This window comes from Pseudoalteromonas sp. Angola-7, from assembly GCF_028599255.1.
Classification (GTDB): domain Bacteria; phylum Pseudomonadota; class Gammaproteobacteria; order Enterobacterales; family Alteromonadaceae; genus Pseudoalteromonas; species Pseudoalteromonas atlantica.
This window is the reverse complement of sequence record NZ_JAQREL010000003.1, coordinates 288,358-486,703: the sequence shown is the minus strand read 5'-3', so window position 1 is coordinate 486,703 and position 198,346 is coordinate 288,358. Positions and strand designations below refer to the sequence as shown.

Here is a 198,346-nt window from a genome sequence, read left to right as displayed (position 1 = left end):
AGCTGATAGCTGATAGCTGATAGCTGATAGCTGATAGCTGATAGCTGATAGCTGATAGCTGATAGCTGATAGCTGATAGCTGATAGCTGATAGCTGATAGCTGATAGCTGATAGCTGATAGCTGATAGCTGATATCTATTCCCTTTTATTTTAGCTACAATACGCGCCGAACAAATTTTAGGTAATAGCCCTCTTGAAAAATCCCCAACATAACTCAGTATTAGTTTTGCGTGCTCAGCAAATTAGCGAATCGCGTCGCGAATTTAATGCCCGTGGCGGCAAAATGGATCGCTGTGAGCAGTGTTTAATTGCTAAGCATTACTGTATATGTGAGGGTGTAGAACAAGCGCAGTGCGATGCTGGCGTGTGTTTATTAATGTATCATAATGAAAGCTTTAAACCGTCAAACACAGGGCGTTTAATTGCTGAAATAGTCCCTGACAACTATGCATTTAGATGGGACAGAACAGAGCCAAGCGCTGAGCTATTAGCTTTACTAAACAACGCTGATTATCAACCTATGGTGATATTTCCAGCTGAAGATGTAGAGCCGGGCAGGGCAACCACCGAAGTAAACATTGAGCCTGGCAAAAAGCCATTATTTATATTTTTAGATGGTACCTGGCGCGAAGCTAAAAAAATGATCCGCAAAAGCCCGTACCTAGATAATTTACCGGTGTTGTCGATCACCGCTGATAAACTATCAGATTACCGTTTACGCGTTGCACCTCACGCATACCAGTTAGGCACTGCTGAGGTAGGCATTATGGTGTTAGCGCTCGCAGGTGAGCAAGATGCCGCCTTAAAGCTTGAACAGCACTTTATAAAATTTCGTGATGCGTACTTACTTGGTAAGCGAAATAAGGGCAGGCCACAGTAACTTAATTTTAGGCAAAGAAAAGCGCGCTCTATCTCTAGGCGCGCTTGCGGAATCTTCTAATTTTGCATCCTGCAATTGAACTTAATCAACTCCAATTTTTACTTATCCATGTGATTACGATATTACTTTTTAGTTCTATGTAATTTAGGCTATCCGGGCCTATCTCCTTTAAATCCCTGTACATCCTGTAGTGGTAAAAACTATTACCTATTCCTTTTGGCACATCCTAGTGCAGTCCATTAATTTACAATTCCATTGTGTTGCCTCAAGGGCCTGTCCATTTAATTCCTATCACATCCTGTTAAACAACTATCCGCTGTTGTTATCCTTGCTGTATCGTCCTGATACGTTCCTTTGTGCAACAATCCATTGCGATACTCATCCTGAGCCTGTCCTAATTTCCGTGTTGTCCGTAGTAACCTAATCATTGGTTGTTCGAGTAAGCAGTCCATTTCCTTTTACTCGATAAGCATCACTGCTTGGTTGATGTAGTAATTGTAGCGTGCTGGTGCAACTAAAATAGGTTAAAACGGCTATGGATTTACTTATAAAAAATGAGTGTTTATAACAAATTAAATAAAAACAGATGCTTACATTGTTTTTGCTGGGTTGTTATAGGTTTTTTTACTCATTAGCTGTCAGCTCTGTAAGAGATGTCTTACGCGGTATTTCCCTTTTGGTCATTAATTACTTATTTACATTTATGTAAAGAGTGTATATTTTCACTTATCACGATAAAATCCCCTGTAAATAATTACTATTTAGGTAAATTGATATGAGAACTGCACTGGCTATACTTACTTGTATTATTAGCGCTTCGCCTGCGTTTGCGAGCGATGTTGTTAATATTTACTCTTTTCGTCAACCGTTTTTAATTCAACCTATTTTAACTGACTTCACTAAGCAAACAGGCATTAAAACGAATGTGGTTTTTGCAAAAAAAGGGTTAATAGAGCGTGTTAAGCGTGAAGGAAAACACAGTAAAGCCGATTTAGTATTAACATCTAACTTTAGTGCGCTTATTCAGCTAGAAGACCTAAATTTAACGCAAAGTATTAAAAGTGATCGCATTAAAAACAATATTCCTGCGTCGTATAGAGATAGCGACGGGCAGTGGGTGGCATTAACTAAGCGGGTTCGTAATGTGTATTCATCAAAAGAGCGCCTAGGTGCTTTACCTGAACTCACCTACGAAGATTTGGCTAACCCACAGTACAAAGGACAAATTTGTACACGTTCTGGCAAGCACCCTTATAACCTTGGCTTAGTTGCTTCGATGATTGCTCATCACGGCGAGGAAAAAACTAAAACATGGTTAGAAGGTGTTAAAGCTAATTTAGCACGTAAGCCACAAGGTAACGATCGCGCGCAAGTAAAAGCAGTAAAAGAAGGTTTGTGCAATCTTGCTTTAGGTAATAGTTACTACCTTGGCAAAATGCTTCAAGATGACGAGCAAAAAGCGTGGGCTGAGTCTGTTTATATTAATTTTCCTAATCAGCAAAATCGCGGCTCACACATAAATGTTTCGGGTGCTGTCATTACTAAATATGCAAAAAATCCTGATAATGCCCTTAAGCTTATTGAGTTTATGAGCGAAACCAAAGCTCAAAATATGTATGCCTCTGTAAATATGGAGTACCCGGTTAAGCAAGGCGTTGAGCTATCAAGTTTAGTGGCCTCTTGGGGAAGCTTTAAAGAAGATGGCCTAGCACTTGATGAGATCAGTAAATATCGTCCGTTAGCCCTTAAGCTAATAGATGAGGTGAAGTTCGACCTTTAATGAATTTTATATTTAAGCTGTCTAAATGGCAGCTCTTTGCTTGGTCGACAGGGCTTTTATTGTCGGCCCCGCTGTTTTTTCTGATATATGAATCTTTACAAGGCGACTCAGAGGTATTTTCTCATCTGTGGGATACCGTGCTGTGGGATTATATTACTAACACCGTACTGCTTATTTTTGGCGTATGCCTGCTTAGCTGTGCAATTGCGCTACCGCTTGGTTGGCTCAGTGCGTATTGCTCCTTCCCCGGAAAAAAGCAATTTGAATGGGCGCTTATGCTGCCCCTTGCAATGCCTACCTATTTAATAGCCTATGTGTATACCGATTTGCTAGATTACGCAGGTCCTGTGCAAATAGCCCTAAGAGACTGGTTTGATTGGCACTCGCCAACGGATTATTGGTTTTTTGATATTCGCACTTTGCCCGGCGCTATGGTGATGATCGCACTTGTGCTGTATCCGTATTTATTTTTAATTTTTAAAACTGCACTGCGAGAGCAGTCATTTAAGCTCGTGCAAGCTAGTCAATTAATGGGTTTATCGCCTTGGCAAAGCTTTTTTAAGGTAAGTATAGTGCTTTCTCGTGGCTCAATTGTGGCAGCCCTTGCGCTCATAAGCATGGAAACCATGGCCGACTATGCAACGGTAAGTTACTTTGCAGTGAGTACTTTAACCACCGCAGTGTACGATACATGGTTTGGTTATTACTCACTCACGGCTGCAGCGAAAATATCGGGCGTTATGCTGTTACTGCTGTTTTTAGCTTTAATGGCGGAGCGCTTTAGTCGGCGTAACCAAGCCGTGTTTGAGCGTCAATCAGGTGTTAATAGCGAGTCGTTATACAAACTTAAAGGTAAACATGCATGGCTGGCTACGTCATTTTGCAGTGTTATTTTGCTCATTGCTTTTATTATACCTATGTTGGTATTGCTAAATTATGCATTAACTTACTTTGATAAAGCGTGGAACACGGCATTTTTTAGTTACGCGTGGCAAAGTTTACAAGTAGCTATTATTGTAAGCGTAGCCAGTATAATACTCGCTACACTAATCGTTTTTTATCAGCGTGTGGCAAAGCAAGGCTATTCTTTAATACCTGGTCGCTTAGCGAGCACCGGCTATGCACTGCCAGGTACGGTACTGGCTATTGCTGTGTTATTACCGCTTAGCGCATTAGAAAACTCAATAAATATAGCCCTTGAGAGCTACAACCTAGATATAGGTTTATTACTAACTGGCAGCATTGTCACTATTATAGTGGCTTACTTAGTGCGCTTTTATGCCATTGCGCACGGTGCTATAGAATCGAGCTTTGTACGTATTAGTCCATCACTGGATATGGCTAGCCAATCTATGGGTAAAAGCCAAGGGCAAACACTGCGCTTAGTGCACCTTCCTTTATTACGTCGAGGTCTTTTAACAGCTGCATTGCTTGTATTTATTGAGTGTATGAAAGAGCTGCCTGCCGCATTACTATTAAGGCCTTTTGACTTTGAAAGTTTAGCCACACATGTATTTCAATATGTGAGCGATGAGCAGCTTGAGCTTGCTTCTATTTCCGCTTTATTTATTGTTTTGGTTGGGTTGATCCCCTTGTATTTTATTAATCGTTCTATGGAGCAACGCAGTTAAATGAGCCGTTTAAATTTACAAGGCGTGGGTTATCACTACAGTGGCACGCACGTGCTACACAATTTAGATTTAACGGTGGGTCAAGACGAAATTGTGTGTTTGCTCGGAGCCAGCGGCTGCGGTAAAACAACCACCTTAAAAGCAATTGCTGGCCTTATTGAAATAAATGAAGGTAGCGTATTTATAGATGGCAAATGTGTAAGCGATAAGCATACATTTATATCACCAGAGCATCGTAATATAGGGATGATGTTTCAAGATTATGCCCTGTTTCCGCACCTCAGTGTGGCCGATAATATTGCGTTTGGGCTGGGTAAAATAAGCAAAGTTCAAAAACAGCAACGGGTAGAGGAAATGCTAGAGCTCGTGCATTTAATAGGGTGTGCAAAACGCTACCCTCATCAGCTCTCGGGCGGCCAGCAGCAACGCGTGGCTATTGCGCGGGCTTTGGCTTATAAGCCTAGTTTATTGCTTCTTGATGAGCCTTTTTCGAACATAGATACACAAGTACGCTTTGAGTTAATTGCTGATATTAGGCGCATTATTAAAGCGCAGCAGGTTTCTGCGGTATTTGTTAGCCACTCAAAAGAAGAAGCCTTTGCGTTTTCAGACACGCTAGCCATTATGCATCAAGGAAAAATAGCCCAACAAGGTACACCAGAGCAGCTTTTTGCCGTGCCAAAGACAAAGGAGGTTGCAGAGTTTCTGGGTCAGGGCATATACTTAGGCGCAGAAGTGTTAACGGCAACTGAATACATAACGCCTTTTGGTGTCGTGCAATCGCAGCATGAGCATACGCACAGTGCAATAAAAGGGGTGGTGTATATTCGTCCACACCATATTGAGCTTGCGCAAAATACGCAGGCCGATAACCCTCAAGGTGTGAGCATTTTAAGCCGTCGGTTTATAGGCTCGGCTTATGTTTACACTTTTGTAATTGCAGAGCAAGAGATTGAAGTTGCCGCACAATATGGCCAGTCATTTGAAATAAATGAGCAGGTTATAATAAAAATAAAACCTCACACGGTGAATTTTTTCGAATCATAACAAATGTGTTATTCGCTGTGTTTTATAAAGCTAAGGAATAACAATGGCGCAAGCGCAATCTGGGATTTGTGCTGAAGCAAACTTACACGGTTTGCATTTATTTTTTAATGTATTTGATGGTCAAGACGAGTCATTGCGTGCAAAGCTTAAGCGCGTAAGCGCAATTGAAGAAGAGTTTAGTGATCAGTTCTCCGAAGCCATGCTCTCTTGCATGGTGGCTATAGGCGCGCAATATTGGCCGCATATACTACCTGAATATATCCCAAGCGAGCTGCAAAGCTTTCCTAATATAAATCACAGTGATTTTGTTATGCGCGTACAGCCATGTGATTTATTCATACAAATTCGCTCAGACCGAGAAGATGTTAATCACCTTTTTGCATTGCAAATATTAAAGTTGTTTTCGCCCGATGTAGAGCTGGTTGAACAAATTCGCAATTTTAGGTTTTTAGATGGGCGAGATTTTAACGGCTTTATTTATGCAGGCGACACCCCACATGGACGCCAAAAACGAATCACGGCACTGGTTAATAACCCCGACAGCTTTGAACACCAAGGCAGCTATATTCATGTACAGCGTTATAAACATGACCTGAGCGTATGGCAGCATTTATCACTAAGCGAGCAAGAGCATATTATGGGGCGCACGCGTTTAGATAACACTTTAATTGAGTCTAAGGTAGATACTAGCCACGCGACTAGAAGTGAGCTAAAAGATGAGAGCGGCCAAGCTATACTGCTTAACCAAAGCATGCCGTATGGCGATGTTTACGAGCAAGGCATGCTAAGTATTACATGCTCAGCATCGGGAAGTGCGTTTGAAAAGGTACTTAACAGCCGCATAGGAAAAGGGGAGTGTTACGACCACTGGCTTGATTTTACTCAAGCCGATATGGGCTCAGCGTTTTTTGCGCCGTCAGTTAGTTTTTTAAAACAGCTTTAAACCGTATCAAATAAAATACGTACGCGCTCTAGTGTAATGTCTATTTCAGATATTTTTGCTGGCGCAATAAAAATAGTGTCATCTCCGGCAATTGTGCCCAATACACCATCCGCTTTGCCTAGTGAGTCTAATAAGCGGGCAATTAACTGCGCAGCGCCTGGGCTGGTGGTTATAATAATCATCATTTCGTTATGCATAATATCAATAACAAGCTGACGTAGTGGGCTTTTAGCAGTCGGTACGCCCATTTCTGCGGGTAGGCAATAAACCATTTCTTGTTTAGCATTACGGGTACGCACAGCGCCAAACTTACTAAGCATGCGCGACACCTTACTTTGGCTTATATTGTCAAAGCCTTGCTCTTTTAATGCTTCGACTATTTCGCCTTGCGAGCCAAAGTTCTCTTCTTTTAAAAGTGCTTTAAACGCTTTTACCAGCGCTTCTTGTTTGTCTTGTGGTTGCATAGTCTTTATTCATTTTTGTTATTTATAATGCAAATTCTACACAAAAATGAATAATTATGCAGCAGTTGTTTAGTTAACTTGCCAGTTTGCTGCGATAAACCAACAAAGTTTACAACTATGGTCGAAAATATACCTGAAATAAGCAGGATAAATTTGTTTTTAGTCGCTAATTTCATTATCTTAAGAGCCACAAATATTTCCTACCTCAAATTACGGAGAATTCCAATGAAAGTTGCTGTATTAGGTGCTGCAGGCGGTATCGGTCAAGCGTTGTCTTTATTATTAAAAACAGGCTTACCAGCTGGTTCTGAATTATCACTTTACGATGTTGCACCAGTTGTACCAGGTGTTGCGGTTGACCTATCTCACATCCCTACAGATGTTAAAGTAGCAGGTTTTGGCGCAGACGATTTAAATAAAGCGCTTGAAGGGTGTGATATCGTACTTATCCCAGCGGGTATGCCACGTAAACCAGGTATGGATCGTGCGGATTTATTTAACGTAAACGCAGGTATCATCAAAACATTAGCAGAAGGCATTGTTGCTAGCTGTCCTAAAGCGTTAGTGGGTGTTATCACTAACCCAGTAAACGGCACTGTACCAATTGTTGCTGAAGTATTCAAAAAAGCAGGTACTTACGACGCTAAGCGCGTATTTGGTATCACTACGCTTGACGTAATTCGTTCAGAAGCATTTGTTGCTGAGCTTAAAGGCGTAGACGTAGCAACCGTTAAAGTACCAGTAATTGGTGGCCACTCTGGCACAACCATTCTACCTCTACTTTCTCAAGTTGAAGGCGTAAGCTTCACTGAAGAAGAAGTAGCTACACTTACTCCACGTATCCAAAATGCAGGTACTGAAGTAGTAAATGCTAAAGCGGGCGGTGGTTCAGCTACATTATCTATGGGTGCTGCTGCAGCACGTTTTTGTATGTCTTTAGTTAAAGGCCTACAAGGTGAAGACGTAGTAGATTACGCATACGTTGCTGTTGAAAATGGCGATGCAGAGTACTTTGCTCACCCAGTACGTTTAGGCACAAACGGCGTAGAAGAAATTCTTTCTTACGGCGAGCTAAGCGCATTTGAAGAAAAAGCTAAAAACGACATGCTTGAAACTCTGAAAAAAGACATCAAAGAAGGTGTTGATTTCATGGCGTAATAGCCAAGTTATGCACAAAAAAGCCTGCTTATGCAGGCTTTTTTATTGCTCGAAAATTATGGCCCTTAAATACTGATTAAGGGAGGCTGCAAAGTTAGTGATCTCGCTCTACAGCTATACGCGCTAAGCTGATTAACGCTTGCTTGTACTGCGACTCTGCTAAAAAGTCTAAACAGGCAATGGCCTTGTCTGCTTCTTGCTGCGCCTTTTGCATTGTAAATTCAAGTGCGTTGGTTTGTTTAAGTGCCGTTAAAATAGCCTCAAGGTTATCCATACCGTTGCAATGCTCAATGGCATCACGAATAAGGGCTCTTTGCTGATCACTGCCGTGCTTCATCGCATATATTAGCGGTAAGGTTGGCTTACCTTCTGCTAAATCATCACCAATATTTTTACCTAATTGGTCAGCGTCTGCGTTGTAATCAAGCACGTCATCAACTAACTGAAAAGCAGTACCTAAATGCATACCATATAAATTAAGCGCATCTAACACACTGTTATCTTGCTCGGTAATAATAGCTGCAAGCCCTGTAGCGGCTTCAAATAATTTAGCCGTTTTAGAGTAAATAACCTGCATGTAACTTGCTTCGGTGGTATTAGGGTCGTTGCAATTCATAAGTTGCAATACTTCGCCCTCAGCAATCACGTTGGTGGCATCAGCAAGCACTTGCATAATTTGCATTTTGCCAAGCCCCACCATAAGTTGAAACGAGCGGGTGTAAATAAAATCCCCAACCAGCACGCTGGCAGCATTACCAAATTCGGCATTTGCAGTCGGTGTACCACGGCGCAGGTTAGATTCATCAACAACATCATCATGTAATAGTGTTGCAGTATGAATAAATTCAACAATCGTTGCCAAAGTAATGTGATCTTTACCTTGGTAACCCAAAGCTCTTGCTGCCAATATTGCCAGCATCGGGCGTACGCGTTTGCCGCCGCTGTTAACGATGTACAAACCAAGTTGATTGACTAACGCCACATCTGAGCGCATTTGCGCGTGTATAAGTTGATTGACGTCATTCATATCGCTTTCGATTAACGCCTGGATAGCTTTTATATCCATTGATCTCCGAGCCAATTTTTATGTGTGAACGGCGCCGATTGTACAACAAAAAAAGCACTAGCTCGATATTTTGTGACGATTCATTAAAAAAACCGAGTTAAAAACCTTAATTAGCGCTTAATTAGGGTATTTAATTGTATATTTTACACTCAAAGGGCGGCTATTTATTGCGCAGCCAATGGGTTCTGGAGTAGGCATAGCGACACGCAAATTTATTTTGTCTTTGCACTAAAAAGCGCTTGGCAACAGGGCAATTTAATATAAAATGGGGGAAATATTGAATTGCTCTCAATGCAGCTACTTTTTATTCATTTTAATTACAAAATAGGCTTGCTAGTTTTTATGCATTAGCGTAAACTTCGCGCCCTATCGAAGAATATTTTAGTTGCGTCGATTTGAGGGCGCACAGACGGAGTTAATTATGTACGCGGTTTTCCAAAGTGGTGGTAAACAGCATCGTGTGACTGAAGGTCAAACGATTCGTCTTGAAAAATTAGACGTTGAAACTGGTGCAGCAGTTGAATTTGATTCAGTACTTTTAGTTGCTGATGGTGAGAAAATCGAGATCGGTGTACCGTTCGTAAACGGTGGTAAAGTAACAGCTGAGGTTGTTTCACATGGTCGCGGTGAGAAGATTAAGGTTGTTAAATTTAGACGCCGTAAGCATTCTCGTAAGCAAATGGGCCATCGTCAATGGTTCACTGAAGTTAAAATCACTGGCATTAGCGCTTAATTAGAGGTACTTAGAAATGGCACATAAAAAAGCAGCTGGTAGTACTCGTAACGGTCGCGATTCAGAAAGCAAACGCCTAGGTGTTAAGCGTTTTGGTGGCGAATCAGTTCTAGCGGGTAGCATCATTGTTCGTCAACGTGGTACTCGTTTCCACGCTGGCGCAAACGTAGGTATCGGTAAAGACCACACTATCTTCGCAAAAGCAGATGGTAAAGTTCAATTTGAACAAAAAGGTCCTTTAAACCGTAAATACGTAACTATCGTAGCTGAGTAATCAGTAAGGTAGTAAAAAACCCCGCCTTTGCGGGGTTTTTTGTTTTCAGAAACGTCAAATATATACCCAAGCCTGCATTTACGTTGGCTTGGGTATATAATAGTTAAATTAAAGCCAATCCCTAAAGTGAGTAATCATGAAGTTTGTAGATGAAGTAGAAATTCGCGCAGAAGCTGGTGACGGCGGCAGCGGTGTCGTGTCTTTCCGTCGAGAAAAATATGTACCAGACGGTGGCCCGGACGGCGGTGACGGTGGAGACGGTGGTAGTGTTTATCTACAAGCTGATGAAAACTTAAATACCCTAATTGATTACCAGTTTGAGCGTTTTCACCGTGCAGAGCGTGGTACTAATGGTCAAAGCCGTAACTGTACAGGTAAAAAGGGCGAAGACTTGGTAGTAAAAGTACCTGTTGGTACACGTATTACCGACGTTGACACTCAAGAGGCGTTAGGCGATTTAACGCAGCATGGTCAAAAAATTGTGGTTGCAAAAGGTGGTTTCCATGGCTTGGGGAATGCACGTTTTAAATCAAGTACTAACCGTGCTCCACGTCAAAAGACGTTAGGTACTCCAGGCGAAGTTCGTAACCTTAAATTAGAGCTTATGCTACTTGCCGATGTAGGCCTATTAGGGTTGCCAAATGCAGGTAAATCAACGTTTATTCGCAGTGTATCGGCAGCAAAACCAAAAGTCGCTGATTACCCGTTTACCACGCTAATTCCTAATTTAGGGGTTGTACGCCCAGAGGCTAACAAATCGTTTGTAATAGCCGATATTCCGGGTTTAATTGAAGGTGCCTCAGACGGTGCAGGCCTAGGTATTCGCTTTTTGAAGCATTTAGAGCGTTGTCGTGTATTGTTACACGTGATTGATGTTATGCCTGTTGATGGTTCAAACCCTGTTGATAATGCGTTTGCCATTATTAACGAGTTACACCAATACAGCCCTAAGCTTGCTGAAAAGCCACGCTGGTTAGTGTTTAATAAAATAGACCTATTACCAGAAGATGAAGCGCAAGCTTTGTGTGAGCAAATTGCGCAAGAGCTAGGTGAAGAAGAAAACGTTTACCGTATTTCAGCAGTCAATAAGCTTAATACTCAGCCATTAATTCACGATATTATGGCATTACTTGATAGCATGCCTAAAGAGAAGTTCGTTGAGATTGAAGACGAAGAAGTTGAGTTCAAGTGGGATACCTACCATCAAAAAGCAACCAAAGGCGATGATGATGATTGGGACGACTGGGATGAAGACGACTACGATGTAGAAGTCGTCTACGAGCGTTAATAAAAAACATATTTTAAAAAGGAGCATAAGCTCCTTTTTTATTTTTTAAGAATAAAGTACTAGGTATTTGATGTGATAATTTCAATGATCGCCGCAATGGCAAACAACCGTGTAATTGGTCTTGATAATAAAATGCCGTGGCATTTACCCGCCGATCTACAGCATTTTAAAAAGGTAACAACAGGCAAACCTGTCGTTATGGGGCGTAAAACATTTGAATCGATAGGTCGTCCTTTACCTGGGCGTCGCAACATAATTATTACCCGTAATAGCCAGTATAGCGCTCAAGGTATTGAGACGGTCACCACCCCAGAGGCTGCGCTAGAGCTGGTTAAAGCCGAAGAAGAGGTGATGATAATTGGCGGTGGTAATATTTATCAGCAGTTTTTACCAAGTGCCGATCGTTTATATTTAACCTTTATAGATTTAGAGGTTGAAGGGGATACGCAGTTTCCAGATTACCAAGCGGTAGCAACGTGGGAAAACGTCGACGAACAGGCAAATAAACCCGACGAAAAGAATCAATATAGTTATAAATTCGTAACTTTATATAAAAAAGATTAACATTATTGCGAAACTTACAGCAGGTTGGTACAATATTAGACAATCAACATAGGTAAAAAGTACCATAAAGGGTGTTTCATGTTTAAATTGTCAAAGCTAATTGTTATTACAGCCGTTGCTGCTGGTTCGTTAATGTATACCGTGCCTGCTAAAGCCAATGATCAATTAGCAGTATCTATTTGTGAATATATCGCAGCTGATGATAAAAACCGTTTACGTAGTAAACTAAAAAGCTCACGTGTAAAAATTCGCAATATTTACGATGCTATTCAATGTAATGGTAATAATTTACTTCGCCATGCTGTAGTTAGTAACGCTGTTGACTCGGGCGAGTACATAGTTAAAAACTTATCAAAAAGCGCACTGTCTGATGGCGCTGATATAGCATGGGCTGAAGGCAATGGCCACGGTGGCTCACCGTTAATTGCTGTAATTAAAGACCGTGCTGGCCTTTAATTAACACAATAAAATAAAAACCGCGCTGGTCGCGGTTTTTTTGTGCCTGGCGTTAGCTAATACGCAGCGCTTTAGTGATGGTGATAGCTGTATTAAGCCTCTTATAATTTGCACACCCAAGTGATGAAACTCTCACCTTGTAATTAACCTGCGTTTCTTATCTTTAATAGCATATAAATTGAGTTGCTTGGTTTAATAAAGGCGCTGTATTCGCTAAGCCTTTACTCGTATATTTGCCGCAAATATACGTGTTTTCCCTGAGTTACATAAAATTGTCATAAATAGTTAATAGTCTACGCGCTTAAACAATAGGGGTTGTTATTTATGCGCGTATCATCTTTTACTCGGCTGTTAGCCATACTGTTAACATTGGCAAGTATTTTATTGGCAATCACACTATTTTGGGCAAGCCAAACTTTACTTAAGCTTGAGCAACAAGACAGCGCATACAGTAAATTAAAAAACACGATTTTAGTCAATTTAGCCGGTGACTTAGGCAGTTATCTAGAACAAGGTGATAGCCAATACTTAAATCAATCATCAGCCCTAATTGAACAAGTAAAAACACAGCAACTCACAGTACTCCCCTCGGTACTTGCCGAGCAATTAAATGATCAGCTCAGCACGTTAGATACCGATATTAAAGGTAAGTACAGAGCGCTGGGTAAGTTATCGGGCAACGAAACGGCGTTACTTGATAATGCAATTCGCCAAATGGCCGGCTCAGCCTCGTCACTGATTGGTTATGCAAAAAAATCCCCTAATCAAAATAGTGATGCGCAAGCTTATTACACACTTGGCGCTGATTACTATAACGAGGTGACCAACCTCGCCTTATTTACTTATCAACTAATCGTAAGTTACGACAGCAATACTGAACAAAGCTTGCAGCAAAGTATTGCTAATTTAAATGCGTTAGCAGCCAAAATAGAGCAACTCCCTAATTTAGGTGTTATGAGCGAGGTTGACGAAGATGCTCTATTTTTTGACGAAGAAGCTGAAGATTTGGCCGATGAAATAAAATCTGAAATTACCAGCTGGCCTAACCGCTACCCTCGCGATTTAGCCAGTACATTAGCGCAAGCTCAGCAACGTGAAGCCGGCACCAATGAATTGCGTGAGCAAATTAGCTTGCTCTCTAAAACCGTTATTAATGCAGAGCAGCAACTAAAACACGCACAAGGGGCGCTTAAAGAAAACGTATTTTGGGTATTTTGCTTTGCTATTGGCGCTTTGGTGATGCTAGCCGCAGGGGTTTATATTGTGCAGCGTAACCAAGTGCTCAACCCATTAAGGCAACTCAGAGACGGGTTTGCCTTTTTAATTGAAAGTAACGAGCTTAAAAATATTGAAAGTAAGAACCCAAAAACAGAGGTTGGCGAAATAGCCAGTTACTTTAATTTATTAATTGAGCGACAGCGCAAAGAGGCACAAGAGCGTGCCCAAATGCTAAAAGTGGTAAATGATTTTATGCAGCAAATGAGTGATCATTTGCAAACTATTAGTCAAAAAGCGTCTACAAGTCATGGGCAAGTGGAGCAAAACCAACATTTGCTTGCTGATATTCAGCAAATTGGCGAGCAGGTAAATAATATTAATGCCCAAGTGGCTGATAACGCCCAACACACTTTTAGTGCAATGGAGCAAAGTTTAGGCTTTGCACAAAGCATGCTAAGTGCCAGTTCAGATACGCAAACACGGGTTGAGCAAAGTATGCAAAACCTACAAGAGCTGCTCGCGGGGGTTGAAGGCGTTGGGCAAATTATTGAAGTGATCCGCAATATTGCCGATCAAACAAACCTACTAGCGTTAAATGCAGCAATTGAATCAGCACGTGCTGGCGAGCATGGCCGAGGCTTTGCTGTTGTAGCTGATGAAGTACGCCAGCTTGCCCGCCAAACTCAAGGCTCATTGAGCGATATTAATGAGCAGCTCACACTACTGAGCGAAAAGTCGGGCACAGTATCTACACAAATTGCGGCCCTAGCAGATGGCGCGCAGTCGCAAACACAAAACGCGCAAGAGCTAAAAGTAAACTCAGAGGGCGTGGCCGATAACGCTCAGCAAGCTAACAAAGTGGCATTTGAGGCCATGGAGCTGGCTAAACAGCAAAGTAATTTGCTAGATAACTTTAGCCAGTCAATGCAAAGTATGAAAGGCCAAGTAAGCGAATCAAGCTTACTTGTTGACGATATTCATAGCCAGTTACAACAGCAAATGCAAACCATAAAAGTAAACCTTGGCTTGTAAATACCTGCTAACACAAAGGTAATTAGCGTTATACTGTAGGCTCATTAATCAAATGCTTTAAGGATTTATCATGATTGAACAAGGTCAAACGTTACCCGCAGTTACATTAACGCAGCTAACAGACGAAGGCATGCAAACTCACACTAACGCTGAGCTTTTTAATGGTAAAAAGGTTGTGCTTTTTGCTGTACCGGGTGCATTTACGCCTACCTGTTCAAATGCGCATTTACCTGAATTTATAACCCTTAGTGATAAAATTAAAGCAAAAGGTATTGCGGCAATTTACTGTGTATCGGTTAACGATGCTTTTGTAATGAAAGCGTGGGGAGAATCTCAAAATGCCCAACAAATCGATATGTTAGCAGATGGCGATGGCAGTTTTACTAAAGCATTAGGGCTTGATAAAGACACCGGCAGTTTTGGTGGAACACGCTCTACGCGCTATGCAATGGTAGTCGACGATAATGTAGTAACAGGACTGTTTGTTGAAAAAGACAAAGAGTTTTCATTAAGCCGTGCTGAGTCTGTGTTAGAAAAACTATAACCGCTTTATTAAAGCCCTAAGTGTATGCACTTAGGGCCTTTTTAATTATGGCTGGTATTGGCCACTTAATGTTAAACCCGAAAAGGTTCTGTAAGCGTTAACGCTTAAATGCCACGTACCCGCTTGCGGATTGCTAAACGTACATGTTTCTGCGTTGCCGTTTTTATAAGGACGACAATCGTAGCTAGATGCGGTAGGTTGGCTGCCAAACTTAACAAATAAGTCAGCATCACCAGTACCACCTGAGGTGGTGACTGTAAATGTGCTCATTCCTGCTGGCACATCTAAAGTGTAGTGCTTCCAGTTACCTGTTGTAGCCGTTACATCGCTCACCGTGCCGCCACCGGCTTCTGGTGTAGTTGAACCGCCACCTGTAGAACCACCTGTAATATTACCCACTAAACTAACGCCAGAATAAGCCGAGTAGCCACGAAGCATTACATGGTATGTACCAGCTGTTGGGTTATCAATAGAACACTCCTCGCTATTACCGCCTTTGTACGGACGACAATCGTAGCTTGAGGTAGTTGGTTGGCTGCCTGCGCGTACGTATAAATCTGCATCGCCGCTACCGCCACTCATTGTGAATGTAACATTCGTTGCACCACTTGGCACAGTCATCGTGTAATACGCTTGTGAACTTGCAGCGCCGCTTAAGCCTGTTTTAGCTTCGCCATCTGTCAGTTCGCTATCGCCACCGGTAGGAGGTGTTGTACCGCCACTTGCTGCGGCTACAGCGGCTGCTGCATCAACAATACCTGTACCACAACTTGTACACGTTGCTGGGAATGAGCGGGTGGTCGATTTTAAAATGCTTTCTATTTCATCTGGGGTAGCATTTGGTTTAGCTTGCTTTATCAGGGCTGCAACACCGGCAACATGAGGCGCCGCCATTGATGTACCTTGAGAGAACGCATAGTTATCGCTTGAAGGTGTAGACGAGCCTGAATTATAGGTTGATAAAACGCCTTCAGAGTCGTTTGCAAAGCTTTGTGCGCCGCCCGGCGCTGCAACATCAATATTGCTACCATAGTTTGAATAATATGCTCGTCCGCCGTTACGTCCAACAGAGGCAACATTAACAACGCCACTACAGTTACCTGGGTTATAGTTTGCTGAGTTATCGTTATCATTACCGGCAGCAATAACCACGACTGCACCGTTGCTGCGTGCCGTGTTAATTGCGTTTTGTGTGGTAGAGCTACACGAGCCGCTGCCACCTAAGCTCATGTTAATTACATCAGCAGGGTTTGAGTTGGCAGGAATGCCCGATACACTTCCGCCAGATGCCCAAATAATGCCATCAGCAATGTCTGACGTTAAACCACCACACTTACCAAGAACACGTACAGGCACAACTTTAGCGCCATAAGCCACACCGGCAACACCTTCACCGTTATTAGTAACAGCCGCAACCGTACCTGCTACGTGCGTACCGTGCCAGCTTGAGCCTTGTGCGCCGTTATTTCCACATTCGCCAGCAGCTACAGCATCGCCCGGATCGCGTGCGTCACTGTCGCGACCGCCGCCATCGTTTGCTACCGATAGGTTAGAGATCATATCGTAACCCGGTAAAATGTTAGCATTTAAATCAACATGAGGGCGGTAGCCAGTATCAAGTACCGCAACCACTACGCCACTGCCTGTTGCAGTATCCCATGCGGTTGGTAAGTTTAGGCCTCCCGCTTGCTCGTAGTAGTGCCATTGGTCGCCGTAACGAGGGTCGTTAGGCGTTGCAAATGGTTTTAACATTTGATCCACTTCAATGTATTCAACATTGCCAGAATCAACCATTTCTTGCATAAATTCTTGTGCTTCTGCAGCGCTCAGTTTTTTATCTGCGCGCATAACGTGGTGGTTATTAAGCGCCATTGCACGGATGTACTTCGCTTTTACTTTCCCTTTTTTAGAAGCGAAATTTTTTACAAAGCGTTGAGCACGCTTTTTCATATTTGCAGGGCTTGCGTCAGCAGACGAGATGCTTAGCATATCGTTCGCGCTATTTTTGTACTTAATAATAAACTGAGTTTCAAAACCCGATTGGCTTTGTAGTTTGGCTGTGGTTTCTGCCATAGAGGTAGACACATCTTGAGCAACACTTGCAGATGCTGCAAATACCGTACTAATAGTGAGCGCGATAGCGCAACGCTTAAATGATTTACTTGTTGTCATAATTATCCCTAGTTGTTATTAGTTAGTTCGTAATATTAAATTACGAAACAGAAACAAAGGTAAATGATCTGTTAATTTCTTTAAAATAATAATTGCTTATGTACCTATTTCTTTTAGTTATAACCTAGGTGTACGGTGCCTTTGTCGTTGTTTAGTATTTATCATATAAAACAAAAATAAGCATAAAGGATTGTTATTTTTAAGCTGTTTAGAAAAGCCATAACTAGTCTCGGTTACATTTGTTGCTATAAATTTAATAATAAATTCTATTCAGAGTGTTTAAACAAACTTTGCTATAATCGGGCAAATTTTTGAGTAGGGCGAAGTAATGAATCAAGTAGATGTAATTGTGATTGGCGCAGGTGCAGCCGGATTAATGAGTGCAGCACAAGCAGGTTATCGCGGGCGTAGCGTTACAGTGCTTGATATGGGCAAAAAGCCTGGTCGAAAAATTTTAATAAGTGGTGGTGGGCGTTGTAATTTTACCAATGAAAATGCCAGTCCAGAAAACTACTTATGCAGTAACCCTCACTTTGTTAAGTCGTGCTTAAGCCGCTATACACAACACGATTTTATTGAGCTGGTGGACCGCCACGGCTTGGCATACCATCATAAAACCTTAGGCCAGCTGTTTTGCGATAACAGCGCGCAGGATATAGTCGATATACTACTTACCGAATGCGAGTGGGCTGGTGTTAATATTAAATTGCGCAGCGAAGTGTTAAATGTGGCTAAAACCGACATTGGCTACCGTGTTACCACTGAGCAAGAAACACTTACTTGTGAATCGCTAGTTATCGCATCGGGCGGTTTAACAATGCCCAAGCTTGGCGCCACTCCTATAGGCTATAAAATTGCAGAGCAGTTTGGCTTAAACGTACTACCTACCATGGCGGCGCTTGTGCCATTTACTTTGCATCAACACGATAAAGAACGCTTTGAAGGGCTTTCAGGAATTAGTATACCGTGCGAAGTGTCTAGCGAAGACGGCACTGTATTTAAAGAGAATATTTTGTTTACTCACCGAGGTTTATCGGGGCCTGCGATATTGCAAATAAGCTCATTTTGGCGAGCAGGGCAGGCAGTAAGCATAAACTTGCTCCCTGATCTCGATTTAAAACAGCAACTGGCTGATTGGCGAGAAACACAAGCCCAAAAATCATTAAAAAACAGCCTTGCGACTATTTTACCCAAACGCTTTATAGACATACTGCACGACAGCAAAGCGATTCCAGATTGTAATATTAATCAGCTTACCCATGCTCAAATAGATGAGTTAGCAAGCTATATTCACGCATGGCAAATAAAACCTAATGGCACAGAGGGCTATCGTACCGCCGAGGTAACTTTGGGCGGCGTTGATACCGATGAGCTGAGCTCTAAAACCTTTGAAGCTAAAAAAGCCAAAGGCTTATATTTTATAGGCGAAGTAACCGATGTAACGGGTTGGCTTGGGGGCTACAACTTCCAATATGCGTGGAGTTGTGGGTTTGCATGTGGGCAATATGCATAAGTATTTCAGCGTATTGTGATAGATGAGATAAAAATATTACACTCTTAATTAAGGTGATTTTAAAGAGTGTAATATTGGTGCGTATATTTTTGCTGTTAAGTATTGTCGCTACAAGTTTTAATGCATTAGCATCAGAAAACTACAGCGATCATGAAGCGTTTTGCTTGCAACAGCCCAAAACGCACTGTTTAACTTATATTGAAACGCGCCTTAATGAAGTCAAAGATAACCCTGCACAGTGGTACAAAATAAAAACCTACCAATTTGATTACTACTACGACTACCAACAGTTCGAAAACTTACTCAACGCTATTACTCCTTTTTTAGAGCAAGATAAGCTGCCCGATGTATTTAAGCTACAAATGTATTTTTATTACGCGAAAGCACTTAACTATATTGGCAAAAAAGCAGAAGCTAAAACGTATGCCGCTAAAGCGTTTACCCAGTTAGACGGGATATATAATGCTTTTGGTGACCCTTTAAGATTAGTGGAGTTGGCTAACCTACACTATGTGTTTGGTAGTAAAAAAGCAGCGATGCGATTACTAAGAGATGCCGAGCAGCGCTTTGCAAAAAATAACGATCCTATTTTTCATTTAGAGCTGCACATTAACAAAGCGCATATTTACTTAAAGTGGCAGCAATACGAGCACGCAGTAAAAAGTAATTTAATGGCCTATAACGCCATAAAAAACACCAACCACGCTGCTAAAATAGTGCTTGCTAGCGGTAACTTAGCGTACAGTTATCAGCAAAATAAAGAGTATTTAGAAGCTATAAATTATTATAAAACCGCATTCAAATTTACTGAGCCCTCAAGCATTTACCATGCTATTTATAGCCTACGTTTAGCGCAGGTATATTTACAAATAGGTAAAAAGGTACAAGCGAAAGAATGGCTTAGTCGCATTGATAGAAACGCCACCGAGTTTGGTAAAGGCCATGCTGCATTGTATAGCAAGCTGCAGCACGCCCTTAGCAATAATTAATTTGCAATCGCTGCTTTATATGGGGTGTTAACGCCTGCGTAACGCGGGCCAAATATTTCTAAACCTTTAGGGCCTGTAAATTCCTTTGGCGCTGGTAAAATTACAACGGCTACTTTCATGCCTACCTCGTAATTAGGATTAGTAATGGGTGTGCCTGTTTGGCTGTTAATACAGCATATTAAATCAGGAATGGTTACGTGTACTTCGTCATTTAAAAACGCGGCCATGTTTTCGTTTTTAACCGTTATTTTGTAACTGTTATTTACAAACTCGCTTAACCCTTTAAGTGTTACTTCGCCCAAGGTAAAGCCTTCTACGGTGTTAAATTCAAATGTGCTTACCTCGCCTTCAAAGGCAACAAAGCCGCCGCCGTGCTCGGCAATTATGTGTGCGGTGTTAGCGTGCTGCTCGTTGGCCTCACGCATTGCTTTACCGAGTTTAAGGGCTTTACTAATGGTGCCATGAATAACCGCGTTTTTCATTTGCTCAATAGGTAAAATATGATCAATGGCTGCTATGTCGTTACGGCTAATTTTAGCCAGTGCTCGCACGACTGTTTCGGCGCGTAAGTCGTCCATTACATTTTCGCAAATAAAGCACTCACCAAATTCATTCGCGGTAATAATGGGCGCTGCGGGTAAGTTATTTAAATAATAGGTTGAATGGGTGATCTCCGGTACTGCGCGCCCAGCGGGATCGGCATCAATAATGTAGCCGTCAAACATTGCAGCTAAGTAAAACGATACTGCGGTGTTTGAGCCGCCAAGCTCACAACAAATAGTGCCATAAATAGCATCGTTACCTGTGTATTCAAGGGTGCGCTGGTAAGCGGCTAAAATAGCGTGCTTAGTGCTGCGGGGCAGGTTTGCATACGCGCGTTCTTCTTGTTCACTTAAAGCAGATATTGCCCCTAACATGTAAGGCGTACAAACAAGCTCACCCGCGGGGACTTCATCGGCACTAATTAGTTTAAAGGTTTTACCCTGTGCGAGTGCTTCGTCAATATAGGCAATGCCTTCACTTAACTCACCGCCGCCGCCAGTGCCTAAAATGGCGCAGCCGTATAAAATATCAATAAGTTGGTCACGATTAAGAATTTGCATGTGTGTATCGCTATTGGTTAACTCATACCCATCCCCAAAACAGATCACTTAATTAAGCGGATTGGTATAAAACAGCAGGCATTAAAAAAATACCTGCTGTAAAGGTGAAAAAATTAAAATTGGTAACTGAGTTCTATACCGTAACTACGAGGCTTATTAGGTTGGCGCACTAAGTCTGTAACCCCATCGGCCAGTAGAAAAATATCTTCAATAGCGCGCTCATCCGTAAGGTTGTCTACGTAAACTTGAACGCTCCACTGCTCTGATTTGAGCCCTACACCGGCATTTAGGTAGGTATAACGCGACGACTCAACATCAGGAATATCAATACTGAATGTTTTAGGGCCTTCAATTAATAGCTCAGCGCGCGAGAACAATGACCACTCACCGTTTAGTGCTAAGTTATGATTTGCCGACAGCCCGTAGTTATACTCAGGCACCCAAAATTGTGGCCTGCCAGCCAGTTCGGGGCGCAGTGCAAAGCGTTTAATTTCTGAATCAACAATACCTGCACTGAGGTTAATACTTAAATTGCTGGTGGCAGCAAAGGCGGCTTCTAGCTCTAAGCCTTTGGTTTGTACTTCGTCAATAGAGAGGTTTTCAAGGGTGAAGGTATCTATATTAAATTGGGTAAATTGCGCATCGCCTTGCTCAATAATAAACGCGGCGCCATTAAGGGTAACTTTGTTATTAAACAAAGCGGTTTTAAAGCCCATTTCGTAGCTGTCAGAAATTTCTTTATCAAAGGTGCGGCTAATACCGTCGGCTGGCTCGTTAAAGCCCCCACTTCTAAAACCACGCGAGTAGCCGGTGTAAAGCAGTAGGTCGTCATTCATTTGGTACGCTAAGGTAACTTTAGGCTGTAATTGGCTAAACGATTTTTTAGCGTAAGTGGCGTCTTTATTGGTTGGGTCGAACGACTCGCGAGTATCGTGATCGTAACGCATCGCACCGGTGAGCTCTAACTGCTCGTTTATATCGTAGTTAAATTGCCCAGCAAGAGCCCATGCATCGCTGCTGTTGTTATCGATAATTGAAAGGTAGGGCTCGTCATTAGCAAAATCTGCACGCGTTAAAATTTCGGCATCGGTAAAATCATCGTAAAATAATACCGCAGTATCGCGGTCGCGCTGTTGATAAAACGCCGACACCGACCATCTAAAAGCCTGATCCGACTGGGATATAAACCGCGACTCTAGCGTTAACGATTCAATATCGTATAACCCTTCAGTACCAAATGGGGCTCTAAAAAAGCCATCTTCGTCAATAAAGGTGGCATCGGCAGAGTAGTCGCCATCGTAAAAGTGCTCGTTTTCTGAATTGCTGTACGCGGTTACAAACTCAAATTTACCTAAATCGTAATATTGGGTTAGCTTGGCGCTTAGCTCATACACATCACGCTCATCTTGGTTAATAATATTTTGTGAGGTATTAATTGAAAAGTCTTCAATGGTGTCATCGCTCACCCCTTGGTAGTAAGCAAACCCAGCTTCGCTTGAGGTGTATTTACCTTTAAGATTTATTGAGGTGTCTTCGCTTAGCTCAAACTCTAACTGTGAAAAAACCGATTGCTCTTTTAACGGGTCGGCGTAATCGCCTGTGTAGGTATTTTTAATCAGCCCATCGGTATCTTTAATGTAACCACCGGCTCTAAAATAAGCGGTGTTTTCATCGTTAAGCGAACCCGATACAACCGCATTCAAATTATACGTGTTGCCATTACCTATTGAGCCTTTAATTTTACCTTCAAAGTCTTCAATAGGTTTTTTAGTTGTCACAATAACCGCACCACCAATGGCACCGCGGCCATACAGTGCCCCTTGTGCGCCACGCATAACTTCAATACGTTCAATATCAACTAGATCTTGGTTTATAAACTCTAAATCGGGGGCGGTAACACCATCAACTACAAACGCTAATGGCGGATCGCCCACCTGCGGTGTAATTAAGCCACGAATAGTAATACGGGCAAGGCCGGGCCTAAAATTATCGAGCTGCGATAAGTTGGGAGTTAAATTAGCAACATCACGAAAGTTAGTAATACGTGATTTTTCGATTGTCTCGGCGCTAAATGCGGTAACAGAGTCGGGCACGTTTTGTATCGACTCAACACGCCCGCGCGATATCACCGAAATTTTTTCTATAGTGTCAGTTACTGTTTGTTGTTGTTCTTGCGCATGCACATAGTTTATGCACGACAGGGTAACTGCCGATGCTAATAGTGTTTTACGAAAGCGTATTTTGTTGTATCTGCTCATGTTCTATGTCCTAATGTGACTATCATGGTGATGTTACTTAGTGATAAACATTGTCGCTTTTTCAGACAAAATAATATTTTGTAAACCCTTAATACAGCACACACAAATTGCTGAAAATAACGCTTAAGCGCGTAATTTTATGTATATGTTGACCTTAAATTTACAAAATTAATTATTATTAAATGTGAAACCGGTTATGAAAAAAACGATAAAAATAGACAGGTATAATCAAAAAATACTGGCAATTCTGCACCTAACTGCCGATTTAACAAACGTTGAATTGGCCGAGCAAGTTAACTTGTCGCCCAGTGCATGTTTTCAGCGAGTAAAAGCATTAAAAGAGGCGGGATATTTTAGAACCTTTCATGCTGATATAAATTTAGAGCAAATTTGTGAGCACGTGTTTGCCTATATGGAATTTACCCTAGAGGACAATAACCTAGCAGCGCGGCGTAAGTTTTTAGCTGACATACACAACATTCCCGAAATAATGGATTGCATGCAATTAAGTGGCGATATTGATTATATTTCTTTTTGTTGCTTTGCCGATATTCAAGCGCTTAATGCAATGTGCGACAGGCTAACCGGCAGCTCACAGTATGCAATTAAAAAGCTGACTACACGCATAGTGCTTGAGCGCGCTAAGTTCTTTTTAGGCTACCCGCTGGAAAAACTTAAATGGCGAGACGAAATGAAAGTAGACGATGAAGAGTAGCCCCCTAATTTAGAGTAATAAAAAGGCGCTTTATGCGCCTTTTTATTGTTTAAAGTTATTGCTGAACAACCGGTTTGGGCGCAATGGCTTTTGCAAACAGGGTATAAATGACGGCCGTTAATATAATGGCGTCAATCACGGTAATACCGCTCATTGATACGTTAAATAAAGTGCCATTACACACCGCATATGCCGCGCCTACAAACCATGCGCTAAACGCGGGGAGAGAAAAGTTAGCGTTATTTGCCAAAGCCGCTGCGTTATAAGCATGGGGTTTAATAAAAAGTGCATCAACAATAATTACGCCTGCCACCGGTACAAAAATATCAGACAAAAACGCTAAAAAGCTTATAAACATATCTAAAATATTTATAAAGGCTGCGCCAATTCCCACCAAACCTAATAACATAATAACCCACTTTTTATGCCAATGCGGGAAGGTAGCCTCTACGCTAAGTGCGGTACTGTACAGGTTTAACGAATTTAAAATCCAGCTGCCAGCTATCACAATAAAAAACGCCGAAAACCCCAAATTAAGCGCAAGCATTAAGCTTAATATTTCGGTTTCTTGCATGGCGGCTGCGGCAAACACAGCCACAAAAATAACCAAAAGCTCAATAACCATATACGCAATAAATGAGGTGTACACGCCGCCACGTTTTTGCTTAGAAAAACGGGTTATGTCGGGCAATATTATTGCGCCAATAATAACGCCGCCAACAATGGCAGCGACACCATCTTCAAGAGAAAGCGCTGCTGATTTTTCTAAATTAATAAAATCAACCAGTGGCATACTATCGAGTGCGCCAAAAAGCATCATAGCGGTGACCGCAGCCAAAATAGGGATCATGATAGAGGCCAGCACATTAATGGCTTTAAACCCATACAATGTGGTTATGAGCATGGCGCAACCTGCGACTATATCGATGGGCCATTCGGGCATAATAATATTAAATTCTGCACTGAGTAAGCGCACCACGGCATTAGAAAACAAATCAATATTTACGCCAAACCAGCCAATTAACGATAAAGCAAAGGCAATATTAACAATGCCCGCGCCAGCATTACCAAACGCTATTTTTACCAATAAATAAGAGCTTAAGCGGCTTTTTACACCTATGGTGCCCATAGCCCCACCAATAAGGGTTAATATAAGTGAGCCAATAACTAACGCCCACAGTGTATTACTCACACTTGAACTTTGATGTATTTCTAGGCCGGTGATAAAAGTGGGCAGCGAAAAGCTGAGCATAGCGGCTATGGCTGCAATGCGCGGCCAGGCAACAAGTTCGTTGCTATTAATAGTGTGGGGGTCGTTCCCGTTTGGCATTGCCTGTTTCTCTTTTTTATTATCTTTTATATTACTATACGCCGCTGGCGTGCAAAATTTTTTATTATTAGGTGTTTATTCAAAATATGAGGTTTAAAAAGTAGGGGGCGCACAAAATTATATTTTGTGGTGATTATTTTTAGGGTGTTAAAGGCGCAATCATTTAGGCAAAAAAAACCGCCAAAAAGGCGGTTTAAAGGTCTACACAACACAATTAAATGTTTTACCTTATTGGGTTATTTTAATAACGCCAACACATCAAAGCAGGCACCCATAGTATGGTAATCCGTTTTACCAATTGGGCTTTTCATAGTATCTATTTTTTTGTTATCTACGGTTAAAATTCTAAACCACGCACCGCATTGATGATCAACTAAGTGCTGCCACGAGTACTGCCAAATTTTGTCATACCACTGCTGGTATTTTTCATCCCCTGTGGTTTCATAAAGGTAGGCCGCACAACACAGTGTTTCGGCTTGCACCCAAAAGTACTTGTCGTCATCGCATATGCTTTTATCTGGCGCAAATCCGTAACAAATACCGCCGTGTTGTTTATCCCACGCAACGTCTATTGAATTATCAAATAACGCTTGAGCGCGCTCAACAAGCCAAGTTTGTGGCTTATGCTTATTTAAAAACATTAATAGTTTTGACCACTCAGTTTGGTGACCTGGCTGAAAACCCCATGGGCGAAACAAATTTTTAGGATCGTCTTTGTTATACTCTAAATCAACCTGCCAATTTATATCGTAGTGCTCCCAAATAAGCCCACCCATTAAATTAGCTTGGCGATTAACCATGTTATCAGCCAGTGTGAGCGCGCGATTTAAAAATAGCTTATCTTGAGTGGCTTCATAAGCGGCAATAAGAGCTTCGCACGTATGCATATTGGCGTTTTGCCCGCGATACGGATCGCACTTAGTAAAATCATTGTTGTGCTGATCTTTATATAAACCCGCTTTTGCATCCCAAAAATGCGTTTCCATTGTTTGAAATGTATCGTTTAGGTATTCGCGTGCCTCTGTAACACCTACACGGTATGCCCAGCTGTAGGCTAAAATCACGAACGCAAAGCCATAGCAGTGGTTGGTATCATCAAGTACAGTGGCGTTACCTTGCTCAACACTTAATAACCAATTGTAACCGCCTGTTTGCTCAACAAAGTGGTGCTTACGAATAAACTCAATACCCGATTTAACACGGTTTAGGTACTTTTCATCATTAAAGGTTTGGTACGCACGTGCATAGTTAAATACAAACCGAGTAGAGCTTACTAGGTGGCGAGTTTGCTTATCAAATACCTCACCATTATCCGAAAAGTTTTGGTAAAAACCGCCGTGTTCGTCGTCTATGTTTGGCTCGTAAAACGCCAGCGTATCGGCAATATGTTGTGTTAAAAATTCGCGGCTTTTAAAGTTATCAGGTGTGTGGCTCATAGTGCGCTCCTAAAATCATTAAGCGATTTTTCGTTAGGAAGAGACGTAAATGCCCCTTTGTAAGATGCTGCATGAGCACCACATAACGAAGCAAATTCAAAAATAGTTGTTAGTGTTTCGGGGTTATTGCAAAGCTTACTAAAAGAGCTAGGTGTGAGGTTTTGTAAGCCTAGTTGATACAGCAATCCACCTACAAACGCATCTCCTGCGGCGGTGGCATCAACCATAGTAACCTTTTTAGGGTGAAGCGTTTGCTTGGCATTTTTGGTATACCAATGCATGGGGTTGCCTGCATCGGTAACCACAAATAACTCACAGCCATTATTGAGAGTGTCGGCTATAAATTCTTCACCCGTTTGCTCACCCGCTAAGTATTCAAGCTCTTCTTTAGAGGCTTTAATAATAGAGCAGTGTTTTAGCAAGGGTAAAATGTGTTCACGCGGGTTAGCATTACTAGGCCATAAGTTGAGGCGTAAGTTAATATCAAAACTGACAATTGAGTTATTTTGCTTGGCAAATTCAACCCCATACGCGGTGGTTTTACGTATGCGCTCGTCGGTTAAGGTGTTTGAGCAAATATGAAAAATATCGCATTGCTCAAACCATTCACTGCTAAAGTCACTATTAGTAAAGTGCAGATCGGCGGTGTTATCACGGTAAAACTCAAACGTACGGTCGCCGTCCTTATCAAGTGATACAAACGCAAGGGCGGTTTTTGCTTGGTCGGTAAAGCGCATAAAGTCGGTTTTTACGCCTTGCTCTTTTAAGGCGTTATGTAAAAAATCACCAAAGCTGTCGGTGCTTAGCATGCCAGCAAAGTAGGCGTTACCACCTAGCTTTGCAATAGCTACGCTTACGTTTGCAGGCGCACCGCCTGCAAACTTAGTAAACGCTTCGTGCTCGCTGTTATTTTGGCTTAATTTATCAGAGAGTAAATCAACCAATACTTCACCAAAACATATTGTGTGTTTCATAATGCTGCCTTAGTTATTAATCAAGTAGCCAATGCAGCGCAATAGCGGCTGTCCATGAGAAATCTTTACCACCACAGCCAGCGCCTGTTTCTGGGTTAAAATATTCGTAGTAACCCGATTTAAGCACTAAATCGCGCGTGTCGTCCTGAATTTTATCTGCCGTGGTCACAAACCCTGCTTCTTTAAGGCCGATGGCTATCATCCAGTTAATGTGTAACCAAATAGGGCCGCGCCAGTAACGCTGTGGCTCGTATTTTTCTTCTTTAGGGTGGGTAGATGCCACACTAAATTGACTAGACTCAATAAAATCTTCTGTCGCGGTATTAATAATACGCGTTTGCTCGTCAGTTGTTAAACCAGCATAAACGGTTAGTAGTGCCGCCGATGTTTTAACTTTAGCTAGGCTGTTGGTTAACACGTTTTTACAGTAAAAGTATTCGCTTTGCTCACACCATAACGTGTTAATTGCTGTTTGAGTAAGTTCTAGACGCTGTGCTAAATAATCGGTACGTGCATCGTTTAAACCGAGTTGTTCACCCATTTTGAGTAAATCTTTTGTCGCACGGTGCAAAATAGCAATAATACCTAGGTCGTTCATTTTGTACGGGCAGGTTTCGTAAATTACTTTGCTATCAAAATTGTTACGTTTAAAAAAGTCTACTAGGTATAAGAAACGGTCGTACTCGCTTTTATGCGGGCGCTGCGACGAATCAACATGGCTGGTGTCGCGGCGGGTGTATTCCCAATCAACACCAGGTACAGCTTCAAGGGCATCATCCCACGATGGGCTGTTATCCATACCCGTTTCCCACGGGTGATAAGTGACCACTAAGCCTGTGTTTTCAGGATCGCGGTCGTTGTACCACCATAAATGGTAATCAACAACTTGAGAAAATAATGCTTTAACTTTTTGCTCTGCAAGGGGTTTATCTTGTGCGCTGGCAAGCATTTCTTTCATTACTGTTGCCACAACCGGTGGCTGCGAAATAGACGTACTTTTAATTTTTTTATTAGAGCCCCACACATCTGGACCAGGGAAGTAGGTAGTTGAATCTTTATGAAATAAGATATGTGGCACCATGCCATCATCCCACTGGCCTGAAAATAACACATCAATTTCTTGCCACGCACGGCTCTCGTCAGACTTCATCCACCCTAGGGCTGTAATCGCTGAATCCCAGTTCCACTGAAACGGGTAAAGGCCATGCGTAGGGACGGTATAGCCACCTAAATCGTTTGCTATAAGTGTTTTAGTAGCAAGTTCTGTAAGCGATGCCGCTGTGGCTGCATCAGGTTTACCGTTGATCGTAGTAGTCATATTGGGTGCTCTTTGTGTGTTATTTTCAATTTGGATAATATTAAAGCACTCATTATGGGTTGTAAATGTTTTTTTTCTGTGCTTAAATCCTGTTCGAAGTAACAAAAAACTAACATGTATACTTGATTATTTCGCACTTACTTAGCCACACTCTGAGTAATTACACACAGACAACTAGCACAATTGGAGAATACCCGTGAATAAAACTACGATCGCCTCTATTGTATCTTTATGCCTCACACAAGGCGCGTTTGCCGCAGAAGAGACTGCGCCAGATACAGCAAAAAAAGAAAATAACGTTGAACGTATTATCGTCTCTGGTACCAGCAAAGGACGCGTTATTTCAGATACCCCACAGTCAGTAACCTCTATTAGCGAAGATGAATTAATAAAGCTTTCATCAAGCAGCCAAGCAGATGTATTACGTTATATCCCAGGTATTAAAGTAGAAGGGGGCGGTGGTGAGGTTGGAACAAACCTACAAGTAAGAGGCTTACCTTCATCGGGTCAGTTTCAGTTTACGCCACTGTCGTACGACGGTTCACCTAGTTTGAGTGTTTTTGGCTTAAACTCATCGGCGTTTGATGTGTACTACCGAAACGACTTAGGTATTGAGCGTGTAGAATTTGTGCGTGGCGGTGTGTCTAACTTATTTGGCCAAGGCTCTGTAGCGGGTATTATTAACTATATTTCTAAAACGGGCAGCGATGATCCGCAAAGTACTGTGCAAATGGAGCTTTCTGATCAGGGTCGTACCCGTTTAGATTTTGCTACAAGCGGGCCGCTAAACGAAGATGGCCTTTATTATGCGCTGTCGGGCTTTTACCGTTACGATGAGGGCCCGTTAGATACGGGGCTTGAGACTAAAGGCACTCAGCTGCGCGGTAATATTCGTAAAGAATTTGATGACGGCTCTGGCTCATTTACGGTGTATGGCCAATACATTGACGACCAAGCGCAGTTTTACCTGCCTATTCCGCTTGATGGCGACAGCCGCGAACGCTTAACTGGTAACGATGGACGCGAGGTGGAGTCATTACAAACTGCTAATGTGTCTAACCTGTCTTACGATACTGCCAATGGTCGTTATGAATCGCCAATTAGTGATGGTGTGGTAACTAAAGGTGGCTCAATCTCGGTCGTATTTGAAAAAGAGCTCGCTAACGATTTTGCTATTAACATGCGCAGTAAATACGCAAAGTACCAACACGAATTTAATCTATTTTTAGATGGCGACGGTATTATTAATGTACCTGAGAGCCAGGAAGAGTTTTTAGCTAACCGTGGTTTAGGTGATGTAAGCGATGCAGCGTTTACTTACACTGCATCGGGGCAGGCACTGGCAAGCGATGACTTATTATTTGCTAATCGTATTTTAGATAGAGACCGCCCAGCAGAGGATTTTTCTGCCGAATTTAATATTGTTAAAAGTATTTTTGTTGGCGATTTTAGCCACGATATTACCGTAGGTACGTTTTTCTCTCACAGTGAAGCCGATGACGATAACGTTATTACGACCTACTTGGGGGAATTTAACAATAACCCTGAGCTGGTTGATTTAACGTATACCAATGCCGATGGTGATGTTGTTCAGTACACACAAAATGGTATTAGTGGCCCAGGTATTTCTTACACCAACCAAACAATAAGCGCTACCCGCCGTGCGCTTTATATAGCGGACCAAATGGAAAGCGATGACTGGATTATCGACTTTGGTGTACGTTATGAAGAAATTGACGGCAAAATTAGCCGTGAAGGCAGCCAAGTTGTACAAATTTTTGATGATCCATCACTTGCGCCTAATTTACAGGTAAACACCACGGGCAGTGGTGTAATGACCTACGGCGAAGTAGACACCTCTGAATTTGCGGTATCGGGTGCGGCATTATACCGCTTAACCGATAACTTAAACGTATATGCGAATGCATCTCGCGGGTTTTTCTTCCCAGAAATTAGAGGGATTCAGTTTAACGATTTAGGTGAGCCTGCGAGCTACGAAGCCGAAATTGTTGAACAAGGCGAGCTTGGTATTAAGTTTTTTGATAACGACTTTAGCGGTAGCATCGCGTTATTTAGAACCGACTTAAAAGACAGACGCAGCGTAGACTTTGTTAACGATGGCAACGGTGGGGTATTAGAGCTGCCTGTTATGCAATCAACCAAAGCAACGGGTGTGGAGCTTACTGGTCGCTACGATATTACCGACGAGTGGGCGGTTGATGCCAACATGACCTACACTGACCACGAATTTACTGAGTTTGACTCAGACCCTTCTATTATTGGTAACGAGTTACGTCGTAAACCAAAAGTATTATTTAACTCTTCTATAAGCTACACCGCAGATAATTGGGATGCTGCTTTGTATCATAACTTTACAGGTAAAAACTTTGCTAACGATGCAAACTCTGTAGAGCTTGATTCATTCCACTTGTTTAGATTTGATGCGGGTTATAACTGGCAAATCGCCCCAGAGCAAACCTTACGTTTAAGCGTAGGGGTATTTAATTTGTTTGACTCTGATGGTGTTACCGAAGGCTCGCCGCGTTTAGGTAATAGCCAAACGTCAGACAATCCTTACTTTGTAGGCCGTCCAATTCTCCCACGACGCGTTACATTTAGAGTCAAATACGACTTTTAAATAAATGCTTTACGCCTATTAACCTGTTTTGGGGTTAATAGGCTTTTTGCATTGTGATGCATTTTTCAGCTAAGTTAGCGATAGACTTGTTTTTAGGGACTGTTTTAGAAGTAAGCATATAGCTGTTTAGTTTTTTATTTTTGAGGAGGCGCTGTGTTTTCTTAATGTGAATACGCGAAATAATTATGAATATATTAGATTTTTCAATAGTTGCTCTTTACCTTGGTGCCTTATTGGTAATGGGGTTTATGCTACGCGAACAAACCAATAAAAGTGATTACTTTTTAGGAGGCAAAAGCTTAGGGTGGAAACCTTTAGCTTTGTCGGTAATGGCCACTCAGCTTTCGGCTATTAGCTTTATTTCGGCTCCTGCATTTGTTGGTTTGCGTGAAGGCGGTGGTATGCAATGGCTCTCGTATGAGTTAGGTGTGCCGCTGGCGATGATTTTAATTTTAGCGACTATTTTACCTAAGCTTTATAAAAGCGGCATTGTAAGTATTTATGACTACTTAGAAATGCGTTTTGGTCGTTCTACCCGTGTGCTTATTAGTGTGGTGTTTCAGTTTAGCCGCGCATTTGCCACCGGTATTATGATTTATGCGGTATCGCTTATTCTCCAAGGCACTATGGGTATAGAAGCATGGCAAGCCATTGTGCTTACCGGCGTGATCACGGTGTTATATTCACTGCAAGGCGGTATGAAAGCCGTGGTGTATGGTGATGCAATTCAAATGATCATCATTGTACTAGGTACTATTGCTTGTATTGGCTTTGGACTTTATCACTTAGGTGGGGTTGATACCTTTATTGCTAATGTTGATTCGAGCCGATTAGAAGCCATAAAATTTGATTCGTTTGGATTTAGTGGCGATGGTTTTGGCTTTTTACCTATGATTTTTGGTGGTGTGGTGCTTTACGCCTCTTACTATGGGTGTGACCAAACACAAGCGCAACGTGCACTTAGTGCAAAAGATCCTAAAAACTTACGCTACATGATTTTAGCCAACGGCGTAGTACGTTTTCCTATTACTATTTTATATTGTGTGTCGGGCTTAATTGTAGGCACACTGGCTATGAGCAATCCTGAGTTTTTAGCCAAAATTCCAGCCGATAACCCAGATTGGATGATGCCAATCTTTATTTTAGATTACTTACCACATGGCTTAATTGGTTTATTAGTGGTGGCTATTTTATCGGCGGCTATGTCATCACTTAGCTCTGCTATTAACTCGCTTTCGGCGGTAAGTATTGAAGACTACAGCCGTATTTCAAATAAAGAGCTAGACCAACCAACCTACTTAAAATTGGCTAAATACTTAGGGCTTATTTGGGGGGCAATTACGTTAATTTTATCGCTTTATGCCGGTGATATCGCACCTACTATTATTGAAGCCATTAACAAAGTAGGCTCGTTATTTTATGGCCCAATACTAGCGGTATTTTTAATAGCCGTAGTTAGTAAGCGCAGTGCTGCGCTGCATGCAAACATAGGCTTAATTAGTGGTGTGTTAATTAACTTGTTGGTGTCGGTATTTGCGCCAGACGTATTTTGGTTTTGGTGGAACTTTATTGGCTTTGTGGCCACTGCGGTGATTACCCTTACGACAAGCGTTGCGATTCCACGCGAAGTAAACGAGGTTGCTAAAGCGCAAAACGCTGAGACTATCTCAAACTCAATTTTAACCGGTAAAGATATCGTTATGCTGCTTAGCATGTTTGTTGTGATGGTATTAATTTGCCTTGCTATTCCATCAATTTTTTCGTGAGCGTTAACCCATGGATTCTAAAAAGTCATTTTTAATCGATTTATTTACCACGGCGGTAAATGCCTGTAAACCGAGTGCGTGCATGAGTAAGTACTTGGAAAATATAGATGCCAGTAATGGTTTATGTGTGGTGGGCGCCGGTAAGGCCGCCGCCGAAATGGCCGCAGAGGTTAACCGTTTTTATGGTGATAAATGCTTTGGTGCGGTAGTGACACGTTACGGCTACGAAAGTGCCGGCGATACTGGGCGCATTAAAGTGCTTAGTGCTAATCACCCAACGCCAGATGATAACAGCTTAGCAGCAGGTAAAGAGTTATTGGCGCTTGTAAAAAATAATCCGACCGATATTCCTATTTTGTTTATTATATCAGGCGGCGGCTCGTCGCTTATGTGTTTGCCGGTAGATGATGTGCCGTTTGAGCAAAAGCAGGCACTTAATCAGTTTTTACTTAAAAGCGGTGCAAGCGTTGATGAAATTAACGTTGTGCGCAAACAGCTCTCGCTCGTTAAAGGCGGTAAGTTAGCGCAAGCGGCTAAATCGGATTATGTCACGCTGATTATTTCGGATGTAGTAGGGGATAAGCCAAGTGACATTGCATCAGGCCCCACAATTAGCGATAACAGCACTAAAGCCGATGCGCTGGCTATTTTACAAAAGTACAACTGGCCGGTTATTAACGAAATTGAAGCGCATTTATTAAAGCCTGAGCAACCACGCGCGGCTGATACCCAAGGCAAACACTTTATTGTGGCTAATGCCCAGCACGCGATTGACAGTGCTATTGATGTAGCGCAGCACCAAGGCTGGGATACGCAAGTACTTGGGTACGACATTCAAGGTGAGGCAAAAGAGGTTGCCCGCGCACATGCTAAAATAGCCCTTGAGCAAAAAGCGCAAGGTAAGCGCGTTATGTTGTTCTCTGGCGGTGAGCTTACAGTAACGGTAGCCGATGTTTATGGCGATGGTGGCCCTAATCAAGAATACTTAATGGCATTGGCAGAGGCACTTAACGCCGAGGCGGGCATTTATGCCATAGCCTGTGATACCGATGGTGTAGATGGCAGTAAAGATGTTGCCGGTGCGTATATAAATAGCAGCACGATTGCGCGCGCACTTGATGCTGGCGAAAACTTACACGCTCAGTTAGAAGGCCATAATAGCCATCAGTTTTTTAAAGCCATTGATGATTTAATTATTACTGGGCCAACAAATACTAACGTTAACGATTTTAGAGTGATAGTGATTGAGTAGGCGCGCTCGCCTACTTGTTCTTTAAAGTGGTTTAACGTAACCTTGTGCTCCAATTTTATTAGGGTTAATAGCTATGTTTTCGCTAAATAACAGTAACTTATTACGCTCAGGATTTGAGCTTGGAAAAGGCGATAAACTTTTTCAAGACATTGAACGTGATATTATTAAGGTGGTGTTTTGGGAGCAGTGCGTAACACAAAGCCATATTGTGAGCGCCACCCGAATTCCGCAGCAAACTGTCTCGCGTTTACTTAAATCGTTAACTCAGCATGGCGTAATAATGCAAACCGATACGCTTATCCCTAATAAAAAGGGTAAGCCTGGGTTTGGTATTGCGCTTAACCCCGAATACGGCTTTACCTTTGGTTTAGCTATTTTGCTTGATGCTATTTCTGTAGCGGTCATGGATTTTACCGGCAAAGTTATTTACACCCATATGCAGCTTATGTCAGACATGAGTATTAATAACGTACTTAAAAGTGCGCAAAAGCTGGTGGACGATATAAGCGCAGAGCATAACATTGCAAGCGAAAAAGTGCTGGGTATGGGCGTGGGTATATCGGGCTTTTTTAGTTCTATGGACGGGAAAATGAATACCCACCATATGCTAGAGGAGTGGTCGCAGGTTGATATTATCGATATTGTCTCTAAGCACTTTCAACTCCCTACGTGGGTGGTGAATGACGCTACAGGCGCCGCCGCTGGCGAAGGGGTTGCAGGTATAGGCCGCGAGTATAAAAACTTTGTTTATATGTTTGTCTCGGCCGCATTTGGAGGCGGAATCGTAAATAACGGCGATGTATTGCGTGGTACTTACGGTAATGCTGGCGAGCTTGGCGATATGTTACCGCCCAAGTTATACGCTCATCCCAATTTAGAGTTACTAAAGCGTATTTTGAAAAAAAATGGTGTAGCGGTTGATTCAATTTACGACCTGCACGATAACTTTGACCCCGAATGGCCAGGCGTTGAAGAGTGGCTATTTAAAGTTCAAGACTCGTTTGATTTAGTAGCAACCTGTTGCTCGGCGCTATTAGATGCAGAAGCGATTATTATTGGCGGCCATATACCTAAAGAGCTGGCTGAAAAAGTAATAGCGCGTACTGAGGTTTACGCACAATTTAGACGCGGTGCTAAGCGCCCAATGCCTAAGCTGGTGGTCTCAAACATTAATAACTTTCCGGTCTCGATTGGTGCAGCCACTTTGCCATTTAGAGAGCTGTGTTTGTAGCTTAATAATAGAAACGTTAAAACAAAAAGCCGATATTGATTTATACAATATCGGCTTTTTAGTATTTAAACCAAACTCTTAACTAAGTGTTATTGTGAATAGGTTTTACTCTTCAACGAACGGTTCACCTTCTGTCATCCACTTTGCGGCTGGCTTGCCTTTTAAGTAATGGTCAAAGTACTGCATCATACGCACTGAAAAATCGACCTGATTAGGAAACTTTTTCAAATGATGTGGTTCACCTTCGTATTGTAAAAAGGTGGCGTCTTTACCCGCACGGCGCAGGGCTAAGTAATATTGCACGCCTTCGTGCCAAGGCACTGCGTCGTCTTTATCCCCAAACATAATTAAAATAGGGGTATTTACTTTATCGGCAAAAAACACTGGTGAGTTTTCGATGTATAGCTCGGGTGCTTCAAATAAATTTTTACCTATGCGGCTTTGCCCTGTTTCGTACTGAAATTGACGCGCAAGGCCCGACTTTAAACGTATGCCGCTGTATGCGCTGGTCATGTTTGATACCGGCGCACCCGATACAACCGCTTTAAACATATCTGTTTGGGTGATCATAAACGCACTTTGATAACCTGCCCATGAATGCCCTTGTAGGCCTATTTTATCTGGGTCGGCAATGCCTAGGTCTATAAGCTTTTGCGTGGCGTTGATCATGGTTTGCGTTGACGATTTACCTGGGTGGCCTATTTCAAAGCGAATATCAGGTAAAAAGATTGCATAACCATTTGAGGTAAACATAGGGAAGTTAGGACGATGATTTAGCTCCATTTTAGGAAAATCATACATGCGCTGGCTCATGTAGCGGTAAAAATACACAACAACGGGCACTTTATCGCCTTTTTTGTAACCTGCAGGTTTAATTAATACCCCTTGTAGGTCTTCGCCATCAAAGCCTTTGTAGCTAATTAGCTCAGGCTTTTCGCCCCAGGAAAAATCCGCCATTTGTGGGTTTAAGTTGGTGACTTTTTTAGGCGCTGTAAAGCTAAAGTCGCTTTGGTAGTAATCAGGAAACTGATGATAGGTTTGCTCGGTAAAGAGGTATTTATCGGCATGTTTTGCCTTTTTAACTACATCAATACGCTTTTTGCCACTCAGTACGTTAGTAACCGTTTGTGAGGCTAAATCAAGCTTGGCTACTTCACGTTGCTTTGATTGTAAGTTAATGGCTGATACAAGTAATGTATCGTTTTGAGCAAAGCCTACGTGGTTTTTATCAAGTTTAATAACGCGATATTGCGTATTGCTTGGTTTACCATTAGTTAAACGTTTAGCGCGTTGAGTGTTGACATCAAACGCCCAAATATCGTATTTGCTATAAACCAATACTTGGCTGCTGTTATTTAACCAACCGGCAAACCCATAACCAGGTTGCTGTGATGGGTAGTCGTGTTTGTCATCGGCAAACGTGGCATTAATAGCTTTGCTAAGGGCGGTAACTTTGTTGGTTTTTAAATCTTTAAGTTGTACTTGGCTTTGTGCAAAGTAGGCAGCGTAGCGCCCATTAGGCGCAAGGCTTGGTGTAAACGGTGAGTTTTTAATAATGGGAGTTTGCTCACCGGTATTAATGTTTATGCTGTAGTAGTCGGCAAAAAAGCCACCGTACATAATTTTTTCTAGGTGGGCTTGGTTAGAGTAGCCTAATACACTTTGGCTACGATTAGTGTTAAGCGCTAAATCGCTGACTTTTTCATTGCTTAGTTGTACTGCTTTTTGGCTTTTTAAATGAAAAACAGCGCTGTAATGGCGGTTTTTATTAACCTTGTTCCACTGTTGTTCTTCTCGTGGTTTTATTTGGGCATCGTTGTTGTGCCACACGTTTAGCGCTTTATGTTCACGAATCGTGTCAAAGTCATACAGTGATGCTTCGTCGGTGTACTCTTTTGCTTTTATTTTAGCGGCCAGCTTGGGGTGGTTTTCAAAATATAAGCGCTCGCCATTTTCAGACCAGCTAATCGATGCTGTTTTACCTATTACCCACTCTTTATTAGGGGAGTCGATGGTGCTAAGGGTGTTATTTTGCCAAAGCTTTAGAGAGTATTGTCTGCGACGCTCATCATCGTTTACGTAGTTACCGAGGTTAAATGCGGCTATTTCTTTATCAGGGTGCCAACTAATTGATTGTGCAACCACGCCTGGCTCATCAATTAATACGCTTTGCGCAAAGTTATTATTAAGCTCAAGCAGTACAAGCTGATTGTTGTTGCCATCGCTAAAGCTTTGGCTGGCAAGTAGCTGAGCGCCACTTGGGCTTAGCGCATAACTAAATACATTATTTAAGCTGTGGGTGGTGCTGTTTTTTAAGTTTATTATTACTAGCTCAAAGCTTTTATCTTTTTTATCTGGTGTAATTGCGCTTTTTTCTTCGCTGTTATCTTCAGCAGGTGTGTCTTTTTCTGCTTTTTTATCAACTCGATAAGCAAGCCACTGGCCATTGTTACCTAAAACATAGTCTTTAACGTCAGCAAATTGCTGTTTTTCGCCGGTTTGGGTATTGACTAAAATGAGGTTGTTTTTAAGTGATGACTTTTTCTCGCTGGTCTCTTGCTCAAGCAGGGTGGGTACTTGTGTAAATGCCACCCAATTAGCCGCTTTGTTAATAACGGGCTTGGTGCCGCGCTCCACGGTGCTAATAAGGGTGTTTGTTGTTAAGTCATAAACTTGCCCATTTGCATTGCCACGGTAAGGCTTAGCGCTAAAGCTGAGGATTTTACCATCATCTGAAAGTTGAGTGTTTTTTGCGTACTTAAAATCGAATACGTCTTTAAATTCTAACGGCTTTTGAGCCCAAGCAGCTGGGCTTGCTAAGCTTGCAAGCAGTGCTGAGCTTAAAAAGGTGAGCGTTGTTTTCATTATTGATTCTCGTTTTTCACAGTACTTTTAATGTAATAAGTATTGTAGCGAGTTTGGTTTATATTTCGAGCGGATCAGATAAGCGGTATAAGAAAAGGGATGAAAGGGTAAACGTTAGCGCGATTAACTAGCGCTAACGGTAAAATAATAAAGTAAGGTTATAACCAAATTTTTTGTAGTTCTGGCCATTGTTTTTCAAATTGCGAACTTGGTTTTACTTTAAAGTCGCTGCGCACAAACTGGTTCATTTTACCTTCAACATAAGCTAGTAAAAAGTTAGCAAGGGTGAGTTCGTCACTTTGAAAGGTTTTACCTTCACGAAGTTTTCGCTCGCGCAGTACTTGTTTAAATTGCGTTTCTAGCTTTTCGAACAGCCCTTGTACACGTTCGCGTAAACGCTCTTGCTCGCCTTGTAGGGCGTCGCCGGTAAGTATGCGTGTAATACCTGGGTTTTTTTCTGCAAACGTTAGTAGCAACAACAAAATATTATAAACGCGTGTTTGGCTTTCTTTTTCGTTTTCTAAAATAAGGTTAATGCGCGATAAAAGCGTGTCTTCGATAAACTCTATTAGGCCTTCAAACATACGTGCTTTACTTGGAAAGTGACGGTAAAGCGCAGCTTCAGACACACCCACTTCAGCAGCAAGCTTTGCAGTTGTAATCCGTTGTCCTGGGCTGGTTTCTAACATTTGCGCGAGGGCTTGCAGTATTTGCTCTTTGCGATTACTTCTTTTTGTCGCAGGCATGAACCTTCCTTTTTTATTTGTTATTTTTAGCTGCTAATCATTTTTTGTTCAAATGAGTGGCTTATGTTAATGTTTTATTCAGTTTGTTTCCAGCACTTTATAGTTGCTTGGCAAGTTGTTTAATTACCTCAAGAGCAATGCGTGTTTTACTATTTACCGCAAGTGCTAACTGCTCATTTTGCCAGTAAAGTGTTAAAGCATTGTGATCGGAATTAAACCCTAAACCACTTTGCGATACATCGTTAGCGCAGATCATATCGAGATTTTTATTTTTAAGTTTACCCTTTGCATAGCTCTCTACATTTTGCGTTTCAGCAGCAAAACCCACAGTGTAAGGGCGGTTTTGCGTTAAGTTTGCCACGGCGGCTATTACATCGGGGTTTTTAACAAGGGTGAGGGTAAGCTCATCGCCTTGTTTTTTCATTTTTTGAGTCGCTACATTCGCCGCTCTATAATCGGCTACGGCTGCACAGCCAATAAAAGCATCAGAGAGTGGGGCATAGGTTAATGACTCATTTAATAGCTGCTCAGCGCTTTCAATGTTTATTAAATTAACGCCAACAGGGGCTTTGATAGTGACAGGCCCTGAAATTAAATTGACATGAGCACCAAGCTTTAAAGCGGCCTCCGCCAGGGCAAAGCCCATTTTTCCAGAGCTGTGATTAGAGATAAAACGTACAGGGTCAAGTGGCTCGCGGGTTGGCCCAGCCGTAATTGTAATGGTTTTACCTGCTAATAATTGCGGCTGATCTGTAGCAGTGCACAAAGCCACAAGCTCATGCGGCTCTAGCATGCGCCCAGCTCCTACATCGCCACAGGCTTGCTCGCCTTTGCCTGGGCCCCAAATAAGTACGTCACGTGCTTTTAAAGTGGCTAAATTTGCTTGTGTTGCAGGGTGTGCATACATTTGCTGGTTCATTGCTGGGGCTATTGCCACTTTAGCAGGGGTTGCCAGTAATAGTGTGGTAAGTAAATCATCGGCTATGCCGGCGGCCATTTTGGCAATGGTATTACTCGTTGCAGGCGCGACTAAAATTAAATCAGCCCATTTGGCAAATTCTATGTGGCCCATTGCAGCCTCTGCTGAGGGGTCAAGTAATGAATCAGACACCATTTCACCACTCACCGCTTGCATGGTTAATGGGGTTATAAAATGTTTAGCTGACTCGCTCATAACTACTTTTACTTCGCAACCTGCCTCTTTTAAGCGCCTAACGAGCTCGGCACATTTATAGGCCGCAATGCCGCCGGTGATGCCAAGTACGATTTTTTTGTTTGTTAAGTTAGTCATGAGTGTTTTTTGCTTGAGTGTATATGCAGGCTAAAATAACAAATCTTTGTGCTTTGAGCTAAGTTTTTAGGATTAAATAATCAGGCTAATTTTAAAAATTGCATTACAGTTATAAGACTGTTTTTTAATCATCAAGGATGAATAATGCAATTAACATCGTTACCTAACTCACTTCGCCCACGCGAAAAACTCATTGCAAAAGGCCCTAAAGCATTGTCCGATGCTGAGTTATTAGCGATATTTTTGCGTACGGGCTTACCCGGTATGAATGTGATTGAGCTTGCACAGCACCTGCTTAACGAAAACAAAACATTGCATAATTTATTTAATGCCAGCCAAGATGAGTTTTGCGCACAAAAAGGGTTAGGGATGGCAAAATATGTGCAATTGCAAGCGGTGCTTGAGCTGAGTCAGCGTTACATGCAGGAGCGTTGCCAGCGCGATGCGGTGTTTAATTCACCAAATGCGGTATATGAATATTTAACGCTGCAAATGCGCGGGCTACAGCAAGAAGTGTTTATGGTGCTTTATCTTGATAGCCAAAACCGTTTAGTAAAAGACGAAATTTTGTTTTATGGCACGATAAACTCAGCCAGCGTTTACCCCAGAGAAGTTCTAAAAGCGGCCTTAAAAAATAATGCTGCGGCCATTATTTTGGCACACAATCACCCAAGCGGGATTGCCGAACCAAGCCAAGCAGACAAACTTATCACTAATAAATTACAACAAGCACTGCAATTAGTAGACATAAATGTGCTTGATCACATCATTGTAGGAGGAGAAACGTGTGTTTCTTTTGCACAGCGAGGCTTGATTTAAGGTTGCTTGATGAATAAGTGTGTTAAAAATGAGCGGTTTGGACGGTTTTAGCAAATTAGTTTAATTTAAATGCAGTTTTTACTTTCCCTAAGGGCATTCGATCTTTATAATTAGCCGCTATCAAATTTACATATGAGCTGGTTGGATAGATCAGTATTTGATCTTTGCCTGTAAAAGCTGTATAAAGAGCGCCCTTCGATTTATCTAGGGCACAAATACATGGCCTTAGGTTAAATTAAGCTCGAGCGAAGTTATTGGAGATATATAGACATGTCTAAAGTATGTCAAGTTACAGGTAAGCGTCCAACGGTTGGTAATCACCGTTCACACGCGAGAAACGCGACTAGACGTCGTTTCCTACCTAACCTACAAACACACCGTTTTTGGGTTGAAAGTGAAAAACGTTTTGTAACACTACGCACTACTACTAAAGGTATGCGTATTATCGATAAAAAAGGCATCGACGCGGTACTTACAGATATCCGTGCTCGCGGCGAAAAAGTTTAAGGAACTGAATCATGCGCGATAAAATCCGTTTAGTTTCAACTGCTGGTACTGGTTTTTTCTACACTACCGACAAAAACAAGCGTAACATGCCTGAAAAGATGGAAATCAAAAAGTTCGATCCTAAGGCTCGTAAACATGTGATTTTCAAAGAAGCTAAAATCAAGTAATTTAGTTTTCTTTCAGAATTGTAAAAACCCAGCTTATGCTGGGTTTTTTGTTTTTAGCACTTATCAATATTAAACAGCCCCTAAAATATTTTATTAAATCAACAGATATAATTTAGGCATAAAAAAACCTTGCAGGTAAAACCCACAAGGTCATTATTTTTACAGCTTACAGCTTACAGCTTGGCAAACACGTCTTGTAGTGGTGGCACTACTTGCTTTTTACGGCTTAGTACGCCATCTAGCCATACTTTATCTTCGCTCGGCTTTTCACCGTAAGCTTGCTCTACAAGGTTTGCATCATCTGAAGCGATCAGCATTTGTGAGCCTTCTTTCATGATGTCGGTAAGCAGTAAAAATACTGAGTGGCGGTTGCCTTCAATTTTTAGCTTAGCAATATCGGCTTCTAAGTCTGCTTTAATTTCGTCAAACACTGCAAGGTCAATAACCTCTAGCTGGCCAATGCCCACTAGGTGACCGTTCATGTTGAAGTCTTTGAAGTCACGCATTACTAAGTCACGCACAGGGGTGTCTTCAACAGCTGACTTAACACGGAACATGTCCATGCCTAGTTCTTTAAAGTCTTCAATGCCGGCAATTTCTGCTAGTGCTTCTACACATTTAATATCAGCCGTTGTACAGGTCGGCGATTTAAAAATAACGGTATCGCTTAAAATTGCACATAGCATGATGCCAGCAATATCTTTAGGGATTTCTACGTTGTAGAAGTCATACATCATTTTAATAATGGTGTTTGAACAGCCTACCGGACGGATCCAACACTCAAGCGGTGTAGATGACGTTAAATCGCCTAGTTTATGGTGATCGACTACGCCAACAACACGTGCTTGGTCGATATCATCTGGTGCTTGTGTTTTTTCTGTGTGGTCAACAATATATACATCTTCGCCAGCGTAGCTTAATTTAAGCTCAGGTGCTTCGAAGCCAAATTTATCTAGGATAAATTGAGTTTCTGGTGACACTTCACCAAGGCGTGTTGGAATTGCTGGCTCATCGATTTGGTTTTTTAAATAAGCAAGTGCAATTGCACCACAAATAGAATCTGAATCTGGGATTTTATGGCCCACTACATACATAGACATTGACGGAACTCCTTTAAATTTGCCGATATTCTACCAAAGTCTGTGGCCTTTAACATATAGACAGTGCAATTAAGTTTTAGTTACACTTTAAAATCTTGAATTTACTGGGTGTATAAATATGCGACTGGGCCGCAAAGGTTGGAACAACGTTATTATTTTTTCGATGTTGATTATGATCTTCTTTTTAAATGGCTGGCATAAGCAGTTTTTAGGGGGCGAAGACGAGCCTACATTACAACCGGTACTGCCATTGCAAAGTTTTGTGTTAACACTGAGCTTTGTTGATCAGAAAATTGAACGTATTGGTACAAGTTGGCGTACAACCGCATTAAAAGAAAATACGCCCGTGAGGTGGGATGCATCACAGCAGCAATTAGCTGAGCTAATTAACCATTGGCAAACGGCTGCGTTGATGCAGGTAAATGAGTCTGTTGTATTTAATCCAACCTCACCATTGTATGTGGCCACCTTTGAGTTGGCTGGTGAGCGCTTACCTTGGGTTTATTTACTGTACAAAGGTAACGGTAAGTATTATTTGTTGGAAAAAAATAGCCAGCGCGTGATGGGGCTTGATTTAGCGACTGCAAAGCAGTTATTTCCAAGTGTTGATTTTTCAAAAAGTGAGTTGCATTAATGCCTGAATTACCAGAGGTAGAAGTAAGTAGACTGGGGATCACCCCGCATGTAGAAAACCATGTGGTGACGAAGGTAAATATTTATAATGCCAGCATGCGATGGCCTGTGCCCGATGATGTTTATCAGTTAGAAGGGTTGAAGGTAGAGCGAATTGAGCGCCGTGCAAAGTATTTATTGCTGCACTGCGAATTAGGGAGTGCTATTTTACATTTGGGAATGTCGGGTAATTTGCGCGTTGTGGATAAACGCGAGCCGCTTAAAAAGCATGATCATGTTGAGTTTGTTCTTAGTAATGACAAGGCGCTGCGATTAAACGACCCTCGCCGGTTTGGTTGCTGTTTATGGCAAGCACCAGGGGATGTTCATAAGTTACTCTCAAAACTTGGCCCTGAGCCGCTTACGGATGATTTTTTTGCAAAGCGTGTATACGAGCAATCGCGAAATAAAAAAGTCCCCGTGAAGCAATTTATTATGGATAACGCGGTGGTGGTGGGCGTAGGTAATATTTATGCCAATGAGTCGTTATTTAAGGCGGGGATACACCCAAAACGCGAAGCAGGCAAAGTATCGTTAAAGCGATATCAAACCCTGATCCCTATTATTAAAGACACTCTAGCAGCGGCAATAACACAAGGCGGTACAACCCTTAAAGACTTTGCCCAAAGTGATGGCAAACCAGGTTATTTTGCACAGCAGTTGTTAGTGTACGGGCGAAAAGGAGAGGCGTGCGTAACGTGTAAAACGCCACTTGAAGAAATTAGACTAGGGCAGCGCAGTACGGTGTTTTGTAAGCACTGCCAAAAATAGCCGTGTTATAGCTCAAATGGCGCCACGCCGACGGCTTTCATTTTATAGCCCACTTGGGCTATTTCACCAGACCAGGTTTCGGTACTGATAACGCCGGTAACAACAATCGCATCATACAGGCTCTCTATGGGTACGCCGCCTTTTACTGTTACATGAACGATTTGATTTGGCGGCGGGGGCGGTACGTGAATACACGCGCCAAAGTATGGCACAAGCAAAAACTCAGTAATGACTTCACTGTCGCCCTCAAGTGGGACAACAAACCCCGGTAAGCTCACTGATTGGCCATTTAATGCTTCAACCACAGGAGCATCTAGCTCTGGTTGCACCCAGTTTTGTTCACTGCCTTCGTGGTTAGCCTGTGCTTGGGTATCTATTTGTACATGCCCTTGTGGGATTAAGTCTTCCCAAAAAATTTCTTTCGGCGGGTTTGCACTACTGACAAAGCTAATAAGTAGGCAGCTTACTAGCGTGCAGTAATAAAGCGCGGATTTAAAAAGTATCATGAAATTCCTAAAGTTAAGTTTTTATACTCATACCATCGCTAAGCGAATAAAAGTAAGCGCGGGTAGCTGGTATTAAGCCAATTATAAACCCAGCGGCCATAATAACGCCTATTAAAGTGAGTTCATAGTAAGAGAGCATGGCAATATTAACGCTTATGCCTGCATGGCTTTGCAAATAGCTGCTACTGATAAGCATAACGCCATAATACAAACCACAGCCAACTAGGCAGCCTAATAATGTTGTAAATAACGATTCCATGCTTATTAGTGTAAATAGCTGCCATGGCCGTGCGCCGACTGAGCGCAATATAGCAAGCTCTCTTCGGCGTTGATTTAAATTGGCCAGTAGCGTGGTCAACATACCCAATAAACTGACTAATATAACAACGCCTGAAAACAGTAAGAGTACTTTTTCGACAATGGCGAGCATTTGCCACAGCTCTTTTAGGGTCACTGTGGGCATAATGGCCAGAAGTGGCTCTTTTTTGTATTGGTTGATATTACGCCTAATTTGCAATGTGTATAAAGGCGAGTCGAAGCCCATTAAAAACGCAGTAATTTGACTTGGCTCACCGATTAGGTTGTTATTCTCATCGTGCTCATCGTGCTCATCGTGCTCATCGTGCTCATTGTGCTCATTGTGCTCATCATTCGCAGAGTGTGAACCACCATGTATTAAATCAATAGCTGCTAGAGGTATGTGTAAGGTTTTATCTACTGGCGTGCCAGTGGCGTTTAAAATACCGATAACAGTAAACGGGTTGTCTTTATGATGATGAAAGCTCGTATTACCCATGCCGTGTGAGATTACTATTTTATCACCTAGTGTATACCCTAAACGGCTCGCTACATCGCTGCCAAGTACCACTTGGTTTAAATGCTCAAACGCGTGTCCTTGTTGAAAACTTAACGTTTGTTTTTTACCAAAGCGATAGTGGGTAAAGTAATCGCGGCTTGTACCTAGTACAGCTTGGCCTTTGTGGCTGTCGCCTAAACTAATAGGAATGCTCCATTTAACACCACGTTGAGCTGCGATGTACTGATAACTTTGCCAGCTCACCCCGTTATTGGCGTAACCTATTCGAAATACAGAGGAAAGCAGTAATTGAATATCGCCAGTGCGGGCGCCTACAATTAGGTCTGTCCCAGATATGGTATTACTAAAACTGGTTTTTGCATCCATGCGAATTCGCTCAATACTTAGTAAAAGCATTACGCTAATAGCAATGGTAAACAATGTGAGCAGTACACTTGCTCGGCGATTTAGCAAACTTTTATAAGCTAACTTAGTCAGGATCATAACTTCTCCTGCAAGCTAACTAGGCTAATTGCACGATTAAATAGCAGTTTTAATGTTTCGTCATGGCTTACAAAAACTAACGTACTGTTGGCGCGCTTAGCCTGTTCGAATAACAGCTTTATAAAGCTTTCTCTATTTGCGGTATCGAGTGCCGAGGTAGGCTCATCAGCAATTATAAGCTCTGGGCTGCCAATAAATGCGCGAGCGGCGGCAACCCGCTGTTGCTGACCAACGCTGAGCGAGGCAACATCTTTACTATGGTAAGACTCACTTAAGCCTAATGCTGTTAATAAGCGTATCGCTTCTTTTTGTAAGCTTGGCTTGGGCTCTGTTGTTTGCTGTAAGGCTTTTTGTTTTCTGCTTTTTGAAAATTCACAGCCAAGCGTGACATTCTCAATGGGTGTTAAATACGGTAATAAATTAAAGTTTTGAAAAATATAGCCAATATTCTCCGCTCTAAATACATCTCTTTGCGTATTGCTAAGTGTGTTTAAATCACGATTTAAAATACGTATGTTGCCACTACTTGGTGTGTTTATACCTGCCAATAGCGCAAGCAGGGTTGATTTACCGACGCCGCTGGGACCATGTAAAAAAATATGCTCGCCTTTATCAATCCTAAGGGTTGGGATATTTAGCGTAGGCTTGGCATCATTTTTATGCCATTTAAAGGTTACATTATCAAGCTCAATCATACAGTGTGGTGTTACCAACCCCAAAAGTTGAATTCTTTACGCATTTTAAGATTTCTAAATAGGTTAAGCGGTTTAGGTTTTAGCTTTTCTTTTTTGTGCAAAAATTCATTTGCAGCATTAAGCACGCGTTGGCTAGATTTACCATCAGTATATGGGTGGAGCTCTAGGCAATAGTCTTCAATACTTTGCATTAATTTATTAGGTTTAGTTAACGCATGTTCTATTGCTGCTTCTACTTTATCGGCTTCAGTTACATCAAGTAAGTGAGGGAGTGGTTTTTGATTGCAAAACGTAACAACTGGCTTTCTAAGTAATAAAAACATCAATAATACCGAGGATGTATCACACAGCATTACATCTGCAGCTTTAAGCAAAGGGAGTACGTTGTCGGTTTCTATAAAGGTTAAGTTTTCATTATTTAATGCTTTATATTTCTCAACCCATTCTTGGGGCATTTTAGGATGAAACTGCATTAAAATACGCCACTTCCCTTGTAGGCTAAAATGCTTTATTTGCTCATATAATTTGGGAGCAAGTGATAATTTTTTTGAAAAAGTAGAGCAAATAAGCAGTGTTGGACGTGGGTCGTCGCTTTCGTATGGGTTAGTTTGTGTATCGGTAAATAGGGGGTCGAGCGTTGGCCAGCCGGTTTCTACTACTTTAAAAAAACCATGTTGTTGCGCCAACTCTTTAAATCGGGTGGTAGTATTGGGGCCCTGCGTACAATACAGGTCGTAGCAGCCTCGTATTGCAAAGTGGCCATGATTGCCCTCTGAGCTGCGCTTCTCAGAATTAAAACCATGAAAAACAGCAACTTTTTTACCAGGAATAAAACTTGGAACAATATTGCCTGGAATATAAGCTATATCAGGGTGCCAGCTTCTCACATCAGATATTGTATGCAAGCGCTGCTCATCATCATCTAAAAAGTCGGGGTTTACTTCATTACCTGCTAAAAACCACCGAACTTCTCCACCATGGGCTAAAATTTGCGCCTGAAGCGGCCTTAAAATAGCGTATGAATAATTTTGCGAAATATACATTAGGTATTTTTTATTTGCGGTCGCAGTTAGGTAGTCCAAGCGTTACTCCTCTAGTTAGCACGCTAAGTTTACCGCATTATTACAGCCATATAAATATTGCGTGGTTATTTAAACTGAGCTCTGGGTAATAAACCTATTTCTAGCAGCTATTTTCAGCGCTAACTGCGTTGAGTTTACTTGCAATAGGCCAGCTATTGACGCGTAAATTCGCCTTGCTTTCATTGAAAATCTTTGGCTAGAGAAAATAAATTTAAATATCAGCATATTACAACACGCCCTAGTAAGTCACTTAACCAGATTCAGGTTATTTAGTTTTCAGTGCTGATTGAGCTTTAGGGTAGGCTGATTTATTATATAGCGCTTATAACCCCATACCATACTTTGCTCTATGAGCATCCCTAACCCCGGAGATAGCATGACTAGCTATAAAGTTTTAGACGTAAACGATGACTTACCCATTCGCACTAAAGGTGGCGTACACAGCGGTAAAGTTCGTTCGGTTTATTGGCTAACAGATGAAGACAGCGCACGCCTCATTAAAGAAAAAAACTATAAAGTTCCGCAAGGAACTGAGCTGGCAATTATGGTTATTTCAGACCGTATTTCTGCTTTTGATTGTATTTGGCAAGGCGAAAATGGCTTAAACGGCGTGCCGGGAAAAGGTATTGCGCTTAACTCTGTTGCATCTCATTGGTTTAAGTTATTTGATAAAGCTGGCCTTGCGGGTAACCACATTGTTGATATTCCACATCCTTATGTATGGATTGTACGCAAAGCAAGTACCGTAAAAGTAGAAGCGATTGCGCGCCAATATATAACCGGCAGCATGTGGCGTGATTACAGTAAAGGGGTTCGCAACTTTTGTGGCATAGATTTACCTGAGGGCTTAAGAGCAAACCAAAAGCTTGAAAACGTACTAATAACACCTTCTACAAAAGGTATTATCGAAGGCGTGGCTGATATACCACCTGTTGATGATGTGAATATTACGCGCGCTAATATCACTGATAATTTAGACGTATTTAATTTTAAATCGGCAGAGGATGTGACTAAATACGAAAAGCTATTGGTTGAGGGCTTTAAGCTAATTAGTGAAGAGCTGGCAAAGCTTGATCAAATATTTGTAGATACAAAATTTGAGTTTGGTTATGTAGAGGATTTAGACGGAAACCAACAGCTTATTTATATTGATGAAGTAGGCACCCCAGATTCTTCGCGCATATGGGATGGCGCGGCTTACCGCGATGGTAAAATAATCGAAAACTCTAAAGAAGGGTTCCGCCAGTTATTAATTTCTACTGTGCCAGAAAGTGACGTGCTGTTAAATAAAGACCGCATGGATGAGCGTGAGCAGCTTGCTAAAGACTTTATTTTACCAGAATCGGTCATGCTTGAGGTGTCTAACACTTATGTAGGCATTGCCAGTAAAATCATTGGTAAAGAGATTGTAATTCCAGAAGATCCTCGCCAAGAAGTAATTAATATTTTAGATACTGATTACGACCTTATTGTAAAATAGTGCAACTAAAGTATTAAAATAAACAAAGCCCAGTCTTTATTTTTAGTTACTGGGCTATATTCCTTGCAATTAGTGCTGGTCTCTAATTAACTTAACCTAAGATTAACTTTTAGGTATTGATATGTTTAGGCAAGTGCAGCAAGTTTTTAATAAAAGAGGTTATTTACTCGCCGCTACTTTATTTTTTAGCCAAGGCGTACTGGGTGAAAATATTGATTTAGTAATTCAAGACCAGCATGGTCAGCCACTAAAAGACGCAATCGTTGAGCTTTATAAGGCGACAAAGTCAGAGCGCACTACATTACCCGTTGCGGTAATGGACCAAGTACATAAAGCGTTTTTACCTGATTTACTAGTGGTGCAAAAAGGCCAGCAGGTTAACTTTCCTAACAGCGATAATATTCGCCATCATGTTTACTCTTTTTCTCAGGCTAAGCCCTTTCAGCTAAAACTCTATTCAGGCCAACCTAAAGAGCCTGTAATTTTTGATCAACAAGGTGTTGTTGTACTAGGCTGTAATATTCATGACTCTATGGTTGGCTATATTTATGTAGCCAATAGTGAACACGTTTATAAAACGAATAATACGGGTAAGTTAACTTTAGACATAACGCCGTTACCGACTACGCTGAGTGTGTGGCATGCGCTACAAACTGCACCGTTGGAAAATAAAAAAATGATAACAATAAACAATAACAATGAGTTACTAATTAAGGTTAATACCTCCACCCCAGCACCGCGAAATACTTTTGGTAGTAAGTTTAAGGGCGGTAATGACTAACAGTTTAAAAAACCGCATTATTGCTTTATGTGTAGGCTTAGTGTTACTGACCACTATGGTGAGCATTGTTAGCTTTTGGTGGTCTACAAGTAAATTTCAAGAAGAAAAAGTAAATCAAGATATTAGCGTAGCGCAAAATGTATATAAGCAATATCTGAGCGCAAAAGAAAGCCTACTGCTTACTGCTGCTAAAGTACTCACTGCCGACTTTGGCTTTAAGCAAGCGGTTGCCACTCGCGATGCAGGCACTATAAGTAGTGTGTTGTTTAATCACAGCCAGCGTATTGATGCAGAGCTTATGCTACTGATTGATTTATCAGGTAAATTAATTTCAGCCAATACTAATGCAGATTTGTACCCTCAAAATTTAAAGCCGTTACTGGATGAGTTATTAACTTCGCCAGAGCAATCGAGCTTTGTTGTTCTTAATAATCAGTTATATCAAGTTATTTTACTACCTGTAAGGGCGCCTAGAACGGTCGCATACAGCTTAGTGGGTTTTAAAATTGATGACGAAGTCGCCCTAGAACTTAAAAACCTAACAGGAATGGATGTCAGCTTTATTGCTGAGCAGGACAACCTCGTAAGAAGCTCGTTGCTTAATCGCCCAGAGTTTTTTTCACCTAAAAACTACTTTAACACCACCACAACAACGCGTTTGTTTGGTGATTATCCTGTATATAAAAACCAAGATATTATGTTGCCCTCCCTACAAGGGGATGCGGTAACAATTTTGCTCAGTGCTGATTTAACGCAAAGCTATAACGATTTTGAAAACTTATTGTTTACGCTAATTATTATGGCCATTTTAACGATGCTGGTGGGGGTTATTACCAGTAGTTTACTGGCAAATAACTTAACAACCCCACTCTCACAGCTTGCAGTTATTGCCAGGCAATTTGCACAAGGTAATTACGCATTTGAATTTAATGCATCTAAACAAAGTACCGAAATAGCAACCCTTGCTAACGCCTTTGATAACATGGGTAACGATATTAACGAGCGTGAACAAAAAATTAGTTTTCAGGCACGCCATGATTCGCTTACAGGCTTTTATAACCGCTCGGCTATGCTTGAAGTGCTCGATGATGAGCTGACTCCCTCTACACAATACACCCTAGTTGCTATTGATATAAAAGGTTTACGGCATATAAACGATAAGCTAGGCCCACGCGTAGGCGATGAATGTTTAAAAGCGGTTGCCAATCGAATTAGTGGCTTTTCGGACGAACTTGGCGGCTTTCATGCGCGTATTGGTGGCGATGAGTTTTTAACTGTGTTTCCAAGCGCCGCTGCCAGAGAGAAAAAAAGCGGTATAGTTGGTTTAATGGCACAGCTATTAGCGTGTTATACCATTAAAACGTTAAAAATTAACTTACGCTTTAGCGCTGGGGTTGTCGAGTATCCTATGCAAGGCCTTGCCAGCGATGATTTAATGCGACGCGTACTTATTGCCGTAGACAATGCAACAGATAGCCAAGACAGTATTCATTATTACCAAAATGGTGAAGACGAAGCGCATTTAGATCGTCTTAAAATGTTAGATGAGCTTAAACAAGCCATTAGCGATGATGATGGGCAATTATTTATGACCTATCAGCCTAAACTGCATTTACACACACAAAAAATAAATAAAGTCGAATCACTGATCCGCTGGCAACGTAAAGATGGCAGCTGGGTAAACCCAGAGTTGTTTATTGATTTAGCCGAGCAATCGGGGCTTATTGTTGAGCTTACATCATGGGTTGTTAACACTGTGGTTTCTCAGGTGGCTGATTGGCAGGCTAAAGGGATTGAAATGCAGGCAGCAATTAATGTATCAGCACAAGATATTGCCTCACCGAGTTTTCATTCAGCGTTAGTGCGTACTCTAAAAAAATACAATGTTGATCCAACCCTCATTACTGTTGAATTAACTGAGCGCGACATGATTGAAAATGAAGAAAAAGGCATAAAAGCATTACAAAACTTAAAAGCCATCGGTGTAAAAATTTCATTGGATGATTATGGCGTAGGGCAAACATCACTGGGGAGATTAAAAATGCTGCCTATTGATGAGCTAAAGTTAGATAAGTGCTTTATTTTAAAGTTAGATGAGTCGCGCAAGGATCAACACATTGTGCAGTCGTCTATTACCTTAGGGCATCAACTAGGCTTTAGCGTTGTTGCAGAGGGCGTTGAAAACAGAGATTCTTTAGACTTACTTAAACTTATGCATTGTGACCATGCTCAGGGTTACTACCTAAGTAGGCCTTTAAAAGCAGAATTATTAGAACAGTGGCTAAAGGAATATTATGAAAAAAGTTAAGTGTTTATTACTTGGGTTATTACTTAGCTCGAGCTTTTCTGGTTTAGCAAGCGATGGTAAATTATTAGCGACCCCCGGGGTTTCGCAAATAGAAGGCAGTGGGGGCGGCGGTATTGTGCCTTGGGCACAACTTGCAGGTTACGCCAGCGAAGACGAGTTCTCTGTGAATGGCTTTTGTAGCCGTGCAGATGTAACAGACTACACTTTAGATGTATGTGGAGCACAAGTTAACCTATTTAATCGTGTGGAACTTAGCTACGCTCAACAACGTTTTGACGTGGCTGCACTTGATACCGAAATAGAGCAATCTATCACGGGCGCTAAAATTCGTTTATACGGCGACATAGTTTACAGTGACTGGCCGCAATTGAGTGTGGGTATACAGCATAAATCCCTTGATGATGGCGCTGTTGCGACCCTAGTAGGTGCACAAGATACTAGTGGCACTGATTACTACCTCGCAGCTAGTAAACTCCACTTAGGCGCTGTAGGGGGGCTTAACTGGTTTTGGAACGTCACAACTCGCTACAGTGAGGCTAATCAACTCGGTTTGCTTGGTTATGGTGGGGCAAATGATGATGCAAAAATTTTATTTGAAGGCAGCACCGCTGTGTTTTTGAGCCGAAGTGTTGCCGTAGGTATAGAGTATAGGCAAAAGTCTAATAACCTTAATTTGGGTGAACAAGACTGGAAAGATTTATTTGTTGCTTGGATGCCAAATAAACACGTGAGTGTCACCGCTGCATACTTAGATTTAGGTAGCATTGCAGGTGCGAGCGATCAAACAGGGTGGTACTTATCGGTAACAGGGTATTGGTAATGAAAAACGTTGTCATTTTATGGTTGTGTTTAAGTGCCTTGGTCGGGTGTGCAAGCTCAACAAATTTATCGCTTTATCAACAGCTTGATGGCCGTGCGGGGCTTACGCGTATTGTAGACAGTTTTATTTACCAAATAGGTAATGATGAACAAGTACTGCATTATTTTGAACACAGCGACATAAGCCACTTTAGAGAAGGCTTTATTATGCATATGTGTATGCTAGTTGATGGCCCATGCAAGTACAAAGGTGACTCTATGGTAGATATTCATACTGGGATGCACATAACTGAGAAAGATTTTAACCATGTGGTGGACTTACTTGTAAATGCGATGGAAGAGCAAAATATTAGCCATAGCATACAAAATGAGATCCTATCTAGGATGGCACCGCTGCGTAGTAAAATAATAAGTATTTAGGTAACATCTGTAAATTATTTACTCGTAGCAGTGAACCTTACTTTTGTAATAGTGTCCACTTAGTATTATTTCCTATAAACAATAATTGGCGCGCACAGCTTGTATGTCTTACCTATTTATATCCCGCAAAAATGTACACGCAAAGTACTATAAAAAAATAATCAAAAAGCTGAGTATGGATTGCCAACTGCATGTTATGGGGGCGCCAAAGCTTTCAGCTATACACTATTTAAGTAAAGCGTTTAAAGTTGATTTTAACGATGTTATTAATGCACAACTAAAACGTAAGCGCGCCCGTAATAACCTTTGGAACAATGCTTTAGTATCGGCGGTTTACAAAGTGGGGCTGCGCTTTTTTGAGCGTTTGCGTTACGCAAAATATTTAGCTTTATTAACTGAAGTTAACCCTGATGTACTGGTGATATGGAATGGTAATAAACTGCCTAATACTACCGTTGCTATGGCTGCCAAGGCACTGGGTATTAAGCAATTTTATTATGAAAATGGTTTGCTTCCGGGTACCACCAGTTTAGACCCTCAAGGGATTAACTTTAATGCGTCGCTAAGTCGAGATCCTGATTTTTATTTAAATTTTAATGCAAATAATGCCTTAAACTTTGATGCACCGGCGCTTGTCCCACGAGAAAACCATAAAAAACGCTGTGATTTTGCAGCTGAAAATATACCTGAACGCTACATATTTGTGCCTTTTCAAGTGCCTCACGATACGCAATTAGCGAGCTTTTCGCCATGGATTGACTCAATGGAAATGCTATACGATGAAGTTGTTAGCGCAGTGAAAGCATTGAACGATCCTAGTTTAAAGGTCGTTTTTAAAGAACACCCGTCGTGGCACAAGCATTACACCCATTTATACGATAAAGACCCAATTGCACTTTTTGCAAACGGCAATAAAACCTGTGAACTTATTGAATGCGCAGAAGCGGTGATCACTATCAACTCTACGGTAGGTTTAGAAGCGCTGTTACTAAATAAGCGCGTAATTACTGTAGGGCAGGCTTGTTATAATATAGAAGGCTTAGTTAAGCATGCTGATACTCGTGAGGGTTTAGCTGCCCAAGTAGCAGATGTAGCTCAAGGATGGCAGTTTAATCCGCAGCTACGCGATAAGTTTTTTTGCTATTTAAAGCATGTGTATAGTGTGCCGGGCGTTTGGAAACACGCCGAAGAAGAGCATATCAAAGCAATTGAGTTACGTTTTAAAGGGGCGGATAAATTTGCACAATATAGCAAAAGTGTGCCCAACGAACTTATTTAACCGCGTATTGTATATCAACATGTTGTGATTTAGCTGTAAGGACAATTTTTACAGCCATTTTTACAGCATGTTCCTCGCTTTAAAAAAAACCATTTACTAAATACCATGTAGCCATTTTGCATGGTGTAGTCTAGCCCTTCAATTAAATTGTCATTACCTCTAAATTTTTTAGCAAACTCAATTTGTGCTTTGATTGGCTGAGTATAAATATGTGCTAAATAAGTGTTTATTTTATTAAGCGTACATTGCGGGCATAAACAGCTTGTTGCTGACTCTTCAAGCGGTAAAATAGCAGGTAATTGGTTACACCAACATGCGTTTATATCGTTTACATTACAACTAAGCGCAGTGTGGCATTGTGAGCAGTTTAATCTCGTCATTTTAAGTCTTATCAGCAGTAGAGCAGCAAGAATAACAAATATTATGAATATACAAAAAGCATTGGCCGAATTTATTACCTTTGGTGAGCAAAGAGATGATGCTATTAGCGTGATTATTTCTACCCCAGCAGAGGAAGGTGCTCCCGGTTATACACTCACAAAGCCGGTATTGATTGACGTGCTAACACGTTGTGTAAACCACGAAATAGAGATAGATGATTTAGAGTTATGGGCAAATGTGGTTGAATCGCGAGATGATATAAATTGCGCCGAACACGAAGGGGTTATTTTTGCGCTCAGTAATAGTGAGCAAATGGGAGAGCTTGATAGCCAAAAGCTTGAACAATTACTGGCATTATTGAAGGGCTAGATATTTAGGCTGACTCTTATTTTAGATGCCAACTTACTGCGGTTATATGTAACGAATAAATAAAAAAGCCGTATTTAAATTAAATGCGGCTTAGTTTTTTTTTACAACAGACAACTAATTTACTTATGATATCCCAAGCACGTTTCTACTTCGTTTTTAGAGCCTAATATTACCGCCACACGCTGGTGGATTGCATCGGGTTGAATATCCATAATACGCTCAGTACCCGTAGAGGCGATACCACCTGCTTGCTCAACTAGCATAGCCATGGGGTTGGCTTCGTACAGTAAACGTAGCTTATTAGGTTTATTTGCATCTTTGGTGTCGGTTGGGTAGGTAAATAAACCACCACGGCTAAGTACACGGTGCACATCGCCAACCATAGCGGCAATCCAGCGCATGTTAAAGTTTTTAGCACGCGGGCCAGTATCGCCAGCGAGTAAGTCATTAATATAGTTTTGCATTGCTGGCTGCCAATGACGCTGGTTTGACGCATTAATGGCAAATTCGTTTGTATCAGCAGGGATAGTGGCAAAGTCTTGTGTTAGTAAAAAGCTACCTTGGGTTTTATCTAGCGTAAACATGCGCGTGCCTTTACCTGTAGTAAGTGCAAGCATAGTTGATGGGCCATAAAGCACGTAACCTGCAGCAACTTGTTTGTGGCCTGGCTGCATAAAAATACTTTGATCGGCGGCATCTGAGCCTTCTGGGGCTTCCATAATTGAAAATATAGTACCCACTAGCGAGTTAATATCGGTATTTGATGAGCCATCAAGCGGGTCAAACGCCACAATATATTTAGCGTCTTGGTTGCCAGCTACTGTGTAGTCTTCCTCTTCTGAGGCGATGGCTTTAACTGACCCAGACTCCAGTAAAATATCTTTTAAAAGCTGATTAGATAATACATCGAGCTTTTTTTGGGTTTCGCCTTGAATGTTTTCATCAAGCGTTGAGCCTAATACGCCAGAAAGCGCACCTTGGCCAACACGAAACGAAATTTCTTTACATGCTGCTAAAATGGTTCTAATTAACGATAGAAGTTCTCTAGGACAACCGTCTTCTAGTAATACTGGTGGGAGTCTACGCATTCTATTTTCCTGATAACGTGTACTAGCTAATCTAAATGTGAGAGAGATTAACTTAGTGCGCTGAATTTCGTCTTAAATACCTGTATTGTTTAAATAGCACTGTAATAATGGTGCCACCTAATCGTACTTAAAACGCCAATAACAAAGATAAGATTATGAAAAAAATACCACTAATAAGTTACATATTCTTTACTGTGCTGTGCTCTATGATAACCCAAGCGCACGCAGCAATTAAGCCTATAGATGAATTTACTGCGCAAATGAATCACTTTCCTGGGTACTTTTCGTTTTATTACGATACTCAAAACGGCAAAGTATTTTTAAAAGTAGATAAATTAGAGCAGCAATTTTTGCTTCAGCAAAGCTTACCCTATGGTGTTGGCTCTAACGATATAGGCTTAGATAGAGGCCAACTTGGTAACACGCATTTAGTTCAGTTTGAGCGTTTTGGCGATAAAGTAATGTTGCGCGCGCTAAATACATATTATCGCGCTAATACCACTAACAAAGCTGAGCAGCAAAGTATTAAAGAGGCCTTTGCATCCAGTATTTTAGCGGGCTTTAAAGTGGTAGCGCAAAGCGAAAAAACGCTCCTGATTGATTACACACCTTATTTACTAAGTGATGTACACGGGGTAAGCCGTACGCTTGCAGCGCGCAAGCAAGGCAGCTTTAGCCTTGATGAATCACGCAGCGCTGTGTATATGAATCGCTCAAAAGCGTTTGTAAAAAATACCGAGCTTGAAGCAGTATTAACGTTTAAGGGCACTAAACCAGGTAAATTTGTGCGCCAAGTAAGCGCCGATGCATACGCACTTACTGTACATATGCACCACTCACTTATTAAATTACCTGATGATAAATACACGCCGCGCAAATTTGACCCGCAATCAGGGTATTGGAGCATTGAGCATAAAGACTATGCAGCCCCCCTTGGTGAATCTATGTTTGTGCGCTATATACCGCGCCATCGCTTAGCTAAAAAAGATCCAAGTTTACCGATTAGTGAGCCCGTTGAGCCCATTACTTATTACCTAGACCCAGGTGTGCCTGAGCCGGTTAAAAGTGCGTTACTTGAAGGCGGTAAGTGGTGGAATGATGCCTTTAGCGCAGCAGGCTATAAAAACGCATTTATAGTCAAAGTATTGCCGAGCAATGCTGATCCTATGGATATTCGCTATAACGTTATTCAGTGGGTGCATCGTGCTACACGCGGATGGTCTTACGGAAGCTCTGTTATAGACCCCCGTACCGGCGAAATACTTAAAGGGCATGTAACACTTGGCTCATTGCGTGTACGCCAAGATATTTTAATTGCAGAAGCCCTTGGTGCGCCTTATTTAAAAGGTAACGAGGTGGCTAAAAACTTACAGGCAATGGCACTTGATAGGATTCGCCAGTTAAGTGCACACGAAATTGGCCATACGCTGGGCATTGCACATAACTTTGCAGCCTCGGTGGGGGATAGAGCGTCAGTTATGGATTACCCGCACCCACTACTTAGCTTTAACGAGCAAGGCGAGCTTGATGTAACCCGCGGCTATGCAAGCGGTATGGGCGTATGGGATACCCAAGTTATTAAATATGGTTACAGCGACTTCACTAATCAAGATGAAAGTGCTGAGCTTGCAACAATATTAAAAGAGAACAAAACGAAGGGCCTTGAGTTTATATCTGATAGCGACGCACGCGCAAAGGGCGGTGCACACCCTACAGCGCACTTATGGGATAACGGTACTAACCCAGCGCAAGAGTTACTTAGAGTGCTTGATGTACGTAAAAAAGCGCTTTCGCAATTTGGTATTAACAACATTAAAACGGGCGATGCACTCTCGCAGTTAGAAGAAAAACTCGTGCCGCTTTATTTATTTCATCGCTATCAAGTAGAGGCTGCAGTTAAGCTAATTGCGGGGGTTAACTACGAATACGAAACACGTAACAACTCACCTGCTAAGGGCGCGCAAGTGGTTGCAAAAGCGCAGCAGCAAGCGGCGTTCAGTGCTATTTTAACAACATTAAAACCGGCTAATTTAATTTTGCCTGAGTCGGTATTAGCGCTTATTCCGCCAAAAGCGTATGGCGAGTCTAAATCGCGTGAAAGCATAACAGGGCGTACGGGTGTAACACTTGATGCGATGGCCTTGCCAGAAGTAGCTGCGCAGCATAGTTTATCGTTATTATTAAACCCACAACGTTTAAATCGTTTAGCTCAACAACAAGTACGTAATTCTAATTTTTACAGCTTAGATGAGTTGCTAGAGCAGCTTTACAGCCAGGTGTTTAATGTGTCATCACCTAATACAATGAAAGGAAAAATCACCCAGCGGGTGCAATTTTTAACTGCAAAAAATATGGCTGATTTAGTCACTAGCGACAAGGTAAGCCCAGAGGTGCAGGCGCAGTTACGTTTCTACTTGGTAAAATTAAGTAAAGAGTACAGTCAAAACTCAATGTTAAGTAATACCAGTGTAGGAGAAAGCGCGTTTAAACAGTATTTAGCAGAGCAAATAAAACAGTTTTTAAAAGTAGGTAAGTGGCCTGAAAACTTCAGTGGTTTACCAATGCCACCGGGCTCACCAATTTAATTATATGTTTTAGTGTGTAGTGGCTACTTAATTTGAGCTCAGGTTGCTAAATAAGTAGCCACGTTGCGGTGCCTAAAAAGGCAAAAATACCGACAATATCAGTCACCGTTGTAAGTACAACACTACCGGCAAGTGCAGGGTCTATATTCATTTTTTTCAATAAAATAGGAATACATGCGCCAGCAACACCAGCCACTACAAGGTTCATAAACATTGCAAATGCGAGCACGCCGCCAAGCATAAAATCCCATTGCCAAAGTGCAATTACACTGGCTATAAGTATTGACCAAATAACCCCGTTTAATGCGCCTATCGCCAGCTCTTTAGCCATTAAAAATCGTTGGTTAGTTTGGTTAATATGGCCCACGGCAATACCGCGAATAACCAGAGTTAAAGATTGGCTACCTGCTACACCACCCATTGAGGGCACGATGCCATTGAGTACAGCTAAAATAGGTAATATATCTAAGGTGCTTTCAAAAAAACTGGCCACAAAGGCGGCAGCTAAGGCTGTGAGTAAGTTAACGCCAAGCCATACTGAGCGTTTTTTTGAGCTTTTTAAAACAGGTGCAAAGGTATCTTCTTCATCATCAAGACCGGCAAGGCTCAATAAGCTGTGCTCTGCATCTTCACGAATAACATCAACAATATCATCAATGGTGACACGTCCAAGCAAGTGGGCGTTATCATCGACTACAGGGGCCGATATCCAGTTGTGGCGCTCAAATAGCTGAGCAACTTCACTTTCATCCATCGAAATAGGGATAGACTCACAGTCTTCATCCATTAAATCTTGAACAATTTTTTCAGGCGGATTAGTTAACAGTGTACTAAGTGATAATGCGCCTAAAAAGCAGTTATGTTTATCAACAACGTATAAATCATCGGTACCCTCTGGCAGCTCACCGCGTAGCCTAATATAACGCAACACAACATCAAGTGTAACGTCTGGGCGAATGGTCACCGTATCGGTGTTCATTAGCGCGCCTGCAGAGCGCTCTTGGTAAGATAAAGCCTGTGTAGCGCGTTCGCGGTCTTGCGTATCCATAGCGCTAACCACATCTTTGTACACGGTATCAGGTAGGCTACGTAGGACTTCACCTAAATCATCGTGGCCCATATCTTCAGTGGCCGCGGCAATATGCTCAGGTTCCATTTGTGCAATGATACCTAAGCGTACATCTTCAGAGAGCTCTTCTAGCACATCCCCTTGCACATCTGGATCAACCAGTTGCCAAAGCATGCGTCTAATTTTATGCGGAGAGGATTCAAGCAGCAGTGCTGTATCACAAGGTGCTGTTTTTGCTAGCATGCGTCTTACTTGAACAAATTGCCCACTATTAAGTGATTTAGTCACTTGTTTTAGTTGCTGTAGTGGATAGTCTTGTTCAAACGCTTCTGGCATTGGCATCCTAAATATTTTTGTGTAATGGAAAGGTGTTTAGTAAGTGGTGTTGCCCACTGTTATTTTCTTTATTTTTTGTGTTAAACCCAATGCTGGGGCTAAATTAGTGTTTAAAATTAAGTAACCAAATTTAGCAGGGGCATGGCTTTATTACCTTAAATTAAAGCACTAAATTAGGCGAGTCGGAATACCCTAACTTACTAAATCTTTATAGTTCAGCCTGATAAGACTTTAACTTATAAGGCTATGGTGCTTTAAATTATTCTTGCTCGTTAAATCGTTGTGCAATTAATTGCCCAACCGCATGCAAAGCTTGCTCTGAATCAGGGCCTTCACAGACTACTTTAACTTCTTTACCTTTACTGCTTTCAAGTAGCATTAAAGCTAATACGCTGTCGCCTGCGGCTTCTTTATCATCTTGGTGTAAGGTGATTTTAGCATCAAACTGCACAGCTAATTGCGCAAGGACCGTTGCCGCTCTGGCGTGTAAGCCTAATTTATTTTTTATTAAAAATGTGTCTTCACAGCGCATAAATTACTATACCTAAACTGAACAGGTTATTATTTTAAGGTTACTTTTCTTGCTCACGATGACGAATTTTGACATTCGGATGCGTCATAGCAAAGCTCTCACCAATGGCTTGCGCTAAATAAACCGAGCGGTGTTGACCACCAGTGCAGCCTATTGCAATAGTGAGGTAACTACGGTTATTACGCTCTAAGTGTGGCAACCAAGTTTGTACAAAGGTTTGAATTTGCCAAGTGAATTTTTGCACTATGCTGTGATTTGCCAAAAAATCTTTTACTGGTTGATCAAGGCCCGTAAGCGGTTTAAGTTCAGGCTCCCAGTGGGGGTTTGGCAAAAAGCGAGCATCAAAAACATAATCAGCTTCTTTAGGTATGCCGTGTTTAAAGCCAAACGATTCAAACGTTACAATAAGTTGCTTATCTTTTTTACCCAGTATTTTTTCGCGAATTGACTCTGCTAATTGGTGCACACTTAAATCGGTAGTATCAAGCATAAAGTCAGCGCGCGTTACGAGTACATCAAGCAGCTCTTTTTCTTTTTTTATTGCTAAATCAAGCGGCAGCGAATCGATGGATAAAGGGTGTAATCTGCGTGTTTCTGAAAAACGTTTGATCAGTGTTTGATCATCACTATCTAAATAAAACAGTGTGGGTTTAGCAAAGTCAGGAAGGTACTCGAGAATATCGTTAAATTCGTCTTGTTCTTTGGGGATATTACGAACATCTATACTAACGGCTATTTTGTCATAGTTATCTGAAACACTTCGCACTAAAGAGGGCAGTAAGTTGACCGGAATATTATCTACGCAATAATAGCCTAAATCTTCAACCACGCGTAAAGCAACCGACTTACCTGAACCAGAACGGCCGCTTATGATAATTAACTCCATTTATAGCCCTTAGTATTTACTACGATTGATCAACAATTACTTGATACAGCTCTGCATCGGTTTTAGCACTACGCAGCTGTTTACAAAATTCTTTGTTGCTCAGTTTATCAGCTATGGTTGCCAGAGTCTTTAGGTGCTGTTGGTTATCGCCATCTGGTACGATGAGTGCAACAAAAATATCAACAGGGCAGTTATCAATAGCATCAAAGTTAACAGGGGTGTCGCTAACAAGTACTAAAGCCAGCGGCTCTTCTACGCCACCCATTCTGCCATGAGGAATGGCGATACCTCGGCCAATACCAGTACTGCCTAGCTTTTCTCTGCTTGCCAGCGCATTAAGAATATCTTGTTGTGGTAAGTAGGGGAGCTTTTCATGAGCTAGCTCACTGATAAACTCTAAAATTCTTTTTTTACTACTAAAAAGGACCGCAGCTTTGCTGCAGTCCTGGCATACTAATGTACTTAATTTCATAATATTAGTGTCTAGCAAGCTTCTCTTTATGTTTTATGACTTGACGATCGAGCTTGTCAATCAACGAGTCTATAGCGGCATACATATCTTGGTGCTCTGTTGAGGCAAATAAATCTGCGCCACTTACATGAATAGTCGCTTCTGCTTTTTGGTTGAGTTTTTCTACATCGAGAATGACATGCACATTGCTAATATGATCTGAGTGCCTTTCTAGCTTTGCAAATTTATTATTTACATAGTCTCTAAGTGAATCAGTTACTTCTACGTGACGACCAGTTAGGTTTAGTTGCATAAGCATTTCCTCTTTGTTTTTTACGTCTTATATCAAACTCTTTCTCTGATTTGACGGTGGAATAGCTAGCGATTCACGGTATTTTGCTATTGTGCGTCTAGCTACTTTAATTCCTTGCTCTGCCAATATATCCGCAATTTTACTATCACTCAATGGTTTAGCTGAGTTTTCCGCGGCAATTAGCTTTTTAATTAGGGCACGTATTGCGGTTGATGAACACTCTCCGCCGTTTTCAGTGCTTACGTGGCTTGAGAAAAAATACTTAAGCTCAAAAATACCACGTGGCGTATGCATATATTTTTGCGTGGTAACACGCGAAATTGTCGATTCATGCATTTCTACCATTTCAGCAACATCGTTTAAAACCATTGGCTTCATGGCTTCGGGGCCATGTTCAAAAAATGCCTGTTGCTGTTTTACAATACAGTTTGTTACTTTGAGCAGCGTGTCGTTTCTGCTTTCAAGGCTTTTTATAAACCATTTAGCTTCTTGTAAGTGAGAGCGAATAAATTGGCTATCACCACTTGATTTTACGGTACGTGACATAGCCGCGTACTGACTATTTACGCGTATTTTTGGCATGCTATCTGGGTTTAGCTCTACCACCCAGCGGCCTTTTATTTTTTTAACCGACACATCCGGTATTACATACTCCGACTCTTCCCTTACTATTGTATCTGCAGGTTTTGGGTTGAGGGTATGTATTAGGGTCATGACCTCTTTAAGCTCGTCTTCTTTAAGCTTAGTCTTTTTCATTAATGTACGATAGTCGCGTGCCGCTAATAGATCAATGTGATCGGTTAAGATCATTTTAGTTTGTTCTATAAAAGGGGTGTCTTTATCAAACTGGTTTAGCTGAATACACAAGCACTCTTGTAAACTGCGCGCGGCTATACCTACAGGGTCAAATAACTGAATACGCTTTAAAACGGCTTCTATTTCATCAAGTTCAACTTCAACTTCGTCATCGTTTTCTTGGTTAAAGCTCTCTAAAATCTCTTCGCAACTTAGCGTTAAAATACCCGAGTCATCTACAGCTTCTACAATGGCAATAGCAATGGCTTCGTCAGTGGGGCTAAAGGGAGTAAGCTGAAGCTGCCACATTAGATACTCATGTAGCGTTTCAGTAGAGGCACCTTGATAAATAGACTCATCTTCCGGCATTGGGCCTGAGGATGCAGCAGGGGCTGCGCTCATGTACTCATCCCAAGTTACATCCATTGCCATATCATCGCTAACGGTGTCTTTATTTAAAGCTTCGCCACTGTCTTGCTCGTACTCGCTGGTTGTATCGTCAGCCGATGCGCTTACGGTTACATCATCCGTATCTGCTTTTTGTTCATTTTTTCCAGCCGACTCTTCCGTGTAATCTTGCTCTTCTACTTCTAATAGCGGGTTGCTATCAAGTGCTTCTTGTATTTCTTGCTGGAGATCCAATGTACTGAGCTGCAGCAAGCGAATCGCTTGTTGCAATTGTGGAGTCATTGTAAGTTGCTGGCCCATGCGCAGCTGTAATGATTGCCTCATGTATCTCTAACAATCCTTTTGTGTTGTTATAATTAATATTAGCAGATGCTTGTAGGTGTGGCTTAAATGTTACAGCCTAAATTGCTCGCCTAAATAAACATCGCGTACAGTTTTGTCATTTAATACGTGTTCTGGGGTGCCAGATGCAATTAGCTCCCCATGAGAAACAATGTAGGCTTTTTCACAAACATCAAGGGTTTCTCTTACATTGTGATCGGTAATTAATACGCCAATGCCACGGTTTTTAAGATGTTCTATTATTTTCTTTATATCTAACACTGAAATCGGATCAACACCAGCAAAAGGCTCATCCAATAAAATAAATTTAGGGTTTGCTGCCAGTGCTCTGGCAATTTCTACACGGCGGCGTTCACCACCAGAAAGCGCCATACCTTGGCTATCGCGAATATGCTGGATACTAAATTCATCAAGTAAGTTGTTAAGCGTTTCTTCACGTGCGGCTTTATTGAGCTCTTTACGCGTTTCTAAAATAGCCATTAAGTTTTGATAAACTGTCAGCTTTCTAAATATTGATGACTCTTGCGGCAAATAGCCAATGCCTAAGCGTGCGCGGCTGTGCATAGGCAATAACGTAATGTCGTTATCATCAATAGAAATTTTACCTTTGTCGCTAGGTACTAACCCTACAATCATGTAAAAGGTGGTGGTTTTACCTGCGCCATTAGGGCCCAATAAGCCAACAATGCTGCCGGCTTCTACCTCAAGGCCTACATTTTTTACAACTTGGCGGCCTTTATAGCTTTTTGCTAATAGTTCTGCTTTTAAGGTGCTCATGGTTGACCTTCGTTACCTGTTTTTTCTTTAATTTTTGCTTCAACAGGCACTAAAATTGTGTGGACACGATCCGTAGAGTTTTCGTCTTTTTCTGCGCTAATAAGCTGCTGCTGCATATCGTAGGTAATACTTTTAGCATTAATTTTTTGACCGGCTTGTGCGACTTCAGCATCGCCAACAAGTGTTAAAAAGCGCTTTGCTACGTCGTAACGTACTTCGTTTGCACTGGCACTCATTACGGTCCCATCGTCTTGCTTTTCTTCGAAGTAGGCTGGGCTGCCAGTGGCAATAAGGAGTTGTTTGTTATCCCCTAAGTCTTCACGTTTATGTACTTCGAGTCGGTCGGCTGTAATTTTGCGATTACCATGCACAATTTCGACGTTCTTTTCAAAAATACCTACGTTTTCTTTAAGTTGGCCTTCTTGACGGTCTGCACTAATAGAAATTTGATTTGCTGGCGGTTGAGCAGCAGGCTCAGCAGCAGAGGCGCTAAATGCAAGCATTAGCGATGGGATAATAAGTATTTTAGTGAGTTTATTGGTCATAATATATTGTTCGCGTATGGTTAATTAGTTTTATTACTTCGGTTTTTAAATCGGCTTCAAGGCCTTTACCGACAATTTTTAAATTAGGCCCAGTGACAACCACTGGCTGCTCAGAGCGCATTGTTAGCGCTTTAATGTCGACTTCGATGTTATCGGCATTGATGTTATCTATCATGGCATTATCAACTAAATTTTTAGCAACCACATTGCCTTCTAAAATAAGTTGTTTATCTTCGTAAAGCGTTGCTTCGTCTGCATTTATTCGCCATGTTTGTTTTTCGTTATACAAGGTGAAAATAGGTTTTTCAAAAAATGTAAAACCAAGCTGTTGGTATAGCTCCATTTTAGCCGCGGTGACTTTATGGCTTATTTTGCCTTGCTCGTCATAGGCTGTTTGCTTAAGCTCTATAGCGGTGTAATCGGGCTTTGCAATTACTTCAGGTTCTTGCTCTGGCGCTACATTTGTTTGGGTAAAATAAGGGTACCAAAGCCAAACCATACAGCCGATGAATAACGCACTGAGTATAACGCGTGCTGCATTCATGAACTGGTGCCTTGTGTTGTAAGCGCTATGCCATTCTCTAGCATAAGTAAGTCTGTGAGCTCTCTAACGGCGCCAAAGCCGCCAGGCATTTGCGTAGTGTAATGCGATAAGCGCTTAATTAGCGGGTGCGCATCGTTAACTGCAACGGCAAAGCCAACGCGCTCCATAACAGGCATGTCAGGACCATCGTCGCCAATATAGGCTATTTGTTCATCAGTTAACTTTAAAGTGTTTTTGAGTTCTTGATAAGCAATAAGCTTGTCTTCTTGGCCTTGATAAATGTGCTGCACGGTTAAGCTGCTCATGCGAGTTTGCACTATTTCTGAGTGACGCCCCGTAATAACCGCAACTTCAAAACCGCTATTGATCAGCGCTTTAATGCCAAAACCATCTTTTGTATTAAATGCTTTTAATTCTTCGCCTTGGTTACCGAGGTAAATTCGGCCATCAGAAAATACACCATCAATATCGCATATGAGTAGTTTTACTTTTTTGGCGCGTGCTTTGGCATCATCGCTTAGCGGTTGATAGAGATCTTCAAATTGCATTTATAATACTCCTGCTTTTAAGAGGTCTTGCATATTTAAGGCGCCTATTGGCTGGTTTTTATCATTGACCACAATTAAACCATTAATACGTTTATTTTCCATTATGTTTAGGGCCTCAGCTGCAAGTATATCGGCCGTGGCAGTTGTGCATAATTTGGTCATAACTTGGCTAATAGCGGTGCTATGTATATCAACTCTTTGCTCTAAAATACGGCGTAAGTCACCGTCGGTAAAAAGGCCGGCAAGCTGTTGATTGTTATCTACAATAGCGGTCATGCCCAGCCCTTTGGCTGACATTTCTATTAACGCGTCTTTAATTGTTTGCGTTACACCTATAATAGGGGTGTTTGTGCCGCTGTGCATTACATCTTTTAAAGTGAGCAACAATCGCTTACCTAAACTGCCGCCAGGGTGAGAGAGTGCAAAGTCATCGGCGGTAAAGCCGCGTGCTTCTAAAAGCGCAACCGCCATTGCATCACCCATTGCTAAAGTGGCAGTGGTGCTTGCAGTAGGCGCTAAACCTAATAAACAGGCTTCTTGTTCTACTTTTATGCATACGTGCACATCGGCAAGGGTTGCCATAGTAGAGAGCGGGTTGCCTGTCATCGATATTATTTTTGCGCCAAGGCGTTTAAGCACCGGAATAATATTAAGTACTTCGCTGGTTTCGCCCGAGTTTGATATAAGCATAACCACGTCATTTTTGGTTATCATGCCTAAATCACCATGGCTTGCTTCGCCTGGGTGAACAAAAAAAGCAGGGCTGCCTGTACTTGCAAGGGTAGCAGCAATTTTATTACCAATATGGCCTGATTTACCCATGCCAATAACAATAATCCGGCCTTGGCAATCAAACATGAGCTGACACGCACTATGAAAGTTTTCGTCAACGTATTGTGTAATATCAGCAAGCGCTTGGCGTTCAATGTTTAATACGCGTAAACCTTGCTCTATAAAATTTAGTTGTGCCATTGTTACCCTACTTGACTAAAAATATAACCTTGGTACGCCAAAAATGCGATGAGTAATAGGCCACCTTCTACTCTATTGATACGCTGAGAACCTCTAAAGTTCAATGACATAATAATAAGCGCAAGCGTAGCACCTAACATAATAAGTATGTCGCGGTTTGCAAGTGACGGGTCAACCACTGACGGGTTAATAATACCTGCAAGCGGTAATACCGCTAAAATATTAAATATATTTGAGCCCACAATATTACCTAGGGCTAAATCATCTTCGTTTTTAAGTACACCCGCTACAGAAGCTGCAAGTTCAGGCAAGCTTGTGCCAATGGCGATAATGGTTAAGCCAATAACTAAGTCGCTTAAACCAAAGTATTTAGCAATATCGACTGCTGAACCAACTAAAAAGTGTGAGCTAACAGGTAATAAAACCATGCCGACAATTAGCCATAAAACGGCTTTTTTAGTTGGTACATCGTTAGGAACCTCATCGCAGGCTTCTGAAACAAAAGGATCATCTTGATTTTTTGCGCGCAAAGAAACCACAATCAAGCCGCCAATAAACACAGCAAATGTAACTAGCAATGCCACCCCTTCGGTGAGTGAGAAGTAGTTGTCTGAAAATACATACCACGTAGCCAAGGATACCAGCATAACAAGCGGCATTTCGCGTTTTAAAGTGCTTGATGACACACTCAAAGGGCGTAGCAGCGCAGTAATACCTAACACAAGTAATATGTTTGTTATATTTGAACCTACCGCGTTACCGACCGCTGTGTCGGTTTTATTTGCCAAAGCAGCCGAGGCCGATACCATCATTTCAGGGGCCGAAGAACCCATAGCAACAACCGTTAAGCCAACAATTAAAGTAGGGACTCCAAAGTTTTTAGCAAGCGCTGCCGCACCGTATACAAATCGGTCGGCGCTCCACACAAGTGCAGCAAAACCAAGAATTAAAATAACAAACGAGGTAACCATTATGTTAAGCCAGATGTTCAAAATACAGATGGCGCGAATAGTAACAAAAGCCAACATGAAAGTATAAGCAAAAGAGCAGGGTCTACTATTGCAGTGCGTGAATTTTATGCGCTTAAGCAAAGGTTAAGGCAATTTACTTCAGCCTTAGAGCGCTTTTTGTAGGCGTATTACAAAATCTTACGAATTGTTTTTTCCATCTTGGCTAAAAAACCCTTAAAATAGGAGCACGAGTGAACATTGTTACGGAGAGCGACTTGTCGCAATCAATAGTAGAAGTCAAGGATGTTAGCTTTTCGCGAGGCGATAGAACCATATATAAAAATATGAGTTTTAGTGTTCCTAAAGGTAAGATAACAGCGATTATGGGGCCAAGCGGAATTGGCAAAACCACAATGCTACGCTTAATTGGTGGGCAGCTTAAGCCTGACGCCGGCGATATTTTATTCGAAGGTGGCAGTATTCCTAGTATGTCGCGCAAAGAGTTATATGCGGCACGAACCAAAATGAGCATGCTGTTTCAAAGCGGTGCGTTATTTACTGATATGTCGGTATTTGACAACATTGCATTTCCTCTGCGAGAGCACACCAAGTTAAGTGAAGCGTTAATTAAACTAGTCGTATTAATGAAACTGCAAGCGGTGGGTTTACGCGGTGCTAAAGATTTAATGCCTTCTGAGCTTTCTGGTGGTATGGCTAGACGAGCAGCACTTGCACGTGCTATTGCACTGGACCCAGAACTTATTATGTATGATGAGCCTTTTGCCGGCCAAGACCCAATATCTATGGGCGTATTGGTAAAGCTTATTAAGTCGTTAAATGAAGTGCTAGGTTTATCATCCCTTATTGTAACCCACGATGTGACGGAGGTAATGAGTATTGCCGATCACGTTATTATTATTGCCGATCAAGGCGTAATAGGGGCTGGGACACCGGATGAAATGCGTAATCATGAATCTCCATTAGTACAGCAGTTTTTAAAAGGGTTATCGGATGGGCCTGTGCCATTTCATTATCCTGCACAAACGTATGCTGATGAGCTGTTAGGAGAAAACGCTTAATGTTGGATTTATTTCAAAAGTTAGGTCATAAAACGCTGGGGCGTTTTGCTGCATTAGGGCGCTCTGCCAACATGCTTTTTAATGCATTGTGGAATGTACCTAACTTTAAAAAAGGCACACCGCTGTTAGTGCGCCAACTTTATATGGTTGGTTCGCAATCATTATTAATTATTATGGTGTCGGGTTTGTTTATTGGTATGGTGCTTGCGCTGCAAGGTTACACTGTATTGGTTGGCTATGGCGCCGAAGACAGCCTAGGCCCATTAGTTGCGCTTAGTTTATTACGTGAACTAGGCCCTGTGGTTACAGCGCTATTATTTGCAGGGCGCGCTGGAAGTGCGCTAACGGCAGAAATAGGCTTAATGAAAGCCACCGAGCAACTCTCTTCACTAGAAATGATGGCCATTGACCCTCTCAAGCGCATTATTGCACCGCGCTTTTGGGCAGGTTTTATTAGTATGCCATTGCTTGCACTTATTTTTTCTGCGGTTGCCATTATCGGTGCTCATTTAGTTGGGGTTGATTGGTTAGGCGTAGATACCGGCAGCTTTTGGTCGATAATGCAATCGCAAGTATCGTTTCAAGAAGATGTATTAAACGGCATGATAAAAAGTTTTGTATTTGCCATGGTAGTGACCTGGATTGCGCTTTATAAGGGCTACGACTGTATCCCAACCTCAGAAGGGATCAGTAAAGCAACAACAGAAACAGTCGTACACTCATCACTGGCAGTATTAGGGTTTGACTTTATTTTGACAGCGGTAATGTTTACCAGCTAATAGGGTATAGATAATGAATTCACGGAAATTAGAGATTTTAGTTGGCTTTTTTGTCGCATTAGGCATTTTAGCGTTTGCAATGTTAGCACTTAAAGTGGCTAATTCGGGTATTAGCGGGTCGGGCGAAACCTACACGCTAAATGCAAAGTTTGAAAATATCGGCTCACTTAAAGCGCGTGCACCGGTAAAAGTAGGCGGTGTAGTGATTGGCCGTGTTGAATCTATTTATGTACACCCACAGGAGTTTTTGCCTGTGGTAAATATGACGATAGATGCACAGTATTTATGTCGTTTTTCAGACACTAGCTCAATCTCAATTTTAACATCGGGTATTTTAGGGGAGCAGTACTTAGGTATTCACCCTGTTATTTCTCCTAATGCAGCAGAGCAGCGCTGTTTAGGTGAAACAGTAACCGAAAACGCACAAGATCAAGCAATCGATGAGTTATTTGGCGTAGAGAGCAAAGCGTTAGGTGATGGTGATTCAATCACAGATACTAAGTCTGCACTTGTTTTAGAAGAGTTAATTGGGCAGTTTTTATTCAACCAAGGTAGTGAGTAATTATTATGTTGAAACAGTTTTTAGCCGTTATTGCACTTGGTGCAACCCTAGCTGTGCAAAGTGTTAGCGCAGCCGAAGTTAAACTGACAGATCCTAACAAAATGGTGCGTCAGGTAGCAGAGCATACATTTGAGCGCATTAAAAAAGATCAACCGCTTATCACTAAAGATAAAGAGCACCTTCGTGTTATTGTAGAAGAAGAGCTGATGCCTTACATAGACTACAAATATGCAGCACTTCGTGTGTTGGGTAGTGAAGTGTCTAAAGTACGTGCAATTACCGATGAAGCCGAAAAAGCCAAAGCAATTAAAGATATCCAAGAATTTATTGGCGCGTTTAGAGGCTATTTAGTTGCTACTTACGCGGGGGTATTTACTCAATACACTGACCAACATGTAGAATTTGGCGCAGAGCAGCCATTTAAAGGCAAAGATGTAGTTGTAGTAAAAACTAAAATTACAGAAGACGGCAAACCTGACATAAAAATTGATTTTAAAGTGCGTGAAGATCGCAGTGGCGAGTGGCGCGCATACGATATGATTGCAGAAGGAATTAGCTTACTCGATGCAAAACAAAGTGAGCTACAAGGTATTTTACGCCAGCAAGGTATTGCACACGTAAGCAAATTACTAGAGCAAAAGAGCCAGTTACCTGTGCAATTTAGAGGCAACAACAGCAATGACTAAATTGGCAATTAGCCAAGTAGATGAGCAGCACTATAGGGTAAGTGGTGAACTTACCCGCAGCTCAATTGGCAATGAACAGCTTCTGAACGCCAAGTCACTAAGTAAGCATAAAACCATCTATTTTGACCTTTGTGAGGTAATGAGGGTTGACACAGCGGGCTTAGCTTGGTTAATTCACTCTTTTGCTGAATTTAAGCAACAGGGCACACGCCTTGAATTGCAAAATCCACCTGAGCAATTGCAAAATTTAATGCAGTTGGGTCAGGTAACAACTTTATTTGAGTGAGAGTTATGGAAACTAGCCAAGTCGAAACATTATTACGCGACGAACTTCAATTATCTGAAGTAAAAGTAAAAGCCAATGGTAGCCATTATGAAGTAATTGCAGTAGGTGAGTGCTTTGACGGTTTAAGCCGCGTTAAAAAGCAACAGCTAGTTTATGGCCCATTAATGAATACTATTTCAGACGGTACAATTCACGCTGTATCAATTCGTGCATTTACGCCAACTGAGTGGAAGCGTGAACAAAAATTTATTTTACCTCAATAGTTAAGGCCTCTTAATGGATCAGTTTGTAATTCAAGGTGGCACTTCACTTGCGGGTGAAGTAACTATTTCTGGCGCTAAAAATGCCGCATTACCAATTTTGTTTGCCGCACTGCTTGCCGATGGTAAAAGTACATTTACGAATGTTCCTCGCCTTCGCGATATTGTGACCACTGAGGCGCTTTTAAGCACTTTAGGCGCAACTGTAAATTGGCAAGGCGATACACTGTATATTGATGGCGCAACCGTTAATAAAACGCTTGCTCCTTATGATTTAGTTAAGCAAATGCGTGCCTCTGTTTTGGCGCTTGGGCCTTTAGTGGCGCGTTTTGGTGAGGCGCAGGTATCGCTACCTGGTGGCTGTGCTATAGGCGCACGTCCGGTTGATATACATATTCAAGGTTTAGAGCGCATGGGCGCACAAATAAACGTTGAAAATGGTTATATCAATGCAAAGGTAGAAGGCCGCCTTAAAGGTGCTGAAATTTTCATGGAAATGGTTAGTGTTGGCGCAACCGAAAACTTACTAATGGCCGCAGCACTTGCTGATGGTAAAACGGTGCTTGAAAACGCAGCACGCGAGCCCGAAATTATTGACCTGGCCAATTGCCTAATTGCTATGGGTGCAAAAATTACTGGTGCAGGTACAAGCCGTATAGAAATTGATGGCGTAGAGCGTTTAGGCGGCTGTGAACACAGCATTTTACCTGACCGCATTGAAACGGGCACTTTTTTAGTTGCAGCAGCGATGGCTGCAGGCGAAGTACTTTGTAAAAAAACAGATTTTCATTCACTTGAGCCTGTTATTGAAAAATTACGTGCCGCGAATGCATTAGTTGAAGTAAACGATGACAGCATTTATTTAGATATGCGTAATCGTGAGCTCAAAGCCGTTAATATTAAAACCATGCCACACCCTGGTTTTCCAACCGACATGCAAGCGCAGTTCACCGCGTTAAATGTAGTGGCTAATGGTAGTGCAACAATTACCGAAACCATTTTTGAAAACCGCTTTATGCATGTACCAGAGTTACAACGCATGGGCGCTAATATTCGTTTAGAAGGGCACACCGCTATTTGTGGTGAAACGCAAAGTTTAAGTGGCGCACAAGTAATGGCAACCGATTTACGCGCCTCTGCAAGCTTAATTTTAACCGGTATTGTGGCGCAAGGTGAAACGGTAGTCGATCGTATTTACCACGTAGACCGAGGCTATCAACGCATTGAAGATAAACTCAGTGGCTTAGGTGCCAATATTAAGCGCAGAAGTAGCTAATACCCATTCGCAATAATATTTATTTGTTTTGAGGTGAGAGCACACTTGCTCCTAAATTAAGTGCGCTGAGTTAAACACAGTTTACTGTAGACATAAAAAAGGTCGGATACGCGTATTGCTATCCGACCTTTTTATTGCCATTTTGGTTAGAGTTTAGTTTCGAGCTCTGCAACTCTAACCATTATTTTTTCTACTTTACCGTTACGGTACAGCTCAAATTCTATTTCTTTACCGGGCTGTGTATTGCCTATTTTTTCGAGTACTTTTTGCGGGTTGGCCACACTTAACCCTGCAATTTTAATAACGATGTCTTGCTCTTCAATGCCAGCTTGCCATGCAGGACCTAATGGGTCTAAATTGGTGATGCGCATACCTGCAACCTCAGTAAGGCTGTCGTTTACCTCTTTGCCCGTGCTATCAACCGCAGTGCCTTCAAAGCCTAAATAGCCACGTACTACACGGCCATGGCGTATTAGCTTTGCCATTACTTCTTTAGCGAGTGAATAGGGAACAGCAAAAAATATTCCTTGGATATTAAGATTTTCACGGGTTTTAAACTGCGCAGACGTGATCCCCACTAAATCACCATTTGAATTAACCAAAGCACCGCCAGAGTTACCTACATTTATAGCTGCATCCATTTGCAGTAAGTTGTTATAAGGGCTATCGGTAATTTTTTGTTTACCGGTGGCACTAATTATACCTTGGGTGATGGTTTGCCCTAAATTGAGTGGGTTACCAATGGCCAGCACTACATCACCTACACTGGTGGTGTAATTATCGTTTACGGGGATCACCGGCAGGTGGTCGGCGTTAATTTTCAATAAGGCTAAATCGGTAATGGTGTCAAAGCCAATTAACTGCACATCAAAAAAGCGTCGGCCATCGGTTAATATAACCAAGATTTGATCTGCATTATTTATAACGTGGTAGTTAGTTAATATGTAGCCGTCTTGCGCCATAATTACGCCAGAGCCAAGCTCTTGAACGGTGTTTTGTTGCTTATATCGAGGCTCTTTAGAAATGCTTTCTGAAAAAATAGTTACTACCGACGGTGCAGCACGTTTAACCGCGTCAGCAAAACTAAGGTGATTCGAGCTCATAGCACTGGGCAAGGGAACATTAGGGAGTAAAGAGGCGCGCATATTAGGGCTGAAAAAAACCACTAAAAAAGCGATACCTAAACCGACAAACAAAGGGGGAAGTACAAATTTTAGTAATTTCAGCACGAGATTCTTATTGTTAGTGAGCAATTCTTTATGATGGCACAAAAAAAATAACAGCGGCAAGTGCTGCTGTTATTTTTATTGCTTATTTATAACGTGTTACTTATTGGATAAGTACAAAGATAGACTCTCTGCCACGTTTAACGCCAAGTACAATATTACCTTGGGTATCTTCGATAATTTTGTTCATTTGACGAATATTTTCTACACGTTGGCGGTTAACTTGAACAATCACATCACCTTCTTCAAGACCAACACGTGCAGAAGGAGAGCGCGGATCTACTGTGGCGACTTCAATACCTTTAGTGCCATTTTTTTGCACGTTTTCAAGCGTTGCACCTTGGAATGCAGGATGCAGTTCATCGCCTGCGGCGGTTACACCCGATGCACCATCAAGCGTTACTTTAATGGTTTTTACTTTGCCATCGCGGTAAATACCTAATTTAACTTCGCGTCCTTCACCTAACGTTGCTATTTTACTGCGCAGCTCGTGGAAGCCACTAATATCGCTGCCATTAATACTAATAATAACATCGCCAGCTTTAATACCTGCTTTGCTTGCTGCGGTATCATCCATTACTTGCATAACGTAAGCACCTTGTTTAACGTCAAGTTGCTGTGCTTTTGCAAGGCCTGCATCAAGTGGGCGGCCAGAAATACCCAGTGAGCCACGGCGTACTTCGCCATGTTCAATAATTTGGTCGACTAAGTTTTTCATCATATTTGATGGAATGGCAAAGCCAATACCAACATTTCCACCCGAGGCACCTAAAATAGCAGTATTAATACCAATGAGTTCACCATTTAGGTTAACTAAAGCGCCTCCTGAGTTACCTTGGTTAATAGCTGCATCGGTTTGAATAAAGTCTTCGTAGCCTTCAATATTTAAACCACTACGCCCTAATGCACTTACAATGCCCGAGGTTACTGTATGGCTTAAACCAAATGGATTACCAATTGCTACTGCAAAGTCGCCGACACGCAATTTATCTGAATTTGCCAGTTTAACTTCGGTTAAGTCATCTGCATCTATTTGTAATAGCGCAATATCAGACTCTTTATCGGTACCAATTTTGGTGGCTTCAAATTCACGGCCGTCTTCTAGCGTTACCACCATTTTTTCGGCATCTTGAATTACGTGGTTATTTGTTACTACATAGCCTTCGTCGGCATCAATAATAACCCCTGAGCCTAAACCGCTAAATTGGCGCTTTTGACTACGTGGTTGAGGGTTACCAAAAAAGTATTCAAGCGGGTCTGCACGACGGCGCACTTCTTTTGAGCCAGAAACCTGAATGCTCACAACGCCAGGGGTAATTTGCTCAAGCATAGGCGCAAGTGTGGGTAATTGTTGGCCGTTAACTGCAATAGGCAGTTTTGCATAAGAGGCCATTGGGCTTAGTAATAAGCTTGTAGATAAGATTGCAGCACTAATAAGTGATAATTTCATTTTCATAGTCAGGGTGTACTCCACATCACAGGAAAAGCAAAAAGGCTGCATAAGCAGCCTTTTCGAATTTAAATATAAAGCTGTTACATTTAAAGACTATGGGGTCAAAAAAAAGTTCCTCAAGATAGCACTAACATTTTAGCGTGCTCAGTGTGTTAAGAGGCTTTTGCAGGTTTTGTATCGCCATTTTGCCCTGCAAATAAACCAGACTCACCCGAGACGTAATCGGCAGGTTGTGCTTGTGCCGATGAACGGTCAATCTCGCGCTCTTTTAAAGACGCTTGTAATTGCTCTGTTGTTTCTTTAGAGAAAAACGGCTCGCTAGGCGCTTTGTTTTTATCATCAAGTAAGAGTTGATTGGTTTCTTCAACATGGCTGAGTAGTTGGTCGTAGTTTTCTTTCATTTTATTCACAAGCTTACCTGTGCTTGCTAAATGATCGGCCACATCTTGGCGATACTGCTCAAGCGCGTTTTGTGCTTGCTCGGCTTGTTCTTTTAATTCATCTTGCTTAAATTGCTTTTTAGTAACGAATGCACCAACAAAAAATGCCACTACAGCAGTAATAATAATTAAACCTACCCACGTAACTGTGCCCATAACTTCACCCCTTTGGGAAAAATATCTAATAATGCCTGATTCAAATATAAATCATCCTGTGGGTAATATACCCCGAGTTAAGATGCGTGTTAATATGTTGTGCAAATTAAACTGTGTTTAAAATGTAATTAGATATGACTCCTTGGCAAACTTACCAGCAAGATCTTAAGCGCGATGACTTTGTACATGACCAAGCACAAGAAAATGCAGTGCGCCATTTACAACGTTTATACGATGACCTCACAAATAAAAAACCACAGCAACAAGGCTTTTTTGCAAAGTTGTTTAATAAAAGCGAACCTGAGCCAATTAAAGGGCTTTATTTTTGGGGGGGTGTAGGGCGTGGTAAAACCTATTTAGTAGATACCTTTTACGAAGCGCTGCCAGGTGAGCGTAAAATGCGTGTGCATTTTCATCGCTTTATGCACCGAGTTCACGATGAACTAAAAAAGCTAAATAATAAAAGCAATCCACTGGAAATTGTTGCCGACATATTTAAAGCCGAAACCGATATCATCTGCTTTGATGAATTCTTTGTTCAAGATATTACAGATGCCATGTTACTCGGCGGCTTAATGCAAGCATTATTTGCTCGCAATATAGTATTAGTCGCTACCTCTAATATAGTACCTGATGATTTATATAAAAACGGCTTACAGCGTGCGCGTTTTATTCCGGCCATTGAACTGGTAAAAGCGAACACAGAAATAGTAAATGTAGACTCTGGTATTGATTATCGCTTGCGTACACTTGAGCAAGCCGAAATATTTCACAGCCCGTTAGATGAGCAAGCCGATAAAAACTTATTTGAATATTTTGATAAGCTATCGCCAGAGGCGGGGGAGCTTGATCAACCCATAGAAATAGAAGGGCGCTTAATCAACACACGCAAAGTGGCTAAGTGTGTAGTGATGTTTGAATTTAGCGAATTGTGCGAAACCGCACGTAGCCAAGTCGACTACATGGAAATTAGCCGCTTATATAACACTGTTATTATTTCTAATGTTAAACAGCTTGGACAAAATAATGATGATGCAGCTAGGCGCTTTATCGCTTTAGTGGATGAGTTTTACGAGCGACATGTAACATTAATTATTTCGGCTGAAAAACCGATCACGCAGCTTTATACCCAAGGCAATCTTAACTTTGAATTTAAGCGCTGCATTAGCCGCCTGCAAGAAATGCAGTCTTTAGAGTATTTAGCAAAAGAGCATTTAGCATAGCGCTAATACGACCGTAGCGACTCTTTAAAGTGCCCTTATTGTTGTTTTTATATAAATGCATAAATTTTTGTAATTTTCTTGTGGAAAAAACAACCGCTCGGTAGCAATGTGTTTTAAGTGCTGGTATACTCCCGCGTCTGCCACGTTGCGTTCTATGTCCTCATATAGTTTAGCCACTTGTGAGCGGCGCTAAAGTCTAAAACTCGAAGGGGTTATAGCATACTTAGAGCGGTAGTTAATAATAACTGCCTGTGGTTTTAATTGAAAAACATTGGATTTTTATAAATGAAAACGTTTGTTGCTAAACCAGAAACAGTAAAACGTGACTGGTACGTAGTTGACGCTGAAGGTAAAACTTTAGGTCGCATCGCTACTGAAATCGCTCATCGCCTACGCGGTAAGCACAAAGCTGAATACACTCCACACGTAGATACTGGTGATTACATCATCGTTATCAACGCTGAGAAAGTTACTGTAACTGGTAACAAATTCAAAGATAAAGTGTACTACGCTCATACTGGTTTCCCAGGTGGTCTTAAGTCTACTACTTTTGATAAACTTCAAGCTGCAAAGCCTGAAATGATCATCGAAAAAGCTGTTAAAGGCATGTTGCCACGTGGTCCTTTAGGCCGCGCTATGTACCGTAAACTTAAAGTTTACGCAGGTACTGAGCACAACCATGCTGCACAACAGCCTCAGGTTCTAGACATTTAAGGAGCACTATCATGGCAAATCAATACTACGGTACAGGTCGTCGTAAAAGTTCAAGTGCTCGCGTATTCTTACGCCCAGGCACTGGTAACATCGTAATCAACAAGCGCTCTTTAGAAGAGTACTTTGGTCGCGAAACAGCACGCATGGTTGTTCGTCAAGCTCTTGAGCTTGTTGACATGACTGAAAAATTTGACCTTCACATCACCGTTGCCGGTGGTGGTACAACTGGTCAAGCTGGTGCTATCCGTCACGGTATCACTCGTGCACTTATGGAGTTTGACGAGTCATTACGTCCACAACTTCGTAAAGCAGGTTTTGTTACACGTGATGCACGTAAAGTTGAACGTAAGAAAGTGGGTCTTAAGAAAGCGCGTAAGCGTCCACAGTTCTCAAAACGTTAATTTTTACGTTATCAAGAATTCAAAAACCCAGCTTATGCTGGGTTTTTTGTTTTTGGCATTAAAATTTAAGTACTTACCTACCTCAAGCCCGCTTTTTTAAGGCTAGGCGCTGATCATATTTTATAAATACTGCGTATTTAATGTACGAAAGCTTTAAAATACCCATTTCGCTGCAAAAAAGTTAAATAATTATCGCAATTAGTGTAAATCCATCAGTTAATTGGTGGAATTTTTTGCTACAATTGGCTGGCAAGTAGTATGAGCAAGTTCAACATCACCATGTACAGTTTATCTGTTTCCTCGTAGTGGGGTTGATCTTGGTCAGTATATTGTTTTTACAGAAGCGCTATTATAGTCATTCGGCTTTATTCTCGAGCTTACTTTATCAAACTATTGATCAAGTCGGGTTATTCGAGCGTGAGGCTGTGAATAACCTTGTTTTAATCAAGGGTTTTAATTATGATCGCTTCTATTTTAAAAATTTCGAAAAATTAACCTGCTGTAACTGATGTTCTCAATATAGCAAGTGTTGGGAATCATAGTGGAGATAAGTGGATGAGCAATGCGCCTGTAGACAATGGCCGACGTCGCTTTTTAACCATAGCTACCTCTGTTGTAGGTGGTGTTGGTGCGGCTGGGGCTGCTGTTCCTTTTATTGCGTCTTGGAATCCAAGTGAGCGAGCTAAATCTGCGGGTGCGCCTGTAGAAGTAGATATCAGCAAACTTGAGCCAGGACAATTAATACGTGTCGAGTGGCGTGGTAAACCTGTATGGGTTGTATCACGTACCCCTAAAATGCTTGAGCAGATGAAAGAACATGAAGGTCAACTTCGTGATCCGCAATCGCAAGAGCCACAACAACTAGAATCATCAACAAATGATTACCGTTCATTACGCCCAGAGATTTTTGTCGCTGTTGGTATTTGTACGCATTTAGGGTGTTCTCCAGGCTTTTTCCAAGGTAACTTTAGTGAAAAAGTTGAAGGGACAGATGATGGTTTTTACTGTCCATGTCACGGTTCTAAATTTGATATGGCTGGGCGAGTATTTCAATCAGTTCCTGCACCATTGAACTTAGAAGTACCACCTTATACTTTTCTTGATGAAACCACTATTTTAGTGGGCGAAGAAAAAGGGGTAGCCTAATGTTTGGTAAAATTGTTAGTTGGATTGACGACCGTATCCCAATGACACGTGTTTGGAACATGCACATTGCACAGTATCCAGCACCTAAAAACTTTAACTTCTGGTACTTTTTTGGCTCACTAGCCATGTTAGTACTAGTAAACCAAATACTTACTGGTATTTGGTTAACGATGAACTTTGTTCCCTCTTCTGAAGGCGCTTTCGCATCAGTAGAGTACATCATGCGTGATGTTGAATACGGTTGGTTATTACGTTATTTACACTCAACGGGTGCATCTGCGTTTTTCATCGTTGTTTATATGCATATGTTCCGTGGCATGATCTACGGCTCTTACCAAAAACCACGTGAATTACTGTGGTTGTTCGGTATGTTTATTTTCTTAGCATTAATGGCTGAAGCCTTCATGGGTTACTTACTACCATGGGGTCAAATGTCGTTCTGGGGTGCGCAGGTAATCATTTCGTTATTCGGGGCTATTCCGGTAATTGGTGATGACTTAACACTTTGGATCCGTGGTGACTACGTAATATCGGGTGCAACGCTTAACCGCTTCTTTGCATTACACGTTATTGCACTACCATTGGTTATTGTAATTTTAGTGTTCTTACACATTGTTGCGCTACACGAAGTGGGCTCTAACAACCCTGACGGTGTTGAAATAAAACGCAAAAAAGGCACTGTGGCTGAAGAAGATAAGTCTAAATTTAAATTCCATGAGTATTACACCGACAAAAAAGACATTGTTGATGCGATACCGTTCCACCCGTACTACACAGTAAAAGATATTGTGGGCGTGGTTGGTTTCTTAATCTTGTTCTGTTGGGTTGTATTCTTTATGCCTGCGATGAATGGTTTCTTCCTAGAAGCGCCAAACTTTGAAGCAGCAAACCCACTTAAAACACCAGAGCACATTTTCCCAGTTTGGTACTTTACGCCATTCTATGCAATCTTACGTGCAATCCCTGATAAGCTTATCGGTGTTGCGGCAATGGGTGCGTCAATTGTGGTACTCGCATTGTTACCGTGGATTGACCGTGGTCGTGTTAAATCGGTTCGTTACCGTTGTGGTTTCCACAAATGGAACATTGCAGGTTTCGTTGTAACTTTCGTTCTTTTAGGTTGGGTGGGTGCAACGCCACAAACTGATATGAAAACGATAATTTCTCAAATCTGTACTGTGACTTACTTTATGTTCTTCGTACTGTTATTTATATACAGTAAGAATGAAAAAACTAAGCCATTGCCTGAGAGGTTAACGAAATGATGAAAAAGCTACTTATTGGTGTATTTGCTTTATCAGTAAACTTGCTGCCTAACATGGTTATGGCTGCGGGTCCTTCGGTTCCTCTTATGGAAGCGGGTAACGATATATCTGATCAGCCTTCTTTGCAGCGCGGCGCAAAGTTGTTCATGAACTACTGTCTTGGTTGTCACCAAATGCAGTATCAACGTTATGAACGTACTTTCCGTGATATTGGTATTCCAACCGAGCTTGGCAAAGAGCAATTGATTTTTGATGGTTCAAAAGTAGGTGGCCATATTCTTAACGCTATCGCAAAAGAAGATGCTGCTAAATGGTTTGGTGCGGCTCCGCCGGATTTAACCAATGTGGCGCGTGTGCGTGGCAGTGATTGGATTTACACTTACTTAAAATCGTTTTATAAAGATGAATCTCGTCCGTTTGGCGTAAATAATACGTTATTCCCATCGGTGGGTATGCCACATGTTCTTCAAGAACTACAAGGTTTACCAACACCTATCATTGAAGAAGTTGAACAACATGGTCAAACAGTGACTAAAGTTGTTGGTACTGAAACAGATGGTAAGGGCGAATTAAGCGTTGATGAGTACGATCAAGCGGTTCGTGATTTAACGAATTTCTTAGAGTATGTAGGTGAACCTACACGCCTTGAGTCAGAAGCGTTAGGTATTAAGGTAATTGGATTTTTAGTTATCCTGTTTATCTTGGCATTTATGCTTAAGAAAGAATACTGGAGAGATGTTCATTAATTTGAGCATTTTACAAGGTAATTTTGCAATAGGGGCTTAAGCCCCTATTGCTGTTTTAGTTATTTAATGGAGGTATAGGCATGGCCGTAGCTGCCAATAAGCGCCCTGTAATGACCCTTTTTTCTGGTGCTAACTGTATGTATAGCCACCAAGTACGTATTGTACTTGCAGAGAAAGGTGTAAGTGTAGATATTCATTTGGCTGAAAAGGATAACTTGCCAGAGGCACTTCACGAAATTAACCCTTACGGTACAGTACCCACACTGATTGACCGTGAGCTTGGCTTATATCAGGCAAACATCATCATGGAATACCTTGATGAACGTTTCCCTCATCCTCCACTAATGCCTGTGTATCCGGTAATGCGTGGTCGTAGCCGTTTAATGATGCACCGTATTGATACTGATTGGTACAGCCTTGCTGAAAAAATCATTAACAATACAGCAGATGCTGCACAAGCTCGTAAAGAGTTAACTGAAGCGTTACTTGCAATTGCACCAATCTTTAACGAAGCTCCATACTTTATGAGTGAAGAGTTTAGCTTAGTGGATTGTTATTTAGCACCACTATTATGGCGTTTACCAGAGTTTGGTATTGAGCTTAATGGCTCTGGCGCTAAAGAGCTAAAAGAGTACATGATCCGCTTATTTGAGCGTGAGTCATTCCAAGCTTCTTTAACTGAAGCAGAGCGTGAGATCCGTTTATAATGACGCCTAATCGTCCTTATTTACTACGTGCTTTTTTTGATTGGATCGTAGATAACGACTGCACACCACATTTAGTGGTTGATGCGCAGTACCCAGCAGTACAAGTGCCTACGCAGTTTGTACAAGATGGCCAAATAGTGCTTAATATTAGCCCTTCTGCCGTTACTGGGTTTTCGTTAGATATGGAACAACTAAGCTTTAATGCGCGCTTTGGCGGACAGCCAATGCAAGTATATGTGCCTTTAGGTGCGGTGCTTGCTATTTATGCGCGTGAAAATGGCGAAGGAACAGTCTTTACTGCAGATGAGTTTTTAGAGGACGAAGACGATCTTGCACCTGACCTTGAAAGTGTGGAAACATCAGATGAAATTATTGATGAAACCCCGCCAGAAAAGCCAGAAAAGAAAAAAGGCTCACATTTACGCGTTATCAAGTAACGCTTAAATACAAAAAAAACCGCTAATTAAGCGGTTTTTTTATGTGCCTTATCAACGGCTTTTTATGTATTTTATAAATATTCGAACACTTTAATAACGCGCTCTACACCCGATACATTGCGTGCAATGTTAACCGCTTGGTTAGACTCAGATTCAGATACTAATCCCATTAAAAATACTTCAGCGTTTTCGGTCACTACTTTAATATTATTGCTCGGTATATCTTTAGCTGTTAAAAGCTGTGCTTTTACTTTAGAGGTTAGCCACGAGTCGTGCGTTTGTGTGGTAATACCAATATTTGACCCAATTCTAATTTGGTTATGTATTTTACGTATACCTGAGAGCCCCTCAATGCTCTGCTGAGCTTGGTTTTTCATTTCTTGATTGGCAACCTGACCTACCAGTAAAACAATGCCATTAACGCTTATAGCGTCTACATTGGCGAATTTTTCTAGTCGTTCAACTTCACTAAGCGCAATACTGGCTTTAATTTCTATATTATTGTCGTCTATTTGCGAGCCAATGGTGCGGCGATCATTTGCTGCTGTTACTGCACCAGCTGTTCCTGCAACCACTGCGGCTGCACAGCCTTGCAGTAAAACAACAGTACCTAAAACAATAAGAGAGCGTTTAAACATAATTTTCATCCTGCGGGAAAAGAGTTAAATCAACCAGTTCACTTAAGCAATGTAAGTTAACTAAGTGAGATTCAATAATGCGGCTAGGGCGCTTAGAAGGCGTACGAATTTCTACATCATTAGGGCCTAATAAGCCAACGAGTTCTCCACCATCGTCACCTACCATCACTATGACCTTCATATCTTTAGTAAGTGCAGCTTCTACAGCAGAAATAATATGTTTTTCGTTGCCATTAATTGCTAACGCAAGCAGTAAGTCGCCTTGTTGTGCAAAGGCACGTACTTGGCGAGCAAAGGTATCATGCTCATCTACTTGGCTACTTTGCCCTAAATTGATGTTTTCTTGAGATAGCGCAATAGCAGGTAAACAGGGGCGTTCTGTTTCGTAGTGATTAACTAATACGCCGGCCATGTGCTGCGCTAGCATATGGCAGTTTGCCGTGCCACAGCAAAGGAGTTTGTTACCATTAATTAAACTTTGTGCAATGGTAAATGCCGCAGACTCTAGTGCGCTTGGCAGTACTTCGCCTGCTGCTATTTGTACTTGAATGCTTTCTGTAAAAATTTCTTTAATTGTATCTTGCATAGACTACCAATAATTTATTCGTCATTTTTGTTTGTTGCTGGGCGTTTTACTAATCTGTTTGCGTGGTGTTAAAGTACGCTTTTGATCCAATTTATATTGCCAGAGCCTTCACCTGTAATGGCAACGTAGTCGACTCTTATAGGCTGATTAGTTAAGTTTTTTGCTGCCAAGTAGTGATAAATAGTGCGTTTTAGTCGTGCTTGTTTTTGTGCGCCAAGGGCATAATTTGCACCGCCTCTAGCATTGTTTTTACGAAACTTAACTTCTACAAATACAAGCGTATCGCCGTGTTTCATAATTACATCAAGCTCACCAAAGGGGCAATAATAATTACGCTCAATAGGCGTAAGCCCTTCACGGGTTAAGTATTTTTCTGCTTGGCGTTCATAGTACTGGCCTTTTTCTCGGCTATTTTGCCACAGCTCTTTAAACCACGACATAGCCGCTCCAGATTAATCAAACGTAAGCGTAGTGCTTTCGTTGGCTGATTGCATAAATAAAGGCACGGGCTGCTTTGTTTCTAGCTGTACGGCTTTTATGCGTCTATTTGTGTATTGTGCCCAATCAAGCGTACGCTCTATGTGTCCGCTTGTATTTACCGAAAGCTTCCCACTTAAACCTGTAAACTTATTACCGGGCATTACACTCAATTGCCTAATGTCGCTTAGCACCGACACGGCATCGTAAGCCATAGCAAATAGGCGTTGGCTTATATCGGCATTTTCAGGCCACAGCGTGTTGTATTGGTTGCGTAAATTATGTTGTTTAACTGTCGCATTAAGCATCCACGGAAGCTCTGTAAAGTAAAGCCCTTCTAAATCGCCTTTATCGGTGCGATCTATTTGTTTACTATGGCTTTTAGAGCTGGCATAAAGCGGGATCCGCTGTGCAAAAGTACTTACATTTACATCTAAATAAGGTTTTATCAGGCGTGTTTCTATAGCGTCGCCTAAAATGTAAATCGCATCAATATCGCTACGAGAGCGGGTTTCACTTTCTACTTCTTGTTTAAATAAAGACTTAACCGTTTTAATACGCTGCTTAGATTTATCAACCTCTAACAAGCTTGTAATTGTGTTTGGCATGTCTTTGTTATCGTTATAAAACCCAATTTGCGGTTTTGTTTCGCTATAGCGCTGCCACTGAATATTAAAGTAATCAACCAAACGCTGACCATTGGCATTATTAGGCGCTAATAACATAGGCTTTTGATAACCTTTAGCTAAAAAGTGCTCCAGCGCTTGCTGCACTTCATGCTCAGGGTTTAAAGCAAAAAAGTAATGTTGCAGCGAGAGTCGCTCACCATCAAATGTATTTAAGTGTAATGTTGGGGTATCAATAAGTGTTTTAGCTTGTGCAAGTTTATCTATATTCGCTTTTAATAGTGGCCCAATCACAAAGTCGGGATTAAATTGACTCAGCTGCTCGCTTAGCACTTGGGTTGAAAGGTTCTCATCTATAAAAACAGTGTCGCTAATAGTTTGCTTATCAAGCCCTGCCAAAATGCCGGCTTTTAGGGCGTCACCTAAACGCTCATTTGCGCCTGATTGCGGTAAAAGTACAGCTAAACGCTCTATATTAACTGGTGCTAGGTCGGCTAGGGCTTCATCTTGCTCGGGTAAAATAGCTACGGCAGGGTGCCCAGGGTAGCGACGGCGCCAATTATTGATGGCTTGGTCAAGCTCTACACCGCTATTTGCATATACTTGGTGGTATAAAGCTAAGTTAGTCCAACCTTGTTGAATAACAGAGCCACGATTAAAGCGCTCCAGCGCATAAGAAGACAGCTTTGTTAAGTTATCCCACAGCGCACTTTGTAGAGCAGGGATCTCAATATTATTTTTATTCGCAGTTTCTGAGGCTCTAAAAAAATAAGGTGCGGCGCGCTTAGGAAAGTTTTGCGATGCATATATGCAAGCAGTTAAATATTGATGCCAAGCAAAGTGTTCAGGCTGTTTAAGCTGGCCATCGAGCGATTGCAAAATAACGAGCGCTTGGTCGTTTTTATTTTGCTGCTTTTGTGCATAAGCAATGTATAAGCGGTTCTGAATTTTATCTACACTTGGGGTTTGCTCAAGCTCATTACAAATGTTTTCAAGTAACGGCCAGCTTTGCTCCGAAATAGCCGCATCACGCGCACTATAAAGCAATTGAATTTTGTCGGCACCGGTACGATTAAGCGCTAATTTATAAATAGCATCGGCACTGGTTGCTTGATTTTGCAGCGCATTCGCACTGGTGTTAATGCTATCGCTATTTTTAGTTGGTTTTTCGGTTGTGCTACAGGCCGATAACCCTGACAATATAATTAATAGACTAACAAGTTTAAGTCGCACAATGATTTCCCAATACGTTAACGCGATTTGCTTATATTACTGACTGACGCAGGAGACCTCAATGTTAAATGAGGAGAATTCACAGAAAATTGGCACTCTTTACATTGTTGCCACCCCAATTGGCAATTTTGACGACTTAAGCCAGCGTGCCATCGCGACATTATCGCAAGTTGACTTAATCGCTGCTGAAGACACGCGCCACACCGGTAAACTACTAAGCCACTTTGGTATAAAGGCAAAAACCTTTGCATTACATGACCATAACGAAAAACAAAAAGCGCAGCAGATTATTGATTGGCTAAACGAAGGCAAAAATATCGCGCTAGTTTCAGATGCCGGCACGCCGCTGATAAGCGACCCAGGTTATGCCGTAGTAAACCTGTGCCGCGAGCAAGGCGCGCATGTAACACCCGTGCCCGGTGCGTGTGCTGCTATTACTGCAGTGTGTTGCTCAGGCCTGCCAACAGATCGCTTTCAGTTTATTGGCTTTACACCGGCTAAAAGTAAAGCCCGCCAAGATTTTTTCATAGAAGCTGTAAACTCAAGCATTACCAGCATAATGTACGAAAGCACCCACCGTATTATGGCAAGCCTAGATGATTTAGAAGCAGCCTTAGGTAGTGAGCAACAAGTGGTATTTGCAAAAGAGCTTACCAAAACCTTTGAAACCTTTTTTAATGGTAGCGTAAGTGAGTTAAAGCAGTTTTTAACTGATGACCCAACCAAGCAACGCGGCGAAATAGTGCTAATGTTGCCAGGTAAACCCAAGCAAGTAGGTGATATACCGCCAGAGGCGCGTAAAATGCTGGCGCTACTTGAAAGCGAAATGCCGATGAAAAAAGCCTGTGGTATTGTTGCTGAATACTTTGGAATGAAGAAAAACGCCCTGTATAAAACAATTATTGACGAAAAAGAGTAAATCTTTACTGCGTACAAGGCACAGCTCATGTATACTGCGCGCCGAGTTAGCCAAGATAATCGCTGCCTGTGACGAAAATGATCAGGGGGAGGAAAGTCCGGGCTCCACAGGGCAGAGTGCCAGCTAACGGCTGGGGGGCGTGAGCCCACGACAAGTGCAGCAGAGAGGAGACCGCCAACCCTCGGGTTGGTAAGGGTGAAAGGGTGCGGTAAGAGCGCACCGGGCCGCTAGTAATAGTTGGTTGCAAGGTAAACTCCACTCGGAGCAAGACCAAATAGGGTTCCTTATGGCGTGGCCCACGTTGGAACCGGGTAGGTTGCTTGAGCCATAGAGCGATTTATGGCCTAGACGAATGATTATCACTTTCTTCGGAAAGGACAGAACCCGGCTTATAGGCTGACTCAAACTCAAGCGTAAGCATCTGATTTATTAGGTGCTTACGCTTGAACCACTAATCTCATGGCACAAAATTTCAAAAGTGTGCCAAATAGTGTGCCAAATAAACTCAATACGTTACTTACACATAGGTAACTTAATGAGACATATCAAACTCCCCGAACACCTCATACTACGAAAAGAACGTTACTATTTTCGTTATGTTTTCCCTCGTAAATTTATCGGCTCCGATATACGCATTTCACTTAAAACCAAACACCTTCATCATGCTTTAAACTTTCTTGAATTGATCAAACCCGAACTAGATAAACTAAAAATACTTGCGAGTGATCGACACAATATAGATACTGAAACTTTAATCACTCAAGCAAAACGTATCTTAATTCATATGAAGCAAAAACTTACCCATGAGCTAAGCAAAAAAATAATAGCAAAAGAAGAACAACGTTATGCTTCTACAGCACATTCTATAAATGGCATTAAAGCGAAGCCGCTAAATAATCACTCACCTAGACATTTAAGAACCGCAGCAAACATTATGCTTTCTATTGCAGATGGTGAAACAGGTGAATTATTGGTTGAAGCTTTACAAAACAATGATTATGAAGTGCTCAATATTTATGTTCTGGCCAGCAAGTACATGGCACTTAAAAATAGTGGTTTGAGCAATGCCGACATTGTAGCTAATAAACAAATCGAAAAAAGTGTTCGTCAACTTGCACGCCAATTAGATACGTTTTTACTCGCTGGTATGTTTAATAATTCTGAAGTTGAAACAGATGAAGACTTGTTTGATGACTCAGATGAAGATGACAACTTTTACGCTGATAACATTGATGCAATAGATACTCTCAACAAACACGATGTAGAGTTTGAACATAGCTCATTAGAGTATTCAGCATTTAAAAGTATGCTAGAAACCTCAAGAAATTTACAGGCTAAATACTTGGCCTCTTGCTTAACTAAAGATTCAGAGCAAAAACATTTATTAGATTCAATGTTTAATAAAAGCTCACACACCATAGCTGAAAGTCAGCCAAGAGAAGAAAAACAACAAACTCAAGGCCCATTATTTTCAGAAGTGTATGCCGAGTTTTTAGACTTTAAAGTAAAGGCAGGTTTAAGCGATAGGCTTGTAAAAGAATATGCTCGCCACTACGAAGCATGGTGTTTACTGAGTGAAGATAAAGCAATTGAAAGTTACAAAGCGAGTGATATAGGTCGTTTTATTGACCGTTGTTATCAGCTACCTAAAAAGAATCGCGCACCATACAGTAAAATGAGCCTACAAGAGTGCCTAGACTTTGATGTGCCAGAAGATGACTTAGTGACACCTAAAACAGTTCAAGGCTATTACAAGTGGTTACAGGGGATTTTCTCGTATGCTAAAAGAGATACTGTTGAATATATTCAGCATTCACCATGTACTATAAAACGAGACTTTAAACAGCGTATACGTGGTGTTTTTAATAGCGAAGAACTTACTAAGTTTGAAGTATTCGCAATGCAAACAAAGCATGCGTGGCAAAAGTGGTCACTTTTATTAGCCATGTACACAGGCGCAAGGCGCACAGAAATTTATCAGTTAAGAAAACCAGATATCCGTGTTGAAGATGGTATTAACTACATATTAGTAACTGATGAACACGAATCACAACGCCTTAAAACAAGTAACGCAAAACGTAAAATTCCTATTCATAAACGCTTAATTGAGTTTGGCTTTTTAGAGTATGTAGAGCAAGCGCAAGAACGTATTCTATATGAAATAACATCAGCAGAGAGTATCACTAGTTGGTTCGGTCGTTTGGTTGTAGAACTTGAAATACCTAGTGTGAATGAATTAGATGAACTACGTAGTTATCACAGCTTTAGACATACGTTCATAAGTAACATAAGAAATAACCACGCGTTTGATCTCTCACTGATTCAGCAAATAGTTGGTCATGAACTTTCAAAAGGTGGGATTACAGACAAATATACGCATGGTGGAGCTAGTTTAACTAGACTAGACGATGTAGTTAATGCATTTTTTCTAAGCTAAAATACATTAAATTAGATTAGACTAATCTATTTCGGTGTATGATTATTAGCATGGCTGTATGCTATAATTTGATAGACAAAAGTAGGTGAAAGCGGTTGAAATGAAATTTGAAATTGATATTAAAGCACTTTTAATTAACCATCTTATAGAGAAAAAGGTTATTAAAGAAGGTAGCTTAATAATTAATGAGTTCACTTATGGTGGGTTTTCTAGGAGAGTGGACTTAGCATTAGTTAATAATAACGAAATACTTGGTATTGAGGTTAAAAGTGAATTTGACACTCTTAATCGTTTGGATGGGCAAGTTAGTGACTACTTAAAAGTATTCGATAAAGTAATTGTAGTTGTTGCTACAAAACATTTGGAAAAAGCAAAGAAACAGTTGCCTGATAGAGTTGGAATCTGGGAAATCACTGATTCAGGTATTAAAGTAATAAATAGAGGTAAAAAATTAAAAATTAAAGAAAAGTCCACCTTTATAGACTTAATGAGAGTTGTAGACTTAGCAAAAACCTCTAGGTTATTTGAATTAGAATGTGACGTTAGAAGCAGGAATGAGCTAGTTAAAGCTGTTTCGAAGTTATCAGTTACAAAATTAAGGGAGGCCGCGCTAAGAGGTTTGTTTAATCGTTACTCAGATGGTGTAAATCTATTCTTAAATAGCGTAAAAGGTAGAGATGTAAAAAATACCGATTTACTAGCTTTATCACAAAATAAAAAAGTAAAAGCGGATAAAGAACTACCAGATATTATTGCAGACCTAAATAATAAATTACTCAATTTCTGTGTAGGATAATGAGTAGGTTAGTCCACCCAGTCCTCTTCCGTTGATAGGTCAATAGCTCTATCGGAGTAATGTAACTGCTGGTAAAGATGGATGTTTATGCGAACGGCTGTTGCTCTATTAGGTGAGGTGATACAATATTCATCTCTTAGGGCTACTGTTTTTTCAATCATTTGAACTCCCCATAATCGAAGGTCAGCTACCCAATAGTCACTATTAGTAATTTCCTTCGCAGCCTCTTGATACAAAAAGTGTTTCTCTTTCTTACAAGCATCCAGATCCTTCATATCTGTGAATTCTTTTCTAACATATCGCCAATCATTTTTTAGAGGATAATCAATTCTTGGTGGCGGTAAACCACCTCCACCGCCAGCTTTATTTGCTCTAGCACTTCCCCTATCTGAATATATAATTCTGACATCTTGGCATAACTTACAGACCTCTGTATGGAGTTGTCTTTCATAGATAGGTAACTCACCTCTATAAGACCCACTAAAACTAAAAGGGAAAGATGAAGCTGAAGTTGAAAATATAGCATTGGGAATAAATTTACTTAACTTGGATACTAATAATCCATACTGAGCACTTTGCAAAACATCACTTCGTTTTATATCTTCTAAATCTATAATTATTAGCAATTTTTCTACTTTGTTAATCACTAAAGCTTTGACGATATTATTTATTTTATCAGGGCTATCTTTTTTTATAATGAACCTAACAGCTAAGCCCCTTTGAAGAGAAGATAGTTTCTTGATTTGTAAGTCAACCTCTGAGATGTCATGAGTTTGTAGTACTGGGATTACTTTATTTAGACCTTCAATATAATCAACCCAGTTCTGGTAGCCATTCGTTGGGTCCAGTAATCTGTCTACCTCTTTAAATACTTTTCTTTGTGATTCAGGAGCTGCTTGATATTTTTTATTTTCAAAAACAAAGTCGCCATCTATATCAGCAATCCAAGGTCGTTCACCTAATGAAGACATAATTCTTGATATCGTTTTATCTAGAGTATGGGAACCTAACCATCCTTTAATCGGAAAGATAGGTAATATCAGGTCTTTATCTTTTTCAGGAAGCTTTTCTAACGCACTCATTTCAGCAGTGCTTATTGCTAATATAGGTAAGTAGTTGTAGGTTTCGTTGATCATAGCTTTCACGCAACACCCAGTTTTATTTTAAGGGCCGTTTTCGATACACCTAAGCTTTCAGCTACAATCTCATATAGCTTTTCATTTTTATAATCTTGGGAGTGATTGCTCAAAAGATTTTGTACTATATGATCTGGCATTAAAATATCAGCTGCTAGCGAATCTGCTTCTCGTTCTATTGTACTTGATAAATGAGAGCGGTATAGAGGCGTATCTTGAATTCCATCTTTAAGTAAGTGGCGGTGTAATAGGTAATGAGCAATTTCATGAGCTATAGTGTATCGCTGCCTAGCTTTTACATCATGACTGTTAACACGTATGGTGACTATACCATCAGTTTCTTTAATCTCACCGGCTAAATTTCCTTCCAAAGTAGCTTTTTTTACTACAATGCCAAATGATTGCGCTACTTTACCAATAGCTACAGGAGTATTTAATTGGAAACTTTGTATAGTAGAACGTTGTGCCGCTGTTAGTCTATTCCATTCCGCTGAACTAGCCATTTTTGTATTCCTTTAATTATTGATGTTGTTCGTTATTAGATCTTTCGCTTTCAAATTCATCGATATCCAATTCATTTTTATCTAATTCATCAAAAAGGGCTGCTGTCCTAGTGCTCGAATCACTTTCATTTCTCAGTATCATATCAACGGCATCCTGAAGCGGTTCTCTTAATTTCCCATTATTAATTAGCTTCTCAAGCTCACTCTTTACTACGCTATTGAGTGTCTCTTCCATTGTTTTTTCTGCAACTACTTTTGCTTCTGCTGCTGCACTATTCTTGGTTAGCTCTTTAATTTCTCGAAACCCCCAAAAGGCTAGGCCCGCTATTGCTAAACCGACAACAGTAAGTAAAACAGCTACGCAAGTTATGGCAATTGCAGCCCAATCTGCATAAGAAAAAAAATCATCCCTTTCATATATAGTATTTATAGAAGATTCAACGGATTCCATCTTAGTTTCTAAGTTTATACTTCTCTGTTTAGGCTCAGTTTTTAAGTTATGTACTTTTTCAATAGTGATGAGTGCTTCATTAATTGATTCAACTTTAGACTCTAGGGATTGATAATTATTAAGATTTTCTAAAACTAAACTAATTGTATTTTTTTGCTCCTCTAACGCTACACGTATATCATTCAGCTCACTCTGTGAAACGGTAACTTTATCTTTATCATTAGATTCAGCTGCTTGGATATGCCCTGTAATTAGTAAGGCCACAAGGTATAAAATAGTAAAATTAAAAGTTTTTATATTAGTAAAGAGAAGCTTCAATTTTAATCTCATATTATATTTATATAGTTATGTTACAGTAATCATAAGTGTCTGACTTGTCTACTGTATATATTAATTTGAACTATTATCGTACAGGTTAAAAAGCTATAAAAGAAGCTATTTCTTAGTCTGAATCAAGTTTGTTTGTTATTTATAGTTAGAGTAACTAACGTTAATACATATTAACGTTAGTTGGTTAGCTCTAGTTACAAATAAAATCTTCTAGGAGTGGTTTTAGTTCTTCATCCTCTAGTACACACCAGCTTATAAATGCAGTATAAGGGGATGATGCTTTGAGAAGTAATTTCATTTTATCCAAAGCTTCTTGTTTCTTTTCATCTAGTGTTAACTCATCAAAGTAAGTTATCTGAAGATCTCTAAACTTGTTAAATTGGTAAAATACGTTTTTTCTCAAATATGAAGATGTAACTTCTTTGTTGATTGTATGCGTACTATTAAATACTTTTTGAATTAGCTTCGTAGTAGTAAGAGTCTTTTCGTCAGTTTTTTGTGCGGATATGTTTAATTCTTTTGCATATGGAGTATGTGGAGGGAGATGTTTAATCGCTCTAATAACATCAACCTTATCATCGCAGCAATCTATAAGGTCGTTAAATTTAGCCAGTTTTATATTATTACACCGACCACAGGCTAAATATAAATTTTCCCAATCATACTTTATATCTTCATTACCACGATGGGCTATAAAGTGTTCTATATTAATGTTAAGCGGCTCTTTTGTTTCACAGATATAGCACTTTTTATGAAAAATTTTATTTAGTGCTGTAAATACGTCTTTTTCAGAGTAACTATTTCTTTTTGCTAGTGACTCAGGGGCATCTATATTTCTTTTAACATTAAACATTATGATAGCCTAATTTTATTCTTTTGAAGAGCAAGTTTGGCTGTTTTAATGAAATATTCAGACTCTGGATCCATACCTTCAATATCATTAGGAAGGGTTTTTAGTACACTCTCAAGTGCCTTGATATTGATAGGCCTCTGTTCAAGAAGCGAACTAATGTTCTCTACGATTGATTGCAGGTGTTTCGATATAGGTAGTACGCCAAATAGCGCCTCAAGAACTGAGTCGTAAGAGTAAAGAGATAAGTTTTCTACTTGTTGTTGCTTAGATAAATCATAAATAACGACATCTTCAATAGACGAAACAACAAATGGCGAATGTGTTGAAACAATAAATTGGATTTGTGGAAATGATTTAGTTAAAAACTTTAAAATCTTTTTTTGTAGCGAAACATGCAAATGAGCATCAATTTCATCTATTATAATTATTCCACTTAAATCTTCAGGGTTGATTGAGCTAAGAGATATTTTTGTAAATAATTCTGCATACACAGACATTATTGAAGAATAGCCCGATGAAAGCGTTTGAAAGGTAAATGGTTCCTTATCTTTTTGATGAATTTTAAAAGAAAAAGACTCTGAATTAAATTTAACTTCTAAGCTATTATCTTCGAAAAGCTCTTTAAGATCACTTTCGAGCTTAAAAAACCACATAGAAATACGCTCGGCTTCAGTAGGATCGTTACTAATTTTTTTTGACTCTGAAAATGCTTGTTTAGCAATATTGCTTACTAAAAACTCTTCAAATAAGCTAGATGTATTATGTTTTCCTTTATTGCCATTTTTATCCTTAGCCCTCAACGCTTCAATACTTGATACTGATATTGGCTTTATTATTTTAGACTCCCTCATTGCATCAAACATTAGCAGAACAGAACTTTTATTTTTGTATTTCTCTATGAATTCAGCTGTATTGTTTAATTCTAAAATGGGGTTTCTCGCATCTTCTAATAAAGCTAAGTGTTCATTTAAGACGTAAGTAGTACGATCATAGTGTGCATCTGTTGGAGATTTGCTACTAATGTCTAAGCGTAAAGCTGTGACTATTCTTTCTAACTCTGCCACTGTTTTGTTTTGTTTATCGATTAACTTTTCATTGAGCTTAGTTTGTAATAGTTTGAGTAATGCTGTTTTACCACATCCATTACCTCCAGTAAGGATAATCGTTTTTCCTTGTGCATCAATTTCTATGTGCTTATTGGTGTAAGGTATCTTTGTTTTGATTTTTGTAACGTAAGCAGTCATTAAAGTTAATTCCTTTAAGCAATTTTAATTACTATACAGCTTATATTTTTATGATTCATCAAATCTGATAAATATAGATTCATAATCGCCTAAATTTAAGCAAATAGATTTATTTGTTGCTTAAGGGGCGAAAGTAACTTTATATAAACTGTCAAAAACAACACTGGTTTTAAGTAGTTAGTCATGTATACCGATTATATGTTTACATATAAAAGGTATCTATTATGTCTAGTTACACACCTACAGAGTGCTACTTAAATAACTTAGCGCCTACAGGGCGAAAATCTGTTATTTCACTGATAAAAAGTGTTAAAAACACTTTATTATTGAATGGTAAGCTAGCCGCATTACCATTGCACAGGTTAAGTTTTGAGCAGCTTTCTACACTTAAACAAAGCTTAGTACTCAATAATAAGTCAGCTAGAACTATCCAACTCACCTTTCAAGTAATTAAAGCCATAGCTAAAACTGCTTTTTTAATGAATTTAATTGAGCAGCACGAACTGGAAAAGTTTAATGTGCTTAAACTCCCTCATATAGAACCAAGCTTAAAAGGTAAGTCACTTACAGCCACACAGCTAAAAAGCATGTTAAAACAGCCCTACACACCACCTTCAATTATTAACACACGTGATATTGCATTATTGGCTTTAATGGCAGGTGCGGGATTAAGAAGATCTGAAGTTTCGGCCTTAAAGTTTAGTGACTTTTCAATGGCTGATCAGCTAGTTGTTATCCATAAGGGAAAAGGAAACCGTACTAGAACTCAGTATTTACCAGTGTGGGTATTAGAGTATTTAAGCTCATGGCTAACGGTACGTGGTAATAACGAGGGGCCACTATTTTGTGTGGTTTTAAATGGTAGAGCTATTCAAGCTCGTGGTATTTCACCTGAAACTATATATAGCGTTGTAACGGCCAGAACGAGTCATGTTTTAGGGGAAAAGTTTACACCTCATGATATGAGACGGACCTATATCTCATCGCTCTTGGCTAATGGTGTGGATATTTCGACTGTGAGTAAGTTGGCAGGGCATAAAAGCATTATTACCACACAGCTATACGATAAACGTGGCGTAGATAGTTTAAAACGCGCTGTTAATACTTTATCGGTGAATGGGTGAGGTGATTATGAATAAGTTGCTAATTAGCCAATTTACTAGCCATTATGGTATCAAGTTAATAGAGTCAGGCTTGTTTGATGATGATACATTTGAGCAATATAGCCCTAGGGAAGTACAGCAGCTATCTTGTTCAAAAAGATCAAATTTACCTATTGATTTGGATGATTTATACGAATCGTTTGTTGAGATAACCAAAGACTTTGACCAAAAGTTACTTTCAAAAAACAGCCGTTACTTTAGCAAAAGTATTGGCTTGCCAAGCAATGCTAACTCCCTTATTGAGTTTATTGTTGTTGGTACTCTCAAACCAACCATTTTTAAGTTTATAGAGCAGTTTATTACTAAATCTGCGTATTCATATTCTGATGCATTCAGTGTGTTATTAGGGCTTGGAGATATTGAGCTGGAAGAGTGTTTAGAAGCACTTGAATCGATTGGATTATACAAAAACCGTATTTTTGATTATGAGCTACCATTACTGCCTAAATCACTTGCCCATTATTTATTTACTAGCTCCCAATACAAGACTAAAGATGCATTAGGGTTATTTTTAAAAAATGAAGAGCCAGCTAGTTACAAGTTAAGCTCTTTTGGCCATAGGGATACGTTACACCTAAAAAGCCTATTAAATGGTTGGAAGGGATCAAATAATAAAGGCTTAAATATATTGATGTATGGGGCTATAGGTACAGGTAAGTCTGAATTAGCTAAGTCTTTATGTAGTAATGCTGACTTAGTTTTAATGAAGGTTAAATCTAGCTCTGAAGTTGATGCACAAGTTGAAAGACAGTTAGGCACAAAGTCTTCAACCAGCTACCGCATTCATAACTTATCTATGGCACGTAGGTTAATGGGGGAACGCCGTGATGGAGTGTTACTTATAGATGAATGCGAAGATATATTCGATGTAAACATGTTTGGCTCCAGTGAACCAAAAGAGCTTTTGCATAGCTTAATTGAAGAACCTAATGGTGCAGCCATATGGATAACGAACCATATTGAAGAAATCCCTGAAAGTTGTGTACGGCGTTTTGATTTTGTACTTGAAATGCCCCAACTAACCAAAGAAAAGCGTTTAGAACATGCCTTAGGGTACTTTAATGAGCTAAAAGTAAGTCAAAGCTTTATTGAAAAGGTGGTTTCGAATAAACACCTAAGCTTGGCGAATATAAGTAAAGCCAGCCATGGGGCTAGTTTATGTGGTTATGAGAGCGTAGCTGCACAAGAATTTATAGATTCATATGTTGAAGGGGTAATGGCTGCATCGGGTGTTGATTTAAACCAAATGCATTACAAACCTGAGCTTAAGTTTGACCATACCAATATTAACTTAAAGGGCTCATTTTCTAACCTTAATGATATAACCAACGCGCTGAATAACCATCATGGTGCGAGAACCTTATTATTTGGCCCTGCGGGTACTGGTAAAACAGCATTTGTTAACCATGTATGCCATGAAGCTGGTTTTGAGCTAATTAGTGTTCAGGCTTCAGATATTTTAAGTAAATGGGTGGGGGAGAGTGAGCAAAATATAAAGAACTTATTCATACGGGCTACAGAAGAAGGTGCGGCTATATTTATTGATGAAGCCGACAGCTTATTTTCAAGCCGTGAGGGCGCCACAAATAGCTGGGAGGTTCAATCCGTAAACCAACTATTGTGTAACCTTGAAATGTTTGAACTTCCTTTCTTTGCCGCCACCAATTTTAAAAAGCGTTTAGATAAAGCTTTATTGCGACGTTGTGACTTCAAGCTTGAACTAGATTACTTAACACCTGAACAAGTATCACGAATGATATTAAAGTTAACAGGCAAAAAAACCTTGGCTAAAAGTGAAACCGCTAAGTTGGTTGGATTAGATCGTATTACTCCTGGTGATTTTAGTGTGACAGCACGAAAAATGCGTTTTTTGAATAAAGCGCCGACATCAAGTGAAGTATTAGAGTTCTTGTTTGAAGAGCAGAAATTGAAAGGCGATTGTAAACGGCGCATAGGTTTTTAATTAAGTCGAGGTTGTAACAGATTATGTGTTCTAGCTCGTAGCTGCAACAATTGTTTAATTGCTATAGAGAGAGGCTGTAACTATTTTTTTGTAAGCGGTCTTACAATTGATATTTTAGATTTACCAATGTCCCTTTCAGATAATGTTATTGGTTCTATATGTTCAACCTTTTCTAGCTCTGCAATTAACTGCTCAAAAAGGTGATCGTGATCTTTGTATTCATCTATATTACTTTCTATATTTAGTATTTTCTTCAATTTAGAATAAATACCTTTGTTTATAGATATTGTTATTCTTTTATTATTGAACTTTAACTTTCTTATTCTAGCTAGGTAATTGTCCCAAATTGTTTTATCTAGAATTCTTAAAAGTGGTTTAACCCGATTGAAAATGGTTTTTAATCCTGTGAGTTTTTCTTCTAGCTCATTTTCTAATGATTCATTCGGGCTTTCTAATGATGTTAATTCCTCAATTAAATTTTTTATATTATTTATTTTTGATTTTGAATACTTTGATATTATTTCTCTTGTTTTTATTATTTCAATTTCCAACTCTGGCTTAATTTCCTTATTGTATAATTCATTATGTGAAATGTACCACTCCCAAATTTTAATGCTCTTTCTATTCATTATTAAACTCCATATGTCTTAGTATACTATTTCGTTCCAGAACTTTTTTGTGTTCATTTTCGTTTCGGAACGAATGGGGTTGAGTTTAGTTCTGGAACGGTTTTTGTGTTCATTTTCGTTTCGGAACGAATGAAGTTAAGTTTAGTTCTGGAACGGTTTTTGTCAAATGTCTTTTAGTTACGACTATTTGCAAAGGTGACGAAGCAGTGCCTGTAATCTTAATAATTTAAATCTGTAAAAAGTAAGTCCACATTAAAGATTAGGACTAAACATGAAAAATACAGATGAATTGTTCAATTATAACATCAGGTTAGTTGGACATGATAGATTAGATGAAGATTCAATTAGTTTATCGTTAGTAGATACTGTTATTGAGCATAGTAATAAAATATATACCTATTCTATAGGTGGAAGTGAAGTTAAAGAGTTCTCAATAGATCAGTTCATTTCGAGATACGGTTATGATTATCGAGAAATTGACTGTGTTTTTTGGAGCTTAGATACCTACAAATACTTGAAAAAAGAAAATTCATTTAAGCATCCAAAGATACATAATGTTATAAAAACTAAAGCTGAAAACAAAAATAAAGTAAAAAGTTTCTGTGGCGTTGAGTCTTCAAGTCACCTTGATTTTTTTGCTATAACTTTAAATGTAAAAAAAAGGCATGTTAAAAAATTAATTAGAGAGCTTTCAAATGAAGATTTAATAGAGAGATGCTCTAAGAAAAAACGGAAGTGTCGGTATTATAATCGAAAAGCTTTTAACGAAAGTGAACACTTTTATATTGATTACTCTCCAAAGGGGAAGGCGCGTAATTATTTGAAGGTAAGATGGAACCCTGCATTTACAAGTGAGAAATATCTTAGATATTTTTTCTCTAGACTGAAATCATTAGTTGGTAAAAGTTATAGTGAGATAGTTAATGAGTCCTTAATTTCTAGAGTTGATTTTGCATTAGATTTTAAAGGTGATTCAGTTAAAGATACTATATTAAATATAAGTGGCTCTTCTAAGTTAAATAACTATTTTAACAGTGAGTCAGTCATGGAAACAAAGATAGTTGGTGCAAGTGAGTTTAGATTGCAAGTATACAATAAGTCTTTACAACAAGGGTCTAATTGTCCTGATTCACTTAACAGAATTGAAGTCCAATTAAAAAGACCTAAGATAGACGAGTTAAGAGTTCAACTAAAAAACATTTGTAGTATTTTTGAAAAATCAAATAAAGTAAGAATGTATAGTAATACCGATAATAAATACTTTAGCCATGATGAAATGAATGATCTAAAATATTTAGGCGTGGTCGGATTAAGATCTTCTCTTAATAATTCTAATGAGAAGAAGAGGCTATCTCGAAATCTTGCTAAGATTGAAGTAACAGGTTTTGGTGATAACTTAATGGGCGGATCATTAGCAGAGTTACAAAAGCTCAAAAGGCTTTTATTAAAACCTTAATACGTAATTGGAATTGCGCCAAATAGTGTGCCAAAATCTACTTTTACGTTTGCCATAATTAATATAACGTATTGATTTTTATATTTATATTTAAGTCTCCCTGTTCACTTATAGGCTAACTCACTCATTCAACAAAAAAGCCCGCAGTTAACGCTGCGGGCTTTTTTGTGCCTAAAATTTGATGAAGTACTTAGTTGTTTTTTAAGGCTCAGGCTGTCCTTTTTTAAGTCGCTTACTGAGTGCTGGCTGCGATATACCGAGTAGTTGCGCTGCCATTGATTGATTTGAGTTGCTACGTTTCATAGCTTCTGCTACCAGTAATTCTGCGGCTTGTTTTAAAGTGGGTAGCGTTGATATTGACTCAAATAAGGGCTTTGCAAGCTGGGCTTGCATATCTAATTTGGGCACGGCGCTGCGTACGCTTTCAAACGCTTTCATAGACAGTGCGCCGCTTTGGTGGGTGCTCATTGCATCAAAGGCCATGGCGCGCAGCTCTCTTATATTGCCCGGGAAAGCGTAGTTTTCGAGTAAAATTAATAATTCTTTTGGAATACTTGCCACCGGTTTATTAAATTCTTGTGCGGCAAGCGTTAAAAAGTGCTCGAGTAATAAGGCTATATCTTGCTTGCGCTCTCTAAGCGGCGGAATATTTACATGATGAATTTTTAAACGGTAGTATAAGTCGTTTCTAAATTCGCCATTTTCTTTTTTAGTGAGTAAATTTTGGTGGGTGGCTGCAATAATGCGCGCGTTGATGCGCTTTGGGGTATCGCTGCCTACTGGGTAATATTCGCCTTCTTGCAAAAGCCTTAATAACTTTACTTGCGAGGCCAGGTTTAAATCGCCAATTTCATCAAGAAATAGTATACCGCCTGATGCGCGTTCTATCATGCCTTTGCGGGCTTGCTCAGCGCCTGTAAAAGCGCCTTTTTTATGGCCAAATAAGGTATCCGAAAATAAGTTATCGTCAAGGCCGGCTACGTTTACACACACAAGCTCGCCACTGCAGCTACTGGTTTCGTGAATGGCTCTGGCTATAAGCTCCTTTCCTACGCCACTTTCTCCGGTAATTAGAATAGGTTGTTGGCTATTTGATATAGACTCAATGTAATTAAACACCGAATGCATTTGATGATCCACACTAATAATTTTAGAAAACGCAGGATGCAGGCTTGTTTGGTTTTCTAGCAGATAGCCGCGCATGGCTTGGTTTTCTAGGTTTAGCTCTTGAAAACGCACCACCTGTATTATGCTATTGCTTAGGCGTTCGGGATCTTCTGTTTTTACATGATAACCATAAGCACCTAATTTTATACATTTTACAGCGGCTTCTACTTGGTTAATGCCGCTGATGATCACCACCGAAATATGCGGAAAAAGCTCTGTAATTTGCGCTATAAGCTCATCGCCACTGATATGTGGCATGTTTAAATCAAGCAATACAACGCGAACATTCCCTTGGTTTAGTTTGGCAATTACATCGCGGCTATCATTACATTGTACAATGTTGTTAATGCCGCAGTAGCGCTCTATTGCAAACGATATGCTTCGTAAAAAGCTGTTGTCGTCATCACAAATGAGGACCTCAAAACTAGGATATAAATTAGTATTCATAGTTCACTCTCGTGTTGTAATAAGGGTAGTGATAGCTTTACTTTTGTGCCTTTACCGAGGGTTGATTTAAAGGTGAGTTGGCCTTGGTGATCTGCCACGATCCCCGCTGATACAGAAAGCCCTAAGCCGGTGCCGCCAGATTGTCGTTTGGTGGTATAAAACGGGTCGGTGAGCTTAATTAAGTGCTGTTGATCAATGCCTACGCCTTGATCTTCAATGCTCAGCACAACCTGATTGTGTTTAGTATGGAAATAGCTGGTGATAATAATTTTTTGCGATTTGTCTTCAAGCGCTTGGCAGGCATTTAAAATTAAATTTACGATTACCTGCTCGATGCGGCTGCCGCTGCCTTTAAACGCAGGCAGTGAGTTGGCTAAGTTAACCTCTAAGTGGTTTGTCGAGTTTTTAATTTGATTTGTGACTAAGCGAATAGAGCGGTTTGTTAGTAGGTTTAAATCTAGCTGCTCAGTTTTCTCATGCGATGCTTCACCTTTTACGGCAAAGCTTTTTAAATCCTCTACTATGCCCTTTACCTTGTTACTGGCGATGTGCATATCGTCTAAAATTTCTGGCAGCATATGTTTAAAGCGCTGATAGCTTACACCGGCAACAAGAAAGTCGCCTTGGCGTGCTTGATGCTCATCAAGTATGTCTGTTGCATCTTCAAAGGCTTCTTTTATAAACGGAAAATTTAACGTTAAAATGCTACAAGGGTTATTTATTTCGTGAGCTACTCCCGAAACCAGTACCCCTAGTGAGGCCATTTTATCTGCATGAAGTAGCTGTAACTGCTGCGCTTGTAGCTCTTTGGTGCGGCTTTCTACTTTTTTCGCAGGGCTTTGTTCCAAATTATCACCACAGTGCTAATTAGTAGCAGCACCACTACACATATACCCGCTATTACGCCAGCTTTTGACCAAGGTGATACGTTTAACGGGCCAAACCATTTGTCGTAAATTTCTTGCTGTCGGCCGGTGTTTTTTAAAATAGCTAAGCCTTGAGTAAATTGCGATAACAGCGCTTCATCTGCGGTTTTAGTGGCATAGCCATAAAGCCGGTTTCTTTCTAGGCTAGAAATAGCAGTGATGTTTGATAGCCCCAATTTTTTACTTAAATATAAGCCGGGTAAGTTTGAAACCACTGCAAAGTCATAGCGGCCAGAGGCAAGCAAGCGCAGGGCATCGGCATGGGTTTCAACCGGTATAAGGGTAATGTTTAAGCCTGAGTGGTTAAGCATATCAAATGCCGAGCCATTGCTTTGTACAATAACGCGGTAGTTTTCAAGCTCGCTGTAGTGCGCTATTTTAGGGCTATTGTCGCGCGCAAATATAGAGTGGTTAACAAACGTGTGCGGGCTAAAGTTATACAGATCGGTGCGCTCGGGTGTGGCGGCCATGCCTTGTAAAATATCCACATTTCCACGGTCAAACTCGGCTCTTATTTCGGCCCAGGGCATTAGCTTTATTTTTATATTAAGCCCCATTACAGCGGCTATTTCTTGGCTAAGTTCTACGTTGTAACCTGTAAGTTCACCATCTTCGTTAATAAACTCATAAGGGGGGTAGTTAAAATCTCCGCCCACTATAATTTGTTTAGGCTGCGATAAATTAGCTTGAGCAATGCAGTTTAGGCTATTAATACCCAGTAGGCTTAGTAGCGCTATTTTTAATACATAAAACCAAGCGTTTTGTTTAATAAACAAGTGAGTAAACCTCTGCATTTTTTAGTTGTGGTAGTGCGTTAGTAAATTGTCTAAACAGTACAAATAAAATGGCGTTTATGTTCCTTTTACAGCCGCAAAAAGGTTGTTTTTAGTTGGCAGCAGGGGACTATAGTCTGTATTTTAATTTTATATAAATTAGGTACTAACGAATTTATCATGGTTTTAAGTCTTATCTATTTATACTTTAAACTAAATAAGAATAAATTAATTGTTAATTAAGGTTTTTTGTAAGGCAGTTATGTCTTTTTAAGGCTGTTTAATAAAATAAAAGCGATTTAATATCGGCTATTAAATCGCTTTTATTGGTTGGGCCTATTTAGAGAATGTTGACCTGTGTAGATTAAAGTTTTTCAAGCTAGGGAAGTTTAAGCAAGGCGCTGGCTTTTAAGCGAGTAGGCTTAATAATCGCTTTTGCTAAATACTAAACTCACTACTGTAAATTTAATCACGATTGGTCAACATGCCTTAGTACTAAAACTTCATGTTTAGGTTTACTTGAATGCGATCGCGGCCATTGTTGTTAGTGGGTATATCGTTATTAATATTATCTACGCTAAACCATCTTAAATCGGCATTTAGGTTCTCTGCAATTTTGTAATCTAGCTGTACGCGTGTGCCTTTAATATTGGTATAAGAACCCGGAGTATTAGTTTGCGTAAACGCGCCGTTCATAGGTAATGCATAGGCTTCGGTGCGTAGCACGTAAAAACGCAGGCCAAACTGTTTATTAATTTGATAACGAGCATGTACAGTAAACGCTGTATTTTCGCTGTCGGCTTCACTTGTGTAGTAATCGGCTGCAAAGCGCACTGCGCCATAACGTACATCAAGGTTGTAGGTCATTACGTTGCCTGCTTGGTCATCATCTAGACCCGACTCAGCACTGGCATAGGCCGTATCTGAGGCGCTGACAAAAATTCCGCCAATACCGGCTTTAACGTTAATGTTATTAAAACTTGTAGCATATACACCTTGTAGCTGTTGCCAGCTAGCATCGCGCTTGCCTTCGCCATTATCGACGTTTTCTTCAAGAATAATATGCCCCGCATTAACGCTAAACGTATTGTTACTCCAGTTAGCTTGTACACCTTCTAGCGCTATATCGTCACGAAAAAGCAGCTCTGATGAATGCATATAAACGGGTGCCGCTTTACCAATATATACTTGGGTGTTACTAAGCCCTGTGTACTTCATAAAGGCGCGGTCTAAACCAAAGTCATCGTTATCGCTGGTATCGGTGATACCAAAGGTTTGATGGGTTGAATCGTGTTGGCTTGAGGTTGTTCTAAAGCGCATTTGCGCTGACCAGTTATCGGTAGCTGCGTATTTAATACCAAATCGGGCACGTAAACGGGCGCGGCTTGTTGAGTCAATTGTATCGCCTTCGGTGCGCTCAAAGCGCATACGCATATCGCCAAATAGCTTAACGGCTTCAAGGCCATTTAAACCTTCAATTGTAATATCTGCGTGGGCAGGCTTAGCTAAGGCAATAACACCTAATGCAACGGGTAAATAGATAAGTTTACTAGTCATGGTTTGTTCTCTATAAAATTACTAAATCGAGGGTTATTGCTTAGCGGGTTGAGCCGCTGTGTTGTCTTGGTTGTAAAGGGTTTCGTCAAGCTCGCCTTCGCTTTTACCAATTAATAAAGTAACCATTAAGTCGCCAGTTACATTTATGGTAGTGCGCGCCATATCTAAAATTCGGTCAATACCGGCAACTATTGCAATGCCTTCAAGTGGTAAGCCAACGGTGGTCAGTACTAGTGAAAGCATAATAAGGCCTGCACCGGGTACACCAGCAGTGCCTACAGAGGCTAAAGTAGCTGTAGCTATAATGGTTAAGTAATCTGTTGTGGTGAGGTCAATACCAAAGGCTTGGGCAACAAACAGTGCTAATACGCCTTGGTATAAAGCGGTGCCATCCATGTTAATAGTGGCGCCTACAGGCAGTACAAAGCTTGATACAGTACGCGATACACCTAAGTTTTGGGTGGCGCATTTAATGCTGGCAGGTAAAGTACCTGAGCTACTTGTGGTGGTAAAAGCAATTATTTGCGCTTCGATAATACCTTTATAAAAACGTTGTGGATTAAGCTTGCCTAGTAAGCCTACAAAGCCGCCACCTAACACTAAAACGTGAATAATACAGCCTAGGTATACTAAGCCAATTACTTTTATAAGTGGCAGTAAAACATCCAGTCCGTATTTGCCAGATACCCAAGCCATTAATGCAAATACACCGTATGGTGCTAGCTTCATTACAAGCTCAGTTAATTTGTACATTGCATCGGCTAGGCTTTCAAACATTTTGCTAGCGGGTTCGCCTTTTTCACCAATTAGGTTTAAAGCAATGCCTAAGCTCAACGCAAACACAATAATTTGTAAAATATTACCAGAGGCTAATGAGCCCACTGGGTTTTTTGGTACTAAACCTACAATGGTGTCTACTAAGGTAGGGCTTGGTTTAGCATCAGCCACTGTGGTTGCAACCATATTTAAGCCTGCGCCAGGTTCAAACAACAGCCCAAGACCCAAACCAATCGAAATAGCTACTGCGGTGGTGGCTAAATAAAATACGATTGACTTAACACCAATACGCCCCATTTTAGTGGTGTCTTTCATTGAGGTAACACCAACAATTAATGAGCAAAATATAAGCGGTACAATTAACATTTTTATGGCGCTAATAAATAGCTGGCCAATTGGTTTTATATATTCAGCATTATTGCCTAACAGCATGCCGGCAATAATACCCGCTATCATACCTATGAGTATTTTTAGCCAGAGCGCCATTTTTTTAGGCTCGTTGTTATTAATACTTGTTGTACTGGTCATAGTGTTATTCCAATTATTTATAATATTTAGTGGGAGCTATTTAACTTTTGCTTAGGGCGTTAACGCGCATATTGCACCGGCACGTGCACAGGCCACACAAGGGGCTTGCAATTTTATGGACAAGCTTTCGTTAGCCTTTTTAGATAGGGGTTGTTTGTACACGTGCATAATTAAGCTCTAAAGTTGTTAGATTATTGTTATTGCATTAATAATGCCAAGCACGGTTTTGTTAATAACGTATTGAATGTTATTGATTTTATTGTTTTTGGTTGGCGGTTTGTTAATATAACTTTTTGAATAATTATTAATAATGAAAGGCGGGTTAAAGGCGGCTTAAATGATGATTTATAAATAACTCATTTAAAATCAATTGGTTGATAGGTGTATAACTTTTATTATTGGTATAACAAAAGTTATATTTAATGCATTAATTAATCATATTTTTTGATTTTTTAGGGTTTAAAACATTATTAAGCTGTATATTGGCTGTATGTGGTTTTATTTTTTCTTATACGTTTAGCTTAGATAATATTTTTACCCTGTTCAGGATCCCGTGATTTTTCAGCTTGATCACGAATTTCGTCGGTATCACTACTTACATCATCAACCGTTTCATTTTGCTGCTGCAGCTGCTTAGAGCTTTGCTGAGTAGTTAAAGGTTGCTCAGCTTTGTTGGTGGGCTTTTGTGTATCACTCTCATCAGGTGCACTGAGTAAAATACGCTCGCGGGCATCATCTGGCATACTGATGTTTTGCGCTGTAAATTCGGTTACTAGCTCACGCATTAACTGCGAGGCCACTTTTAGCGGACTATGTTGCTCGCTGTTAACCCAAAAAAACAGATTAAAGTTAATTGTTGAGCTGCCTAAATTATTGATCAGCACTTGTGCTGGTGGCTCAGTAATCACACCCGTTTGCTTGTTTGCAATTTCAAGGGCGAGTGTTTGGCAGTAACGAATATCGTTATCGTAACCTATGCCAATCACCACCTTGGCACGCATTTTTGGATTTGCAGTTAGGTTTTTAATGGTATTTTTATAAACCGTGGCGTTAGGTATTTGTATATGGTTGCCATCGTAATCAACTAAGGTGGTTGCGCGAGCGGTGACCTTTTTAACCACACCTAAGCGGCCATCGACTTCTATTACATCGTCTATTTTAAATGGCCGTTGAACGCTCAACAGCAAGCTAGCAATAAAGTTCTCTGCTATGTCTCTAAAGGCAAAGCCCAATATTAAGCCTATTAATCCGGTTCCGCTCATAATAGCAATAGCAAATTCGGTAAGTCCTGCTAAACGTAAAAATAAATACACGCCCAGCAATAAAATTAAAATGCTAATCCCGCGTTTGGCCACTAAGTGCACAAGTTTACTGTCGGTCATATAAATGAGCGGTTTTACTAACAGCTTAGACAAAGGACTGGCGACAAAGTAGCTAATAGTTAAAAGTATAAAACCTAATAAAAGAGTGGGTAATATTTGCGCTGTTGCGTGAAGTAATTGCAAACTTTGGGCGTATAAATACTGCCAACTGAGCACGCTTTCTGGGGTGTTTAAGGCATTCACAGCCGTGGTGTTCACTGCAATTAGCATAGTTATATGGCTGTTCATGGCGTATTACCTTGGTATTTTAAATAATCTAGCAAGCAGCAAGTTTAATACCAATGCCAAAAGCACAGCTTGGCAAACTTTTTGCTCGATAATAGGCTAAAAAGGAGCAAACAATGAGCAAACCTAAACGGGGACAACATGCCGAGCAGCCAGTGCACATTCCGGTTATTGGTTGGTGGGACATAGCCAAACGTATTTTTAAGCAAATGAGCCAAGATAACTTATCGCTGGTTGCAGCGGGCGTTGCGTTTTATGCCTTACTTGCTATTTTTCCTGCTATTGCTGCAATGGTTTCTGTGTATGCGTACTTTTCATCGCCCACCGATATTAGTGAACACCTGAGTAAAATAGTTACCTTATTACCGCAAAGCACGAGCGATTTAATTTTATCTCAGGTCTCGAGCTTGGCTCAAACCTCTAACGCCAGTTTAAGCTTAAGTGCAATTGGTACACTTATTCTTACTATTTGGAGTAGCTCTAAAGGCAGCCAAGCGCTCATTACTGCCTGTAACATTAGTTATCATGAATACGAAAAGCGCTCATTTTTTCATGCTCAGTTAGTACGTTTTTTATTTTCGGTAGGGGCTATTTTAGTGGCTATTTTTGCTTTGCTAATTATAGGTATTTTACCCATAGTACTTAATTTAGTGGGCTTAAAAGAAAGTATAGACTTACTAATAAAGTTAATATCGTGGCCATTACTCGCCTTTATGTTTAATTTTGCATTGGTGCTTTTATATCGCTATGCACCACACAGAAAACCCGCTAAATGGCGCTGGATCACACTTGGCTCGTGTATTGCGACTGTATTATGGATTTTAGCCTCAATTGGTTTTTCGTTTTATGTGTCTCACTTTGCAAGCTACAACGAAACGTATGGTTCGTTAGGCGGGGTAGTGATTATGCTAATGTGGCTCTATATAAGTGCCTATATTATTACGCTTGGGGCGGTAATAAATGCGGCAACCGAACAACAAACAGCGAAAGATAGTACCAAAGGCCCCGCTAAAGAACGCGGTAAACGCGGCGCCTACGTTGCTGATCACCTTGATGTAGATGAGCCGACAAACTCTTAGCCCGGCTCATTATTGCACAAGCTTATGAGATGCTGAGTAAATGCTTGGCCAACGGGGCCTAAACGGTCATTGTCGGTGCACATTAAATAAAGCTTTAAGGAGCGGGTTGTACCTTGCTCTAAATTAAGGGGCTTAAGTGTGTTGTTTTTAAGATAAGGTTTAATTTGTGCACTAGGCAGCCATGCATAACCAAAGTTTTGGCTAACCATATCAATAGAGTTACGTAAGTGACTTACTGTCCAGCGCATATCTGCCCCAAGCCAGCCGTCGTCGTGGCTGGTGTGGGTGGCCGAATCGCGAACAACTATTTGCCTGTGTAATTTAAGCTCTCTGTAGGTCAGTGGTTCAGTGCGCTGGTGTAAGGGGTGATCAGGGTGCGCAACGGCAATAAATTCTATATCGCACAAGCTATGGCAATTAATGCCATAAAGCGCAATAGAGGTAATTGCTAAGTCGACCACTGCATTGGTAAGTAATTCGTTTGCGCCGTTAAGTACGCTTTCTATCAGTTCTATTTTTACCAGCGGGTATTGCTCATTAATATGGCTTAGCGCTTGGTACAATAAATGCTGCGGAAACACTTCATCTACCGCTATTTTTAATGTGCTTTCAATACCTTCGCTTAATGTATTAGCAACAGATTCTATTTTGCTGGCTTCATCTATTAAAAATTCGGCGCGGCGCAATATAAGCTTACCGTTTTCGGTTAAATACGCTTTACGGCCTTTTACTTCAAGCAATTTTACTTGCAGTGCCGACTCTAACTTTTGCACTGCATGGTGCACGGTTGATTGGCTTTTAAATACCGCGCTGCTAGCACCGGCAAACCCACCATGCTCTACAACAGCTTTAAACATTCTCCATTGCTCGAGTGTTGCCTTTGCCATTTTAAACCTTGTTACTACTTACTATTGATTAAACTACCTGACCGTGTAGACACTCTATTTATTGCGTAACTACTTATTTATTATTGGCAATAACCATTTTTTTGCTGCTCAGCAACGTCATAAACTCTTTTTTAGGCACTGGCTTTGAAAACAAATAACCTTGCCCGTAGTCGCATCCTGCTTTTAGTAGTAGTTGCATTTGTTGCTGCGTTTCAATTCCTTCAGCAATAACTTTTAGACCAAGCTGGTGGGCCATTACAATAATGGCTTCACATAAAGCAAGCTCTTGGCTCCCTGCCTTGATATTATCAATAAAGCGTTTATCTATTTTTAGGTAATCGGTATCCATTTCCTGTAAGTACGCGAGCGATGAATAGCCGGTGCCAAAGTCATCTAGCGCTAATTGCACACCTGACTGGACTAATGTTTTTAAGCGACTTTGAGTTAGTGGCTCTGGGTTGACCATAAGGCCTTCTGTGATCTCGGCCACAATAGAGGAGGCGGGTAGTTTGGCTGCTTTTAAAATCTCACACCAATCGTCAATTCCGCTATCGATTGTTGATAACTGCACAGGAGAGACATTTATACTAATTTGAAATTGCTCCCCCATGGTGGTGTTTATTTCTTTTAGGGTGTGTATTGCTTGTGTAAATACAAATTGGCCCAGCGCATTTATTTGCCTAGTTTCCTCAGCAAGCGGTATAAACGTCGCCGGCGAGACTAACCCCTTTTTAGGGTGGTGCCAGCGAATAAGCCCTTCGGCTTTATGAATGTGCAAATCGTTTAATGCCACAATAGGCTGATAAAATAACTCAAATTGTTCAAGCTCTATGGCGGAGCGTAAATCTTTTAATAGCTGCATACGCGCTTGCGCATGAATACGCATATCTTTTGAAAAAAACTCAAACCCATTACGGCCGTTATTTTTAGCTTTATACATGGCTTGGTCAGCAGCTTTTAATAGCAGCTCTGTACTTTGGCCATCGCTAGGTGCGCATGCAATGCCCATACTAGCGCTAATAAATAGCTCCTCGTCTTCAAGCTGTATACTTGATGAAAGGCTTTGCAATATATTGCTGGCAATTTGGTTTATATGGCGACTGCTTTTAACATGGTCATATACAATCACAAACTCATCACCGCCAATACGCGCGACAAAACTGGCGTTTATTGCAGCTTGAATTATCCGTTGAGAAGCTAATTTAAGTAGATTATCGCCATAATGATGGCCTAACGTGTCATTAATATCTTTAAAGTGATCAATATCGAGCAGCATCACAACAAGTTCGCATTTGTCGCCTGTTACTTCTTCAAAACGCTTATTTAAACGCTCTTTAAGCTCAAGCCTATTTGGTAAATCAGTTAAGTGGTCGAAGTGAGTTTTTCGCCATATGGTTTCATCGGCTTGTTTTTTTTCTGTTAGGTCGGTAAAAATGGCCACCCGGCGAGTAGGCATGTTTTTATCATCGTAAACGGTATCTATGATCAGAAACTCGGTATAGGTGTCGCCATTTTTTTTACGATTAATTATCTCACCCTGCCAACGGCCAGTTTCTCTGAGCTCTGCCCACATTTTTTCATAAAATGCTTTTGAGTGTTTGCCAGATGCTAAAATACGGCTGGTTTTACCTATCGCTTCTTCTTTGCTGTATTGGGTTGTTTCGCAAAAAGCAGGGTTTACGTCATAAATAATGCCGTCGGGGTCTGTAATCATCATCCCTTCACTACTATTACTGTAAACAAGCGACGCTAAATGAAGTGCTTTTTCGTTGACCTTTTTTTGGCTTATATCTCTAAGAACAATAATGTATTCATTATTAGTGAGTGCATTGATTCTTGCCTCAAAAAAGTGCTCTTTAGATTTTTTAAACAATGTAAACTCAATGGTTTGTGAGCCCTCTAAAGTACCTAATTGAGAAAGCAGTAACTCTGCGTTGGCCTCAGAGAGTACATCAACTAATTTTAAAGCTTTGCCTGTCTCAACGTTTAGCACAGGGCTAATATAGCCGCCAATATAAAGGATTTTGCCTTGGGCATTTATACGTATGTAGGTATCGGGTAAAGCATTTAATAAGCTCATTAATTCGTTGTGCTTATTTTTTAATTTAGCCTCTGCAGATAACCGGGTTTGTGCCATAACAGCAAAACGGTCATAAAGCGCGCGCAGCTCTGGGCTATTGGGCTTTTTAATATGCTTGGGCATAGTGCCATTTGCCAGTTCATCTGTGGCTTTGGTTAAATTAGCGATAGGCTTAAATATACTTTGTTCAATTAAGCGCCTAGCTAGCAGCACCAACAGGGCAATAGCCGTTAAAAACGCAAAAAAGGTTTTAGCAAAGCTTTCATTAACTTTATTAATAAAGTCTTCAACCGAAACGGCTATATAAATATCTAAATTATTATCATGGCCGTCTTTGTATATAACTGAGCGGTGAAAAACCTGGTTTTCGCCTTCTGCATTTTTAAACACGGTTAACGAGCTTTTATCGTGAAGTAAATCTATGTCAGTAATTTTTTGGCCTAAATTACGTGGTTGATTAGGGTAGTTGGCCAGTATTAAGCCATTTGAGTCGGCAATAACGGCCTTGGCATTGTTAGGTAATTTTGCTTCGCTTAAGGCGATATTCCACCAATTCAATGCAATAACGGTAACCAGTGTGCCTTTTAGTTGGTTATTACTATCTATAATTGGGTAGGCAAAATTGACACTTTGCGCTTGAATACTTCGGTCGTATTGAAAATACCCTACCGAAAAACTTTTATTACTAATGGCATTTTGAAAATAAGTACGATCGCTAATATTAATATTTTTACTACGACCATTTGTCACGCACTGTAGGTCGCCATTTTTATCAACAATACCTATATTTGCAATATTCTTATAAAGGGCTTTTATTTCGTAAAAGTAATTAGGGCAGGTTGTGGGGAGTGTTTCATTTTTTGCTGTTTTATCGGCTAAATAAATAGTAATACGTTTAACATCATCAACCATTGCTTTTTGATGTTGTGTCAAGTGCTTAGCGATGTTTACTATTCTTTCTTCACTTTTTTCAATGGCAGCATCACGCTCATACCATAGCGTAAATACCGTCACAGCGGCGCCGGGAATACTAAGTAGGATGAGTAGCCTATACAGCTGACTTTTAAGCGATGAAGTAAAAATAAGTTTTCCTTAAGCTCTGCGTCCCTAAAAAGTGATTGTAGACATAAAAGCCAAAAATAACCATACAAAATATAGGGTTGCACTAAAAAGTTATTAGAAATCAGCTTAAGTCTGTGTTTTTAATCATGAAGCTTATTATGCCAAATAAACGAATTATCAAAATAAGCACTAAACTTTCTAAAAAATAGAATGTTTTGCTCGATTTAAAGACATAGTCGTATTGTTTTATGAATGCTTTAATAAGCTCATTAATTAATCTACTACAGTATTTTAAATATGAACATAGCAAAAGTGTTAACTGCTTACGCCACCCAAGATGGTGATGGTGTAAACATAAGTCGAATACCTGGTTTTGATGGCAAATATCTCGACCCTTTTTTAATGATTGATGAGCTAAAGTCTAACAATGAAAGTGACTATATTGGTGGCTTTCCACCGCACCCTCATCGCGGCATTGAAACCTTTACGTACATTATTAAAGGTGGCTTTGAACACCAAGATCAAATGGGTAACAAAAAAGCGATCCGATCTGGTGATGTACAATGGATGAGTACAGGTAGAGGCGTAATGCACAGTGAAATGCCACTAACAGATGCAAAAGAGGGGCTGCATGGCTTTCAAATTTGGATCAATATGCCCAGTGGCGAAAAAATGCGTGCGCCACGTTATCAAGATACTACACAAAATCCAGCGCCTGAAGTCACTAACAAGCACGGTGTGAGCTTTAAAGCTCTTGCGGGTAATTGGCAGTTTGAAGATTCTACGTTAACGTCGAGTTTGCAAAGCTTAGCGGCCAATGCTGCACTGGCCAATGTTACTCTCCCCGTTAATACACGCATGCAGTTAGCAGGGCTTAAACAACGTAAAGTGATGATCTATGTTCATACAGGTGAGCTTATTACAGGTGACGAGCAAACATTTAATGCTGGCAAGTTGCTTATATTAAGTGAAAACAGTGACATTGATATATCTTCACAAAAGGGGGCGGGGATACTTATTTTAGCGGGTAACCCACTTGAGCAACCTATTGCACATATGGGCCCATTTGTAATGACCACGCAAGAGGAAATTAAACAAGCGGTGCGTGATTATCAAAACGGTGAATTTGGCAACATTTAATAGTTAATTGAGGAGGTTATTATGGGTTTATTAGTTGATGGCCAATGGCAAGACAAATGGTACGACACCGACTCGAATAATGGTAAATTTAAACGCGAAGCAGCACAGCTTCGTAATTGGATCACAAAAGATGGCAGCCCAGGACCTACAGGAAGTGGTGGGTTTAAAGCGCAAGCAAATCGCTACCACTTATATGTTGCCTTAGCGTGCCCGTGGGCGCATCGCACACTTATATTCAGACAGCTAAAAGGCCTAAGCGATATTATTAGCGTATCGGTAGTCAGTCCAGATATGTTAGATAAGGGGTGGAGCTTTGATAAAGATAACCTCAGTAGCGGCGATGATTTATTTAATAGTGAATACTTACATCAAATTTATACCAAGCACGATAAAAATTACAGCGGGCGAGTAACTGTGCCTGTGCTTTGGGATAAGCATCAAAATAAAATTGTTAGTAATGAATCTGCAGATATTATTCGTATGTTCAATACCGCATTTAATGAAATTACGAATAATACGGATGACTATTACCCACAATCACTACACGCTGATATTGATGAAATTAACGACCTTGTTTATACCAATATTAATAATGGGGTATATAAAACGGGTTTTGCAACTACACAAATAGCATACGAAGATGCATTTACTGCGTTATTTAAAGCGCTTGATAAAGTAGAGGGCATACTAAGTAAAAATCGTTACCTGATGGGGAGCACATTAACTGAAGCGGATTGGCGTTTATTTACCACGCTCATCCGGTTCGATAGCGTGTATGTGGGGCATTTTAAGTGTAATCTACGCACCATTGAAAGCTACCCAGCGCTAAGTAACTATGTACGTGAGTTATACCAAATAGAGGGAGTAGCCAGTACGGTTAACCTTGAGCATATTAAGCGACATTACTATCTTAGCCACACAATGATCAACCCAACGCAAATTATTCCAAAAGGGCCGGCGTTAAACTTTAGCCAAAACCATAATAGAGACGAGTTGGACTAAGAGGTATTAAAGTAAGCGGCAATTGCACTTTTAAAAAAGCTTTTATAAATGCAATTGCTGCTATGCAAATAACTTTACCAGCCAGCCGTATTTTCGCACAAAGCTGGTTTCGCTTTTGCCAGCTTGAACCGTTGCTCCGGCTAAAAAAGCTGATGCCAATCCTACCTTGGTGGCTGCAAAGCGCTTAAAGCGATACTTTATCGCTGCATGGTGCTGGCGTTTTAATGCATGCTGTAAATCCATTTGCTTATTTAACGTGTCAACGTTCTCATTGGGTTCTTTAATTAGAAAATTAACGAGCATGGTTATTTCCTTATAGATTTAAAAGTTGCTTTAAACTTTTAATCGTTTTACTAAAGCCAATTTTATTGCTTAGGTATACGGTATTTCGCCAAAGCCAAATTAAACAAATTATTTGCGCGAGTGCAGCAGTAGCAAAGCTAAGCCAAACCGAGCCAAATAAATCATATACACTGTAGCCAATTGCACCTAGTAAGCCGGCCCACAACAAAATCAAACCACTGGCAAAACATCCTAAAAATATAGTGATCAACGCCATTGATCGTAACGACAGCTTCCACTCAGCCTTTGCAAGTTGGTGGGTAAGCTTTCCTTGCGTTTTATAATCCTCCTTGAGCTGGTCAGAGTATTCAATGATCTTTGCTATATGATCCTGCCAATCATCCTTTTGGCTAGGGTCATCAGTTGTTTGATTTTGAGCATTACCGTCCGTGGTTGCTGTTGTTTGTGAGCTACTCATTATTTATTACTTACGACGAAATAGTGACGTTACAAGCATACCCGCCGCAAAAGCAATACCTGCTGTTGCTAGCGGATTTTCTGAGGCAAAAGCGCGCGTTTTTGCGCTGCACTCAGTTAGTTTTTCACGAGCAATAAGTTGTTTTTCGCTTAGTGCTTCTGCAGAGCTTGAAGCGCCTTTACGTACGCTTGACTCAGCAACTGATGCCTTGCTTGAAAGTGCATCTACTGCATCGTGTGCTACAGACGTTGCTTTTTCAGTCAACGGTGCCTCACTCTCTTTTTGTTTAAGATCAGGTTTCATGTTTGTTTCAGTATTCGGTTTTGTATTTGTTGCAGTAGCCATAATCAATCCTTAATAAATAAAATAAAAAAATTTAACTGGTGCTATAGCAGATGCAACGATTAAACCAACCATTAAAAATAATTTAACCACTTGATTTTATTGTTTTTATATATTTAAGGTAGGGTGCGGTAGATTAAATAAAAAGCAGCATGAAGTAAGTATTGCTGCTGTGCTAAGTAAATTTTACATGGCTATAAACCTAGGGCCTGTTTACCTTTCGAGATTTAATTTGCAGCAGTCTGTTTGGGATTTAGGCAAGGTAGAGCCTATGTAGTGTGGTTATTCCCCATAAATAGGCGATAACGACGTATAAATGTCAAACAGGCGCTGCCCGAAGGGTTCTGCCTAGGGGGCATTTACTCTTTGTTACTCGGTTTTTACTTAGCCCACTAGGTTACAAACCTCACGCCGCGATTAAATACCCCCTAGATTGAACAAATTATAATCCTTAAAGGTCAACAGGCCCTTGATTCATTTTTTTGTAATTATTCATTGATTATTCAGTAAGCAAATTATGTAAACCAAACGTTATTAGTATCGCTTAAAAAAATTTTATCTACTACCTCCACTTTTTCCCACGTAATTCAATCGCTTTGCGTAAAGCCTTATTTTTTCTAGCTTAGCGAGACGTTAAAGCTGGTCAGCTTACTTGACAAAAAGGCTTGTCAAGCCCTAAACTGGAGCACTGTGGTAAAAAGTGGTTTTTAGTGGATCTAACTGGATCAAATTAATCGAAACTCGATTACACAATTTAAAAGTAGGCTTTTTATGTTTCGTGGCGCTAGTTCACTGAGCTTGGATGATAAAGGACGTTTTGCGGTACCGACTAAGTACCGAGACGCTTTGCTGTCTGAAGATCAAGGAACGGTAATATGTACCATTGCGCTAAACGAGCCGTGTTTATGGTTGTATCCTCTTGCACAGTGGCAAGAAATAGAAAGCCGCTTATCTAAAATCTCTAATATGAATCCACGCGCTCGCCGAATGCAACGTATGTTGTTAGGTAATGCCACAGAGTATCAACTTGATAAAAATGGTCGAATTTTGCTGGCGCCTTCATTGCGTAGCCACGCAGAACTTGGCAAAAAGATCATGCTAGTTGGTTTAATGAATAAATTTGAAATTTGGGATGAAGCGCGTTGGCACGAACAAATGCGCCAAGACACTGAGCTGGAAAGGCTCGGCGATTTTGAAGCAAACCAAGATTTAGATAATTTCACACTCTAACGGCACTAAAAAAGGCAAACACAAGCTAATGACTGCGCAATTTGAACACGTATCCGTATTAATGGACGAAACCATCGATGCTCTTGCAATTAAGCCAGACGGCATATACATGGATGGTACTTTTGGACGTGGCGGACACTCAGGTCAAATACTTGCTCGACTTGGTGAGCAAGGGCGTTTACAGGCCATTGATCAAGACCCACAAGCAATAAAATCGGCTGAAAAATTTGCCGATGACGCACGCTTTGCTATAGCTCACACCCGCTTTTCTAACTTATACGATGTTGCAGAGCAAAACGATCTGTTAGGTAAAGTTGATGGCATTTTATTAGATATTGGCGTGTCCTCACCCCAGCTTGATGACGCAGAGCGTGGCTTTAGCTTTATGAAGGACGGCCCTCTTGATATGCGCATGGACCCAACAAGTGGGCGCAGTGCAGCGCAGTGGCTAGCCGAAGCTGAGCTTGAAGACATTACCCATGTAATTAAAACCTACGGTGAAGAAAAATTTGGTAAGCGTATTGCCCACAAAGTACTTGAGGTAAGAGAGCACACGCCAATTACCACAACCAAGCAACTTGCCGATTTAGTCGATGAAGCGGTGCCCGTTAAAGATAAATTTAAACACCCAGCCACACGTACATTTCAGGCAATCAGAATTTACATAAACAGTGAACTGGAAGAAATTCAAACCGCACTGCAAGCCGCTGTAAAAGTATTAAAGCCAGGTGGACGTTTAGTGGTTATTTCGTTTCATTCACTTGAAGACAGAATTGTGAAGCAATTTATTAGAAAACAGAGTAAGGGAGAAGCGATACCCAGAGGTCTGCCTTTAACCGACGCACAAATAAATAAAAACCTGACGTTAAAAGCAGTGGGTAAAGCTATTAAACCAAGTGCTGAAGAAATTGAGCGTAATCCACGCTCTCGCAGCTCAGTACTTAGGATTGCACAGAGGCTTGGATGAACACTAAAGCGAATCATCGCCAACCCAATTTATTTTTAGAAATATTAAAAGGCCTAGGAGCTAACAAGCTAACCTCGGCCTTGTTGGTTGTGATATTCGCTTCAAGCTTTGCAGTAGTGCAGGTTACGCACTCGGCTCGCGCGCAGCTAATTAAGCAAGATACGCTGCTACAAGAGCGAGATGAGCTCGACCTTGAATGGCGTTATTTACTTGTAGAAGAAGAGTTTTATTCGCAGCATGCGCGCATTGAAGAAGTTGCTACCACGCAGCTTCAAATGAAGCGCCCTACCAGTCAGGATGAACAGGTAATAATAATACAATGAGAAATCGCGGCAAAAAACAGGTCAATAACTTAATCACATGGCGCTTTATGTTGGTGTGCACTGTGGTGTTTTTAGTGTTTGTAACACTGGTGTCGCGTGCTGCCTATTTACAAGTTATTGAGCCAGATAAAGCCCGTTCAGAAAGCGATAAACGCACCGTACGTGTAGAAAAACTACATGTACAACGCGGTATGATCTTCGATCGTCAAGGCAAAGAGCTTGCTGTAAGTGTGCCTGTAGTCAGTGTGTATGCCGATCCTAAAGCATTGCATAAGTCACTTGTTGCTAAAGTTATAAAACAAGCACGTAAAAACGGTGAAGATCATAAAACGCTTGCAGAAAATGCCGCTGAGCTTGATAAGCGTACCTCTGTTTATTATGAAAATGATCTGCGTTGGCGTGAGCTGGCAGATGTATTACGTATCGATCCTAAAAAAATAAATTCGCGTTTATTAAATGATCCCACCCGTCGTTTTGTGTATTTAAAGCGCCAAGTTACACCGGCGGTTGCCAACTACATTAGCCAATTACGCTTACCTGGTATTCATTTGTTAGATGAGTCTAAACGTTATTACCCTGCAGGAGAGGTAACGGCCCACATTATTGGTTTTACTAACATTGATGGAAAAGGCATAGAAGGCATTGAAAAACTCTACGAAAATGCCTTAACAGGCGAAGAAGGCCGCCGCACTATTCGTAAAGATGCTCAAGGCCGCGAAGTTGAAGTATTAGATGAGCGTGAGCGTGTAGAGCCTGAAAATATTCAGCTGAGTATTGATCAACGTATTCAAGCAATTGCTTATAAAGCAGTAAAATCTGCTGTACTCACATATAAAGCGACATCGGGGTCGGCCATGGTGGTTGATGTTAAAACCGGTGAAGTTTTGGCTATGGTAAATAGCCCATCATTTAATCCAAATAATTTGAACGATGCACAACCACATAAACGCCGTAACCGCGCAATTACCGATTTGTTTGAACCAGGCTCAACCGTTAAGCCACTAGCCATTTTAGCTGGGCTAGACTACGGCGCAATTAAAGCCGACGACACCATTGATACCTACCCAGGTTGGATGCGTTTAGGCGGCAGTTTAGTAAAAGATACCCGTAACCACGGTGAAATGACGCTTCGCGAAATTTTAAAGTATTCATCAAACATGGGCGTGGCGAAGGTAACGCAGCAAGTACCTAAAGATTACTTAGTTGGCTTATATCAAAAAGTGGGCTTTGGTAGCGATACCGGCACAGGCATGGTTGGCGAAAGTAGTGGTTTATTTTATCCAAACCGCCGCTGGTCTGACTTTGAAATTGCCACGTTATCGTTTGGTTATGCTATTTCGGTAAGTACGGCGCAAATGGCCCGTTTTTACACCATGTTAGGCGCCGGTGGGATTAATCGTCCGTTAACGATTTTAAAGCAAGACGGTGTGCCAGAAGGCGAGCGTATTTTTAAACAAAAAGACGTAGAAGCCGTTGTTCACATGATGGAAAGCGTGTTTGAAAAAGACGGTACAGCCCGAAACATAAAAGTAGATGGCTACCGCGCGGCAGGTAAAACCGGTACTTCTAAAAAGGCGGTTGCTGGTGGTTACGGTGATGAATACGTAGGTTATTTTGCAGGTGTAGCACCGGCAAGTAATCCACGCTTGGCTGTGGTAGTGATGATAAATGAGCCCGGTGGCGATGTGTACTATGGAGGTGCCACCGCAGGCCCTGCATTTGCAGAAATCGTCTCTAACGCATTAAGAATATTAAACGTAGCCCCTGATAAGGAAGAAGTGGCTTACGTAAAAGGTAAAGATAACGATGCGTGATTTAAAGGCTATTTTAAAATACATCGACATAGATGCACCTTCGCAGCTAGTTAAAGATTTACGCCTTGATAGCCGTGATGTAACGCCAGGCGATGTATTTGTGGCTATAAAAGGCCATGCGCTTGATGGCGGACAGTTTATTGCCAAAGCAATTGAAAACGGCGCTACAGCCATTATTGCCGATAGACTGTGCGAATTTGATGTCACTTTTGAGCCGCTGTATTTAGTAACCGAGCTTGATAAAAAACTCCCAGAACTGGCGAGTCAATTTTATGAAAACCCAAGCCAATCTCTCGATTTAATTGGTGTAACGGGCACTAATGGCAAATCTACAACAACGGCTATGATGGCGCATTTAGCGCAGTTTTGTAGTACCCCTTCGGCCATTATAGGCACATTAGGTTATGGCCACCCTGATACACTTACGCCACTTATTAATACCACGCCTTCGGCTGTTGACTTGCAGCACATATTGCATGACTTAAAACAGCAGCATAAAAAGCTTGTGGCGATGGAGGTTTCATCGCACGGATTAGTGCAACAACGTGTGGCACAATGCCAATTTAAAGCAGCGGTATTTACTAATTTATCGCGCGATCACCTTGACTATCACGGCGATATGACAAGTTATGGCGACGCTAAGCTTATGCTGTTTCGCGATTTTGACCCACAGCTAGTGGTGCTAAATCAAGACGATGGGCAAGCAGAGCAATGGCTTGAAAAATACAGTTTTAATAATCTTATTTGTTATGGCCGTAAAAATTTAGCACCTAAAAATGCACAGTATGTGTATTTTTCTGATGTTGAGTATTCTAAAAATGGCATTTCGGCGCAATTGAGCACAAGTTGGGGTGATATTAGCGTAACATCGCCTCTATTTGGTGAGTTTAACTTATATAATTTAACTGCGGCACTGGCAACATTGTTGGGGCTAGGTTATCCGCTTGAGCAGTTAGCCGCCGGATGCGCGCATTTGCACCCCGTTGCTGGGCGTATGCAAGCGTTTAGCGAAGTTAATTTACCCACGTGCGTTGTTGATTACGCCCATACGCCTGATGCACTTGCTCTGGCTTTACAAGCATTGCAAAAGCATGTGCCTGGTGGGGTTAGTTGTGTTTTTGGTTGTGGCGGCGACAGAGATAAAGGTAAGCGTGCCTTAATGGCGCAAGCGGCAGAGCAAAATGCAGATAAGGTTATTGTTACCAGCGACAATCCGCGTTCAGAAAACCCAGATGCTATTTTGGCAGATGTGGCAGCGGGTTTATCGCAGCCTGAAAAAGCCCATTTAGAGGCTGATAGAGCAAAAGCCATTCGCTATGCAATAGAAAATGCAAATGCAGATGACGTAATTTTAATTGCCGGCAAAGGCCACGAGGATTACCAAATTATTGGCGATCAACGTATCGACTTTTGCGATCGCAGTTATGTAAAAGAACAACTAAAAAAAGCAGTAAGAGGGATAACTCAATGATCCCAATGGACTTTGATTGGCTGGCAAATGTGCTAGCAACCGATTATCTAGGTGATAATCTCAATGTAGTAAATATTAATACCGATACCCGCAGTATTTGCGACGGTGAGGTGTTTTTAGCTTTAAAAGGGCCTAATTTTGATGGCCATAAATTTATTGCTGACGCTAAACAAAAAGGCGCTATTGGCGTTATTGTTCAGCATAAAGTAGATGTAGATATTGTGCAGTTTGTTGTTAGCGATACCCGTATTGCATTAGGTAATATAGGTGCGGCGGTTATGGCGCAGGTTAACCCTAAAACCATTGCCATTACGGGCAGCGTGGGTAAAACAACGGTAAAAGAAATGTGCGCCGCTATTTTATCGGTGCACGGAGATGTGCTTGCTACAAAAGGTAATTTTAATAACGATATTGGCGTACCGCTTACGCTATTACGTTTAGAGCCGCAGCACCGTTTTGCTGTTATAGAGCTTGGCGCTAATCATTTAGGCGAAATTGCTTACACTACCGCCATGGCAAAACCCGATGTAGCTGTGGTGTGTAATGTGGCCGCAGCGCATTTAGAAGGCTTTGGTAGTCTAATGGGAGTTGCTAAGGCAAAAGGTGAGATTTTTGATGGCCTAAAAGACGATGGCGTTGCCATTGTTAACTGCGATAGCGAATTTAGCCAATACTGGCTTGATAAATTAAAAGGGCGCTCTGTTAAGTGTTTTTCAAGTACTGAAAAACTTGATATTTGGGCTGAAAATATCAGCCTGGACGAAAACGCTCGCGCGAGCTTTTTATTGTGTACACAAGATCAAAAAGTACCAGTAACGCTTGCTCTTCCTGGTAAGCACAACGTGAGCAACGCGCTTATTGCCGCGGCTTTAACCAGCGAGTTTGATGTATCACTTGAAGAGATAGCCACCGCACTTGCCACCATGGGCGATGTTAAGGGGCGGGTAAATTTAATAAAAGTAACTGATTCACTGACCGTTATTGATGATACCTACAATGCAAACGTTAAGTCGGTAAAAGCAGCAATTGATTTATTAAGTGATATTCAAGGGCACCGTATTTTAGCGCTGGGCGATATGGGAGAGCTTGGTGAACAAGCCAGAACTTACCATCAAGAAGTAGGCGAATACGCCAAACAACAAGGCATTGATGAGCTGTATACGTTAGGTGTGTTAAGTAAATACGCAAGCGATGTATTTGATAAGCCAAACCGTCATTTTTCTAACCGAGAAGAGATGCTCAAGCAAATTCAAACCAGTCTTAATAACACAAACAATAAAACCACGCTTGTGGTGAAAGGATCGCGCAGTTCTCGCATGGAATTATTAGTAACCGATTTAGTAAATGGCCAGCAACAAGCCATCAATGGAGTATCATAATGTTAGTTTGGCTGGCAGAGTATTTAACCCAATATTACAGTGGCTTTAATGTTTTTTCGTATTTAACCCTACGTGCCATTTTAGGCATATTAACAGCGTTAATGATGTCGCTTTATTTTGGCCCTAAGCTCATTCGTTCGTTACAAAAAATGCAAATTGGCCAAGTAGTACGTGATGATGGCCCCGAATCTCACTTATCTAAAAAAGGCACTCCTACTATGGGAGGCTTACTTATTTTAGGCGCCATATTTACCAGCACCTTATTATGGGCTGATTTATCAAACAAATACGTATGGGCAACCTTATTTGTAATTGGCTCATTAGGTTTAGTGGGCTTTATAGACGACTACCGCAAAGTAATACGTAAAGACCCTAAAGGGCTAATTGCTAAATGGAAGTATTTTTGGCAATCGGTTATTGCTCTAGTGGTGGCAACTGCACTGTATGCAACGAGTACACAAGCGTCAGAAACCTCACTTGTTGTGCCATTTTTTAAAGATGTATTGCCACAACTAGGCTTGTTTTACATTGTAATTACTTACTTTGCATTAGTGGGTACTTCAAACGCGGTAAACCTGACTGATGGCTTAGATGGCCTGGCGATAGTGCCGACTATTTTAGTGGCGGCAGCACTGGCGATAATTGCTTATTTAACCGGTAATATTAACTTTTCGGCTTACTTACATATCCCGCATTTACCGCTTGCTAGTGAGCTGGTGGTTGTGTGTACCGCTATTGTTGGCGCAGGGTTAGGCTTTTTATGGTTTAACACATACCCAGCACAAGTGTTTATGGGTGATGTAGGGTCGCTGGCACTTGGCGGCGCGCTGGGCATTATTGCTATTTTAGTACGCCAAGAGCTACTGCTTATTATTATGGGCGGTGTGTTTGTAATGGAAGCTTTATCGGTAATTTTACAAGTGGGCTCATACAAATTACGCGGACAGCGCATTTTTAGAATGGCGCCGATTCATCATCATTACGAGCTAAAAGGTTGGCCAGAGCCACGTGTTATTGTGCGCTTTTGGATAATTTCAATTGTGCTAGTACTTGCTGGCCTTGCGACATTAAAGATTCGATAAATGCAGTATTTAAACGAGATAAAAAACAAACATATAACAGTGCTCGGACTCGGTGTAACCGGTCTGGGCATTGTGCGTTTTTTATTATCTCATGGTTTTGCACCAAAGGTCGTTGATAGCCGGGTTGCGCCACCAGGTATGGATTGGCTTAGCGAGCATGCTCCTGAGCTTAATACGCATTTTGGTGATTTAGCTAGCGCCGCGCTTTGTAAAACCGACATGATCATCATAAGCCCCGGGCTTAGCTTAAAAATTCCCGCAATTGCTCAAGCAATAGAGTCAGGCATTGAAGTAATTGGTGATGTAGAGCTATTTGCTCGTATAAATACAAAGCCGGTTGTTGCTGTTACAGGCTCTAATGGTAAATCAACCGTTGTTACCTTAGCCTACGAGGTATTAAAAGCAGCAGGTTATAAGGTGGCATTAGGTGGCAATATTGGCACTGCGGTATTGGATTTACTAAGTGATGATTTTGACGTGTATGTGCTGGAGCTTTCGAGTTTTCAGCTAGATACCTGCTCAAGCTTAAAACCAATAAGCGCAGCGGTATTAAATATATCTGAAGATCATTTAGATCGTTACGACAGCTACCAAGCCTATATCGACTCTAAATTAAGCATTTATAACAATGCTGAGCTTTTAGTAACCAACGCAGATGATATTCAAACTAAGCCTATTAGTCGCGCTTTAGCGCCGCAAATGAGCTTTGGCACCGACCACGGTGATTACCACTTAGCTGAGCGCAATAATGAGCTGCACTTTATAGTAAAAGGCGAGGCGTACTTACCTGTTAGCACGCTTGCGGTCGTTGGTAAGCACAATTACTTAAATACACTTGCGGTTATGGCGTTATTAAGCCCGTTTGATATTAGCAAAGAACAGTACGCAGCGGCGCTTTGTCAATTTAATGGTTTAGCGCACCGTTGCCAGTTTGTTGATGAGCAACATGGTGTTCAATACTTTAACGACTCTAAAGCCACCAATGTTGGCGCCACTATAGCGGCAATAGATAGTTTGGCCTCAGATCACGAAAACCTGATTGTTATAGCCGGTGGTGATGCTAAAGGCGCTGATTTAAGTGCGTTAAAGCCATATATAAAAAGTCATGTAAAAGCGCTTGTATGCTTTGGTAAAGATGCAGCAGAGCTTGCTGCTTTAACGAGTAAATCGCACTTGGTAAACACAATGCAAGAGGCGGTATCGCTCGCTAAAGTACTTAGCAAGCGCGGTGACATTGTATTACTTGCCCCTGCCTGTGCCAGCATTGATATGTATAACAACTACATGCAACGCGGTGATGACTTTGTGCAATGTGTAATGGAAGGGCAATTATGATTGCCTTTGCCGATTTAAAAGAAACACTCACCCCTAAACCCTCAGCACAGCTTTACGATGTGCCACTGCTTTATTGCATGTTAATGCTTATAGGGGTGGGTTTTATAATGGTGACCAGCGCCTCAATGCCCACAGCCGAAAGGCTGTTTGATAACTCATACCATATTACCATTCGCCACAGCATGTTTTTAGCGATGGCATTTGTTTTATTTTGGATTGCCGCCAGCGTGCCTATGGATTGGTGGAAACGCTCAAACCCGTATTTGTTGCTGCTTGGTATGGTGCTACTTATTGCCGTGTTAATAATAGGCCGCGAAGTCAACGGCGCTAAGCGTTGGATACCCATTGGGCCTGTTGGTTTTCAGGTGGCCGAGGCCGCTAAATTATACTTTTTCAGTTATATAGCAGGCTACTTGGTAAGAAAGCGCGAAGAAGTACAAGAAAATATTAAAGGCTTTGCTAAGCCTATCGCTGTATTCGCGGTATATGCCTTACTTATTTTACTGCAGCCCGATTTAGGAACCGTGGTGGTTATGTTTGTAACAACTGTGGGGCTGTTATTTTTGGCCGGCGCAAAGTTATGGCAGTTTTTTGTACTTATTTTAACGGGCGTAGGGCTTGTTGTATTACTGATTATTGTAGAGCCATACAGAATGGCGCGAGTGGTGGGCTTTTTAGACCCTTGGGAAGACCCATTTGGTAAAGGGTATCAGTTAGTGCAGTCGCTTATGGCCTACAGCCAAGGTGGCTGGTTTGGCCAAGGGTTAGGTAACAGCGTGCAAAAGTTACAGTATTTACCCGAGGCACATAACGATTTTATTTTTGCCGTTATAGGTGAAGAGCTAGGCCTTGTAGGTGTAGCAAGTATTTTATGTGTGTTGGCTGTGTTTGTATTTAGGGCGCTTTTAATAGGCCAACAAGCTTTAAAATGTGGCAAAGAATACGAAGGCTATTTTGCGTTTGCTATTGGCATTTGGTTTGCGTTTCAAACCATGGTTAATGTAGGCGCCAGTGCGGGGTTATTACCGACTAAAGGGTTAACCTTGCCGTTTATTTCGTATGGTGGTTCAAGTTTATTAATAATGACGATTGCCACCGGTATTTTATTGCGAGTTGATTTTGAAACTAAAATGGCAACCAAACAAGCCACCTCACGCGGAGGTAAGCGATGAGTAAAAAATTAGTAGTTGTGGCCGGTGGTACAGGTGGGCATATATTCCCAGGTATTGCTGTAGCCGATTATTTAAAAGAGCAAGGCTGGCAAGTAAGCTGGATAGGCACGCCAGACAGAATGGAAGCGGATGTTGTACCAAAGCATAACATTGAAATTGATTTTATTAATGTAAAGGGCGTACGCGGTAATGGCTTAAAGCGTCTTATTAAAGCCCCATTCATGGTACTTAATGCAATATTGCAGGCGCGTAAGGTATTGAAATCTCAGCAACCTGATGTAGTGCTTGCTATGGGCGGCTATGTAACCGGGCCAACCGGCATTGCCGCTAAAAGTTTAGGCATTCCACTGGTGATTCATGAGCAAAATGCAGTGGCAGGAATGAGCAACAAGTGGTTGGCAAAATTTGCTAACAGAGTACTTGCTGCGTTTCCAAGCGCCTTTGCACCCGGGCAAGCCGAATTAGTCGGTAACCCAGTTCGTGCAAGCGTTGCTAATGTAGCTAAACGTGATGTTTCAAGCCCTATTAATATTTTAGTGGTAGGTGGCTCGCTAGGCGCACAAGTGCTTAACCAAACATTGCCAGAGGCGTTTAATTTACTTGCTAAAACAGCGCCAATTAAAGTGTGGCACCAAACAGGTAAAGGCCATATTGAGGGCGTGAAAAGCGCGTATGCGAAAAACAACATTGCAGATGAAGAGCTAAAAGTTGCTGAATTTATAGATGATATGGACGCCGCCTACGCGTGGGCCGATATTGTTATTTGCCGTGCTGGTGCACTGACTGTTAGTGAAATTGCCGCCGCGGGTAAAATGGCTGTGTTTGTGCCGTTTCCACATGCGGTAGACGATCATCAAACCGCCAACGCAAAATATTTAGTAACCGCAAATGGCGCGCTTTTAATGCCCCAGCCGCAGTTTAATAAAGATTCAATAGTTGAGCTATTAAACCCGTATTTGGCAAAGCCTATATTAATTAAACAAATGGCCAGCAATGCTAAGCAGCAAGCCATTTTAGATGCCACAGCAAGCGTTGCCTCGCACTGTGAGCAAGTAACAAATAAGAGAAAATAAGTGAAAGATAAGTCAATACAAGAACAACAAACTCGACCTGCTATGCGTCGAATAGAAACCATCCATTTTATTGGTATTGGTGGTGCGGGTATGGGCGGCATTGCTGAAGTACTGGCTTTTGAAGGCTACCGCATTACAGGCTCAGATATAGCGCACAGCGCAATGACTGAACGCTTAATTAAAGCCGGTGCAGAAGTATTTATAGGCCATCACGAAAACAACGTAAAAGACGCCAACGTAGTTGTTGTTTCAAGTGCTATTGACGAAACAAACCCTGAGATTATTGCTGCAAAAGCAGCGCGTATACCGGTAGTTCGCCGTGCAGAAATGCTTGCCGAATTAATGCGTTTTCGCCATGGCATTGCCATTGCGGGTACACATGGTAAAACCACTACAACCAGCTTAATTGCCAGCATTTATGCTCAGGCAGGGCTTGATCCTACTTTTATTATTGGCGGCTTATTAAATAGCGCGGGCAGTAATGCAAAAGTGGGCAAGAGCGACTTTTTAATTGCTGAGGCAGATGAAAGCGATGCATCGTTTTTACATTTACAGCCTATGGTATCGGTGATCACCAATATTGAAGAAGATCACATGGAAACCTATGGCGGCAGTCTTGAGAAAATGAAAGACACTTATGTGGACTTTATTCATAACCTGCCATTTTATGGCTTAGCCGTAGTGTGCATAGACTCGCAAGTAGCAAGTGAGCTGATCCCGCGTTTTGGTCGCCCTGTGATCACGTATGGCGAGTCAAAAGATGCCGACTACCGCATGAGCGATTTTAGCCAATCAGCAAGTACTTGTACTTTTACTGTGACACATAAAAGCGGTGAAAGCTTAAGTGCAACGCTTAATATGCCAGGTAAGCACAACGCACTTAATGCCACGGCGGCAATTGCAGTGGCTAAAGATCAAAACATTGCTAACCACGCAATTTTAGAGGCGCTGCAAAAATTTGAAGGCATAGGACGACGCTTCCAGCATTATGGCAATTTTGAAAATGAGCGCGGCAATGTCATGCTGGTGGATGATTACGGACATCACCCATCAGAAGTTGCTGCCACCATTGCAGCGGTACGCGAAGGCTGGCCAGAAAAGCGTTTAGTTATGGTTTATCAACCACACAGGTTTACCCGTACACGCGATTTATACGAAGACTTTGTAAAAGTATTAGCAGATGTAGATCAACTTTTATTACTAGATGTGTACAGTGCCGGCGAAGAGCCTATTGTTGGCGCAGACAGTAAAAGCCTGTGCCGCAGCTTACGTCAGCGCGGAAAAGAGCCTCTACATGTAGCAACGAGCGCAGAGCTTGCTGGTGTGCTGGCCGATAACTTACAAAATAACGACTTAGTTTTAACGCAAGGCGCTGGTAATATAGGACAATTGGTTAAAACATTAGCGGCAACAGGTATGTCGGTGGAAAAATTAAAGCAAGGTGAAGTATGACGCAAGAAAACGCGCAATTTGGTAAAGTAGCAGTACTGCTTGGGGGTAACTCAGCAGAGCGCGAAGTGTCACTACGTTCAGGGCAAGCGGTGCTTAATGCACTACAAAATGCCGGCGTTGATGCCATTGCTTTTGACCCGCAAAATCGCTCTTTGTGGGAGCTAAAAGAATTACAGGTCGATCGTGTTTTTATTGCTTTGCATGGCCGTGGTGGCGAAGATGGTACAGTGCAAGGCGCACTTGAATTTATGAACTTGCCATACACGGGCAGCACTGTATTAGGCTCAGCCTTGGCAATGGATAAAGTCCGTTGTAAGCATTTATTTAAATCTGCAGGACTAAGCACAGCGCCTTATGCAGTTGTTGATGCTAAAAAAGGCTTTGATGCAAAAGCTATTATGGATGAGTTTAAAAAAGTAATGGTTAAGCCATCGCACGAAGGCTCAAGCATAGGTATGGCGCAAGCAAGTACCGCTCAAGAGCTTGAAGATGCCCTTACACACGCTTTTAAGTTTGATAGCCAAGTGTTAGTAGAGCAGTGGATAACCGGACGCGAATTTACCGTGACTGTATTAGGCGATGAAGTACAGCCTGTGATTGAAATGACGACTCCAAATGGTTTTTACGATTACCAAGCTAAGTATCAATCAAATACAACACAGTATCATTGCCCTGCAGATTTATCGGCGCAAGATACACAGCACTTACAGGCTATCTCGTTAGAGGCGTTTGATTTAGTGGGTGCAAGCGGCTGGGGCCGTGTAGATGCCATGCAAGATGAGCAGGGAAATTTTTATTTATTAGAAGTAAATACAGTCCCTGGCATGACCGAAAAATCGCTGGTGCCCATGGCGGCAAAAGCAAACGGGGCAACATTTGAGCAATTAGTTGTTCGCATTTTGGGGCAAACGCTTTAATATGCATCCCCTTTTAGAAAAAGCTCAACAGTTAAAACAGCAACTTAACTTTAATTGGTCGCTAATTTTTGGTGTGAGCTTTTTTCTGGTGGTAGTGATTGGGCTCGTGCAAATAACTACCGGTGTATCTGATTGGCTAGTAGAGAACAAAGATGCACAAATAAAGCACTTAACAGTGCTAGGAAAGCCCAAATACACTGACGAAAAGGCCATAATAAAAGCAATAAAAAAGGCCGATTTAAGCAGTTTCTTTGAGCTAGATGTAAAACGCGTACAGCAACTGGTAAAAGATTTACCTTGGGTTGCAACCGTATCAGTACGCAAGCAATGGCCCGATACAATACAAGTGTACGTAGTTGAACACGAAGCCGTAGCCCATTGGAATAGCGATTTATTGCTAAACCAAAGTGGCGATGCCTTTGAAGCAAGTAGCGATAAACTCGCCAATGATTTACCGCAACTTTACGGCCCAGAAGGCAGCGAAAAAGAAGCGTGGATTGCCTTTAAGCAGTTTGACGAAATGCTAAAGGTAAATGCGTTAACGTTAAAAAGCTTAGCCCTTTCGGAGCGTTTTTCGTGGCAGTTATGGTTAGATAATGGTGTGCGCTTAAATTTAGGGCGCAAAGACAAAGCAAAGCGAGTACAGCGGTTTATAGATGTGTACCCGCGCATGGAAAAGCGTGCAGATGCACAAATAGATGCAATAGATTTACGCTATGATACCGGCCTTGCAGTTAGCTATAAGCCTGTGCAAGAACAGCAATTACAAAATAAGAGTAAGGCATGACTAAGTCAGCAGAAAGAAACCTAGTGATTGGATTAGACGTTGGTACCTCAAAAGTGGTGGCCACGGTAGGTGAAATCACCGCAGATAACAAGCTCAGCATTGTTGGTGTGGGCAGCCAAGTATCTCATGGTATGGATAAAGGCGGCGTTAACGATTTAAACTTAGTGTCTGAGTCGATTCGCCGAGCAATAGATGAAGCCGAGTTAATGGCCGATTGTCGTATTAGCTCAGTGTACTTAGGGATTTCTGGCAAGCACATACAGTGTCAAAACGAAAGCGGCGTGGTTGCTATTAATAATACAGAAGTAACCGATGAAGACATTGAAAATGTAATTCATATAGCGCGCTCTGTGCCCATTTCGGCCGAGCGTAAAATGCTGCATGCATTACCGCAAGAATACAGCATTGATATGCAAGAGGGCATTAAAAACCCCCTAGGTATGAGCGGCGTACGTATGGAAGCACGTGCACACATTATTACCTGCTCAAACGACATGGCTAAAAACATTGAAAAATGTGTTGAGCGCTGTGGTTTAGAGGTTGATCAGCTTATATTTACCGCACTCGCATCGTGTTACTCGGTTTTAACCGATGACGAAAAAGAGCTTGGTGTAGCGGTACTTGATATTGGTGGTGGTACAATGGATATCACTATTTATATTAACGGGGCATTACGCCATTCTTCGGTTATCCCAGTGGCGGGTAATCAAGTAACCGGTGATATTGCAAAAATATTTCGTACACCTATATCACATGCTGAGTCACTCAAAGTACAATATGCATGTGCAAGTAGCCAAATGGCCAGTAACGAAGACACCATAGAAGTACCAAGTGTAGGCGGGCGACCAGCACGATTAATGTCGCGCCATACTTTATCTGAAGTGGTAGAGCCTCGTTTTAGAGAATTATTTGAATTAGCGATGGAAGAAATTCGTCGCTCAGGTTTAGAAGACCAAATTGCGGCAGGCCTCGTTATTACAGGCGGGACTGCTAAAATGACTGGCGCAATGGAAGTGGCTGAAGACATTTTCCAAATGCCAGTGAGAATAGGCAAACCAATCGGGATAGTTGGTTTGACAGACTACGTAGACGATCCTTCGTACGCAACCGCTGTAGGTTTGTTACAATACGGGCGCACTATGCAATCGATGAATGCACAAAAGTCGAAAGCAGAGGATAATAATAATTGGTGGAACCGCATTACTAAATGGTTCCAAGGCGAGTTTTAAAGTACTCAAGTCGGAGAGTAAACATGTTTGATATGATGGAACAACACAGCGAAGAAGCTGTAATTAAGGTAATTGGCGTGGGCGGTGGCGGCGGTAACGCTGTTGAGCACATGGTAAAACAACAAATAGAAGGCGTGCGCTTTATAGCCGCAAATACGGATGCACAAGCATTACGTAATTCCGCTGCCGATATTACCGTACAACTAGGCACGCAAATAACTTCAGGATTAGGTGCAGGTGCAAACCCAGAAGTAGGCCGCGAATCGGCTGAAGAAGATGCAGAAACAATCCGTGCCAGCCTTGAAGGCGCAGATATGGTATTTATTGCTGCCGGCATGGGCGGTGGTACAGGTACTGGTGCTGCACCAGTGGTTGCTAAAATTGCCAAAGAATTAGGTATTTTAACGGTTGCTGTAGTAACGCGTCCTTTTGACTTTGAAGGCAAAAAGCGCGCAGCAGCTGCTGAACAAGGCATTAACGAATTGTCAGAAATTGTAGACTCACTTATTACAATTCCGAACAATAAATTGCTTAAAGTTTTAGGTAAAGGGACTACACTGTTAGATGCCTTCGCTAAAGCAAACGATGTACTTTTTGGTGCTGTTCAAGGTATTGCGGAGCTAATTACACGTTCTGGTTTAATTAACGTGGATTTCGCCGACGTACGTACCGTAATGTCAGCAATGGGTACTGCCATGATGGGCACAGCCTCTGCATCAGGCCCAGATCGTGCTCAAGAAGCTGCAGAAGCGGCTATCTCAAGCCCATTACTAGAAGACGTTGATTTAACCGGTGCTAAAGGTATTTTGGTTAATATTACCGCGGGTATGGACATTGCGATTGAAGAATTTGAAATAGTGGGTAACCACGTTAAAGCGCTAGCGTCTGAAAATGCAACCGTGGTTGTGGGTGCGGTTATTGACCCAGAAATGAGCGACGAGTTACGTGTAACCGTTGTTGCTACGGGTTTAGGCGGCGATCGTCGTCCGCAGTTTGGTATTGTTGATAACGGCTTTAAAAAGGCATCAGGTTCTGATGTAGCAAGTTCATCAAACCAATCTAGCAGCATGTACGTACCAAGCTTTGCAAGCCAAGGCACAAGCACTGAAGAAACGACGCCAAGCACGCAAGTAGAAAGCAAAGAACAAGCGCCATCTACTAGCTCAAGCAACACGGCAAGTTCATCAGCGCAAAACAGTAAAAAAGCGGATAAATCAGAAGGCGGAGATTATTTTGATATTCCGGCTTTTTTACGTAAGCAGGCTGATTAACATTTACTAATGCTTTTGTTTGAAATATGTACAAATATTGAAAGGCAAAAGGATTTATGTTAAACTCCGCCGTCTAACTGTAACTGATTTAAAAGTGAGCGAACCTATGATTAAACAGCGTACGATTGCACAAGTAGTCAAAGCCATAGGAATTGGACTTCATAAAGGTGAGAAGGTCACAATAACTCTCCGACCTGCGAGCGCAAATACCGGGATTGTATTTCGTCGTGTCGACCTTGATCCGGTTGTTGATTTTGAAACAACACCTGAAGCCGTTGGTGATACGCAGCTGTGTACCTGTTTAATTAACAAAGATGGCGTTCGCTTATCAACGACTGAGCACCTAATTGCAGCGGTTGCTGCAATGGGTATCGATAATTTAATTGTTGAATTAGACAGCTCAGAAGTGCCGATTATGGATGGTAGTGCATTACCGTTCATTTATTTGTTACAAAAAGGCGGCATTGAAGAGCAAAATGTTGCGAAACGCTTTATTCGTATAAAAGAAAAAGTACGTATTGAAGAAGGTGATAAATGGGCCGAAGTAGAACCATATGATGGTTTTCACATCGACTTTGAAATTGCCTTTGATCACCCGGCCATTAATGAAAGCCGCCAGCGCATTGGTTTAGATATTACTGCGCAAAGCTTTACTGAAGAAATTAGCCGTGCACGTACGTTTGGTTTTATGAAAGACATTGAATACATGCATGCTAATAACCTAGCACTTGGTGGCAGCATGGACAGCGCAGTAGTACTTGATGACTTTAAAGTACTAAACCCAAATGGTTTGCGCTACAGCGATGAATTTGTAAAACACAAAATATTAGACTGTGTGGGCGACATGTTTATGACAGGTCATAACCTACTAGGTAAAGTAACGGCTTATAAATCGGGTCACGATTTAAATAATAAGTTACTTCGCAAAATTATGGCAACAGAGTCAGCATGGGAGTGGGCAACATTTGAAACGCCTGTTACGATGCCTGCACCCGGCCTTGAATTAGCGACGGCTTAATTTAGTATTTTTTAAAAATACACGCTCACAAACAGTTATAAAAAATGACGCTTAATAGCGTCATTTTTTTTGCCTTAAATTAGCGAGTTGCAGCTAATTACTATTAATTTTTAATAATTAACGCGCTGCTTAAAGCGCTAAAATTGTTGGTAACTGTGCCAGTTCAGTTATGGTGTAGGTTGGGCTTATGCCTGCTGGTAACTGCTCGCCTGGGTGCTGTAGCCAACAGGTATCAATACCGGCATTATTGCCTCCTAAAATGTCGCTAGAGGCAGTGTCGCCCACCATTAATATTTTGCTTTTGTCTGGGTTACCCATAAGCTCAAATGTGTGCTCAAAAATAGCCTTGTTAGGCTTAGCAATGCCTACCAGTTCCGAAATAACCAGCCAATCAAACATATTTTCAAGGCCGGTATGCGCTAGGCGCAGGGCTTGCAAACGTGCAAAGCCATTAGTAATAATACCCAATCGTGCCTGCGGTTTTAGTGCATTTAGTAAATCGATTGCGCCGGGGAGTGGTTCACAAATTTGTGCCATAGCATCTAAAAATGCATCGTTTAGCTCTTTAGCGGGTACCCCTAATTTTACAGCCCACTCGTTAAAGCGGGTTACTTGTAAGTAATCGGCGCTAATTTTTCCATCTTGATAATCTATCCACAGCTGCTTATTAGTTTTTTGGTAATGGATGTAATCAGCTTGAGTAAACTCAATGTTGTACGCTTTAAACATGCGGGTCATTCCCGCTAAAATATCAAACCTGAATAGTGTTTCGTCTGCATCAAACAGTACATAACTGTATTTCATTAATTTTCCTGATAAAGGCTAGGGTGTAAAAAAGGAGCCATAGCTAAGGTAAGCGCTTGGGTGTAGGTGCTTTGGCGAGTGGCATGGTTGTTTGTGAGAAGCCCTATCGCGCCGCCTTTTTGCTTAACATTATGGGTGTTAAATGCTTTATCCATCACATCGCCAAGCTCTTCTCCGCTTAGCAGCGCGTTATATAACACTTGCGGTAACGGCAGGTTACTGCTGCGTCCTATCGCTTGCTCAGAGCCATTATTAATAACAACATAAGCAAAGGTTGCAGCACCATAGCTAAATTGCTCTGCACCGCCTTCCATTGCACAGTAGTAATCTGCTTGGTACATGCTTTTACAGTAAGTAACTCGGTTTTGTGCGCCTATACGGGTTTGTTCCTCACCAATTGGTTGATCGGGAACATTTGAGGGAGCATCAACGCCTTGGCAATCAATTTCGTAACTAGGAAAGTACATTGCAAAAATATGTTTTGCAGCGTTAATTTTTACTGGGTTTTTAGAGCCTACAATAATTTTTAATGAGTGCGACACGTTTTCCCTCACTGTTAGCAAAAGCAGCAGTGTACGTCAGAAGTGTAAATCATAAAAGAGGGGCTAAATGGGTATATCTAAAGGGGCTAGGTTTTCAAGAGCACGCTTTTTAACAATAATGTCTTTAATTAGCGGAGTAAGCACCAGCTCCATTGCTAAACCCATTTTACCGCCTGGCACCACAAGGGTATTTATACGCGACATAAAGCTGCCTTCAATCATCTGTAAATAATACGGAAAATCAACGTCATCAATTCCTCTAAAGCGAATAACCACAAAGCTTTCATCTAGCGAAGGAATATCTTTTGCGCTAAATGGGTTTGACGTATCAACCGTTGGCACACGTTGAAAGTTAATATGGGTGCGCGAAAACTGCGGTGTGATGTGATTAATGTAGTCATCCATACTGCGTACAATTGAGTCCATTACTTTTTCGCGAGAGTGGCCGCGGTCTTGCGTATCGCGGATCAATTTTTGGATCCATTCAAGGTTAATAATAGGCACCATGCCTATAAGTAGATCCACGTGCTTAGCTACATCATGATCCTGATCAACCACGCCACCGTGCAAGCCTTCGTAAAACATTAAATCAGTGTTTGTTTCAAGATCTTGCCAAGGGGTAAAGGTCCCCGGTAATTGATTATAAGGCACTGCTTCGTCAAAGGTATGTAAGTATCGGCGCAATTTGCCTTGGCCTGTTTCGCCGTAGGTACCAAATAAGGTTTCTAATGCGCCAAAGTCATTGGCTTCACGGCCAAAGTAACTTATGTGTTTACCTTCTTGTTGTGCTTCGCGTACTTTTTTATCCATTTCTGGGCGCGTGTAACGATGAAAGCTATCTCCTTCGATAAAAGCCGCATCAATGTTGAGGCTACGAAAAATATGTTTAATTGCATTGGTGGTAGTGGTAGTTCCCGCACCCGACGAACCTGTAATAGCAATGATAGGATGTTTAGCTGACATGTATTTTCTCTTTTTTAGGACCAAGTTAGTTATAAAGAGTTGACTGACTTAGGTCAAGTGACGCCATCGGCAAATAACGTTATCATGAGGTGCTTAAAAATAAAACGAGAGAAAGCATGAAACTTATTAAACCATGGCTTGGGCTAGTCTCTTTAGCGGCGCTAAGCCTTGCTACAGCGCAGGCTAGCATGCCTAAAAGCCAAATATTACTTGCTGATTTAAATACACCCTACGGTATGCAAGTGACTATAGTGAGCGACAAAAATAGCTATAACAACCAACCTTATTTAACAAACAAGGGTATTTATTTCACCCATGAAGTTATTTCAAGCGAGCAAAGTCAAACCGATATTGCCTATTATGATTTAGCAACCAAGCAAATAAGCAACATAACAAATACGCCAGTGAGCGAATATTCGCCCACGGTTATGCCCTCAAAACAAAGTTTATCGGCTATTGTGGTAGAGCAAGATAGCAAACAAAAGTTGTGGCAATACCCACTTGATACTGAGCAAGCACCGAGCCGTATTTTTGATTGGATTGAACCTGTTGGCTACCACGCGTGGGGCGCTCAAAACGACTTAGTGATGTTTATTTTGGGTGAGCCACATACATTGCAATATACTTCGGTTGCTGCGGCAAAAGGCGAGGTGGTAGCAAGTAACATAGGGCGTACGCTTATTTATAACAGTAAAACCGCAACATTTTTATTTAGCTACACAAAAAATGATCAGCATACTTTAGCAAGCTTTAACCCGCAATCTAAACAGGTAGAAGATTTACTTAGATTGCCAGAGCAAGTACAAGACTTTATTTTAAAAGATGCTAATACAGTGGCTTATGCGGTTAAAAACCGTGTATATATGCGTAATTTAAGTGGCACCGATGAGGTTTCTCAATGGCTTAACTTAAGCCCATATTGCGAGACAAACATAACGCGAATGAGTTATAAAAACGACAAACTTGCCTTTGTATGCGATGTAAAATAATTCGGACTTTGCAGCGCGTATAGGCTAATGTAATGCACAATTAAACATTAAAGGGATCACCACGTGGCTTATAGTGCAGATGAGTTAACAGAGCAGCTCATTCAGTTAAAGTGCAGAAGTAACTTTAAAATTAAAAACATTGCTGAGTACATGTTAGCCAATTCTAAAGAAGCAATTTATACCCACAGCGAAGCGGGTAAAGGCAAAATAATTATTCGCCCAGCCTTTGAGGTGTTTAGCGATGATTTTGCAACAATTGATGAGGTAACACGAGTACAAGGTTATTTTCATAGTAGCGAGATGACACGCTTTCCTACACGTATTCACAAAAGTGCGCAGCCGATTCACTATGGTGTGGCCTTTAAAATTAACTCAGAGCAAGCAGCAAAAGACTTTATTGCCAAGCTAACACAGATTATTAACGGGTAAATAAAAGCCGCTGAGTGAATAACTCAGCGGCTTTTTTAATTATGCATATTTACTTTTAATTAAGCTTATTTGCTTTTTAAAAAGTCATTAACTGATGCCAGTTCACGCTCTTTAAGCGCAATACAGTCATGGGTACTTTCTTCAAGCTTGCTTAGCGTACGCGCGTAGCCCGGTGTTTCTTCAATTTTATCTTTAAAGAATGCTTGCGTGGTTGCTAAACTTTGTTCATCACAACGCGTGGTCGTAAAGTACGGTAAGTTAGGCACAAAAAACGGCGGTAAGCTTTGTGTTACCTTGTCGTAATTGTTGTATATCCACTCAATAAATAATGCTTGGCGTGGCTCGCTATAACTTTGACCTGCTAAAATAGTGCGCATATCAGACGCGGTGACTTCGTCGGTTAAGGTGTAAGCTAATACTTGCTTTTGTAACTGCGCTTTACCCATAAAGCCCATTGCTGCCAGCATGTTAGTGCGTACTTGTGGATCTTTAGTGGTTTTAAAGGTTGCCATAAATTGATCAAGTAAGGCTTTATCCCCATTATAGGCGGCAAGTTTTAAATAGGTAGCTGCTAAATACGGATCCACTTTTTGCGGATCGTTTAAGTACACTTGCGTTTGCTCTTTTGCTTTGCTGATCACACGTTGATCTTCGCCATCAAAACCTAGTAAGGACACAACACCCGCACGTAGTTGAGATACTGCACCGTCTTCGCCAGCTTGTGCTTCAAGTGAGTATTTTTTAGCTGCAGGCATTACTGCACTGTGAATAAACTCAGGCCATAACGCTTCGTTGCTTTCATCTTTAAAGGTATTTTTTTGCGATACCAAGTAGCCCAGCGCTGTATTTGCAACACGAGGGTGATCATCGCTCACAAATACTTCTAAGGTTTGCATTAACTTAGACGCCGATATTACACCCGCATCAAGTAGTGCATCAGTGGCAGAGAGCAGCGCTAAACGCTCACGATCATTAAGTGCTTGCGGAGCATGTTTTATTAGTGAATCAAACTGCGCATCGTCCATTACCCAACGGTAATAGCCTAGCGCCCCTTCATCGGGATAAATCCACTGTGGCTCAAAATCAAGTGTTAGGGTTTGGCTTTGCTTATTGAGTAAAATACTGGCTGTTTTTACTTTATCGCCAGCGCCATATTTTATCCCAACAGGGACATTCCAAAGCTGTGCGGGTGCATCTACACCAGCATTAGCAAAGCGACTTTGCGATATAGTAATTTTTTTACCGTCTTGTTTTACATCTACAAGCGGAAAAGAAGACTGTTCAATAAATGATTTTAAAACACTCGCAACATCTTTATTAGAAGCTTTACCTAGCGCTTCCCATAAATCGGCTGCTTCGGCGTTTTTATACGAGAATTTTTTTAAGTAACTTTGAATCCCTTTTTGGAATGCCTCTTCACCAATCCAGTTTTCAACCATAGCCAGTACTGCGCTGCCTTTACTGTAGGCAAGCCCTAAACCATCCATAATATCGGCTTCGGTTTTAATCGGTTTACGAATCGGCTTAGTGCTTAAGCGAGCATCTAATGCCATTACGTTGTTTTGTGGTAAATCAAGGTGAGATTCAAATTCTGGATTAAGCTGTTTAGTAATTTTTGCCGCCATCCAGCTGGCAAATGCTTCGTTTAACCATAAGTCGTTCCACCACTTCATGGTAACTAAGTTACCGTACCATTGATGGGCAAGCTCGTGAGCAATAATCGACACATTACGCTGTTTTTTACTGCGTGTAGCAGCTGCTAAATCAACCAGTAATATATCTTCGCGGTAGGTTACTAGGCCCGAGTTTTCCATTGCGCCAAAAGGAAACTCGGGTACTGCTACCGAGTCGAGCTTTTTATAAATATAAGGAATACCAAAATACGCCTCAAGTGCAGCAAGTACTTTTGGCATGTTCTCTTTTGCGTAATCAGCTAAATGAATTTTACCCTGCGGGGTAATAACACGCCCTGGAATTGGCATGTCTTTTATTTCAAGCTCTTCAAAAGGGCCCACGGCCATAGCCACTAAATAAGAAGGAATAGGTGGCGTTCTATCAAAGTAATGCGTTGTCATCTCGCCGTTAACTGTGGTTTTAAGCTCTGGCGTATTGGCATAAACCTTTTGAGACGTTGGCGCTGTAATTGTTAACTGAAACGGTATTTTATAACTTGGCTCATCAAATACTGGAAATGCACGGCGTGCATCATTCATTTCAAACTGAGTAAATAAATAAGGTGTGCCCTGATCAATTGTTTTGTATAAGCCCACACTTTGGCGATTATACGGCGCAGAAAAATCTATTTTTAGGGTGTACTTACCCGGCTGAATTTGCTCATCACAGCTAAATTTTACTTTTTCTGTTTTTAGCATTTCGTTATTTAAGTCGCAGTTTTCATCGCCTAGTAACTGCGCCATTTTAACAGCGTAAGCCACGCCGTTAAGTTCAATGTAATGAGTGGGTTTTAACACTTCTAGGGCTATTTCTGTCATCCCTGTAAAGGTGTCTTGGCTTGGGTCGAGTGTTAACGACACCTTTTGTGAACTTGGTTTAGCAAGCTTTTCGATAACGAACTCGTTAGCGTTGGCAGTAGTCATTGCTAAAGCAACACTTACTGTTAATAGGCTTTTTAAAAACATAGTGATCCCTAGATTGTTGTTGTTAGAAACTGACTCAAACAGGCATTTCTATGCCCTTAAAAATTGAGATTTAGATATCCTAGCAGTTTTTTTTATGAGAGTAATTTAATAAAGTGGCTGCTTGGATTTAAAATAGTAACAAATAGTGTCAGTGGCTCTGGCGCAGCTTAAAGCGCTGCCAGTGCAGCTGTGGGTTAATGGTGCGAATTTGCTGTATTACGTTGTTTAGTAAGGCGGTATCGTCAAATTTATCATTGGGGTATTCGTTAAACCCCATTAAATAATTAAAGGCGTCTTTTGAATTAGCCTGTAATGCGTAAATACGTACTTGTTGCTCAAAATTAAGTCGTAGGCTACTTATGGCGGTTTTCATACCGAGTTGATCAACAGTGGGAATGGCACATTTTTGCAAATAACCCGCACGCTCACCTTCACCAGTAAACCAAATGCGTACTTTTTCGCTGTAACGGCCAGACTTAGCCGGTAAATCAAACAACAAACGTGTGTGATTATGTGCTTTAACAAAGGCAATAAAGTCGTTAAGCCCTGCATCAACTAAGGCTTGATGCACCGGAACCAAGCGCGCTTTTATTTTTCCATTAGTATGAAAATTAAAACATAAAATGCCATTTTTAAGCTCAAGATCGTCAAGCGTTAAGCAGCCAATTTCATCGCTATATGCGCCACTGTAATAGGCAATTAAAGGCAACCAAAAATGCCAATGCTTTGCTTGCTCTCTTGCTACTTTAAAGTCGCCATAAATGTAGCCGTTATAAAGCGTATGCAGTTCCATTGCTGAAAAAGGGCGGCGGCCAAGATGGGTTTTCAACGTAATCCCTTGAAATTAATGACATGTTATATTTTATACTTAAAACAGATAAACATGCGAGTATCGATTTTAGTATTTATGTTTTTAGCTACAAAACAAAAACACCCACTTAAAAAGCAGGTGTTGTATTCACTATTTAATTTATAGTGGCAGTTATTCGCTAAGTGCGCGTGCTAAGCCAACAGGCTCTATTTCTACACACACTTGGTCGTCATTCCAATTTAAACCAACTAATGCGCTGTCTTCGTTTAAATCTTCTACCCACTCATCTAAAAATTCATCTAAATTAATTTCTACAGGCGTAAATTCTTGCCACTCTTCTTTACACTGGGCTTTTGCTGCGTCTTCGCTTTCCCATAAAAGCAGTACATCCGTTTCGGCAAACTGGTTAGATTCGCACACTACAAAGCCGCCGTCGTCGCCACCTAACGCCCACACTTGCTCGCTTAAACGTACTTTTTCTACAAAGCTAACTAGTTGTGATTCAATTTCAATATCGCTCATGTGTTTACCTTATTTGTTTAGAGTCTGGGATCGGTGCTTACTGCAGCTTGACGCGTGCCATAGTCGTTATAAAAACTGACTAAAGCAGCGTGTTGGCTAAAGTCTGTTAATTCACGAAAGCAAATCCAATCAAGTAGGCAGTATAAACTGATGTTAAGGCATTCACAGCCTTTAAATTCATCATCGTTTAAATGACTATTTAAATAGCTTAATGTTTGTGCAATTCGTTCGTTTTGCAGATTAAAAAATAATTTATCGTCGCTAGTATCAAACCCTGAGCGTCTGCTAAGTGCTAATTCTACTAACGAGTCGTTACAGGCGTTAATAATATTAAGTAGGTGTTCTTGCGACCAGCTTAGTGGTGTTTTACCAGCCTTGGCGATAAGGTAACGTAAAATAATGGTTGAATCGCTTAGCGTTAAATCACCATCAATTAAAACCGGTATTTTTCTTCCTGGGTTGTTACTGGCTAAGGTAGGGCGGTCTTGCTCAGAAAAAATATCTAGGTTTACTAGCGCTAAGTCAACATTGTTTTGTGCTGCCCACATTCTTACTCTGCGCGCAAATGGAGAAGGGTTAGATCCTATAAGTTTCATAATTGCTCCTAAAAAAAGCCGCATAAGCGGCTTTTTGTGTTGCGATAAGTCAACGTTATTCTGAGCGGCTTGTCACTTCTAGTAAGTGATAGCCAAACTGTGTTTGTACAGGGCCTTGTACTTGATTAATTGGCGCTGAAAATACAACTTTATCAAACTCAGGTACCATCATACCAGGGCCAAACTCGCCAAGTGCTCCGCCGTCTTGACCAGAAGGACAGTTTGAATATGTTTTTGCAAGCTCTGCAAAGTCTTCGCCTTGTTCAATCTTAGCTTTTAAATCTAAGCACTCTGCTTCGCTGTCTACTAAAATGTGCCTTGCACTTGCCACTGCCATAAAATCTCCTGTTTAAAGTTGGTGTATTTAACCATTAAAGCCAGTCTAGTTAGTTTTAACTCGCAGTACCAGTATAAACTTAATTGATGAGTAGCGTATTTTCAATTGCATCAATTAATTCTTTTGAATTAGGAGCTACTTTACTGTTAAAGCGTTTAATTGTTTTGCGATCAGCTGAAACTAAATATTTATAAAAGTTCCAGTTAGGTGAGCTGGTTTGCGCGTTTAAGTGTTTAAATATTGGATTTGCATCACTGCCGCGAACTTCGCTGGTAGTAAACATAGTAAAAGTAACGCCGTAATTAATAAAACACACTTTTGCTATGTCTTTTTCATCGTTTTCCTCTTGAAAAAAATCATCAGATGGAAAACCTAATACCGCTAAACCTTTGTCTTTGTATTGTTGGTGTACTTTTTCAAGGCCCTCAAATTGAGATGTAAAACCACAATTGCTAGCCGTATTTACAATGAGCAACGGGCGGTTTTTAAATTGGCATAAGTTTAAGGATTCTTTTGAGCGCAGCTTACGTATCTCTACATTTGTAAAGTCTTCACATTGTTGCTGCTGTTGTTTGCTGGGTAACGTGTCATTTGCTTGGGCAGCTAAGCTCGTAATAAAAATACTGAGCCCTAGTATCGTTTTTTTTAACATACTCAACGCCTAAATTTATAATTGTTTGACTAGTCTATCTTACGCTAATATGCACAAAAGTGATCAACAATATTAAGCTGTTATGACTACACGTTTAGCCACTATAGAAGATTTACCTGCCATTGTCGCAATATACAACGAAACGATCGCCTCGCGTATGGTGACCGCCGATACCGAAGAAGTATCGGTACAGAGCAAACGTGAGTGGTTTAATAGCCACACCGATAAACGGCCTATTTATGTTTATTGCGAAAATGACCAAGTACTTGCCTGGCTAAGTTATAAATCGTTTTACGGGCGCCCCGCATACGATGGCACCGTCGAAATGAGCATTTATATTACCAAAGCGGCGCAAGGCAAAGGGCTTGGCAAAAAGCTGATGCAGTTTGCCCAAATAGAGGCTAAACAGCTCGAAATTGATGTATTGCTTGGTTTTATATTTAGCCACAACTTACCAAGTATTAAGTTATTCAAGCACTTTGGTTTTAGCGTATGGGGTGAGTTGCCTCATATCGCGGTAATGGATAACACGCGCTACAGTTTAACAATATTCGGTAAGCATCTACCAAAATAGTTGTGGAGCTTATCGGTAAAAAAATCAAAATTAAGTCTAACAACCTATACCAACTAATAAATTATAGGCTACGCTATTAACATATAAAGTGTTTACGATAGTGTGGCTTAATGAGTCGAAAAATTTTAATTGTGGATAGCAGCAGTGTTATCGCAATGAGAGTGAAAGTTTTACTAGAATTAATAGGTTGTGAGGCTGAGCTCGTTCATTACTCTATGATTGATTTATACTCTAACACCAGCCAGTATGACTTGGTAATTGGTGCTTACGGAGTACCGTGTGAAGTAGTAAAGTCGTTAGCTCAAAAAATCTCACAAGACCGCTGTGTATTACTTGCCCCTAAAGCCGAAAGCGGTGAGCAACTTAGCGCCTTTAGCGAGCTTAATAAGTTAGTCCCAGATGCAACGGTTATTTATCCGTTTTTTTCAAATAAAGAAATTACCTCATTACTCGAAAACCTCTTAGAGCTTGGCTCTAGCCACGTTTTAAAACTCCCCACTATTTTACTTGTTGATCATATGCCTGAGCGCCTTGAAAAAATGAAAAGTAATTTAGTCGGGGCGCATATCAAAACGCTAACCGCAACCAGCGCAACCGAAGCGGTGGCAGTGGCTAATGAAAACAGTATAGATATTTTAATTAGCGATTTTAGCTTTGAAGATGGCACCGGTTTAAATATTTTTTCTGCTATTAAAATGTCTCAGCCAGATTGCCGATGCTTATTGTTTACCGCACGCCCTGAGCAAGTTTCAATGATTGAGGCAATTCGTAAAGGGGTTGAAGATGTTTTAATAAAGCCTCTAACCGATAGCGTACTGCTGCAATCGGTACATAAATTGTGGCAAACAGAGCTTTTAAAACGCCGTAACGCTGAGCTAGTTGAGCGTTTGCAAGATACCGTTGATGCATTAATCGAAAAAGACAGCCTACTACAAGTTATTTATAAAAATACGCCTGACGCCATTATGCTATTTGAACGCAGCGGCAAAGTAATAGAAGCAAACGATGCCTGCTTAAGGCTGTTTAAGCTACCCTTTGACAAACTCGCGGGCTTTTCGGTATTTGAATTTTTAGATGAGGAATCAAGTGCTGAAATAAAAAATAAAATCAGCACACTCAATCGTAACCGCCAATTTAGTAGCGACCTACGTTTGCAAAAAACAGACGGCGGGTATATTCCGCTGGTTGGCTCGTTTAACGAAATAGACCACCATGGCGAAATTGCGTTGGCGGTTATATTTAAAAATGTAACTCACTTAAAACAAAAAGAAGAATTACTCCTTGAAGCCAAAGACCTACTTGAGGAGCAAGTGCGAGCTCGTACTTCGCAGCTAGAGCACGCTAAAAATGTGGCCGAAGCTGCCAATTTAAGCAAATCGGAATTTTTGGCTAACATGTCGCACGAGTTACGCACCCCTATGCACTCTATATTAAGCTTTTCTCGATTTGGCTTGAGTAAGTTAGAAGCGGGCGATTTTGCTAAAGATAAACTCTTAAAATATTTATCCCGTATTGAAAGCAGCGGCGAGCGTTTACTGTCGTTATTAAACAACTTACTTGATTTATCTAAATTGGATGTAGGGAAATTTCCATTTAACCCACGTCCATACAATATAGAAAGCATTATAAAAACCAGTATTGATGATGTCTCTGGTACGGCTATGGAAAAAGAAATTGAAATTGTTTTTTCAAAACCCGGGCCAGTGGTTGTGCAGTGTGATGAAGAGCAAATTAATCAGCTATTGCGCAATGTTTTAGGTAACGCACTTAAATTTAGCGAACCTAAAAGTCGTATTGAAGTGAACTTAATGGCTGATCAAAATAGTGCCATTATTGATGTAGTAGACAATGGAATAGGTATACCTGAGGATGAATTAGAGCACGTGTTTACTAAATTTGTACAAAGCAGCAAAACGAACAGTGGCGCTGGTGGTACTGGTTTAGGGCTTGCGCTTTGTAGAGAGTTTGTAGCGCTTCATCAAGGCGAAATTACGGCAAGTAATAATAGCGATGGTGGTGCAACAATTAGGATTCAGGTACCCCTAGAAATAGATTTAGATGAGCATTTAGCCGATGATAAGCTAGCAGTGCAAGATAGCTAATTATATGTGTAATTAATGTTTAAATAATATTTAATTGGATGATGAAAATATGGCCTTAACTAAAATTCTTGCTGTAGATGATGAACCTTTCAACCTTGAAATTATTGAAGAAATTTTAGAAGATCTTGATTTCGAATTACAAGTTGCCACAAGCGGCCCTGAGTGTTTAGCCATGGTTGAAGGCTACATGCCCCAAGTTATTTTACTTGATGTAAGTATGCCGCAAATGAATGGCTACGAAGTGTGTAAAGCATTAAAGGCGAATCCGAATACCGCGCATATAATTGTTATGTTTGTTTCCGCTAGAGGAACGGTTGAAGAGCGTATGGAAGGTTACTCAGTCGGTGCTGAGGATTACATTGTAAAACCGTTTGGGCATGATGAGCTTAAATCAAAACTTAAAAACTTAAACCAAGTATTAATAGAAAAACAAAGCCTTGAAAAACAAGTAGAAGATGCAACATCTACAGCATTTAACGCTATGGCAAACAGTAGCGAAATGGGGCAAATAGTTAACTACATTGAAAACATTGGTTTTATTAATAATCCGCAAGATTTAGGTAAAGCCTTAATAGACTGCTTACAAACGTTTGACCTACAAAGTAATGTTGAATTTAGACATGGCGATACAATAGAGCACTTTGCCCTTAGGGGAGTGTGTTCGCCTATTGTAATTGAGCTGTTTGATATGCTTAAAAACAAAGGTCGCTTACATGAGTTTTCTCACCGACTATTAGTTAACTACGAGATGATAAGCTTGTTAATTCTGAATATGCCAGATCACGACCCAGATAAACACGGACGTATTCGTGACCACGTTTGCTTTATTGTCAGTGTGACTGAGCAGCAGTTACGTGCAATTATGACCAAGCAAATGCTTGAGTCGCAGCAGCAAAAGCTAAATGATGTAGCCAGCACAGTGCATAGTAAGTTTCATGGCTTGATTGGGTTACTAAACGAAAACCGCGAAAATAACGAAAAAGTATTCAAGCAATTACAAGAAGACCTTGAAGTGCGCATACCCACAATGGGGTTAGATGAAGACCAAGAGGTGTTTATTTATAAAAAAGTGGACGAAACTATTCAAAACTCAATTGCCAGAGAAGAGTCGGTTAAACAAGTTAAAGCCGCCTTTGCTGAAATTGAACAAGATTTATCTTTGTTACTTAAAAAATAAACCTCTCACACAATAAGGCTCACCTGAGTGATTTACGCATCACGAGGTAAGCCTTTTTCGACAATTCTAATTAGGCGCTGTGTTTTACGAAGTTGTTCTCTTTGTTTGTTATTTTGTTGCTCAAGCGCCCACTCTATATGCTCTTTTACTAGCTGCGAGCTAGACTCATGTTTGATTTCTAAAGCGTTAATAATGCTAGGGCTAAAATCGGCATTGCCTAAACCCACCGCTAAATTACGCAACCAACGTTCGTGTCCAATACGGCGAATAGGGCTGCCTTCGGTATTTTTTAAAAATGTAGGTTCGTCCCAGGCAAATAGCTCAAGTAAGTCTTTGTTTTTTAATTGCGTACGGGGATGGAAGTCTTGCTCATCGGTAATTTGACCATAACGGTTCCATGGGCAAACCAATTGGCAATCGTCGCAGCCATAAACTCGGTTCCCCAATAGTGTACGGTATTGCTCAGGTATAGGCCCTTGGTGCTCAATGGTTAAGTACGAAATACATTTGCGTGCATCTACCACATACGGCTCTACAATTGCGCCTGTTGGGCAAAGCGTAATGCAAGCTACACATTTTCCGCAGCCTTCAAACGTGTTTTCATTATCTATTGGCAGGGGTAAATCAACAAAAAGCTCACCTAAAAAAAACCACGACCCAGCTTCTTGGTTTATTAATAAAGAGTGTTTTCCTCGCCAGCCCAATCCCGCTTTTTCAGCAAGCTGGCGCTCAAGCACAGGCGCAGAGTCTACAAATGGCCTAAAACCGTAATCGCCAATTTCTTGCTCTATTTTTTGGCCCAGTTTTTTTAGTCGGTTGCGCATTAATTTGTGATAGTCACGCCCTAATGCGTAGCGGCTAATGTAGGCTTTTTCAGTGTTTTTTAGTGTTTTGGCAAAACTAGCATCAGGGGGCAGGTAGTTCATTTTTACCGAAATAACCCGCTGGGTGCCAGGGATTAGTTCAGCAGGGCGTGCGCGTTTCATGCCGTGGGCTGCCATATAATCCATAGAGCCATGGTAGCCCGCATCTAACCAGCGCTGTAATTGTGCTTCGTGTTTAGATAGGTCAATATCGGTAATACCCACCTCACTAAAGCCGAGTTCTTGGCCCCAGGCTTTAATATTTTTGGCAAGCTGTTGGTAGTTGGGGGTTGAGTTACTCACAAACATTACACACTTAAATAATTAGCTGCGTAATTTACCATATTTATAAAGCGCTGTTGAATGTTGCCAGTTAAAATATTAAGGCAATATACCGCTCGGCTTTTGTTTTGAAATTGCTTATTGCACAAAGCGCTTTAATTGCTGTTGTGTTTGCTGGCTAAGTGCATGTGATTGCTGGCTATTACTTAGTGCATGATCAATAGCGCTTTTAGCTTGCTCGCCTAAGGTAACAATTTGCTCTACCGATTGGTGAGTGTGCTGCTGCGCTTGCTCTAGCGTATGCACCGCATCTGCTATTTGCTGTAACTGCTGTTGGTTTTGTTCAAACTCGCTTAGCATTGTTTTAAACCCTTCAGAGGTATTACTAATGGCGCTTTGTGCGGTACTTGAATGGCTAATTAACTGCTCACTTTCTTGGTTGGTTTCGTTAACCAGCTCATTCATTTGGTTAATAAAGTCGCTTATTTGTCGGGTTGCGCCACTTACTTTTACCGATAATGTACGTACTTCATCAGCAACAACCGCAAACCCTCTGCCAGCTTCACCAGCGCGTGCCGCTTCAATGGCAGCGTTTAGTGCCAGTAAATTAGTTTGATCCGAAAACTCCTCAACCATTTTTAAAATGCTGCGAATGTTTTCGCTGTTTTCTTTAAGGCCAGACACCGTTTTAGAAAATCTTTGCAGCAAAGTACCAATAAGCGACACCTTATCGACTAAGCTTGCAAGCTCTTGCGACGAAAGCTTAACAAAGTCTAAGTGCTCGCTGTTTACGCTATGCACGCTGTCGGTATTGCTCACTATGCCCTCTAAGCTTTGCACTATTTGGTTACTCGCATTAATAATATTGTGGCTTAGCTGAGTTTGCTGCTCACTTAACTGCTGCGTATTTTGCATAGCGGTATTTACATCAACATTACTTTGCTCGCTGGCTTTAGCGCTGGCGTGAGTTGTGCTTAGCAAATCACTTAAGTGGTTAGTAAATAAGTTATATTGCGTACTTAGTTCTTTAAATTCGTCAAAAGAAAATTGCGGTAAGTTGGCGGCTAAATTAGCCTCTTGCTGGTTTATGTTTACTAAAGTGTCGCACATAGCTTTTACAGGGCGCACTATTAAATAGCGCATATAAAAAATAGTAAAGGCAAAGCCCGCTACAATAACCAAGGTTAACAACCAAAATGCGCTAGTACTGTGTTGCTCGCTTAAGCTTTGATATAACCAAAATAACGTAATGGCCTGAAACAAAAAAACAAAGCTTAAGTTGCCCACTATTTTACGCGTAAGCGTATAAAAAAATGTTTGCTCAATATAATTATAAAATTGCATTACACCACTCATTTATTGCTTACCCAATTTAGAGATTATCGACTAAGTTACCGTTAACTCAAGTAATAATGTTTGCTAAATATTTTTTAGAACGAGCGGGGTAATTAGTAAAAATACCATGCACCCCAATTTTAAGCATAAAATCCATGTCTTCTGTCCTATCTACGGTGTAGGCGTAAACTTGCAGGCCTCGTGCTATGGCATCATCTACAAAAGCTTTATTTACAAAGCTTTTGTCTACATGAACACTATACGCATTTAACTGTTGAGCAAACTGTGCATAATTTAACGGAATTGATGAGGTTAACGCGCCAATGTGTAACCACGGTAACCTATTTTTAAGCCAATGAATTTGATGGTGATCAAACGACGACACTAAAATATTACCTTTAGTAATAACGCCTTTAGCAATATTGTTGTTTAAAATAGTGGCAAACTTTTCAAGCTCAAAGGTATGTTTAAGCTCTATATTGAGTAATGTTTTATTGCTATTCCAATCAAGTAATTGCTGTAGAGTGGGGATTTGCTCGCCGTTACCGGCATCCAACAGACTAAGTTGCTGCGCCGTAAAGTCGCTTACTTTACCGTGCCCGCTGGTGGTTCTATCTAGCCACGAGTCGTGTATGAGCATATAGTCATCAAGCGCACTTTGAATATCAACTTCAATACCATCTACCCCTACATTTAACGCTTCTAAAATAGCGCTTTTAGTGTTTTCTGGGTAATTGCCGCTTGCCCCGCGGTGCGCAAATATTTTCATTTTCTAGCCTTTTGAGTAATAGACCACGTTTCAAAACAGGCTGCACTGACTATAAGTGCACCGCCAATAAGTGTTAGTAGCGTTGGGCGCTCATGAATAATAACAATAGCCAACAAAGTGCCGTAAAGCGGCTGCAAGCACGAAATTAACCCCGCAGTAGCTGCCGATAAGTGCTTTAAACTCGCTGCAAATAGCGAGTGAGGTGTAGCGGTAAAAATAATACCCGCAACAGCAATTAAAATAAGGTCGTGGTTACTCACCTCATACACAGGGACCTTAATAAATGCGCAAAGCATAACACTTGCCACTAAGGTTTGATAAAACATGGTTTGTGGGCCGCCATACTGGCTAAAAAAGCGCTTATGGGTAATATTTCTAATCGAAAAAAACAAAGCCGAAACCACACCCATAATAACCCCTAAGGTTACATCGTCGCCTAAATTTGCGCTGGGTACGAGTAAATATATACCTAATACAACCACAGCTGCGCTTATAATATCTTTTGCTTGGGGCCTGCTTTTATTAAACAAGGGCTCTAAAAACACCGTCATTACTGGGTAGCTAAAAAAAGCCAGCATACCCACAGTTACGCCCGCCATTTGCATGCCTGCAAAGTAAGTAACCCAATGCATGCCTACCGCTACACCTAAAAATAACGCAATGAGGTAATCTTTTGGTTTGTTTAACTTAATTTGTTTTTTTTGAAAATACAGCATAGCCAAAATTGCCATGCCAGCAATAGCGGTACGATACACCGTAATATCAATTGCATTTAACCCTATTAACTTTGCAAAAAGGGCGGTGCCCCCAAAAAGTAACACGGCAATATGTAAGTAAATCAGGCTTTGCTGTTGTGGCTGCATTTAAATGAGAACTCCTTTTTTTATTATCTTATCACTGGGTGCGAACTCACAGGATGAAATTTTTAAAACATGACAAATGTCAGCAAAGTTAATGACATTTCACACTCTTATTATTTTTTGGCTTTGGCATAGTTAACTTATCTTAATGGGAGGTGGCTATGAATACGTTAAATTTAATAAGTCTCGCTATTAGCGAGTTTTTAGAATCACTTAGCTTTAGTGTTTCAATAAATGATTACTTTATACTCATTAGTATTTTTGTGTTATTTATATTTATTAATAAAAATAATGTTATAAGCAATAACAATGAACTAGGGGTACTGGCATGAGTACAACAAATACGCTTTCAAAGCCCAGTAATAAAAAGTTTTGGGAATACGCACCTTTAATTTTTACTGGATTTTATTTGCTTCCGACTCTTTTTAATCTATCTAACTTGCCAGTCAATACCATTGTAATGAGTGTGGCGTTTTATATTGTATTTATTTTGCTTTACATAAAAGCCATGCACTGTGAAACAAAGCGTATAACAACGCTGTTTGTTATTATGTTAGTGGTGTGTTTTAGCGCCACATTTTATACCACAGGGACCTCTACATTATTTGGTTTTATCGCGTTTATAGCTGGTGAGTCATACGCTAAAAAAAGCAGATTATATGCCGTTTTTAGCCTTATATTTACGGTGGCGTTAAGCGCCTATTTAGCAGATATAGCAAACATAAAATACTTTTTAGCCGGCACTTTATTAATTTCAGGAGCGCTGTTGGCCTTTGGCATTGCAACCCAAAAAGAGCGCCTGCATAAAAAGCGCGAACAAGAAAGCGCTAACCAATTAGAGCAATTAGCTGCTATTGCTGAGCGCGAACGAATAGCGCGCGACCTACACGATATTTTAGGCCACTCACTATCATCTATTGCTTTAAAAGCTGAGCTTGCTAATAAGCTAAATCAAGGAGAGCGCTACGAACAAGCCAATAACGAAATAGCACAAGTAGCAGATCTAGCAAGGCAGTTACTTAGCGATGTAAGAAACGCCGTAAGCGATTTAAAACAACTTAATTTAATAAGCCAAATAGCCCAGCTTAAACAAAGGCTAATAGAGCAAGACTTTAACGTTAACTTTAATGTTGTATTAAATACCTTGCCTCCTAAAGTAGAAGGGATCGCAGGGCTTATAATTAAAGAAGCGGTAACTAATTTATTACGCCATAGCAGTAATAAAAACGCCGAAATAAGTATAGAGCAAACACAGCATCAGCTGCATATAAGTGTGGTTGATAACGCACCTTGCAGCACGTTAAACGCAGGTAACGGTTTAAATGGTATCAAAGAGCGTACAGAGCAACTTAATGGCCATGCCGCGTTTACCTGTGGCGAGAAGTTTACTTTAAACGTAATGCTGCCAATTTCAGCTAAGGATTAACAATGATCAAAGTATATTTAGTGGAAGATCAAGCACTCGTGCGCGACGCAGTAGGGGCATTGTTAAGCCTTGATTTTAATATTGAAGTGATAGGCCAAGCCAGTAACGGCCAAGATGCACTTAATGCAATAAAAGCACTGGCCGATGAGGCATTGCCAGACATAATTTTAACCGATATTGAAATGCCACACATGAGCGGTATAGAGCTAAGTGAGCAAATAGCGGCCACGTTCCCAACCATTAAAATGGTTATTATGACCACGTTTTCGCGAGCTGGTTATATTAGGCGCTCGCTCGCCCTAGGCGTTAAAGGTTTCATTTTAAAAGAAGCGCCAAGTGATGAGCTTATCAATGCACTTAAAAAGGTAATGCAAGGGCAAAAGGTTATAGACCCAGAGCTTGCCATTAACGCGCTTGATGATGCCGACCCGCTCACCGATAAAGAGCGCAAAGCACTTAAGCTTGCAAGCGATGGCTTAAAAACAAGCGACATAGCCAAACAGCTGTTTATAAGCGAAGGCACAACACGTAATTATTTATCCGATGCTATCGCAAAACTCAATGCCACTAACCGCGTAGATGCAGCGCGTATTGCAAAGCAAAAAGGGTGGTTATAATCGCGCTGATATTAAGTGATGATTAAGGCCATTAAGCGTATGTTTTACTTATTAAAGCGGTTTATTAAAAGTTTCATACGCTTTTACCTGTCTCATTTTACGTATATGGGTTAAAATACCTACATAACCAACTAACAAGATAGTGAATGTCAAACCAAGATCCAAATCTCAGCCGAGAACAAGAAAAGTACGAAAACCCAGTCCCTAGTCGTGAGTTTATACTTACTCACCTTCAAGAGCGTTCAAAACCTGCTAACTTCACGCAACTTTGTGATGAATTAGCTGTAAACGATACCGAACGCCAAATTGCATTTAAGCGCCGCCTTCGTGCCATGGAGCGCGATGGCCAATTGTATTTTAATAAGTTTAAATGTTACGCCCTAATTGACGAAGCCGGTTTAACCAAAGGCAAAGTAATTGGCCACAGAGACGGTTTTGGCTTTTTAGAAGTTGAAGGCGAGAGCAAAGATTGGTTTATAGCCAAGCATCAAATGAACATGGTGCTGCACGGCGACATCGTACTTGCTAAAGGCACAAAACGTGGCTCAGGCTCAAAATGTGATGCCCGCATAATTAAAGTACTCACCAACGAGCGCGCACCTATTGTAGGGCGTTATTTTGTTGAGCATGGTATTGCAGTTGTTGTAGCCGAAGACCCACGTATTACCCAAGATATTATTATTCTGCCAGGCAGTGAAAACGGCGCGCGCCATAACCAAATGGTGCAAGTGCAAATCACTCAAAACCCTAGCCGTAACATGAACGCGGTAGGTAAAATTATTGACGTACTGGGCGAGCATTTAGCGCCAGGTATGGAAATAGAAGTGGCACTGCGCAATCACGATATTCCTCATGTTTGGCCAGAAGAAGTAGAAGAACAAGTAGCTCATTTAGGTGAGTTTGTTGATGAAGCCGACAAACAAGGCCGTGTAGATTTACGCGACCTGCCACTGGTCACAATAGATGGTGAAGACGCCCGCGACTTTGATGATGCCGTATATTGTGAGCGTAAAAAATCTGGCGGCTGGCGCTTATGGGTAGCCATTGCCGATGTATCACATTATGTAGGTATGAACACGCCGCTAAATAAAGAAGCGATTGCTCGCGGTAACTCAGTGTACTTTCCTGAGCAAGTAATTCCAATGCTGCCAAAAGTGTTGTCGAACGGTTTATGTTCGCTTAACCCTAAAGTAGACCGCCTTTGTATGGTGGCCGAAATGACGGTATCAGACGCAGGTAAGCTTTCGGGTTATAAGTTTTACGAAGCGGTGATGAACTCGCATGCGCGTTTAACCTACACCAAAGTAAATGCCATTTTACAAGGCGATGAAAAACTACGCGAAGAATACGCACCTGTTGTGCCACATTTAACTGACTTACAGCAAATGTATATGGCGCTTAAGTCGGCGCGCCAAACCCGTGGTGCTATTGAGTTTGAAACGCTAGAAACGCGTTTTGTATTTAACGCACACCGTAAAATAGAATCAATTGTGCCAGTTGTTCGTAACGACGCGCACAAACTGATTGAAGAATGTATGATTTTAGCCAACGTATCGGCGGCTAAATTATTAGAAAAACACGAAGCCAGCGCGCTTTACCGTGTGCACGATGAGCCAGATCAAGAAAAACTAGGTAACTTTACTCAGTTTTTAAGTGAGCTTGGCATTCAAAGCACATTAAGTGATGAGCCAACACCGAAAGAAATTACCCAAGTGTTAGCCCGTTTAGGCGACCGCCCAGAGGCCGAGCTTATTCAAACCATGCTACTTCGTTCAATGAAGCAAGCGGTTTATCAGCCAGACAACATAGGCCACTTTGGCTTAGCGCTGCCTGCGTACGCACACTTTACCTCACCGATTCGCCGTTACCCTGATTTAGTGGTACACCGTGCAATTAAAGCGGTAATAAAAGCACAAGGTCAGCAAACATCGGGCGCATACGCGTACACCGATGATGAAGTAGATCAACTAGGCGAGCAGTGTTCAACCACCGAGCGCCGCGCAGACGACGCAACGCGTGAAGTTGCCGACTGGCTTAAATGTGAGTTTATGCAAGATCACGTGGGTGATGAGTTTAACGGGGTTATTTCATCCGTTACTAACTTTGGTTTATTTATACGCCTAGACGACTTACAAATTGATGGCCTGATCCATGTTACTAATTTAGGTGATGAATACTTCCATCATGATGGTGCAAAACACACCCTAATTGGCGAGCATACACATACCGTTTACCGCCTTGGCGATAAAGTAACGGTACAAGTTGCTTCGGTAAGTTTAGATGAGCGCCGTATAAATTTAACGCTCAGTGGTGATGTAGCTCAAGATAGATACGCGCGTCGCCGTGGCTCAGCTAAAGGAGCAGGGCGCGGTAAATCAAGCCATGCACCAGCAGGTGTAAGATCGCAGCTTAAAGCGGGTAAAATCCCTGGAAAAAACACATCAGGCGATGAAAAACCCAAAGCTGGTAAAAAACCAGCCAGTAAAAGCAAAGGCAAACCAGCGGGTAAGTCTGGCGCAAAGCCAGCCGGTAAAAAAGCCGCTGAAACCACCGCTAAGAAAAAACCGAAAAAAAAGGCAGTTAAAAAGCCTAAAAGACCAGGCAAAAATGCCCGTAAACGTAATAGCCCAGGAGCAAACAATACGTGAGTAATGAATTAATTTTTGGCTTTCACTCTGTTGAAGCAATTTTAGCAAAAGAGCCAGAGCGTTTTTTAGAAATTTATGCCCTAAAAGGTCGTGATGATAAGCGCTTATCCCCGATTATTAATGAAGCACGTAAATTTGGTATTTCTGTACAATTTATGCAGCGAAAAGCGCTAGATAACAAAGCAAACGATGAGCAGCACCAAGGCATTATTGCCAATGTAAAAGCTGCGCGTGTTTACAACGAAAAAGATTTAGATGAGATCATTACTCGCGAAGACACGCCGTTTTTATTAGTACTAGATGGCATAACCGATCCGCACAATTTAGGTGCCTGCCTACGTAGCGCAGATGCAGCAGGTGTACACGCTATAATTGTACCTAAAGATAAGTCGGCCAAGCTTAACGGCACAGCACGTAAAGTAGCCTGTGGAGCAGCCGAAACCGTACCGCTTATTCAGGTAACAAACCTGGCGCGTACGCTTCGCGAAATTAAAGACGCAGGTGTATGGGTTGTGGGCACAGCTGGCGAAACAGACACCCACGTGTTTGATGCAAACCTTACTGGGCCAATGGCAATAGTAATGGGAGCAGAGGGCGAGGGCATGCGCCGTTTAACGCGTGAGCATTGCGACGTGTTAGTTAAAATTCCGATGGCGGGTACAGTTTCAAGCTTAAATGTATCGGTAGCAACCGGTATTTGTTTATTTGAAGTGCTACGCCAACGTAACGCAAATAACTAATACAGTTTAATGTATTAAAAAAGCCGAGATTGAAATTCAATCTCGGTTTTTTTGTGTTTGTAATTTACGCTTTTAATTTTATATCAATTGATACTCTCTCTATTATAGCGATAGGAAAATAGCTCTATAGCAAGGCAAAAATAACGAAATATAGTGTTCATATATGAGTTATTTTTAACGCAGCTAGAGAGTTATTTAACTCGTTAGAATGAGTATGTGTAGCCTACCTGTACTGTACGTGGTTTACCTGGCTGAATACCGCCATTAGCGCGGTTAGCAATGTAGGTTTTATCAAGTAAGTTATCTACGCTTAAATATACTTTTTGGTTAGCATCAATTAAGTATTTAGCCGCTAAATCCCATACTACACGGCTATCAATAGCATCTAAGCCTGAGTCAGTTAAATCGGCATGTGCACTTGATACGTAACGCATTTGGCTATTTACCACAAACGATGCAAATTCAGCGCCTAGCGATAAAGCAACCTGGTTTTCTGGTACGTATGGCATTGCATCGCCTTTTTCTACCGAGCCCCAAATTTCTGAATCAAAATCGTTTTGAAACTCAGAATCTGTGTAGGTGTAAGTTAACTTAACCGGAAAAGCAACCTGCTTGGTATTAAACGTACGTGCTGCACTAAATTCAAAGCCCGATACTTCTACTTCACCGTAGTTGTATTGGTCACCAATGTTATCGTCGCTACAACCAACCGCAGCAGTACAGTTACCATGCATGTTGTCGTAGTCAGAGAAAAACGCAATCACTTCACCTGTAAATCCAGCGGCGTTAAAGCGCGAACCAAACTCAATATTTACACTTTCTTCTTCGTCTTGGTCAGCGTTACCCGGCGCCGCAGGTGCGTAACCTTTTTGAATGCCCGCAAGTAGCGTTACGTGTTCGTTAAGCGTGTAAGTAGCACCAAGTGACGGTACTAAAATTTCAGTATTGTTAGATATATTTTTAGTTAAACCATTGCTGCGCGTTGGATCTGACTTAGACCACTCTTCACGCGTAATCGTAATGTCTTCATAACGAAGGCCAGCACTTACTACTAATGCGTCTATTGTCCACTCGTCTTGAACAAAAAAAGTACGCGCATCGGCACTATCTAAACGGTTGCTATCTGAACCTGGGATACCTTGCGATGTTAGCGTCATACTTAAATCTTGATTTAACGTGTACGTATCTTGCCACTGAAAACGATCCATTTCGTCTTCGTGGTAACGTACGCCAACAGTCACGTAGTGATCGCCTACAGGTATGTGTAACTCAGACTGAATACCTTTTGCTTGGTAATCACGGTTATTCGCTTTTACGCCAATACCCTCAATGCCTTCACTCGTTGGGTTTGCTTCAAATTCGCTGTACTGCTCAAGCGTGCTTGTACCTACACTGCTTGCTTTATACCAGTTACGATGAAAATCGTTTAAGTAAGCGGTTGCTAATAACTCGTAACCTTCGCCAAATTGGTAAGCATAGTTAAGTTGGTAAGCATTATGGCGAGTGTTCATTTCATCGTTTTGCGATGCTGCATAACGACGATTAGGATTTGATTTGTAATCTTCTTCAGTTAAACCCATGTAAGTTTCGTCTGATTTTTCATCAGAGTACTTAATTTTTAGCTCTAGGCTGTGGGCGTCGTTTTTACCAAATGTATGGCCAAACTTTAGTAATAAATCTGTTTTTTCAAAGCCTGTGTTATCGCTACCTACTGGCAACTCTTTAAATCCGTCGGCGCCATAAGTAAATACTTCAATTAAACCTGCTGTGTTGTTTTTTTCTTTACCAAAGTAAGCGTGGCCTTTGTAATAACCATCACCACCAAGGGCTGCATCAACCATGCCTTTTGAGGTATTTGGCTCAGTTGGTAAGCTGCGAGAAAGTAAGTTTAAAACACCACCCGTAGTACGCGGACCATACTTAACAGAGGCAGCGCCTTTTAATACTTCAATAGATTCCATACGACCCATAGTAGGGAAGTAGTAAGCAGAAGGTGCCGAGTAAGGAGCGGGTGCAACTAATACACCGTCTTCCATTACGGATATTTTATCGTTACGGCCAGTGCCTGTACCGCGCATACCAATGTTAGGGCGAAGGCCGTAGCCGTCTTCTTCTTGAACGTATACACCCGGAACAGACGCTAAAACACGTGAAATATCGGTAAATTCAAATTTTTGTAGCTCTTCGTCAGAAATAAACGTCGCAGAACCAGGAATATCGTTAATAGCCTGTTGTGAGCCAATAACGGTAATTTGTTCAAAGCGTTGATCTTGGTTTGAACTGCCTTGTGCCATTGCAGTAGCACTAAAAGACAAAGCAACCGCAGTTGCAAGGGTAGATACTAAAAACTTAGGGGTCATTGTGTGTCCTGATCATGTCAATTATCTTAATTGGCGTAATTTGAACACGTTAACGAATACGAATCAATGTTATTAACTGTTTAATAGTTTAGTTTTTTAGAATTAAAAACACCAACTTATGCTACTTTGTTAACTAAATTATTTCTTTTGTATGGTGCTTTCAATTTAGCGTTTATTCTTAAGTATCGGTTTTGTGTATTTATTTAGCCAAGCCTTAGCGCTATAAATTCAGCAAGTTTATCTACAGCATGCTCCGACTCGCCGCCGCTTTTAATTAGGCTAATGCCGATACTGCCTAAGCTTGGTAAATGTTTTGTTTGAATTTGAAAGTTGAGATCGCTAGGCACAGTGCTTTTAGCCAGTACAGTAATACCTAAGCCTTCTTTTATGGCGGCTATTAATCCGGTTAAATCGGCATTACTGTAAACAATACGGTATTTGATATTGGCACTTTTAAGTGCATCTGTAGCGCGGCGCCTATAAATACAGCCCTCGGGCGCGGTGACTAAGGTTACTACCTCATTTTTTGCTTGTGCTAAATCGCCCACCCATACTAGTTCGTCTTGCATAAAAATAGGGAACTTGTCTGAATTAAGGCGCTCGTTAAGTGCTAAAACAAGATCAAATTGATCTTGCCTTGAGGCTGACAGTAAATGTTTACTTAAGCGCGATTTAACCTCCAGCGATACCTCAGGATAAAGCGAGACAAAATCACCAATAATAGAGGGCAAAATACGTGCTGCAAATTCGCTAGGAATACCCAAGCGCACTTTACCGGTTATGCTCTCTGAGGTGAACTGCTGCAAAATAGCATCGTTATACTGCATCATTTGTTTTGCCATAGGCAAAAGTAGCTCACCGTACTGATTAAGCACCTGGCGCTGGCCCTGCTTTTTAAATAATTTATAACCGAGTAAATCTTCAAGGCGTTTAATTTGCAAGCTTACCGCAGGTTGCGATAACCCCAGTAGGTCGCCGGCTTTTGCAAATCCACCTACCTCAACAACCATTACAAAGGTACGCAAACTGTCGGTTGATATGTTTTTCATATTTAAAATTACAATTTATATAGCTACATATATAAGTATTATTTATCAATTGATAAATAATTACAATTTGTTGTTGTCACAGTGGCGCAATATACTTTTGGTATCAAAAATACACAGGTGTTTGTTATGACTTTTAACCCAATAATGTTTGCCCGCCACAGCAATGCTGCAAGTGCAGTTACCAATGCCGTGCAAGCAAATAACAACCTCGTTGTAATGGATTTTAGTGGCAGTGAAACCAGTGTATTTTTAAGCACTATTTTAGGGTTAGATCTCACAAAGCTTACAGCCAGCGGCTTAGGCCTAAAAGGCACGCTTGATGGTGATTTAAATTCTGATTACAGCTTTGCCGTTTATTACTTTAGCGAAACCGCATTTAGATTTGTATTAACGCACAGCGCAAGCTTGCAATTACAAGCACTTATAAACGAGCAGCAACTTCGTTTTGATATTGATTATGTACTACGTAGCGACCTTGCAACTCTTGCGCTGTGTGGAGCAAACGCATTTGATACCTTAATTAGCGCGTTTAAATTAACGCCAGGGCTGCGTTTATCTAACCCACAACTATGCTATGGCGCGCAAAGCGGCGAAGTATTTATTACCGCCATAGATAAAAACGACGAACAGCACTTTGTGTTAGTAGCCAAGCAACAAGAACTACAAAAATGGCAACAGCACTTACAAGCACAAGGTTTTGCCCTAATGCAAAACGAAGCTGCCTAATACATAAAATAACCGGTAAACATAACCGTGTTTGCCTGTTTAGTTAAATCTATTTAAGCCACGCCCGCACAGGGTTAATTTAAAAGTGAAGGAATGTTATGACTTCTAAAACTGTACTACATGCTAAGCACCTTGAAGCAGGCGCAAAAATGGTTGATTTTCATGGCTGGGAAATGCCAATCAACTACGGCTCACAAATAGAAGAACACAATGCAGTGCGTACCGATGCAGGTATGTTTGACGTATCACACATGACTATTGTTGATATTGAAGGCGAACAAGCAAAAGCATTTTTACGTAAGTTAGTAGCAAACGACGTAGCAAAATTAACCGTACCAGGTAAAGCGCTTTATACGGGCATGCTTAACGAGCAAGGCGGCGTAATAGACGATTTAATTATTTACTACTTTAGCGAAACGTTTTATCGCTTAGTGGTAAATTCTGCCACCCGCGAAAAAGATTTAGCTCACTTAGCTAAAGTATCTGCCGACTTTACAGTAACCGTAACTGAGCGCCCAGAGTTTGCAATGATTGCAGTACAAGGCCCTAACGCAAAAGCAAAAACAGCCACACTTTTAAATGCTGAGCAACAAGCAGCCGTTGAAGGCATGAAGCCATTTTTTGGCGTACAAGTGGGTGATTTATTTATTGCCACAACGGGTTATACTGGCGAAGACGGTTACGAAATTGTAGTACCGAACGAGCAAGCAGCCGATTTATGGCAACAACTGCTAGATGCAGGTGTAGCGCCAGCCGGTTTAGGTGCACGCGACACGCTACGTTTAGAAGCAGGTATGAACCTTTACGGCCTAGATATGGACGAAAGCGTATCGCCACTTGCAGCTAACATGGCATGGACTATTGCATGGGAACCAGAAGATCGTGACTTTATTGGTCGTGACGTACTTGTTAAGCAACGCGCCGAAAAAAGCACCCATAAACTTGTTGGTTTAGTGCTTGAAGAAAAAGGCGTATTGCGTAGCGGCTCAAAAGTAATTGTTGAAGGTGGTGAAGGGGTAATTACCTCAGGTACTTTCTCACCAACACTTGGTTTTAGTGTAGCCCTTGCACGTGTACCGCGTTCAACAGGGGATACAGCCCAAGTAGAAATGCGCAAAAAATTAGTTAACGTTAAAGTAGTAAAGCCTAGCTTTGTACGTAACGGCAAATCAATCATTTAAAAATTTGGTTATACCAATCACAATAATTATTGTGATTGGTATCCTCCCAATATAAACCAAAGGAACAAAATAATGAGCAATATCCCTAGCGATTTAAAATACGCCTCTTCTCACGAGTGGGTTCGCAACGAAGGTGACGGTACATTTACTGTGGGTATTTCTGAGCATGCGCAAGAGCTGCTTGGCGACATGGTATTTGTAGAACTGCCAGAAGTAGGCGATGCAGTAGATGCAGGCGAAGACTGTGCAGTAGCAGAGTCGGTTAAAGCTGCATCAGACATTTACGCACCAGTTGGCGGCGAAATTGTAGCGATTAACGAAGAGCTAGAAGACGCACCAGAAACGGTTAACAACGACCCATACGGTGACGGCTGGTTATTCCGCATTAAAGCAACTGACGAGTCAGAGCTTGAAAACCTACTTAGCGCAGAAGACTACGCTAACACAATCGACGAAGAGTAATACTCTAAGTAGATGACAAAAGCCCCATTCACAGTTTTTGGGGCTTTTATGATTTAACGGCCTACTTTCCATACACAGTACGTTATTAAATCATCACATATTTTAATCAATACTAATTACCCGTTAGTATTTAGGATCATAGGAATCTAGACGCATGTCAAACGCCAAATCTCTTGAACAGTTAGAGCAAAAGCAAGATTTTATTCGCCGCCACATTGGGCCAAGCCCAGCACAAGTAAGCGATATGCTAAGTGCTTTAGAAGTATCAAGTGTGCAAGAGCTGATCGACCAAACTGTACCTGCAAGCATTCGCTTAGCGCAGCCATTAACAGTTGGCGAAAGCCGTACTGAAGTTGAAACACTAAGCTACTTAAAATCGGTAGCAAGCAAAAATAAAGTTTTCAAATCGTACATTGGCCAAGGCTACCACCCAACGCACGTACCGCACGTAATTTTACGTAACGTACTAGAAAACCCAGGTTGGTATACTGCGTACACGCCGTACCAGCCAGAAATTGCGCAAGGGCGTTTAGAGTCGTTACTAAATTTTCAAACTATGACCCTAGATTTAACAGGCCTTGATTTAGCAAGCGCCTCGTTACTTGACGAATCAACCGCTGCTGCCGAGGCAATGGGCCTTGCAAAACGTGTATCTAAAGCTAAAAAAGCCAATGCCTTTTTTATTGCCGATGACGTACACACACAAACAATCGACGTAGTAAGCACCCGTGCTGAGCAGTTTGGTTTTGAAATAATTGTAGGTAAAGCAGAAGATGCCGTTAACCACGACATTTTTGGCGCACTTTTCCAATACCCAACTACATCAGGTGAAGTAGTCGATATAACCGACCTAATTGCTGGCGTACAAAGCAAAAAGGCCATTGCCTGTGTTGCTGCCGACATTATGAGCTTATTACTATTAAAAGCACCGGGTAAATTAGGTGCCGACGTAGTACTTGGTTCGGCTCAGCGTTTTGGTGTACCTATGGGTTACGGCGGACCACACGCTGCATTTTTTGCAACGCGTGACGCATACAAACGCTCATTACCAGGGCGTATTATTGGCGTATCTAAAGACCGTTTAGGTAACGACGCACTACGTATGGCCATGCAAACGCGCGAACAACACATTCGCCGCGACAAAGCCAACTCAAACATTTGTACAGCGCAGGTATTACTTGCCAACATGGCAGCGTTTTACGCGGTGTACCATGGCCCACAAGGCTTAAAAACTATCGCGCAGCGTATACATCGCTTTGCTGATATTTTAGCTGCTGGCCTAAAAGCTAAAGGTGTAGCACTTAAACACAGCACCTGGTTTGATACGCTAACAGTAGTTAGCGACAGCAAAGAAGACGTAATAGCACGTGCACTTGCCAAAGGCGTTAACTTTGCCACAAACCACGACGGCGAATACTCTATTTCGGTTTCAGAAACCACCACACGCGTCGATGTAGCTGAGCTATTTGATATTGTACTAGGTGAAGGCAATGGCCTAAACGTAGATAGTATTGCAGCCGATATTGAAGCAAACGGTAGCGACTCTATTCCAGCTAGTTTAGTACGTGATGACGAAGTATTAACGCATCCAAACTTTAATAGCTACCACAGCGAAACAGACATGCTTCGCTACATTAAGCGCCTAGAAAACAAAGATTTAGCGCTTAACCACTCAATGATCTCGTTAGGTTCATGTACCATGAAACTAAATGCGACCGCTGAGATGATCCCAATTACATGGCCTGAATTTGCAAACTTGCACCCATTCTGCCCGCTTGATCAGGCCGAAGGTTACCAAATAATGATTAACGAGCTGCACGACTGGCTAGTTAACATTACTGGGTACGATGCAGTTTCACTACAGCCAAACTCTGGCGCACAAGGTGAATACGCAGGCTTAATTGCTATTCGTAAATACCACGAGTCACGCGGCGATGCGCACCGTAACGTATGTTTAATTCCAAGTTCAGCACACGGTACTAACCCTGCATCTGCGCAAATGGCCAGCATGAAAATTGTAGTGGTTGATTGCGATAAAAACGGTAACGTAGACATGGCCGACCTAAAAGCGAAAGCTGAAGAAGTGTCTGAAAACTTATCGTGCATCATGATCACATACCCATCTACACACGGCGTTTACGAAGAAACCATTCGCGAGATTTGTGACATTGTGCACGAGCACGGTGGCCAAGTTTACATGGACGGCGCAAACATGAACGCGCAAGTAGGCGTAACAAGCCCAGGCTTTATTGGCTCAGACGTATCGCACTTAAACTTGCACAAAACGTTTTGTATTCCGCACGGCGGCGGCGGCCCAGGTGTAGGCCCAATTGGTGTTAAATCGCACCTAGCGCCATTTATGCCAAACCACAGCGTAATTAACGTACCGGGTACAAACATTAACAACGGTGCAGTATCAGCAGCGCCTTACGGCTCAGCCGCTATTTTACCTATTTCATGGGCTTACATTACCATGATGGGCTCAGAGGGCTTAAAACAAGCTACTGAAATGGCGATTGTGAATGCTAACTACTTAACGCACGAATTAAGCCAGCACTTCCCAATTTTATACCGTGGCCGTAACAACCGCGTTGCGCACGAATGTATTGTTGACCTACGCCCACTTAAAGAGCAATCAGGCATTACTGAAATGGACGTAGCTAAGCGCTTGCAAGATTACGGCTTCCATTCACCCACTATGTCGTTCCCAGTAGCGGGCACGTTAATGATTGAGCCAACTGAATCTGAGTCAAAAGGTGAGATTGACCGCTTTATCGAAGCTATGGTGTCAATAAAAGGCGAAATCGACAAAGTAATCTCTGGCGAATGGTCAATTGAAAACAACCCACTTGTGTTTGCACCGCATACACAAGCAGACGTGTTAGGTAACGAATGGGACCGCGCGTACGACCGTTTTTACGCTGCATTCCCAGTGCCTTCGGTAGCTAAAGACAAGTTCTGGCCAACCGTTACACGTATAGATGACGTATACGGCGACCGTAACTTAGTATGTTCATGCCCAGCGGTTGAGACTTATCGCGACTAAGAACCGCGACTAATTTTTGAACTTTAATGGGTAGTAAGTTCCACTGTAGAGTGGAATTTATCAAAATTATAAAAGCCGTTGCAGCAATGCAATGGCTTTTTTGTGTATGGTGATTCGCCATAAATTATATGAACGTAGGTTGGGTAGAGTGAAACGAAACCCAAATATACTTACTCGCTCAAAAGCCAAGAGTATGTGTTATTAGTTGTAGGCGTTTAGCTTGCTGACGCGCGGGCGGCAGCCCGAATAAGTATTTGAATAGGTGTTTGAGGTTAACGTCACCGATAATGTGAAGACGTTTGGTATTTTAGAAATTAGAAACCTTATTCAAGGTTTTGTCGCGCTGGCTTGGTGAGCCAAAGCGGGGCTATAGATTTACAAATTTAACGCTGCTGCAAGTAATTCATCCTTGAAGCTGGGTTACTGTCGGCATCCATGCCTTCACTTCCTCATACTGCGAAGCTGCGCTTCGGTTATTCGTCACCTCTCAGCGCGCCCGAGCATCACGCTACTTCCTTCAAAACACAATTGATGTGAACGTAAACGCCATGAAAGCACATCCATGTGCAAGCATGGCTTTCATTTCAATGCCTACAGGGATGTAGGTACTTAGGATTTGTCGGGGACAAAATCCTGCCATGAAGTGAATTACTTATTTTAAGGGCGCTATGACGGGGGGAAACGTGAGATTAGTATTAGCAATAAGCAAGCCCAACTCCTTAGTTCTTTTTTATTTTTTAGAAATTACCTCGAAAGATTGATTAAGTTCTTTTGTAGGTAAGACTTTGGTAAGATTGTTTGATTATAAATGTGTTTAGGGGGCGTGCTCGAAGCAAGCCCTTTTTTAGCTGTTTTCTTTTCTTATGGATTTACCTGTTTATGGAACCTACCACTATTATTGCAAAATCTGTTGCTCCAGCTATTTTAAAACCTTTAACTACTAATGTCCTAACACAACTTAAGGGGTGGCGAGAGAAAATAGAAAAAAGTAAGGAGCTCCAGGATATAAGGGATACAATTCACGCTCCTGGTGATGGAACGGAGCAAGCTCTACAGGTAATTGAGAATATAAAGAAGCGGTATCTAAAATTTAGGACCCTCATCGCTCAAGAGAAACAAGTGTATCTTGATGAAATTTATCACCCTCTTTCAATCCATTACCATGAAAGAGGGCTTAATCATAAGGTTGATGATAATCAGTTACTCTTTAATGAGAATATAACTATTTTAGTTGGAATTGCTGGGCAGGGTAAAACTACTACTTTAAGAAAAATTGTCCAAAGAGAGCTAAGCGATGAAAATAGTAAAATTATTCCGTTAATTATTACCTTGAGAGATGTAGATTGGAATAGTAATTCTTTGTCTGTAGAGGGTATTATCAGTGAAGAGTTCAGTAACTTGGGTGTATTAGTTAAGCCTGAAGCCGTTCCTTATTTATTAGACAAAAAGGCTTTATTGATTTGTTTTGACGGCTTCGATGAAGTCCCATATAAGTTTAGGCAAAAGGCGATAAGTTGTATATCTAAGGCTTTTAACTCAAGTAGATGCCAGACTTTTGTTACAACAAGACCACACACGGAGATTACCTACCTATCTGGAAATTTTGAATTAGCTTCCATAAATGATTTAGAAGAAGAATCAATTACAGCAATAATATCAGCACATCCGTTAATTGATAAGGAATATAAGGAGCTTCTTCTAAGGGCTATTTTGAATAATAAAAATTTAAGCGAGATTTTAATAACCCCTATCCTCGTTGATATTTTTATAAGTGTTTATGGTGATTTAGATATTGAACCAAAATCACCAGTGGACTTTTATAGCAATTTATTTTTTAGCTTAGCAAGCAGGCACGATAGGTTTAAATCTTTCTCTGAAGATAGCGGCTTCGAGAGACCCTCTAAAGTCGAACTAACAATTAAAGAACTATATAAAGTATTCTTAAGAAGTTCTTTTAATATACTGAAAAAATTTGAAAACGTTAGTGTCAGTGAACAAGATATTTTAGATGTTTTTTCAAATTCAGCGGCTAAAGTTTCTTCATCCAAACACAATGACAAAGCTCATGAAGAGATATCAGATAGAACTTCTTTAATATTGAAAGAAGGGAATATTTATAGTTATATTCATAAGTCTGTATTAGAGTTTCACGCAGCAGTTTTTATTCAAAAAAATAAAAACATAGATAACAAAAAAAAGATATATCAGTACTTGGCTGATAATTACGACACTAAATATGAAGGTATGCTTAGGTATTTATATGAAATAGATACGCCGTACTTTAATGAGCACTTTTCATTATATCAATTAAATAAAAGCGGAATTCTCAGTGAGTTGAAAAATGTTAGCTTTTCAGGAGTTTTCCTTGAAGCTAATGATATACCAGAATTTTATCAATTTACTATAGCGGACGACACTAACGAGGCAAGCTCAGTCAAGGCTATTAGTTATAATGATGACTCAAATAAAATGGAACAAGCTAAAAGGGTTAAATCCCTTATGTCTATCTTGAATATTGACTTTTACTCAAAAGGAGTTATACCTCAAGAAGTTATTAATTTGAATGAACTATACTTAACACGAGATGTTCATGAATTTCTACGTTCTGATTTTGAGAGGGAAAGGCATAAAGCTCCTCAGAAAGTTATCCGTTTTTCTACTAGACCTTATTTGAGAGAGTCATGTGAAATATGGGGTGAAGCTCAAACTGTATTTGAAAATATCCTTAAAGTTTGCGCAGTAACAATAGCGCAAGAAAAAAAAGAAAATGAATTAGATGATATATTAGATTAATGACAATAACACTCGGAAGGGTCAGGTCTTTCTTTTTGTCTTTTGTGATTAAGAAAAAATGCAAAACCTGCCCCAGTAACCCCATTTAAAAAAAAGGGCATTGTTATTGCCCTTTTTTACGCGCTTAAACTTATTTTATAAACTATAGCGCTGTAAAGCTTTGCTCTAATCTTTCTTTAAAAGCCCTTCTTTAATCATCAGGGCCTTTTAAAGTAAACACTAAATGTTTACGCATATCTTTTAAAATCACGCCTTTTTTAAGCATTGCGGCGCTTAAGCGTTTTTGCCATTTTAATAAATCAGGCTCTGCGGCTGCTAAAGCTTGTTCGTTTTCAAACTGAAAACAAAGCAGTAGTGAACTTGGAAATAAGTGATATTCCACATCAAACCAGCACTGCAACATACCAGGGATTTCTTCGCGCCCTTGTGCTTCTAGTTTATCGGCAACGTTAAGCACAAGTGCTTGTTGTTTTACTTGCACTGCAGAGAGTTTTTTCATTATTCAAATCCAAATTAGCGGCTAATACATACAGCCAGAATGCGGGCATTATACGCAAGCTTGTAGCTATGCAACAACCGTAGGTTGGTTTGTGCGCAGCGAAACCCAATACCCAGCCAATGTAACAATCACAATAAATAAAATGCTATTACTTGTAGGCACTTAGCTTGCTAGCGCGTTGGGCGCAAGCGCGAACTATTTGGTTTTACATGTAGAGGGAGTTTGTTTTAGTTTTTAAGCAGGAAAACGTATTTAAACTACTATTACGCCTCCAACAATAATGATTTTTACACCGAAAATAAAAACAATACCATTTTGCTAAAAGCTAAAAGCTAAAAGCTAAAAGCTAAAAGCTAAAAGCTAAAAGCTAAAAGCTAAAAGCTAAAAGCTAAAAGCTAAAAGCTAAAAGTGCTCATATAGTAAACACTTTCGCCCTATGCTTTAATATTAAAAACAAGGGAGGGCGTTATGCGTAAAAATCGATTTTTATTTAATAAACACTTTGCTGCAATGGCTGCGCTAGGGGCTTTAGCTGCGCCGTTACCTGTATTGAGTAACGAGCCTGGGGTATTAGTTGAGCAGCTTTGTGCTAGTTGCCATAGTTTAAACAACCTTGAGCGCAGTGCGGGTTATAGCCAAGCGGATTGGCAAACACTCATAAGTTATATGGTAGATACAGGCGAGGGTACTGCGCTTAGTAAAGATATTAGCGCGTATTTGGCCAAGCATTACCCTGTTAATAATAAGCGCGAGTCAACGGTGGTTAAAGGCGATTTAAAACTAAGCTTTAAATACTGGCAAGTGCCTACGCTTGGGCAACGCGCTCGCGACCCTGTGCAAGGTGAAAACGGGCTTATTTGGTGGGTTGGCCAGTGGGGCAATATTTTAGGTAGGTTAAACCCTAAAACCGGTGAAATGAAAGAGTACACTTTGCCAAGTGGTACGTATGCGCACAGTGTATCGCTTGATAAAAACCAAACCCCTTGGTTTTTAGGCAATAAAAATGGCACGGTTGGGTATTTAGATTTAAAAACCGAAAAATTTAAAGTGTATAAAATGCCTGATAAAAACGCCCGTGACCCACATACTGGCGTATTTGATGATGCGGGTATATTTTGGTTTACCCTACAGCACAGCAACATGATTGGCAGGCTAAACCCTAAAAGCGGCGATATTAAGCTGGCTACTTTACCCACTAAAGGCTCGCGGCCTTATGGTATAAAGCTTGATTCTAGCGGGACGCCGTGGGTGTCGTGTAATGGCAGTAACTGTTTGGTTAAAGTTGATAAAAACACCATGGAGCTTAGCGAAATAAAACTCCCAGGTGCTAAAACACATACTAGGCGCCTTGCCATTACGCCTGATGATATGGTGTTTTATGTAAACTCTGGCATGGGTAAACTTGGCCGCTATAACCCTAAAAGCGGCAATATCACCGAGTGGGATAACCCCAGCGGCGAACACAGCCACCCGTATGCCATTGAATATGCCGATAATGCTATTTGGTTTAATGAGTCGGCTAAGCGCCCCGAAACGCTGGTTAGGTTTGATTTAAAAACTCAAACCATGCAAAGCTGGCAAATTCCGAGTAAAGAAGGGGTTTACTCTGGCTTAATTAGGCACATGCGTATGGGCAATAACGGCTTAATTATTCATCAAACGGCTACTAATCAATTAGCCGAAATTACGTGGTCTAAGTAATTGAGTTTATTAACGCGTTATATAAAAGCGCTTAGCGTTAGTGCATTTATTTATGTGGTAGGAGTTTTTTACAATGGTTAGCAATATTTACTGTGTAAATGAAAGCAGTAGTTTAGGTTTGTTATTTAACTCATTGATTAATAGTAATAATTTAAGTGGTTTAGGTTTTGCTTAGTAATAGCTGTATTTTTTAAATAAATAAAGGAGTTATTATGAGCACGGTTATTACTGGGTTATTTGAAAGCGCATCACAAGCAACACTGGCTATTTATAGATTAGAAGCATTAGGTATTAATGAAGCTGATATAAGCATTGTAGCCAATGACTCATACGCAAAGGAAGACTTTGCCTTAGACGAGGGAACCAAAGCGGCTGAAGGCGGCATTGTTGGTGCAGTGTCTGGTGGTATTATAGCTGCAATTGTTGGCGGTTTTACTGCCGTAGGTACCGTGGCAACCGGTGGTACAGGTTTATTAGTAGCAGGCCCATTAGTGGCTGCATTTGCAGCGGGCGGCGCTGGTGCTGCCGTTGGCGGAAGTTTAGGCGCTGCTATTGGGGCGTTTATTCCTGAGCACGAAGTTAAATTTTACGAAGACGCCATTGAAAAAGGCTCTATATTAATTGGTGTTAAGTACGACAGCGATAACAAAAGCGCGATTGAAGAAATACTTAAAAATGCAGGCGCGAGTAGTGTGTCTACCGCGTAAAGCTAATTAGTTTAAAGTAATAAAAAAGGTGAAACTTAGTTTCACCTTTTTTTATGCTTTTTTACGTTGCACTTGAGTAGCTATTGGCTTACTTAGATTTACGTTTGTCGAGCACATAATGTACGGCCATTCTTGCCACGCCTGCACCAATGCCAGATACCACCGCCCATGTAACGGCTTCTTTAAGATCTGTATGCTCGCTCGGCTTGTCTTTTGGGGCAGGCTCGTTGGTTACCTTTTCCCACGATTTTTGTAAACTTTTTCTGGTTAGCATGCCAGCTGACGCGGCGGCTAGGCCTATACCTAGTGTTTTAATTAGTTGCTTGTTACTCATAATTCCCTCGATTGTTTAATAGCGATAGGGTCATCTATAACCCGTTTAATAACACTAGTATGTTCAGCAATTAGTATACCGATAGCGCAGCAGGCGTGGTGAGCATGGTTTATTTTAGCGTGTGCATAGGCGCGTATTTTGATTAAACGCGCTGTGCTATTGGCTTAGCGCGGTATTAGTTAATGCACTATTAAGTGTTTAAGCTGCTTTTTTACCCGTTTTGAGCGGTACTTAGTATTAGGCGGGTGGGCGTGTTAAGCCTGTAAAGTTGTCATTTCTTTTGTAAATTTGCACTAGTTTTTGTACAGCGTTTAAACAAAAACACGCAGTAAATTTTAAGTATGTGTAGTGGTTAATTATCTAGCCTTGTTTATTTTATTTTTAATCAATGCGTTACGTTTAGTGGAGGTGAAATTTTTTGCCTACAGTGAGCTTGGTATAGAGATTGTACCTAATAGCTGAGCAGTCGCGTTATTTACAAAACAGATACTACATAAGGAGAGCACGATGAATTGTTTACACTTTGATTCAACCGCTAAAAAAAGCGTAACACGTATTTTTAAACCAGCTTGCGCCATATTATTTACCGCTGCAATGCTACAAAATAGCGCATTGGCGAATGTAGATGTTGATATGCATGCTGTAAGTAAGTCGGGGCAAGGTGAGCTACTTGGCACCGTTACACTGACAGAAAATGAGCACGGGGTGGTATTTACCCCTGCGCTTAAAGGCTTAACGCCTGGGCAGCATGGCTTTCATGTTCATCAATATGCTAGCTGCGAGCCAAAGCAAAAAAACGGTAAAGTTGTACCGGCCGGAGCTGCTGGTGGGCACTTTGACCCTAACAGCGCTAAACACCATGATGAACCGTGGAGTAATGGCCACCTAGGGGATTTACCTGCGTTATTTGTAAATGAGCGCGGCGAAGCTAAATCGCCTGTTTTAGCGCCAAGGCTCAAGCTTGAGCAGCTTAAACAACACGCAGTGATGATCCACAAAGGGGGCGACAATTATGCCGACGAACCCAAGAAATTAGGCGGTGGCGGTAAACGTGTTGCGTGCGGCGTAATTAAGTAATACGGAGATTATTTATGCCTTATCAAAACACAAACGAGTTACCGGATTCGGTAAAAAGTAACTTACCTAAACATGCCCAAGAGATATATCAAGAGGCGTTTAATAGCGCGTGGGATACCTACGAGGACCCAAGCGATAGAAAAAACGACGACGACCGCGAAACCACAGCGCATAAAGTGGCTTGGTCTGCGGTTAAAAATAGCTACAGTAAAAATGATAATGGAAATTGGGTTAAGTCGAATAATTAGTTACTGGTACAAGTAAAAAACCAATGCATAAAAAAGCCGCTACAAAAGTTGTAGCGGCTTTTTTATAGCGCAATTAGGCTACTCGCTTTTGTGTTTGCGGCGTTTATAAAAGGCAAAACCACCCACTACACAGGCTAATATAACCGCCATAATAATAGTAAATGCCCACGGCCCAAAATTAGCAATGGCAGGAAGTGCAAGGGCAGTAACAATACCGCCGCCAACCACAGGCTCATAAAGTGGTTGTTTGTAACTAAAGGGGCGAATATGCTCGCTTGGGTTTGAGGTAGCCTGTTTTAGCATTAACAGCCCAACTGCCGTAGTGCCCATAGATTGCCCAAGCTCGCCAATTCCTCTCACTTTCCAATCTTTTGGGAAAAACCACCCACCAAAGAAAAAGTAAATAGCTGCGCTATAGGCAACCCCCACTGCGCCTAAAATTAAAATACTTTGCCAATATTTAGCAAGTACCGATAAGTTAAGCGCACCCAGCGCGGCAATTATTAGTAAATCGAGGGAGAGGTTAGAAAGCAGGTTTATTTGATAGTGACTAATTAAGTTACCCATGCCTGATTTATTAAGCACTATTTGCACCACTAAACCCACCATCATCGCAATGGGGAATAAAGGCATGTACTCAAGTATTTTTACCGATGAATCGGCAAAAAGGCTTTTTTCGGCTACTTGTAAGCCACTAAGAATAAGCCAAGCAACAATAACAACCGTGCCTAAAATAGCAAAGTGCAGGCCAAACGGGCGGTCTTTTACCTCTACTTTTTCGTCGTGGCTAATTTCAAGTTCTTGGTCGCCCCCATCGGTGCGATTAGACATAATAGTCCCTAACACGATGGCGCTTATAAGGCCTATTGTTGCTATACCTAATCCCAAGTCCATACCTTTTGCAAAATCGATACTTTCAAAAGTGGATTGCAAGCCAGCTACGGTGCCATGCCCGCCCTGAAATCCCACCGCAATGAGTGCGCCGGCAACTTCGTTGGTATCAAATAAAGGGGCAAGTACTAATAATGCCGTGATCATACCCACCACATATTGGCCTATGGCAATGCTGTAGCCAAAGCTTAAATTGGGTAGGCTTTGGTTTAGCGATTGTTTAATTGTAGGTATTTTTTTACCTAAAAATAAACCTGCAAACACCACTACAATTAAATACCCAGGTAACTCCTTCCATATGCTTGTGACCTTTTCATCTATCCATAAATTAGTGCCTTGGAGCGAAAAATTAATATGCTCACCGAGTAATTGTGGCCCTAATAAAAGAGCTAATACGCCAGCAATTAACGATGAGGGCACAATTAAGCCCCTTAAAAATGTGTACTTAATTAAATTACCTAGCGTTAAAAAAAAGGCCAGTAATAGTAACGACTTAAAAAATATAGCTATATCCATAACTGATTTAACCTATCTTTTATGCTCCTTTAAACTACTCACTAATAAAAAGAGCTATACATGTTTGAGTGCTAAATACGCTAAGTAGCAATATATATTCCAGCGATTTTTAAATTTTAAGTTATTGATAATTCTATTTTAAATATTTAATGCTGAATTGAGTGCAACGGCTTTACAGAGTGTTTGTATAATTTTCAAACTAAAGTGTTAGGTAATTACACAGGGAGCGCGCTAAACACTCGTGTGAGTTTCGCTTAAATGTGCGTTACTATTTGGCAAAATTAAGTTTGTTTAAACCCATTGGGATTACGTTGAATTATTTAGCTCACCTTTACTTTGCACAACCAACTGCCGATTCACACTTTGGCAATTTATTAGGTGATTTTGGTGGACGCAGGCACGCAGAATACCTGCCCAATAGCGTTAAAAGTGCACTAGAAAACCATTACTTAGTCGATAAATTTACCGACTCTCACCCGTTAGTAAAAACCACTAAGCAGTACTTTTCACCCGAGCGTAAGCGCTTTGCAGGCGTAGCGATTGACGTGCTGTTTGATCACTTTTTAATTAGGCATTGGCAGCAATTTAACAAACACCCTTTAAATGATTTTAAACGCAGCAGCTACGCACTTTTAAATGAGCGCATAGCGGTTATGCCAGCGCGCATGCAGCATGTTGTAACCAGCATGACTACAAACGATTGGTTTAAAGAATACGAAACTATAGAAGGGGTAGGGCTTGCGCTTGATAACATAGCCAAACGCATTCGTTTTACTAATAACTTTGCAGGTTCCGCTGAGGATATAGCGCAAAACTACCATGAGTTAGAATCGGTATTTTTAGCATTTTTCCCTGAGTTAATTGAACATGTTAATGAACATGCCTTAGAAAGGGCGTATTAAAAACAATGCTTAAATGTGTTTAATATTGAACGTGCATTATTAAGTGTACTGCTAGTTTATTTTTGTTAAATTTCGCGGCTCTATTATGCCATTTGTATAGCTTAAAGGATTAACTAAATATGGATTTTTCTACGATTTTGGCCACGTTATTAGGCCAGCTTTGGTATTTTATACCGCTGTTTATTTGTATTGGGGTTTTTAAAACACCTTGGTTTAAAGGAGCGATAGGAGAGTGGCAAGTTAATGTGCTAATTAAACTGTTTTTAAATAAGGCAGATTACACGTTAATTAAAAATGTGACGCTGCCTACTTTTGAAAACGGCATCGAAAATGGTACTACGCAAATTGATCATATTATTGTGTCTGAGTTTGGTGTGTTTGTGGTGGAAACTAAAAACATGAAAGGTTGGATTTTTGGTTCAGCGAATCAAAAAATGTGGACACAAAAAATTTTTAAACACTCATCAAAATTTCAAAACCCCCTGCATCAAAACTACAAGCATTTAAAAACACTTGAGTCGTGTTTAGGTATAAACAGTAACGCATTATTTTCGGTTATTATTTTTATTGGCGACAGCACATTTAAAACTAAACTACCTGAAAATATTAGGTTTGCACGCGGCGGTATTGAGTACATTAAAAGTAAAACCGAGCGAGTACTTAGTGCTAATACTAAAAACGATATAGTAAATACAATTGAAAGCGGAAAATTAAAGCCAAGTTTTAAAACAAATCGCCAACATGTAAGCCATGTAAAAACAATTATTGAACATAAGCAGGCGCCAAAAAAAGAACGCTCAGAAACTCAGATATGCTCACGTTGCGGTGAGAAAATGGTACTACGTAAAGCAAAGAAAGGTACTAATATAGGAAATACGTTCTTTGGCTGTAGTGCATTTCCTAAATGTAGAAATAGTGTTGAGATTTAAAAGGAAGTAGATTTTATGCCTGATGTAACGGCATTGTTTTATATAGCTATTATGGCTTTTTATTTATTACACAAAAACAAAGAAGCCAAAATATTAGTACCCGTTATTGGATTTGCTGCAATCCCCCTTTTTAGCAACGATTACTGGCAATGGTTTCAGCTTAGTGCGGCACTGAGTGTTGTGGTTATAGTGATAGAAAAAGAGAAAGCAGGGTATACAGGCGGTGGTGCAGTCTCGGCATTTGCTGCATTTTTTATTGGTGCTTTATTAGTTAGTATTTTTATACACGCGTCTTCATCCGCTGTTAATAGTGTTAGCACTGCCAATTTTAGTTTTGAAACCCCACTCAATTATGAATGGCCTAGGGAAGTTGTAATTTTATATGCGTCTGCGTTTATAACTGCATTGCTTGGGATATTGTTTAACGTTCGTATGCTTGTAGCTTTTTATGGCGCAGTAATTATTGCGGGATTGCTTGCAGTTTTACCTCATTTTTGTGGCTCTTTTTTATATGGCTTAGCATTAAGTGTAATTATTATTGTAGTCACTTTTTTGGTAGCGCTTATTAAAAAGGCACAAGAAGAAGCGCGCGTTACATTTATTTATATTGGGGCAGGGTTAATGCAGGTGAGCTGTTTGGTTAAGTATTTTAGCTAACTATTTTTTGAACGACTGCTCAAGTTGTGGTTTAATTGTAGCTACTACTTTTAGGAGCGTTTTATGATCAAATTTTATTTTCACCATACACCTAACCCAATGAAGGTTGCTTTGTTTTTAGAAGAAACAGGCCTACCGTTTGAACTTGTGCCACTTGATACCTTAAAAGGTGAGCAACACACACCTGAGTTTAAAGCCATCAATCCTAATGCAAAAGCACCAGCCATTGTTGATGGTGAAACTCGTGTGTTTGATTCGAACGCTATATTAATGTACCTAAGTGAAAAACACGGTAAGTTAGCAGGTAAGCCAGAGAATCGCGCCGAAATGCTTTCATGGTTAATGTTTATAGCATCTGGCCTTGGGCCGTATTCGGGGCAAAGTGTACACTTTAGACACATGGCGCCTGAAGGGCTTGATTACGCCGTTAACCGCTACTTGCGTGAGGCGCAGCGCCATTACGAAGTGCTTGATGCACACCTTGAAGGTCGCGACTTTATAGTGGGTGATGAATACACCATTGCTGATGTATCTGCTTGGGGTTGGATTGATAAAGCGCCAGTAGTACTTGGTGAAGAAGGCCTAACGCCATACCCTAATTTAAAGCGTTGGTTTGAAAGCATTGATAGCCGCCCAGCGGTTGCGCGTGCACGCAAAATTGGCACCGATGTCGCCTTTAAAAAAGAGTTCGATGAAGAAGCCAAACGTGCGTTTTTCCCATCTAACTACCCGAAGAGCTAACACGCAAAAGTAAAAAAGGGCAATTAATATTGCCCTTTTTTTTATGTATATTAATTGCTTAGCTTTATTATAATGCCACTAAGCTTTGCGTGAGCATTGCTTTAATTTGTTTAACTATGTTGGCTTCTGTTTCTGGTTCAAATTGTTGAATACGCGGGGTATGGATATGCCCAGTAGGAATGCTCGAATTTAGCGCGTCACGCAGTCGAATACTACGATACGATATTTCGTTAGACAAATAACCACCCCCGCCGCCATTTACTGCAACACTGTTTTTAAGCGCGCCGTACGAGCCCGCTTTAAAGGTTTTAGCAAGTGTAGTTACTTCGCGGTTGTCGATTACTTTATATGGGCCTTTGGCGTTTTGCATGGCGCTTACTGGTAGGCTAAATTTTACAAATTCATTACCAGGTAATGGGCGGCCATTTAACTTGGGTATAACAGGGCTTGTTTGCGTACCGCCGTAGACAATATTGGCGTTATCTGGCGCGGTTACGCTGCGGCGTTTACCTGGGAAGTGCTCTAAATCAAACTCGGTTCTGCCCATGCTAACCGTTACAACCATGTCGACGTTATTAAGTGCATAGTAGGGGGCAAGGAGTGATTCTATTATACCTTGGTCAAAGTCTTCGTAGCGTACTGGTACCATAACCGTGTTAATTTCGGCGCTAACGCCATTGTAATTAATAACTTGGCCGTCGAGTAACAATGCGGCGACCCCAGATGGGTTACTTTGGTTGATATTTTTGTCGAGTAAAAAAGGGTCAAATCCGGTAAGTATAATTTTTTTATCACTGCCTGATGAAAAAGCTAAATCGGTGCGGCCTCGGCTGCCCTCTTCAAGCATGCTTAGCAGCGTATTTATTTGCGCGTCAGATAGCTCAACGTTAGCTTCGGTTGTACGTATTACTTTGCTTGAAAGCAAGCGCGCCCAGTAAAGTGCTCGGTCGTCATAATTGTTAGTTTTAATAATGCGTTGCTTAGCGCTTTCCCACAGCTCAAAACTATAGGTTTGAATGAGCTGCTTTGCCTCTTTAAAGTTATTGAGCGCTTTAAACTGTTGCTCAAAGGTGGTTACTTCTTTATTAAAGGCGTTTAACACAGTGGGCATTGCTGTTTGTGCTTTGCTGATGCGCTGTTCTTCAACGGTGAGTGGATTACTTAAAGCTGCGAATGAAGAGGCCATTAAGCTGGTTGCTAGTAATACTTTGATCATGATACTCCTAATTAAGCCGTTGTTATTTGAGTAACTTACTATCCTACTATTAAACAGTGAGGGCAATTATTTAAAGTTGAATTAACTGTTATCTGGTACGGATGGAATGTTACATTATTACATTTTGATGAATTTAGCAAAGCGCCGCACTTCTAGCGGGTTATTTCCTTTACTATAGATTTAATAAAAAACACGGGAATAAAATAATGGTTTCTAGAAGAGAGTTTTTATTTAGTGCAGGCTCGCTTGCGTTTATTGGCTTATCGCGCAGCGCAATGGGTAACGTTGCTTTACCTGAAGTAACAACAAAGTTACCTGCTTATGGCCCATTAATAGCCGACCCTCAGGCCTTATTAGATTTACCTAAAGGCTTTAGTTATCGGGTTATATCGGCACTTGGCGATAAAATGGATGATGGTTTAGACGTACCCGACCGTGCTGATGGTATGGGTTGTATTGCATTAGATAACGAACGCGTAGCCCTTATACGTAACCATGAGTTACAACCTAAACACATTAATAAAGCGTCTGATTTAATTAGTAATCACAAAACCCCCTTAGCCTATGATTCATTTAAAAATGGTGTAGCTTTGCCTGGGGGCACTAGCCATATAATTTATAACTTAAAAGAGCAAAAGCGCGAGCAAGAGTATTTATCGCTGTGTGGCACAATAAGAAACTGCTCAGGCGGTGTAACGCCGTGGGGGAGTTGGCTAACCTGCGAAGAAACCGTTATGGATAAAAGCGATGGCTTGTCTCAATCTCACGGTTACATTTTTGAGGTACCAGCCAGCACCAAAGGCCTAATTAAGCCAGAGCCATTATATGATATGGGCCGCTTTAATCATGAAGCCGCCGCAATAGACCCACAAACCGGTATTGTTTATTTAACTGAAGATAGAGGCGATAGTTTGTTTTATCGGTTTATTCCTCATCATCGCGATAAGTTAAATAAAGGCGGCACATTGCAAGCGATGGTAATTAAAAACCAGCCTCAGTTTGATAGCCGAAATTGGGATTCACCGGCCATGCCATTACACAGCGACCTTTTAGTTGAATGGATAACGCTCACAGACCCTAAAAGCCCAAATGATGACCTACGTAAGCAAGGTTATAAAAACGGTGCAGCCTTATTTGCAAGAGGAGAGGGAATACATTGGGGTAAAAATGAGCTTTATTTTTGCTGTACTAATGGGGGCAAAAAGCAGTTAGGTCAGGTAATGAAGTACACACCTTCAAAAAACGAAGGCACTGAGTTAGAGCAAAATGAGCCTGGTAAAATACAACTATTTGTAGAAAGTACAAACGAGTCGTTATACAACTTTGGTGATAATTTAACGGTAGCGCCTAACGGGCATTTAATTGTATGTGAGGATCAATACACTGACACGGTGAATAACCATTTACGCGGGGTAACACCTAAAGGAGAGGTGTATAATTTTGCTAAATTGAATGCGCAAACAGAGCTTGCTGGGGCGTGTTTTTCACCTGACGGGCAAACCTTGTTTGTAAACGTATACATGCCAACTAAAACGTTGGCTATTACTGGTCCTTGGGATAGTTTTAAGCTTTAAAGTGGTAAAAATACAAACGCTTAGTATAGGTATGCTAAGCGTTTGCATTTTAACAATCCTTGTAGGTTTACCAAATCCGTTAGCAAGCTTTAATCATCCTTGGTGCATTTACTACATCCTTTATGTAATAAGCAACGGGTCCTTGTAGTTTGCACTTCATCCTGTACCTACTTATGTAACGTATCCTTGTATCTTTATTAGTCCTTTAGCTCTTATTAACATTCCTTGAATGGCAAAGTGGGTAATAGATTAATGATTTAGTTTACCTGCAGACGATTCAATGTGTGCACGTACAAACCATTGAAACTGTTCTAAGTCACCTAGCTGGCTAGTGATCATATCTTCTGATACTGGGTCTAATTCAGACAGCGTGCCAATAGCTTTGCGGTGGTCGGCGTTTACGCCACTGTATACTTTGTCTAATGCACCTAAATGCTCTACTACAAAGGCTTTACCTAATGAGTATTCTTCCCATGTGCGGCGCTCTACAATTGACTTAGGTGTACCTTGTGGCGTACCGCCTAATGTAGCAATACGCTCTGCGATGGTGTCGGTCATTTCGCGAATAGCATCGACTTGTGGGTCTAACATTTCATGCACACCAATAAAGCTTGGGCCTACTACATTCCAGTGAATATGCTTTAAAGTAAGTTGTAAGTCTAAAAGCGCTACGAGTCGGTTATCGAGTGTTTCAATTGTTTTTTTTGCTGATTCGTTATCCATACCTGGGGCTGTAAATTCAATTGGGTGTTGTGAGTTACTCATAATGTCTCCCGTTGTGTAATTTGTTGTATGTAGCCATTGCTACCATTTAACTTGCAATACATGAAGCAAAGCCTATGCCTACCAAGTTTATTTGTTTAAGTTGTTGATATTTAGTATTTTATTTTTACTTGGGTACGTAGAGTTAAAAAGGGAGAGGCGTAGAATATGAATTTTATGCACTTATTTTTGTAAATTGTGCACAGTAGTAAAAAAGCTGTGGCTGTTTATCGAAAGAGTTGAAATTTGTTTATGCTCAATAAGGCGTAGTCTGTGTAATACATCTACCTAAAGTACCTAGCCTTACAATTCACGCCGTTATTAAATTGCCTTTAAAGCTCACCTTAATATTACACGTGCTACAACCTCTAAATAAAACCCAGTAAATAAGCTAAGCAAGGGTATACAAAATATAAAGGCGCTTATTTATTACCTGCGTAATGATTAATTCAGGTGTTTTATACAGGGCTAACGCTGCTCTTTTAAAGCCGCGTTACTGGGCTTTACTGCTTAGATTTTAAAAATCAGCCTTTGTACTTATTTAATCTCTTTAGTTGGTGAATGCTCACTGATATACTCCCGCCGCATTTTAATTGGGGTTATGTAAATAAATCATGAATTTTTTAAAAACACTGTTTACAACATCTATACTGCTTTTGTCTCACTCAGCACTAGCAGAAAATTGGAGCGTCACACAGCTTCACACAAATTTTGGCGATGCCTTAAATCCCTTTACCGGGGAGTCGTCATTTACACGCACCTACACCATAGAGCATGCCTCAGAGCATGACTTAGGTGATAACTACTTTTTTATCGACTTTTTAAACGACAGCCTTAGTGATGGTTTTCAAGATACGGGTATATATGGCGAGTGGTACACAACACTTAGCTTATCAAAAGCCTTTGATACCTCTGTGCGTTATGGTGCAATAAAAGACACAGGTTTAGTGTTTGGTATAAACGCCGGTGAAGAGGGGTTAATGAAATACACCCCAGGCATCAAGCTCAGCTGGGATGCCCCAGGCTTTGATTTTTTAACAACCACTTTTGCAGGTTACATTGATGCCAACGGCGGTGTGCAAAAAGATCAGCTAGCCAAGCAAGACAACAGCATTTTTATAGACCTTGCATGGGGTGCACCTTTTACACTAGCTAGCCAAGCATTTTATTTTACCGGCCACGTAGAATATATTTCTGGGCGTGATGACGAACTAGGCAATAAAGTTAATGAGTGGTTGCTTGCTCAACCCGCTGTGCATTGGGATGTAGGGCAAAACTTTAATTTAAACCCGCAACAGTTAATGGTAGGGGTAGAGTGGCGCTATTGGTACAACAAGTTAGGGACTAATAAAATAGAAAACCAGCCCTTTTTACATGCTATTTGGGTATTTTAAGCAAAGCTTGCTTTGCTAGGCTGATAAAAAAATAGCGCCTTTTGGCGCTATTTTTAGTCAGTGTGGTTGGAATTTTAAGTGCTTGGTTGTTACTCATAACCACGAGGTTTTTTGGTTTTAATAACTGCAATATAAGCATGCCAACTGGCGTAACTAAGCAAAGGCATAATTACAATAAAGCCCGTGGCGCCGGTAACAAAACCAACAGCTACCAATACAAATATACAAATTGACCATACCACCATAGCGGCAAAGTTAGTTTTTACAGCGTTCATAGAGCTGATTACAGCGGTCATAATATCTACTCGTCGCTCCATCATTATTTGTGGAGCAAAAGCAGAAAGCGAAAATACAGTCACCAGTAATACCCCTCCTATTATGCTGCCTAACGTTAAAAACGCCGATAACTCTTCAAAGGTGGGATTGGCGTGGCTAGGATATAAAGCATGCACAAGCGCGGCTAAACGCATCCAAGCAATCATGATAACCATTAGCATTATTGCAAAGCCCCATTCGCCTACTGGGTTTCTAAACATCGACTTTATAGAGTGGCTAAGTGTGGGTTTATGGCCTTTTTCAAGCTCCCATGCTACATCGTAAAGGCCTGCCGCAAAGGCTGGGCCTATTAATGCAAACGCCACGGTTGCAGGCAGTATTACTAAATATGTACCTGTAAACATTGCCCAGTAAACAATAGCAACAGGAATAAGGGTAAATATTACCCCGTAAATAAGGCTCAATATGGGCGCACGGGTCATGTCTTTAAATGCCAGTGCTAGCCAGTGAAAAGCCGCAAATGTGTTTACCTTATTGCATTCAATGCAGCGGGCAAATTCAGAGTGTTTATTAATCGTATTTGTTGTTGGCATAACAACGCTCCTTAACAAGGTGTCTCTTAAAGGTTTAGAACACATTGGCTTTATTTACAAATGTAAGGACTGAGTAAAATTAGAGATTGAATAATTAAAGAGAAATTTTTAATTATTGGGTATCAATAACTTAATTTTTTTGTTTATAGGTAAAACTATACGAATGAAAATCTTGAATTGTTCACTAAGTAGTCGGTTTATTTTGTGTCATGCCTAAATTAAAGAATTATTGTAGCCCAAGTAGGTAGGCTACAACCGTAAACAATAATAAGTTAGATCATTTCAGCGTCGATGTGACGTATTAAGTTTGTGACCCAATTTACGTACTGACGGTGAATTTTTTTGCCATTGTAATTAAGGTTTTTAGAGCTAACGTAGCTAACACTATAAGCAGTTTCATCGAAGTTAATTGCAACTGTTAGTTGGTGGGTTCTAATGTTCAAAACACCATTAATTACTCCTGCAGATTCAGGTGTACACTCCCACCCTAGTTTTATACAGGCTTTAACTATCCCTTTTTCGATCTGTTGAAGATCGCTATTCGTTGAAGAAATTTTTGGAATTGGATGGTCCTCAAAATTTTTAACTGGGACAGTTGTTGTGCAGCCTACAAAGAAGGTAAGTGCGGAGGCCATAAGTAGAAGGGAATGTTTTTTCATAATAGTCCTTTTTAATATTTAGCGAGCAGTAACCTAACTGCTACACGAGATTTACAGGTGCAATTATCGGTAAATTTACTTTTTAAAACCAGAGGTAATTTGTATTAAAGGATTATTTAAATTTAAAACGTAATAGAGCTGCTTTATATAAAAATACGATATAAAACTCGTAGGTAGGTTAATAAAAAGTTAACATGGAGTGTTTAATGTGCTTTTATATTTACAACCAGCCTAACAGGAACAATAAAATGGACGAGATAATAAATAATATTGATGTAAATCAGTATTTGCCGGCAGCAGTAATGTGGGCAACAAATATTCTAATGGCAATTGTTATATTACTAATAGGCTTATGGCTTGCGGGTAAAGTACGTAATATGATTATTAGTTTATGCCATAAATACACTCACTTTGATGACACGCTGTTTCGCTTTTTAGGAAGTATGGCGCGCTATGTTATTTTAGCGTTTGTATTTATTGCCGTGTTAAACCGCTTTGGTGTGCAAACAGCTTCAATAATTGCGCTATTAGGTGCGGCAGGTTTAGCTATTGGGTTAGCGCTGCAAGGTGCTATGTCTAACTTAGCTGCAGGTGTAATGTTACTTATATTTAGACCTTACAAAGTAAACGACTTTATTGAAGCCGCAGGGCGCTTTGGTAAAGTTACCGAGGTTGATATGTTTACAACTATTTTGCAAACGTTCGATAATCAGCAAGTTATTATCCCAAATAGCCAAATTTGGGGAGCGCAAATTATTAATCACTCGCATCATCCTATTCGCGGCGTAGATATGCACTTTGGTGTGGCATACGATGAAAACACCGACGCTGTTCGCAAAGTTATTGATAGCGTGCTTGAGGCTCACCCACACATACTAAAAGACCCAGCTCCTTTTGTTGAAGTAGAAACACTAAACAACAGCTCGGTAGACTTTTTAGTAAGACCTTTTTGTAAAGGCGAGCACTACTTCGAAATTTTATACACGGTGCCAGAGCTGATTAAAAAAGCCCTTGATGAAAACAATATCGAAATTCCATTCCCACATCGAAAAGTTATTTTAGTTAACGAGAATAAAGATTAAGGCTTAAGCCTAAGAGCACTTTATAAGTGCTCTTTTTTTTGCCTGAAAAAGTTACACACCTGTGTAATTTTTTCTTTTATAAATTACCTCAAATACTACTTTTTTGTCTGTACAGCCCTTTTTTACTAGGTTGGATGGCTGGTCTTTATTTTGCATTTGCATAGTCGCTTTTAGTTTTAAAGCTCATAAAAACTATCGACCCATTAAATCAAATTGTATGAAGGACTAAACATGGCTGAATCATTTAAATACTCAGGCAATAAAGGGCATGGTGGCGAATTACATCAAAAGGCTTCTGATGAATACCCAACGATGACCACCGCGCAAGGGTGCCCTGTTAGCGACGATCAAAACTCATTACGTGCAGGCAAGCGCGGCCCAGGTTTATTAGAAGATCATATAATGCGCGAAAAGCTGTTTCACTTTGATCACGAACGCATTCCAGAGCGTGTGGTACATGCCAGAGGCTACGGTGCTCATGGTTATTTTGAAACCTACGATACGCTTGAAGATTTAACCTGTGCTGATATTTTTCAGCGCAAAGGTGAAAAAACACCGGTATTTGCACGGTTCTCAACTGTGGCAGGGAATAAAGGGTCTCCCGATTTAGCACGTGATGTTCGCGGGTTTGCTGTTAAATTTTACACCCAAGAAGGAAACTGGGATTTAGTGGGTAACAACATACCTGTATTTTTTATTCAGGATGCGATGAAGTTTCCTGATTTAATTCACTCAGCTAAGGCTGAACCAGACCGAGGTTTTCCACAAGCGCAAACCGCGCACGATAACTTTTGGGACTTTGTAAGTTTATCACCTGAGTCAATTCATATGATTATGTGGGCCATGTCAGATAGAGCCATACCGCGCTCTTTACGCTTTATGGAAGGCTTTGGTGTTCATACCTTTAAATTTATTAATGCAAATGGCGATGAAAAATTTGTTAAGTTTCATTGGAAACCAAAAGCCGGAATGCAGTCAGTAGTGTGGAACGAAGCGCTTAAACTCAATGGTGCTGACCCTGATTTTCATCGCAGAGACATGTGGGAATCTATTGGTAAAGGCGACTTCCCAGAGTGGGAGCTGGGTGTACAAGTGTTTGATCAGCAATTTGCTGATGAATTTGAATTTGATGTTTTTGATGCCACCAAGCTTATACCTGAAGAGCAAGTACCCGTAAAAATTGTGGGCCGCATGGTGCTTGACCGTGTAGTTGATAACTTTTTTGCCGAAACAGAGCAAGTTGCTTTTTGTACTCAAAACATTGTACCTGGGCTTGATTTTACACCCGACCCATTACTGCAAGGGCGTAACTTTTCGTATTTAGATACTCAAACCAAACGCTTAGGCGGTCCTAACTTTACGCATATTCCGGTTAATGCGCCTAAATGCCCAATGCGTCATTTTCAACAAGATGGCCACATGGCAATGCATAACCCTAAAGGGCGTGCTAACTACGAGCCAAACTCGTGGAGCGGCGATGAGCATAACCCCCGCGAATGCCCAGTGCATGGCTTTAAAAGCTCAAGCGAGCCAGAAGTAAGCGGTGGAGATAAGCTGCGTTATCGCTCAGAAACATTTAGCGATCACTACAGCCAAGCGCGCCAATTTTACTTAAGCCAAACAGAAGTAGAGCAAGCGCACATTCAATATGCATTTGTATTTGAGCTTTCAAAAGTAGAGCATGTGCCGATTCGTGAGCGTGTGGTTTCGCACTTATTAAATGTAGATAACACATTAGCGCAAGAAGTTGCAAAAGGCCTGCGCCTGCAAGATATGCCAGAGCCGGCTGAAGCTGCTATGCCAACGCGTAACGATTTACCTGTATCAGATGCGCTAAGTATTTTAAAAAATGCGCCAGATACCTTTAAAGGTCGTAAGTTAGGTATTTTAGTGAGCGATGGCTTTGATGCTGATATTTTTAATTCGGTTACAAATGCCTTAGACGCTGAAGGTGCTAACTACGAAATTGTGGCCGCACAAGTAGGGGGTGCATGTTGTAGTAAAGGTAAGCATGTAGCAGCGGATCAAGTAATCAATGGCGGCCCTTCGGTGCTTTACGATGCGGTGATGGTACTTGCAACGCAAGAGGGCGCTAAGAAGCTTTCTGGTATTCCTGAGGCAAAAGACTTTGTGAGCGATGCGTTCGCGCACATGAAATACATAGGCTACACAAAAGATGCCATGGCATTATTTGAAGCCGCAGGGCTTGATGGTAAAGCCGACGATGGGTGGATAGATTTAAACATGCACTCTGCAGATAAATTTATTGAAACATTGCGCAATTTAAGATTTTGGCAGCGTTAGAACAAAACGCTTTAGAAAATAAAAACCACACCCAGTAAAGGGTGTGGTTTTTTTATGGCTAACTGGTTATGGTATTAACTCTAAACAGTAACTAATTGGATTTATTATGAAGCTTAAAGGCGCTTGCCACTGTGGCAAAGTAACGTTTAGTGTGAGCTCTAAACACCCTTATCCTTATAACTTATGTTACTGCTCTATTTGTCGTAAAACGGCCGGCAGTGGCGGGTTTGTTATAAACTTGAACGCACAATACAGCACGCTTGAGGTTACAGGGCGTGAACATATTACTGTTTATCATGCCAAAGTGGGTGATAAAACCAGCCCCGCTGAGCGCCATTTTTGTAAGCACTGTAGCAGTAACTTGTGGTTATATGATTCGCGATGGCCTGAGCAAGTTCACCCCTTTGCTGGCGCAATAGACAGCGAATTACCCGTACCGCCAGAGCACACCCATTTAATGCTTGCCAGTAAGGCCAATTGGGTTACCCCGCATATTCAAAAGAATGATAAACAGTTTGATGAATACCCCGATGAAAGCATTGCAGCGTGGCACCAACGTTTAAACTTAGAGCAATAATACGCTGGCTAAAGTGCGCTGCATCGTACTTAAAAGGGCATACCCCCAGTTAACAGGGTAAAGTATTAATGATTAACAGTGCACTGTGAGGCGTTACTTTGGGTACAGTAATGAAAGTCGGTGTAGTAGTGAGATTGCGCAGGCTTTTTATTATATAAAATATAGTCGTGCATTAGCTTGGTGCTCAAGCGGCCCATTTCAAAAGGGTTTTGCCCTATGTTAGCCGAAGATAGACCCCTGCTTAACACATTGAGCTGTATTTCTTCTGTATCGGCAGAAACAATAATAATGTCTTTATCGGCAATACGTTGCTTAAAAGGCGCTAAGGCATTTACGTAATGAGGGTTAAACTGTGCAAACCCCGCCACAGCTAAAAAAATGGGTGGGTTCTCCATTTTTAATAAATGCATTAACTGCTTTAGTGACTCTTCGCGCTTACCTAAACTAAATAAGGGGCAGCGACTATGTTCGCGCCAGCCGTTTTTACCTGATAGGTGCGCTGTCGCTTGATCAGACAGCGCGTACCTAACCCCAGCAATACGCTTGTTTAAATTAGGGGTTGTATGGTGCCCCGACTGCATGCAAAGCGTATTGTTTGCTTTGCTGGTCAGTTTTTTTACTTGCTCGCCTAAGGCAACGCCAAAGTCGAAGTTGTTACTGCCAACGTAGGCTAGGCGGTACTGTTGGTGTTTTTCAAGCAGATCAGAATCAAACGTTATAACAGGAATGTTTTTACTTTTAAGCGCCATTAATGAACGAGTGACCAAATGCTGAGAGTCGGTTGTTGCTACAATTAACCCATCTATTTTTTGATCAACTAACCTATTAATGACCATAGATTGGCTACGAATATCTTGAAAGTCTTTTGGTCCATCGTACTTGCATTCTATTTCAGGGTGCTCACTACTAAAGTGCAAACAGCCTTTGAAGGCTTGCTGATAAAAAGAGTCGTTTTTTGTTTTACCTACAATGGCAATCACAACTTTAGCCACGCTTTGGTGGGCAAATAAAGCACACCAGCTTAAAACTAAATACTTCAGAGCTTTATACTTTCTAGCGGCTAGGCTAATTTTAGCTAACATTATAAAAGTCCTAAGCAAATAAAAGTAAGATATATATTACAGCTAGTATAGTTATTGACCACAAATTGGCTAATTTAATTATAGTGACTTAAATGAGTTAACACGTTGAAAGAAGTGTTTTTAACCTATAGGCTAAATACATACACCCATAAAAAATAATGGAGAGCGTTATGACTGTTTCAGCAATTCCCAAAGGGTTTAGTTCGGTAACACCGTACTTAATTATAGAAGGTGCTCAGCAAGCTATTTGTTTTTATCGTGATGCATTTAATGCGCAGTTAGTAATGCAAATGCCGCTGCCAGAGGGCGGTATAGCCCATGCTGAAATTATAATTGGCGACTCCCATATTATGATTTCGGACTCATGCCCGGACGAGTCATTTAAAAGCCCCAATGCACTTGGTGGCACACCGGTAAGTTTAATGCTTTACGTAGAAGATGTAGACAGCGTATTTAAAAAGGCAATTGAACTTGGCGCTACAGAAGTACGCCCAGTGCACGACCAGTTTTACGGTGATAGAGCCGGCACCCTACAAGACCCATTCGGGCATATTTGGACCATAGGCACCCATAAAGAAGATTTAAGTGAGCAAGAAATTAACCAACGAATGGCCGACTTAATGTCAAAAGAGCAAGATGCTTAGCGCAACTTGCTCTTTTGAGATTAGATTATCTTAACAATTAAATTTGTGTATCTATTAAAGTTCTAATTTCACTTAGTGTTGTTTCTTTCACTATTTTACCGTTTTCAAAAACAACTTCTAATAGGCCTTTAGCTTCTTCTTGCTCGGTTACGTCATCAAATAAGGTTAGTTCGCCATTTACTCTGTCTATTTTTAAGAGCCCTTTAGCCGATTTTTTCTTTGAGTCAGTTTTTGGGTCTTTAAAAATAGCTAAACGTTCACCTGCTTTAACTACACTCGTTGCTTTTACAGCCGAGCCATGTGTGTCACGTGTTACGTATTGGTAGCTGTATGAGCCAATACCAAGTACGACTTTTGAAGCAAAGCCTTTATCCATTAAGCGCTGTAAAATTTGGCGTTGGCGAGTTAGTGTTATTGCGTCACCATATATAGCACCAATATGATCATCAAGCAGTTTATAGCCTTTAGCTGTTATTGTGCCGCCAAATGTATCCCATAGGCACTCTATAAGCCCTTTAACTTCACATTCCATCAGCTCAATAGTGTTGCTATCTTCAAATCCATAATATTGACCATTAAAGCGATACGCTTCATACCCTTTATTAATAACGTCAGCTTCAGCTTCTTTTTGTGTTTCAAATAAATCCTTGTAATCAGATACTGGTGAAACTTTGTAACCTGTTAATACTTTGACAGGGTCGCCAGAATCGGGGCGTATAACTAAGGTGCCATCGCGCGCCATTATTTCGCTTTTTAACTGAGGCAAGTAGTCAGTAACAAGTGTCCAAAAGTCCCATGTGTCAGACACAACACTTAAAATCCCTTTTGGTGATTGCTCTTTCATTAAGTACTTAAAAAACTCTATTTCACCTTCCATAATCCATGAACAGGTAACCGAATGTTCAGTTGCATCTACAGAGCAGCCAACTAGCTCGTTATCTACATTTGCTCCGTAATATTTTTCTGCAAATAAAACAGCGGGTATGGTATCTGTACCTACCAGTCCTGATGCTAAATGGCCAAAGCCACTCATTGCCGCAGCGTGTTTGCCAAACATACCTCTAAAGCTAAAGTCATGGCCTTGAAAGGGAACAAACTCCATCGGCGTCCCTGTTTTTTTTGCAAACTCTTTGAATACTTTTAAATATGCAACAGAGGTTGTAGTGCTGGTTTGTATTGGCCAGTTTTCGCAGCTCAATACAGTTTCAATCATATTTGTTAGCCATTGAAAGCCAGCTTTAGTGTTTACTATCGTCATAGGTGGAACTAAATAAGGGACTAATGTTCCCTCTGGTAACGCTTTAATTTTTAATGGTAAGTAACCTAAATCATGTAAATCTTCTAAATACTTTACATCAACTGTATAGCCAAGCATTGAGCTCATTATACGTTTATGGTTAGCAACGGCAGTTGCTTTATCTAGTTTAAAAAACTCATTCCATTCTTCTAAAAGATAACTTTTAATAAAGTATTGAAGACCAACAAACGCAACTCTATCGTTATTTTCTATGTTGCTAAGTTTTCCGCTTCTTGATGTAAAGTTTGCATATACTTCACTTACATCAGGGTGATAAGCACGGCTATGAAATTCTTTATAAACATCTTTTTGCATACTTGCAGCTGTAATAGTCATGGTGTTTTCCTTACATCTCAATTATTTGTAAACTAATGGTGTTACTATTTTTAAACTCATTAGCCGGTTTAAACGAATCAGTTGTATAAATGCGCTCTATTAGGCCTTCAAAAACATCAAGTCCCTTTGAAAAAATACCGTGAGTTATAAAAAGAGAAACTTCAGCAGCACCATTGCTTTTTAGTACCTTCGCAAGTTCAATAAACGTTCTGCCGCCATCACAAATGTCATCAGCAATAAGTACGTTTTTACCTTTAACATTACCAATAATTTCTGTTTTTATTATTTCGCCTGTTTTTAAGTTTCTTACTTTTTGAGCTTGAATAACCTCGGGTACGCCATCGAATTTTTCTGAAATTTTAATCGTTTTTTTACTTGCTCCCGCATCTGGAGAAATAAGCGTTAGTTCGCCTTTTGCTAAACGTTGGCTAAGTTCTTCACAGCGTCCAAGTAACGAAATTTGCTCAACATTAGTTACTCTATTAATTAAAGCTGGGGATACATCGCTATGCGCATCCCAAATAGTTACTTTTGAAAATTGTAAGCTATTAATAAAATTTGCCATAACTGCAGCGCCTAGCGCTTCCCCTTCAACGCACACTCGGTCTTGGCGTGCATAGGGAAAATAAGGAATAACGAGTTCGATAGGTGTGCTTTCATTTGTTAATCTTTTTAACGCATCAACAGCAATCATTAATCTAACCATTTTTGAAGAATTGGTTAATCGTTCAAAAATCTCTATTTTGATAGAGTCTGAAAAATTAGCAGTGTTGAATCTGACATGCTCTTCACCACCTGAAAAAGTAAAGTGATCATAATCAACTAACGATTTGCTTCCTGTTGAGTTATAGCTAAATATTTTCATTTTTTGTCCTTTTAATGTTTGTGTCCTAGCGACACAATTAAATTATCAAATGTACCTATAGTAATCAAGCTGTTTTTTAAACTAAATCACTGAACTAATAATATGTCTGTAATTTTTAAGGTAGGTTGATATTGAAATGCGTTTAATTTATTGTGTCACTAAGACCTTAACTTGATGTGAGCGTGCTGTGATTAACCATTACGATATTACCGAATACAAAAACCCATTATTTACAGTCGATAGTGTGTTATTTACTGTTAAAAAAGGTGCTCTAAAAGTACTAATGGTTAAGCGTGCGAGTGAGCCATTTGCAGGGCGGTGGGGGCTACCCGGTGGGTTTGTCGACGTAGATATTGACGATAGCGTAAGTATGACTGCGCTTAGAAAGCTTAAAGAAAAAACCAGTGTGGCGCCTCAATATTTAGAGCAGTTACAGACATACTCAGGCATTAATCGCGATCCTCGAGGGTTTAGTGTCACTTTAGTTTATTTTGCTTTAATTGCAGAGGCGCAAGTATCAACCCATATAGAAACGGTTGATGATGCAAAGTGGATAGATATAGATGAGGTAAATAATTTGCCAGTGGCTTTTGATCACAAGTATATTATTGAGCAAGCTAAAGCTCGTTTAAAACAAAAGGCATTGTACTCAATGGCGCCGGTTTATTGTTTGCCAGAGCATTTTACCGTAGGGCAATTTAAGTCAGTCATTGAAACTATTATAGGTAAACCTGTTCAGCGTAAAAGTATAATAAGGCGCATTGAAGCTTCTGGTATGTTTGAAACACTAGATGAAAAAGTTAAATCTGGCGGTCGCTTAGCACAGTTATACAAAGTAAAAGCCGGCGTTGATATTGTAAATTTCGAACGTAATTTAAGTGTCTAACTTTAAATGGAATTAAATTTTGAGTAGTAAAAACGTCCTGTCGTATTATCGCGATTGCTACAAAGAAGATAGCGCGGATTTAAATTTATGGAATCTAAATAAATTAAAAAAAGAGGATCGCTTTGTTCTTCAAGGCCGAGATGATTTAGGTTCTGGATTTTTACCACGTCTTCCAATTCCTGCAGATTTTGCTAAGCAAATGATGAAGCGTGTAGAGGTGTATCAACGCGAACGGGTACTACTTTATGCACGCTTTATATTCGTTGGTAACATAGAAGTTAAGGGCGAGATAAAGCAGGTTGTTTCGCCTATTTTATTTAATGAAGCCGTTATTGAAAAAGATCAGGGTGACTATTACTTTTCTCTTACTGATACTCAACCGGATATAAATGAATCATTAACTCAACTATTAATACCACAGGGTAACAAGCTTACAAGTATCGATGAAACGGCTGATATTCAGTCAGCTTATTTTTGGACCTCATTATTGAAAGAAAGCCCGATAGCGCTGAACCTATTTGAGCTTTTAAACTACCCTGAACTTGCTGATTCTGACGAAATAAAAAAAGCCTTAAAAAGTAAAACCCCAACACTTTTACCTGCTTCTATACTGGTTTTTGTTGAGCGCTCAAATAGTAGCCGGGGTGTGCTGCATGAGCTAGAAGAAATCATTGAATCAGATAAACTATCACCGCCTATTAACGGTTTAATTGACGCTTTGAAGCCTTCAATTAAAAATAAAAACTTGAAATACGATTATTTGCCTGGGTTATTATCAGCTTCGCAAAAGAAAGTTACCTCAATTGCCGCAAATATTAATTTAGGGTGTGTTTCAGGACCGCCAGGTACGGGGAAAAGCTACACAATTGCAGCGATCGCAGCCGAACATATGGCGCGAGGAGAGTCGGTGCTTATTGTAGCAAACAATAATCCCGCACTGGATGTAATAGCCGATAAACTTGATGAAAACTTTGGGCTAAGCGATGTATCCATACGCGCCGGACAAAAAGAATTTTTAAAAAAATTAAAAGATTATATTGCCGATTTATTAGCAGGGTACTTAGCGGATGAACAAGATAACCCCGCGCTTATTGAGTCTGAACTAAACAAGCTAAATACCTCATTAAATGAATTAGAACTGCGCTTTAGTCAGTTTTGCCACCGAGCCATAATTAGAGGTAAAAGACTCAAAAATCTTGAAGATAAGAATATCGAATGGCTTAGCAATTTATACATTAAATTTGCTCGTCGTGGTATTAAGCAATTAGCAAAGCAGTGGTCTTCGTTAGAGCAAATAAATACCCAACAACTTAAAAGAGAAAAACTGGCGAGTAGTTATTTAAGCGCGTTAAAAAATAAAAACCTTAAAGCGCTAATTGATACTCAGCGTAAATCGTTAAACGCATTTAACCAAGCTATTCGTAGTCGCACATCTAAAAGACAGTTTGAGCTTTTTGATAATATAGAATACGAGGCTTTATTATCGGCTTTTCCGGTGTGGCTCGTAAGTTTAAATACCTTGTATAGAGTACTACCGTTAAAAGCCGAAATGTTCGACTTAGTTATTATTGACGAAGCGACACAATGTAACATCAGTAGTTGTTTACCAGCACTTTATCGCGCAAAAAGAGCGATTATTGTCGGTGATACTAAGCAGTTAAAACATTACTCTTTTTTGGCAAAAAACAAAGAAGCCCAACTTATGTCTAAGAATAATGTGAGCTTTAGCGATAAAGGCGTTATGAGCTATCGTGATAACTCTATTCTAGATCTGACCTTAAATGCATTAAACGATAATAAACAACTGGCATTTTTAGATGAACATTTTAGAAGCAAGCCTGAGTTAATTAATTTTAGTAACGAACATTTTTATCAATCAAAGTTAAAAATAATGCAGCACAGACCTTGTACAAGTACGGGTAACTTACTGGTACAACGTGTTAATGGAACTCGAGATAGTTCAGGTATTAATCATCTTGAGGCGAGCAGTATTATAAACACGATTAAGCAACAAATTGATGATGATAAAAGCGCAGGGATCAGCCATAGCATTGGGGTTGTTTCGCCTTTTAGAAGCCAAGCTGATTATATTACCAAAGAGATAGAAACTCACTTTAATGAAGCTGAGATAATAAAGTATAAACTGAGATCTGCCACTCCATTTGGTTTTCAAGGCGAGGAGCGAGACATTATGCTTATCTCTTTTGCGCTAGATAATAATGCTAAAAGAGCTGCGGCTTATATTAATAAAGCAGATGTATTTAATGTGTGTATTACACGAGCGAGGCAAAAACAATGTGTATTTTTATCAATAGATGAAACGCAATTGCCAGAGCATTATTTACTAAGACGTTATATAAGTTCAATAACGCAGTTTGAAGCAGCTCACAATGTAACCTCTGATATTGATAAATTTCAGCAAAGAGTTATCTGCGAATTAACTAGTTTAAAAATAGAAACGTGGGCTGGTTACACGATAGCCGGAACGGATGTTGATATTCTTTGTCGGTATAATGGACGATATCTTGCGATTAATTTAATTGGCTTTCCAGGGCCATGGGCTGATTTTTTTGAGCTCGATACCTATAAATTATTTAGCCGCGCTAATATTGATATACTGCCAATAAGTTATGGATTATGGGTTGTAGATAAAAGTACGTGTGTACAGCACATTATTAGTAAGCTTAGGGTGTGTGAAACGTACTCAATAATGTAAAAGGAATTAAAATGTTTATGTCCTTGTTAAAGCCTGAGTATGGGTACTATGGATTTTTATTTATGACCTTATTGGTCTTGTGTGGGTCAATAGAAGGATATTTACTGTCTTACAAGCAAAAAATTAGAGATAAAAGTATTTCTAACAACGCTAAAAAGATGAACATATCATTAGAGGAATCCACACAGCAAGATAATATTAAATACCGCAGGAAATTGGCTAAACGAGGGGGTGGGAAAGCATCACTAATATTTATATACGAAACAAGCTCATATCTTTTTGTTCTTTTTTTGTTGATATTTCCTTTTATTTTAGCAGTTTATATCCCCATAGTTTTATTTTTTGCAGATAATTACTTTTATCAATTTTTCATTAACTT

At 40.8% G+C, this 198,346-nt stretch carries 185 protein-coding genes and 1 other RNA gene (1 of these 186 cut by a window edge); 106 read left to right on the top strand and 80 right to left on the bottom strand.

What is annotated here, in order from left to right; all coding sequences use genetic code 11:
- Positions 1 to 193: 193 nt before the first annotated feature.
- From PSH50_RS07085 to PSH50_RS07065, 5 genes are all read left to right on the top strand, one after another.
- Positions 194 to 880: a tRNA-uridine aminocarboxypropyltransferase gene (locus PSH50_RS07085; RefSeq protein WP_029773351.1), complete on the top strand. Its 687-nt coding sequence runs from the start codon at positions 194 to 196 to the stop codon at positions 878 to 880.
- 775 nt (positions 881 to 1,655) lie between these two features.
- Complete coding sequence (locus tag PSH50_RS07080; RefSeq protein WP_029773350.1) at positions 1,656 to 2,660, top strand: Fe(3+) ABC transporter substrate-binding protein; 1,005 nt, start codon at positions 1,656 to 1,658, stop codon at positions 2,658 to 2,660.
- Positions 2,660 to 4,291 (top strand): iron ABC transporter permease, encoded by a 1,632-nt coding sequence (locus tag PSH50_RS07075; protein ID WP_273609440.1) that lies wholly within the window; start codon positions 2,660 to 2,662, stop codon positions 4,289 to 4,291. Before PSH50_RS07080 ends, PSH50_RS07075 begins: the two co-directional genes overlap by 1 nt.
- Entirely contained in the window at positions 4,292 to 5,338 is a 1,047-nt protein-coding gene (locus PSH50_RS07070) for an ABC transporter ATP-binding protein (protein WP_273609439.1), read from the top strand.
- A 43-nt stretch (positions 5,339 to 5,381) separates the two neighbouring features.
- On the top strand, positions 5,382 to 6,281 hold the full coding sequence (locus PSH50_RS07065; protein ID WP_273609438.1) for a Dyp-type peroxidase: 900 nt from the start codon (positions 5,382 to 5,384) through the stop codon (positions 6,279 to 6,281).
- Here PSH50_RS07065 and argR read toward each other — a convergent pair.
- Complete coding sequence (gene argR / locus PSH50_RS07060) at positions 6,278 to 6,745, bottom strand: transcriptional regulator ArgR (protein WP_004587918.1); 468 nt, start codon at positions 6,743 to 6,745, stop codon at positions 6,278 to 6,280. The two genes, PSH50_RS07065 and argR, sit on opposite strands and share 4 nt — an antisense overlap.
- Before the next feature lie 225 nt (positions 6,746 to 6,970).
- On the opposite strand from argR, the gene mdh reads away from it, so the two are divergent.
- Positions 6,971 to 7,903, top strand: coding sequence for a malate dehydrogenase (gene mdh, locus PSH50_RS07055; RefSeq protein ID WP_004587919.1), 933 nt, complete (start codon positions 6,971 to 6,973; stop codon positions 7,901 to 7,903).
- 94 nt (positions 7,904 to 7,997) lie between these two features.
- On the opposite strand, the gene ispB is transcribed toward mdh, so the two are convergent.
- A complete protein-coding gene (gene ispB / locus PSH50_RS07050) occupies positions 7,998 to 8,969 on the bottom strand; it encodes an octaprenyl diphosphate synthase (protein ID WP_054982281.1) in 972 nt (323 codons plus the stop codon).
- A 421-nt stretch (positions 8,970 to 9,390) separates the two neighbouring features.
- Here ispB and rplU point away from each other — a divergent pair, with 421 nt between their 5' ends.
- From rplU to PSH50_RS07015, 7 genes are all read left to right on the top strand, one after another.
- Positions 9,391 to 9,702 (top strand): 50S ribosomal protein L21, encoded by a 312-nt coding sequence (gene rplU, locus PSH50_RS07045; protein WP_004587921.1) that lies wholly within the window; start codon positions 9,391 to 9,393, stop codon positions 9,700 to 9,702.
- 16 nt (positions 9,703 to 9,718) lie between these two features.
- A complete protein-coding gene (rpmA, locus tag PSH50_RS07040) occupies positions 9,719 to 9,976 on the top strand; it encodes a 50S ribosomal protein L27 (RefSeq protein ID WP_004587922.1) in 258 nt (85 codons plus the stop codon).
- Between the two features lie 136 nt (positions 9,977 to 10,112).
- Positions 10,113 to 11,264 carry an Obg family GTPase CgtA gene (cgtA, locus tag PSH50_RS07035; RefSeq protein WP_004587923.1) on the top strand — a complete coding sequence of 384 codons (1,152 nt, stop codon included), beginning with the start codon at positions 10,113 to 10,115 and terminating at the stop codon, positions 11,262 to 11,264.
- A gap of 72 nt (positions 11,265 to 11,336) precedes the next feature.
- Positions 11,337 to 11,828, top strand: coding sequence for a type 3 dihydrofolate reductase (gene folA, locus PSH50_RS07030; RefSeq protein WP_004587924.1), 492 nt, complete (start codon positions 11,337 to 11,339; stop codon positions 11,826 to 11,828).
- Positions 11,829 to 11,906: 78 nt separating this feature from the next.
- Positions 11,907 to 12,284, top strand: coding sequence for a DUF3718 domain-containing protein (locus PSH50_RS07025; protein ID WP_004587925.1), 378 nt, complete (start codon positions 11,907 to 11,909; stop codon positions 12,282 to 12,284).
- A 324-nt stretch (positions 12,285 to 12,608) separates the two neighbouring features.
- On the top strand, positions 12,609 to 14,534 hold the full coding sequence (locus PSH50_RS07020; protein WP_273609437.1) for a methyl-accepting chemotaxis protein: 1,926 nt from the start codon (positions 12,609 to 12,611) through the stop codon (positions 14,532 to 14,534).
- A gap of 70 nt (positions 14,535 to 14,604) precedes the next feature.
- Positions 14,605 to 15,078, top strand: coding sequence for a peroxiredoxin (locus PSH50_RS07015; protein ID WP_273609436.1), 474 nt, complete (start codon positions 14,605 to 14,607; stop codon positions 15,076 to 15,078).
- A 45-nt stretch (positions 15,079 to 15,123) separates the two neighbouring features.
- Here the strand turns inward: PSH50_RS07015 and PSH50_RS07010 are convergent, their stop codons facing one another.
- A complete protein-coding gene (locus PSH50_RS07010; RefSeq protein WP_096042327.1) occupies positions 15,124 to 17,250 on the bottom strand; it encodes a S8 family peptidase in 2,127 nt (708 codons plus the stop codon).
- Positions 17,251 to 17,578: 328 nt separating this feature from the next.
- Here PSH50_RS07010 and PSH50_RS07005 point away from each other — a divergent pair, with 328 nt between their 5' ends.
- Both PSH50_RS07005 and PSH50_RS07000 read left to right on the top strand, forming a co-directional pair.
- Positions 17,579 to 18,763 carry an NAD(P)/FAD-dependent oxidoreductase gene (locus PSH50_RS07005; RefSeq protein WP_029774315.1) on the top strand — a complete coding sequence of 395 codons (1,185 nt, stop codon included), beginning with the start codon at positions 17,579 to 17,581 and terminating at the stop codon, positions 18,761 to 18,763.
- Positions 18,764 to 18,840: 77 nt separating this feature from the next.
- Complete coding sequence (locus PSH50_RS07000) at positions 18,841 to 19,752, top strand: lipopolysaccharide assembly protein LapB (RefSeq protein WP_223230617.1); 912 nt, start codon at positions 18,841 to 18,843, stop codon at positions 19,750 to 19,752.
- Here the strand turns inward: PSH50_RS07000 and PSH50_RS06995 are convergent.
- Entirely contained in the window at positions 19,749 to 20,855 is a 1,107-nt protein-coding gene (locus tag PSH50_RS06995; protein ID WP_273587138.1) for a DUF917 domain-containing protein, read from the bottom strand. The two genes, PSH50_RS07000 and PSH50_RS06995, sit on opposite strands and share 4 nt — an antisense overlap.
- Before the next feature lie 113 nt (positions 20,856 to 20,968).
- Positions 20,969 to 23,113, bottom strand: coding sequence for a TonB-dependent receptor (locus PSH50_RS06990; RefSeq protein ID WP_273609435.1), 2,145 nt, complete (start codon positions 23,111 to 23,113; stop codon positions 20,969 to 20,971).
- A gap of 196 nt (positions 23,114 to 23,309) precedes the next feature.
- On the opposite strand from PSH50_RS06990, the gene PSH50_RS06985 reads away from it, so the two are divergent.
- On the top strand, positions 23,310 to 23,828 hold the full coding sequence (locus tag PSH50_RS06985) for an Lrp/AsnC family transcriptional regulator (RefSeq protein ID WP_024031376.1): 519 nt from the start codon (positions 23,310 to 23,312) through the stop codon (positions 23,826 to 23,828).
- A 55-nt stretch (positions 23,829 to 23,883) separates the two neighbouring features.
- Here PSH50_RS06985 and PSH50_RS06980 read toward each other — a convergent pair whose 3' ends face one another.
- From PSH50_RS06980 to PSH50_RS06965, 4 genes are all read right to left on the bottom strand, one after another.
- Positions 23,884 to 25,158, bottom strand: a complete 1,275-nt coding sequence (locus PSH50_RS06980) for a cytosine permease (RefSeq protein WP_273609434.1) — start codon at positions 25,156 to 25,158, stop codon at positions 23,884 to 23,886.
- 236 nt (positions 25,159 to 25,394) lie between these two features.
- Entirely contained in the window at positions 25,395 to 26,594 is a 1,200-nt protein-coding gene (locus PSH50_RS06975; RefSeq protein ID WP_273609433.1) for an AGE family epimerase/isomerase, read from the bottom strand.
- Positions 26,591 to 27,568, bottom strand: coding sequence for a carbohydrate kinase (locus PSH50_RS06970; RefSeq protein WP_054982288.1), 978 nt, complete (start codon positions 27,566 to 27,568; stop codon positions 26,591 to 26,593). Before PSH50_RS06970 ends, PSH50_RS06975 begins: the two co-directional genes overlap by 4 nt.
- A 16-nt stretch (positions 27,569 to 27,584) precedes the next feature.
- Positions 27,585 to 28,886 (bottom strand): trehalase family glycosidase, encoded by a 1,302-nt coding sequence (locus PSH50_RS06965; protein WP_273587142.1) that lies wholly within the window; start codon positions 28,884 to 28,886, stop codon positions 27,585 to 27,587.
- Between the two features lie 196 nt (positions 28,887 to 29,082).
- Here PSH50_RS06965 and PSH50_RS06960 point away from each other — a divergent pair, with 196 nt between their 5' ends.
- The 4 genes from PSH50_RS06960 (at position 29,083) to PSH50_RS06945 (ending at position 35,773) form a co-directional block, all read left to right on the top strand.
- Complete coding sequence (locus PSH50_RS06960) at positions 29,083 to 31,524, top strand: TonB-dependent siderophore receptor (protein ID WP_273587143.1); 2,442 nt, start codon at positions 29,083 to 29,085, stop codon at positions 31,522 to 31,524.
- Between the two features lie 185 nt (positions 31,525 to 31,709).
- Positions 31,710 to 33,290, top strand: coding sequence for a sodium:solute symporter (locus PSH50_RS06955; RefSeq protein ID WP_024031370.1), 1,581 nt, complete (start codon positions 31,710 to 31,712; stop codon positions 33,288 to 33,290).
- A gap of 10 nt (positions 33,291 to 33,300) precedes the next feature.
- Positions 33,301 to 34,542 carry a glycerate kinase gene (locus PSH50_RS06950; RefSeq protein ID WP_273587144.1) on the top strand — a complete coding sequence of 414 codons (1,242 nt, stop codon included), beginning with the start codon at positions 33,301 to 33,303 and terminating at the stop codon, positions 34,540 to 34,542.
- Positions 34,543 to 34,615: 73 nt separating this feature from the next.
- Positions 34,616 to 35,773, top strand: coding sequence for an ROK family transcriptional regulator (locus PSH50_RS06945; protein WP_024031368.1), 1,158 nt, complete (start codon positions 34,616 to 34,618; stop codon positions 35,771 to 35,773).
- A gap of 105 nt (positions 35,774 to 35,878) precedes the next feature.
- On the opposite strand, the gene PSH50_RS06940 is transcribed toward PSH50_RS06945, so the two are convergent.
- The 3 genes from PSH50_RS06940 to coaBC all read right to left on the bottom strand — a co-directional run bounded on the left by PSH50_RS06940 (position 35,879) and on the right by coaBC (position 40,675).
- Positions 35,879 to 38,638 carry a prolyl oligopeptidase family serine peptidase gene (locus tag PSH50_RS06940; protein WP_273609432.1) on the bottom strand — a complete coding sequence of 920 codons (2,760 nt, stop codon included), beginning with the start codon at positions 38,636 to 38,638 and terminating at the stop codon, positions 35,879 to 35,881.
- Between the two features lie 158 nt (positions 38,639 to 38,796).
- Complete coding sequence (gene slmA, locus PSH50_RS06935; protein ID WP_004587943.1) at positions 38,797 to 39,384, bottom strand: nucleoid occlusion factor SlmA; 588 nt, start codon at positions 39,382 to 39,384, stop codon at positions 38,797 to 38,799.
- A 97-nt stretch (positions 39,385 to 39,481) separates the two neighbouring features.
- Complete coding sequence (coaBC, locus tag PSH50_RS06930) at positions 39,482 to 40,675, bottom strand: bifunctional phosphopantothenoylcysteine decarboxylase/phosphopantothenate--cysteine ligase CoaBC (protein WP_121637993.1); 1,194 nt, start codon at positions 40,673 to 40,675, stop codon at positions 39,482 to 39,484.
- A gap of 144 nt (positions 40,676 to 40,819) precedes the next feature.
- Here coaBC and radC point away from each other — a divergent pair, with 144 nt between their 5' ends.
- The 3 genes from radC to rpmG all read left to right on the top strand — a co-directional run bounded on the left by radC (position 40,820) and on the right by rpmG (position 42,168).
- On the top strand, positions 40,820 to 41,494 hold the full coding sequence (gene radC / locus PSH50_RS06925; protein WP_004587945.1) for a DNA repair protein RadC: 675 nt from the start codon (positions 40,820 to 40,822) through the stop codon (positions 41,492 to 41,494).
- A gap of 270 nt (positions 41,495 to 41,764) precedes the next feature.
- Positions 41,765 to 42,001, top strand: coding sequence for a 50S ribosomal protein L28 (gene rpmB, locus PSH50_RS06920; RefSeq protein ID WP_004587946.1), 237 nt, complete (start codon positions 41,765 to 41,767; stop codon positions 41,999 to 42,001).
- Positions 42,002 to 42,012: 11 nt separating this feature from the next.
- On the top strand, positions 42,013 to 42,168 hold the full coding sequence (rpmG, locus tag PSH50_RS06915) for a 50S ribosomal protein L33 (protein ID WP_004587947.1): 156 nt from the start codon (positions 42,013 to 42,015) through the stop codon (positions 42,166 to 42,168).
- A gap of 173 nt (positions 42,169 to 42,341) precedes the next feature.
- On the opposite strand, the gene PSH50_RS06910 is transcribed toward rpmG, so the two are convergent.
- Complete coding sequence (locus PSH50_RS06910; protein WP_004589063.1) at positions 42,342 to 43,268, bottom strand: manganese-dependent inorganic pyrophosphatase; 927 nt, start codon at positions 43,266 to 43,268, stop codon at positions 42,342 to 42,344.
- A 118-nt stretch (positions 43,269 to 43,386) separates the two neighbouring features.
- Here PSH50_RS06910 and PSH50_RS06905 point away from each other — a divergent pair, with 118 nt between their 5' ends.
- Both PSH50_RS06905 and mutM read left to right on the top strand, forming a co-directional pair.
- Positions 43,387 to 43,902 carry a hypothetical protein gene (locus tag PSH50_RS06905; protein ID WP_273587146.1) on the top strand — a complete coding sequence of 172 codons (516 nt, stop codon included), beginning with the start codon at positions 43,387 to 43,389 and terminating at the stop codon, positions 43,900 to 43,902.
- Positions 43,902 to 44,711: a bifunctional DNA-formamidopyrimidine glycosylase/DNA-(apurinic or apyrimidinic site) lyase gene (mutM, locus tag PSH50_RS06900; RefSeq protein WP_273587147.1), complete on the top strand. Its 810-nt coding sequence runs from the start codon at positions 43,902 to 43,904 to the stop codon at positions 44,709 to 44,711. Before PSH50_RS06905 ends, mutM begins: the two co-directional genes overlap by 1 nt.
- A 5-nt stretch (positions 44,712 to 44,716) precedes the next feature.
- Here mutM and PSH50_RS06895 read toward each other — a convergent pair whose 3' ends face one another.
- Genes PSH50_RS06895 through PSH50_RS06880 form a run of 4 tightly spaced genes read right to left on the bottom strand, consistent with a single transcriptional unit; the run spans position 44,717 to position 48,294 of the window.
- Complete coding sequence (locus PSH50_RS06895; protein WP_004589066.1) at positions 44,717 to 45,217, bottom strand: DUF3299 domain-containing protein; 501 nt, start codon at positions 45,215 to 45,217, stop codon at positions 44,717 to 44,719.
- Between the two features lie 13 nt (positions 45,218 to 45,230).
- Positions 45,231 to 46,517 (bottom strand): ABC transporter permease, encoded by a 1,287-nt coding sequence (locus PSH50_RS06890; RefSeq protein ID WP_273609431.1) that lies wholly within the window; start codon positions 46,515 to 46,517, stop codon positions 45,231 to 45,233.
- On the bottom strand, positions 46,514 to 47,212 hold the full coding sequence (locus tag PSH50_RS06885; protein ID WP_273587149.1) for an ABC transporter ATP-binding protein: 699 nt from the start codon (positions 47,210 to 47,212) through the stop codon (positions 46,514 to 46,516). Before PSH50_RS06885 ends, PSH50_RS06890 begins: the two co-directional genes overlap by 4 nt.
- A gap of 11 nt (positions 47,213 to 47,223) precedes the next feature.
- Positions 47,224 to 48,294, bottom strand: coding sequence for a CDP-glycerol glycerophosphotransferase family protein (locus PSH50_RS06880; RefSeq protein ID WP_273587150.1), 1,071 nt, complete (start codon positions 48,292 to 48,294; stop codon positions 47,224 to 47,226).
- A 376-nt stretch (positions 48,295 to 48,670) separates the two neighbouring features.
- Between PSH50_RS06880 and PSH50_RS06875 the strand changes: the two genes are divergently transcribed.
- The 6 genes from PSH50_RS06875 to PSH50_RS06850 all read left to right on the top strand — a co-directional run bounded on the left by PSH50_RS06875 (position 48,671) and on the right by PSH50_RS06850 (position 55,381).
- Complete coding sequence (locus PSH50_RS06875) at positions 48,671 to 49,774, top strand: phosphoribosylaminoimidazolesuccinocarboxamide synthase (RefSeq protein ID WP_024033340.1); 1,104 nt, start codon at positions 48,671 to 48,673, stop codon at positions 49,772 to 49,774.
- Between the two features lie 121 nt (positions 49,775 to 49,895).
- Positions 49,896 to 50,555, top strand: coding sequence for a methylamine utilization protein (locus PSH50_RS06870; protein WP_096041160.1), 660 nt, complete (start codon positions 49,896 to 49,898; stop codon positions 50,553 to 50,555).
- Positions 50,548 to 52,863, top strand: coding sequence for an EAL domain-containing protein (locus PSH50_RS06865; protein WP_273587151.1), 2,316 nt, complete (start codon positions 50,548 to 50,550; stop codon positions 52,861 to 52,863). The genes PSH50_RS06870 and PSH50_RS06865 overlap by 8 nt, the downstream gene beginning before the upstream one ends.
- Positions 52,850 to 53,683, top strand: a complete 834-nt coding sequence (locus PSH50_RS06860; RefSeq protein ID WP_273587152.1) for a DUF3034 family protein — start codon at positions 52,850 to 52,852, stop codon at positions 53,681 to 53,683. The genes PSH50_RS06865 and PSH50_RS06860 overlap by 14 nt, the downstream gene beginning before the upstream one ends.
- A complete protein-coding gene (locus tag PSH50_RS06855; RefSeq protein WP_273587153.1) occupies positions 53,683 to 54,102 on the top strand; it encodes a group 1 truncated hemoglobin in 420 nt (139 codons plus the stop codon). The genes PSH50_RS06860 and PSH50_RS06855 overlap by 1 nt, the downstream gene beginning before the upstream one ends.
- Before the next feature lie 175 nt (positions 54,103 to 54,277).
- A complete protein-coding gene (locus tag PSH50_RS06850) occupies positions 54,278 to 55,381 on the top strand; it encodes a capsular biosynthesis protein (RefSeq protein WP_273587154.1) in 1,104 nt (367 codons plus the stop codon).
- Between the two features lie 29 nt (positions 55,382 to 55,410).
- Here PSH50_RS06850 and PSH50_RS06845 read toward each other — a convergent pair whose 3' ends face one another.
- A complete protein-coding gene (locus PSH50_RS06845; RefSeq protein WP_273587155.1) occupies positions 55,411 to 55,761 on the bottom strand; it encodes a cysteine-rich CWC family protein in 351 nt (116 codons plus the stop codon).
- A gap of 43 nt (positions 55,762 to 55,804) precedes the next feature.
- Here PSH50_RS06845 and PSH50_RS06840 point away from each other — a divergent pair, with 43 nt between their 5' ends.
- The gene (locus PSH50_RS06840) at positions 55,805 to 56,131 is read left to right on the top strand and encodes a hypothetical protein (protein WP_273587156.1); all 327 of its coding nucleotides are present in this window, start codon (positions 55,805 to 55,807) and stop codon (positions 56,129 to 56,131) included.
- Between the two features lie 119 nt (positions 56,132 to 56,250).
- Here PSH50_RS06840 and PSH50_RS06835 read toward each other — a convergent pair whose 3' ends face one another.
- Positions 56,251 to 57,219: a class 1 fructose-bisphosphatase gene (locus PSH50_RS06835; RefSeq protein ID WP_004589078.1), complete on the bottom strand. Its 969-nt coding sequence runs from the start codon at positions 57,217 to 57,219 to the stop codon at positions 56,251 to 56,253.
- A gap of 155 nt (positions 57,220 to 57,374) precedes the next feature.
- On the opposite strand from PSH50_RS06835, the gene PSH50_RS06830 reads away from it, so the two are divergent.
- The gene (locus PSH50_RS06830) at positions 57,375 to 59,804 is read left to right on the top strand and encodes a zinc-dependent metalloprotease (RefSeq protein WP_273609430.1); all 2,430 of its coding nucleotides are present in this window, start codon (positions 57,375 to 57,377) and stop codon (positions 59,802 to 59,804) included.
- Between the two features lie 46 nt (positions 59,805 to 59,850).
- Here PSH50_RS06830 and mgtE read toward each other — a convergent pair whose 3' ends face one another.
- From mgtE to PSH50_RS06770, 12 genes are all read right to left on the bottom strand, one after another.
- Positions 59,851 to 61,209, bottom strand: a complete 1,359-nt coding sequence (mgtE, locus tag PSH50_RS06825) for a magnesium transporter (RefSeq protein ID WP_004589080.1) — start codon at positions 61,207 to 61,209, stop codon at positions 59,851 to 59,853.
- A 259-nt stretch (positions 61,210 to 61,468) separates the two neighbouring features.
- Positions 61,469 to 61,741 (bottom strand): HPr family phosphocarrier protein, encoded by a 273-nt coding sequence (locus PSH50_RS06820; protein ID WP_004589081.1) that lies wholly within the window; start codon positions 61,739 to 61,741, stop codon positions 61,469 to 61,471.
- 40 nt (positions 61,742 to 61,781) lie between these two features.
- Positions 61,782 to 62,627: an RNase adapter RapZ gene (rapZ, locus tag PSH50_RS06815; RefSeq protein WP_004589082.1), complete on the bottom strand. Its 846-nt coding sequence runs from the start codon at positions 62,625 to 62,627 to the stop codon at positions 61,782 to 61,784.
- 19 nt (positions 62,628 to 62,646) lie between these two features.
- Positions 62,647 to 63,099, bottom strand: a complete 453-nt coding sequence (locus PSH50_RS06810; protein WP_004589083.1) for a PTS sugar transporter subunit IIA — start codon at positions 63,097 to 63,099, stop codon at positions 62,647 to 62,649.
- Positions 63,100 to 63,103: 4 nt separating this feature from the next.
- Entirely contained in the window at positions 63,104 to 63,391 is a 288-nt protein-coding gene (gene hpf, locus PSH50_RS06805; RefSeq protein ID WP_004589084.1) for a ribosome hibernation promoting factor, read from the bottom strand.
- A gap of 27 nt (positions 63,392 to 63,418) precedes the next feature.
- Positions 63,419 to 64,918: an RNA polymerase factor sigma-54 gene (locus PSH50_RS06800; RefSeq protein ID WP_004589085.1), complete on the bottom strand. Its 1,500-nt coding sequence runs from the start codon at positions 64,916 to 64,918 to the stop codon at positions 63,419 to 63,421.
- Between the two features lie 69 nt (positions 64,919 to 64,987).
- Positions 64,988 to 65,713, bottom strand: coding sequence for an LPS export ABC transporter ATP-binding protein (gene lptB, locus PSH50_RS06795; RefSeq protein ID WP_004589086.1), 726 nt, complete (start codon positions 65,711 to 65,713; stop codon positions 64,988 to 64,990).
- Positions 65,710 to 66,258: a lipopolysaccharide transport periplasmic protein LptA gene (gene lptA, locus PSH50_RS06790; protein ID WP_004589087.1), complete on the bottom strand. Its 549-nt coding sequence runs from the start codon at positions 66,256 to 66,258 to the stop codon at positions 65,710 to 65,712. Before lptA ends, lptB begins: the two co-directional genes overlap by 4 nt.
- Positions 66,248 to 66,802: an LPS export ABC transporter periplasmic protein LptC gene (gene lptC, locus PSH50_RS06785; RefSeq protein WP_004589088.1), complete on the bottom strand. Its 555-nt coding sequence runs from the start codon at positions 66,800 to 66,802 to the stop codon at positions 66,248 to 66,250. Before lptC ends, lptA begins: the two co-directional genes overlap by 11 nt.
- Positions 66,799 to 67,350 carry a 3-deoxy-manno-octulosonate-8-phosphatase KdsC gene (gene kdsC / locus PSH50_RS06780; protein ID WP_004589089.1) on the bottom strand — a complete coding sequence of 184 codons (552 nt, stop codon included), beginning with the start codon at positions 67,348 to 67,350 and terminating at the stop codon, positions 66,799 to 66,801. Before kdsC ends, lptC begins: the two co-directional genes overlap by 4 nt.
- Complete coding sequence (locus PSH50_RS06775; protein ID WP_273609429.1) at positions 67,351 to 68,322, bottom strand: KpsF/GutQ family sugar-phosphate isomerase; 972 nt, start codon at positions 68,320 to 68,322, stop codon at positions 67,351 to 67,353. It abuts the gene before it with no gap.
- A gap of 2 nt (positions 68,323 to 68,324) precedes the next feature.
- Positions 68,325 to 69,293, bottom strand: a complete 969-nt coding sequence (locus tag PSH50_RS06770) for a calcium/sodium antiporter (RefSeq protein ID WP_273609428.1) — start codon at positions 69,291 to 69,293, stop codon at positions 68,325 to 68,327.
- A gap of 266 nt (positions 69,294 to 69,559) precedes the next feature.
- On the opposite strand from PSH50_RS06770, the gene PSH50_RS06765 reads away from it, so the two are divergent.
- Genes PSH50_RS06765 through murA form a run of 7 tightly spaced genes read left to right on the top strand, consistent with a single transcriptional unit; the run spans position 69,560 to position 74,200 of the window.
- Complete coding sequence (locus PSH50_RS06765; RefSeq protein WP_223230609.1) at positions 69,560 to 70,351, top strand: ATP-binding cassette domain-containing protein; 792 nt, start codon at positions 69,560 to 69,562, stop codon at positions 70,349 to 70,351.
- Positions 70,351 to 71,130 carry a lipid asymmetry maintenance ABC transporter permease subunit MlaE gene (gene mlaE, locus PSH50_RS06760; protein ID WP_024033330.1) on the top strand — a complete coding sequence of 260 codons (780 nt, stop codon included), beginning with the start codon at positions 70,351 to 70,353 and terminating at the stop codon, positions 71,128 to 71,130. Before PSH50_RS06765 ends, mlaE begins: the two co-directional genes overlap by 1 nt.
- 13 nt (positions 71,131 to 71,143) lie before the next feature.
- Entirely contained in the window at positions 71,144 to 71,692 is a 549-nt protein-coding gene (gene mlaD, locus PSH50_RS06755; RefSeq protein ID WP_004589094.1) for an outer membrane lipid asymmetry maintenance protein MlaD, read from the top strand.
- A 5-nt stretch (positions 71,693 to 71,697) separates the two neighbouring features.
- A complete protein-coding gene (locus tag PSH50_RS06750; protein ID WP_004589095.1) occupies positions 71,698 to 72,378 on the top strand; it encodes a phospholipid-binding protein MlaC in 681 nt (226 codons plus the stop codon).
- Entirely contained in the window at positions 72,371 to 72,664 is a 294-nt protein-coding gene (locus PSH50_RS06745) for a lipid asymmetry maintenance protein MlaB (RefSeq protein WP_024033329.1), read from the top strand. The genes PSH50_RS06750 and PSH50_RS06745 overlap by 8 nt, the downstream gene beginning before the upstream one ends.
- Positions 72,665 to 72,669: 5 nt before the next feature.
- Positions 72,670 to 72,927 (top strand): BolA family protein, encoded by a 258-nt coding sequence (locus PSH50_RS06740; RefSeq protein ID WP_004589097.1) that lies wholly within the window; start codon positions 72,670 to 72,672, stop codon positions 72,925 to 72,927.
- Positions 72,928 to 72,940: 13 nt separating this feature from the next.
- Complete coding sequence (gene murA, locus PSH50_RS06735) at positions 72,941 to 74,200, top strand: UDP-N-acetylglucosamine 1-carboxyvinyltransferase (protein WP_004589098.1); 1,260 nt, start codon at positions 72,941 to 72,943, stop codon at positions 74,198 to 74,200.
- 146 nt (positions 74,201 to 74,346) lie between these two features.
- On the opposite strand, the gene PSH50_RS06730 is transcribed toward murA, so the two are convergent.
- The 3 genes from PSH50_RS06730 to PSH50_RS06720 form a co-directional block, all read right to left on the bottom strand.
- Complete coding sequence (locus tag PSH50_RS06730) at positions 74,347 to 75,429, bottom strand: trypsin-like peptidase domain-containing protein (RefSeq protein ID WP_024033328.1); 1,083 nt, start codon at positions 75,427 to 75,429, stop codon at positions 74,347 to 74,349.
- Between the two features lie 100 nt (positions 75,430 to 75,529).
- Positions 75,530 to 76,882: a Do family serine endopeptidase gene (locus PSH50_RS06725; protein ID WP_004589100.1), complete on the bottom strand. Its 1,353-nt coding sequence runs from the start codon at positions 76,880 to 76,882 to the stop codon at positions 75,530 to 75,532.
- 149 nt (positions 76,883 to 77,031) lie between these two features.
- Positions 77,032 to 77,475, bottom strand: a complete 444-nt coding sequence (locus PSH50_RS06720; RefSeq protein WP_273609427.1) for a YhcB family protein — start codon at positions 77,473 to 77,475, stop codon at positions 77,032 to 77,034.
- A 134-nt stretch (positions 77,476 to 77,609) separates the two neighbouring features.
- On the opposite strand from PSH50_RS06720, the gene zapE reads away from it, so the two are divergent.
- The 8 genes from zapE to PSH50_RS06680 all read left to right on the top strand — a co-directional run bounded on the left by zapE (position 77,610) and on the right by PSH50_RS06680 (position 84,114).
- Positions 77,610 to 78,698, top strand: coding sequence for a cell division protein ZapE (zapE, locus tag PSH50_RS06715; RefSeq protein WP_024033326.1), 1,089 nt, complete (start codon positions 77,610 to 77,612; stop codon positions 78,696 to 78,698).
- Positions 78,699 to 78,983: 285 nt separating this feature from the next.
- Positions 78,984 to 79,412, top strand: a complete 429-nt coding sequence (gene rplM / locus PSH50_RS06710) for a 50S ribosomal protein L13 (RefSeq protein WP_004589103.1) — start codon at positions 78,984 to 78,986, stop codon at positions 79,410 to 79,412.
- Positions 79,413 to 79,420: 8 nt separating this feature from the next.
- Positions 79,421 to 79,813, top strand: coding sequence for a 30S ribosomal protein S9 (rpsI, locus tag PSH50_RS06705; RefSeq protein WP_024600778.1), 393 nt, complete (start codon positions 79,421 to 79,423; stop codon positions 79,811 to 79,813).
- Positions 79,814 to 80,368: 555 nt separating this feature from the next.
- Entirely contained in the window at positions 80,369 to 80,959 is a 591-nt protein-coding gene (gene petA / locus PSH50_RS06700; RefSeq protein WP_004589105.1) for a ubiquinol-cytochrome c reductase iron-sulfur subunit, read from the top strand.
- Positions 80,959 to 82,224 (top strand): cytochrome b N-terminal domain-containing protein, encoded by a 1,266-nt coding sequence (locus tag PSH50_RS06695; protein WP_004589106.1) that lies wholly within the window; start codon positions 80,959 to 80,961, stop codon positions 82,222 to 82,224. Before petA ends, PSH50_RS06695 begins: the two co-directional genes overlap by 1 nt.
- A complete protein-coding gene (locus PSH50_RS06690) occupies positions 82,221 to 82,970 on the top strand; it encodes a cytochrome c1 (RefSeq protein WP_024033324.1) in 750 nt (249 codons plus the stop codon). Before PSH50_RS06695 ends, PSH50_RS06690 begins: the two co-directional genes overlap by 4 nt.
- An 80-nt stretch (positions 82,971 to 83,050) precedes the next feature.
- Entirely contained in the window at positions 83,051 to 83,677 is a 627-nt protein-coding gene (sspA, locus tag PSH50_RS06685; protein ID WP_004589108.1) for a stringent starvation protein SspA, read from the top strand.
- Complete coding sequence (locus tag PSH50_RS06680) at positions 83,677 to 84,114, top strand: ClpXP protease specificity-enhancing factor (protein ID WP_273609426.1); 438 nt, start codon at positions 83,677 to 83,679, stop codon at positions 84,112 to 84,114. The genes sspA and PSH50_RS06680 overlap by 1 nt, the downstream gene beginning before the upstream one ends.
- 71 nt (positions 84,115 to 84,185) lie before the next feature.
- Here PSH50_RS06680 and dolP read toward each other — a convergent pair whose 3' ends face one another.
- The 4 genes from dolP to PSH50_RS06660 form a co-directional block, all read right to left on the bottom strand.
- Positions 84,186 to 84,752 (bottom strand): division/outer membrane stress-associated lipid-binding lipoprotein, encoded by a 567-nt coding sequence (dolP, locus tag PSH50_RS06675; RefSeq protein ID WP_004589110.1) that lies wholly within the window; start codon positions 84,750 to 84,752, stop codon positions 84,186 to 84,188.
- Positions 84,745 to 85,338, bottom strand: a complete 594-nt coding sequence (locus tag PSH50_RS06670) for an SIS domain-containing protein (protein WP_004589111.1) — start codon at positions 85,336 to 85,338, stop codon at positions 84,745 to 84,747. Before PSH50_RS06670 ends, dolP begins: the two co-directional genes overlap by 8 nt.
- A gap of 68 nt (positions 85,339 to 85,406) precedes the next feature.
- Positions 85,407 to 85,778: a YraN family protein gene (locus tag PSH50_RS06665; RefSeq protein WP_004589112.1), complete on the bottom strand. Its 372-nt coding sequence runs from the start codon at positions 85,776 to 85,778 to the stop codon at positions 85,407 to 85,409.
- A 12-nt stretch (positions 85,779 to 85,790) separates the two neighbouring features.
- Positions 85,791 to 87,674: a penicillin-binding protein activator gene (locus tag PSH50_RS06660; protein WP_273609425.1), complete on the bottom strand. Its 1,884-nt coding sequence runs from the start codon at positions 87,672 to 87,674 to the stop codon at positions 85,791 to 85,793.
- 61 nt (positions 87,675 to 87,735) lie between these two features.
- Between PSH50_RS06660 and rsmI the strand changes: the two genes are divergently transcribed.
- The 4 genes from rsmI (at position 87,736) to PSH50_RS06640 (ending at position 91,826) form a co-directional block, all read left to right on the top strand.
- Positions 87,736 to 88,593, top strand: a complete 858-nt coding sequence (gene rsmI / locus PSH50_RS06655; protein ID WP_273609424.1) for a 16S rRNA (cytidine(1402)-2'-O)-methyltransferase — start codon at positions 87,736 to 87,738, stop codon at positions 88,591 to 88,593.
- A 42-nt stretch (positions 88,594 to 88,635) separates the two neighbouring features.
- Positions 88,636 to 89,001, top strand: an RNA gene (gene rnpB, locus PSH50_RS06650) — RNase P RNA component class A.
- Positions 89,002 to 89,128: 127 nt separating this feature from the next.
- Complete coding sequence (locus tag PSH50_RS06645) at positions 89,129 to 91,030, top strand: DUF3258 domain-containing protein (RefSeq protein WP_273609423.1); 1,902 nt, start codon at positions 89,129 to 89,131, stop codon at positions 91,028 to 91,030.
- A 100-nt stretch (positions 91,031 to 91,130) separates the two neighbouring features.
- Complete coding sequence (locus tag PSH50_RS06640; protein WP_273609422.1) at positions 91,131 to 91,826, top strand: sce7726 family protein; 696 nt, start codon at positions 91,131 to 91,133, stop codon at positions 91,824 to 91,826.
- Positions 91,827 to 91,834: 8 nt separating this feature from the next.
- Here the strand turns inward: PSH50_RS06640 and PSH50_RS06635 are convergent, their stop codons facing one another.
- The 5 genes from PSH50_RS06635 to PSH50_RS06615 form a co-directional block, all read right to left on the bottom strand.
- Positions 91,835 to 92,962 (bottom strand): protein beta, encoded by a 1,128-nt coding sequence (locus PSH50_RS06635; protein ID WP_273609421.1) that lies wholly within the window; start codon positions 92,960 to 92,962, stop codon positions 91,835 to 91,837.
- A gap of 5 nt (positions 92,963 to 92,967) precedes the next feature.
- Complete coding sequence (locus PSH50_RS06630; RefSeq protein ID WP_273609420.1) at positions 92,968 to 93,465, bottom strand: ImmA/IrrE family metallo-endopeptidase; 498 nt, start codon at positions 93,463 to 93,465, stop codon at positions 92,968 to 92,970.
- A 16-nt stretch (positions 93,466 to 93,481) separates the two neighbouring features.
- The gene (locus PSH50_RS06625; RefSeq protein WP_273609419.1) at positions 93,482 to 94,234 is read right to left on the bottom strand and encodes a hypothetical protein; all 753 of its coding nucleotides are present in this window, start codon (positions 94,232 to 94,234) and stop codon (positions 93,482 to 93,484) included.
- A gap of 202 nt (positions 94,235 to 94,436) precedes the next feature.
- Complete coding sequence (locus PSH50_RS06620; RefSeq protein ID WP_273609418.1) at positions 94,437 to 95,099, bottom strand: HNH endonuclease; 663 nt, start codon at positions 95,097 to 95,099, stop codon at positions 94,437 to 94,439.
- Positions 95,099 to 96,343: an AAA family ATPase gene (locus PSH50_RS06615; protein WP_273609417.1), complete on the bottom strand. Its 1,245-nt coding sequence runs from the start codon at positions 96,341 to 96,343 to the stop codon at positions 95,099 to 95,101. Before PSH50_RS06615 ends, PSH50_RS06620 begins: the two co-directional genes overlap by 1 nt.
- Before the next feature lie 224 nt (positions 96,344 to 96,567).
- Between PSH50_RS06615 and PSH50_RS06610 the strand changes: the two genes are divergently transcribed.
- Entirely contained in the window at positions 96,568 to 97,467 is a 900-nt protein-coding gene (locus PSH50_RS06610; RefSeq protein ID WP_273609416.1) for a site-specific integrase, read from the top strand.
- A 7-nt stretch (positions 97,468 to 97,474) separates the two neighbouring features.
- Positions 97,475 to 99,469: an AAA family ATPase gene (locus PSH50_RS06605; RefSeq protein WP_273609415.1), complete on the top strand. Its 1,995-nt coding sequence runs from the start codon at positions 97,475 to 97,477 to the stop codon at positions 99,467 to 99,469.
- Positions 99,470 to 99,549: 80 nt separating this feature from the next.
- Here PSH50_RS06605 and PSH50_RS06600 read toward each other — a convergent pair whose 3' ends face one another.
- Positions 99,550 to 100,098, bottom strand: a complete 549-nt coding sequence (locus PSH50_RS06600) for a hypothetical protein (RefSeq protein WP_273609414.1) — start codon at positions 100,096 to 100,098, stop codon at positions 99,550 to 99,552.
- A 271-nt stretch (positions 100,099 to 100,369) separates the two neighbouring features.
- Here PSH50_RS06600 and PSH50_RS06595 point away from each other — a divergent pair, with 271 nt between their 5' ends.
- The gene (locus PSH50_RS06595) at positions 100,370 to 101,554 is read left to right on the top strand and encodes a hypothetical protein (RefSeq protein ID WP_273609413.1); all 1,185 of its coding nucleotides are present in this window, start codon (positions 100,370 to 100,372) and stop codon (positions 101,552 to 101,554) included.
- Between the two features lie 201 nt (positions 101,555 to 101,755).
- On the opposite strand, the gene PSH50_RS06590 is transcribed toward PSH50_RS06595, so the two are convergent.
- The 6 genes from PSH50_RS06590 to PSH50_RS06565 form a co-directional block, all read right to left on the bottom strand.
- Positions 101,756 to 103,168, bottom strand: coding sequence for a sigma-54 dependent transcriptional regulator (locus PSH50_RS06590; RefSeq protein ID WP_273609412.1), 1,413 nt, complete (start codon positions 103,166 to 103,168; stop codon positions 101,756 to 101,758).
- Positions 103,165 to 104,016, bottom strand: coding sequence for a sensor histidine kinase (locus PSH50_RS06585; RefSeq protein ID WP_273609411.1), 852 nt, complete (start codon positions 104,014 to 104,016; stop codon positions 103,165 to 103,167). Before PSH50_RS06585 ends, PSH50_RS06590 begins: the two co-directional genes overlap by 4 nt.
- A complete protein-coding gene (locus PSH50_RS06580; protein WP_273609410.1) occupies positions 103,989 to 104,870 on the bottom strand; it encodes a transporter substrate-binding domain-containing protein in 882 nt (293 codons plus the stop codon). The genes PSH50_RS06585 and PSH50_RS06580 overlap by 28 nt, the downstream gene beginning before the upstream one ends.
- A gap of 492 nt (positions 104,871 to 105,362) precedes the next feature.
- Positions 105,363 to 106,424 (bottom strand): putative porin, encoded by a 1,062-nt coding sequence (locus PSH50_RS06575; RefSeq protein WP_121637960.1) that lies wholly within the window; start codon positions 106,422 to 106,424, stop codon positions 105,363 to 105,365.
- Positions 106,425 to 106,457: 33 nt separating this feature from the next.
- Positions 106,458 to 107,729 carry a dicarboxylate/amino acid:cation symporter gene (locus PSH50_RS06570; protein ID WP_273609409.1) on the bottom strand — a complete coding sequence of 424 codons (1,272 nt, stop codon included), beginning with the start codon at positions 107,727 to 107,729 and terminating at the stop codon, positions 106,458 to 106,460.
- 521 nt (positions 107,730 to 108,250) lie between these two features.
- Positions 108,251 to 109,321 (bottom strand): mechanosensitive ion channel family protein, encoded by a 1,071-nt coding sequence (locus PSH50_RS06565; protein ID WP_054982666.1) that lies wholly within the window; start codon positions 109,319 to 109,321, stop codon positions 108,251 to 108,253.
- 131 nt (positions 109,322 to 109,452) lie between these two features.
- On the opposite strand from PSH50_RS06565, the gene PSH50_RS06560 reads away from it, so the two are divergent.
- On the top strand, positions 109,453 to 110,415 hold the full coding sequence (locus tag PSH50_RS06560) for a YihY/virulence factor BrkB family protein (protein ID WP_004589124.1): 963 nt from the start codon (positions 109,453 to 109,455) through the stop codon (positions 110,413 to 110,415).
- Here the strand turns inward: PSH50_RS06560 and PSH50_RS06555 are convergent.
- Positions 110,412 to 111,302, bottom strand: a complete 891-nt coding sequence (locus PSH50_RS06555) for a LysR family transcriptional regulator (protein ID WP_004589125.1) — start codon at positions 111,300 to 111,302, stop codon at positions 110,412 to 110,414. The genes PSH50_RS06560 and PSH50_RS06555 overlap by 4 nt on opposite strands.
- 73 nt (positions 111,303 to 111,375) lie before the next feature.
- Entirely contained in the window at positions 111,376 to 114,396 is a 3,021-nt protein-coding gene (locus tag PSH50_RS06550; RefSeq protein ID WP_273609408.1) for an EAL domain-containing protein, read from the bottom strand.
- A 345-nt stretch (positions 114,397 to 114,741) separates the two neighbouring features.
- Here PSH50_RS06550 and PSH50_RS06545 point away from each other — a divergent pair, with 345 nt between their 5' ends.
- On the top strand, positions 114,742 to 115,584 hold the full coding sequence (locus tag PSH50_RS06545) for a pirin family protein (protein WP_256851425.1): 843 nt from the start codon (positions 114,742 to 114,744) through the stop codon (positions 115,582 to 115,584).
- A 21-nt stretch (positions 115,585 to 115,605) separates the two neighbouring features.
- Positions 115,606 to 116,586, top strand: coding sequence for a glutathione S-transferase family protein (locus PSH50_RS06540; protein ID WP_273609407.1), 981 nt, complete (start codon positions 115,606 to 115,608; stop codon positions 116,584 to 116,586).
- Between the two features lie 60 nt (positions 116,587 to 116,646).
- On the opposite strand, the gene PSH50_RS06535 is transcribed toward PSH50_RS06540, so the two are convergent.
- Genes PSH50_RS06535 through PSH50_RS06525 form a run of 3 tightly spaced genes read right to left on the bottom strand, consistent with a single transcriptional unit; the run spans position 116,647 to position 117,691 of the window.
- Complete coding sequence (locus PSH50_RS06535; RefSeq protein ID WP_004589129.1) at positions 116,647 to 116,889, bottom strand: hypothetical protein; 243 nt, start codon at positions 116,887 to 116,889, stop codon at positions 116,647 to 116,649.
- A gap of 10 nt (positions 116,890 to 116,899) precedes the next feature.
- Entirely contained in the window at positions 116,900 to 117,346 is a 447-nt protein-coding gene (locus PSH50_RS06530) for a hypothetical protein (RefSeq protein WP_273609406.1), read from the bottom strand.
- 6 nt (positions 117,347 to 117,352) lie between these two features.
- On the bottom strand, positions 117,353 to 117,691 hold the full coding sequence (locus PSH50_RS06525; RefSeq protein WP_004589131.1) for a hypothetical protein: 339 nt from the start codon (positions 117,689 to 117,691) through the stop codon (positions 117,353 to 117,355).
- Between the two features lie 768 nt (positions 117,692 to 118,459).
- On the opposite strand from PSH50_RS06525, the gene mraZ reads away from it, so the two are divergent.
- The 16 genes from mraZ to lpxC all read left to right on the top strand — a co-directional run bounded on the left by mraZ (position 118,460) and on the right by lpxC (position 136,208).
- Positions 118,460 to 118,918, top strand: coding sequence for a division/cell wall cluster transcriptional repressor MraZ (gene mraZ / locus PSH50_RS06520; RefSeq protein ID WP_004589407.1), 459 nt, complete (start codon positions 118,460 to 118,462; stop codon positions 118,916 to 118,918).
- 28 nt (positions 118,919 to 118,946) lie between these two features.
- Positions 118,947 to 119,885, top strand: a complete 939-nt coding sequence (gene rsmH / locus PSH50_RS06515) for a 16S rRNA (cytosine(1402)-N(4))-methyltransferase RsmH (protein ID WP_004589408.1) — start codon at positions 118,947 to 118,949, stop codon at positions 119,883 to 119,885.
- On the top strand, positions 119,882 to 120,208 hold the full coding sequence (gene ftsL / locus PSH50_RS06510) for a cell division protein FtsL (protein WP_024033306.1): 327 nt from the start codon (positions 119,882 to 119,884) through the stop codon (positions 120,206 to 120,208). The genes rsmH and ftsL overlap by 4 nt, the downstream gene beginning before the upstream one ends.
- On the top strand, positions 120,205 to 122,022 hold the full coding sequence (locus tag PSH50_RS06505) for a penicillin-binding transpeptidase domain-containing protein (protein ID WP_024033305.1): 1,818 nt from the start codon (positions 120,205 to 120,207) through the stop codon (positions 122,020 to 122,022). Before ftsL ends, PSH50_RS06505 begins: the two co-directional genes overlap by 4 nt.
- A complete protein-coding gene (gene murE / locus PSH50_RS06500) occupies positions 122,015 to 123,493 on the top strand; it encodes a UDP-N-acetylmuramoyl-L-alanyl-D-glutamate--2,6-diaminopimelate ligase (protein WP_004589411.1) in 1,479 nt (492 codons plus the stop codon). The genes PSH50_RS06505 and murE overlap by 8 nt, the downstream gene beginning before the upstream one ends.
- Positions 123,490 to 124,872 carry a UDP-N-acetylmuramoyl-tripeptide--D-alanyl-D-alanine ligase gene (gene murF / locus PSH50_RS06495; protein ID WP_054982317.1) on the top strand — a complete coding sequence of 461 codons (1,383 nt, stop codon included), beginning with the start codon at positions 123,490 to 123,492 and terminating at the stop codon, positions 124,870 to 124,872. Before murE ends, murF begins: the two co-directional genes overlap by 4 nt.
- Positions 124,872 to 125,954: a phospho-N-acetylmuramoyl-pentapeptide-transferase gene (gene mraY, locus PSH50_RS06490; RefSeq protein ID WP_004589413.1), complete on the top strand. Its 1,083-nt coding sequence runs from the start codon at positions 124,872 to 124,874 to the stop codon at positions 125,952 to 125,954. The genes murF and mraY overlap by 1 nt, the downstream gene beginning before the upstream one ends.
- The gene (gene murD / locus PSH50_RS06485; RefSeq protein ID WP_054982318.1) at positions 125,955 to 127,289 is read left to right on the top strand and encodes a UDP-N-acetylmuramoyl-L-alanine--D-glutamate ligase; all 1,335 of its coding nucleotides are present in this window, start codon (positions 125,955 to 125,957) and stop codon (positions 127,287 to 127,289) included.
- Entirely contained in the window at positions 127,286 to 128,461 is a 1,176-nt protein-coding gene (gene ftsW, locus PSH50_RS06480; RefSeq protein WP_004589415.1) for a cell division protein FtsW, read from the top strand. The genes murD and ftsW overlap by 4 nt, the downstream gene beginning before the upstream one ends.
- Entirely contained in the window at positions 128,458 to 129,534 is a 1,077-nt protein-coding gene (gene murG / locus PSH50_RS06475; protein ID WP_096740165.1) for an undecaprenyldiphospho-muramoylpentapeptide beta-N-acetylglucosaminyltransferase, read from the top strand. The genes ftsW and murG overlap by 4 nt, the downstream gene beginning before the upstream one ends.
- Positions 129,535 to 130,986: a UDP-N-acetylmuramate--L-alanine ligase gene (gene murC / locus PSH50_RS06470; RefSeq protein WP_004589417.1), complete on the top strand. Its 1,452-nt coding sequence runs from the start codon at positions 129,535 to 129,537 to the stop codon at positions 130,984 to 130,986. It abuts the gene before it with no gap.
- Positions 130,983 to 131,903, top strand: coding sequence for a D-alanine--D-alanine ligase (locus PSH50_RS06465; protein ID WP_024033298.1), 921 nt, complete (start codon positions 130,983 to 130,985; stop codon positions 131,901 to 131,903). Before murC ends, PSH50_RS06465 begins: the two co-directional genes overlap by 4 nt.
- 1 nt (position 131,904) lies before the next feature.
- Positions 131,905 to 132,690 carry a cell division protein FtsQ/DivIB gene (locus PSH50_RS06460; RefSeq protein WP_004589419.1) on the top strand — a complete coding sequence of 262 codons (786 nt, stop codon included), beginning with the start codon at positions 131,905 to 131,907 and terminating at the stop codon, positions 132,688 to 132,690.
- Positions 132,687 to 133,919, top strand: coding sequence for a cell division protein FtsA (ftsA, locus tag PSH50_RS06455; protein ID WP_004589420.1), 1,233 nt, complete (start codon positions 132,687 to 132,689; stop codon positions 133,917 to 133,919). The genes PSH50_RS06460 and ftsA overlap by 4 nt, the downstream gene beginning before the upstream one ends.
- Positions 133,920 to 133,942: 23 nt before the next feature.
- Entirely contained in the window at positions 133,943 to 135,190 is a 1,248-nt protein-coding gene (gene ftsZ, locus PSH50_RS06450; RefSeq protein ID WP_004589421.1) for a cell division protein FtsZ, read from the top strand.
- A 106-nt stretch (positions 135,191 to 135,296) separates the two neighbouring features.
- Complete coding sequence (gene lpxC / locus PSH50_RS06445) at positions 135,297 to 136,208, top strand: UDP-3-O-acyl-N-acetylglucosamine deacetylase (RefSeq protein ID WP_004589422.1); 912 nt, start codon at positions 135,297 to 135,299, stop codon at positions 136,206 to 136,208.
- Between the two features lie 129 nt (positions 136,209 to 136,337).
- Here the strand turns inward: lpxC and yjjG are convergent, their stop codons facing one another.
- The 3 genes from yjjG to PSH50_RS06430 form a co-directional block, all read right to left on the bottom strand.
- The gene (yjjG, locus tag PSH50_RS06440; protein ID WP_273609405.1) at positions 136,338 to 137,012 is read right to left on the bottom strand and encodes a pyrimidine 5'-nucleotidase; all 675 of its coding nucleotides are present in this window, start codon (positions 137,010 to 137,012) and stop codon (positions 136,338 to 136,340) included.
- Positions 137,012 to 137,554, bottom strand: a complete 543-nt coding sequence (gene yjjX / locus PSH50_RS06435; protein WP_064384753.1) for an inosine/xanthosine triphosphatase — start codon at positions 137,552 to 137,554, stop codon at positions 137,012 to 137,014. Before yjjX ends, yjjG begins: the two co-directional genes overlap by 1 nt.
- Before the next feature lie 63 nt (positions 137,555 to 137,617).
- The gene (locus PSH50_RS06430; RefSeq protein WP_004589425.1) at positions 137,618 to 138,517 is read right to left on the bottom strand and encodes a phosphoribulokinase; all 900 of its coding nucleotides are present in this window, start codon (positions 138,515 to 138,517) and stop codon (positions 137,618 to 137,620) included.
- A gap of 116 nt (positions 138,518 to 138,633) precedes the next feature.
- On the opposite strand from PSH50_RS06430, the gene PSH50_RS06425 reads away from it, so the two are divergent.
- Positions 138,634 to 139,506, top strand: a complete 873-nt coding sequence (locus PSH50_RS06425; protein WP_273609404.1) for a hypothetical protein — start codon at positions 138,634 to 138,636, stop codon at positions 139,504 to 139,506.
- A gap of 63 nt (positions 139,507 to 139,569) precedes the next feature.
- Positions 139,570 to 139,935 (top strand): hypothetical protein, encoded by a 366-nt coding sequence (locus PSH50_RS06420; RefSeq protein ID WP_004589427.1) that lies wholly within the window; start codon positions 139,570 to 139,572, stop codon positions 139,933 to 139,935.
- 65 nt (positions 139,936 to 140,000) lie between these two features.
- Here PSH50_RS06420 and PSH50_RS06415 read toward each other — a convergent pair whose 3' ends face one another.
- From PSH50_RS06415 to PSH50_RS06390, 6 genes are all read right to left on the bottom strand, one after another.
- Positions 140,001 to 142,574, bottom strand: coding sequence for a M1 family metallopeptidase (locus tag PSH50_RS06415; RefSeq protein ID WP_273609403.1), 2,574 nt, complete (start codon positions 142,572 to 142,574; stop codon positions 140,001 to 140,003).
- A gap of 148 nt (positions 142,575 to 142,722) precedes the next feature.
- Positions 142,723 to 143,403, bottom strand: a complete 681-nt coding sequence (locus PSH50_RS06410; RefSeq protein ID WP_029774055.1) for a hypothetical protein — start codon at positions 143,401 to 143,403, stop codon at positions 142,723 to 142,725.
- Between the two features lie 153 nt (positions 143,404 to 143,556).
- Positions 143,557 to 143,907 carry a DUF2750 domain-containing protein gene (locus PSH50_RS06405; protein WP_004589430.1) on the bottom strand — a complete coding sequence of 117 codons (351 nt, stop codon included), beginning with the start codon at positions 143,905 to 143,907 and terminating at the stop codon, positions 143,557 to 143,559.
- 17 nt (positions 143,908 to 143,924) lie between these two features.
- Positions 143,925 to 144,503 (bottom strand): glutathione S-transferase family protein, encoded by a 579-nt coding sequence (locus tag PSH50_RS06400; protein ID WP_029774054.1) that lies wholly within the window; start codon positions 144,501 to 144,503, stop codon positions 143,925 to 143,927.
- A gap of 55 nt (positions 144,504 to 144,558) precedes the next feature.
- Positions 144,559 to 144,840: a peptidylprolyl isomerase gene (locus PSH50_RS06395; protein ID WP_004589432.1), complete on the bottom strand. Its 282-nt coding sequence runs from the start codon at positions 144,838 to 144,840 to the stop codon at positions 144,559 to 144,561.
- A 79-nt stretch (positions 144,841 to 144,919) separates the two neighbouring features.
- Positions 144,920 to 145,492: a glutathione peroxidase gene (locus tag PSH50_RS06390; protein ID WP_256846083.1), complete on the bottom strand. Its 573-nt coding sequence runs from the start codon at positions 145,490 to 145,492 to the stop codon at positions 144,920 to 144,922.
- A gap of 82 nt (positions 145,493 to 145,574) precedes the next feature.
- Here PSH50_RS06390 and PSH50_RS06385 point away from each other — a divergent pair, with 82 nt between their 5' ends.
- The 3 genes from PSH50_RS06385 to PSH50_RS06375 all read left to right on the top strand — a co-directional run bounded on the left by PSH50_RS06385 (position 145,575) and on the right by PSH50_RS06375 (position 149,345).
- Positions 145,575 to 146,066 (top strand): GNAT family N-acetyltransferase, encoded by a 492-nt coding sequence (locus tag PSH50_RS06385; RefSeq protein WP_256846082.1) that lies wholly within the window; start codon positions 145,575 to 145,577, stop codon positions 146,064 to 146,066.
- Between the two features lie 110 nt (positions 146,067 to 146,176).
- A complete protein-coding gene (locus PSH50_RS06380; protein WP_273609402.1) occupies positions 146,177 to 148,168 on the top strand; it encodes an ATP-binding protein in 1,992 nt (663 codons plus the stop codon).
- A gap of 49 nt (positions 148,169 to 148,217) precedes the next feature.
- The gene (locus tag PSH50_RS06375; protein ID WP_138577810.1) at positions 148,218 to 149,345 is read left to right on the top strand and encodes a PleD family two-component system response regulator; all 1,128 of its coding nucleotides are present in this window, start codon (positions 148,218 to 148,220) and stop codon (positions 149,343 to 149,345) included.
- A gap of 32 nt (positions 149,346 to 149,377) precedes the next feature.
- On the opposite strand, the gene queG is transcribed toward PSH50_RS06375, so the two are convergent.
- The 4 genes from queG to PSH50_RS06355 all read right to left on the bottom strand — a co-directional run bounded on the left by queG (position 149,378) and on the right by PSH50_RS06355 (position 153,457).
- The gene (gene queG, locus PSH50_RS06370) at positions 149,378 to 150,511 is read right to left on the bottom strand and encodes a tRNA epoxyqueuosine(34) reductase QueG (protein ID WP_138577808.1); all 1,134 of its coding nucleotides are present in this window, start codon (positions 150,509 to 150,511) and stop codon (positions 149,378 to 149,380) included.
- A gap of 117 nt (positions 150,512 to 150,628) precedes the next feature.
- Complete coding sequence (locus PSH50_RS06365) at positions 150,629 to 151,846, bottom strand: methyl-accepting chemotaxis protein (protein ID WP_138577806.1); 1,218 nt, start codon at positions 151,844 to 151,846, stop codon at positions 150,629 to 150,631.
- A 46-nt stretch (positions 151,847 to 151,892) separates the two neighbouring features.
- Positions 151,893 to 152,594: a glycerophosphodiester phosphodiesterase family protein gene (locus tag PSH50_RS06360; RefSeq protein ID WP_138577804.1), complete on the bottom strand. Its 702-nt coding sequence runs from the start codon at positions 152,592 to 152,594 to the stop codon at positions 151,893 to 151,895.
- Entirely contained in the window at positions 152,591 to 153,457 is an 867-nt protein-coding gene (locus PSH50_RS06355; RefSeq protein WP_024033283.1) for a DMT family transporter, read from the bottom strand. The genes PSH50_RS06360 and PSH50_RS06355 overlap by 4 nt, the downstream gene beginning before the upstream one ends.
- A gap of 158 nt (positions 153,458 to 153,615) precedes the next feature.
- Here PSH50_RS06355 and PSH50_RS06350 point away from each other — a divergent pair, with 158 nt between their 5' ends.
- From PSH50_RS06350 to rlmB, 5 genes are all read left to right on the top strand, one after another.
- Positions 153,616 to 153,786, top strand: a complete 171-nt coding sequence (locus tag PSH50_RS06350; RefSeq protein ID WP_171036142.1) for a hypothetical protein — start codon at positions 153,616 to 153,618, stop codon at positions 153,784 to 153,786.
- Positions 153,783 to 154,880 (top strand): histidine kinase, encoded by a 1,098-nt coding sequence (locus PSH50_RS06345; protein ID WP_138611276.1) that lies wholly within the window; start codon positions 153,783 to 153,785, stop codon positions 154,878 to 154,880. Before PSH50_RS06350 ends, PSH50_RS06345 begins: the two co-directional genes overlap by 4 nt.
- 2 nt (positions 154,881 to 154,882) lie before the next feature.
- Positions 154,883 to 155,497 (top strand): DNA-binding response regulator, encoded by a 615-nt coding sequence (locus PSH50_RS06340; protein WP_004587598.1) that lies wholly within the window; start codon positions 154,883 to 154,885, stop codon positions 155,495 to 155,497.
- Between the two features lie 146 nt (positions 155,498 to 155,643).
- On the top strand, positions 155,644 to 158,145 hold the full coding sequence (rnr, locus tag PSH50_RS06335) for a ribonuclease R (RefSeq protein ID WP_138577800.1): 2,502 nt from the start codon (positions 155,644 to 155,646) through the stop codon (positions 158,143 to 158,145).
- Positions 158,142 to 158,885, top strand: coding sequence for a 23S rRNA (guanosine(2251)-2'-O)-methyltransferase RlmB (gene rlmB, locus PSH50_RS06330; protein ID WP_138577798.1), 744 nt, complete (start codon positions 158,142 to 158,144; stop codon positions 158,883 to 158,885). Before rnr ends, rlmB begins: the two co-directional genes overlap by 4 nt.
- Positions 158,886 to 159,088: 203 nt before the next feature.
- Here rlmB and PSH50_RS06325 read toward each other — a convergent pair whose 3' ends face one another.
- Positions 159,089 to 161,245 carry a TonB-dependent receptor gene (locus tag PSH50_RS06325; protein ID WP_138577796.1) on the bottom strand — a complete coding sequence of 719 codons (2,157 nt, stop codon included), beginning with the start codon at positions 161,243 to 161,245 and terminating at the stop codon, positions 159,089 to 159,091.
- A gap of 203 nt (positions 161,246 to 161,448) precedes the next feature.
- Complete coding sequence (locus tag PSH50_RS06320; protein ID WP_138577794.1) at positions 161,449 to 162,294, bottom strand: LysR family transcriptional regulator; 846 nt, start codon at positions 162,292 to 162,294, stop codon at positions 161,449 to 161,451.
- A gap of 126 nt (positions 162,295 to 162,420) precedes the next feature.
- Between PSH50_RS06320 and PSH50_RS06315 the strand changes: the two genes are divergently transcribed.
- The 5 genes from PSH50_RS06315 to PSH50_RS06295 all read left to right on the top strand — a co-directional run bounded on the left by PSH50_RS06315 (position 162,421) and on the right by PSH50_RS06295 (position 170,502).
- The gene (locus tag PSH50_RS06315; protein WP_138577792.1) at positions 162,421 to 163,020 is read left to right on the top strand and encodes a hypothetical protein; all 600 of its coding nucleotides are present in this window, start codon (positions 162,421 to 162,423) and stop codon (positions 163,018 to 163,020) included.
- 98 nt (positions 163,021 to 163,118) lie between these two features.
- Positions 163,119 to 164,201 (top strand): glycine cleavage system aminomethyltransferase GcvT, encoded by a 1,083-nt coding sequence (gcvT, locus tag PSH50_RS06310; protein WP_004587593.1) that lies wholly within the window; start codon positions 163,119 to 163,121, stop codon positions 164,199 to 164,201.
- A gap of 72 nt (positions 164,202 to 164,273) precedes the next feature.
- Positions 164,274 to 164,663, top strand: coding sequence for a glycine cleavage system protein GcvH (gcvH, locus tag PSH50_RS06305; RefSeq protein WP_004587592.1), 390 nt, complete (start codon positions 164,274 to 164,276; stop codon positions 164,661 to 164,663).
- Positions 164,664 to 164,817: 154 nt separating this feature from the next.
- Entirely contained in the window at positions 164,818 to 167,709 is a 2,892-nt protein-coding gene (gene gcvP, locus PSH50_RS06300; RefSeq protein ID WP_273609401.1) for an aminomethyl-transferring glycine dehydrogenase, read from the top strand.
- Positions 167,710 to 168,588: 879 nt separating this feature from the next.
- Positions 168,589 to 170,502, top strand: a complete 1,914-nt coding sequence (locus PSH50_RS06295) for an NACHT domain-containing NTPase (protein WP_273587181.1) — start codon at positions 168,589 to 168,591, stop codon at positions 170,500 to 170,502.
- 190 nt (positions 170,503 to 170,692) lie between these two features.
- Here the strand turns inward: PSH50_RS06295 and PSH50_RS06290 are convergent, their stop codons facing one another.
- The gene (locus tag PSH50_RS06290; RefSeq protein ID WP_004587588.1) at positions 170,693 to 171,001 is read right to left on the bottom strand and encodes a hypothetical protein; all 309 of its coding nucleotides are present in this window, start codon (positions 170,999 to 171,001) and stop codon (positions 170,693 to 170,695) included.
- 468 nt (positions 171,002 to 171,469) lie between these two features.
- Between PSH50_RS06290 and PSH50_RS06285 the strand changes: the two genes are divergently transcribed.
- Positions 171,470 to 172,702 carry a cytochrome C gene (locus PSH50_RS06285; protein WP_273587182.1) on the top strand — a complete coding sequence of 411 codons (1,233 nt, stop codon included), beginning with the start codon at positions 171,470 to 171,472 and terminating at the stop codon, positions 172,700 to 172,702.
- Positions 172,703 to 172,914: 212 nt separating this feature from the next.
- Positions 172,915 to 173,409, top strand: a complete 495-nt coding sequence (locus tag PSH50_RS06280) for a hypothetical protein (protein WP_273587183.1) — start codon at positions 172,915 to 172,917, stop codon at positions 173,407 to 173,409.
- Positions 173,410 to 173,497: 88 nt separating this feature from the next.
- Here the strand turns inward: PSH50_RS06280 and PSH50_RS06275 are convergent, their stop codons facing one another.
- Positions 173,498 to 173,743, bottom strand: coding sequence for a DUF4235 domain-containing protein (locus tag PSH50_RS06275; protein ID WP_004587585.1), 246 nt, complete (start codon positions 173,741 to 173,743; stop codon positions 173,498 to 173,500).
- A gap of 507 nt (positions 173,744 to 174,250) precedes the next feature.
- On the opposite strand from PSH50_RS06275, the gene sodC reads away from it, so the two are divergent.
- Both sodC and PSH50_RS06265 read left to right on the top strand, forming a co-directional pair.
- Positions 174,251 to 174,820, top strand: coding sequence for a superoxide dismutase family protein (sodC, locus tag PSH50_RS06270; RefSeq protein ID WP_096740151.1), 570 nt, complete (start codon positions 174,251 to 174,253; stop codon positions 174,818 to 174,820).
- Between the two features lie 14 nt (positions 174,821 to 174,834).
- The gene (locus PSH50_RS06265) at positions 174,835 to 175,068 is read left to right on the top strand and encodes a ChaB family protein (protein WP_121637933.1); all 234 of its coding nucleotides are present in this window, start codon (positions 174,835 to 174,837) and stop codon (positions 175,066 to 175,068) included.
- Positions 175,069 to 175,146: 78 nt separating this feature from the next.
- Here the strand turns inward: PSH50_RS06265 and PSH50_RS06260 are convergent, their stop codons facing one another.
- Positions 175,147 to 176,475 (bottom strand): sodium/glutamate symporter, encoded by a 1,329-nt coding sequence (locus PSH50_RS06260; protein WP_273609400.1) that lies wholly within the window; start codon positions 176,473 to 176,475, stop codon positions 175,147 to 175,149.
- Positions 176,476 to 176,786: 311 nt separating this feature from the next.
- Here PSH50_RS06260 and PSH50_RS06255 point away from each other — a divergent pair, with 311 nt between their 5' ends.
- The 4 genes from PSH50_RS06255 to PSH50_RS06240 all read left to right on the top strand — a co-directional run bounded on the left by PSH50_RS06255 (position 176,787) and on the right by PSH50_RS06240 (position 179,704).
- Complete coding sequence (locus tag PSH50_RS06255; protein WP_273587185.1) at positions 176,787 to 177,377, top strand: ACP phosphodiesterase; 591 nt, start codon at positions 176,787 to 176,789, stop codon at positions 177,375 to 177,377.
- Positions 177,378 to 177,496: 119 nt separating this feature from the next.
- Positions 177,497 to 178,306, top strand: a complete 810-nt coding sequence (locus PSH50_RS06250) for an NERD domain-containing protein (RefSeq protein WP_273587186.1) — start codon at positions 177,497 to 177,499, stop codon at positions 178,304 to 178,306.
- 15 nt (positions 178,307 to 178,321) lie between these two features.
- The gene (locus tag PSH50_RS06245) at positions 178,322 to 178,963 is read left to right on the top strand and encodes a hypothetical protein (RefSeq protein WP_244151714.1); all 642 of its coding nucleotides are present in this window, start codon (positions 178,322 to 178,324) and stop codon (positions 178,961 to 178,963) included.
- Between the two features lie 63 nt (positions 178,964 to 179,026).
- Positions 179,027 to 179,704 (top strand): glutathione S-transferase family protein, encoded by a 678-nt coding sequence (locus PSH50_RS06240; protein ID WP_096042278.1) that lies wholly within the window; start codon positions 179,027 to 179,029, stop codon positions 179,702 to 179,704.
- Positions 179,705 to 179,771: 67 nt separating this feature from the next.
- On the opposite strand, the gene PSH50_RS06235 is transcribed toward PSH50_RS06240, so the two are convergent.
- On the bottom strand, positions 179,772 to 180,920 hold the full coding sequence (locus PSH50_RS06235; protein ID WP_273587187.1) for a hypothetical protein: 1,149 nt from the start codon (positions 180,918 to 180,920) through the stop codon (positions 179,772 to 179,774).
- Positions 180,921 to 181,126: 206 nt separating this feature from the next.
- Here PSH50_RS06235 and PSH50_RS06230 point away from each other — a divergent pair, with 206 nt between their 5' ends.
- Positions 181,127 to 182,494 (top strand): alkaline phosphatase PhoX, encoded by a 1,368-nt coding sequence (locus PSH50_RS06230; RefSeq protein ID WP_273587188.1) that lies wholly within the window; start codon positions 181,127 to 181,129, stop codon positions 182,492 to 182,494.
- Between the two features lie 249 nt (positions 182,495 to 182,743).
- On the opposite strand, the gene dps is transcribed toward PSH50_RS06230, so the two are convergent.
- A complete protein-coding gene (gene dps / locus PSH50_RS06225) occupies positions 182,744 to 183,259 on the bottom strand; it encodes a DNA starvation/stationary phase protection protein Dps (RefSeq protein ID WP_121637928.1) in 516 nt (171 codons plus the stop codon).
- Between the two features lie 611 nt (positions 183,260 to 183,870).
- Here dps and PSH50_RS06220 point away from each other — a divergent pair.
- Entirely contained in the window at positions 183,871 to 184,650 is a 780-nt protein-coding gene (locus PSH50_RS06220) for a nucleoside-binding protein (RefSeq protein WP_055252763.1), read from the top strand.
- A gap of 89 nt (positions 184,651 to 184,739) precedes the next feature.
- Here the strand turns inward: PSH50_RS06220 and PSH50_RS06215 are convergent, their stop codons facing one another.
- Both PSH50_RS06215 and PSH50_RS06210 read right to left on the bottom strand, forming a co-directional pair.
- Positions 184,740 to 185,519, bottom strand: a complete 780-nt coding sequence (locus PSH50_RS06215) for a DUF2189 domain-containing protein (protein WP_273587189.1) — start codon at positions 185,517 to 185,519, stop codon at positions 184,740 to 184,742.
- Between the two features lie 272 nt (positions 185,520 to 185,791).
- A complete protein-coding gene (locus tag PSH50_RS06210; protein WP_064386431.1) occupies positions 185,792 to 186,178 on the bottom strand; it encodes a hypothetical protein in 387 nt (128 codons plus the stop codon).
- 248 nt (positions 186,179 to 186,426) lie between these two features.
- Here PSH50_RS06210 and PSH50_RS06205 point away from each other — a divergent pair, with 248 nt between their 5' ends.
- From PSH50_RS06205 to PSH50_RS06195, 3 genes are all read left to right on the top strand, one after another.
- Positions 186,427 to 187,260, top strand: coding sequence for a mechanosensitive ion channel family protein (locus PSH50_RS06205; protein ID WP_004589490.1), 834 nt, complete (start codon positions 186,427 to 186,429; stop codon positions 187,258 to 187,260).
- A 231-nt stretch (positions 187,261 to 187,491) separates the two neighbouring features.
- A complete protein-coding gene (locus tag PSH50_RS06200) occupies positions 187,492 to 189,564 on the top strand; it encodes a catalase (protein WP_273587190.1) in 2,073 nt (690 codons plus the stop codon).
- A 106-nt stretch (positions 189,565 to 189,670) separates the two neighbouring features.
- On the top strand, positions 189,671 to 190,141 hold the full coding sequence (locus tag PSH50_RS06195) for a GFA family protein (protein ID WP_024033251.1): 471 nt from the start codon (positions 189,671 to 189,673) through the stop codon (positions 190,139 to 190,141).
- Positions 190,142 to 190,206: 65 nt separating this feature from the next.
- On the opposite strand, the gene PSH50_RS06190 is transcribed toward PSH50_RS06195, so the two are convergent.
- Positions 190,207 to 191,223 (bottom strand): substrate-binding domain-containing protein, encoded by a 1,017-nt coding sequence (locus tag PSH50_RS06190; RefSeq protein WP_273587191.1) that lies wholly within the window; start codon positions 191,221 to 191,223, stop codon positions 190,207 to 190,209.
- A gap of 170 nt (positions 191,224 to 191,393) precedes the next feature.
- On the opposite strand from PSH50_RS06190, the gene PSH50_RS06185 reads away from it, so the two are divergent.
- Positions 191,394 to 191,867 (top strand): VOC family protein, encoded by a 474-nt coding sequence (locus tag PSH50_RS06185; protein WP_004588872.1) that lies wholly within the window; start codon positions 191,394 to 191,396, stop codon positions 191,865 to 191,867.
- A gap of 37 nt (positions 191,868 to 191,904) precedes the next feature.
- Here PSH50_RS06185 and PSH50_RS06180 read toward each other — a convergent pair whose 3' ends face one another.
- Positions 191,905 to 193,500, bottom strand: coding sequence for a nicotinate phosphoribosyltransferase (locus tag PSH50_RS06180; protein WP_273587192.1), 1,596 nt, complete (start codon positions 193,498 to 193,500; stop codon positions 191,905 to 191,907).
- Positions 193,501 to 193,510: 10 nt separating this feature from the next.
- The gene (gene prs, locus PSH50_RS06175; protein WP_273587193.1) at positions 193,511 to 194,365 is read right to left on the bottom strand and encodes a ribose-phosphate diphosphokinase; all 855 of its coding nucleotides are present in this window, start codon (positions 194,363 to 194,365) and stop codon (positions 193,511 to 193,513) included.
- 187 nt (positions 194,366 to 194,552) lie between these two features.
- Here prs and PSH50_RS06170 point away from each other — a divergent pair, with 187 nt between their 5' ends.
- From PSH50_RS06170 to PSH50_RS06160, 3 genes are all read left to right on the top strand, one after another.
- Positions 194,553 to 195,251 carry an NUDIX domain-containing protein gene (locus PSH50_RS06170; protein ID WP_273587194.1) on the top strand — a complete coding sequence of 233 codons (699 nt, stop codon included), beginning with the start codon at positions 194,553 to 194,555 and terminating at the stop codon, positions 195,249 to 195,251.
- Positions 195,252 to 195,270: 19 nt separating this feature from the next.
- Complete coding sequence (locus PSH50_RS06165) at positions 195,271 to 197,967, top strand: AAA domain-containing protein (protein ID WP_273587195.1); 2,697 nt, start codon at positions 195,271 to 195,273, stop codon at positions 197,965 to 197,967.
- A 62-nt stretch (positions 197,968 to 198,029) separates the two neighbouring features.
- Positions 198,030 to 198,346: the 5' portion of a hypothetical protein gene (locus tag PSH50_RS06160; protein ID WP_273587196.1), read on the top strand. 157 nt of this gene lie beyond the right edge of the window; only the first 317 of its 474 coding nucleotides appear in the window; its start codon is at positions 198,030 to 198,032; the stop codon falls past the right edge of the window.

Excerpts from the sequence above, each read along its gene's own strand:
- PSH50_RS07080 (WP_029773350.1), top strand. The coding sequence starts at position 1,656 with ATGAGAACTGCACTGGCTATACTTACTTGTATTATTAGCGCTTCGCCT.
- PSH50_RS07075 (WP_273609440.1), top strand. The coding sequence starts at position 2,660 with ATGAATTTTATATTTAAGCTGTCTAAATGGCAGCTCTTTGCTTGGTCG.
- PSH50_RS07070 (WP_273609439.1), top strand. The coding sequence starts at position 4,292 with ATGAGCCGTTTAAATTTACAAGGCGTGGGTTATCACTACAGTGGCACG.
- PSH50_RS07065 (WP_273609438.1), top strand. The coding sequence starts at position 5,382 with ATGGCGCAAGCGCAATCTGGGATTTGTGCTGAAGCAAACTTACACGGT.
- argR (WP_004587918.1), bottom strand. The coding sequence starts at position 6,745 with ATGCAACCACAAGACAAACAAGAAGCGCTGGTAAAAGCGTTTAAAGCA.
- mdh (WP_004587919.1), top strand. The coding sequence starts at position 6,971 with ATGAAAGTTGCTGTATTAGGTGCTGCAGGCGGTATCGGTCAAGCGTTG.
- ispB (WP_054982281.1), bottom strand. The coding sequence starts at position 8,969 with ATGGATATAAAAGCTATCCAGGCGTTAATCGAAAGCGATATGAATGAC.
- rplU (WP_004587921.1), top strand. The coding sequence starts at position 9,391 with ATGTACGCGGTTTTCCAAAGTGGTGGTAAACAGCATCGTGTGACTGAA.
- rpmA (WP_004587922.1), top strand. The coding sequence starts at position 9,719 with ATGGCACATAAAAAAGCAGCTGGTAGTACTCGTAACGGTCGCGATTCA.
- cgtA (WP_004587923.1), top strand. The coding sequence starts at position 10,113 with ATGAAGTTTGTAGATGAAGTAGAAATTCGCGCAGAAGCTGGTGACGGC.
- PSH50_RS07025 (WP_004587925.1), top strand. The coding sequence starts at position 11,907 with ATGTTTAAATTGTCAAAGCTAATTGTTATTACAGCCGTTGCTGCTGGT.
- PSH50_RS07020 (WP_273609437.1), top strand. The coding sequence starts at position 12,609 with ATGCGCGTATCATCTTTTACTCGGCTGTTAGCCATACTGTTAACATTG.
- PSH50_RS07015 (WP_273609436.1), top strand. The coding sequence starts at position 14,605 with ATGATTGAACAAGGTCAAACGTTACCCGCAGTTACATTAACGCAGCTA.
- PSH50_RS07010 (WP_096042327.1), bottom strand. The coding sequence starts at position 17,250 with ATGACAACAAGTAAATCATTTAAGCGTTGCGCTATCGCGCTCACTATT.
- PSH50_RS07005 (WP_029774315.1), top strand. The coding sequence starts at position 17,579 with ATGAATCAAGTAGATGTAATTGTGATTGGCGCAGGTGCAGCCGGATTA.
- PSH50_RS06995 (WP_273587138.1), bottom strand. The coding sequence starts at position 20,855 with ATGCAAATTCTTAATCGTGACCAACTTATTGATATTTTATACGGCTGC.
- PSH50_RS06990 (WP_273609435.1), bottom strand. The coding sequence starts at position 23,113 with ATGAGCAGATACAACAAAATACGCTTTCGTAAAACACTATTAGCATCG.
- PSH50_RS06985 (WP_024031376.1), top strand. The coding sequence starts at position 23,310 with ATGAAAAAAACGATAAAAATAGACAGGTATAATCAAAAAATACTGGCA.
- PSH50_RS06980 (WP_273609434.1), bottom strand. The coding sequence starts at position 25,158 with ATGCCAAACGGGAACGACCCCCACACTATTAATAGCAACGAACTTGTT.
- PSH50_RS06975 (WP_273609433.1), bottom strand. The coding sequence starts at position 26,594 with ATGAGCCACACACCTGATAACTTTAAAAGCCGCGAATTTTTAACACAA.
- PSH50_RS06970 (WP_054982288.1), bottom strand. The coding sequence starts at position 27,568 with ATGAAACACACAATATGTTTTGGTGAAGTATTGGTTGATTTACTCTCT.
- PSH50_RS06965 (WP_273587142.1), bottom strand. The coding sequence starts at position 28,886 with ATGACTACTACGATCAACGGTAAACCTGATGCAGCCACAGCGGCATCG.
- PSH50_RS06955 (WP_024031370.1), top strand. The coding sequence starts at position 31,710 with ATGAATATATTAGATTTTTCAATAGTTGCTCTTTACCTTGGTGCCTTA.
- PSH50_RS06950 (WP_273587144.1), top strand. The coding sequence starts at position 33,301 with ATGGATTCTAAAAAGTCATTTTTAATCGATTTATTTACCACGGCGGTA.
- PSH50_RS06945 (WP_024031368.1), top strand. The coding sequence starts at position 34,616 with ATGTTTTCGCTAAATAACAGTAACTTATTACGCTCAGGATTTGAGCTT.
- PSH50_RS06940 (WP_273609432.1), bottom strand. The coding sequence starts at position 38,638 with ATGAAAACAACGCTCACCTTTTTAAGCTCAGCACTGCTTGCAAGCTTA.
- slmA (WP_004587943.1), bottom strand. The coding sequence starts at position 39,384 with ATGCCTGCGACAAAAAGAAGTAATCGCAAAGAGCAAATACTGCAAGCC.
- coaBC (WP_121637993.1), bottom strand. The coding sequence starts at position 40,675 with ATGACTAACTTAACAAACAAAAAAATCGTACTTGGCATCACCGGCGGC.
- radC (WP_004587945.1), top strand. The coding sequence starts at position 40,820 with ATGCAATTAACATCGTTACCTAACTCACTTCGCCCACGCGAAAAACTC.
- rpmB (WP_004587946.1), top strand. The coding sequence starts at position 41,765 with ATGTCTAAAGTATGTCAAGTTACAGGTAAGCGTCCAACGGTTGGTAAT.
- rpmG (WP_004587947.1), top strand. The coding sequence starts at position 42,013 with ATGCGCGATAAAATCCGTTTAGTTTCAACTGCTGGTACTGGTTTTTTC.
- PSH50_RS06910 (WP_004589063.1), bottom strand. The coding sequence starts at position 43,268 with ATGTCTATGTATGTAGTGGGCCATAAAATCCCAGATTCAGATTCTATT.
- PSH50_RS06905 (WP_273587146.1), top strand. The coding sequence starts at position 43,387 with ATGCGACTGGGCCGCAAAGGTTGGAACAACGTTATTATTTTTTCGATG.
- mutM (WP_273587147.1), top strand. The coding sequence starts at position 43,902 with ATGCCTGAATTACCAGAGGTAGAAGTAAGTAGACTGGGGATCACCCCG.
- PSH50_RS06895 (WP_004589066.1), bottom strand. The coding sequence starts at position 45,217 with ATGATACTTTTTAAATCCGCGCTTTATTACTGCACGCTAGTAAGCTGC.
- PSH50_RS06890 (WP_273609431.1), bottom strand. The coding sequence starts at position 46,517 with ATGATCCTGACTAAGTTAGCTTATAAAAGTTTGCTAAATCGCCGAGCA.
- PSH50_RS06885 (WP_273587149.1), bottom strand. The coding sequence starts at position 47,212 with ATGATTGAGCTTGATAATGTAACCTTTAAATGGCATAAAAATGATGCC.
- PSH50_RS06875 (WP_024033340.1), top strand. The coding sequence starts at position 48,671 with ATGACTAGCTATAAAGTTTTAGACGTAAACGATGACTTACCCATTCGC.
- PSH50_RS06870 (WP_096041160.1), top strand. The coding sequence starts at position 49,896 with ATGTTTAGGCAAGTGCAGCAAGTTTTTAATAAAAGAGGTTATTTACTC.
- PSH50_RS06865 (WP_273587151.1), top strand. The coding sequence starts at position 50,548 with ATGACTAACAGTTTAAAAAACCGCATTATTGCTTTATGTGTAGGCTTA.
- PSH50_RS06860 (WP_273587152.1), top strand. The coding sequence starts at position 52,850 with ATGAAAAAAGTTAAGTGTTTATTACTTGGGTTATTACTTAGCTCGAGC.
- PSH50_RS06855 (WP_273587153.1), top strand. The coding sequence starts at position 53,683 with ATGAAAAACGTTGTCATTTTATGGTTGTGTTTAAGTGCCTTGGTCGGG.
- PSH50_RS06850 (WP_273587154.1), top strand. The coding sequence starts at position 54,278 with ATGGATTGCCAACTGCATGTTATGGGGGCGCCAAAGCTTTCAGCTATA.
- PSH50_RS06845 (WP_273587155.1), bottom strand. The coding sequence starts at position 55,761 with ATGACGAGATTAAACTGCTCACAATGCCACACTGCGCTTAGTTGTAAT.
- PSH50_RS06840 (WP_273587156.1), top strand. The coding sequence starts at position 55,805 with ATGAATATACAAAAAGCATTGGCCGAATTTATTACCTTTGGTGAGCAA.
- PSH50_RS06835 (WP_004589078.1), bottom strand. The coding sequence starts at position 57,219 with ATGCGTAGACTCCCACCAGTATTACTAGAAGACGGTTGTCCTAGAGAA.
- PSH50_RS06830 (WP_273609430.1), top strand. The coding sequence starts at position 57,375 with ATGAAAAAAATACCACTAATAAGTTACATATTCTTTACTGTGCTGTGC.
- mgtE (WP_004589080.1), bottom strand. The coding sequence starts at position 61,209 with ATGCCAGAAGCGTTTGAACAAGACTATCCACTACAGCAACTAAAACAA.
- PSH50_RS06820 (WP_004589081.1), bottom strand. The coding sequence starts at position 61,741 with ATGCGCTGTGAAGACACATTTTTAATAAAAAATAAATTAGGCTTACAC.
- rapZ (WP_004589082.1), bottom strand. The coding sequence starts at position 62,627 with ATGGAGTTAATTATCATAAGCGGCCGTTCTGGTTCAGGTAAGTCGGTT.
- PSH50_RS06810 (WP_004589083.1), bottom strand. The coding sequence starts at position 63,099 with ATGAAATTAAGTACATTAGTATGCCAGGACTGCAGCAAAGCTGCGGTC.
- hpf (WP_004589084.1), bottom strand. The coding sequence starts at position 63,391 with ATGCAACTAAACCTAACTGGTCGTCACGTAGAAGTAACTGATTCACTT.
- PSH50_RS06800 (WP_004589085.1), bottom strand. The coding sequence starts at position 64,918 with ATGAGGCAATCATTACAGCTGCGCATGGGCCAGCAACTTACAATGACT.
- lptB (WP_004589086.1), bottom strand. The coding sequence starts at position 65,713 with ATGAGCACCTTAAAAGCAGAACTATTAGCAAAAAGCTATAAAGGCCGC.
- lptA (WP_004589087.1), bottom strand. The coding sequence starts at position 66,258 with ATGACCAATAAACTCACTAAAATACTTATTATCCCATCGCTAATGCTT.
- lptC (WP_004589088.1), bottom strand. The coding sequence starts at position 66,802 with ATGAATGCAGCACGCGTTATACTCAGTGCGTTATTCATCGGCTGTATG.
- kdsC (WP_004589089.1), bottom strand. The coding sequence starts at position 67,350 with ATGCAATTTGAAGATCTCTATCAACCGCTAAGCGATGATGCCAAAGCA.
- PSH50_RS06775 (WP_273609429.1), bottom strand. The coding sequence starts at position 68,322 with ATGGCACAACTAAATTTTATAGAGCAAGGTTTACGCGTATTAAACATT.
- PSH50_RS06770 (WP_273609428.1), bottom strand. The coding sequence starts at position 69,293 with ATGGTTACCTCGTTTGTTATTTTAATTCTTGGTTTTGCTGCACTTGTG.
- mlaE (WP_024033330.1), top strand. The coding sequence starts at position 70,351 with ATGTTGGATTTATTTCAAAAGTTAGGTCATAAAACGCTGGGGCGTTTT.
- mlaD (WP_004589094.1), top strand. The coding sequence starts at position 71,144 with ATGAATTCACGGAAATTAGAGATTTTAGTTGGCTTTTTTGTCGCATTA.
- PSH50_RS06750 (WP_004589095.1), top strand. The coding sequence starts at position 71,698 with ATGTTGAAACAGTTTTTAGCCGTTATTGCACTTGGTGCAACCCTAGCT.
- PSH50_RS06745 (WP_024033329.1), top strand. The coding sequence starts at position 72,371 with ATGACTAAATTGGCAATTAGCCAAGTAGATGAGCAGCACTATAGGGTA.
- PSH50_RS06740 (WP_004589097.1), top strand. The coding sequence starts at position 72,670 with ATGGAAACTAGCCAAGTCGAAACATTATTACGCGACGAACTTCAATTA.
- murA (WP_004589098.1), top strand. The coding sequence starts at position 72,941 with ATGGATCAGTTTGTAATTCAAGGTGGCACTTCACTTGCGGGTGAAGTA.
- PSH50_RS06725 (WP_004589100.1), bottom strand. The coding sequence starts at position 76,882 with ATGAAAATGAAATTATCACTTATTAGTGCTGCAATCTTATCTACAAGC.
- PSH50_RS06720 (WP_273609427.1), bottom strand. The coding sequence starts at position 77,475 with ATGGGCACAGTTACGTGGGTAGGTTTAATTATTATTACTGCTGTAGTG.
- zapE (WP_024033326.1), top strand. The coding sequence starts at position 77,610 with ATGACTCCTTGGCAAACTTACCAGCAAGATCTTAAGCGCGATGACTTT.
- rplM (WP_004589103.1), top strand. The coding sequence starts at position 78,984 with ATGAAAACGTTTGTTGCTAAACCAGAAACAGTAAAACGTGACTGGTAC.
- petA (WP_004589105.1), top strand. The coding sequence starts at position 80,369 with ATGAGCAATGCGCCTGTAGACAATGGCCGACGTCGCTTTTTAACCATA.
- PSH50_RS06695 (WP_004589106.1), top strand. The coding sequence starts at position 80,959 with ATGTTTGGTAAAATTGTTAGTTGGATTGACGACCGTATCCCAATGACA.
- PSH50_RS06690 (WP_024033324.1), top strand. The coding sequence starts at position 82,221 with ATGATGAAAAAGCTACTTATTGGTGTATTTGCTTTATCAGTAAACTTG.
- sspA (WP_004589108.1), top strand. The coding sequence starts at position 83,051 with ATGGCCGTAGCTGCCAATAAGCGCCCTGTAATGACCCTTTTTTCTGGT.
- PSH50_RS06680 (WP_273609426.1), top strand. The coding sequence starts at position 83,677 with ATGACGCCTAATCGTCCTTATTTACTACGTGCTTTTTTTGATTGGATC.
- dolP (WP_004589110.1), bottom strand. The coding sequence starts at position 84,752 with ATGTTTAAACGCTCTCTTATTGTTTTAGGTACTGTTGTTTTACTGCAA.
- PSH50_RS06670 (WP_004589111.1), bottom strand. The coding sequence starts at position 85,338 with ATGCAAGATACAATTAAAGAAATTTTTACAGAAAGCATTCAAGTACAA.
- PSH50_RS06665 (WP_004589112.1), bottom strand. The coding sequence starts at position 85,778 with ATGTCGTGGTTTAAAGAGCTGTGGCAAAATAGCCGAGAAAAAGGCCAG.
- rsmI (WP_273609424.1), top strand. The coding sequence starts at position 87,736 with ATGTTAAATGAGGAGAATTCACAGAAAATTGGCACTCTTTACATTGTT.
- PSH50_RS06645 (WP_273609423.1), top strand. The coding sequence starts at position 89,129 with ATGAGACATATCAAACTCCCCGAACACCTCATACTACGAAAAGAACGT.
- PSH50_RS06640 (WP_273609422.1), top strand. The coding sequence starts at position 91,131 with ATGAAATTTGAAATTGATATTAAAGCACTTTTAATTAACCATCTTATA.
- PSH50_RS06635 (WP_273609421.1), bottom strand. The coding sequence starts at position 92,962 with ATGATCAACGAAACCTACAACTACTTACCTATATTAGCAATAAGCACT.
- PSH50_RS06630 (WP_273609420.1), bottom strand. The coding sequence starts at position 93,465 with ATGGCTAGTTCAGCGGAATGGAATAGACTAACAGCGGCACAACGTTCT.
- PSH50_RS06620 (WP_273609418.1), bottom strand. The coding sequence starts at position 95,099 with ATGTTTAATGTTAAAAGAAATATAGATGCCCCTGAGTCACTAGCAAAA.
- PSH50_RS06615 (WP_273609417.1), bottom strand. The coding sequence starts at position 96,343 with ATGACTGCTTACGTTACAAAAATCAAAACAAAGATACCTTACACCAAT.
- PSH50_RS06610 (WP_273609416.1), top strand. The coding sequence starts at position 96,568 with ATGTCTAGTTACACACCTACAGAGTGCTACTTAAATAACTTAGCGCCT.
- PSH50_RS06605 (WP_273609415.1), top strand. The coding sequence starts at position 97,475 with ATGAATAAGTTGCTAATTAGCCAATTTACTAGCCATTATGGTATCAAG.
- PSH50_RS06600 (WP_273609414.1), bottom strand. The coding sequence starts at position 100,098 with ATGAATAGAAAGAGCATTAAAATTTGGGAGTGGTACATTTCACATAAT.
- PSH50_RS06595 (WP_273609413.1), top strand. The coding sequence starts at position 100,370 with ATGAAAAATACAGATGAATTGTTCAATTATAACATCAGGTTAGTTGGA.
- PSH50_RS06590 (WP_273609412.1), bottom strand. The coding sequence starts at position 103,168 with ATGAATACTAATTTATATCCTAGTTTTGAGGTCCTCATTTGTGATGAC.
- PSH50_RS06575 (WP_121637960.1), bottom strand. The coding sequence starts at position 106,424 with ATGACTAGTAAACTTATCTATTTACCCGTTGCATTAGGTGTTATTGCC.
- PSH50_RS06570 (WP_273609409.1), bottom strand. The coding sequence starts at position 107,729 with ATGACCAGTACAACAAGTATTAATAACAACGAGCCTAAAAAAATGGCG.
- PSH50_RS06565 (WP_054982666.1), bottom strand. The coding sequence starts at position 109,321 with ATGCTAATTGCAGTGAACACCACGGCTGTGAATGCCTTAAACACCCCA.
- PSH50_RS06560 (WP_004589124.1), top strand. The coding sequence starts at position 109,453 with ATGAGCAAACCTAAACGGGGACAACATGCCGAGCAGCCAGTGCACATT.
- PSH50_RS06555 (WP_004589125.1), bottom strand. The coding sequence starts at position 111,302 with ATGGCAAAGGCAACACTCGAGCAATGGAGAATGTTTAAAGCTGTTGTA.
- PSH50_RS06545 (WP_256851425.1), top strand. The coding sequence starts at position 114,742 with ATGAACATAGCAAAAGTGTTAACTGCTTACGCCACCCAAGATGGTGAT.
- PSH50_RS06540 (WP_273609407.1), top strand. The coding sequence starts at position 115,606 with ATGGGTTTATTAGTTGATGGCCAATGGCAAGACAAATGGTACGACACC.
- PSH50_RS06535 (WP_004589129.1), bottom strand. The coding sequence starts at position 116,889 with ATGCTCGTTAATTTTCTAATTAAAGAACCCAATGAGAACGTTGACACG.
- PSH50_RS06530 (WP_273609406.1), bottom strand. The coding sequence starts at position 117,346 with ATGAGTAGCTCACAAACAACAGCAACCACGGACGGTAATGCTCAAAAT.
- PSH50_RS06525 (WP_004589131.1), bottom strand. The coding sequence starts at position 117,691 with ATGGCTACTGCAACAAATACAAAACCGAATACTGAAACAAACATGAAA.
- mraZ (WP_004589407.1), top strand. The coding sequence starts at position 118,460 with ATGTTTCGTGGCGCTAGTTCACTGAGCTTGGATGATAAAGGACGTTTT.
- rsmH (WP_004589408.1), top strand. The coding sequence starts at position 118,947 with ATGACTGCGCAATTTGAACACGTATCCGTATTAATGGACGAAACCATC.
- ftsL (WP_024033306.1), top strand. The coding sequence starts at position 119,882 with ATGAACACTAAAGCGAATCATCGCCAACCCAATTTATTTTTAGAAATA.
- PSH50_RS06505 (WP_024033305.1), top strand. The coding sequence starts at position 120,205 with ATGAGAAATCGCGGCAAAAAACAGGTCAATAACTTAATCACATGGCGC.
- murE (WP_004589411.1), top strand. The coding sequence starts at position 122,015 with ATGCGTGATTTAAAGGCTATTTTAAAATACATCGACATAGATGCACCT.
- murF (WP_054982317.1), top strand. The coding sequence starts at position 123,490 with ATGATCCCAATGGACTTTGATTGGCTGGCAAATGTGCTAGCAACCGAT.
- mraY (WP_004589413.1), top strand. The coding sequence starts at position 124,872 with ATGTTAGTTTGGCTGGCAGAGTATTTAACCCAATATTACAGTGGCTTT.
- murD (WP_054982318.1), top strand. The coding sequence starts at position 125,955 with ATGCAGTATTTAAACGAGATAAAAAACAAACATATAACAGTGCTCGGA.
- ftsW (WP_004589415.1), top strand. The coding sequence starts at position 127,286 with ATGATTGCCTTTGCCGATTTAAAAGAAACACTCACCCCTAAACCCTCA.
- murG (WP_096740165.1), top strand. The coding sequence starts at position 128,458 with ATGAGTAAAAAATTAGTAGTTGTGGCCGGTGGTACAGGTGGGCATATA.
- PSH50_RS06465 (WP_024033298.1), top strand. The coding sequence starts at position 130,983 with ATGACGCAAGAAAACGCGCAATTTGGTAAAGTAGCAGTACTGCTTGGG.
- PSH50_RS06460 (WP_004589419.1), top strand. The coding sequence starts at position 131,905 with ATGCATCCCCTTTTAGAAAAAGCTCAACAGTTAAAACAGCAACTTAAC.
- ftsA (WP_004589420.1), top strand. The coding sequence starts at position 132,687 with ATGACTAAGTCAGCAGAAAGAAACCTAGTGATTGGATTAGACGTTGGT.
- ftsZ (WP_004589421.1), top strand. The coding sequence starts at position 133,943 with ATGTTTGATATGATGGAACAACACAGCGAAGAAGCTGTAATTAAGGTA.
- lpxC (WP_004589422.1), top strand. The coding sequence starts at position 135,297 with ATGATTAAACAGCGTACGATTGCACAAGTAGTCAAAGCCATAGGAATT.
- yjjG (WP_273609405.1), bottom strand. The coding sequence starts at position 137,012 with ATGAAATACAGTTATGTACTGTTTGATGCAGACGAAACACTATTCAGG.
- PSH50_RS06430 (WP_004589425.1), bottom strand. The coding sequence starts at position 138,517 with ATGTCAGCTAAACATCCTATCATTGCTATTACAGGTTCGTCGGGTGCG.
- PSH50_RS06425 (WP_273609404.1), top strand. The coding sequence starts at position 138,634 with ATGAAACTTATTAAACCATGGCTTGGGCTAGTCTCTTTAGCGGCGCTA.
- PSH50_RS06415 (WP_273609403.1), bottom strand. The coding sequence starts at position 142,574 with ATGTTTTTAAAAAGCCTATTAACAGTAAGTGTTGCTTTAGCAATGACT.
- PSH50_RS06405 (WP_004589430.1), bottom strand. The coding sequence starts at position 143,907 with ATGAGCGATATTGAAATTGAATCACAACTAGTTAGCTTTGTAGAAAAA.
- PSH50_RS06400 (WP_029774054.1), bottom strand. The coding sequence starts at position 144,503 with ATGAAACTTATAGGATCTAACCCTTCTCCATTTGCGCGCAGAGTAAGA.
- PSH50_RS06395 (WP_004589432.1), bottom strand. The coding sequence starts at position 144,840 with ATGGCAGTGGCAAGTGCAAGGCACATTTTAGTAGACAGCGAAGCAGAG.
- PSH50_RS06390 (WP_256846083.1), bottom strand. The coding sequence starts at position 145,492 with ATGTTAAAAAAAACGATACTAGGGCTCAGTATTTTTATTACGAGCTTA.
- PSH50_RS06385 (WP_256846082.1), top strand. The coding sequence starts at position 145,575 with ATGACTACACGTTTAGCCACTATAGAAGATTTACCTGCCATTGTCGCA.
- PSH50_RS06380 (WP_273609402.1), top strand. The coding sequence starts at position 146,177 with ATGAGTCGAAAAATTTTAATTGTGGATAGCAGCAGTGTTATCGCAATG.
- PSH50_RS06375 (WP_138577810.1), top strand. The coding sequence starts at position 148,218 with ATGGCCTTAACTAAAATTCTTGCTGTAGATGATGAACCTTTCAACCTT.
- PSH50_RS06365 (WP_138577806.1), bottom strand. The coding sequence starts at position 151,846 with ATGAGTGGTGTAATGCAATTTTATAATTATATTGAGCAAACATTTTTT.
- PSH50_RS06360 (WP_138577804.1), bottom strand. The coding sequence starts at position 152,594 with ATGAAAATATTTGCGCACCGCGGGGCAAGCGGCAATTACCCAGAAAAC.
- PSH50_RS06355 (WP_024033283.1), bottom strand. The coding sequence starts at position 153,457 with ATGCAGCCACAACAGCAAAGCCTGATTTACTTACATATTGCCGTGTTA.
- PSH50_RS06350 (WP_171036142.1), top strand. The coding sequence starts at position 153,616 with ATGAATACGTTAAATTTAATAAGTCTCGCTATTAGCGAGTTTTTAGAA.
- PSH50_RS06345 (WP_138611276.1), top strand. The coding sequence starts at position 153,783 with ATGAGTACAACAAATACGCTTTCAAAGCCCAGTAATAAAAAGTTTTGG.
- PSH50_RS06340 (WP_004587598.1), top strand. The coding sequence starts at position 154,883 with ATGATCAAAGTATATTTAGTGGAAGATCAAGCACTCGTGCGCGACGCA.
- rnr (WP_138577800.1), top strand. The coding sequence starts at position 155,644 with ATGTCAAACCAAGATCCAAATCTCAGCCGAGAACAAGAAAAGTACGAA.
- PSH50_RS06325 (WP_138577796.1), bottom strand. The coding sequence starts at position 161,245 with ATGACCCCTAAGTTTTTAGTATCTACCCTTGCAACTGCGGTTGCTTTG.
- PSH50_RS06320 (WP_138577794.1), bottom strand. The coding sequence starts at position 162,294 with ATGAAAAACATATCAACCGACAGTTTGCGTACCTTTGTAATGGTTGTT.
- PSH50_RS06315 (WP_138577792.1), top strand. The coding sequence starts at position 162,421 with ATGACTTTTAACCCAATAATGTTTGCCCGCCACAGCAATGCTGCAAGT.
- gcvT (WP_004587593.1), top strand. The coding sequence starts at position 163,119 with ATGACTTCTAAAACTGTACTACATGCTAAGCACCTTGAAGCAGGCGCA.
- gcvH (WP_004587592.1), top strand. The coding sequence starts at position 164,274 with ATGAGCAATATCCCTAGCGATTTAAAATACGCCTCTTCTCACGAGTGG.
- gcvP (WP_273609401.1), top strand. The coding sequence starts at position 164,818 with ATGTCAAACGCCAAATCTCTTGAACAGTTAGAGCAAAAGCAAGATTTT.
- PSH50_RS06295 (WP_273587181.1), top strand. The coding sequence starts at position 168,589 with ATGGAACCTACCACTATTATTGCAAAATCTGTTGCTCCAGCTATTTTA.
- PSH50_RS06290 (WP_004587588.1), bottom strand. The coding sequence starts at position 171,001 with ATGAAAAAACTCTCTGCAGTGCAAGTAAAACAACAAGCACTTGTGCTT.
- PSH50_RS06285 (WP_273587182.1), top strand. The coding sequence starts at position 171,470 with ATGCGTAAAAATCGATTTTTATTTAATAAACACTTTGCTGCAATGGCT.
- PSH50_RS06280 (WP_273587183.1), top strand. The coding sequence starts at position 172,915 with ATGAGCACGGTTATTACTGGGTTATTTGAAAGCGCATCACAAGCAACA.
- PSH50_RS06275 (WP_004587585.1), bottom strand. The coding sequence starts at position 173,743 with ATGAGTAACAAGCAACTAATTAAAACACTAGGTATAGGCCTAGCCGCC.
- sodC (WP_096740151.1), top strand. The coding sequence starts at position 174,251 with ATGAATTGTTTACACTTTGATTCAACCGCTAAAAAAAGCGTAACACGT.
- PSH50_RS06265 (WP_121637933.1), top strand. The coding sequence starts at position 174,835 with ATGCCTTATCAAAACACAAACGAGTTACCGGATTCGGTAAAAAGTAAC.
- PSH50_RS06260 (WP_273609400.1), bottom strand. The coding sequence starts at position 176,475 with ATGGATATAGCTATATTTTTTAAGTCGTTACTATTACTGGCCTTTTTT.
- PSH50_RS06250 (WP_273587186.1), top strand. The coding sequence starts at position 177,497 with ATGGATTTTTCTACGATTTTGGCCACGTTATTAGGCCAGCTTTGGTAT.
- PSH50_RS06245 (WP_244151714.1), top strand. The coding sequence starts at position 178,322 with ATGCCTGATGTAACGGCATTGTTTTATATAGCTATTATGGCTTTTTAT.
- PSH50_RS06240 (WP_096042278.1), top strand. The coding sequence starts at position 179,027 with ATGATCAAATTTTATTTTCACCATACACCTAACCCAATGAAGGTTGCT.
- PSH50_RS06235 (WP_273587187.1), bottom strand. The coding sequence starts at position 180,920 with ATGATCAAAGTATTACTAGCAACCAGCTTAATGGCCTCTTCATTCGCA.
- PSH50_RS06230 (WP_273587188.1), top strand. The coding sequence starts at position 181,127 with ATGGTTTCTAGAAGAGAGTTTTTATTTAGTGCAGGCTCGCTTGCGTTT.
- dps (WP_121637928.1), bottom strand. The coding sequence starts at position 183,259 with ATGAGTAACTCACAACACCCAATTGAATTTACAGCCCCAGGTATGGAT.
- PSH50_RS06220 (WP_055252763.1), top strand. The coding sequence starts at position 183,871 with ATGAATTTTTTAAAAACACTGTTTACAACATCTATACTGCTTTTGTCT.
- PSH50_RS06215 (WP_273587189.1), bottom strand. The coding sequence starts at position 185,519 with ATGCCAACAACAAATACGATTAATAAACACTCTGAATTTGCCCGCTGC.
- PSH50_RS06210 (WP_064386431.1), bottom strand. The coding sequence starts at position 186,178 with ATGAAAAAACATTCCCTTCTACTTATGGCCTCCGCACTTACCTTCTTT.
- PSH50_RS06205 (WP_004589490.1), top strand. The coding sequence starts at position 186,427 with ATGGACGAGATAATAAATAATATTGATGTAAATCAGTATTTGCCGGCA.
- PSH50_RS06200 (WP_273587190.1), top strand. The coding sequence starts at position 187,492 with ATGGCTGAATCATTTAAATACTCAGGCAATAAAGGGCATGGTGGCGAA.
- PSH50_RS06195 (WP_024033251.1), top strand. The coding sequence starts at position 189,671 with ATGAAGCTTAAAGGCGCTTGCCACTGTGGCAAAGTAACGTTTAGTGTG.
- PSH50_RS06190 (WP_273587191.1), bottom strand. The coding sequence starts at position 191,223 with ATGTTAGCTAAAATTAGCCTAGCCGCTAGAAAGTATAAAGCTCTGAAG.
- PSH50_RS06185 (WP_004588872.1), top strand. The coding sequence starts at position 191,394 with ATGACTGTTTCAGCAATTCCCAAAGGGTTTAGTTCGGTAACACCGTAC.
- PSH50_RS06180 (WP_273587192.1), bottom strand. The coding sequence starts at position 193,500 with ATGACTATTACAGCTGCAAGTATGCAAAAAGATGTTTATAAAGAATTT.
- prs (WP_273587193.1), bottom strand. The coding sequence starts at position 194,365 with ATGAAAATATTTAGCTATAACTCAACAGGAAGCAAATCGTTAGTTGAT.